This is a genomic window from Runella sp. (assembly GCF_965279615.1).
GTDB lineage: Bacteria > Bacteroidota > Bacteroidia > Cytophagales > Spirosomataceae > Runella.
This window is the reverse complement of sequence record NZ_OZ257252.1, coordinates 7,065,750-7,296,435: the sequence shown is the minus strand read 5'-3', so window position 1 is coordinate 7,296,435 and position 230,686 is coordinate 7,065,750. Positions and strand designations below refer to the sequence as shown.

The following is a 230,686-nucleotide window of genomic DNA, read 5'->3' as shown; positions in this document are numbered from 1 at the left end:
CAAATGGGTAAATATGCGCTCTTTGGAATATTCGCCTGTTTTAACGTATTCATCGTAATAGGTCGTAGAATTGAGCAATGCCAGCAGCAGTGCAAAGGTTTGTTGCGCAACACTGTCGGTCGAATAGCCTTTTACATTCCTGACCTGTATGTCCAATTCTTCTGCTGCCGCCAAATCTACGTTGTTCATGCCCGTTGCCGCCACACAGATGAGTTTCAGGTCGGGTGTGTTAGCCATCGCCTCGCGCGTGACTTTTACTTTGTTGGAAATCACCACTTCGGCACCCTGAATGCGCTCACTGACCTGTTCAGGTTGCGTGTCGGGATGGAAAATGGTATCGCCTAAAGCATTCAATTGATCTAAATTGGGCACATCGCCTAAGGTACGGGCGTCTAAAAAAACGATTTTCACGATATAGCAGGAATTGTTTATTAAGAAAAATATATAAAGAAACAAATCAAGAGAAGATACCCCCGAAAAAGCAACTTTATCCTCTTTTGTCACCCTGAAAGGGTCTATCATTCGTCTGCATGATCAGGGTCATTATGCTCCAACAGAAAAAATCTAACTATGAAGGATAACAAAAAAGTATTGCTCAAACGTAAATAGACCCTTTCAGGATGACAAAAACAACAAAAGGGTGGTAAATACGCATAAAAAAATCCCTGTCGTTTGGCAGGGATTGGCTATTCATTTCCGAAACGTATTATTGAGCCAGCTTCTCAGCAATTAGCCCGGATAAATATTCACGGATCGGTTCGATTTTGATTTGACTGATGACATCTTCGCAGAAAGCGTACATTAACAATGTTACCGCTTCGGTTTTCGGAATTCCGCGCGAACGCATGTAGAACAAAGCTTCGTCGTTAAGTTTTCCGGTCGTTGTGCCGTGCGAACATTTAACGTCGTCATTGTAGATTTCCAATTGCGGTTTGGTATTCATCGAAGCATCATCCGACAGCATTACGTTGCGGCACGACTGATAAGCATTGGTCTTGCTGGCGTGGTCGCGCACAAATATCTTTCCGTTAAAAACCCCCGTTGATCTGTCTTTCAAAATACCTTTGTACAACTCGTTACTGAATGAATTGGGCTTGGCGTGATCTACTAAAGTATGGTTATCAACATGTTGCTTGCCGTTCGGGAAATACAATCCATACATGAAGGCTTCGCAATTTTGACCATCCAAAACAATGTTGAGGTTATTACGAACAAAACCACCGTTTACCGTAACCGTTACGGCATAAAAATGGCTATTATCTTTTTGAATCACCTGCGTAGTGCCGATGTGATACGCTTTTTCGGTTTCGTTCTGTACTTTATAATACTGAACGTTGGCATTTTCTTCCACCACGATCTCCGTTACTACGTTCGTAAAAGAACTGTTCTCGCCAAGTGTCCGGAATGCTTCGGCAATTTTTACTTCGGCGTTTTTTCCAACAACGATCAAATTGCGCGGTTGAGAAGCGGCATTGACAGTCCGTGAATCTGTCACAAAGCGCAGAATGATAGGCTCTTCCACTACTTTTCCTGCGGGTACATTGACCACTACTCCATCGTGCGCAAAAGCGGTATTTAATGCCGTAAATGCTTCGTCTTTGTAATTGGCGTAATGGGCAAAATAAGAAGCCAACAACTCAGGCTTTTCTTTGATTGCCTGTCCAAAATTGAGGATTTGCAACTGGCTTTCGGGTGAAACAATATGGGAAAGTCCGGCATTGTACATTCCGTTGACGAAGTAAAGCACGTTGCCCTGTAAGTTCGGAATTTCGAGCGCCTCTACTTCAGTCGTCCCGAAATCAGATTTGACGTTAAAATCAAATCCTTGTTTTACAAGGTTATTTACGTTACTGTATTTCCATTCCTCGTGCTTAATGGTAGGAAAACCCAACGCTTCAAAGCGTTGCATAGCTTCACGGCGTTTCTGATGAACCTCCGTTTTGGCTTCGCCGTTCAGGCGACTTTCCGTAGCCTTAAAATCCGCAACAAGTTGCTGTTTTAAATCGTTATTGAGTGTATTGCTCATTTTTTTCCTGTAAGGTTGTTAATTGTTAACTGTGCGGGAAAACTCCCATCAACTTTTAACCATTAACTTTTAACTCATTTACAACGCTGCCACTTCGGCTTTGATCCAATCGTAACCTTTTTCTTCCAACTCAAAAGCAAGTTCTTTCGAGCCTGATTTTACGATGCGGCCTTTGTACAATACGTGTACATAATCAGGTACAATGTAGTCAAGCAGACGTTGGTAGTGGGTCACCACGATCACAGCGCGCTCAGGCGAACGAAGTTTGTTGACTCCTTCGGCTACGATACGTAAAGCGTCAATATCAAGGCCTGAATCGGTTTCGTCAAGGATGGCCAATTTTGGTTCCAACATTGCCATCTGGAAGATCTCGTTGCGTTTTTTCTCACCACCCGAAAAACCTTCGTTCAACGAACGTTTCAACAATGAATCGTCAATATTGACCACTTTGGCTTTTTCGCGCATGAGTTTCAAAAACTGCGCTGCATCCAACGGAGCTTCTCCGCGTGATTTGCGGATTTCATTGAGCGCTGTTTTCAGGAAGTTGATGGTGGTTACACCCGGGATTTCGACCGGATATTGAAAGGCCAGAAATATACCTGCTGCAGCACGCGCCTCAGGCGACATCTCGAGCAAATCCTGTCCGTCAAATTCGACGCTTCCTCCCGTTACTTCGTATTCTTCACGCCCCGCCAATACCGACGCGAGGGTACTTTTACCGGAACCGTTCGGCCCCATTATTGCGTGGACTTCACCGGGTTTGATCGTCAAATTGATTCCTTTCAAAATCGCCTTGTCGTCAACCGACGCTTGTAAATCCGTAATTGTAAGCATAATACGTGTATTTTTATCTTGTTCAGAACAGAGGTTTTCTGTGCAGTATATCAGAAAAAGTCTGCAAAATTACGATAAAGAGTTCATAAACCCTTGATTATTCGGTAACAATTCAAAATAAGGAAAAGTTGGGCAGAAAAGATAAAAATGTAGGGGCAGGCCTCGCGTCTGCCCGAAAACGGCGATATTGAGTATTACATCTGCCTGAAAAACGCGCTATTGATTCATGTCTCCGCGCGAAAGAAGTGTAAAATAAAAAAGGGCAGAGCTAATCTCTACCCTATCAATTATATATCAAAATAATGCAGAGGGGGGGCTTGCCTCCGCCCGAAAACCTTGAAATGTGTTTTATGCAAAAAGGCGAATACAAGGCCCCGTATTGTCGATTTCGGGCGGAGGTAAACCCCGCCCCTACACCTGTTAACTGAATTTTTTCTTCAAATACGCCAATGAATTTTTGTAGGCATCGGCCGTGGCAACGGGGTCGTGCTTGGCATTGCTTGGGTTGGCAAACCCGTGAACGGCATCGTACATTTTGATCGTTACCTGCTTGCCTGCCGCTTTCATATTTTCTTCGAATTTTGCTACGGTAGCCGGTGGAATTCCTGCGTCCTGGCTGCCAAAAACGCCCAATACATCTACATTCAACGTTTTGAGCTTTTCAACATCTTCTACCGGACGTCCGTAATACATGACACAGCCAACGGCTTGTTTTCCTTCCAATAATGCCGACTGCAACGACAACATGCCGCCAAAACACCAACCTACGCTTGCAATTTTAGCGTCCTTACCGGCATAACCGATACCGCCTTTCATAATCGCTTCCAAGCGTTCTTTGGTCGCCGACTGCATGAGTTTTCCAGCTTCCTCACGCGTTGTACCAACCTGACCGTCGTACATATCCAACGCGAGTACATTTACATCGCCGAGGTCGTTGGAATAGGTTTCAGCTTCTTTCTTAATGTGGTCGTTTAGGCCCCACCATTCCTGATAGACTAACAGCCATTTGTCTGATTTTTTGGCAGACTTTATTAAAAAGCCGGAAGCAGGTTTTCCATCGGGCGTTGGAAAAGTAATCGTCTCACCTTTGCCGGCATAATGGAATGGCAGCGGTGCTTCGTGAAGCATTTGATAAGCGGGGTCAGCGCCCAGCATGGCCATGTCGTGCGCGGAAGTTTGGCACAATGGAATGGGGTTTTCGAGCGGACGGGGCGTAAAAGCCTGCAACGCAAACATCGCCCCAATAAGGATCAGTTTTTTCATTGTCGAATGGGATAAGGTGAACATAAATGTATTGACACGTATTTCTAACCAAAAATGCGAAAAATGGTTCAGAAAATAAGCAGTAAAAGAAAAACTATAAAAATAGTTTGTAAACTATAAATATAGTTGTATGTTTACTTCATGGAAAAGCTAACCAACAAAGAAGAAGAAATAATGCAGGCACTTTGGAAAGCCGAATCGGCATTTATCAAAGACCTATTACCGTTTTTCACCAGCCCACCGCTGCACTACAACACAGTATCGACCATTATTCGTAACCTCGAAGAAAAAGGGTACGTAGGGCACCGTTCTTTTGGAAATACGCACGAGTATTTTCCACTGATCAGCAAAGAAGACTATCAAAATCAATTCGTTATCAACAAATTAGTAGGCGATTACTTTGATAATTCTTACAAAAATATGGTCTCGTATTTTGCCCAAAATGACAAAGTTACCGCTGACGAATTGCGCGAGATATTACGCATGATCGAACAAGGATAGCGGTGAATTTTGCGCGAAGTCCGGTGTAACGGCAACAGCACATGTAAGAATATTACCTAAACCAACAATTTCTTAACCATGAACTACGAATTTCTTTCTTACCTTTTGAAAGCCGGTTTGGTGTTGGCGATTTTGACGGCGGCTTATGCGTGGCTGGTCAAACGTGAGACTTTTTTACAGGTCAATCGTTGGCTTTTGTGGATCAACGTGGCGGCTACATTATTTTTACCGATCATTCCCCTTCCCGATTTTGCCTGGATGCCCGACGCACCTGCCAAAGCCGTTGCCGTCGTTTTGCCGACCAAAGAATCTACCTATGCACCAATTTTACCGGAAAAAGAGCATTCTCTTCCTTCCTCTCAACCAACGACTGCATCAAACGTAAATTCGAATAACGCTCAGGAATCATCGCCTCTTTCTTTATGGGAATGGGCCGCAATACTATATATCGCCGTGGCAGGTTTGTTAACCCTCAAATTGCTCATTCAATTAGGAGCGCTTTGGCATCTTAAACGCAATGGCATACCGCACGAAACCGATGAAGGAGTGTACCTGATCGAAAGTAAAAAAATAACCTCTCCTTTTTCTTTTTTCCATTGGGTATTCTACAACCCCGCTCACCACAACGACGAAGAATGGGCGCAGGTTTGGGCGCACGAATGTGTCCACGCGCACCAACGCCACAGCATAGATATGCTCACCGCCGAGGCTCTGAAGATTGTGTTTTGGTTCAATCCTTTTGCGTGGTGGCATCAGCGACTCGTACAGGAAACACTGGAATTCATCACTGACCGCGCCGTACTCGACAGCGGTATTGAAAAGAAATCGTATCAATACCATTTGCTTCGCACTACACTGTCTACTGATAACCAAGCCTTTGTCAACCATTTTAATAAATCGCAACTCAAAATTCGCATTGAAATGATGAACAGGAAAAAGTCTAAATGGCTTGGCTTGAGCAAGTATGTTGTTTTTGTGGGAATGCTGTGGGTCTGTGCCGCTTTTACCAAACCGTATCAGGTCAAAGCCGCTGCACAAGTGGTTGAGAAATTGCAAAAATGGGAAGTAGTAAAACCGCCAAAAGCTTCTGAAAAGCCTGTATTCAATGATTTTGTATTGGAAAAGCCATCGAAAAACATGCAAAAAGAAACCGGGCAGTTTCCTATTCCTGCTGTTGTGGCAGATACGCAACAATATACGTCAGCAACCAAGTACATTATTTATGAAGGCAATATGCTCAACTGGCTTGTTACCCCCAAAATGACCTTGGAAGATTTGGTAGAAATGAAGAAGGAGTTTACCAAGCGTAACCTCATTTTTGACGTGACTGAAGTAAAAATGGACCCGCTTAACCAGTTCATTATTGGCATTGCGGCCAGAGGCAGCAGAAACGAACACAGTGGCTGTGGCTTTGCACATTCAGACACCGATAAATTTGAGCCTCTGGCTTCATGGGGGGATATATTTCGATTGGCGAAAGAGGGTCTTGTGGAACCCGCAAGAAAGACGATATGCCGGCCGCCTTAAAAGCCGTGGCTGATCAGGATGAAAAAATCGCTTTGGAATTATTAAATAAAAATCAAATTAACTATTTAAAGATACAGACAACCAACAACTTAGGTCCCGGTGGCAGTACTGAATTTACAAAAGCCTCCTTAACTCAGTTAAAATCTCAAACGAAAAAATCAAATTATCTCAACCTTTCAAATAATGATTTACTAAATATCGCCGAGCGTAGACGAAACGATATTTTTATGTTGAACGGTAAATCGGCAACACTCGAAGAAATTGAAAAAATAGCTATTCATCAGTTTCATTCGGCTGTTTTCAAAGATACCTGGCAGCAGGATAAGTCTCAAAGGAAGCAATACACGCTGATTTTTACCGAAAACTAATGGTATGAAATTAATCACCAATCCTCAACATTTCAGCTTTACAAATCATTTCAATCAATCGCTGCTCAAAACGCGTATTGAAATGATGAATCGTCGAAAGTCGTCTTTCAAGGCTGTTTTTAAATATGGATTTTTCATTGCCTTGATTTGGCTTTCGGCGGCTTTTACGAAGCCTTATCGGCAGGAAATTGCGCTGAAAATCGCAGAAAAAATGCCGGAATTGAAGCCTGTTTTGGCGCCGTCGAAAGAAATTTTACAGAGTCAATCCACAGAAATTGAGAAGGTTTCACAAAACGTACCCGTTTCAAAAACAAAATATGTGGTTTACAAAGACGATAAATTATACTGGGTCGTTACGCCCAAAGTTACGTTGAATGATTTAACTGCTATTCAGCAGGAGTTCAAAAAGGCAGGTGGTGTATTTTTCGTGAAACAAATGAAATATGATCCTTTGGGAGTTTATTTATCAGAAATAACCATAAAAACATCCTATGCAAAAGGAGGCGGAAGCGGCCAAACTGATGATTTAAAAGCCATTGATAAACCTATTTCTTCCTTTGGGGGCTGGATAAACCCCAAAAACCGATCTTGCGGAATCAGCGACAATTCCTGGGACCCTGTATTTAATAAAATTGTGGAACAGGATACAAAAGAGATTGAAAAATTGATAAATGACCATCAAACAGATTCAAACAAAGCCAAAAAAGAAGAAAAAAATCGGCAAGATGAGTCATTCTTCTACGACGCAAGGCATAAATTTTACAGCAATCCGCTAAAAACACCGAATGGGCTTACAATATTAACTCAGGAGGCTCTTCAATACATTTTTCAAACCTGTGCCCGAAATCGAATTTATTTTGAGGAAGAAGGTGAATTTCGTGTTGAAAATCTTTACAAGAATGCGGAATTTATTGTAAATAATCAGCCAAGTAGCTTACAGCAGGCTGAATTGCTGACCTTCGACAAGATCAGAGCCGTAGCATGTTACACTGTTTATTCAGACTCTACCCGTCAATCGGCCCGACGTACAGTTGCTATCGTTACTCATAATTACAGCAAACCATGAAAACCCTCACGAATCCCACGCATTTCAACTTTACAAATCACTTCAACAGATCACTCTTGTATAACCGCATTAACATGATGGATCGACATTCTTCATGGCAAAGCATTTGGCGGTATGGTGCTGTGGCGTTGGTGCTGTTTTTTACCGCTACCTGCCGGCAGTTCAGTCAACATCCGCCTCAGGAAAACGGCGCGTATACCGGCACAAAATATTTGCTTTGGAATGACGATAAATTATACGGCGTCGTCAGTCCCAAAGCCACCGATGATGATCTGAAAGCTATTCAAGAGGAGGTAACACGCTTTGGTTACTCTTTTGAAATCAACGGAATTAAGCGAAACGAAAAGGGAAATATTACCCAAATCGAGCGCATTATCATGGGGGATTTGGGAGATTCGCTGACGCAACATGCCCAAAAGCGCTTGGAGTTCATGAGAATGAATACAAATGAGTTTTTCCCGTTGTTTGATTTTTACTGCGATTCCGAAGGTTGTTTCGAAAATATTCCATTAAAGGAACTTCCTTCTTCCATTGAGCGCGTCATTCGTGAAGATAACCTGATAACTCAAGCAACGCTGTCCAAGGATTTTGCTCCCAATGGACGACAATTTACAGGATTCACAATCAATACATTAGGCGACGCGATGCTCAGCTTGTATTATGAAAAAGGAAAACAGTTTTTGGTCAAACGGACAGAGGGTAAAGTCAAATACAATTGGGCCGGGCGAATGAACGATTTGATGGAAGCAAGTCATTTCAAGAGACACAAAGCGATGGTTTATGCTGACTCCGATAACCACCTTGATGTGTACGATGAATTCAAAAAAAGCATCACTATTTTTTTAGATGGCAAAGAAATTTCATTGGACGATCTTAGGCAGGTTCACATCAGACAGGTCGATGTGGTCTATGCTCACCAACGTCCTACGAAGGTATTTATAACTAAGCCTCCATTTAAAGACCGTGACCGTAAATCCATTGATACAGAATACACCGTTTGGATCGACCGCGCTCCCAACCGCATGAAACGCGATTCGAGTTATCACGTAATCAGTCCTTTTTATACCGGCGCTTTCTAAGCTTTGCCTAAACACAAAGACACCTGAGTCCAATCAGACTCAGGTGTACTTTAAACAACCCATTCTCGCAAGATCTTTATTCTATCGTATTAGCTAGGCACTTGGGACAAGTTGTTCCAAGTGATAAATCAGCACCGGTACGTGCGTGTCCAACACCATTTTTTTAGCCACACTTGGATTGATCAGCTCCGCCAACCAATCACGCTTGCGGGTGGCCATTACGATCAGATCACTGTGCTGTTTGTCGGCATAATTTTGTAACCCTTCGATGACCGAATCGGCTTCGATGGTTTTAAATTCATATTTTTTCTTACCGAATTTTTTTGTAATATCATTTACAAAATCCTCATCTTCAAATACATTCACTTCAAACGGCGCATTTACTTTGACCAGTGTAAGCTCGGCATCAAAATGTTCCGCAAAGTTGAATGCAAATCCCAACGCATTTTCTTCAGGCCGTTCCAATTCCGTGGCGTACACAATCCGTTTGATGGTTTTTGTGTGCGAATCCGGTGGCAAAACCAACACAGGACACAACGTTTTAACGGTTACGGATGAGGCCACACTACCCATGATCTTGTCGAGCCATCCTCCTTTTCCGGTACGCCCCATAACGACCAAAATAGGTTTTTGCGCTTTAATTTCATCCAGGATCACGTCAGAAGCGGGCCCCATTACCTGCTTTCCGGTGCATTTGAAGCCCTTCTTCTCGCAGTCTTTTATCCATTCATTCAATAAGTCCAAATTTATTTTCTCAATCTGGTCCTCCAAGGTCACCCACGTTTCAACGGGTAGATTTGGGTCAATGGCGGCCGGACTGTAAGCATGAATGAGGGAAATACCTGCGTCATAACGTTCGGCGATTGCCTGTGCAAATTCTAACGCCTTCTTCGCATTTTCTGAAAAATCAGTCGGAACCAGAATCGTTCTCATTTTTTTTCTATGTTGGTTGGATGCCATAAAACTATAGGTATGAATGGTGAACTGATATGATGAAAGTCAATAATGTCGGTGATAAAAGTCACCCCTTTGGGTAGAACTGCTCTGTGTTACTGTTTTTACTAAAAAATCATTCCAACATCCGTTTGGCTATATTATTTCCGGTCACTTTGTGAATGAGTCGATTTGAATAAAACCTATGTAAACTATCTTCCTATGTGGTTACAATCTAAAGCCGCTATTGCCGACGGTGCCGGCACCTTTTCTATTCAAACCCTCAAAGTAGCGGAGCCGCAAGGGGATGAAGTGCTCGTACGGATCAAAGCGGCAGGCATCTGCCACACTGATTGGGATTCTCAATCGTGGGGCAAGTCCTTGGTCATGGGACACGAAGGAGCGGGGATTGTGACAAAAATCGGTCCCAACGTGAAGGGTCTTCAAGTCGGCGACAACGTCATCCTTAATTGGGCCATTCCGTGCCATACCTGTTTTCAATGTCAGGAAGGCAATCAACATATTTGTGAAGTAAATTCGCCCGTTACGGCGGGCAACAAAGTCTCCGGCGGGCATGCAAACCTTACTTCTACTCTACTTGACGGCCAACCGATTGAGCGCTCTTTCAGTCTCGGCACCATGTCAGAATATACCCTCGTGCGCGAAGCCGCCTGCGTCAAAATTACGGTCGATATGCCCTTTTCGTCGGCAGCAATTGTAGGCTGCGGGGTTATGACGGGCTACGGCTCCGTTGTCAATGCCGCCAAAGTCAAAACGGGAAGTTCGGTGGTAGTGCTGGGAACGGGCGGCGTAGGGTTAAACGTCATTCAGGGCGCACGTATCGCGGGTGCCGCCAAGATCATCGCCGTAGATATCAATCCGTTACGTCTCGAAATGGCCAAAGAATACGGCGCTACGGACACCGTGTTGGCCGATAAAAATGATAAAGGACTCTTACAGGCCGCGCAAACCGTGAAATCCATGACAAACGGACGAGGCGCTGATTATGCCTTTGAATGTACCGCCATTCCCGAACTTGGTGCCGCGCCTTTGGCAATGGTGCGCAATGCCGGTGTGGCCTGCCAGGTCAGCGGCATTGAGCAGGAAATCAGCATCGACATGAACCTGTTTGAATGGGACAAGGTCTACATCAATCCGCTCTACGGAAAAGCCCGCCCGCAGATAGATTTCCCGATCCTCCAGCAACTCTACGCCAAAGGCGATTTGATCTTGGACAAAATGGTGACTAAAACATACTCAATAGACCAACTCGCCGAGGCCTTCGCCGATATGCATGCGGGCAGAAATGCCAAGGGTGTGATCGTATTTTAAGAGGATTTTGTTCACACTTGTTTTTGCTTATCGTTTTACTTTTATGCTATACGTTTTTTCAAAATCATTAAAGGCTTTTCCAAAGCCGGGAAAGAAATAATAATTTTTTGCTTTGGAATCGTATATTCTAAAATTTAGCAGAACGTTCTTTTGACTATTCTTTTCATCCAGTTCTGACAGTGGAATCATAAATCTGTATTTATTCGCATCAATGGAGAGGCTCGCACTACTTTTTGCTTCTCCGCAAAAGGTGTTGGCGGTTCCACTTAATAAATAAAAGTAACAAAGCCAGCTCTGAGGTGTCCCATTAGGATTCAGCACCCTGTCTGCGCCGTAACCCCTGTCCAGATTTGCATCCACTTTGGCATTTTGATTAACATCTATCAAAAAAGTGGGAACATATTGTTGGTTTTCCGGCATGTAAATGATCAAATTATTATTTTCAACCGTATAGGAAGCAGCAAACACTCCTTCATCAAAAATCTTGATCGGTGCTATTCCGGTCACCGTCGAGGTAAAATCTTTACAAACCGTTTCGCCACTTTTATTGGTGGCACACAGGGTTATTTTGTACGTTCCGTTAAATAGATACGTATAGGTAGGATTTGCTTCCGTTGAGGTTCCTCCGTCGCCAAACGTCCAACTATAGGAAACGCCGTTTTGGGTATTATTTGTGAATTGTACCTTTCCCTGTCCTGCATCTTTTACGGTAACATCAATAACGGGTGGCCTTTCTTTCCCGTTGGTGATCGTCACGGTTTTGGTCAATTCTTCGGTTACACCGCCAAAACCTGTCACTTTCAGAGTGACTTTGTATGTACCATTATAAACAAAGGAAGCTTTTGGATCTTTCAACGTAGACGTGCCGGTACCTTCAAACGTCCACGCGTACGAAACGCCGTCTTTGGATTCATTTAGAAACTGCACTTCTCCATTGGGCAAATTCGTAAAACTGAACGCCGCCGTAGGTTTTAAGGCAACGATCTCTACCGTATTTTGAACTTGCGCCTCTCCGCCGGCTCCCGTTGCCTTCAGCGTTACGGTATAGCGGCCCGGTTGTTGGTATACATATTTTGGATTGAGTTCTGAGGATTTACCGCTGCCATCGCCAAAATCCCACTGGTAGGTATTGGCATCGGTGGATTGATTCGTAAATATTACTTCTCCTTTTGTTTGAACGCTGAACGCAAACTTGGCAACGGGTACCGGAATTTTTTCTTTGCAACTCAGAATAACGAAACCAAGAAGCAAAAGCAGTACTAATTTTTTCATAGGAGCAAATCTCATAATAAGGGTTATAATAGAAGTGTTAATTCACATTCACGCAGGTCTTTACCTCCGCTCGAAAGACGGCTCCTGTATTGGCCTGAAATCCGGGACTTAGATGCACTGCCTGCGTGGCTTCATACAACACGTTGGCGGGCGGATCGACTTTGTTTTGTGCCGTAATGGTGGATTGGGACAATACCACCGCCGGGGGGTCGGTAGACAGGAACGGGTAATTGGGCAATTGCGCAGGAGTAAATGAGCTTTCTGCGATTTGGATATGTGCAGGCACCAACGCCGCCGTACTTGCACAACCATTGATCACACATTCGGCGTAGACATATTGCGTAGTATCACGATTATAAATAGTGGTTTGATTGGGTGATACATTAGTTGTGGTTCCTAAATATCGTAATCCATCCGGAGCGGCAAACCATTGAACTGTACCTGACGGACATCCTGAAGATGGTAAATTAATGGCATAGCTACCGGGGACACAACGTCGATAAGATGTAGTTACTGTAGGAGCAGTAGGCGGGCTATCACAGATTTTTGCACGTAACGCCCAAATATCGTCATACATTGCTACTGAAAATACAGCTCCGCCACCGATAAGTGGGATACCCTCAATATCGACCGGATCTTCTATACTCAATTCGGTCAATCCACCTACCGGTTGGCCGATAGGTCCCCAAAGTTTTTGGCCGGCAGATGATATTTTATGCGCACGATAAATACTGCCGGTTGGGTTTGATCTGGCTAATACCAGCGCTCCTCCATCATCTTGGCTTACGACCATCCCCTGAGCTCTGTTGGCGTAGTTAGAAATCAATTTAATACCTTGACTCCCAAATGCCAATGTACCATCTGAATTAATTTTCTGTATAGAGACAAACGATGAATCTTTAGCATTCAACACTTCATCTGCCCACGTTACCCATACACTGTTTATCCCTGCCGGAGCAATACGCGGATAGAGCTGATAACCCGGCGTATTGGATACGTTTATTCCATTTGCGTTCCATGCCAAAGACCCATCAGCGTTCAGGCGCTGAGCAAAAATCTCATAATTTTGGCCTACATTAGAAAATCGATGATCTTTCCATACAATAATGTCTTCCTGAATTTGAAGTTCATTTTTATTACCGGTTATCAAGCACACATTAGCGGGATTTATCCATTGCTTATTTCCGGTAGTAACATTAATACGCTGAGCATAAATATTATAAGAAGAATTCGCATAAGCATATGCGTTCCAAACCACATTTACATCTGTACTATTTCCGGCCTGACTTATTTTTGCTTCCAAACCACTAAATCCACCTATTAATCCACTCACTAATAAAGTTCCATCGCCACTATATAATGTATTGCCGTTATCAGCATTAAGGGCTTGTAAGTACAAAGCGGAATCAGATACCTTCCCCCAAAAAAATAAAGCACGTTTCCCATCAGAAGAAGGAATCATATCAGGTCTAAATGATGTAAAGCCATTGCAATCCGCCACTTGTACTCCATCAGCTGCCCATTGCGCTATTCCGTTCAAGTCAAATGACTGAGCATATATTTTAGTTTTTACTGTATTATTGACTTTATCACGTTGATCAAGCCACACAACCATTATACGGGTTTGGTTATCGGAAGTTTTACAAAGTGCTAATTTCGGAGCTGTCTGCTCGTGAGCAGCCCCGCATACCAATAAGCCATTGGCAGTCCATTGCGGAACACCATTAGCATTGAGACGTTGAATATAAATATCCGAAAACTCTGCATCATTGGGCAAACTGCTCGTCCGATAATCTCTCCATGCCATAATATATCCTCCTGCTCCATCAGCAACCATTGTAGCATTGTTCTGCCATTTAACAGCATCACATACCACCGTTGGTGCCGTAGGCGACCATTGCGCATGGCTCAAAAAACCAATAAAAATAAAGAAGAAGAGTAACGTGTTTTTCATAGTAAATAATGGGTTAACATCAGCGATCAGATGTTTAAGTGAGCACGTAAAAACTTATTTATGAATGATTTACGACGGCGAGACACCATCACTTGTCTCCCATCAATGAGACGAATCGTTGTATCTTTAAAAGAGACGACATAATTCAGGTTAACAATGTAGGATTTATGTACTCTTACCAAGTAGTCGGGCAAGCTACTCTCATACCAACCCAAAGGCCTGGAAGTCATGACATATTCTCCATTGACTCGCCAAAAGACGGTATAGCTTCGCTGCGCTTCTATGAAAAGAATATCTTTAAACGAAAGTTGACATCGTCCGCCTAACAAGATCAAATGGTCTGACAAATGGATATCGGGTAAAGTATTCACGGTAAAGAATGGGATAGATTCTTATAAGTAAGCCGGCATTCTTTTTCCAAATTACCCATTTCTCAACAGCCTTGGCAATACGTTATTCACCAATGGCTCGGTATTTCTCACGAACAAACTCATTTTTCGTACGAAGTACGTTTTGGGATATAATGTTGCTTTTTTAGCTAGATTTGGGACAATAAACCCCGTTTGCCCACCATGCCTTTTTCCTTAAACCCATTATTTATAGTAGGTATCTTGACATTATGTATGTGCTCGCCAGGTCAAGCCCAACAACCTCTTCCCTTGAAAATCAACGCCGAAAAACTCAAAGGCGCTCAGGAAACGGAGAAAGAAGCCATTGCCAAAAAGGATTCATTGCTGCTGGCCGAAGCCTATTATTTGTACGGAAAAGTATACCGATTTGCCGGCGATGACTTGACTTCCGAACAATACTTTCTAAAGTCGCTGCGAATACTGGAACCAAGAGGCGATTCCTTTGAATTGGGAAGATTGTACATTCGATTAAGCGAAAACTACAAAGAGCGAAAAATAGTCCGTGAAGAAATCAACTATGTGAAACGAGCTATTGGCATTTTTAAACGAATTGATTCTCAAAAGGGATTGATCACCGCTTACAGTACATTGGGTCAGTTGCATGGACGTCTTTGGGTGGGAGTAGATTTTCGAAAAGACAAACCAAAATATGACAGTATGTTGTATTGCTACAAACAAGCTGAATATTACAGTAATCAGTCAAAAGATTCCGCAGGCATTGCTGAAGCAAATGCCAATATTGGCTTATTGTATATGTCGACAGACGACATCCGCGCTATTACTTCCTTCAAAAAAGCATTGGCATTTTATGAGCGGCAAAAGAGTTATACCACAATCGTAAGTGCAATGACCAATTTGGGTTTGGCTTATATGAAGTTTGGCGACAACAAACAAGCTTATTCTGTGTTGGTCAGTGCCAATAAGTTATATAATGACCATCAGGTCAACAACTATCTTTTACACGGAGGTCTTCTCAATGCATTCTTAGTTTACTATCGGACGACGGGCCAATGGCAAAAGGCGTATCAATCGCTTTTGGGAGTATATGGTCTCGAAAAAAATCAATTCATTCCCGAACGAGATGCGGCCATTGCCAAACTACATGTAGAGTACGAAACGCAAAAAAAAGAAGCTCAACTTAAAATTCAACAAAAAGAATTGGAGCTTCGCGCCGAAAATGAGCGCAACCAACGACTTTTTATTGGTATAGGGTTGATACTTTTAGTGGCGGCCACCGGAGCAAGCATTGCCTTTTATCGACTCTACCGTAAAAATCAACGCATCAGTCGTCAAAAGCAAGAACTTATCAATGAGCAAAACCATCGCGTTAAGAATAATTTACAGGTAGTATCAAGTCTTCTCAATCTTCAGGCGCGGCAATTGACCGACGAAACAGCAAAAAAGGCCATCACCGACAGTCAGTTACGCATTCAGTCCATGGCCATTCTCCACCGTCGACTCTATGAAGGCGACGAATTAGCCAAAGTATACCTTCCCGATTTTATTAAGGAATTGGTGGAAGAAATTTTGAAAGCCTTTGGCTACGGCTCACTCCAACCAACCCTTACTATTGACAGAGTGCACCTCCATGCCGACAAAGCCGTGCCGTTAGGATTGATCATTAATGAGTTGGTAACCAACACCTGTAAGTATGCGTTCCCGGTTGTACCCACTCCGGAGTTAATGATTTTCTGTAAGCAAAAAGATAGTAGTTTGGAACTTGTAGTTGCCGATAATGGACCGGGATTAGCGAAATCAGAGAATAATAATGCAGCAGGTATTCCTAAAAAATCATTTGGAATGCGGCTTATCAAATCTCAAACTGATAAATTGCGCGCAACGTATCAGTTTGAGAACAACAACGGAGCCGTTTTTACCATGACCTTCAAAGTTTAATTACCCACCATGCAATCCTTAAAAATATTGGTAGTAGAAGATGAAACTATTACGGCGATGGACATACGAGATATTTTGGAAGAAGCGGGTCATGTCGTTACCGACACTGTTCAGGATTTTGAAGCGGCACTCGACTCTGCCAAAAGCAATCTTCCTGACATGGCCATCGTTGACATACGGTTGGAAGGCTCGGCAGCAGACGGAATCATTACGGCCAAGGCACTTATGGAACTTCATGCCATGCCCATCATTTACCTGACCGCCACGCCTGAGGCAAGCCATCCCGATTCCAAGATATTTCGAAGAGCCAAAGAGACACAGCCGGCGGCTTATTTGCTCAAGCCATTTCGACCTAACGAACTGGTCATGCAAGTAGAGGTAGCGTGGCATAATTTCAAATCGAACCAACAAGCCTATACTTCCGGTGATCTTTTTTTTACGGTAAAAAACAAAGGATATCACCGAATCAGCCCACACGAAGTTCTTTACATTGAAGCGGACGGCTCCTCTGCAAAAATCTACCTTGTTCAGGAAAAAACACCCTATGAGGTGAGCATGAACTTAAACCGAGTGGCCGACAATTTTACCGCAGCTAACTTCTTTCACCTGTCACGTTCTTTTCTAATCAATTTAGATTTTCTGGAACGTATTGAGGGCGATAAACTTTACCTGAAACACAATGAGCGACCGTTGCAGGTGCCTGCCTCCACCAAACAGGAACTTATCCGTCAGCTTACCATTATCAAGACGAAATAATCAAATCTCATGTCTTCTTTTTTTACCGTCGAGCTATCCGACCCGCGCTTTGAATATGACAACCTACGCTTGATCACGGTCAAAAGTCCTGCGCTGAAAAAACGCGCCGATATCAGCGTCTTTGTGCCCAATGTACCTCTCATTGAGCTTAAAGGCATGGTTATTTTACTGCATGGCGTCTACGGAAGTCATTGGGCCTGGACGTTGAAAGGTGGCGTTCATAAAACCGCGCAACGACTTATAGACGAAGGCACTTTACCTCCTATGCTCCTGGTCATGCCCTCCGACGGACTTTTTGGCGACGGAAGCGGCTACCTTCCGCATTTGACCGAAGACTACGAAAAGTGGATCGTGGATGATGTGGTCAATGTAGTTACAGAGCAGATTGCGGGCCGCCAATTGCCGCTTTTTCTTACGGGCCTTTCGATGGGCGGCTTTGGTGCGTTGCGTTTGGGAGCCCGGTATTCGGATAAATTTACGGCCTTTTCGGGGCATTCTTCCGTCACTGAATTCGGCCGGCTAAGCCAATTTACGGAGGATTTTGAGGGCTTGCGTTCGGCTATTCAAACGCAGGAATCAGTTTTGGAAAGTATCTTAAAAAATAAATCATCACTTCCTTCTTTTCGATTTGATTGTGGCATCGATGATATTCTTATTGAACCTAATCGTCGGCTGCACCAAGCATTGCTTCAACACGAAATAGAGCATACATACGATGAATTTTCAGGCGGGCATGAATGGCCTTACTGGGAAGCCCATGTTGTGGAATCATTGCTTTTTTTTGGTGGCTTTTGTTGGTAATTTATCACGCAAAGAAGCGGAGGAGCAAAGAAATCCAAGACGAACAATAACTTTGCGCCTTTGCGTGATCATTACTAACAATTCTATGAACGATACAGCGATTCAAAACAAACCCGGCATTATTCAAAAAATTGATGCAGATGCCAAGGCTATCAGCTTTGGTCAACCTTCCGACGATTTAACGGGCGTATTTCTTCGAACCCTCATTGCCTCCAAACCTGCGGGAAAATTTCTTGAACTCGGCACCGGTGCCGGGCGCGCCACCGCTTGGATATTGGAAGGAATGAGTGCCGATTCAACCCTCATTTCGGTTGAGTCCGACGAAGCATTGATTGCCATTGCCCAAAAGCATCTCGGTCATGATGCTCGTTTGGAGCTGATTTGCAGTCGAGGGGAAGACGTGATCGTTGCGCTTCCTGCCAATGAATTTGATTTTATCTTTGCCGATACGTGGCCCGGCAAATACAATCATTTGGCCGAAACCCTGAATTTGGTCAAAGAAGGTGGTTTTTACATCATTGACGATATGCTTCCCCAACCCAATTGGCCTGAAGGGCACGCCGAAAAAGTAGCGGCGCTCATCGAAACACTCGAAAACGATTCCCGCTTTCAGCTTGTCAAAATGTCGTGGGCGTCGGGCGTGATTATTTTGGTCAAAAAGACAGAATAAATCAAAACCGGAGACATTCCAAGTTTTTGAAACTTGGAATGTCTTATCCGGACGTAATTATTTTGGTCAAAAAGGCAGAATAAATCAAAACCGGAGACATTCCAAGTTTTTGAAACTTGGAATGTCTTATCCGGACGTAATTATTTTGGTCAAAAAGACATAAAAAAAACACCCCATCAAGTTTTTAGCCAAGATGGGGTGTTTTTTTATATTCCAGTAAGAACTACGAAAGGCTCTTTACAATTTCCTGAAATTGATCTACATCAATGGTTTTATCCTCTAAGGTAAGCTGGCTTTTAAGAGCAGCAAACACTTTGTCGTCAAACACGAGGTTGAACATTTTTGAGTAGTTGTTTTCTTTCTCCGACGTCAGATAATTCATCGCGATCTTGCGGATGGTTTCGTTCATCTGCTCACCCATGTCATTGCCGTAAAAACCAAATTGCTCACGTACCATGTCTTCGGCACGGGCAATCACTTCTTCCGATTCTACTTTAATTTCAGTTTGGTCGGCCAATTTATTTTTGATCAGCGACAGTTTCAACGATTTCGTAAACTGTGGGTAATCTGCGTCGATTTGCTCAGGGGTGAATTTTCCTTCATTGGCGGTGAACAACCATTTTTTCAGGAACTCTTCCGGCAGATCAATGCTGATATTGTCCAGTAATGTTTGGTCAATATCACGGCGCAACAATGTGTCGGCTTCACGGGCGTAGTTATTTTTGATGATCTCGGCTACCTGCTCGCGGAAGGCTTCTTCCGAATCTGCTTTGCCCGCCCCCAATACTTTGTCAAAAAACTCCTGATCGAACTCAGCAGGTGCCTGACGCGTAATGTCTTCTACCGAAAAGGTAAACTCACCGTTCAACGCCGCTGCATCTTCGTCTTTCAAACCTGTCAAATGCGCTACGGCTTTATCATCCACAAATGTGTTACGAATATCAAATGATAGCTCGTTGCCTTTGCTCAAACCGATGAACTGCGCCTGTGATTCTTCTTTGATCTGACGCGAAGGAATAGCCGTTTTGGTTGAGAAATCGCCTTGTTTCAATTCACCATAGATCATATCTCCGGCTTCTGAAACCTCCGGATTGATCTGACCGGCAAATTGCGTACGCAGGTTTTCGATGGTATCATTCAATTCTTTTTCGCCCGCTTCAATGGTATAGCTTGAAACCGCCGGCAATGTGCTCAAATTCACCTCAAAATCCGAAGCCAATCCCAATTCGTAAGCAAATTCAAACTCGCTTTGCTTGTCCCAGTCAATGGTTGCCGTTTTTTCGCGGTCAATTTGGGGATCACCCACCACGGGAAGTTTATTGTCGCGGATATAGCCACTGACGGTATCGCTCAACAATTGATTGACCTCATCAATAACAATACTTTTTCCATACATGCGCTGAATCACCTGCGCAGGTACTTTGCCGGGACGGAAGCCTTTCAAATTAACGCGTTTGCTATAATCTTTGAGGGTTTTCTCTACTTTCGGTTGGTAATCGCCTTTCGCCAATTTGATGGTCAACGTGGCGTTGGTTGGTGTACTTTTTTCTAACAGAACCTCCATTGTGCAGTTATTAATTAGCGGTTATCCGTTGCACGGAAAATGATTGAATGGTTACTTAATTGAAAAAACCCTCAAACTTTGCGAGCTTGAGGGTTTAGTTTTTGACAGTTTCCGAAACTTACTTTTCGTTTACGGACGACGGCCACTAAAGGTGCGGGCGGAGGGACTCGAACCCCCATGCCTTGCGGCGCCAGATCCTAAGTCTGGTATGTCTACCAATTTCACCACGCCCGCAGCGTGTGTCTTTGGGGCTGCAAAATTACAAATAGATTTATATCAAAAGCAAATAATTTTGTAAGTTTCCCGTCCGTTTATTTTAGATTCTTTTCAAGAGTCCGATTATTTTGCTGTTTATCAACAATTTACTTTCAATTTTTCTGCCAACATTTTATTCTTAAATCATAAAATAGTTGTAAAAAATAATTCTTTTGACTACTTTAGTCGTATTGAGTACAACAAAATTCAGACCACCACCCAACCATAAACATGCCCATCGAAGTAGAAATTGATTTGGATCTTGAACGATTGGAGATTCTGAAGCGATACCGAAGGCTTCTCCGTTCCGCCAAGCCCTTTTTGAAAGACAATGATGCCAAGTTGATTAAGAAAGCTTTTAACCTTTCTGTAGAAGCTCACAAAGACATGCGCCGAAAGTCCGGCGAACCTTACATTTATCACCCCATTGCCGTTGCTCAGATATGCGTTGAAGAAATAGGATTAGGCACGACGTCCATCATTTGCGCCCTTTTGCACGACGTTGTCGAAGATACTGATTTTACGCTTCAGGACATTGAACGTCAGTTTGGAAAAAAAGTAGCTCAGATCATTGACGGGTTGACCAAAATTTCCGGTCAATTTGAGTTTGGAACATCGCAGCAAGCCGAAAATTTCCGCAAAATGTTGCTGACGCTGTCGGACGACATTCGCGTGATCATGATCAAGCTCGCCGACCGTCTGCATAACATGCGTACACTCGACAGCATGGCGCGCGATAAGCAGTTGAAGATAGCCTCTGAAACCATTTTTATTTACGCTCCTCTCGCCCACCGTTTGGGGTTGCATTCCATCAAAACCGAACTCGAAGATCTGTACCTTAAATACACCGAACCCGAAGGTTTTGAAGAGATCAGAAATAAACTGAGAGCGACGCGGGCATCGCGCGACCGATTTATTGCCAAATTCATTGAACCTATCGAAGACGATCTTCGAGAGCAGGGCTATGATTTTGCCATTAAAGGACGGCCCAAGTCCATTTATTCCATCTGGAATAAAATGCGGAAGCAGAAAAAGCCTTTCGAAGAGATTTACGATCTGTTTGCGGTGCGGGTCATTATGAATTCAAAAGATGACCCGAAAGAAGAAAAATCCGACTGCTGGCATGCATATTCGATCGTTACGGACCATTATACTCCCAATATTGACCGATTGAAAGATTGGTTGGCCACTCCCCGGGCCAATGGCTACGAATCGCTGCACATTACAGTAATGTACCGCCCCGAAGGCACCGACAAAGCGCAATGGGTAGAAGTACAGATCCGCTCCAAACGCATGGACGAAATCGCCGAAAAAGGGGTAGCGGCTCACTGGAAATACAAAGGAAACGATACCAAAACCACTCAGGGAATTGACCAATGGATCAATCAGGTGCGCGAAATGCTGGAAGCTACCAGAGACAGCAAAGCCGCCGCGTTGGAGTTTTTGGATGATTTCAGAAGTAATCTTTTTGCCGAAGAAGTATTTGTATTTACGCCCAAAGGCGAACTGCGCGTGTTGCAGCGCGGCGCTACGGCCTTGGATTTTGCGTTTGATATTCACTCCGAAGTGGGGGCTCGCTGCATTGCGGCCAAGGTGAACAACTCGCTCGTACCCATCAGCCAGTCGTTGAACAATGGTGACCAAGTAGAGATCATTACGGCAAAGCGCCAAAAGCCCAGCGAAGATTGGCTGAAATTTGTCGTGACGTCGAAGGCCAAAGCGCGGATCAAGGAACTTATCAAGGAAGAAAATAAGCAGTATGTTACCGATGGTCGAAGCATTATTGAGCGCAAGTGCAAGATTTTGCACTTGGATGTAACCAATGAATTGATCAATCAACTTCGGGCCTATTTCAACTGTAAAACGCCGAGTGACCTGTATTATCGTTTTGGCAAAGGCTACATCAATGCCGACGAGATCAAGAAATTCAAGCATGAGAAGGATGCCAAACTGAACGTACAGGCCAAGATCAACACCGATACGCTCCAAGACGGCAAGCAGTTTACCAAAGAGCTTAAAAAGATGCATGGCGAACGCGCCGACGCCGACGCCCTGCTCATTGGTGAAGACATGGACAAGATCGACTATATCTTGGCCAAATGCTGTAACCCTATTCCCGGCGACGACGTTTTTGGGTTTGTGACCGTCAACGAAGGTATAAAAATTCACCGTACGACCTGCCCGAACGCACCTGAGTTGCTTTCCAACCACGGCAACCGTGTCATTAAAGCCAAGTGGACCTCTCAACAAAAGCTGGCATTTTTGGCAGGATTGCGCATTGAAGGTACCGATCGCGTAGGTCTGGTCAATGATTTGACCCGAATCATCTCCAACGAACTGCATATCAATATTCGGTCTATCGCGGTAGAAACAGATGAGGGAATTTTTGAAGCCATCATTAAGTTATACGTGTATGATACCCGCCACCTTGAACAACTCCTGCAAAAACTGGAAAAAGTAGAGGGTGTATTTAAAGTCGCACGTTTTGATTGAAAATTAGTACTTTTGCAATCGTTACCTGTTAGGCGTTAGGTGTTAAATGTGCCGTTGGCACCTTCTATCAATGTTTATTTACACTTGACTTTTAGCTTTTAACTGCTAATACAAAAAGCAATGCCCCAAGCCAAACACGAAAATTTAGAAGCGGCCAAACGCATCCTGACGGCTTATTTGGAGCGTAAAGGTCTGCGCAAAACGCCCGAACGTTTTGCGATATTGGAGGAAATATATAGCCGCGAAGATCACTTCGACGTGGATGAACTGTATATATCAATGAAAAACAAAAAGTACCGCGTAAGCCGTGCTACCGTCTACAATACGCTTGATGTATTGGTGGATTGTGATTTGGTCACAAAACATCAGTTTGGCAAAAATTTAGCCCAGTACGAAAAAGCCTACGGTTATCGCCAGCACGACCATATTATTTGCATGGATTGCCACCACGTGATGGAGTTTTGCGACCCACGTGTGCAAAACATTCAAACCATGGTCGGTGATCTGCTCAAATTTAACGTACTTCACCACTCGCTTATCTTCTATGGCAACTGCCAGCGCGTAAACTGCGAAAACAAAAATAAAATAAACGAAAGACCGCAAAGAATTGAAATAGAATAATTTATGAAAGTTGACGTATTGCTCGGCCTCCAATGGGGCGACGAAGGTAAAGGTAAGATTGTGGACGTTTTAGCGCCCCAATACCAAGTAGTAGCACGTTTTCAGGGAGGTCCAAATGCGGGTCACACCCTCGAATTTGATGGTTTCAAACACGTGCTGCACCAGATCCCTTCGGGAATTTTTCGTCCGGAAATCAAAAATATCATCGGTAACGGTCTGGTCCTTGACCCGATCGTCCTTAAAAAAGAAATCGACGGATTAGCAAAATATAACCTCCCGCTCAAACAAAATCTCTTTATTTCTAAAAAAGCCTCGGTCATTGTTCCTACGCACCGTTTGTTGGATGCGGCCTATGAGCAATCCAAAGGTGATTCCAAGATCGGCTCTACGCTGCGCGGAATCGGCCCTGCTTATCAGGACAAAGTAGCCCGTCAGGGCTTGCGCATGGGTGATCTTGTTTCGCCGGATTTTAAAGAGAAATACAATCGTCTGGTTGATCAACACAAAGTCATTCTTGATTTTTATAACTACGATTATAGCTCAACCCTTGCGGATGCCGAAGCGACTTTCTTTGAAGCCACGGAGTTTTTGAAAGACTATAATTTTGTCGACAGCGAATACCTCGTCAATGAATCTTTAGAAGCCGGTCAATCGGTATTGGCAGAAGGTGCGCAAGGTTCATTGCTCGACATTGACTTTGGTTCTTATCCGTTCGTAACGAGTTCAACCACTACCACTGCCGGTGCCTGCACCGGTCTTGGATTATCGCCCCGCCGCATCGGTGAAGTATTCGGTATTTTTAAAGCCTATTGTACCCGCGTAGGTAGCGGCCCTTTCCCGACTGAATTGTTGGATGAAGTGGGTGAGCGTATGCGTAAAGAAGGCCGTGAATTTGGCTCTACAACGGGTCGTCCGCGTCGTTGCGGATGGTTGGATCTGCCGGCGCTAAAGTATGCCATCATGATCAACGGCGTTACGCAGTTAGTAATGATGAAAGTGGATGTATTGAATATTTTTGAAGAGATAAATATCTGTACACACTATCAATTGGCCGACGGCACCCTTACGGACCGTTTCCCCTATGACCTGTGCACGAATGAAGCCACACCGGTCTATAAGACCATGAAAGGCTGGGCTACCTCGCTCGAAAATCTTCATACCTACGACGAAGTTCCTGCGGAATTGGCGGCGTATATTGAGTTTTTGGAAGCAGAACTCAATTTGCCGATCAGCTTTATTTCAACGGGTCCCGACCGCGAAGCGATCATTCATCGCGAAGCACAAGTGGCTTAGTGACTATATAGATTTCTAACGTAACTTTTAGGTGCGGACTTCAGTTCGCACCTTTTTTTTACCATATAAGGCATATGAGGAAATAGAAGGCTGTTTTCCAATTTCTCATATTCACTCATATGCCTTATATGGTAAATCTGAAATTTCACTGACCAATTTATTTTATAAGCCTGAAAAATCGTAATTTACATCATCAAGTGTTTAGACAAATGTAACTTTTTCACCGATGATTTTACGTTGCCTCTTACCTCTTTTTATCCTTTTCGGAAGTTGTTCCAACGCAACGGAAGTAACTTCCAAGAAGTCTGCGCTGAGAATTCTTTTTGTAGGAAACAGTCTTACCTATACCAATGATCTGCCGCAACTGGTGCAGGAAATAGGCAAATACGACAGCGTCAGCATCGAGTATTCTACGCTTAGTTTTCCCAATTATTCGTTGGAAGATCATTGGAACGAAGGCAAGGTGCAAAAGGAGATCGAAACCGGCCACTATGATTTTGTTGTTGCGCAACAAGGCCCCTCTGCCTTACCCGAATCGCAGGTTTTATTGTTGGAATATGCCCGCCGTCTGGCGGAGATTTGCCGAAAAAACAATACTCCAATGGCCCTTTACATGGTTTGGCCATCTTCGTCCCGTTCTTTTGATCTGGATAACGTCATTTATTCTTATACCCAAGCCGCTACACAAACCCAATCACTGCTTTGTCCGGCGGGCTTGGCGTGGAAATACGCGTGGGAATCAACCCCAGGTTTGCCGCTTTATGGGAATGACAATTTTCATCCAAGCATGACCGGAAGCCTTCTGGCGGCTTTCACGGTTTATGGAACATTGGCTCAAAAAAATAATTTTGATTTTCTTATGTCTGAAAAATCACCTTGGTCTGAAATACCAAAAAAGAGCTTGGACATCTTGAAACAGGCAGCCCTGAAGGCTTTGGAAAAGTAATGTCAAAAAAAGAATGTTGACTATTTATTACCATTCAGGATTTCAGCATATGCCTCAACCCCCGTCAGTATTCCTTCAATTTTATCCCTTCTTTTTCAAAACTTATTTCTTTAAGCCAAGTTTACTAGGTATACCCACTAAGGGTGTAATTAAAAAATCAATTTTGTAAAATAATGCCTTCTTGTATAATCATTGGTGCAGGAATGACGGGACTAACGGCGGCTCGCGTACTGCAACAAAACGGATGGAACATCACTATGCTCGACAAAGGACGGGGTGTAGGAGGACGTATGGCAACGCGTCGCATTTCAGAGGCCCGAGCTGACCACGGTGCTCAGTATTTTACGGCTCGTACGGCTGAATTTCAGCAATTCATTGCTGAGTTAACCCAGGCGGGTATTGTCCGGGAATGGGCTTTGCAGGACACCGAACACCGGGACCTTTCTTTTCGACACCCGCGATTTATCGGAGTAGAGGGCATGACCGGAATTGCCAAATACCTGGCCCGGCCGCTAACGGTACATACCGGTGAACGTGCAATACAGCTATCGGGAGATGAAAAAGGGTGCACCATTTTGACGGAATCACAACACACCTACCACGCTGACAACCTTATCCTTACCATTCCCGCTCCGCAGGCTTTGGCGCTTTTAAACAACAGTTCTATTTCTTTTCCTTCAAGTGAGCCGAATGTTTTTGAGGCGATCGAATACGCTCCCTGCTTTGCCGTTATGGTGCTTTTAAAGGGAGGAAGCAGCATTCCTGCGCCCGGAGTTCTAAAATTTGACCAAGGGCCTGTCGCTTGGGTAGCTGACAATTTTCAAAAGGGTATTTCAACACTAACATCAATTACCATTCATGCAAGTGCCGCTTACAGCAGACAACACTTGGAGGAGGATTTAACAGTGGTCGGAAATCAACTCATCGAATACTTGGACGAATGGATTTCCAAAGAACAAATAGAGTCCTTTCAGGTGCATCGTTGGCGGTATAGCTTAGCTGTAAAATGTTTCCCCAAGGCTTTTATTGCTTACAAAACGCCCTTTTCGCTGCTGTTAGGAGGAGACGGCTTCGGGCAGAGCAATGTCGAAGGAGCCTTCCAATCAGGCCTGCAAATGGCTCATTTTCTGCTGGATAGTTAACCGTTTTCTCCCTATATCCCCGCAATCATATCAGCTACGGCTCTGCCCGTTGCCATCGCAGCGTTGAGGGATGGATAGGCAATGTGGTCGCCGCATTCGTAAAGATTTGCGCTGATCTTCAAATTGCAAACCGGTGCTTTGGAAGTATATTTTACCAACGATTCGGGAATATGATAGGTACGAAGATGTTGCCACGTTTTTACCTCTTCGCCAAACCATTCTGTCAGTTCCTGAACGATATGATCGGTCAATTTTTTCTCATCAAACAAATTTAAGCCCTGCGTACTGACCGATACTAACGATTTGCCGGCCGGCGCGTAAGAAGGCGCAATATCGCTGGGCACGCAGAGGTTATGAACAACCGATAAACGATTGGGATTGAGCGCCAACATTTTCCTGTTCAATGGAGAACGGTCGGCTGAAAAATACGTGCAGGTCGTTACATTATAATCTCTTTTTAGTTTTCTCCCTAACAAAATATCTGCCTGATGAGCGTCTGTCGCTATCACAATTACTTTGGCAGATACTACTTTCCCACCGGCAAGATGCACTTTGTTGCCTTCTATTTTCTCTACTTTGGTATTCAATTTCACAGTCCCGGCGGGCAATTTGGCAGCCATTTGTTCGGGAATGGCCTGCATTCCATTGGCGGGAATAGCGGCATCGCCGGTATAAAATTGCTTAAAGACAAACCGAAAAAAATTGCTCGAAGTTTCTAACTCATTTTCCAGAAATACGCCACCGAAAAAGGGCTTAAAAAAGTTGGTGATCATCTCGTCGCTCCAACCATACTCACGCAGATACGACAATGTATCAGTAGCTTTGTCATCAAAAAAAGAGTCAGTGGATTCTTTGCTTACTTCGTTAGACAATTGAAGTACCTTGAGTTTGTCAATTAACGTCCCGACCGACGAAAACAGGGTTTTAAACACTTGAGAAGGCTCTTTGAAGGGGTCACTGATGACGGAAAAATCATTGTCTTTACGAATCAACGCCCCGGAGCGGAACGTTTTTAACGCCAATGCGTTGTAATTCAACAATCGTTTTGCCTCCGGATAGGCCGTCAGCAGAATCTGAAAGCCACGGTCCAATAAGTAACCGTCTACGGTATCGGTGCGAACACGTCCGCCTACGGCATCTGCTGCCTCCAACACGAGAGGCGTAATGCCGAATTGGGTTAAATAGTTGGCACAGGAAAGTCCTGCGACACCGGCTCCGATAATTATGACTTCGTGGTTGGGCATGATTGTAACTAAGTTTGGTACAAAGTAAAACGGAAGCCCGGTTCAAACCAATGTTTTCCCTGTTTTTAACCTATGAGACGAATGACTTCCTAAAATCTATTGTATCAACAAATTCAATCTAAAACTGTTTGATTACCTTTGTACCCCAATCAAAATAAAACAAGTCGCTTCGGCGAATAATAACCGCAAATACATACGCAAATGCCTAAAGCAGAAATGATTACCGAAAAAGGAACGATGTTGATCGATTTTTACGACCAAGACGCTCCTATTGCTGTTGCCAATTTTATTAAATTATCAAAAAGTGGTTTTTACGATGGCCTTACCTTCCACCGTGTTATTCCTAATTTTATGATTCAGGGAGGTTGCCCGCAGGGAACAGGTCGTGGCGGTCCGGGATATACTATCAAATGTGAGTTGACCGGCAACAATCAATACCATGATCGCGGCGTGCTTTCGATGGCGCACGCAGGTCGTAATACCGGTGGCTCACAGTTCTTTATCTGCCACAGCCGTACCAACACCGCTCACCTTGACCGTAACCATACGTGTTTTGGTAAAGTAACGGAAGGTTTAGACGTCATTGACGCCATCCGCCAGGGTGACAAGATCACAAAAATCACCATCATCGAAGACGAAGCGTAGGCTTTGTTTTTTACCTTAAACCAACATTAAAGATGAAAAAGTGGATTCCGATTTTTTTCCTGGGAATCAGCGTCTTGTTGATGTCCCTGACAAACTCTTCTCCCGTGGCACTTACAACAAGTGCCGCTGATTCATTGTCTGAATACGTGGGAACGTATAAAATGAAAGAGAACGGTTACTTCAGTGTTTACAAAATAACACTCAAAGAAGACGCTTTATTTGGAGAAGCTGACGAAAACGGGGCTAACAAGCTGTTGAAACAGGCCAAAGCGGACACATTCAAATCCACGAGTCAATATGGCTCCATCATTACATTCAAACGAAATCCGGAGACCAAGAAAGTGGTTGGGCTTTCGCTCCTGATTCAGGATACAGAAATGTTGGCCGATAAACAATAATCTGTTTTCTCAAGAGGATAACAGTTAATTTTTCAAATACCCATGAAAGTAGAATTAGTGCGCGTAGACGATGGCTTTCATTTTGAAGCCACAGGATCGTCAGACCAAAAAGTACACACCGATGCTTCTCCCAATATTGGCGGAACAAATGCGGGCGTTCGTCCGATGGAATTATTGCTGATGGGATTGGGCAGTTGTACGGCCATTGATGTCGTATTGGTATTGAAAAAACAGCGTCAGGAAATATTGGATTTTCGGATTTCAGTAGAAGGTGAACGAATCAAAGAAGACAATACCGAGCGCTCTCCTTTTCGTAAAATAACCATTCATTATTTTTTCAAAGGCAATCTGGACCGTGCCAAAGTGGAGCGTGCTGTAAAACTTTCAATGGATAAATATTGCTCGGCTACGGCTCAATTTGAACCCTTGGCTGAACTTACGCACGAAATTACAATTGAGGCATAAAAACAAAACCCCTCTCCTTAAACAAGGAGAGGGGCAGGGGGTGAGGTTAACCCATTACCACCAACGATAGAACAGCCCTACGCGGGCGTTCAGCGTTGAAGCATCTTTGATTCCTTCCCCTTCCAGCGCAAACGGCAAATGCTGATAGGTCGCTCCGGCTTCTAAGCCCAGTTTACCCTGTTTTTTGAACAAAACACGCACCCCGGCGCCTGCTTGGGCAACAAATCGAAATCCATTATCGCCTGTCGGAATCGTTCCCCAATAATTGATCAATTCGGCAAACGCTCCACCTAAGCCTACCTGTACATAAGGGCGCACAAGTGCATTCACATTTCCGATGTGATAGCTCCCCGTCAATACCAAAGGAACGGCGGAAAAAGTACGCGTTTGTACCGCAGAAACGTCTTGATTATCGGCGCTATATACTTGTCGACCAATGCGATTTTTGAAATACTGCGAACCGATGGTTGCTCCCAAAGACAGATTATTTTTAGGGAATACAAAGTCAACAGACACTGCATAATTACGCGTTGTTGTGTTATCCATATAATTGGTGAACGTACCCGCAGGTAATCCTAAACCGCCTGTTATTGATATCCGATACGTAGTATAACGCTCGTAGGGAGATTCCCTTTTATATAATTGGTCCCGTTCAATTACCTGCTGTGCAAAGAGATTTCCCACAGAAGCAAGGACAATGGCCAAACAAATTATTTTTCTCATGTTTTTCATTTTTGGAATCAGACCTTTAAACAATCGGTTCTTTTCGGTCTGTCATTTTTAATTCTTTTTGAGGTACGAAGATTGGGTGAATACCGCATCAATGACCGATGCAACGGCGCTTTCGTCAAAGATACCATCGCCCCGAACCTGTGCGTTCCAAACCACGGTCGCTTTGTCGCTTGTTGCTGCCGTTTTGAGATCAATGATTTCTACGTACCAGTATGTTTCGGTTGTTTGATAATACGAGTACGAAGGCGGGTAATAAAAGCCGCTGCCACCATAGCCCCAATAGTTGTTCCAAGGGTTGTAATTGGCTACCACGCCCGTTTGTGTTTCACTGATACGAAGTACATTTATCCCAAAATCAGGTTTGGTTGCCTTAGCCACCCGCGTGTAGCCGCGCTTGGTCATATTTTCAGCCACGCGACTCAAAACGCGGTAATCAAGCGCCGTAGTCGAAACACCCGAACGATCATTTTGTACTACAAATACGCTGTCGGCCAAGCTGAAAGTACTGTAATTGCCAAAGCCGGTATTTTTGTCGTAGTTTGTTATAAACACTTGTGAATCCTCCGGTGTTAGGTCCTGTAAGGCATCCGGGTTACACGACCAGCTTATTGCCGCTATCGCAAACCCCATCATTATGTTCAAATACTTAACTTTCATTGTGTTTATGAAGTTGATTAGATGTGTGTCTTACATTAACGAAAATACCCCTCAAATCATTTCATAGATTCATGCTCTATATCGCTTACGATCCTATTTATTGTCATCCCTTGCCTGCGGGTCCGACCGGAGAGCCGCACCGCTTTCCCATGCTCAAATATGAACTGATTCCCGAACAGCTTCTTTACGAAGGAACATGTACCGATGAAAATTTCTTTTCGCCCGGCGCATTGGACGAGCATTGGATTTTAGGCATTCATACCCGTGCATATTGGGACGATCTAAAGCAGCTGCGAGTTTCCGAAAAGATGGTCAGACGCATTGGTTTTCCCTTGTCAGGTCGTCTCATTGAGCGCGAAACACGTATTGCCCAAGGAACGATTGAGTGCTGCCATTATGCAATAAGTGAGGGAGTTGCGATGAATGTTGCCGGCGGTACCCACCATGCGTATGCCGACCGAGGAGAAGGCTTTTGTCTGCTGAACGATGTCGCCATTGCCGCTAACTATTTGCTGGAAAATAGATTAGCCAAAAAAATACTTGTGATTGACCTGGACGTACATCAAGGCAACGGAACCGCCGTTATTTTTCAAAACGAACCGCGTGTTTTTACATTTTCAATGCATGGAAGCGAAAATTATCCTTTGCACAAAGAAGTTTCTGACTTAGACATTGCCCTGCCCACCGGCACCAAAGACGAAGAATATTTACGACAACTTACTGCCGCACTGCCTTTGTTGTTTGAACAGCAAAAACCTGATTTTGCCTTTTATATTTCAGGGGTAGATATTTTGGGAACGGATAAATTGGGCAAGCTGAACGTAAGTAGTGCGGGTTGCAAACGGCGCGATGATTTTGTGTTTGAACAATGCCAACTGCATCAAATTCCCGTCGTTGTAACGATGGGCGGCGGCTATTCACCACGTATCGCCGATATTGTGGAAGCGCACTGCAATACATTTAGAGTAGCACAGAGCATGTATTTTTGAGGGTATTGATAATTCTTACTTGCAGAACATCCGTCCGACGGTTTTAACCGTCAGACGGGTAGAGAAATCCAGAGTAACAGTAACCCTCTACTTCAATACCTGATAGGTCACAAATGCCAAACCATATGCCAACGCAGTCATATACGCCAATTGGATCATCGGCCATTTCCAACCATGTGTTTCACGATATACGACGGCAATAGTACTCATGCACATCATGGCAAAAACGTAGAAGATCAACAATGAAAACGCCAAGGCCGGCGTATACATGGGCTTTCCTGTTTTGGGGTTGATCTCGGCACGCATACGGGCTTTGATGGTACCGTTGTCGTCATCAGCTACGCTGCCGATGCTGTAAATGGTGCTCATTGTTCCGACAAACACTTCTCGGGCAGCAAAAGAGGCCAACAGCGCAATACCGATCTTCCAGTCATAGCCTAAAGGTGCGATGGCAGGTTCAATAAATTTGCCGAAATGCCCGGCGTACGAATTTTCAAGTTTATAGGCAGCGACGGCATTTTCCAACGTAGTTCCTTCCAACGTTGGATTTGTTTTTTGTACCGTTTCTTCCGCCCGCGCAATCGTATCTCCCGGACCGTAAGATGCCAACACCCACAAAATGATCGAGATCGCCACAATGATCTTTCCGGCCTGAGTCACGAAGGATTTTACGCTGTCCCACACCGATATTCCTACATGATACCATCTGGGAGCCTTATAGGTGGGCATTTCCATGACGAAATAGCCGCGCTCGCTGCTTGTTACAAATCCTTTGATAGCCCATGCCGAAACCAAAGCACTCATCAAACCCAATAAATAAAGTCCCATCAAGGTCAATCCCTGCAACGTGAAAAACCCTAATACGGGTGTAGCGGGAACAACCAACGCAATCAAAATCGTAAAAATGGGCAATCTGGCCGAACAACTCATTAAAGGAGTCACCAGTATTGTGAGTAAACGTTCTTTACGATTCCCAATGCTCCGCGCCGACATAATGGCCGGAACGGCACAGGCAACGCCCGAGATCAGCGGCACCACACTCTTACCGTTCAGTCCGAATTTGCGCATGAGTTTGTCCATGATCACCATTACGCGCGCCATATAACCGGATTCCTCTAACAAGGCGACCAGAAAAAACAGAAAGGCGATTTGGGGTATAAAGATCACCACGCCGCCGATGCCGGCAATAAGGCCATCGGTTAGCAGCTCAGTCAAGGCTCCGGCCGGAAGTTGTTGCTTTAACCATTCATTCAATGCCGATACACCCGCATCAATCATATCCATGGGATAGGTTGCGAGCGTAAAAACAGCCTGAAAAATGGTAAGCAAAACCAACAGAAATACGGCATATCCCCAAAAAGGGTGCAATAAAACCGCGTCCAATCGCTTGGTCCACAGAGGTTTTACCAAAAAATCATCTGCAACTTTGACCGAGTCTTTGACCAATCCATCAATCAAAGCATACCGATGCATGGTCTCTGCGGCCTGAAAACCGCTTTCTTTAAAGTCATACTTCTCGATCAGTTGATCAAAAGCCACTCGTTTTTCGGCGTTCAAAAACGAAAAAATATCATGTTGTTGTACATAATGCAGCGCCAGATAATTATTGGAAAGTTGATTGGTTCGTTTGACGTCGTTGATCAATTCCGGAAATTGATCCGCAGCATTAAAAAAATACTTCTGATTCAGGGTTGTAATGGCGGGCCGTTCCAGCGTTTGAACAATGGCCTGTTTTAAGTTATCCAGCCCTTCACCTACCCGCGCATTGATACGCACTACGGGTACGCCCAACTTCATGGCAAGCTTAACGGCATTTACCTGAAGATGTTTGTCGCGCGCTACATCCAACATATTGAGCGCCAGCACAACGGGCAAGCCTAAATCGGCTACCTGCGTAAAAAGCAATAAGTTTCGCTTAAGATTGGAAGCGTCGGCTACCATTACCACCACATCCGGATAATTTTCGTGCGCGGGGTTGGCTAAAATATCAATCACCACACGCTCATCCAACGCCTTTGGGTAAAGGCTGTACAAACCGGGCAGGTCAATAACTATTGCCTCCTTTTTACCGTCTAACGACAGCGTACCGGATTTCTTTTCAATCGTTACGCTTGGGAAGTTGCCTACTTTTTGGCGCAGGCCTGTAAGTTGGTTAAATAAGGAAGATTTACCGCTGTTGGGATTTCCAATAAGGGCTATAGTGGGTGTCTTTTCCAAGTGTATTAAATGCTATCTTCAATCAAAACCGTTGCCGCTTCATCTTTGCGCATGGCCAGACAATAGCCATTGACCTGTATGCCGAGCGGATCGCCAAAGGGCGCAATGAAGTCCAGCATTATTTCGGCTCCCGGCAGGCAGCCCATTTCGAGCAATTTCAATGACAACTCCACTTGACGAAATGCCTTTACAAAAGCGCGTTCCCCTATTTTTAAGTCAGCAATGGTTTTCATTTGTTATTCCCTTATTCATTCTCTTACTCTCAGCGTTCAGTCAAAAGTAATTTCACTGATGACTACTGAACGACAACAAATTCTATTTAGATTGAGTTTAAATAAAACCGCACAAATTAACATCCCGAATCCAACATTATCAAATGACAAAGGTCATTCTTTTAAAAAAACATATTAATTCGCTAATTATCAGATAGTTAAAAACTATCTATATACATTCTAATTCCAAATTCGGAGGCCATTGCATCATTACTCTTGCCTCGTTCGTATTAAAGATGAAGTTTAGCATGAATGATTTCGTTCTGATGAAAATAGTTGCTGCATATTGTTTGGTATTTGTAATGCTTATCCAAAGTCTCCTCCCCAGAGCGGCTGCGGAGTTGGTGCATTCGCCGGAGGTATGGGCACATTACCGCGAGCATCAGCGGGAAGAAAAGCAGTCATTGAGCTTTTGGGCGTTTTTACAAATGCATTACTCTGCTGACTCCAAGCATACCAAGCAGAAAAAACACCATCTTCCATCCTATGATCTAAGCAGTACGATTGGCTTTTTTGTAGTCCCCGCTGCAGCGTCAGTATTGTTCAACCCCAAAGTGTACTGCCTGATTGTGAAGCCTTCGTTTCACTGGGATAATTCGTACTTTTTTACCATCGTTTACTCTCTTATTTTCCCACCCCGAAACTAACCTCGGTGTGTATTCAGGGAATCATTGGCTTTTGTCGAATCTGATCCATTGCCCTGCTTTCAACTGTATTTTCTAACTGCTTTATTTCTACCTATTTAGCTATTTCTACGGCTGAATGGACTGAAGAAATCGTTTACTCCACTCCCTTTCTTCTCAATCAATTATGTCTATTTCTCACACAGGGAAATAGTTTATGCAACACCTATGCAGGTGCTGCCGAATGGAGAACATTTTTATTCATTTTTAACCCAATAATTATAAAATCATGATGAAAACAGAAATCATCAATCGCAATGAATTTCTTAAAAAATTAGGATTCAGTGGTGCAGCTATGTTTGCTGTAATGTGTGCCGGCAGTACACTTACCTCTTGCCAAAACGAATCCAATGTTGCTCCCCTGACGAGCGACATTACCTTGGATTTAGCCAATTCGCAGTACGCTGCATTGCTCAAGAATGGCGGCTACGTAGTACTTTCTTCTCAGAATGTGGTGGTAGCGCGTACCAATACAGGGGCATACGCTGCTGTCACGCTGATTTGCAGCCATGAGCAACAACGGCAAATAACGTATCGCACATCTGAGTTTTACTGCACTGCACACGGTGCCCGGTATGACAATAACGGTGTTGGCCTGAATAGTGATGGCAAAAAAGGACTGAAAGTATATCAGACCTCCCTCAGTAATAACATACTTACAATCGTAGCATCGTAAAAAACGATCGAGGTGCCGATTGAACAATCGGCACCTCTCTTTAAACTAAAATCTTATGAAAAGAATATTCATTCTGAGTCTGATACTTACCGTCGCTCAATCGCTCTATGCACAGGACGACCTTATGTCAATCCTTGACAAAGAGAAAACAGGTCCCGTTTTTACCACGGCTACATTTAAATCTACGCGTATCATCAACGGGCAATCAGTAGAAACCATTGCTAAAAAACACTTAGACTTTCGGATTTCTCACCGATTTGGGGCTGTTAATTCAGGATTCACCAATCTGTGGGGGTTGGATGAAGCACGTATCCGTATCGGTCTTGAGTACGGTATTACCGACCGACTGATGGTTGGTGTTGGGCGCAGTTCTTACCAAAAAACCTACGATTATTTTGCGAAATACAAACTGCTGCGACAATCGAATCGCCGTTTTGAGCCCGTCAGCATTACAGCCTATGCGGGAGCTTTTACCAATGCAACGCCCACTTCTCCCGACATGAAGTTTTATAATAACCTCGAACGGCAGTCGTATGTAGGACAACTTCTGATTGCCCGAAAATTTGGCGAACGGTTTTCACTGCAACTCAGTCCAACGATATTGCACCGAAATAAAACCGAAACGACCATCGACGAAAATACCCTGTATGCCACAGGTATTGGCGGGCGCTTCAAACTAACTAAGCGAACGTCGTTCAATGCTGAGTACTTCTATACACTCAAACAAATCGGAACAACGTACGTCAGAGACCCTCAATACAAGGATTGTTTTTCCATGGGATTTGACATTGAAACGGGCGGCCACGTATTTCAACTGCACCTTTCCAATTCACGGGGAATGATCGAAAATCAGTTCATAGGGGCTACTACAGGCAGTTGGAGCAAGGGTGATATCTTTTACGGATTTAATATTTCCAGAGTCTTCAGTTTTGATAAAAGTACCCGTACAACTCATAAAAAATAATAAACATGAAAAAGCTCCTTTTAGCAGTATTGATCGGCATGGGCCGGATAGCCGTAAGTCAGGATGTGTTTATCGCCCGCAACGGCGAAACAAGTTTCTTTTCGGAAACGCCCCTTGAGAATATTTCAGCCCTCAATAAAAATGTAACGGCACTTCTCAATGTAAAAACGGGGGAAATGGTTGTGAAAATGCAAACAGCGCAATTTGTATTTCCAAACAAACTCATGGAAGAGCACTTCAACGAGAACTACATGGAATCGGATAAATACCCAACGGCAACCTTTTCCGGAAAATTGGTCGAGACAATCGACTTTTCCAAAGAAGGCACTTACCAAATTTCGGCAAAAGGTATTTTGCTCATGCATGGCGTAAAAAAGGAAAGAACCCTGGATGGCAAACTAACCGTTGCCAAAACCGGCTTACTGCTGACCTGTGACTTCAACGTGCCACTCACTGACCATAAGATCGAAGTGCCTAAACTGGTGTTTGAAAAAATTGCCGAGGTAATTGCGGTAAAGACAAAGTTTAGCTTTATTCCTTTCACCAAAAATTAAACTTTTATGAATCAATTAGTTAAGGTTTTGGGGTTCCTTCAGATTATCATTATCACTGCCGGTTGTTTATACGAAAAAGGCAGCACTCTTGACCCAACTGCTGCCACCGTTATTACTCCCCCAAGAAGTGAAGTTGGAAATACCAACCCAAATTCACTTGATTCACTCCCATGCGACAAAGCCACTACGACAAATGCGCAAAATCAGGTCTGTTTTAATACCGTAATTTTGCCGATTTTGTTAGCAAATTGCGCTACAAGCGGTTGCCACGATGCCAAAACGGCGGCTGAAGGTTATGATTTGACCTCTTATCAGAAAATCATGAGAAAAGGTATAACAGCGGGCAACTCAAACAATAGTAAACTATACAAAATGATAATTGATACGGGCCGAGACCGAATGCCTCCGGCCCCAAATATCCCTATGAGCAGTGATAAAATAAAATTAATTGCGCAATGGATAGATGATGGTGCAAAAAATATAACGTGCGAAACCATTTCTACCGGAATAATTTCTACCCAAACAGTCAGTTATTCCAAGCATATCACACTAATTTTAGATTATTATTGTACCGGCTGTCATAACAGCACCACAAAATCCGGAGGCATAAGCTTAGCCACTTACGCAGATGTAAAAACAATGGCAATTGACGGAGGGCTATACGGAAGTATTTCGCATCAGATCGGCTTCAAACCAATGCCCGGCAGCGATGTTAAACTCAGTGATTGTCAGATTGTATTGGTTAAACAATGGATTGATTCAGGAATGCCAAATAATTGATTACTATGGAAACGGTTCGTCATCACGAAAATCAAATTCTCCACAAAGAAGAACACCTCAGTAGCTCTGCTTTTATCACCGATATAGTCATCGGTATGTCAGACGGGCTCACTGTTCCTTTTGCGTTAGCCGCCGGATTAAGCGGCGCCGTTGATAATAACACACTCGTGGTGACGGCCGGAATCGCCGAGATAGTAGCAGGATCTATTGCCATGGGGCTCGGCGGATACCTCGCCGGCCAAACCGAAGTGGAGCATTATGATGCTGAGTTAAAACGTGAATACTGGGAAGTAGACCATCTGCCTGAACGCGAAAAAGCTGAGATCAAAGAAATTTTTGCTGATATGGGCATCAGTCCTGACCTTCAGGACCAAGTGGTTGAAGACATTGCCAAAGACAAAAATAAATGGGTCGAATTTATGATGAAGTATGAATTAGGCCTTGAAAAACCCGATCCCAACCAAGCTCGAAAAAGTGCCTTAACCATTGGATTGGCATACGTAGCGGGAGGCTTGGTTCCGCTGCTTCCTTATGTTTTTACAAGTACTCCCACAAAAGGACTCACTTGGTCAGCACTGATGACTCTCTTATGTCTGTTTATTTTTGGCTATTTCAAAAGCAAAGCCACCGGTCAACAACCTTTGCGGGGAGCTTTAAAAGTGACACTTATCGGGGCAGTAGCCGCAGCGGCAGCCTTTGGGGTAGCTAAGTTGTTCGATTAATACCTAATAAAACCTGATATGGGCTTTTCAGCCGACCGGGCTTTCTTAGGATCACAGAAAAAATAAGCCAATCGGGTAGATGTTATAAAGAACTGTTCTAAAGTGTTCGGAATACTTTGAAATGTGTGTCTGCATCTTTGATAATTGATTCCGAATAATCTAAATTTGTCAGAAACAAAGTAGTTTTTTGTTCAGATATATGTTAAAATCATTTTTCATTCGAACATTGGCGATTCTTTTGCTTGCGCAAAGTTTTCTTCCGCGCACGGCAATGGATTTGCTTCGTTCTTCTGATGTATGGGCGCATTATCGAGAGCACCGGCAAGAGCAACAGCAACCGCTGAGTTTTTTAGATTTTCTGTGGATGCACTACGCTGCCGATTCTGAACATACCAAACAAAAAAAACATCATCTTCCAAGTTTTGATTTCAACGGCGTAACAGGCTTTTTTGTCCTGCCCTCAGCCAATGTTTCTTTTGAAATAACCGGCACTACGGTCTTTTTCCATAAGCCTGATTTTCAATGGCTTAATTCCTACGCATTTCTTTCCTTCAAGGCGCTGATCTGTCCGCCCCGAGCTTAGTTTCCTGTATTTCATGGGATGAGTATGCCCATTCGGTCCTTATGCAGGCACCTCTTCTTTGTGTATTTCTTCATTTTCATTCTATTCGTTGATAATCAATCATGATTGATTCACTGATTCATTACAGTATTAAAAACAAACTTATCATTGGACTGGCAGTACTTGCCTTGATTATCTGGGGAGGTTATTCGCTGTCGCGTTTGCCCGTCGATGCGGTTCCTGATATTACCACCAATCAAGTCCAGATCCTGACCCTCACTCCCACCCTCGCCGCTCAGGAAGTGGAGCAATTTGTGACTACGCCCATTGAACTGTCATTGGCCAATATTCCCGACGTCACCGAAATCCGTTCCGTTTCCAAGTTAGGTCTATCGGTCGTCACAGTCGTTTTTAAAGATGAAATGGACATTGTGCGCGGCAAGCAATGGGTGTCAGAGCAACTAAAAATGGTGGAAGCCGATATTCCGACCGAATTCGGCAAACCCATGATCGCCCCGCTCACGACAGGTTTAGGTGAAATTTACCAATACACACTGGCCACTAAAAAAGGATTTCACGACAGATATAATCTAACGGAGCTTCGCACGATTCAGGACTGGATCGTTAAACGTCAATTGGTTGGCATTGAAGGCGTTATTGAGATAAGCAGCTTCGGCGGTTTTGTCAAACAGTACGAAGTCAGTGTCAACCCCGAACGCCTGCGCGCCCATAATATCACTCTGCCTGAATTATATACTGCTCTGCAAAGCAACAACGCCAATACGGGCGGCAGTTACATTGAACGGGTCGGACAGGCACAATTTATCCGGGGCGAAGGAGTAGTCAAAAGCCTGACTGACATTGAACAGATCGTGGTTAAAAACGTAAACGGCATTCCTGTGTTGGTCAAAGATGTGGCGGGTGTGGGCTTTGGTCACGCCAACCGATTTGGGGCATTGGTACGTAACGGTGAAGGAGAAGCAGTGGGTGGCATTGTACTGATGCTGAAAGGAGCCAATTCGGCCAATACCGTAAATGCTGTCAAAGAACGCGTGGCCCGCATTCAGAAAACGCTGCCCGAAGGCATCGAGATCGTGCCGTTTATTGAGCGTACTAAATTGATAAACAAGACTATAACTACCGTTACCGAAAACTTACTCATTGGGGGCCTCATCGTCATTGTGGTATTGGTAATGCTGATGGGAAGTTTACGGGCGGGATTAGTAGCGGCATCGGTGATTCCATTGGCAATGTTATTTACCATCGGAATGATGAACACCTTTGATATTTCAGCCAACCTCATGTCGCTCGGAGCCATTGACTTTGGGGTGATCGTGGACGGAGCGGTGATCATTGTGGAAGCCATTGTTCACCGATTTCAGGTTTGGTACGAAGAGAATAAGCGAAACAATGTGGATGACCCCGCCGAGCGCGACAACATGGTATACGAAACTGCCAAACGCATCCGCACGTCGGCGGCTTTTGGTGAAATTATCATTTTGATGGTTTATTTACCTATTTTATCGCTCGTAGGTATTGAAGGAAAAATGTTCAAACCTATGGCGCTCACGGTAGGTTTCGCCATTTTCGGTGCATTTATTCTTTCCCTGACCTATGTCCCAATGATGTCTTCATTGGTGATGGGCAAAAATTTAAACAGGCATTGGACCTTTTCCGAGCGCGTTCTGCAATGGCTTTATCGCCGTTATGAGCCCATGATCCGTTGGGCCCTGAATTGGAAAAAGGCAACTGTCGGCATCACTTTGGCACTATTTGCGGTTGCACTTTACATTTTCTCGCAACTCGGCGGTGAGTTTGTTCCCACCCTCGACGAAGGCGATCTGGCAATTGATTTTCGAACAGCTTCGGGAACCTCTCTGACCGAAACCATCAACTCGGCCAACAAAGCTCACCAAATTCTAAAAAAGCACTTCCCCGAAATTCAGCAGATCGTGGGCCGCGTTGGTGCCTCTGAAATCCCTACCGACCCAATGCCCATTGAAATGGTGGATCAAATGATCAATATGAAGGATATTTCGGAATGGAAAAATGCCAAAAACCGCGAAGAAATGTCCGAAAAAATGGCCGCTGTCCTGGCAGAAGAACTGCCCGGGACCAGTGTCGAAATGACGCAACCCATTCAGATGCGATTCAACGAAATGATCACGGGTGTGCGCTCAGATGTGGTTGTGAAGCTGTTCGGCAATGATTTGGATATTCTTTACGAACGCGCCAATGACGCCGCCAAAGTCATTGAAAAAGTAAAAGGTGTAGCCAGTGTGCGCGTAGAGCAAATTGTAGGATTACCTCAAATTAGTATAACTTATAATCGGGCTAAGATTGCCCAATACGGACTCAGCATAGCCGATCTTAACCGACTGGTTCGTTCGGGTTTTGCGGGGGAAACAACGGGGACCGTATACGAAGAAGAACGACGCTTTGAGCTGGTCGTAAGGCTGGATTCTGCGCATCGACAGGACATTGAAAATGTGCGTCAACTCTTGGTTCCATTGCCTTCAGGCGGCACGGTACCGTTGGCAGAAGTAGCCGTTATTGATTTCCGCAAAGCCCCCGCTCAAATCTCACACGAACAAACCCGTCGCCGCATTACTATCGGAATCGGGGTACTTAATCGAGACATAGAGAGCGTGGTCAAGGATGTGCAGGCTCAAATTGAACAAAAAGTAGCGCTTCCTTCGGGCTATTTTTATACCTACGGCGGCGCCTTTGAAAACCTCCAACGTGCCAAAGATCGCTTGAGTTTTGCGGTGCCGATAGCCCTGTTCCTGATTTTTGCCCTGCTCTATTTTACGTTTCATTCCATCAAAGAATCCCTGCTCATTTTTACGGCTGTACCTATGTCGGCCATCGGCGGGGTCATTGCGCTTTGGCTACGCGATATGCCATTCAGTATTTCAGCGGGCGTTGGTTTTATTGCCCTGTTTGGGGTGGCGGTACTGAACGGGATCGTATTGATAAGTTATCTTAATGATTTAGAAAAAGAAGGCATCACCGACCTTCGACAGCGCATAATGCGCACGGTGGAGGTGCGTTTTCGCCCCGTTATTATCACCGCCACGGTAGCATCATTGGGTTTTCTTCCCATGGCCATTTCCAATTCCGGCGGAGCCGAAGTGCAGCGGCCTTTGGCTACGGTGGTCATTGGAGGAATCCTTTCGGCTACGCTGTTGACGTTGGTGGTATTGCCGGTGCTGTATGCGCTGTTTACAAAGGGGAAAAATAATGATTTGTCATCCTGAATAGTTTTGTCACCCTGAAAGGGTCTAAAAATTTTAAAGAAAGGTTATAACGTACACAGACTTTCAGATGCTTTCAGCATGACAAATATGTAAATAAAAACTGTGACAATAAACGGTTTTATCGTCCTGAAAAGACCTAATCAACTTTTCAAAACAAAACCGTAAAACAATGTCAAAAGATCACAATTACTATGTATACATCCTCACAAACTACAACAAAACTGTTCTGTATACCGGTATGACCAATGATTTGGTACGACGACTGAAAGAACATGAAACCGATGCCGAAGGAGCCCAAAAGAGTTTTGCAGGAAAATACAAATGTATTTACCTAGTGTTTTGGCAACGTTTCCAATATGTATGGCACGCCATCGAATCGGAAAAAGAAATCAAACTTTTTAAAAGAGACAAAAAAGAAGCACTCATAAACGACTTCAACCCGACATGGACATTTTTAAACGAAGAAATACAGGAGGAGTAGAACGCTTTGTCGTCCTGAAAAGACCTATGCCGCATAGTGGCAGTGTATTGATCAGGCAACGTTTTAGACCCTTTCAGGGTGACAAAAAAAAGGTATTTGTCACCCTGAAAGGGTCTGTTTTTTCTCTGGCGCTGATGCTTTCGCTCACTGCCCACACCCAGCTCACACTTACACAAGCCATTGAACGGGCTACGCAGCAAAATCTTACGTTGAAAACGACACAATTTAATATTCAATCGCAGCAGGCTTTGATAGGGTCGGCGTGGTCATTGCCCAAATTATCGGCAGATCTGTTGGCGGGGCAGATCCAGAATCGGCCGTTTGATTATACATTGAGTGCGGTGCAAAGTTTTGAACCGTTCGGCGTGTATCGCAGTCGGGCAAAGGTCCTGAATCAGCAGGTAAACGTAACCCAAAAGCAACAGGATATTCAGCGCAATGAATTGGTATTCAACGTAAAACAACAATACTATCAACTCTTGTATTTGTACCGATTGCAACAACTGCTCCGCGTTCAGGATACACTCTATCAAAAAGCGGCAGAAGCATCTACGGTCCGTTACAAAACGGGGGAAAGTACCCAATTGGAATTGGTGGCTTCTGAAACCACCCGCCGTGAAACCCAAAATCGTCAAGCGGTTTTAGTACGGGACCTTCAAACGTCCTATATGAGTTTACAGGCCTTATTGTATACCAATGAGCCTATCCAAATTGACACTCTTCTGAGCTTGCAACGCTCTTCTACGGTCCGGGAAATCAGCAATCGTTATGTGGCATTGGCCGAAGAGGAAAATCGCCTCAACCGCACATTCACGGAGCTGGAACGTGCCCAACTCAAACCGGATTGGCGCGTTGGTGTTGCGAATCAATCCATCGAAAAGAGACTGGGCTTTACCTATGTTTCGGGCGGATTGGGCATTCCTTTAAACACAAAACCCCAAAAAGCCCGCATTGAGGCCGCACGCATTAGCGAACAGGCCGGCGAAAATCAACTCAAAGCCATCCGGTTTCAGACTGAAGCAAACGTTAAAATCTTACGCGAAACCCTAAATAAAATTCAAAGTACCCTTCTCTATTATGAACAATCGGCTCTGCCTCAAGCTGATCTGTTGCTTAAAACTACCTATAAACAATTCCGTTTAGGCGACATCGAATACGTCGAGTTTTTTCAAAACACCCGTCAGGCGTGGCAAATTCGCGAGGCTTATCTCAGCGAACAGTTGCGTTTTAGCCAAACCGTGATCGAACTGGAGAAGTGGTTGGGAATAGAATAAGAAGCCGGAAATAAAGAATTAACGAATTTTAAAATATAGACAATGAAAATCACCAATACATTTATAAAAACCCAAAAGCCCGCGTTGTCACCCTGTAAGGGCCAAAAATGCATGAACGAGCATAAAGCAGGCACAGTTGATATGACAAAAATAATGGCCTTTCTGCCTTTTGCCCTCTGTTTTCTTCTGATCAGTTGTAACAAAACCGAAACTGCCCAAACCGAAGAAACAACTGCCGCTCCAACAGAACTCAAACTCACCGCCGAGCAGGAAAAGAACTTTGGCATTACGTTGGGCAGTCCCGAAACGCGCACAGTGTATGATGCCATTGTACTTAACGGTGTGGTAGAAGCTCCGCCGCAACAAACCGCTTCGGTGAGTTTTCCACTTACGGGCATCGTGCGAAATATTAATGTATTGGCAGGCAGTCAAGTAAGCAGAGGCAGCACGCTCGCCACTGTTGAAAGTCTCGAACTCATTCAGTTGCAGGAAGATTACTGGAAAACGGTTGGTCAATTGACCTTTGCCGAGCAGGAACGTCAACGTCAAACCACGCTGACGCAGGAAGACGTTGGAGCCAAACGTAAACTCCAACAGGCGGAATCCGACGCTCGTGTTCTTGAAGCGGGGAAACAGGGACTGGAAGCCAAATTACAGGTGATCGGCATTGACCCCAAAAGCCTGAAAATCAATCAGATCGTACGAACCATTGCTTTGCGGGCCCCTATTGCGGGCGTTGTTAAAATGACACATGCCACTATTGGAAAGTCTATTACTGCGGGAGAGGCGTTGTTTGAGGTGGTAAATCAAACAGGAGCTCGTCTGGTCTTGAAAGTGTTTGAAAAAGACCTGCCGCAAATCAAAGTAGGTCAAAAAATAGTATTCCCCGGTGGCTCAGCTACTATCACCGGATTAAGCAGCAATTTCGACCCGACCAGTCGTACCGTAGACGCTTACGCCCGTCTCAACGGCACTCGCCTGTTGGCAGGTCAATATATCAACGGAAAGTTGGAAGCTTCTCCCCGCCAAGCTGAAACCCTGCCGGAAACGGCAGTGGTACGCACCGGAGAAGCCGCGCATGTCTTCATCAAAACACCTCAAGGCATTTATCAACCTGTTGAAATCAAGACCGGTGTAACCCAAGATGGCTTTATCGAAGTGCGATTTACTAAAAAGCCCTCTGCTCCTATCGTCATTACCGGTGCACAGACATTGCAGGCGGAGCTAACGAAAGGCTTAGGCGAAGAGGAATAGGCCGCGATCATTAAAGTGAGTTATCCCAAATCGTCTTTTGAATTCTCCCCATTCTTACTATTTTTGGATAAACTTCATCTCACGCACTATAACGCTATGGCTAAAATTCTATCCGGATTATTTTTCTCTATCATCCTTATCAGCGCCATTTACAAAGACAAAACCTACGCCGTGGGACAAATCAATACCCCAAAAGGTGAGATACTCTTCTGGCTATACGACGAAACGCCCAACCACAAAGCCAGCTTTATCAAACTCGCCGGCGAGCATTATTGGGATACGCTTACTTTCAACCGTGTCATCAATAATTTTGTGGCACAAGGCGGCTGTCCCGATACACCTGCCGGTTTTTCAGGCTCTCCCTATTTGCTGAAACCCGAGTTCAGAAAAGAAATAAGACACGTTTACGGTGCCGTGGGTGCGGGTCGCGACAATAACCCCGAAATGCTGTCGGCGGGCTGTCAGTTCTATATTGTCCAAAATAAGAAAGGACTTGCTCGCCTCGACGATAAATTTACCGTTTTCGGGCAGGTATTTAAAGGCATGGATGTAGTTGATGCCATTGTAGCGGTCAAAACGGACACTACAGATACGCCCCTTTCTCCTATTAAACTAAAAGTGAAGGTCATTCAACTGACCGCTAAAGAATTGAAAGAGAAAGGATTTGACAAAAAAGTTGACTAAAACAGGTATGCAGTGAACGTTATTTTTATTCATCCTTACGTTTGCCAACCGGTCATCTATCTCCATGCTTATTTGTTAATTTTTCCTATATTTGAAAACTCTGATCGCCAACAAAGAACACTAAACCGCTTAAAAAGTATTCCTTCACCATGCCTTTTTCCAAAAAACCTTGGTTGGTAATTTCTTTTATTATTCCCGTATTTCTCCTCGCGTTTGTTCTCTATAAAAACCTGCTTAATATCCCTTTCGGTGACGACATTTACGTCATGGATGTGTTTAACCTGTTTAAAGAATCCGGTTCTTGGTGGGAAAAACTGAGCGTTTTATTTGGTCAACACAACGAGCACCGCCTTGTGGTCACCCGCGCAGTTGCGCTGTTGCAATATTGGCTGATGGGTTTCATTGATGTACGGATTTGGAGTATTCTTGGTAATCTAAGCCTGCTTTTTATGGTCGGTTTGTTTTACCAACACATAGGTGAGCAAAAATGGTGGATCATCTCCATTGCGTTTGTTATTATCTGCACGGCATCCAACACCCTGATGCCGATGCAAAATTCCAATCTGTTCACGGTTGTGTTTGGCTTGGCAACGCTTCATTTTGTACTAAAAAAAACACCCAAGGCTGATTTTCTTACATTTCTCTGCACGTTTCTTTCCATTTTTTCCAACAGCGGCGGACTGGCGTTGCTGATCATTGTCAGCGGCGTTCTTTTTTTCCAAAAACGTTATCAATTACTGGCGCTTTGGCTTTTTTATTCCGGGATAATTGTAGTAGGCTATTATTGGAATTACGAACCGCTTTACCGTCACCCTTCTTCCGAATTACTATTCAAACAGCTTTCTCGGGCAATCATCTTTTTCATTGCCTTTGCGGGCAGCATCGGGTTTAAAATATTACCCACGGGGTTTCTTTTTATAATGCTGGCCGGTATTGCTCTTTATCGAAAATACTACCTTCAAAATCCATTTGTGTTTTTAGTGGTCATTTATTGCCTGATGATGGCCGGCATGACAACCATTAAACGATACGAATACGGTATCGAATCTGCCATTACTGAGCGTTATCGCATTTATTCCATGATCTTTGCTTCCTGTAGCCTCATTATGATCCACGATTTTCTTTCGGGGTATTCAGCAACCATTCAAAAAACAGCCTTTGGTATAGGTTTGATAGCTGCCATTGCTGTCAATTTAAAGTTTTTTATTCCGATGGTTCGGGAAACAGAAGCTCGAAAAAAACTGCTTATCTCCAAGATAGAAAATTATTACCTGAACAATTCCGGCTACAATTGCTTTGAAGTCAATATTTTAAACAAAATCACCAATAATAATTTTTATCATTATCAATTGCCGGAGCCGCTTCACGATAAAACATTCTACGCCGGTATCAATCACTTTCCGGTAAAAGTCATTAAGCTCCGGATCAACCAAGCCTATCAAACCGGCGAATCCCTGATCATTCGAGGCACAATCATTAATCCCAAACCTCAACTTACGTATCTGGACAAGATCGTGCACCAATTTATTATCCTTCATCCTTCTGATACTCCTTTTGACTGTTCGCAGAATGAACTGACACATCCGCAAAACGCCAAAAGTGTCATTGTCAACATTGATCTTAACAATGAACGGATGGGAATGGAATTTCCCGACTTTTTTATAAAACTTCCCAAGAAGCTCTTTCGTGAGAAAAAATACACGCTTTCTTTCCTTTTTATGACCGATATTTCGGTAAACCACCCTCCCCTGACCTCCAACGTTACCTTTCAATTGTAACGGTACGAGTAAGACACAAAATGTTACGTCGCTACGTAACAAATCATTAACTTTGTGGCTTTGGTGCTTTTCAGCACTTTTGCAACGGAAGCATCTTTATGTGCGAAATCAAAAGCATTATAAAATCTACATTAATATGCCAGGAACTGAATTATACGGCGCCGAAGAGCGCAAAGAGATCAACGACGTTTTAGAGACCGGAATATTTTTCCGTTATAACCACGACGCTCAACGCAACAACATTTGGAAAGCCCGTGAAATGGAGGCTGAGGTCTGCAAAGTAGTCGGCGCTAAATACGCCCACGCGGTATCAAGTGGCTCTACTGCCATTCAGACGGCATTGGTCGCCGCCGGCATCGGTACAGGAGATGAGGTAATTGTTCCCCCCTTCACATACATTGCCTCCGTAGAAGCAGTTTTGATGATCGGTGCATTGCCCGTTTTTGCCGAGATCGACGAAACCCTTTGCCTCAGCGCCGATGGAATCCGTAAAGTGCTGACCCCCAAAACAAAAGCAATCTGTCTGGTTCATATGTGCGGACAAATGGCCGATATGGATGCCATCATGGCGGTGGTAAAGGAACATAACCTGATTTTGGTGGAAGACGCCGGGCAGGCAATGGGCGCAAGTTACAAAGGTATTTTTACGGGCCTTTGGGGCAAAACAGGCGCTTATTCATACGATTTCTTCAAAATTGCGACCGCAGGGGAAGGCGGTGTATTTGTCACTAACGACGAACAAGCCTATAAGTTTGCCGATTCTTACACCGACCACGGCCACGACCACGTCGGTTCAAATCGTGGCATGGAACAGCATCCGATCATTGGATTTAACTACCGTATTTCGGAGCTTCACGCGGCCGTTGGACTGGCCCAAACCCGTCGCGTACCTTACTTGGTTGAGAAAAATAATGAGCACAAAAAATGGTTGATGAACCGTTTGGCAGCTATTCCGGGGGTAGGTTTTGCTTCTATCCCTGACCCTGACGGCGACTCCGCTACTTTCTTAAATTTATTGCTGCCTGATACCGAATCTGCGCAAGCCGTAGTGGACGAATTCAATGCTGCAGGTATAGGTGGATTTAATTATTGGTTTACCAATATGTATCACTTCATCAATCAGTGGGATCACCTCAAAGAATTGCGTACAGCGAGTAAATTGGCGGTTCAAGTGCTGGGCGCACCGCAGGATTACGCCAATTTAGACATTCCAAAATCGCAGGAAGTGATCGGTCGTTTGATATCCTTCGGCGTTCGTGTAACGTGGACACAGACGGAATTGGAAACCTTAGCCAACAAACTGGAAGCGGCGATTCGTAAAGCAATGGTGGCGTATACCTGCTAAACGGCCATTTGCGAAAGGAAACCAAGCGATACTGAAAATGTGTTCTTATTCTTTAAAAGCAATGGTTGTTGCAGATTGAACAAATAGCTGAACCAATGAAAACAACAGAACAAAAACTTACCGAACCACCCAAGAGTTTGGGTCGTTGGTTGATGGAAAGCAAGCGCCAAACGCAAAAAGAAATGCAGGAAGAAGCTCGGACGAATCCTAAATATAGGGCTATTATCGAACGATTGAAAAAAGTGAATGGCAAATAATCAACCCCCTTACAAAATTGAGTTTTTAGGAGGTAATGACAATGTTTACTTCTTCTTTACAAGATTTAAAGTAGGCTACCTTGTTAAATTCAAGCCCAGTTTTTACGTCCTTGACGCCGAACCGGCGATTGCTGACAATGTGTACGAATTGGTTATTGCGCGAATTGAAAAGCCGGAAGGACCTATTCCACCCGATGAGCGAATTTTATATACCATTGCTGCCATTGCAGAAGATTTTTTCAAAAAAGAGCAGAATATAGCGATCTACGTTTGCGACGACAGTGATGGCAGAGGTAAAGCCCGCAAACGTAAATTCGATGGCTGGTTTGTCTATCTTAATTTTGAAGGTCGAGGGTTTATGAAAATTGATCAGGGTTTCCATGAGGCTGACGGGTTTAGCTATTCAGCATCACTCATTTTCAAATCAGAAAACAAGTTAAAGATACAGATCATCACTGCTTTGGATGAATTGGCAGCAAAATACAATCAACCAAAATAATAATTAAAATCGAAATCCCTCCTTAGGGATTTCAGGCGGTACGCCGCAATGAGGCTATGCATAAGAATTTCAAAGGAATCGAAAAAACCGTTTTTGGACGGGGGAGTTTTAATCAGTTAGGCGATATTCTCGCCCCTCACCGCAGCGAGAACAATCGCTATATGGTGTTTATTGTCGATAATTATTTTAAAGGCAAAGCGCTCGAAAGCCGTTTACCGCTACAACCGGAAGATACCGTCTACTTTATAGATGTAGACCCGCACGAGCCTACTACTGAGCAAATTGATGCGCTTCGTGATGAGATTCTGGCCGCTAAAGGTTTACCTTCGGGCATTGTAGGAATCGGTGGCGGAGCCATTATGGACATTGCTAAGTGTGTGTCTCTCATGGTTACCAATGAAGGTTCTTCTACCTTGTACCAAGGTCTCAACCTCATTAAAGTACCGGGCATTTACCACGTTGGTGTACCTACCATTTCGGGTACAGGCGCGGAAGTATCCATGACTGCGGTATTGACCGGCCCTGAAAAGAAGCTGGGTCTGAAATGTGAATGGACGGTTTTTAACCAAGTGGTTTTAGACCCTGAATTGATCGCTACCGTCCCGCGCGATTGGTGGTTTTATGTGGGAATGGATACCTATATTCACTGCATAGAATCAGAGAATGGGCAATTTAACAATGCCTATTCGCACGCGTACGCGGAGCAGTCAATGAAACTTTGCCGTGAAATTTATTTGGGCGAGAACAGCGGGCAAACCGCCGAAAACGACGACAAACTTATGGTGGCATCGCTTATGGGCGGCTTAAGTCTGACGTATTCGGAAGTGGGGATTTGTCACGCCATTAGCTATGGTCTTTCCAAAATACTCGGAATGCGGCACTGTTATTCCAACTGTATTGCTTTCAACCACTTAGGCGATTATTATCCGGACGGAGTGGCTGAGTTTAAGGAAATGATTGCCAAACACAACATAACCCTTCCGCAAGGGCTATCCAACGATTGGACCGATGAACAGATCACCGCGATGGCACATGTGTCTTATAAACTGGACCACATGTGGAATCATGCAGTAGGATATGACTGGAAAGAAAAAGTGACGATTGAAGACATAGAAGCGATTTTCAGGAGATTATAATTTGAAAAAATCAGGTAAAATAAAGGCTCCGCCCGTTAAGTTTCAGACCAAAAGTGCGGCTGTTATTGCGCAGCGGGCAGAAGAAACCAATGCACAATCCCTTCAGGGATTAGTGATTCGCTCTACCGGCTCTTGGTATGACGTTCGCGACGCTGAAGGAGAAATATGGCAATGCCGCCTGCGGGGCAAGTTCAAGTTTCATGACCTAAAAGTAACCAACCCGGTGGCCGTTGGCGATTCTGTGTACTGGGAAATAGAAGATGAAACTGCCCGCAAAGGAGTGATCAATGATATTTTGCCCCGTCGCAATTATATTGCGCGAAAGTCGGTGCATAAATCAGCTCACGCGCACTTATTGGCGGCCAATGTAGACCAAGCCATTATCGTGGCTACACTTACTTTCCCGCGTACTTCTTTAGGTTTTATTGACCGATTGCTGGTAGTAGCCGAATCTTTTCGGATACCCGGCGTTGTCATTTTCAATAAGCAAGACCTTTTTGACGATGAAACCAAAGCTTATCAACAGGAATTGGTAAACCTTTATAACAGCTTGGGTTATACCTGCTTCACCACGTCAAGCGTAACCGGAGAAGGGGTTGAAACCTTTCAAACATTATTGCAGGGGAAAATATCCGTATTATCGGGACATTCAGGGGTAGGCAAATCGACACTGGTCAATACCATTGCTCCCGATTTGCATCTGCGTACCAATGAAGTGTCTACCTTTGCCAATAAAGGTGTGCATACAACTACATTTGCAGAAATGTTTGAGCTTGCCCCCAATACGTTTATTATTGATTCGCCGGGAATCAAGGAATTGGGATTATCAGAAATGGAAAAGGAAGAAATTGGCCATTATTTCCCCGAAATACGTGAGCTGATCGGAGAATGTCGATTCCATAATTGCCTCCACATCGACGAGCCCAAATGCGCTGTCAAAGATGCGGTAGAAGCCGGCACCATTGCCATGAGCCGCTTTGAAAGCTATTTGAGTATGGTCGGGGGAGAAGATAACAGAAGGTAGTCGCCTGTAGGGGCAGGGCTTGCCTCTGCCCTTAGATAATACCAACAAAAAGAGGAGCTTTCGCTCCTCTTTTTGTTGGTATTAAGTTGCGATCTGCCGATTAATATCCGGGATTTTGCGCAAAGACCGATACACCTTCCGCATTTTTCGCACTTCTATCAATTTGAGTTTGCGGAATCGGACGAAGGTTATGAGTAGCTTTGATATTGGTTGCAGCTTGCGGATTATACTTTTGAACCCGCTCAACTAAAAGCCCCCAACGCTTCAAATCCATCCAACGGGTTTGCTCTCCGGCCAACTCGCGTCCGCGCTCTTCGATAATTTGCTCAAAGTTCATATCGGCTTCTTTGATGAGCATCGCATCTTTCTTGCCGGGCCATCCGGCGCGGAAGCGAACCTGATTAAAGGCAGCTGTAGCTTCTGCTTTATTACCTGATTGCAAATACGCCTCCGCTTGCATCAAAAGCACATCTGCCAGACGGAATACGAAATAATCACGGCTACCGGCTTCATACGTTAAGTCAGGGCGTTTTGTATCAAAGAATTTTTGCAACGTAGGAAAAAGTGCCTCATTGTACATACTTGGTACCAATACCTGGTATTTTTTGGCCGCGCGTTGCGCTTTTGTCCATTCAACACCCGGAATAAAAATAGCGGTGTCGCCGGCAGCAAAGGTTAACTTGGTTTTGGAATCATCAAAAGAAGGATTCAGGTTTGAGCCGGGGTTATTTGAGAGCCAAGTATCTCTGAAGGTCTTTTTGTAACGAGAGTCGTTAACACGATCCGCAAAAACCGTATTCAGGAAATAAGGTGTAGGTCTCAAACGCTTGAAAGGACGTCCATAAAATATATCACGTTTCATACCGGGCTGCACATCATACTGCATTCCGAAAAGCAAGTGCAGGTTATTTCCACCATTCACCGCCCCTGTGTTGTTGGTCAGGTTGGTCAAAGGATCTGAGGTGTATTGCACCGCAAACACTACTTCACTGTTTACCTGATTATTTTCATCAAAAACACTGGCAAAATCATCCAATAGCTTAAATCCATAGGCGGTAGTTACTGTTTTGCACAAGGCAGCAGCTTTAGCAAAATCATCAGTAGCTTTTGACGCAGAATATGCTTTTGCGAGATAAACCTTTGCCAACAGTGTTTCGGCAGCCGGTTTTGTAGCACGACCATAATCAGCCGATTGGGCTTTCGCTTCCAAGGCAGGAATGGCATCCTCCAAGTCTTTGATGATCGCCGCATACATTTCAGCATCCGTTGCTCTTTTGGTATCTTTAGTAGGAGCCAGCGTTTCACTCAATCTTAAATCTACACCGCCAAATTGTTGGTGTAATAGATAGTAATAATGTGCTCTTAAAAATTTAGCTTCTGCGACTCTCAGTTTTTTGACAGCATCCGTAACTGTTGCAGCCGGAGCTCTATCAATGATCGCATTACACGTATTGATACCACGGTAAAGTTCGTCCCAAGTAAGCCCTATATAGTCAACCGTTGGGTTTAGCTGTGTATCGTAGAAGTGAAAACCTTTATAACCACCATCAGCACCGGTAGCATAGATGTCAGTACCATACTCGGTCATGGTTAGCCCTTGCTGAGTTCCGTAATAATATCTAAGCGAAGAATAAGCTGCTTTTACGGCATCTTCAAACCCTTTCGGGGTATTCATGTAGTCATTACCGATTCCGGAGATGACCTTTTCGTCCAGAAGGTTTTTACATGACTGAGAAGTCAACAGCAACGCCACAACACCAACGATTTTAATTGGCTTTAATATATTGTTCAGTTTCATTGTGTCTAATGTTTTAAAAATCTTTATTTAAATCCCTGAATTAGAAACGAATGTTCAAACCCACCGTTGTGACCGATGTAGCAGGAACAACGTTTTCGCTAACCGATGTTGTACCGTTACCCGACGAAGTAATGCTTGCTTCAGGGTCAATTCCGTTGTACTTGCTACGGTATGTAGACCAGATTTTAGGTTGTTGAATACTCATATACAAGCGCAGTGATTCCAATCTCATTTTATTGGCAACACTTTGCGGAACTGTATAGCCAAAGTTAATATTTCTTAATTTGACGAATGTACCGTCAAAATAAATCAAAGTAGTATTGTACTGCGGAAATTCCTGGGTACTGAATGGACGAGGGAACTCATTGGTTGGGTTGTTCGGTGTCCAATAATCTACTTTGATCTGTTGATAACGACCGGCCAATTGGTTTCTGTTTTGGTGGAAACCACTCACGATCATATTTCCGAAACGACCGAAAAAGAAGGCAGATAAATCAAATCCTTTGTATGAAAACCGCGTTGTAAATCCTGCGCTGAACTTCGGAATATCCGAGCCAAGCAATACTCTATCCGCAGCAGTGATGACACCGTCTCCATTGGTATCCTGTACTTTCACCTGACCTACACCGGCCCCAAGTGGATTAGCTTTATCTCCCGGATAGAATTTAGCCGCGGTTTCTTTCTCTTCCAACTGCCAAATACCTACTTTTTTGTAATCATAGTAGGAGTTAAGCGGCTGTCCGATAAACCAGCGGTTTCCTACGTCATCCACTTTTCCATTGTAAAGAGAGATGATCGCCTCTGTATTTTTAGTGAATGTGAAGTCAGTTGTCCATTTGAAACCACCGGCGGTGTTTACATTGACAGTAGTAAATCCTAATTCAACTCCCTTGTTGCGCGTTTGGCCTACGTTGCGAGTCACAGCACCGAATCCGATGGAACCCGGCAATTGATCAGACAGTAACAAATCGGTTGTATTCGTTTCGTAGAATTCCAACGAACCTTGAATACGTCCTCGCAGGAAACCGAAGTCTAAACCGATATTGGTAGTAGCGGACGTTTCCCATCTTAAGTCAGGGTTTCCGATTGTATTAGGGCGATAGCCAAAAGCAGCGGTAGTTCCCCAAGCGTAGGCTGTTCTGGTCAACAACCCTTGTGTCTGATAAGGTGCCACCCCTTGGTTACCTACTTTACCCCAACCGGCCCTCAATTTCAATAAATCAATCCAGGAAACACCTTTCAAAAACGGTTCATTGCTGATATTCCAGCCTAAGGCAATTCCCGGGAAGTTACCGTATTTAGTATTCTCACCAAAACGGCTCGAACCATCACGACGGATCGTTGCTGTCAACAAATATTTGTCGTCATAATCATAGTTGATACGAGCCATATATGAGTTGATGGTCCATTGAGACAAGGTACTGCTTACTCCTAAAACCGAGCCTGCGTTACCTAAGCTGTAAAACTGCTGCGATTCTGCCGGAACCCCCTGTACATCAGTAGTGTATCTTTCAAAATTATCTCTTTGGATAGATTGCAGTACTGTGGCGCTGAAGTTATGTTTTTGAGCGAAGGTTTTGTTATATGTTACTATATTCTCAAGTGTCCAGTTGAAACCGAAGTCGTTACGTGAAGATGCCTGTGGATCTCCGAATTTACGGGCATTGGTAGCAGCACCGATAAAACGTCCCCATCTTGAGATTGTAAAGTCAGGTCCGAAATTCACCCGGTACTTTAAGCCATCCAAAATTTTGACTTCAGTATAAAGGCTATTGAAGATTCTGTATCTTTTGGTATTATCTACCTGAGCTCCCGGAACAATCTCCGACAATGGGTTGGTTAACAGGGCATCATTTGTTGGCGAGAATTTAATTGTACCATCGTCGTTGTAGGGAGTCGCCAACGGGTTCTGTTGAATCGTAAAAGCATAAGGGTTCAGGTTTTCTCCATTTTTGGAACTATACATGGTATAGGAAGAAAGACCCACTTTCAACCACTTATTGATACTATGGTCGATATTGGCTCTCAACGAAATACGGGTATAATCTAACCCTTCTGAAACTCCTTTATCCTGAAAAAAGCCGCCTGAGATATAAAACTGTGTTCTGTCATTACCACCTTGTACGCCCAATGAGTGGTTTTGCATAAACCCGTTCTTTAAAATCAAATCCTGCCAATCTGTATTTGTGCCGGCTGCAAGTCCTTTCGCTACGGCCGGGTCACCACCCAAAACCGCTACTTTGGCATCAGCTGCCGCATCAGCAACGCCCGTCGGAACAGGGTTACCGTTGGCGTCTTTATAACCATTGGTGGCACGATAGGCTTCACGTACATACTCTGCAAATTCGGGTCCGCTAAACAAGTGGATTTTGTCGAGTGGCTTCGAAACACCCGCATATGTATCAAAAGTAACGGTTGTTTTCCCTTTTACCGCTCCTCTCTTTGTAGTTACCAACACTACCCCGTTGGCACCTCTGGCACCGTAGATAGCCGTGGCCGTAGCATCTTTAAGCACTTCCATAGATGCTACGTCGTTTGGATTCAGGTCTTCATAGCCGGCCGACAGCGGAATCCCGTCAACCACATAAAGCGGATCATTTCCGGCATTGAATGAACGGCGACCGCGGATCAGAATCTTTGGTACCGAACCCGGTCTGGACCCCGACTGCGAAACATCCACCCCGGCAACGCGGCCCTGCATGGCTTGTCCTATACTTGTAATAGGCATTTCCTGAAGTTGCTTGGCACTTACCTGCGAAATCGCCCCCGTCATTTGACTCTTTCTTAGAGTACCGTACCCTACAACCACTACTTCATTAAGGGTTTTTTGGTCTACGCTCAATGTAACATTAAAGATAGTGCCATTGCCAACGGTAATTTCTTTCTTTTCAAAACCAACCGCCGAAATTACCAACACAGAATTATTATCCTTAATATTGATCTTAAAGTTACCTTCCGCATCGGTGTTTGTTCCAACGGTGGTTCCCTTTACCAAAACACTTACTCCGGGAAGAGGGGCATTGTCTTCGGATGAAACTACTTTTCCACTGACACTTTTATCAGCGTTTACGTTTGGAGTACCGGTACCTCCACGGCCATTTGTCGGCGGAGTAGAAGCCATAACGGCCGATCCACTCAATAACGCCACAACTACCCACACACTACATAAAGTAGAGACTTTTCTCATAATTTAGATAAATTGAAATAGGTTAAAATGTAACTATTTTGGGTTTCGATAGTAAATATTCATAAATAAAGGTTGTCGAGTTTAACGCTATTGCCTAACGTAAGCAAAGTTTCGGCTAAAATATTTTACGCAATCGTTACCGGGAACGTTGCCGAACATAAATTTTTGCGTATTTTTTTGACTATTTTTAAGTTTTTCTCCATTTTAATGCTGCTTAATTCTAAAAAAATTAGAATTATTATTTGTACTTTTTTAAGATTACGTCGACAAAATACACCTTTTTATCGGCGTTCGACGGCAAAGCGTAGGCGTAGTATTAAGACTAATAAATTTTCCAGATAATCCAACCTACAAGTGCTAATCCAACAAAGAAGGCAATAAGCCAACGGGTCAGATAAAAAGCGGAGGCCAAAGGTTTTACCTCTTTGTCAAGCGGATCAATTTCAGGGATGGTGTGGACAGACTCTAAAACTCGCTTCCAAAGCGTTCGCATTTCCTGGGACGTCATGCCCATGTAGGTGTCCGAAAATTGGCCCACCAGCGTTCGTGCTTCAGCGACTTCGTCTGATTTGTAGGGGTGATTCGTAAGCCAAACTTGCCAAAAATTACTCAGCTCGACATCGTCGGGTTGCTGCACCCACCGAATAAACAGCGGTTCTGCTGCAAATTCCTCGACGGTGTAATGAGCAAAGTTTTTCATCTGGTACTTTGGCAAGCCTGGATAGGATTAAATCTTGTCAAATAAGCGACCAACCGCCCGATTCTACTGACGTAACTGACAATTTTTTAAACCAAATCCTATATTGCCCTGATGGGTGGATTGGTCCGGCACAGTTGGTTTTAGAGATGAAAACGCTAATCGTAGTTGATTCTACTCACAATACTTCTGCCCAATGTAATTTCATCGGCATATTCAAGGTCTCCACCGATAGGTATACCACGGGCGATGGTTGAAATTTTCAGCGAAAAAGATTTTAATTTCTTTTGCAGATAAAAAGAAGTAGTGTCTCCTTCCATGGTTGGACTCAGAGCAAGAATGATTTCTTTTACTTCAGGAGAATGTTGAAGCCTTTCGAGAAGAGATTCTATTTTCAGGTCGCCGGGGCCGATCCCTTCAAGAGGAGAAATAATTCCTCCAAGTACATGGTAAAGCCCATTGTACTGCCCGGTATTTTCGATAGCCAATACATCACGGCTATCCTGTACCACACAAATCACTGAGGCATCGCGTTTTGGGCTTAAGCAGATACTGCACAGCTCACCGTCTGAAATATTATGGCACTTTTTGCAGTAATGGATCTGGGTCCTTACTGATACCAACGCCGCCGCCAAGGCGTGGGTTTCTTTTTCGGTACGTTTCAGTAAGTGAAGCACAATTCTTAAGGCACTTTTTTTTCCAATGCCCGGAAGTTTTGATACTTCACCTACTGCTTCTTCAATTAATTTTGAGGGAAAATTCATATAGTATAATAATAGGCACCACCACAATTCTTCTACAAAAATACGAAATCTCAGTGCCTACTCATAACTAAATACAAACCTTATTCTTTCCCTTTGGCAAAACGGAGAGGTGTTACACCAAATAATTTTTTAAACTGCCCGATAAATTTAATGGGGTGACTATAGCCGAGTTTTTGCGAAACACTCGTCACGTTCATCTCGCCTGATTTCAGCCATTCGCCGGCCTGTTGCATGCGTTTTTGCTGATAATATTGATAAAACGGCATTCCGAAGGCTTCTTTAAACAAGTACTTAAATTTACTTTCGCTCATGCTCAACTGACTGCTTAGCTCAGTGATGGTAGGAATGGGCTGCTCAAATTGGAGCATATAGTTATTTACAACCCATTCGATCTTGAGGCGGTCGTTTTTCAAGACCTTTGGGCTTTTCAACACCTCAAAATAGGAATTCAAATAATTGAACAACGCACTTTTCAAACGTAGGTTGCTGTGTAGACGGGCAGGATCGGAATTTCGAACCACCGCCAACAATTGAGCATCCAACGATTCGTAGAAAGAGGGTAACGAAACAAAATCGTACAGGTTTTTGATCTGTGCGAAAGACTCCAGCAAATTATTCTCTTTCAACCATTCAGTCGAAATCGAAAGTTTTAACAGTCGCACAGTCTTGTATTTCTTCAACGGTTCAATTTCTACTCTTTCATCTCCAAAAGAAAGAAACTGGGTTTTTGTCTGAGTTGATTGTTGAGAACGATATACTCTTACCAATTCAGAAGATTCCCACAAACTGGTAACACCTTCTTCTACCGGTGGTAATAACGTTTTTCCGGACATTAAAATGAACTCTGCATTAAGACCCTGTTCCAGGTTGAGCGTAGTGCCTTTAAAAATAAAGTTGAGATTATGGATGGTGCTCATAATAACTAAGGGGTTAAACTTTTCATAACATACTTAAATCGGTAAATCCCATTGATATCTCTAGTGGGATACTTATGAGCAAATTAAAACAATACTTGTGCCTTTTTGGTACATTTTTTCGATAAAAAACTTTAGGGACAAGGATTGTGACAGATTCGAAAACTATTTGGATAAATTCTCGAAAATTCTCCTCTTTTTCGCCTTCAACCTGTGTGTTCATTGTGCCAAAAACAGTATACATCCATAATATATCCTATTTTACAAAAAGAATAATACAATTCAAAAGCTTCATTTTGTAGCCGTCTTTGATAAATGGACTCAATGAACATCAATTAATAGGACCATTCTTTTATACATCAATACGTTGTAATTTTAAATACATAAAAAACCGGTCATCTCTTTTATCCTTTTTGTATACTAAATGAGTATTATTTCGACACGAAATGATTCCGCTTACCGACAATGACTGTTTGATGGTTTTGTCTGCATAAACAGCACTTTAGCTTACTTTAATCAGCTATTTAAGAAAAGAAACAAATGTACTCCGAAAGAATTTCGAGAGAATTATTCGGGAACCCGAACCTTTGTTTAGTGTTATTGTACTTTTTGGCGTAATTTTGCATAAGTATCGGTTAGATAAAGAATCCAATGTCTGTTTACAACGGGCATAATAACACTGACCCTATTTATTAAATCAATCATTGCGTCAAGGCTTCCTTAAGTTGCTACCCATTCTTTTGCAGCATCAGGCAACTCTCGCTTTTATGTTATACACTAAAAATCAGTACTTTGGAAGCCATGACACTGAAAAAACCTGTCATTTTTATTGACTTTAGTGAGGCAGTATTCACTATTATTCACGCAATACAGCACGAATAATAGTGTTTCATAGATCCTCTTCTAACGATGGCTTTGTGAAGCCAAATTTTATATATCATTTTTTCTTATCGTTACGTTTGCAGTTGTTTTGTCAGAAACTGAGAAAAAATTCTGCCATTTACCTTGCGAACTATAAACTTTTATTTTACAAATTATGAGCAAACAATCGTATATCCCCACAGTAGTTGAGTGGGTCAAACGCAAGGGTTATGAGCAAATTCGTGCCAACATGGAAGGCTTTGAGGCTCCTATTGCGTACGAGCGTCAAAATGATGATGAACGATTTATTCCCGACGTAACTGCGAAACAGCTTTTTGAGCAATCTTACTTTGAAATTATTCTTAAAGGGGATAGTCCGGATAAAATTGTTTCGAAGCTTCGTTTGTTGAGTATGTTGGTAAGCCAAAAAGGCGGTCGTTTATTTTTAATGACTCCTCCCGGCAATCTCAATTTTGCCAAAGAGTTGGTGACAAAATATTCCATCAACGGTGAAATTGTGAAGATTGCTTAGTGTGCCCCTTTTAAAAGGCCTTATGTACCGTTGCCGGTACTGAATCTATTGGAAAATGCATCCCCAAAGCAGCGGTTATCGCTGCCTTGGGCTCCGGTTTGAGAACGATACTTTCTATCTCTGCGCCTGTTTATCTTCCTTTCAGCACTAATTTTCCGGTGCTGATTTTATTTTTTAAGAAAGGAGTAGTATCTGCCCGCCGTCAGGTTCGGGCTTGCTTTTTATTCTTTTTCGATTTTTTGAAGGGTTTTACCGAAAACTCAATATCAAGCCCTACGATGTAGTTGGTGAGCATGTATTTTTTATGAGAATAGTCGGGTTGCCAGATAAAATAGGGATTAAGCTTCTGATTTTTCAGAAATTCATACTTAAAGCCAATGGAATTTTGCCAGTTATCGATCTTCGTTTTACGGCCGTTCAAAGCCATAAAAGGCTCTGCATAAGCATACACATCCCATTTTTTGCTCAATTTGTATTTAACCGTAAATCGTGGTCGAAAATACGTATCGGCATCCAAACGCACCTCATCGTCACCGGTGAAGCGTTGGCTTTGGTATTGAATCGCAGGACGTAACATAAGGTTAAACCTACCAAATTTAGCTTTGCCTGCCACTCCCACAAAATACCGATGGAATACGCCCACATCCACCATGGCAAGACGATAATTGGCCATCACTTCAAGATTTTTATGGAAGTCATATTCGACCGCTCCAAACAAATAAGAGCCTTTGTAATAGGTAGAATTCTCAATAAAGCGAGAACGGTATTGAATCGTAACTGCCCATTTTTTGGGCAGATCCAATTTCAACGAAGCACCGGGCCATGCCTGAAAATCCGTGCGATTTTGGGCAATTACGAAATGCCCATGTAACAAAAGAAGAAAGAAAGGCAAGACAACGGCAACGCTCCGAATTTTTGACATAAAAAGCCTAAATGTTATTCTAAGTCCTTGATAGTATGCACATTATGCCTATAGAAAAAGCGGTAGATGATGGGAAAAATCAGCAACGTCAAGATGGTCGATGTAATCAGTCCTCCAATCACCACGATCGCCAACGGCTTTTGGGTTTCGGAACCGATTCCCGTAGAAACCGCCGCCGGTAATAGACCGATAGCCGCCATAAGCGCTGTCATTACCACAGGGCGTATGCGCGATTTGACCCCTTCCCGAATAGCAGTATCCAGCGGCATTCGCTCTGAAGTATTTTTACTGAATACCGAGATCAGGATCACACCGTTTTGAACGCATATTCCAAACAAAGCAATAAAACCAACCCCCGCTGAAATACCGAAATTGATGCCCGTGGTATGAATAGCCAAAATACCGCCGATCAATGCAAAGGGCACATTTACCAATACGAGTCCGGCGTCTTTGGCGTTGCCGAAAGTGATAAAAAGAAGCACAAAAATCGCGATCAGGCTAATGGGAACCACTTGGCCGAGACGTTGAGAAGCACGTACCTGATTTTCAAACTCTCCCGTCCAATTGATGGAATATCCCTTGGGCAGTTTTTTCAGGATCGGTGCCACTTTGCTTTGGGCTTCGGCAATAGTACTTCCCAGATCGCGCTCCCGTACCGAGAATTTCACCCCGATAAATCGCTTATTATTATCACGATACACAAAGGCCGGGCCGGTTACTTTGCGCAACGTGGCGATCTCCTTCAATGGAATTTTACTTCCCTTTAAGGTGGGCACCATCAATCGCAGAATATCATCTTCGGTGCGACGATAAGGTTCCTGATAGCGGAGGCGAATGTCAAACTTACGCTCTCCTTCGTACAGAATAGAAGCTGTTTTTCCACCAATTGCCATTTCGATCACGGCCTGCGCGTCGGCAATACTGACTCCATAAAGGGCCATTTTGCTGTCGTGAAGAATAACACTCATTTCGGGTTGCCCGATGTTACGCAGAATCCCCACGTCTTTGACGCCCGGAACGTCTTTAATGGCCGCTATCACCTCGTTGGCCTTATCGTTAAGCACATCTAAGTCATCTCCGAAGATCTTCACCGCATTACTGGCGTTCATCCCCGCCACGGCCTCGGCTACGTTGTCGATGATCGGTTGTGAATAGTTATAATTAATGCCCTGAAACTGTTTGAGTTTTACATCCATTTCTTCGATCAGGTCGTCGGTCGTTATCTTGCGTTTCCAGTCGTCTTTGGGTTTAAGATTGACCTGCATTTGGACGTAATAAAATCCTGATGGGTCGGTACCGTCATTGGAGCGGCCCGTTTGCGACAATACCCCGTTTACTTCGGGAAATTCCATGAGTTTTTGGCGCAATATCTTCACCGTTTTTACCGTCTCATTCAGCGAACTGCTCATTGGCAGTTTGGCTTCCACCCATAAGGCACCTTCATTGAGTTGCGGTAAAAATTCGGTTCCTAAAAGTGTCGCGGAAAAAAGCGTTACACCTAAGAAGATCATAGAAGCCAGTACGCTGATCTTTTTATTGCGATAGCACCATTCAAAGCCCGATGAAACGATGCGGTCAAAGAAATGCACAATGGGATTGTTCTTTTCACGAACGTTCTTACGCAATAAAAATGAACAAAGCACCGGCACGAGCGTCAGCGTATAAAGCAAGGCTCCCAACAGCGCAAAACCCAGCGTATAAGCCAACGGGCTGAACATTTTACCTTCCACTTTCTGAAAGCTGAAAATGGGAATAAGCGCGGTAATGATGATAAGTTTGGAGAAGAAAACGGCTTTGCCCAGTTCTCCACCCGTTTTTCTGATAAGCCCCAACTTGGCCAGTTTATTGAACCGTTCCATGCCGTTTTTATGGGCTAAATGGTCGAGCGCGACAAACATTCCCTCCACCATTACTACGGCCCCGTCAATAATGATCCCAAAATCAACCGCCCCATGGAAAGTAAGTTGGCCGACATACCTTTGAGTCTCAGACACATAAACGCAAACAGCAATGCCAACGGAATAATGATGGAGACAATAAGGGTAGTACGCCAATCGGCCATGAACAGAAAGACAATGACGGTTACAAACAGAATCCCCTCAAAAAGATTGTGAAGTACGGTTTTAGTACAAAAGGCAATCAGATTATCGCGATCATAGAACGTCACCATTTTGACGTCCGGAGGCAGTATTTTGGTATTTAGTTCTTCGATTTTGGCCTTTACTCTTGCCAATACTTCGCTGGGATTTTCGCCTTTCCGCTGCACTACAATGCCTTCCACCACATCGTCGTTTGCATTCAGCCCGGCCTGCCCGACGCGGGGTAAATTTGATTCTTTAACATCGGCTACATTTTTGACCAATACCGGATTATCATTGACGTATTCTACAATGATATTCTCAATGTCGGCAATCGAATTGAGCAGCCCGATCCCGCGCACCACATAGGCTTGTCCGTTACGTTCGATGACATCACCTCCTACATTGACATTACTTTTTGTCACGGCTTGGTATACTTCCAAGGGTGTAATGTCATATTTGGCCAATTGGGTTGGATTGGCCTGTATTTCATAAATTTTTTCACGACCGCCAAAGGCCACCACATCCGCCACGCCCGGCACACTCCGAAGCTGACGGTCAATGATCCAATTGTGCAATGTCAGCAGTTCACGGCTGTCGCGATCTTTGCTTTCAAGCGTAAATCGAAATATCTCACCCGTAGGACCGTACGGCGGTTGAACATCAGGTTCAACACCTTCGGGCAACGACACCGTTCTGAGCTGATTATTAACCTGTTGTCGAGCAAAAAAGTCTTCTACATCGTCCTCAAAAATGATCTTGATGATGCTCAATCCAAACATTGTAATGCTGCGCACGTTGGTTTTACGTTGCACCGAATTCATGGCTACTTCCACCGGCACCGTCACAAAGCGTTCGATCTCTTCGGCGCTTCGTCCGTTCCATTCCGTCACTACAATGATTTGGGTATTTGTCACGTCAGGAAACGCCTCCAAGGGTGTATTGAGATAACTCACTACACCCGAGATGACCAAAACACCCGTCATGAAGAAAATGAAAAAGCGGTTTTTCAGCGAAAATCCGACAATTCCTCTGATAAATTTATTCATAGTATAAAGAGCCTCTACCCCCGAAATTGGGCTTTGATGATGCTTCCCATCAGGAAACGGAGATGTTAATCATTTAAAGCGTCATAGACCAGCAACTGATTTTTGGCAATCACCTTCTCGCTGTTTTTTAAACCCACACGGATATACGCCACATCATTCAGCATTTTATAGACGTCTACTTCACGGGTTTCAATGTTGGAGCGATCCTTAAAGACCATTACCCAGTTTTTGCTGCGATCAAAGATCACCGCACCGGCCGGAATAACCGTCATGGAACCGCCTTCATCAAATTTGAGCGATACCGTGGCGTGCATCTCAGGTTTCAGTTTGTAACCCGCATTATTAAGCCGAATGCGCACTTTCATGGCTTTGGTTTCGGGATCAAGCACGTTATAGATTTTGTCAACGCTGCCTCTGAATTGTTCGTCGCCGTAGCTAATGGTCTTAATATCGGCCATCATTCCCAACTTCACTTTCGGAATATCACTTTCGTTGACATTGGCCATGACCCAGACCTCACTGATCTGGCCCACCGTAAAGATCTGCTCGTTGTTATCGGAGCGAAGCTGCATGCCCGGATTTACGTTTTTGCTAAGCACAAACCCATCGATCGGGGCTTTGACAATGTAATTTTGGGTTTTCCCCAATCCATAGATTCGAAAAACTTCTTTGATCCGGTTGAGTTCTGCCTGCGCATTTTCCACTTCTTTTTTGGCAGAAGTTACCTCGCGTTGCGAGTTAAGCTTGCTTTCAAAAAGTTCTTCGGCCGTTTTGAGGTTTTTCTCCGCAACCAGCACTTCCGACTGTGCCTGAATCATTTGGCGCTCAAAATCAGCCACTTCGCCCGAACGAATGGTGGCAAGCACCTGCCCTTTGCGCACATAATCGCCCAGCTCTACCGTAACATTCTCTACATTTCCTCCCACCAAAGGGAATACTTTAATGACGCGGTTTTCGTCCGCAATTACTTTGCCTACCAAGGTCAATTCACTGCGGACGGGTTCGGTCACAACGCTTGCCAACTCGATGCGTTTCATCATGGTATCCGACAGCATAAAAGCCTTTGCTTCTTCCATCTCAGGCTTTTTCTTCTGACAGGCAGTTACCATCACACTACCCAGGACGGCAAAAAAAAGGATTCGTTTCGTATTCATTTTCAGTTAAAAAGTTCTTGTCCGACCGTAAAATTGAGTTCTTCGTACGCCCCTACCCTGTCTGCTTTCAGACGATTCAATTCTTTGATACTCTCGCTGTAGGTTTCGATCAAATCGATAAATTCCAACAACGTCAGATTGCGTTTTTGGAAATTTTCCAACACGCCTTTATTTAAAAGTTCGAATTGATCGGTGAATTTGGAATCGACACTCTGCACCATGTTCTCCACATACCGCACTTTTTCCAAAGCAGCTACAACCTCATTGTGTACGGCATTTTTTTTCTGCTCCTGCCCTCCTTTTCGGTACTCTATGAGGATCTTAGCTACTTTAATATTCCCCTGATTTTTGTTAAAAAAAGGCAGGTCAGCTCCAAGGGTCAGGCCTGTGTAATTGTTTACGTAACTGCCCGATTGATCGTAAGTAGCGCCAAGTCGCAGATTAGGTACGGCAAGCGATTTCTGTAATTGATAATTCAGTTCCGCCTGCTTGGCAATCGACTCTGTTACTTTGACATCTCCCCGATTTTGCAGCGCCAGATCGCTTAAAGAGTTTGCATCATAACTTGCCAATTTATAATGTCCAAGTTCGGTCTCATTGACCAACGGCGACAGTGGTCGGTTGCTGTTAAGCAGTGTTTTAAGTGACCTTTGTTTTTCACTCAACTGAAACAGGATCTCTGTTTTATCATTATTCAGTTGAAAGAGCAATGCTTTCAGGCGAAGCAATTCCCTAAGCGAAACGTTATTTTTTTCATATTGGGTTTCAAAAGCCGTAACGGTACTTTGCAGGGTTTCGATCTGCCGTTGGTAACGGTTCAGCGTGTTTTGCAAAAAGAAAATATCAAAGAAGTTGGAGCGTAATTCAAATTTAAGGATGCGCAACAGATCCAAAAACTCATATTCCGTCATGCGGGCATTTTCGAGCGAAAGTGCTACCTGCTTGCTGCGTTTACCCGCCGTTTGGATAACCTGCTCAATGGAAATGATCTTTTCTCCGCCACGGCCTACGTCCAACACACGTTTTTTGGTAGGATTGTAAAGATTCCATTCCGTAGAAAGTGTGGGATTATCCCAAAGTCTTGCCTGAATCACCGAAGCCTGTGCCGCATCGATCCGGTAACGCTCCGCCAAAAGAATAAGATTATTGGTAACAAATAGGCTGTCGGCCTGCCTGAGTGATATCCGCAACGAGTCTTGAGCAAAACTTCGAAACGACAACAAAAAGGCAATGAGGATGGCAATGCGCATGAGTATCAGATAATACATTTTTGCAAATGTGGGTCACCAACCTTAACCTCGTATAAAGCCGACCTTAAAAAAAACTAAATAGCTAAATGAAGGCTTCAAGATGTTATATATTTGAACAAAGAACCTCTGTTGTATTATGAAAGCCGACCCGGAACCCAAAAAAATCCTCATCATCGAAGACGACCAACGGATCGCCCAGTTGCTCACACGCGGCCTGACCAACAAAGGTTTTGACACAGAAGTATCCTACAACGGTGCTTTGGGATTACGCCGCGCCCAAACCGTTGCCTTTGATCTGGTCATTCTTGATATTAACCTTCCTGAATTGAGCGGTTATGAAGTTTGCCAGCGTATTCGCGATACAAAACCTACGTTACCCATCCTGATGCTCACTGCCATGAGCGAAGTTGAGGATAAAATTGAAGGTTTTGAGGCGGGAGCCGACGACTACATCATTAAGCCTTTTGACTTCAGAGAGCTTTATCACCGAGTTTTAGTAGGTTTGCGAAGAAACAGCCCTGAAATAGACCACGTAGGAAAAGTACTGCATATAGCCGATCTGGAAGTATTTTTAGACAGTAAGTTGGTCAGAAGAGGCGGCAAGGAAATCAAACTTACCGCCCGCGAATATGAGTTTTTGGTCTTTTTGGTAAAGAATAAAGGCAAGGTCCTTTCGAAAAACGATATTGCAGCCCAAGTTTGGGACATTCATTTTGACACCGGAACCAATGTCATTGAAGTATATATTAACATATTACGGCGAAAGATAGACCGCGATTTCGAACCAAAGCTTATCCACACGCGCCCGAGTTTGGGCTATATATTGCGCGAATATCCATGAAAATACAAACCAGAATCGCCATTCAGTTCTCATTGATCGTAGGAAGTTTGTTGGCCGTTTTTTCTTTTGTCATTTACCAATTGTTCGCCGAATTCAGAGAACAGGAATATTATGAACGCCTGAAAAGCAAAGCAATTACGACGGCGCATTTGCTGATAAAAGTGGATGAGATCGACCGCGATCTGCTCAAAATTATTGATAAAAATACCCTCACGGCGCTGGTTGATGAAAAAGTATTGGTATTTGACCAACATAATAAATTGTTTTACAGCAGCTTGGACGATCACGTCATTCACTATGGCAATGAACTTTTGAACCGCGTAAGAAAAGAAAAATACGTAGAAACAAGCGATGATGAGAATGAAGCGGTAGGATTGCTGTATGAACTGAATGGGCAGCATTATGTCATTTTGGCCTCTGCATATGACCAATTTGGCCGAAGTAAAATGGCCAATCTTCGAGATATACTCTATACAGGTCTGGTATTTGGCATCCTTATCACGGTTTTATTAGGCGTATTTTTTGCGGGAAACGCGTTAGGGCCTGTCAATCAGTTCATCAGCCAAATCAGCAGTATTACGGCCAATAACCTGCGCGAACGCCTTGATGAGCGCAAAGAAAAAGATGAGATCGGGAAGTTGGCAGCCGCTTTCAACAAAATGATGTACCGCTTGGAGCAATCTTTCGAACTTCAAAGAAGCTTTGTTTCTCATGCCTCACACGAACTCCGAACACCGCTTGCCGCCCTTAAATCTGAGGTCGAAATAAGTTTGGATGAAAAGTTGACCGTGGCGCAACACCGAGGTATTCTGCAAAATATCCGAAAAGACGTTGACCGTCTTATTTTCCTCAGCAATAGCTTATTACAAATAGTACGACCCTTAAAATCTTCCATTAACAGCGCCGCAGAAGTACGCATTGACGATGTAATATTTCAGGCGCAGGACGAATTGTTGTTGAGCAAACCCGACTATCGGATCAGTGTAGAATACGCTCAGGAGCCTGACAATGAAAAGCACATTTCGGTATTTGGCGATGAACCGCTGCTCAAAACCGTCTTTGCAAATTTAATAAGCAATGCCTGCAAATATTCCCCAAATCATCAGGCACTTATTGTGATCGACTTTAACGAAACCCACACACTTGTCAGCATTGTGGATGAAGGTATCGGAATTCCAAGCGAAGACCTAAACGTCATTTTTGAACCTTTTTATCGTTCCAAAAATGCCCTTGCTATTTCAGGGTTTGGGGTAGGCTTGTCGGTTTGCAAAAGAATAGTAGAACTTCACAAAGGCAAAATTCACGTTGAGAGTCGGCTCCAGCAGGGAAGTAAATTTACGATCGAATTACCCAATATTTCGTAATATGTAACAAATGTCACAGTTAGTGTAGACTAAGAATCGAATCTTTGTCGTATCAATACAACTTTCAAAATCGACAAAGACCATGTTCAGCTTTCTTAAAACAAAAAAAAGTACAAGGACATCAATGCCTCTACCTTTAAAGACCTGATGGGCCAAACACCCGGTGCGGTCATCTTAGATGTACGAACTGCCGCCGAAGTGCGCTCGGGCGCTATAAAAGGTGCCATAAATATTGATCTAATGAGTGCCGATTTTCAGCAAAAAATCAACCAATTGGATAAAACAAAAACGTACTTTGTGTATTGCAGAAGTGGCCATCGCAGTGGTCAAGCTTGTAGAATAATGGGCAATGTCGGTTTTGAACATATATACAATCTGACAGGCGGTATGATGAGTTGGCCTTATTAAGGGCTGCGATTTTTGTCATCTTAATTAAACAACGACAATGAGCACATTATTGAACAATTGGAATTTTATGCGAATTTTGCGATTAGGTATGGGATTATGGCTGATTTATTCGGCGGTGGCCAATCATCAGGCAGTGTTAGGACTATTGGGGGGACTGTTTGCATTACAGTCCGTTACGAATACAGGGTGTTGCGGTCCCAATGGTTGCTCCTTGCCAAACACTCCCAAACACATTTCAAAAACAACGCAGGAAATACACTATGAAGAAGTTAAATAAAATTCCGTGGGGTTGGCTGGGCGCAGCCGCAGGCGCGATAGGCGGTTTTTGGTATTGGAAAGAAATAGGGTGTGTCACGGGTACATGTCCAATCAAATCACAATGGCAGACAATGGTACCCTATGGGGCGCTTTTAGGCTATTTTGGAGGTGGTTTGCTGCAAGACATGGGGATAAAACGTTCCAAATAAATTAAGTACCTCCCGTTCAAAAGCATTTACCGGCACTGTTTTTTTACGACTCTTTTACACAGCTAAAAGAGATACAACAATGGAAAAGAAAGAAACTTTCAACGACATAATAAAGGGCGATACGCCCGTTTTGGTTGATTTTTTTGCGGAATGGTGTGGCCCCTGCAAGATGATGTCGCCGATCCTGAAAGACTTTGCCACTCAAATGGGCGACCGAGTGCGCGTGCTTAAAATTGACGTCGACAAAAACGCAAAATTGACCGATTCATACCGTGTACAGAGCATGCCTACTTTTATCCTTTTTCATAAAGGCAAAATTGTATGGCGACATACAGGAACCGTTCAGAAAAAGCAGTTGGAACAGGTTCTTAATCAAGTAACAGCACAAACACATTAGATCAGCTCAAGTTACTTTGTTTGGAAACCTAAGCTTTGGTCCCGGTGTCTTAGACACGAACTACCGTTTATTTATTCGCAAAAATCCCGACCCACTCAGTAGGCCGGGATTTTTTCTTTCTGAAATATCTATCGTATTTTTACGATTAATACTGAAAATAATTTCTTAAGCAAATAGCTTCATCGCATAGATAAAGGCCATAATACCTTTTACCAACCCATGATCTCTACTGTAAAATCTTATTTTGAGGCGCTTGATACTGCTGCAATTACGCTCGAACGGCAAGCTGTTTTACGACCTTTAGCTGATTACATTAAAATCAAAATAGAAAAACAACGACCTGTAAATCTTACCTTTATCTGCACTCATAACTCACGTCGCAGTCATTTGGGGCAAGTATGGGCACAGGTAGCGGCGGCTTTTTTCGACGTGAAAGATGTACATTGTTTTTCAGGAGGGACTGAGGCAACATCCTGCAATCCCCGCACCATTGCGACTTTGAAACAGGCGGGGATGGAAGTATCAAAAACCACCAATGCTGAGAACCCGGTTTATGAAATTCGATTTGATGATTCGGTTGCGCCCATTATTGCCTTCTCCAAAGTGTACGACCAATCTCCCAATCCGACCCGTGACTTTGCCGCTATTATGACCTGCGACCATGCTGAGGCCAACTGTCCTTTCATTCCCGGTGCTGAGCGCCGATTTCCCATCATGTACATAGACCCCAAAATAGCAGATGATACACCCGAAGAAACTGCCACGTACAACACTCGCTGTCGACAGGTAGCGACGGAGATGAAATGGGTATTTGAGTCCCTATAACATTCATCGCAGTATTCCATTTATGAAAAACGTATCTTCGTATCTTATTAAAAAATGATGCCGATGAAAGCCTCTATGTTGTTTGCCATTTCCTTAACCGTTTTTTCAACGGCATTTTATGGCGTCAGGCAAACGCCTCAGCAATCCGTCAATTACCAAAAACTGGGGGATTCACTCAGTTTGAAGGCGCAACAAACCCTAATTTCCAATTTAATGGGAGCGATTGAAAAAGGCGGCGCGGCTTATGCGGTGGATTTCTGTAATGAGAATGCAATGCCGCTTACCCATTCAATTTCAACGAAGCGTTCTGTTGATATTCAGCGGATTTCTGTCAAAAATCGTAATCCTGATAATGCCGCGTCGTTGTTTGACAAAAAAATACTGGACCTTTTTGAAAGCAATTCGCTGAAAGACACGCTTGTACGTGTTTCGAAAGGATACGTTTATTACAAACCCATCAAGATCGGAATGCCCACTTGTCTGCAATGCCACGGCAAACCGAAGCAGGACATTGAAGCTGCCACCCTGAAAACCATTCAGCGAAAATACCGTTTTGACAAAGCGACGGGCTATGCAATGGGCGATCTAAGGGGTGCCTGGAAACTGGCGTTCCCGGATAAATAAATACATTCGTCTTCTAAAACTGTCCAAAAATTTCCTCAATCCGGCCGAAGCTCCCGGCCGAAACCCTCACTTCATTTATTCTCTTTCAAGGGTTTCAGCAGGTATTCCAAGCCATTGAGTTTGATCTCGTACATCGTTGCCAACAAAGCGCCCAATTTACCGGCAGGAAAGCCTTCTTTGTGAAACCATACCAAGTAAGGTTCAGGCAAATCACACAGTAAAACACCTTTGTACTTCCCGAAAGGCATTTTAAAACTCACTAATTCCTGAAGGTAAGTCGGATTAAAATCACTCATTGTTTGGCTTTTATAGGTCGTTTTTAGTGTCCCGGGTGGTAGGTGCGTTCGGCGTTTTTCAGGACATCTTGTTTGTAAAACAGCACATCCTTAAATTTTCCCTGCGAATACATCGCTCCTTGGTCATTGAAGTGTTTAGACGACGGATCACCGCTTTCTCCACCCGCCAACAACGATTTGGCCGTAATGCGCGGGCCAAACTCTACGGCACAAATAAAACTATTGCCACTCACACCGTAGCGTTTATTGGTGCCCGGATACGGGCGGCTGTTGTACGACGGCAACATTCCCCACAGAGCCGAAGCATATTTTACGGGAATACTGGGCTGATTATCATCGTATTTTGATTGGATATCGCCCGTCAAACGCTGAAAACGGTTGATCTCCCCCCAAGGCATTTGCCATTTTCCAAACTTGCTTTTCAGATCAGCCAAAGCCGATGCCAAAGGAGCTGTCAACTGGTTGAGGGTAGCAGCAGCAGCAAAACGTTTGGTACTTTCAACTTGGTCGGCTTCGCCTTCGTTGATGTAAAGTCGGGTAATCGTTGGCGTTAGTTTTTGCGCCCATTCAATGGCTACGGTTGTCGCTACTGAATTTTCAGCGGTACGACAATCCCAATTTTTCAGCAATGTAACGGCTTCGTTCAATTGGGTATACAATGAATCTGTTGGTTTTACATTTTTTTCAAACGAATTTACCAACGCCGGCACCAACACCGCAAAAGCCGAAAGATACGTATCATATCCCGACGCGATCACTTTGTCGATGGTATATCCTGAACCCTGACTCAATACCCGAACGGCATTCACACCCCGGAAATTCTCGCCGTCAGGAGCCATGTATGCGGGAAAATTCTCTTTCTTAGGACTGTTTTCACCGGCGGCTGTATAAGGTGTTGAATTACAGTTTTGTAACCAACCATTGACCGGATTGTACAGGTGAACTGCTTCTGCTACCGGATGCAATCCTTTCCATTCGGTTGCGGAAGTGGTGCCATCCATCACTTTTGACCAATTCAGGTTTTTGTCACGAATAGGCACAAAATTTCCGTGCCAGTAGGCGATGTTGCCTTTATAATCCGCAAAAACGGTGCTGTTGGACGTGTTGGCTTTGAGGTCCATTACTTTTTTGTAATCTTCAAACCCCTTGGTTTTGGTGCGTTTCCAACTTTGTATCAAACTCGTCATCGAACGATTATACGACCGAAGGCTCACCCATTTGCCATCACGTTTTGCCATTACCGGCCCGTGATGTGTATAGTACGTTGTAAACGTTTTGGTTTGCAGTACTCCTCCCTCTAAGTACTTAATCGTGATCTTCTTTTCGGTGACGGGTTTTAGTTTTTGGTCATATTCGTAAAAGAACTTATCGTCTTTCTTCGTCACTTTTTCGGCATACATATCGGCCACATCCACATTGCACGACGTATGCATCCATCCGCAGTACTTATTAAAACCCTGATAAACAAAGAATTGCCCCCACGTTACGGCTCCGTAAGCATGAAGTCCTTCGTCACTTACGACCTGTACTTCGGGACGAAAATAAAATGTTACGTGTGGATTGATGTACAGAATAGCATTGCCCGATGCCGTTTTGGAAGGGGCAAATGCGAAGCCATTCGAACCCGTTTGGTATTCAGGATCTTTGGGTTCTACTAAAGCGGCGGTAGCATTTCCCGAATAAAAGTTCTTCAATTCAGGCACTGACAGGTCGGCGGTGCTGATAGCACCAATGCTGCCATCGGTCCACAACAACGGATACCAAGGCTGAAAACGGTGCAAAAGCGCGGGTTTTACCTGAGGGTTTTTGTGTAAATAATAATTGATACCGTCGGCATAAGCGTTCAGCAGTTTTTTCATCCACGGCTCTGCTTTATTATAATCGGCAATTGCCTCGGTGGTATCGATCAACAGTTTGATCTGTAGATCATTATACAGGGCTGATTCTCCTTTCAGTTCGGCAGTACGACCCAGTTTTTCTATGTAATTAAGTTCAACACGTTTAAAATCATCTTCGCACTGCGCATACAAAAGGCCAAAAACGGCATCGGCATCCGTTTTGCCATAAATGTGCGGAATGCCCCAATTGTCCCGAATAATGGTAACGCGGTCGGCTTGTTGCTTATATCGGGTAATTTCAGCCGTTGTAAATTTTTGAGCCCGGGCGGTAAATGATAATAGAAAAAGGAGGATAAGGTGCTTCATAAGGGTTGTAAAGATAGTTTGTTGTTTGATGGTTAACAGGACTGAAAGCCCGGCGGTATTTTGTAGTTTTAGCAAACTTATCAATAACTCTCACAAGCTCAAAGGAAAATTGAGCCTGTTTTTCTATGGCAGCTAATCCTTATTCATTCCGGGGCCTTTCCGAGACCGAGGTTGAAGACTCACTTCGACAACACGGGAACAATGCATTACAAAAAGACAACAACGATGCCCGATGGCAAGCCCTGAAAGAAGCGGTAACAGAACCCATGTTTCTGTTGTTGGTGGCATGTACTGTTATTTATTTTTCGTTGGGGGATTTGTCAGAAGGTTTTTTTATGCTGGGGGCCATTTTATTGGTTTCCGCCATCTCATTCTATCAGGATTCACGCAGTAGAAAAGCGCTCAATGCTTTAAAAGCGTATACCCAAACGGCAGCGACGGTCATCAGAAATAACCTATTGATTGAGATTCCGGTAGATGAACTTGTCATCGGAGATTTGGTGGTGGTATCAGAAGGAGACCTCATTCCGGCTGACGGCACCATACTGCAAATCAATGATTTTTCGGTCAATGAATCTCTCCTGACGGGCGAAGCATTTGCCATTCATAAAGAACTGACTACGAATGAAAACGGGCAGGTGTATCGTGGCTCGTTGGTACAATCGGGGCAATGTATTTTTGAAGTAACTGCCATTGGGCAACAATCAAAATTGGGGAAAATCGGACAATCACTCAACGAGATACAATCCGAAAAGACGCCATTACAGATTCAGATTGAAAACTTCGTCAAAAAAATGGCCACGGTTGGATTGGTCATTTTCCTGATTATTTGGGGAATTAACTATTTTCAATCACGCGATCTATTGGGAAGTTTACTCAAAGGATTAACCATCGCCATGTCGGTGCTTCCCGAAGAAATCCCTGTCGCTTTCGCTTCATTTATGGCATTGGGGGCATGGCGGTTGATGCAGCAGGGCATCATTGTTAAACAAACCCAAACGGTAGAAGCGCTGGGCTCTGCTACCGTACTGTGCACCGACAAAACGGGCACCATCACCGAAAACAAAATGGAGTTGCATCAACTATATGTGATGCAAACGCAGGAAACCGCCACTATCAACCAATGGACCTCTGAGGCGACAAAGGGGCTCATACAAACGGCCATGTGGGCCAGTGAACCCGTTCCGTACGACCCAATGGAAAAAGCACTGCACCAAGCTTATCAAACCACGACTGCCTTAGATGAGCGTTCGCAATTTAAACTCATTCACGAGTATCCATTGTCGGGCCAACCTCCCATGATGACGCATATCTTTGAGAATGAGGGAGGCAAACGCATTATTGCCTGCAAAGGAGCGCCCGAAGCCATCATCCGGCATTCATTACTAACCGATGAACAAAAAGCCGGCATCTACCAAAAAGTTGCCGATTTTGCAGCAGAAGGCTTTCGGGTTTTAGGAGTAGGAACAACCGATTTTACCGGCAATAATTTCCCGGAAAACCAGCAGGATTTTGAATTTCGATTTCTGGGATTAGTGGGATTTTATGATCCTCCCAAACATAACATTGCAAAGGTCTTTAAACAATTGTATGATGCCGGCATTCAAGTCAAAATCATCACCGGCGACAATTCTCTGACAACAGCCGCCATTGCCAAACAAGCCGGGTTCCGAAGCGACCTCACTCCCATTACCGGAGATGACTTACTCAAACTCAGCCCCGATGAACAGGCACTTAAAATTGCTCAGACCGGTATTTTCACCAGAATGTTTCCGGAAGCCAAGCTAAAGATTATCAATACCTTAAAAGCCCAACACCAGATCGTGGGTATGACCGGCGACGGCGTCAACGACGGGCCCGCGCTCAAGGCTGCCCACATTGGTATAGCCATGGGAAAACGTGGCTCCGAAATTGCCAAACAAGCATCATCCCTGATTTTGGTGGACGATGATTTTGGAAAAATGGTGGATGCCATCGCCATGGGGCGTAAGATATATACCAACCTAAAAAAAGCCATCCGATACATTATTTCAATCCATATTCCCATCATCCTGACGGTTGCTTTACCGCTGATATTAGGGTGGATTTATCCGGCTATTTTTACACCGGTACACGTGATTTTTCTGGAACTTATCATGGGTCCTACCTGCTCGATCGTTTATGAAAACGAGCCCTTGGAGCGAACCGCTATGAAGCAACCTCCGCGCTTGATGACCACAACATTCCTCAATCTTAAAGAATTATCTATCAGTATTGTACAGGGCAGTATCATTACATTGGGTACGTTATTTTCTTATCAATATTCGGTGGCTAACGGCTATGATGAAAACCTGACCCGTACGATGGTTTTTGTTACGCTGGTGGTTGCAAATGTATTCTTAACGTTGGTAAATCGCTCGTTTCAGGAATCCGTTTTGGTTACTCTTCGCTACAAAAATAATTTATTGATTGGGGTTATTGCCCTTACTCTTTTCATGCTTTTCGCACTCGTTTATGTTCCGATTTTCGCCTCGTTTTTCAAACTCGAAGCGCTTAATTATACTCAATTGGGGTTGTCATTTTTGGTAGGTTTTCTGACTGTAATTTGGTTTGAAGGCTACAAGTGGCTGCGTCGGTGAGGATTCATAGGGTTGTGAGCAACCCAACCGGCGGTTTTGAGAATCGCAGCGGCGCACCGCCCGCCGGCACGCCTGCGTTTGTGCAACAGGTTTCTCAAAACCTGCACAGAGGTTGCTCACAACCTCGTGCATAAATTGCTGCTTCCCTTTTCCAAACCTTGTATTCTTGCCGCATACAGTGTCCGCAAGGTCGATAACCGTGCTGCAGCGCTTCTCCTGCATTCTTAAAAAAAACTCTGTTTTCAATTTTAAGCCGTTTTCCCGAAGAGCATGTAAGTTTTCCGTAAATTTTCAGAGCGCGATTGCCTCCAAGCCTTATTTCACCATTCTTGATCAATGTTGAAAGCATTCTTGATCTTCCAAAATCATTATTCCCTAAATCGGTATGGTTTCTCATTGCGCATCGTGAAAAATGATTCCAACAGTATAGCGTTTTCCTGCGTGCACCTCACTGACACCATGACGCATAGCCGTTCGATAATAGCCTTTTGTTCCTAAAACAGGGCGAAAATTAGTTGTAAAAATAAGGATCTGTCCCTGCCTCGGACGCAATACAATTCCCTTTGACTGCATTCTGGGGCGCTGTTCCGTCATGATAAATTCACCTCCCTCATAGTCTTTTTCGGGTTCGGTCAGAAACAAAACTGCCTGAAAAGGGAAATATACTTCTCCGTATAGATCCTGATGCAATGTGTTAAATCCACCTTTTTCGTATTTAAGGATCAAAGGCGTTGGACGATGTTGTCCTTTTTCGTGGCAAAGCTTCAAAAAAGCATGGAGCGTAGATGGGTAACTCAACGAAATGCCCAGTTTCCGCATCCAATCATTAGCAACGGGAGCCAAATAAGGGTACAACTCAGTGCGAAGCTGTTCAATAATTGCCGGCAGCGGGTACGAAAAATACTTATACTCCCCAAGGCCAAAGTTATGGCGTTTCATGTTAATCACGCTACGATACGCCTCCGGCGCGTCGTAACTATTTATCAGCTCTTGGCATAGTTCTGAGGACAGTACTTTAGGCAAAAGGGCAAAACCTTTTTGGTTCAATGAGTCAAGAGCTTCACTCCATTGAACGGCGGAAAGAGAAACAGGTTGGTACATTTTGGAAATCTTTTTTGACAAAACAACGCCAAAGCCGTCGGAGGCACAATCCGTTTCTTGCGAGATTGAAATCCATTTACTGTATCATACCATAAAATTGTAATGATAAGTGGTTAATAATTATAATTCCTGTTCAATCGAAAATAGTTTGTCTAAAAAACAGCCAATGTGTCTGATAGCCGACAATTGGGTTACGTCTTTTGGACTTCATTTGTAAAAAATTTAATCCAATAAAAGACATGAAGTATTTAGCATTAATTTTTATTTGTATTTCACTCACTGCCAAGGCTCAAAAATCAGAGATTTTTGTAAAAGACAGCGTAGCTGTGCGTGGATATGATGTAGTGGCTTATTTTACTCAGTCACGGCCTGAAAAAGGGAGTAAGGAATTTAGCTACGAATGGAAAACCGGCAAATGGTATTTTGCCAACAAAGCTCACTTGGATGCCTTCAAAGCAAATCCTGAAAAGTATGCCCCTGAATATGGCGGCTACTGTGCTTACGGTACCGCCGACGGCCATAAAGCTCCAACCGACCCCGAAGCGTGGACAATTTTCGATGGTAAACTATACTTAAACTACAATCAAAAAGTAATGGGCATCTGGCGAAAAGGCCAAGCCGATTTTATTGAGAAAGCCAATAAAAATTGGCCGTTATTGAAAGACAAAGAATAGATTCAAACCTTAATAAAAGGCATTCATTGATTCAAAAACGATTCTCATTTACAATCATTTGGTATTCAGAGCTGCATACTTTATTTTTATAGGTAATGAATGCTACCCGCGCCGCTCAGCTCACCTTTCGCCAAAAGTGGCAACTCGCATTAAGTGTTTCCATCATTTATATGCCGCTTCGGCTGTATATCAGTTTCTTTGACTTTAGGCAGATTTCACTGTTACAGCGGCTTCCCTTGTGGGTAATGGAACTTACGGTCATTGTCCTGTTTTTCTTCGTTTGGATCAATCTCATTGAATGGATACAGCAACGTTTGTTCAGTTGGTTTGGCAATGATTTTTTGATTGAATTCAAAATTCCTGCTCAAGTGGTGATGTTTGTCATTGCCTGTGCAATGGCGGTCATTTATAATACAGGTTTCCGAACGTTGTGGGGAACTGCCGAAAACACCTTGGAATCGCAATTTGGCATTACTCAAAGCCAATCCGATGAAATCAGGCTTGTCAATCAGCAGACCCGTCCTCAACGGAGAAAAGCCTATAACGCGCTCACTATCTTGGCTTTACTTTCGGCATTCTATCTGGCTTCCAATCGACGAGCCTACCATCAATTGGAAGAAGTGCAATTGAAAGCGGAGCGTCTGGAAAAAGAAAATGTGCAGGCGCAATTCACGGCGCTGAAAAGTCAGGTCAGTCCGCATTTTCTGTTTAATAATTTCAGTATTCTGACGTCGTTGGTTGAAACCAATCCTGCATTATCCGTCCAATTTATCAATCGACTCTCAAAAGCCTATCGTTACATTTTGGAACACAGTGACCATGAACGCATAAATTTGAAAACGGAGTTAAGCTTCATTGAAACGTATATTTTCCTGCTCAATATACGTTTTGATGATAAGCTTCAGGTCAGTATCAAGGTATCGGAACAGGAAGCAAAACAATACTCCATTGCTCCGCTGACCTTACAATTATTGGTTGAAAACGCCGTGAAACACAATCGAATGTCGGCCGAACAACCCCTAAAAGTTTCTATTTTTACCTACGATAATTATTTGGTGGTGAGTAACCCCATTCAAGCCCGCCTGAAGCCCGAGCCGTCTACGCGTTTAGGAATGAAAAACATCATCAATCGTTATAAACTGCTTACTGATTGTCCCGTTTTAGTTAAGGAACAGAACAATCTTTTTATTGTCCAAATACCGCTTCTTCAATGAATGTATTAATTATCGAAGACGAAAAATTAACGTCCCAACGCCTGGAAACCTTACTGCACCGATACGACCCAACCATTCATGTATTGGCACAACTTCCTTCGGTGACCAAGACACTCCATTGGTTTAAAGAGAATCAGTATCCCAAACCCGATCTGCTCTTTTTAGACATTCACCTGGAAGACGATCTTGGGTTTAGAATCATCGAAGAACTAAAGCTGACGACTCCTGTTATTTTTACGACGGCTTACAACGAATACATGCTGCAAGCCTTTAAAGTGAACAGCATCGACTACCTTCTCAAGCCCATAGATGCCGACGAGTTGGCGGCGGCGCTCGAAAAATTTCAACTGCTTTGGCAGAACAAGCCTTCTCAATCGGTCGAAAATAACGTGTCAGCGCTATTACAATTCCTCGAAAAATCATCATCTACGACCTACAAAGACCGTTTTATGGTTACAATAGGCACCAAGCTTCGCAGCATAAAAACGCAGGACATTGCCTACTTTTCTTTTGAAGACAAAATTACTTTACTAACCACCCACGAAGGACTGCGTTTATCAGTCGATTATAGTCTTGAAAAGTTAGCTCAACTTCTCGACCCACATCAGTTTTTTAGGATCAATCGCTCATTTTTGGTCGCGCTATCGGCCATTCACACAGTACATACTTATTCGGGTGGAAAGCTTAAAGTAGACCTGGAACCTGCTCCGCGACAGGAAATATTTGTAAGTGGCGACCGAATAACAAGTTTTAAAGAATGGATGGGAAAGTAATTTTACATGAATTGATCGGGCATTCAACTCCACAATTTCCCGATTTGGCTACTAAAAACAGGCATTTAGATACTTTTATTTTACATTACCGGCTTCGGTTCGCATCTTTAACGCTATAAAACCACACCCGATAGTTGAATTGTAAAGATGCCATCACACCCTGCGCCAACGTCGTTTGGCAATTCATTCCCACTAAAGCTGATTTAAGAAACACGATTTTGTGCGCAAAACACTTTTTTGCGTGATAACATATTTAGATAAATTAAGTGAGTAAGCCACGCGAAAGACCTTGTTTTTCGCGTGCTTTATTTTTGAACACTTCCCAAATTTCGACCTCATAATAAGTCATAAAATCATTGAATTGGATATTTGATAAACCCGAAGTAAGTTTGGGTAATTGTCAAATGTTTTACTTCCGATCCATGAAACAACTATTGTTTTTCGTATTAATACTAAGTGTACTTATTGCGGCCTGTTCAAAACCCGATCAAAAGGAAACTACCACAGCGGCCGCTTCCGGTGATTTCAAAAAATTGGATACTGCGCTTTCTTTTGCCGGCTATTGGTTGAGCGAAAGCTATTATAATGGCATCATTACCGGCAGATCACCCCAAAAAATACAGGAAGGAAGCGAAGACTGTTTTGTTGTTATTCCCGAAAAAACCCTCAAACCGGCGATGATGGTGTGGAATTTTCACGAAGGAAGCAATGAGATGACCGTTCTGAAAAATGGCAGTGCCTACCAACTCTACGAAAAAATGGGCGACAGTCTGACCCGCTATTTAAAAGATATTAAAGTTATCTCTCCCGATAAAATTCAAATTGGCGCCAAAAACTTTGTCAAAATCACCCCTTATGCCAAACCCAATGAACAAAATAATCCGCTTATTTTGGAAGAAATTCTGTTTAAAGGGACGTACCGATCAACCGATGGAAAAGAAGTTGAATTCAAGAACAACGGTGAGGTCACGGGCTTGGAAAACTATCGTTATTATCAACCTGCTCTTGACTATATCGGACCGGGATTGCAGGTTGACCAAGTAAGTTTGAGCGCCACAGAAGGAAAAAAAGAGTGGCTGGCGTTTAAATTTCGGCAGGATTCGCTACTGATCTACCAAATCAAATGCGTTGAATTTGACAAAACCAACAATGAGTGCGGATTAGCCGATTTCGGCGCGCTGAAATATACCCTTGTCCGAAAAAAATAAAACTATCAACGCTTTACGCTTTTAGTTCAACTAAAACTATCCTATGAAAATCACTCGCATTCTCCTGTTATTCCTTTGCTGTTTTATAGCGAAGACTGTTTTTGCCCAAACTCCTGCCCTCACGGCCGAGTTTGATAAATTGCTTTTGGAGCAATTCAAACCCACCGAATCAGGTGCCACGGCGTTGATTTCCCAAAAAGGAAAAATCATTTATCATAAAGCATTCGGTCAGGCCAATCTGGAACTGAACGTACCGATGCAGACACCGATGATTTTCCGGATAGGTTCTATTACAAAGCAATTTACGGCGGTAGCGATTCTGCAATTGATGGAACAGGGCAAACTCAGCTTACAGGATGAGATTACAAAGTTCATCCCCGATTATCCTACACATGGGCACAAAATAACCATTGAGCATTTGCTTACTCATACCTCTGGAATAAAAAGTTATACCGACATGAAAGAGTTTGGGGATATTATTCAAAAGGATAAGACGCCCGAAGAACTCATTGCCTTTTTCAAAAACCAGCCGATGGATTTTGCGCCGGGTACACAATGGCACTATAATAATTCAGGTTTTTTTCTGTTGGGTTATATCATCGAAAAAGTATCCGGTAAAACCTATCCCGACTACGTTGAGCAGGTATTTTTTAAGCCCTTGGGCATGACCAACTCTTATTACGGAAACGATGCTAAACTGATCAAAAATCGCGCAGCAGGTTACGAACGGGGAAAAGACGGTATTCAGAATGCCTCTGCTATGAGTATGACTTTGCCTTACGCGGCAGGTTCTATCCAATCAACGGTCGAAGATCTGTGGAAGTGGCATCAGGCCGTTCATGCGTACCAATTAGTGAAAAAAGAAACGTTGGATCAAGCCTTCGTGCCGTATAAACTCACCAACGGCAAAGCCACCAATTATGGTTACGGATGGTTTTTGGGAGATGTACAGGGCAGTTCTACCATTGAACACGGCGGAGGCATCAACGGATTCCTGACAAGTTCCATTTACCTCCCTAAAGAAGATGTTTTTGTGACCGTTTTTTCCAATTCTACGGCAAAATCACCCGACAATGTGGCGGCAAAATTGGCCGCGTGGGCCATTGATAAACCCTACAATTTCAAAGAAGTAACCTTGGACGAAAATACGTTGAAAAGTTACGCAGGTGTGTATGAAAACCCTGAAGGCGGTCAACGGATCATTACCTTGGACAATGGAAAACTCTATTCCCAACGCACCGCAGGCTCAAAATCTCAGATAAAACCGTACGAAAAAGACAAATTCTTTTTTGAATCATCTTTGTCGTTTTTAAATTTCCAACGTAATGTAAATGAAATGGTTACGGGGGTTATTTCCAGCCAACGAGGCGCTCAGACAATGCTTTGGAATAAAACGGACAAGCCTATTCCTACTCGCATGGAGCAAAAGGTAGAGGAAGTGATTCTGGAACAATACATTGGTGATTACCAACTTGCCCCGGGCTTCATACTGACCATTACAAAAGAAGGTCAACGGCTCTTTGGGCAGGCAACCGGCCAAGGGAAAAATGAATTATTTGCTGAATCTCCAACGAAGTTTTTCCTCAAAGTAGTTGATGCACAGGTAGAATTTTTCAAAAACGAAAGCGGAAAAGTTGACAAACTGATCTTATACCAGGGAGGTCAAAAAATGGAAGGCAAAAAGACCAAGTAAAAGCTTGAACGCTGATTTTTAAGAATCATAACAATCTTAAAAATCAGCGTTCTATTTTATCGGGCTAAATTTTCCATATATTTATAAGCCGAACCGGTATTGATCAACAGGATCTTTTCGCTCCGTTTGACAACTCCCGCGCGAAGCATTTTTTTCAATCCCGCCCAAATAGCGCCACCTTCGGGAGCGGCAAATATTCCTTCTTTTGTCATCAACTCATGCGTTCCTGCTATGAGTTCTTCTTCCGTAACGGAATAGACACCTCCTTTTGATTCTTCCAATACGCTAAGAATCAATCCTTTTGCAAAAGGATACGGTACTGCTAATCCATTGGCTAACGAAGGTTTTGGTAAAAACTCTTCTTTGGTTACGTCACTCCAAATAGGCGCACAATTGGCCGCTTGAATGGCGACCATTCTGGGTAATTTCCCGGCAATCCAACCCAATGTTCGCATTTCTTCGAACGCTTTCCAAATACCAATCAATCCCGTACCGCCACCCGTCGGATAAATGATCACATCGGGCAATGTCCCCTCAAACTGCTCAGCAATTTCAAAACCCATCGTTTTCTTGCCTTCCAATCGGTACGGTTCTTTCATGGTCGATACGTCAAAAAGGTCAGGATCTTTTTCTCTTAACTCTCTGACTTTTTGGCCACAGGCATCAATCAAACCGTTGACTTCTACCACATTAGCACCGAAATTTCGGCATTCTTCCTTAAACAATCGAGGCGTAAAGGCGGGCATCACCACCGTTGCTTCCATACCTGCTTTGGCACAATAAGCACTCATGGCTCCGCCGGCATTTCCTGCCGTTGGAACAATGCAACGCTGTATTCCGAGCTCTTTCGCTTTAGAGATCGCCACGCTCATTCCGCGCGCCTTGAAGGAACCCGTTGGATTGGCCGATTCATCTTTGAGGTATAGCTGCTCAAAACCATACTCTCCCGAAAGGCGTTGTAATGAAAGAATGGGTGTCATTCCTTCTCCAAGACTGACAATATTTTCGGGATTCATAACGGGCAGAAGCGCCTCGTAACGCCAGAGACTTGTCTTAGGCAATAACGCTTCTTTTGACAAATCCGTTAAGTCGTAATTGACAAGAAGCGGCTTTGTGCAGCAGGGCGAAAAAGTGAGCAGTTCGTTCAGAGCATATTCTTTTTCGCAAGCCGAACATTTTACACTAACGGCATGGCTGAGGGTGCTTTCTGTGACCATATTTGGGTTGTTTTTTAACAAAAATAGGCCGACAGGTATAACCAATCAAATGGTATTTAACTATATGATATAGCTAAAGGTTATACATTTTGCTCTGCAAAACGCCTGAAAATGGTACGCAGCTTATTATTATCTTCTCCCTGCCGTTGAATAAATGAAAAGTCGCGTTCCATTTTTAATCCCTCAATTTCTACCTTATACAATTCTTTGGCTTCCAGTTCTCTTTTGACCGAACGTTTTGGCAAAAAACCCAAACCGGTATCCTGTAACAGGAAATTCTTCAGAGCTTCGGTTCCTCCCAAACGCACTTTTACGTTTAGGTCCGTTATTCTAATACTATGATTAAGAAGCGATTGCGTCAATGTCGCCAATGTTCCCGAACCATATTCGCGCAACACAATCGGTATTTCTTTCAATTTCTCAATCGGCAAAGGCGATTGATCTTTCCACGGACTGAACGAAGAACAAACAGGGATGATCTCATCGACCAGAAAGGGTAAATATTCTACTTCGCTATAACTTTTATTTCCCTCAATAATGCCCAGATCAATGTCTCGGTTGATAAGTGCTTTCAGGATATTATTGGAGTTGCGATTCATCAGGCTAATCTCAATATTAGGATAAGCACGATGAAAAGCGGATAAAATTTTGGGCAAAACATACAACGCTACTGTGGTACTTGCCCCCAAACGTAATTTGCCGTCGGCCTCTGCCTCGTTTTGGAGTGCGCTCATTTCAAACGCAAGATTCTCCTGAAGTTCTTTGGCTTTCAGTAGGTTTTTGAGCAATAGTTCTCCCGCAGATGTCAGTGAGATTTGCGTTCCTTTTCGCTCAAAAAGCGCCATTTTGTACTCATATTCAAGATTTTTGATATGCTTACTTACGGCAGGTTGACTGATAAACAATATCTCACTTGCTTTCGAAAAACTCAAATGCAAAGCCACTTGAATAAAAATTTGATGCCGAACAGAAAGCACTTTAGAGATAGAGTTAGACGGGTAGAACTATAATTGCAGAATAGCCAAATTTCAATCGGTTTCTTCGAAAATGCAAATCCGGTAAAAACACAAAGGCGACCGAGGCCGCCTTTGTGTTTACAATTTCAATGAACATTATAGGTTTTTCTTCTTCAACTCATCTACCGCAAACGCCGCTGCGCGGGCTGTCATCGCCATATACGTAAGCGAAGGATTGACGCAGGAAGCCGAAGTCATAAAAGCGCCATCGGTCATGAAGACGTTTTTAACAGTGTGAATCTGGTTATTCTTATTCAACACCGACGTTTTAGGATCTTTACCCATGCGCGCCGTACCCATTTCGTGGATACCAATGCCGAGATTTTTGCTGGTATCGTCGTAGCTTTGCACATTTTTAAGTCCGGCTGCTTCCAACATTTCGGCAGCATCGTTCTTCATATCAACGCGCATTTTACGTTCGTTTTCACCATAAGCCGCATCAAACACGACAATTGGCATTCCCCATTTATCTTTTTTTGTTGGATGCAACGTAAAACGGTTCTTTTCGTTAGGCAGAACTTCTCCAAAACCGCCGATACCCATCGACCATTTACCGACTTGGCTCATTTCTTCTTTGAACGAAGCTCCAAATCCTTCCATACCTACACCACGTCCCCAACCGCTGCGGCTTGCACCGCCTTGGTAGCCAAATCCACGTACATAATCGCGTTTATCATTGCCCCAGTTGCGGTAACGAGGAATATAAACTCCATTGGCCCGACGACCGAAGTAATACTGATCTTGGAAGCCCTCAAACTCACCGGAAGCTCCCACGCCTAAGTGGTGATCCATGATATTACGGCCTACTTGGTCGCTGTCATTGCCCAAACCGTTAGGGAATCGGCTTGATTTAGAGTTAAGTAAAATAGACGCAGAAGGAATGGCCGAAGCGTTTAGGAAAATGATCTTAGCAAAGTAATCTTTGACCTCCATTGTATTTTGGTCAATGGTACGAACGCCCGTAGCACGACCTTTTTTCTCGTCGTAAAGTACTTCCGAAACAATTTTATTGTTGGCTAACGTCAGGCGTTTGGTTTTCATGGCAGCGGGCAACGTAGCGGCCTGCGTGCTGAAATAAGCGCCAAACGGACAACCGCGCATACACATATTGCGGTATTGACAGGCTGCGCGTCCGAGGGCAGTATGAATGCTTTGCGGTTTGGTCAAGTGAGCTACCCGTCCAATGGTAAGCGTACGGCCCATTTTTTTCATCACTTCCGACTTCACGTGCTTTTCAAGGCAGTTAAGCTCCATTGCAGGTTGAAACTGACCGTCGGGCAATACAGAAAGGCCATCTTTTGAGCCGCTGATACCCGCAAAACGCTCGGCATAATCGTACCAAGGAGCTATGTCCTTATAACGAATCGGCCAATCAGTCCCGATTCCTTCTTTGGCATTAGCCATAAAGTCTTCTTCATTGAAACGATAACTCTGACGTCCCCATAGCAAAGAGCGTCCTCCGGTATGATAAGCACGAATCCAATCAAAGGGACGGGTTTCGATGTAAGGGTTTTTGCTGTCGTTCTCGAACAGATAACGGTGTTCTTCATTCACGGTATATCCGGTACGCATTCCTGCCCAATATTCTTCGGCAGCCATATTGTCCGGACGACCTCGGTGGGGCAATTCCCACGGCGCTTTCATGGCGGTTTCGTAGCCTTCCACGTGCTTAATATCACGACCGCGCTCCAAACACAATACACGTAATCCTCTCTCGGTCAATTCTTTGGCAGCCCACCCACCACTTATTCCTGAACCTACAACGATTGCATCGTAGGTCATTTCTTTTTGAGCATCAATATTTAAATACATCTTAGGTCAGTTTTTTAGTCATGTAAGTAATTCACTACAACGCGTAGGCTTTCTGCCCGGGTTTCAACGGAATACATCCATCAAATCGGCCGGGAATCGGCACATAATCAAGAGCTTTGGTAGCGCCCTGCTCGGAGGTGAAATAACCAAACATGGTCAATTCTTTCATTAAACGCCAAAAAGGAGTTCCCGTGATCTTTTTGGCAGCTATTGCCTCTTTATCTGCTTTTTGGTTTTTCTTATCCTCCTCAATGTTTTCGTTCTCAATGATTTGTTTGTCTACATTATCACCCACTTTTACCTGCTTCACGTTGGCATTTTTCAGCATGTCCATTGTTCTTTTTTCAACCTGCTTTAAGATCGCAACCTGTTCTGCGGGAGTGGTTTCCAAGAATTTTTTATTGTGCGCTTTGCCGGCTCGCTCGTCCAGATCTGCCAAGCCATCCAAAAAGTTTTGCTGTTCCTGTGCTTTATAGCAATCTTTCAGCATCAATTCAATAAAAGGTCCTACGCCGGCATCTTTGGCACCGGGCGTAGAAGTACGGGGAATAATATGCTCTGCTACTTCGGCCACCAAAGCTTGTTGGGCAGGCGTCAGGATAAAAGCAACTCCTGTGTTTAGGGGCAATACAGCTCCTTCACTAAAGGCCATTAACGTAGGTGCCGAAAGGGCGCCACCCATCAAAAGGGCTACCCGCGACAATGCTTCTCTGCGGTTCATGTTCATAGGATAATTTAATTTCGTATTGGAGAGTTGTAAAAATACGTTAGAAAGATGCAATTTTTACTTTTTATAAACGCTTTTTTACCGCAAAGAATATTTTTCTCAACGTAAAGATGGAGAAATTTTATACATGTCCTTGATTAACTGAATACTACAACATTTGTTTTAGAATGAAGTATTGCATCTCTGTATCAATTTCAACACATGAGCAATACCACTTTGGGAAAGTAACCGGACAGGGCGGGCCTTCAGGGGAATTTGATGATCCAAGCCGACGTAGAAATACGCCGAATCCCTTTTGTCGGAAGAATCGGAAGAAGAGGGAATGTAAAAGAAGAACACCGGGAAGCTATAAGCAACCGAAATTATGCACAACCGTACATGAACAACCAAAAAGTAAGAGAATATACAACGAGTGCAACCAATCCTTTTTTCATGATATTTATTTTTTCACAAAAAAACGGATTATTAATTACCTTAAAATGAAGCCATTATTACCAAAACGTAAATATCATTTCAGGTTGGCCGACACTTGCTTAACCCTTGTCCAACAACCTCCGATGATAATTGACTTGTCCCAAATGATACCCAAGATGGACCGCTAAATGGATCATGAGGTATTCCGTCGACGTTTTTTCCTCAAAGACCAACAATGGGTATTCAGCCTTATATTCTTCCGGAGTCAATTTCGTCAACGCATTTTTGATCACTTCAATCGTTGCTTCCAACTCAGCGATCATTTTTGCGCGCGGTACCAATTTATCACTAAACTCTAAAGGACGATTCCTGACGTAACCTGTTTTACCTATTTCAGCGCCAATAAAAGTATTTAGATTGCCAACCAAATGCAAGGTGAGATTTCCCGCTGAATTGGGAATTTGTGCGGCTACTTTCCAGATATTTTCTTCCGTTTGATACGCCAAAAGCTCTTGTTTCAATTTGGTCAGGTCGCGTTCAAAAAGCGTAATTAAAGTTTGGGTGATCATTTTTTTATTTTTTTTGTTTCCAATGCTCTTTTCCATCTGAAATACACAAAAGCAATCCCTCCCAATCCCAGAAAAAACAAGCCTGCCAATGCCTGTTCGGGCTTTTCAATAAGCGTATTCACCACCACAAATGCCGATAAAGTCATAAATATCAGCGGAGTGATCGGATAAGCAAGCGTACTGTAATTGCGTTTCAGCTTGCGTTGTCTGAATTTAAAAATAGCGGCGGCTGTAAGAAAGAAGAAGAAAGTATCCACAAATACCACATAGGTGATAAGATTAGAGAATGTTTTCCAAAAGATCAGCAACAGGATTGTCCAGAAGGATTGAAAAATAATGGCCCAAAAAGGGGTTTGATAACGCGGGTGAACCTCCGCAAACTGCTTGAAAAAGAGGCCATCCTGCGCCATTGCGAAATAAATGCGAGGTGCCGTGAGGATATAAATGCCAATTGTTCCCAAAACGGATAATACGATCAGGAAAGAAATAAATTTAGCACCCAATGCCCAAACCGTCGATACGGCTTCGGAAGCTACTCCCGTAGAAGCCGCAATTCGTTCAATCGGTAACAATTTCAAATACGCCACATTTACGCTCAAGTACGCCAAACATACGATGCCGATTCCCATCAACATGGCCCGCGGCACCAACTTATTTGCTTCTTTCACTTCTGCGGCAATAAAGGTAGCATGTTGGTAACCGCCGTAGGAAAAAGAAACACCGATCAGCGCCAATCCAAACGAAGAAACAAGGGGCAAATGCTGTGCATTGGAGGTCCAGGTAAAATCGGTGATATTGATGGCGTAGGTGCCGGCCACAAACCCGATCACAACGACAATGGCAATTCCTATCAGTTTAGCAGAGGTAAAAACCGAAGCAAACACGCCGCCCCACTTTACGCCCAGCACATTCATAATGGTCAAGAGCGCAATGGTAAAAACGGCCACCGCCAACTGCACATTTTCCGGCATTGGAATCAATTCATTCATATACGAAGTAAAAACCAATGTAAGCGCGGCCAAAGAACCTGTATTGATCACCAACAGCATAGACCAACTGTACAAAAACGCAGGAAGTTCGCCAAAGGCTTCTTTTAAGAATACGTAAAAGCCACCCGCTTTAGGGAAAATGGAAGCAATCTCTGCGAATGTCAACGCACCGCACAAAGCCACGATCCCTCCCGCTATCCATACGCCCAACATCCACCCTGTGGTAGGGAGATAACCCGCAATTTCAGAAGGTGTTCGAAAAATTCCTGACCCAATGCTCGACCCAACAGCAATCATGGTAAGGCTATAAAGCGTGATTTGTTTTTTTAATTGTTGGGACATTTTCAGGAAATTAAAAGTATAAAGTTAAGGTTAGGAAAACGATTCATCAAAGCAAGCCTTCATCGGCAAAGCTCAGATAACCGCCATCTGTAAAGATAATATGGTCTAAAACAGGAATTTCGAGTAATTTGCCCGCAGCAGAAAGGCGACGTGTCAGGTCTTTATCAGCCTCGCTGGGCTTTAAAGTACCCGACGGATGATTGTGCGTCAGAATAACGGCACTCGCCAAATGCTCAATGGCTGCTTTAAAAATAAGCTTCGGATCAGCCACCGTACCCGATACCCCTCCTTGGCTGATCTGTACCGGACGAATAACTTCATTGGCCCGATTGAGCAACAACAACCAAAATTCTTCATGCGGCAGATCCAATAGATAAGGACGGATTTGTTCGTATCCATCCCGGGAGCACGTAATACGCGGTCTGCGCATTACCTCGCTTTCTTTACGCCTTCTTCCCAATTCCAACGCTGAAATGATCGTAATGGCTTTGGCTTCTCCAATGCCCTTTATTTTCATTAAGTCTTTGACAGTCAGCTTCGCCAGCTCGTTCAGATTATTATTTGCTTTATGGAGAATAACTTTGGCCAAATCAACGGCTGACAGATCAACGGTTCCTGAACCAATGAGAATAGCGATCAATTCGGCATCTGTCAATGCGGCTTTTCCTTTAAGAAGCAATTTTTCACGAGGGCGATCTTCTTCTGCCCAACTCAATATTTTTCGCGGTGAAGCGTAGTCGTTTTCGGTCATAAAGGGTTCATAGGTGGTCGTTCGTGGTAAAAATACTAACTTGCCGGTGAAATCAAAGCGAGTCATGCGTAAATACAGTATTATTATCCCCGTTTATAATCGACCCGATGAGTTGTCCGAGTTATTGACGTGCTTGGTAAAACAAACTTTTACCCATTTTGAGGTCGTAATTATTGAAGATGGTTCACGCATCAAATGCGATAAAGTCGTTAAAGCATTCAGCCACCAATTAGAGATTTATTACTTCTATAAAGAGAACGGTGGACAGGGCTTTGCCCGAAATTACGGATTCGAGCGCGCCAAAGGCGATTATTTCATCATTCTTGATTCCGACGCGCTGATTGAGCCCAACTATTTATCAATAGTCGACAATCGTTTGAACAACAACTACGTCGATCTTTACGGCGGCCCCGATACCGATCACCCCAGTTTTACTCCCATCCAAAAAGCCATCAGTTATTCCATGACTTCTTTCTTTACTACTGGAGGAATCAGGGGTAAAAAAAGCAATTTAGGCGGCACTTTTCATCCGCGAAGTTTCAATATGGGTATTTCACGCAAGGTGTGGGAACGAACGGGAGGATTTCAGATCAGCCGTATGGGAGAAGATATTATTTTCAGTATCACGGCTTTACGCATGGGTTTCAAATCGGCGCTGATACCGGAAGCTTTTATTTATCACAAACGCCGTACAGGTTTCGGAGCATTCTTCCGTCAACTGCGTTTTTTTGGGCGCGCCCGCATCAACATTGCTCGTTTTTATCCTGACGAACTCAAACTTGTACATACTTTTCCTTTTCTTTTTACGCTGGGAAGCCTAAGTATTCCTTTGTTATGGTTTATTCACTCTTGGCTATTTTTTGCCGGCATTACCTTTTTGTTCATTTATATAGTCCTGTTATTTATTGACGCTACACGGCAATCAAAAAGTTTAGAAGTAGGTTTTTTGAGTATTATCGCGGCTTTTGTGCAATTGTTTGGCTATGGATTTGGCTTTGCACAGGAAGGCATCAAACGAATGCTTGAACCCAAAACGCACCGCGAAACAGGCGCTGCCGTTGAATATCCTTCCTGATACAGCATAAAAAAAGGTGGCCGCAATGACCACCTTTTTGTTTTATTGACTTGCAATATGGTTATTCTTAATACTCCCACAAACCATGCTCTAATTCCATCAACTCATTTTCAAGTTGAACAGATTTCCAAAGCGCTTCTTTTTCTCCACCATAGATAGTGATAAGATCCAGATCTTTAGGATTCGAGGTTTTGATGATACGGCCGCTGAACAAACGAAGGTCAAACGCATCAGCTAAGTTTTTGTGTTGAGCTGTGTTGTATTCGTTGAACCAAATGAACTTCTTAGGATCACTACGGAACAACTTATCCAGATCTTTGTATCTGAACGTTGCAACCGGTTTTTCGATACCACCCGGATTCAATTCAGAAGGTAACACGATTGTTATGGTTTGAATATCATAAACCAAGCGAGAGCGTTTACGATCAAAAATCCAGTCTTCCTTCATTTCAAGGATAGGAACATCCTTAGCAAAGAACTGATTTTCTTCCATTTTCTGTGCCTCAGCCGCCGCAATAGCCGCTGCTTCTTCCGCCATTTTGCGTTTGATCTCCGTAGAATCAACTTGTGGCTTCACAGGAACCTTTGCGATCTGTCCTTTTTTACCTTTTGTAGTTGTTTTCTTTTTAGGTGCCGGGGTTCCCCAACCATCATCTACAGGTTGAGTTTCTTTTTTAGGAGTAGTAGCTCCCCAACCATCGTCGGTCTTTGTAGCGGCTTTAGGATCTTTTTTTGCGGCATCGCCCCAAACGTCACCCGTCTGAGCGGCATTTTCATTTCCGAAGCCGGCTTTAATTTCGTCTTCAGTCAATGTTTGACCTTGGTTCGGCATTTGAAGCGCCTTACTGAAATCAGTAGCCGTCATTTTTTTGGTCATATCAGGGTCTACATAGGCCTCTAACAACCCCGCTTTCACGGCATCCATGATGTACTTAGTGATTTCATTCCCTACTGAAAACATAGGCTGATTTTGCTTTTCACGCAAATCCAACCGACGCCATATCGTGCGTTTCATCATTACATCCGCATCGTTAATTTCGCGCACTGACAGCGGATTGACACCCTTTGTGTCTTTCTCTTGGGCTTGAGTGCTCATGCTCAATGCTACCAAGGCCGCACTACCTAACAGGCTACTCCATCTTTTCATTTTCTTTGAGCGTTTTTAGTTACTTTATTACTAACGAAATCCGATTGTTGTTAGTACAAAAAAGACAATCTGTATTCTTAATTCAAAGGAACAGTACGCGATTCTGTACCTATCCCCGCATCCTGAACATCGCCTTTAAAGTTACGGCGTTGAACACCTGATACTTCAATCACGAGACGGTCACCGGGAGCTGCCTGAGCAGCTAATGCGTTTATTGAACCACTTGGGCCTGAGATCACTACCGGCTGTCCTTTAGGGCGAGCTCCGCTTGCCAAACGAACCGTAATTTGTCCAACCCGAAAATTTGCATCTTCCGGCGAGTAGTTTATTAAACTTTCGTCTGCAATTGCTTTAACAGTGATATTTCGTGCCATACTGGCCGAGATTGGGCGCTTATCATCAACCAATGCACCATTGATATAATATTCCAAACGAGGGCGGGGAACGCGGTTTACCCGGAAAGGCTCAGTGCCAATCAAGTTTCCTTGGTTAGAAATATTCAATTTAACACTTCTGTTGCTTGGAATAATGATTACTTTTCCTTTCCCGTTATTAATTACTTCAGCACCTTCGGCAGTAAACGCAGGGTTCCATAATGGTCCTAAGCCCGGACTTTGAATGCTCAATACGTTCTTACAACCTAAGAACAAAGGCGGCATAGACGCTGACTCAATATTGTAAGTAGGCTTGGCTACTTTATAATTATACTTCATTGAAATGGTAGTGTCTCGCCCGCTTGGGGTTGGGAATGAAATAATCCCTGCCAAGGTTTTAGCAGCTAAACCATCTTTATCGTACGCACCACCCTGGGCTGTAAATTCAATAACACCTTTACCATCCTGTACACGTAACGGCGAACCGCCTAAACTCATGCGTGGTGTAAGTGAGCTGGAAGAAGCGGCAATGAACATTTCGCCTTTAAACTTAGTACCTGCTACAACGACGTTCGACTCAGCGCTGATCATGGCCAAAATCTTGTCAAACTTAATGTCTTTGGCACCTACTTTAGCGGCTAAAGCATCTAATACTTCTGCTTCCAAACGACGAATTTCGGATTGCTTTTGGCTCAATACCGCCAAAGCGGCGGGTACGGGCGTTTGCTCAAAATTTAATTCCGCAAAATCCTTTGTACGTTGGTCTTTATCACGTTTAGCGAGAGGATCATCTTTTCCATCCAGCGCCAATGCGGGAAAACTTGTTCCGGAAAGCTTATTCATTTGATCTACAAAGCTGTTAAGCTTATTTTTCAAATCATATGCTTTTCCGTTTTTGGAAGCCCCGATCATGTAAATAGCTACCTTATCCTCTTCGTTAGGATTTTTAACTTTCCCTGTTTCAGGGTCTATTCCTCCACCGGCCTCGGTTGCTATTTGGGTTTTCATAGCGTCAATTTCGCTAATCATTCCACCTGCCATTTTGCGTACATCTTCTGCCTGCTTAACAATGGCTACTTCAAAAGCTCTGTTACCGGATTTTTCGACTTTATCTCTTATATTGTCAACAGTTCTTGCGTTGATTTTATTAGCGGCGTTTGACGATACCTCCATACTGTTGTTCAACAATTGGAATTTTTCCAATAATGCCGAACTTACCTGTAAAGCCAGCATGGCCGTCAAGACCAGATACATCATCCCAATCATCTTCTGACGGGGTGTCTCTTTTGCTCCTGCCATTTTTTAATAGTTGAATTTTAGCTTACTTAATTGATTTTAACGAGGTTGTGTTGCGCAATCCAATGTTCTTCAGCTTCGAATTTGAAGCCAATTTCCATGTTAATTCAACAATCAACTTATCCTCGCATTGCGGTTAGCATGTTACCATACACATTGTTAAGCGCTGTAATGTTGGTTGTCAATTTAGACATCTCAGCCTTAAACTGTTGTGATTCTTTGGTCGCATCCGCCATGTTAGCCATCGCACTTGTAAGGTTGCCATAAAATGCATTCATAGCCTTAAGGTGCTTGGTCGTATCCTGTAATTCCAATTCGTACACGGCGTTAAGTGCACCCATGTTTTTGGTAATATTTTGGAATTGATCACGGTACTGTTGCGCATCTTTGGTAGCATCTGCCATTGAAGACATCGCGTTGATTGCTACACCATATGACTTATTCATATCCGTAATTGCCGATGATGCATTTTTTACGTTTTTAGCGTAGTCGTTCGTCGCTACAGTTGCATCCGTCAGATCGCCGATTTTAGAGACCGTATCGGTTAAGCTCTTAAAGCCTTTGCCAAGATTATTGAAAATATCCGGAGAGATATTGGCTTCTGCCATCATTTTGTCCATGTTTGCAGTTAGGCCAAGTCCTTTTTTCTCATCTTTACGAGAAGGCACCGGAGCTGCATCATCTGCTAATTCAGGATATACTTTTTCCCACGCGTAATCTTCAGAAGCGGGAAATAAAAAGCTTTGAACTGCATATAAAATAAAAATGAAAGCTTCGGTCAAAAGACCAACTGTTAAAATCTCACTTCCACCTTCGACGTGAGTAATTTTTGCCCAGGCACCGATGATTACAACGGCTGCTCCAAGCGCATAAGCAGTAGGGACTATTTTACTCCAGAAAACACCTTGTTTTTGTGCTGCCATAACAGAATTAAAATATTGGTTTAATAGAATCGGTTACAATAAAAAAGGTTGTAAAAAAGCAGGGTGCCGCCGGGCAGCACCCTATATTTACTTATAATAAGGTTAAATTATCTCTTACGTCCACGTGAAGTAGCCATGCGACCGGCCAAGTTTTCAACTACGCAGCGGAAGCCGATGAAGGAACGTTTGTTGTCTTCATACTCCCATCCACGTGTTCCTGTTTCAAGGAAATAGGCTACATCTTTCCAAGATCCACCCCGTACAATTTTACGTGGCTCATCCGGATTATCATTCATTGGGTTCATGTCCCAGTTCACAACCGTAGCATTATCCGCGTAAGCATCCAATGTCCATTCCGCTACGTTACCGGCCATGTTATACAATCCATAATCATTGGCATTGTAGGCATTTGCAGGAGCCGTATAAGGATAGCCGTCTGCGTCATAATTACCACGTTGCGGCTTAAAGTTCGCCAAGAAGCATCCTTTTCCGTTTGCTACGTAAGGGTTACCCCAAGGATACTTTGCCGAAGCACGTCCACCACGAGCGGCCCATTCCCATTCTGCTTCTGTAGGTAGACGGAATTTAGGAGAACGGTATTTGCCTTCTTTTGCACGATAATCGTTGTACAGGTTAGAACGCCATTCTGAGAAATAACGGGCAGCCTTCCAGCTTACTCCTACGACAGGATACGTATCAAAAGCGGGGTGTGAATAATAGTATTCAAGCATCGGGTCACCATTGTGGTACGTAAAGTCTTTTTTCCATACGGTAGTATCGGGATGATACTTTGAAATGATTTCTTCTTCTCCCAATACCGACAACGAATCGGTCATCAGTGAAGCTACAAATTGGCGATACTCGTTGTTGGTCACCTCGGTATCGTCCATGTAAAACGAAGTAATCGTTACACGGCGGTTAAAGTTAACCTGTGTTGCCGCTACATCCTCGTCCGCCTGGCCCATCATAAAAGAGCCTGAAGGAATAAGTACCATTCCGAAAGGAGTATCTTGTTTGTAGTCTTTCCGACCTGTCGCAATAACTTCTCCGTTACGAACGCCTACTTCCTGTTTGGCTCCTTTCTTGCCCCCTTTTCCTCCTTTGCTGTTTTTCCCGCCAAATTTATCTTTGACGAATCCACAACTTTGCAGCATCATCGCGATCGTTAAAATCCATGCTCCCTTGGCAGCGAAGCCGAAAAATACCCTCTTGCTCATGGTTATTCCCGTTAGTTTCAAAATTCAGTATAGAAACGAAGTTCTATGTGTTTATTGTGTGCTTTATTTTTAAAATTTCTCTTTTGTCATTGCGAACAAGGAGCGTATTCTACTTAAAACTCCTCAAAAGTCCTCAAAATTACTAAAAAACCATCAACTTTTTATCAAACGGTACAATGGTGGACTAACAAAAATTTTGCCAAAAAGTAAACTGAGCAAAAAAATAGTCTATTTTCTTAAAACAATGCCCAATTATCTTCTGAATTAATACCTGAATCTTGGAGTACGTACAATGGTCTTTTTGCCTTTGGTAAGGGCAGGAAGTGCGTAGGAAAGCATTACTTCATAGGACGCAGGAGCTTTTGCGCCTTTGCCGCCGCCTACTAAATCGACCGCACCGGCCAAACGAAGTGACTTGTTACCAAGGAGGTTGATGCCGGCTATAATATTGTAAGAATCCTGAACGCGGTAGGTAATACCACCAAATATCCATTCATCCCATGTAGCCATTACACCTCCTTCTACTGACAATGTTCGGGGGCTAAAATCCATTAAACTTTTCACAAGGATCAGAGGTTGAATCTCTAACCCATAGAGAGGTTCCCATCGATAACCTGCCATCAAATACGCATTAGATGCCAGAATACTGTTACCGGTATCTCCTCCCAGATTAAATTTGGGTTGATTCAAATGGTTAACGCTTGCACCTATATAAAAAGTACTTGCGTCATAAAATACCCCTAAAGAAATATCAGGTTGTGTAACCCCCAAACGTCCTGACGGAATAAGCGGGTCACCGGGCTCGCGAGATATCAGCTTACTGAAATCAATGTACCGATTCTGAAAACCTACCCGAGCCCCTAAGGCCAAGGTATTATCACCGATGGGCATACGATAGGCATAGGAAAGTTGTACCTCCTGGCTCCCCATAGCTCCTATCCGATCATTAACATAATTGATTCCAACGGCGCTCTTGACAAAATTCAATGGAATACTTCCCGAAAATACCAAGGTATTGGGGGCACCTCCATCGCCGGATGTAGTCTGATAACCCTGCCACTGAATACGATTCAACAATTGGAATCGTGTGGTTCCATCGGCTCCCGCAGTAGCAGGATTGAAATACAATTGGTTATACATAAACAGGCTGAACTGAGCATCTTGCTGCGCCTGTACATAGCTTAATTGGGCAAACCAACTTAAAATGCTCAATAAAAGTAGTCGTGGGTATCTCATATCCAAATTCGCCGGTATTTTCAATACAAACGACAATTAGCGAAAAAAATTTGATATAAAAAAAGGGTTAGTTTCCCAACCCTCACTATAACGCATAAAAAAGTTTCAGTGTTGCAATTTTGCCCTGAAAGATTACAGCAAAACCCGCCTACGCCTTTATAATTAAAGGTTATTGGCTTTTTTGATATAAATTTCCAGCGCTCCGGTCATGGATGGAGCATTGGGCATTGGCGCCTCAATATCCAAAATCAACCCTGCCTCCGTTACGGCTCGTGCGGTAGTAGGCCCCAAGGCGGCAATTCTGGTTTTGTTTTGCTTAAAATCAGGGAAGTTATGGAATAAAGACGTAATTCCGGAAGGGCTGAAAAAGCAAATAATGTCGTAGAAAACTTCCGTCAGATCTGAAAGATCTGAAGATACCGTTTCATACATCACTGCCTCCGTAAGGTGTAATTCATAGTTGCCCATAAATTCAGGAATATCATTACGGCGTTTATCAGAGCAGGGAAACAAAAACTTCTCGCTTTTGTGTTTCTTGATCAGATCCAATAGGTCAGCCGCTGTTTTTTGGCCGGCAAAAATCTTCCGCTTACGTATTTGGATGTATTTTTGGAGATAGTTCGCCGTCTGCTCGGTTACGCAAAAATATTTCATTTCGGCAGGCATCTCCAACTTTGCTTCCTTACATATACGGAAGAAATGGTCTACTGCATTACGGCTGGTAAAAATAATAGCCGTATGCTCCATAATGTTGATTCGCTGCTTGCGAAAATCTTTAAAAGAAACGCCCTGAACTTCGATAAAAGGGCGAAAATCAACTTTTACGTTGTACCTGCGCTCCAACTCAAAATAAGGGGATTTTTCATCAGTTGGTCGAGCCTGTGTAACCAAAATGCTCTCTACTTTATTTAATCGGTCTTGTTGCATCAAAATCGTTTCGCTCATATCAGACGTTTGGTGGGGTTCTCCCCACTTCTTATAGGGCATACCTTACCCCGATAATGATGGGGATTAATTCAACAATACAAAGGTACGAAATTAAATATAGATTTTTAACAGTTGTGCTATTGCTAATTGTAAAGAAGATTAAAAAGGTCCGAAATACATAAAAAATTATCACCGGGACAATGAGTAATGATCGGACAAAAGCCGACCAATCAACAATGTAAAAAGAAGCCACGGATGCTACTAAGAGTAAGGCTGTAAAAAACAGTAGCGAAGATTGTAAAACTTTGAAATAATGCACATTAGCTATTCCTTCCAAACGATACAGTGTCCCTAAAATGTATAACCCCAAGTACTTCCCGATGAATCCAAGAAAACAGATGAAAGCTATTTTCAGGTAATTCAGCCACGTATCGGAAAATGCCTGTCCCGTAGCCAGTAATTCTTTTGACGAAAACAGGTTATATTCTTTATCCTGTGTAAATAAATATAAATAGGCCAATTCCAAACTAAGCAATACAACAAAAAGAATGTTTGTTCTGCTGAACGGCTTGTTTATTAAAAAGGATTCATCCCGAAAATCTATCTGAAACAAATCAGGAACACTATAAATTCGATGAAAGGCCCGAGGTGCGGTATTGAACAGAAAAGCGGCAAAAGTAAATAACAGCAACATGCCCAAGGTAAAAAAATCAGAAATTGACGCCTGTTCCCTGGGTTTAAGATTAAGAAACGATTCTTCTTCAATGGTAATAAGCTTCTCCACTGCTGCTTTTCGGTGTCCGATGATCGCTATTTTTCCTGTTTGACCCGGCGTACCATACATGGTGATCATCAATTGCGGACGCCTGAATACTTTATAAAGGCTGTCTATTTTCATGATTTTCCAACTTCCTGCCTTCAGATTTTGCTGTAATGAGCCATTTAGAAATAAATAGTTGTCTTTTTCGACATAAAGCAGAAGATCATAATGCAGGTTACTTTCCAGATCTACAATAGTATTTAGAGCAAGTTGAGTACTGTGCTGCTCAGGGACGTAAGGAACGTATTCTTTTTCTCGCTGATCATAGACCAACCAATCCTGCGTTAAATCCTTTACCAGAAAGTATTGCTTTTCAGGCCCTACTTCAGCTTGCAGGGGAAGAGCATAGCAACATATCAGCAACCATGTAATGTACGTAAACCTATGAATAGCGTTTTTTTTCATTCTCTATTTTACGCCCCAAATAAATACAGGCAGCTTGGGGTCGCCAAACTGCCTGCAAAGGTAAAAAAGATATAGCAATTTTAATTAGGCGCGGCCTAAGGCTTTCAACATTGTTTCGCCAATCAACGCAGGTGATTCCACTACAAAAATACCGCATTCGCTCATGATGCGCATTTTAGCGGCAGCAGTATCGTCAGCACCGCCGATAATTGCTCCGGCGTGACCCATACGGCGACCTTTAGGGGCGGTCTGACCGGCAATAAAGCCAACAACCGGTTTTGTGCCATTTGCCTTAACCCAATAGGCGGCCTCGGCTTCCATGCTTCCACCGATCTCACCGATCATCACAATTCCTTCCGTTTCGGGGTCATTCATCAGCAACTCTACCGCTTCTTTTGTGGTGGTACCAATGATCGGGTCACCGCCAATTCCGATAGCGGTTGTTTGACCAAGGCCTGCTTTTGTCAATTGGTCTACTGCTTCGTAGGTTAAAGTACCTGATTTAGAAACGATTCCGATGGTTCCTTTTTTAAAGATAAAACCGGGCATGATTCCTACTTTACACTCATCGGCAGTCATTACTCCCGGACAGTTCGGGCCAATGAGACGACAGTCTTTCGTTGTAATGTACTCCTTCGCCAACATCATGTCTTTGGTAGGAATACCTTCTGTAATACAAACAATTACCTTGATACCTGCATCAGCAGCTTCCATGATGGCATCAGCAGCGAAGGCCGGCGGAACGAAAATGATCGAAACATCAGCGCCTGTGGTATTTACTGCATCCGCAACGGTGTTGAAGACAGGGCGATCAAGATGGCTTTGCCCACCTTTTCCCGGAGTTACTCCACCTACAACATTTGTTCCGTACTCAATCATTTGTTGGGCATGAAAAGTACCTTCAGAACCTGTGAAGCCCTGCACAATTATCTTAGAGTTTTTATTGACTAATACGCTCATTGGTGGTTGGTATAAGTTGCGTGATTCAAGATGGTTAACTTTATTTTATTCAAGACAGAAGCCAAAAATTTTCCGGTAAAAGTAGGTCGAAATAAAGAAAGTACAAAAGCACCTTTAAAAGAAAAATTTTCACCAAGCTAAAAATTGCTTAATTCTCTGTTTAAAACGGCAAAATACTGATACCTTGCCAAGGCTTTTTCAACCGTTTTCTATTATTTGCAAACAGTAAAAAAGCCCGCTATTTATTACGATTGACCATTCCCTCTTAACCTTTAACTTCTTGTATAAGAATGCTTCAACTCTCCAACGCCTTTTCAGACGCTGTCGTAGCTACCGTATGTATCGTAGCCTTTTTTAAGTATTTTGCCTATTTACCCTTCAACAATCGTCTTCTTTGGGGCGTTTTTTTAGTTACTGTTTCTATGGCAGCCGCAGCGGGTGTATTCCGTTATTTAGGCCTTCAGCAATTGACCGATACGCATCGTTCGCTTTCAACATTGGCCGGAAGTGTTGGGCTTGCGAGCGTAGTAGTAGCCATTTGGGGATTGGTAATGCGGCAAACCGTTTCACGTTCTACCGTCATTATCACCATCAGTATCGGACTTGTTATTTTTGTCTTCTTACTCTATCCCGCTTTTCAAGTCTTTGATTCTGTTGTTCAGGCCTTTACCATGCTTTTGGTGATGTTGATAGCCGTTTTTGGACTCATGAGAAAATACCAAAAAGCCATTTGGATCGTGATCGGGGTAATGATTCTGGGAATAGCCACCAAAGTGGCAACGCAGCATCTGCCTTTCAGTCCAATCGACGTTTATCATTATGCATTGGCGGCAATGGTTCTGTGTTTTGGGAAGGCTGTATAATTCCTTTTTACAGCATTTCGAAAAAACTATTCCACCACAAATGATTCCATGCGTTGCAAAAACTCTTCTTCTACGTCAGCACCATGTCCGGGAAGATCCGGAATAATTACCTGATAATGATTTTGGTAATAGATACCGCCTAAAACCGGGTTTAAGGCGTGCTCAAAGGGAGAATCCAGGTCATGAAACACAACGTTTTGCAAAGCAGAAGCAAAATGCGCATTGGCTGAAATACCAAGGCGAGACTCCGACATGCAACCTATCATACATTTTATACCGGCAGCTTCGGCAATGGCGTTGATTTTGACAGCATTACGCAATCCGCCGCTTTTTGAAAGTTTTATATTGAAATAATCAACCGCCTGTTGGGTCACTAATTTAATGGCGTCTTGCGGAGAAAACAGTGATTCATCGGCGCAAATAGGCACCCGGGAGTTCTGACGCAAACGAGCCAGATGGGCATGATCCCAATGTTTGACGGGTTGTTCGCAGTATTCAACATTCCAATCGGCAATCGTATTCAATACCGTAAGGGCACTGATGTAGTCCCATCCTTGATTGGCATCGGTTCGGAGGGGAATGTCGTCACCAATGGCTTTCCGAATCGCGGCAACGCGGCGAATATCGTCTTTGGCATTGGTTCCCAATTTTACTTTGATCGCTTCTGCTCCTCTTTCTTTGATTTTTACAGCATCAGCCGCCATGGCTTCCGGGCCGGCAATGTAAATTGTTTCGTCGGTGGCAATCGGGCGGTTGGTACCTCCCAAGAATTGATACAACGGCATATTGGCATATTTGGCAGCCAAGTCATACAACGCCATATCGAATGCACTTTTTACGGTAGGGTTGCCGGTCAAATAGCGATCCATAGCCGCTAAACAGCCTTCTATATCCAACGGGCTTTTGCCGATCAATAATTTGGCCAGATCATGCGCAGCGGCATACGCAGTAGCTTGAGTCTCGCCTACTATCATCCAAAACGGAGCGCCTTCTCCTATACCGTAAAGGCCGTCGGAGGTATGAATTTTGACCAAGATATTGCGCGCTTCGTCAATGGTGCCAATGGCAATGGTAACGGGAGCCTGAAGCGGAATATTGAATTTATAGACTTCGATGCGGGTAATTGTGGACATGGTATTGCAGAATATCAATTTAAAATTACTCCTTTTTTAGCCAAATAGGCTCCAATATTGAATGAATATCCCTCCATCAATTCAATATCCTGATTCCAATGCAGCGTTTCAATACGTTCGGAAGTAGCAATCATTACAACTTGAGCTTCTGTAAGAATCCAGAATATTTTTTGCGTTCCGAAATCGAGCATTTTTTGCGTTTTCTTATAAATATATCCTGTTTCGCTCATCGCTTCCACATCCGCATCAATATCTATTTCCAAAGCGATCTTGGGAGGTACGCTTGCATATTTCTTTGAAATTTTATCCGGAGTCAAAACGGACTGTTCAAAAATAGCAATGTCATTTGCTAAGTTGTTCTTATGGTCAATATGTAATCCTGCTTCATTGATCAAAACAGTATATATTTCTTCATCAATAAATTTGCCGATAAAAGCCGACAAATAAAATACAATCAGTGCCTGCAAACTGCTTGAACCCATTATTTCAACAATAGATTTTTCACCTAATATTACTTCCCGATAGCCTTTGTAATACACAGGCTTCCCATCCATGATTTCATAAATCAAGTTTTCGGGCACTTTTTTGGGTGGTTTTCGAATTCTCCGGGGTGCATCCAACGCTGTCATATTCCCTGATTGTTTTCTCAAAGTTACAAATTCTATCAATCCCAACACTCCATGATCAACAAATCGCCTGTTTGTGCGGAGATTTTCACAAAACCATCAGCAGCGGCTTCGTTGCTGTTCCCGCTTCGATAACCGAGTCTTAAATAATCATTGTAGAGATTGTATTTTAACCCTTCTGTATCAATTCCTTCCACCAATCCTACGGGTAAGAGCGAAATGGGTGTACCCTGTGCGTACCACTTTTCAAATGTTCCTACCAACGGAAAAATCTTGGAATAATCGTCCAACATCACGATCTTGATTTGGTCTTTATAACGTACAATGTTGGTCATGTTGGTGAGGCTGTGGTCGGCGCGGCGACCGGTAGCCCACACGATATTGACGGCAGGAAAGCCTCGTTCTATCAGAAATTCAATGCCTTTTTCCAAGTCAGTTTTTTCCTGATCGGGTGCAAGAACAATTTCGAGAGGGTAATGGCGGGAAACTATCTCGTCAACATCAACATTACGATCAAAATCGCCCAGCAAAACATCCACTTTAATACCCAAATCCAGCACTCGATGAATGGCATGATCGAGCACTACTATAAATGGTGACCATTCAAGCAATTCTCCCATCAATTCAAAACTACAGCCTTCGCCGTTGGCGATCAAAAGAGCCGGTTCCTGTTTTTCGCGAACAACGTGATGAGACGACATTTTTGGGATTGAATGAATGATTGACAACACAAAGAAAGCGACAAAAAGCCACTTGGTGCGCTCAAAAATTTCTTTTTGTTGCGATACCCACTCTAAAATCCCCAATGTGATTAGTAACGACGAAGGGGCCAAACGCCGAAAATATAAACTCTCTATGGAAGTGTCCGTAAGATAAATCGCAATAGTAAAAAGTAAATACCCGATACCCGTAAGAAAAAAAACATTCGTTGTGATTGTTTTTAATAAACCGGAGGCATGTATTTCTTTAACTTTGATAAACTTACTGATAATCAACGTACTTATTAAAAATTGCAGTACTGCAATACTGTAAATAAACCAATTTACAAAATCGGTCAAATCGGCATTTTTCAAATCCCAATCCCGTATGGCAAAGAAAACCGCTTCCTCTTCTAATCCTCTTAACCCTCGCCACAATCTCGTTCCAAAAGGTTCTGCCGGCCAAAACCCATGTCCGCCTGTGAAGGTATCTGTTTGGTAAAAATTCAAAGATAAATACCCTGCTATAAAGATCAGCAAATAAAGAGCGGCACGATATTGTCTTCGAATCAACAAAGGAATCAATAAGAAAACTGCCGCATAGCGGGTTAAGAATGCGCCAATTGCCCAAAGCATTTTTTCTTCCTTGCAAAAGAAGCCCCGAGCGGTTCTTTCTATACTGTTTTCATGGTCGTAAATACGGATACAAAACCCTAAAACAAAGAAGATAAACACTGTTTCAGACCATGTATTGGTGTACAATTGCACCAAAGAAGAAGACATAAATCCCAACGATACAAACCAAGCTTTTTCCTGAAAACGCCGCAAAAGCAACCAAAAGCAACCTGCCAATGCCAAAAGGTTTACAATTTTGGAAGAAATCTCCACTGAAATCGTTGTTAGCCAAGCAATTACGGCAATGGAGGCCGAGTAAGCTATCGGCCAAATAGCGCAGAAGATTTCTTTTTCTTCAAAAACGATGCGGTAGCCTTTGCCATCAAGCAGATTTTGAGCGGCCTGTAAATAATAATGAGAATCAGGAGTGAGAAAATAGTCGGAATGAGTGCGTAGTTTAAGATAAACGACCGCACAAATGAGCAGAAATTGAAAGAATAAGGCAAGGCGATTCAACATACTTGTCACCTTGAAAGCGTCTAAGATCAATAAATAACAGACACTTTCAAGATGACAAAGTTAAGCTATTTCCTTTTCCATCCTTTCGCGTGCTTTCGGCAATTGCCACCAAGGAAGGTAAGGATAAGCGTGATGCTCCAAATGATAGCCGAAAAAGTAACAACTCAAAAACGCTTTTACGTGGTTAAGCGATTGACTGCGGGCATTGTGCGGCGGGTTGTGATGCTCGCCCCGATGAGGCAAATACGTACCAAAATAAAACAGCTGAAACGTACTCAGCACGGCAGGGATCATCCAGAATACGACCAAATTTTCCCAAGGAAACCACAGTTTCAGAACATTATACGTAATCGCCATCAATAAGATCTGAACAACAGAAACGTATTCTTTGCCAAAAGCAATAAACCAACGAAAAAAATTGGAATGACCATCGTGGTAATCGGGGTCATCGGGTGTGGCGGAGTGTCGGTGGTGCAAATGGTGCTTTGCAGATAATCTGTTAAAATTATTAAATGCGAATAATGAGGCACTTATAAAGCCTATCACATAATTCAGTCGCTTATTATGCGGTGCCACTACTCCGTGAATGGAATCATGCGCGGTAATAAATACACCCGTATAAAGGTGCATTTGAATCAGCACAAACACATACACCAACGGGTCTCGGACATCGAACGGATAATGCAGCGAAAAAGCCAGAAATCCAAACCACAACGTCAAAACCGCTAACGCGATCCAAAGTCCTTTACGGCCGATGTCGGTAGGTTTGATGACGGGTATTGAATGCATATTAGAAGCAGTTGTTCAGTCTCAACGAAAATACAGCAGCTTTTGTTTCGGTTTCGAATTATTCGGTGCTTCCAATATATAGAAATAAGGACTATGGTTGACGTTTAAAATATAATCTATTAAATTAGTTGACCGCATGGCGGTCCGATAACTTTGTGATTTATGACTGCTAAAGCTCATTCTGACATTTGCAGGAAGCTCAAGGTGCTTAACCGCAGCGGCGCACCGCTATGCGAAGGAAATTAAGAATATTACGATAGCTTGCCGCTATTATGGTATTTCCAGAGAGACATTCTACAACCGAGACGGCGAATCGTTGGAAAAGGCTTATGAAACGAAATATGAACGCTTATACTATAATCCACAACAAGAGTTTTTATTAACTAATTGGAGGTTATAACGTCTCGTTAACTTAAAAAATTGGGAGATCCTCTACACAAACTCCTTCGGGGATTGACCCGTAAATTTCTTAAACGCTCGATTGAAGGTGGATTTAGAATTGAAACCGCATTCCAATGCTACCCCCAACAGCGATAAATGCGCGTTGGCGGGGTCTTTGAGTTGACGTTTTACTTCTTCTACACGGTATTCATTCACAAAATCATTAAAATTCCTTCCGAAATTCTGATTGATGGCCGCTGACAATACCGAAGTATTGGTTTTGAGTTTTGTGGATAAATCGCTCAACGAAAGTTCAGGTTCGAGATAGATCCGCTGCTCCTTAAACAGTTGCTCTATCTTAGGTTTCCATTCAGAATAATCGTTGCCGGGAATAGGCGGGCTGCTTACCGGCGGAAATTGGGGTTCATTTTCCAACGATAATTCTTTGTTTTCAGGCAATTGCTCTTTGAAAGCCAATTTTGTTGGTTGATGTTGGGAATACCCTTTGATGCCTACGTAGCAAATAATGACCACGGTCAACAAATGCCACCACCAATCCTGCTCAAAAGGCAAGTCGCCCAAGGCGCGGTCGGCAATAGACCAGCTCAATTTGAACACTTCTCCCGCGATGATGAGGTAAATGAAATTGCGAAGCCAAACAAAGCTGATGGTTTCAGTATCAGAAAACTGCGTTTCGGCCCAGCGACGGTATTCGCTGTAAAGCCGCAGCGATTGGTAGAAATAATAAATGTAAGAACTCCAAATGGCAATGCTTTCCAACCAACCCAACCAATACGATAATTCAGAACTTCGAAAGGTATCGACTGCTTTTTTGCCCTGAACAAACACACTGAAATTGATCAGAAAATAAATCGCGTAGAACAAATAATGCCATAAATGTTCGGCTTTAAATCGAAAATCGCGGTTGATCTGTGCTTTCAGGTAAAAGTAAATGGTTGGGGCAAACGCTAAATGAAAATATCGGGGAAAACCGTCAAACTTTTCCCAAAGGACATTTATTCCGGAAAAACCAAAGGTGTAATCCTGAATTTCCATCGCCAGCAGGAACATTACCCATCCCAGAAATGTATCGGAAAGCCGCTCTTCCCGCCAACCACGGTACCAAAGTAAAACGGCAAACAGTAATGCTAAAAAATAGCCGAATTGCAAGGGCGTTTGATAGATTGACATACGTTCGTTGTGCTCTATTGACAAACTGTCCGACCGAATTTTTGTTCAATTATTCAAGCGACCGCACCGAGCCATTTCCCGTAATTCCCGAAAGTGGCTCAATTTTTCCCGGTCCGCATTGAAGCACGCTGTTATTGCCCGAACCATGGGCCGTAAGGGATATTTGGGCATTTACCCACACATTTCCGTTGCCGTAACTTTTCACCTTTGCAGTTTTAGCGACCAGGTTTTTGGCTTTTACTTCGCCGTTACCATTCTTTTTAATGTCCAATGCATCAATACTTCCCTGCAATTGTACATCACCGTTGCCGTCGTTTTCCAATCTGAAATAGCGACCTGCAATTCCTGCAATATGCAGCGCACTATTGCCGCGGTGTTGAATTACGGAAGCTTCCGGCATCGTGATTTTTACTTTGATGTGGGTATCTTCAATGTACATTTTGTTGTTGTAATTACCCTTCAAACTAATGCTTAAAACCCCTTCTTTTTCTTCTTTATTGACTTCCAACAATAGTGCTAAGTTTTCATCTATCTCAATTTTGACCGAGAAGGGCTTCCCGATTTCCACTTCAATTTTCCCGTCCAAATCTTCCAATCTGATTTTATCGAAATCTCGAACGTCATAACTTTTTAAATGCACTTTTCCCAAGCCTCGCAGCGGCCCGCGTTGTGCTTTAACAACAGGACAAAGTAAGCTAAACAATATACTGATCAACACTATATTTCTCATGGCTTTAAATTTTAAATACTGATAATGAATTTAGTATGATTTATTTTTTCGGCAATTAAACGGTCCAAACCAAACCTGCCCGAACCCATCACGATGGCATAGAGTGAAATCCAAAGAAAGCCCATCGCCGGCAACATGCCCCACACTCCGTCTCCCCATTTCTGAAAAAAAACAGCAACCAACATAGTGCAAGCCACCATAAAACCGGCAATGCGTGTGCCTAAGCCGAGCACAAGCATAATTCCTCCGACCGTTTCGGCCAATACCGCCGCCCAGGCAAAAAAGCCGGGAAATAAGGCGAACAAGCCCCCAAATTTGGATACATCCTCCACAAACCAATCGGGAGCAGGAAATTTGCTGCCACCAAAATTGACTGCTAAAAAGTAACCTCCAATAATTCGTGGGGCAGCCAACAGAAGGTCTGAATACCAAGCGGAAGTATAAACGGGCGTAATGATTTTAGAAAATAATGTTTTCATGGCTGTAAGTGAATTTGTATTGAAAATCAGTTTTTATATCCCATCGAAAGTCCCGTATCTCCTTTTACCAAAAGCTCAACGGTAGCTTGTTCATTGGTTTTATTTTCGATTCTCAAAGCGGTATTTTTTTCCACGCTCAGTTTCAACGTTTCGTTTGCTTTTACGGTTATGGGCGAATGTTGTCCACCGCTAATGGGCGCTTTCCAAAGTTCTAAATCATTGGCAGACGCATTCTTTAGTCTTACCGAGAACGACCCGTGTTCGTTATTGCCCAAGATAAAACTGTCTTTTGCTTTAATGTAAGTAGTGGATGTAAGCGTGCGGCAAGAAGCATTGATCAACGCCAATGTGATCATAACTGCCGATAGTGTCTTTTTCATGATTTGAAAACCGGTTAGCCAATTGCCCCGTTGCGATTGGTGATGCAAAAGTGGGAAAGTAGCTACCCTCCCATGCTTCAAAACATGATTTGGCACGTCTCAAATGATGATTTGAAACGTAATACTTGCTAAAACGTCCAAAAAGCTGCATTTTCGGGGCATCAAACTTGTGTATCATGTCAAAAAAACAACGCAGCGGCATCGTCTATTCTACTGACCCGAACTTCCAATACAACGACGATTCAGACGAAGAGACGGAGACGCCTACGCCTAATCAACAGGAACTCAAAGTGTGGTTGGAGCGCAAAGGCGGCGGCAAAGTAGTGACCGCCATCAAAGGATGGACGGGTAAAACGGGAGACATGGAAGAGCTGGCCAAACAGTTGAAAAATCTGTGCGGCACCGGCGGCACGGCCAAAGACCGTGAAATTTTGATCCAAGGAGATTTCAGGGACAAAATCCTGACGTGGTTATTGGCCAAAGGCTACAAAGCAAAAAAAGCAGGTGGTTAATGTGGTACAGACAGCCTGTCCGTTCTACTCACTTCAATTTTTTCAATAAGCCAACGCTGAACCTAACGTCAATTGCAGGTCCGCCGGCCGCCGAATTATCCTGTTTGAAAGTACCCGCCAATTGGGTGGGAGAGTCAGTAGTCAAGACAAGGTTTTCGGGCGGGATGGTTCCGGAATATTGTACTAATCCATTGTTCAGCACCATCCAATAATTATAGCGAGGCCCTTTTACCAAGTCTATCTCAAAACCTTCGGTCAGGGCAGTATCGGAATCGCGCATGGTTGAAGCTGATTTCAGTTTGTTTCCCATGTCATTGGCCGAAAATATCAGCCGACGGATGCGCTCGGAAGGATTCAGATCAGTGGCTCCTTCTACCAGATAAACATATTTAATGGTCGATTCGAACGTTTTTGATTTGCTCTTATAAGACAAAGTTCCGTTTACTTTATCTTCCACCGTTGGCCTGTTTATTGCTTCTCCGAAAAGCAACAACATCAGTAGTGCCGCTGATCCCTTAAACGTAAAGTTTTTCATAAGTATACTGTAAGTTAGAGGTCTTCATCATACACTATACATAAGACCGGTAGGCAATTAAACTCATCACTTAGGCTAATTTTTCTTTCGTTTCGTCAATGCTTTTTCATTCAGCTTCCACAGTTGAACGCCGAAATACGCCATTGAGCCACGCGGCTGAACACTTCTATTGACAAGCGCTCCAAAATTACTGAATCCGAAAAAGATAGGGCCAAAACGAAACGAAAATCCAACGGTTGGCCCTTTGTTTCCTTCGATCCAACTGACAGGCAATGTAAACTCAGCATCTTCTGCCTCAAAACGTGGTGTCAAGGTAAAGATCTGCGGTTGATAAATATAAGTAGGCAGTGTTCCAATGTTGGTCGGTTTTATCCAGGTAGCATTGATAAAAAACGATTTGGCAAATTGTACATCCGCATCCATGTTAATTGTACGCGGCAATTGGGTTTGGTAGCTGTATGTTTTGGAATCCGATTTTCCAAAAGTCGCTTCCAGATTCTTGACTGAATTATTACCAATATCAATAATGCGTTCCTGATCAATGGTCAATTTGGGAAGTGTACCGCTGTATTGCTTTCCGGTAGCCGGGTAATTGATAAAACCCGCATCGGTAATGGCAGCCCCAAAACGAACGATATAATTGGCGCGGTACTGCGCATGTTCACGAATGCGACCCAACTCTACCGTTGCTCCCAGATCAACGGCCGCTCCCGATCCGTAATCTGAAGAGAATAAACTTCCTAAGCCAAATGATTGCACAGGTTGAGTGTAACCATATTCATAATTCACATTTGATAGGTCAAATACATATTCATCCTGACTCACGGATCTTACCTGATAGTTGGCGCTTTTTATGTTCAGAAATACATTCCGAGCTCCCGAGAGACGCTTGAGGGTTGCACCTACTTTTATCCTGATAATTCCTTCCAGGCGCAGCATGGCCGCAAACGTGAGCCCTGTTTCGAAAAAAGAATGCTGATTCATCGTAAAATCCTTAAAACTTCCCGATGAAGGCTTGGCCAGACCGTCATCGAGGCGGTTGGTATAAATCTCTGAAATGATCGGCGGCACGCCCGACCCTTGCACAAACCCCCGCATTCGCGACTGAAAACCTATCACAAGCCAATTATTACGCCCCACTCCCATGTAGCCGGAAGGTATACGCAATTCTGATTGCACATTCACATTCGGCCCCTGCGTATACGTACCTGTCAGTTTTGACTTGCCATACATTTCACTTTCGGTGTAGGCATTGCGAAAAGGGTGAAAAAGCGCGTCGTTGCGAAAATACTTGAAATACCGATTAGTGATGGTTGAGTTAAAAGAAACAAGGTTGATATGATACCGATAACGGCTCCCTGCAATGGCCGACGGGTTGAAGGTTGCCCGGTTAATACCTGCATAATTACCGGTATGTTGTCCGATAAATTCCTGCGCGTACAGCCGCTGAAAAAATAATTCGATAAATAACAGGGCAATCAATGTCCTTAATTTCATAAGTAGGAGTCTCAATGTAGTCGTATGGATAGAACGAAAAGTGTGCCAAAATTGGATAAAATTCTGCCAAAAATGATTCCGAAAAATAAATACATGTAATTTAATGAAACGAGACGATGCCCTATGGAAAGGTTTATTAGAAGATTTGTTTGATGATTTTCTGCGATTTTACTTCCCAAATGCCGATGAATTGTTTGATATGAGTCGCCCTTTTGAATTCTTAGACAAAGAGCTTGAACAAATTTTTCCCGCTGATGAAAATGATTTTTCACCCAAATATGTGGACAAATTGGTTAAGGTCATTACTTCGGATGGGCAGGAAGGGTGGATTTTAGTGCATATTGAAGTGCAGGGTTCACGTGATCGTGACTTTGCCGAACGCATGTTTACGTATTATCATCGCATTAAGGATAAATACAACAAGCCTATTACTGCTTTTGCCATTCTTACCGATAGCAATAAGTCATTTCGCCCTAACGAGTTTGAACAGGAATTTTTGGGGACAAAGATCACCTACCGATTTAACTCCTACAAAGTCTTGGATGCTGACACCAAACTGTTACAACAAAGCAATAATCCCTTTGCTATCGCCATCCTGACTGTTCAGTCTGCTTTAATGAAGGGTAAACTTGATGAAGATAAATTGTTTGACTTGAAGACCGACTTAGCCAAGCATCTTTTAAGTAAATCCATTTCGAAAGAAAAAATCAGATCGTTAATGCGTTTTTTAAAATTGTATATTCGTTTTGATAATGATAGGTATGTCCTTAAATTTGAAGAAACATTAAACCAACTTACTAACCGTCAAACTACTATGGGCTTAGAAGAATTTGTTTTAGATCGTGCCAAAAGGCAAGGACTCTTTGAAGGTCGAAAACAAGGCCTTAAGAAAGGATTAAAAGAAGGACTGAAGGAAGGTCTGAAGGAAGGGAGAGAAATAGCACGAGTTGAAAAAGAACGTGCTGTAGTAACAAACTTATTGCAAAAAACCTCTTTTGATAATCTTCAAATTGCTGACATAGCAGGTGTAAGCGTAGCATTTGTGGAGGAAGTAAAAAAGGGCCTCACTGCGTAATCTCTGCTAATACATTTATCTCTTCTCTTTTGTGCAATTTCGAACCGAAGTCCCTATCAAGCAAAGTGCTGAGAAAATTACCCTTCAAACGCCTATTTTGACGGTAGGCTCATGCTTTGCAGAAGTGATCGGCCAAAAACTGACAGAAAATAAAATTCCGGCATTCATCAATCCTTTCGGGACTATTTTCAATCCGATATCTATCACAAAACTTCTCCGGCAAGCAATTCATCGCGAACTTCCTGATGAAAATCTATACGTTGAAAATTCGGGCGTGTGGTTTCATTACGATTTTCATTCATCGTGGTGGGCTACAAGTAAAGAAACTCTTACGGAAAAACTGGCCCGGCAATTGAATGAAGTAAACAACCGGTTACAAAAGGCTTCTTATCTCATTCTTACCTTAGGCACAGCATACGTTTATCGACAGTCAGCTACTGAACAGGTTGTAGCCAACTGCCACAAAGTGCCTGCTAAATTATTTCAACGTGAGCTTTTATCCATCAGCACTATTGTTGAAGATTTTAAAGCCCTCTGCTCTCTGCTTCAACACATAAATCCTTCAATCACTATTATTTTAACCGTCAGCCCGGTACGGCACACCCGCGACACGCTTCCTCTTAATGCCGTCAGTAAGTCTATTTTAAGAGTTGCCTGTCATGAATTGAGCGAATCATTGGCTAATGTTCAGTATTTCCCTGCCTACGAACTTTTACTGGATGATCTTCGCGATTATCGGTTTTATAAACCTGATCTTATTCACCCCAATGAAATGGCGGAAGAATACATCTTTCAAAAATTTTCGGAAACCTATTTCGACGATTCTCTCAACCGGTTCGTCAGAGAATGGCAGAAGTTAAAACAGGAATTGACCCATAGGCCATTGCAACCCAATACGATAGCTCATCAACTGTTTCTGGAAAATTTACTGAAAAAACTCCAAAAGATGAATTCAGCCGTCAATGTTGAGGCTGAAATTGAATTTGTCAAAAAACAACTTCATTCGTTTGAGAGCTAAATAGCGGAAGGCCATTGCTCAATCCATTTTTTCAGCAGTAAAAAATTCTTTGGACGCGGCACTTTCAGGATAGGAACGGCTCGTTTGATTCGAATGGAATCTTCAAAATGACGTTGCAGGTACTTTCCCTGTAGCAATCGCGTAGGCAGCGGAAAATGGCGGAACAGCTCCACGGGTGCTTCTGTTAACTTTAAACTTCCAACTTGGCTCGAATACGGGCGTTGTAAAATAATAATCTGCTCCAATGGAATAGGTTTTATTGGAAAATTCGCCTCCGGCTGACGATATAAAAACTTATTATGACCTTCAAACGCAGGCTCTAACACGCTTTTATCGAACCCTAAATTATCTACTGCACTCTCCCATATTTTGAGTTCCGGAAAGCCGGGCAATACGTAGGGCTGTCCGTTAGCGTCAAACCATACTACCGTTAGGTCGTCGCTTAAAATGGTATGTTGCTGCTGCGCAAATGCCGAAACGGTCGTTGACTTTCCTGCACCCGGCCGGCCTATAAATATTGTTGCCTTTGCTCCCGTCATGACGGCGCTTCCGTGAAGTAAAAAAAGATTACGCTGAAACAAAACCGTGCCTAACGCTTCACTCAACACAAAAAGGCGGAAGACCCCTTCATCATCCGTCAGATTTTCGTATTGTAACCGATTCCCCCCCAAAGCTTTGAAGCGGGCTATGCCTTCCCAATCAAGAATTGCCTCTTCAGCGTCTCCTCCAAACGTTGCTCTGACGCCTTTGCGATAAATCAATGTTTGGAATTGTTTTGCTTTTGGAAATTGTGCTTTCTCAAACACAATATCGGCTTTGCCTTCCGCGGCAGGTAATTGTAGATCAATAGCTGAATCAATAGTTAACGTATATGCACGAAAGAGCATCAGGCCGGGGATTAAAATACAGGAGATAACCACGTTGAAGAAATGACATCAGGTGTAATTAACTCCAAGCCCACAAAGGTACATAATTGATGGTTGGAATTTCGCCGATCACTATTTTGCCATCTTTTTCTACCCAAGCATGGGCGCTGAAAAGTTGGCCATGATTCGAAACGCCAATTTTCAGGCCATACCCACGTTCAAACCGTAAAAAGTATTTTACTGCCAATGCCTGAGGGAGGCACAATACTTCAAAAGGAAGTACACTGCTAATGACCTGTACGCTCCACACCAACTTTCCTACGTAGTCGGCGGTGTACGTTTGGTCATTAGCGTTAGAAACAAAAAAGTCATAAACTACCCTAAAACGTTTAAATGGCAGCACTTTTAAACCTATTTTAACTAAAACAATACATACCGCAACTCGAAATAAAAGCCACCGGGACTTTAACGGCAATGCTCGCCATTTTTTAAACCACCTCGACCAATTTTTCATTCATCAATTCTTTTAATAAAGTTTTGATATCATTCTCACACGTTTCTTCATCAATTTCAAATTCTTCCAAAACTATCTTTTTTAGGTCTTCAACGGTGGTGGGCTTTTGTTGCAGTTGTTCCCATACCAAGGTTCCCACTTCATCCAACCCATAGTAAACCCCTGCATCGTGGTTTAAAATGATGGTTTCATTATCAAGGCTTGAAGATACCTGATTGTTGGAGAGTTTAAATACTTGCGTTAAATCAATTTCCATGATGATGGCAGGTTATGTTATTTTACTTTTAAATTATGACTATGATATAGGTTTCTCAATAAGAGAATTTAAGAAATTTTAATTGTAGTAAGTCGGTAGTTTTACATTCATTTGCATATTGATTTTATATGCATTTCACTTCACTTTACTATCACTGAGCAACTCCATCTTTGTTAATAATCGATCAATAAAATTAACGCTTTATTTTTATTGCAATAATCCCAATTTAAGGAAACAATCAAAATACATTACCCTTCTTTTCTTCAGTACCCCAAATTGCTTCCATTAAAGATAGCAAAAAAGCGTTTATTTCCATTAAGACATCCCTTGTTTGTAGACAAAATTACTCATAAGTGCAACAAAATCAACACATTCCAAAAAGATACATTTTCATTCTTAAAAGTTTATTTTTCTATATTCACGAGATTTCGGTGATCATACTATTTTCTGTTAAGGCTGTATTTTTAGGGATTTTCACTAAGTTTTTAAGTGCAAAAATCACAGAAATATTCTCTATAATTTACACTCATAAATGGCAAGTTTAGCCTGGTCAATCCTTCATAAAAAGTATTTTTAATTTAAATTAATAATCTTACAAATTACTTCTAATAGGCATATATCTCATTTTTGAATTATAATATTGAAAATTTAATTTATCCATCTTTTACATCAACACCGAAGGAAAATCATTTCAAAATTTCTATTTTTTTTACCGTTAAATCATTTTTTTTAAAACTGTTAATATGCCTGATAGTAAAAAAACAAAAAACATATACCCATCAGCCAAAATAGTATTTTTATACCATAATATATGATTTTTTTCGCTTTTTTTAAAATTACATTATGCACATATTTTATATAAAATAAAAAGCAAATCACATGTCAAACATCTGTTTTCAGAGCAGAAAACCAAAAAAAATTAGTTGTATTTAACTATTTGATTTACTTGATTTGAGAGAGTTACTCACGCTATTGAGCCAAAAATCACCATTTTTTGAGGTAAAACCACTTAAATTTCTATCCATGAAAAACTTTACTTCATTGCTATCCGCAAGGATATTCTACACGTTATGTTTGGGTTCTTTTTTCCTATCGGCAACCCTACTTTCTTCAGGTTCATTTGCCCAAAACGGTTCTCCGTGTTATAAACCTATTATAGGCCCCGGGACGAGTGCAACCGCAGTTGGCACAGGAGTTACTATTGGCTTTTCAGCCGGCAATGGAATCAACAATCTGACCAATGGCAACACAGGAGACTTTGCCGAAATCAATAACCTGGCAGCTCTGGTGGCTACACAGGGCGTCAGTGTTGCCAATGCCAATGTAACGTATCCTGCGGGCTGGCATGCAGGATATGTGGTCCAACTCAGTGATGCAGGATTACTTAACGCAGATGTTCTGGGAGGTATTCGTATAGAAACTTACAACAATGGTTCGTTTGTGGAAGGAAGTGACTTCAACAGCGGCTTGGGGGTTACCTTGCTTGCAGGTGGTTCACCCGATAAACTTTATATTAATTTCAAAACAACCGCAGTATTTGATGAGGTTCGTATTATAAAAGGAACCGTTGTAAATGCCGCAGTAGGATCTTCCAATCTTAGAATTTATTACGCGACGGCCTTTGATCCTGCCTGCGGTACGTTGGATAACAACGGTATTTGTTATGACCAAATCGCAGGAAATCAAACCATCGTAAATTTTAATGCAGGGCTCTTAAATGCCTTAGCCACATTAACTAACCCCGGAAACATTACGGATGGGAATAAAGAAACCTATGCCTCGCTCGTTTTGCCCGGCGGAACTGATTTAGCCTCTACAACGCCTTATGTAGGCGTAAAAAGTCTGCAAACCATCTATCCTTCAGGCAATAAAGCAGGATTTATTGTGCAAAAAGATAATGGTCTGTTATCGGCCGACCTTATTAATGTACTTAGTATCCGAACGTATCTGCATGGTGAATTACAAGATAGCCAACCCGCATCCACTACAGGATTATTAAGTGCAAATGTGCTTGCCGGAGCAAATCCCTTACAGGAATTATCCATTACCACTACAAAACCCTTCAATGAGGTTCGTTTGGTTGCAACAGGTGTTTTAGCTGCCAATTTAGGCACTTTGAGGATCTACTATGCCTTTGAGAGTCCGGCTACCTGCAACGATTGTAAAAAAGCTCTGAGAAGCAATGCCGCCCAACCTTATACAGGAGCATTGGTAGATAGAGACAGAGACCCGGGTTTGGGCGTTCACAATACGACTGCCGTTTATGGACTTACAGTAGGAACTTTAGTCAATGAAGGCAATCTTGTTAATTCAGATACTACTGATTTTGCCCGTTTCGCGGCAGTAACCGGCTTATTGAACGGAGGGGTCCGTATGACAGTAAAACGAACCGGAACAGGAACGGCTAATGACTATCCATCGGGTACAGTAGCAGGCTTCGCCGTAAAAAGTGGAAGTGGGATACTGGCGGCAGGTTTATTACAGGGTATCACTATTCGGTTATACAAAGATGATGCGGAAAATGCCGTTCAAACTATTACAGGAGCTTCATTAGTCAATTTGGGACTATTGAGCACCGGTGATGTCAATTTTATCGGAGGAAAATCCACTACGGCCTTTGACGAAATGGAGATAGACTTCGATCTGGGTGCAATATCAGTAGGTCTACCTATTACTTTCGACGTCTATTATGCCTATGTCCAGTTGGATACAGATAATGATGGTACCCCCGATTGCATTGATTATTGCGCCGGTGACGATGCCATCGACTCTGACGGAGATGGAACACCTGACGCCTGCGATAATTGCAGCACGGCCAATCAAAAATCAGCCAGCATAGATACGGATGGGGATGGTCTGTTTAACAACTGTGATACAGACAGCGACAATGACGGTATTCCTGATGCCATCGAAGATACGGATACCGACGGCGATCCTAACGACAATGATGCCGACGGAGACGGTATTCCAAACTATCTTGACTTAGACAGTGATAATGACGGCATTACAGATTTGCAGGAATCCGGCGTAGCAATTGGAGGTGGCGACGCTAACAATAATGGCGCATTTGATGCTGCTGTTCACACTACTACCAATACGCCAAAAGATACCGATGGCGACGGCGTTCCTGATTACCTTGATCTTGATGCAGACAATGACTCTATTTTTGATCTTTATGAGGGTGGCGGAACCGGCTATACAGATGCTAACTCAGATGGTGTAGTAGATGGTCCCGATGCTGATAATGACGGTATTCAGGACAGCGCAGACGCGAATGATGCCTCCTTTGGATTCCCTGCTGCCAATACACCAAAAGACACGGATGGCGATGGTGTTGCTGACTACCGTGATCTGGACACCGATAATGACGGTATCAATGATATTGTTGAAGGAGGAAAAGTAGGAGTGCTGGATGCAAACAACGACGGAATTGTCGATGGTGCTGATGCTGACGGAGACGGTATCCGCGACAGTGCCGACAGCGATGATGTAGTCTTTGGCTCGCCGGGCGGTTCACAACCTCTCAACAGTGATAACGACCCTATCGCTGACTACCGTGATTTGGACAGTGATAATGACTCTGTAAGTGATCTCGTAGAAAGTGGGCAAACAGGTTATGCGGATGCTGATGACGATGGTGTAGTGGATAGCAGTTCCGATACTGATGGTGACGGTATTCAAAACAGTGTTGATGGCAATACGGGAGCATTCGGCGATTCAGGAAGTCCGGCTCCTAAAAATACCGACTCTGCAAATGACAATATCCCTGATTATCGTGATACTGACAGTGATAATGATACTACTCTTGATATTGATGAGAATGGCCGTGGCGGTCTCGACACAAATGATGACGGTATGGTTGACAGTCCAAGCGATCCTGACGGAGATGGTATTGCCAACAACGATGGTCTTGACTTCAAACCCAATAATTTCGGTGGATTGGGAACCAGTGCTCCTGACCTTACCCCGGTCATTGCGGTTGATGGTGGCACATTGAACCAAAACGAAGAAAGAGAAGTCGTGATCAAGATCATCAACAATGGCGACAAAGTAACAAGCGGTCCTGTTGTCTTTACCATTACGAAAATAGCCCCCACTTTCAGTATTTCAATAAACTCAACCGCCACCAGCTCGGTCGTTACCGGTAATACTGTCGTGGCCAACGATGAGTGGACATTTACCGAACAGGCTTCACGCTATTTAGTAACACTTAAGGATGGATTCTCTATTCTTCCGGGAAGTGCTAACGCCAAGAAAATTGTCATCAAACTAACTACTACCGGTACGAAGAGTTCGCAGGCGAACCTAACGGTACGTATAGAAGAGGGCACAGGTGGCGGTGAAACGCCGGTTGACAACGACATCGTTACGTTCAAATTCAGTATTAACTTATAACAATTAATAGATTAGATTATGAAAAAAGCACTTTTAAACGCACTTTCATTGGCACTACTGCTCGGCTCTCTGAGTTTGACTAATAAGGCCTTTGCCATTGACCCTGCTATTGATGCATTTTCAATAAGCCCGAACCCCATTCAGGTTTCGCAACCGGGAACCGCCATTGTCGCTTTCAGTGTTGGGGGAACAGGTACTATCCCTGCCGGCAATGTGCAGGTACAAGTCTCGTTTCCAACCTCTTACCTGCCCAATCCACAGAATGCCTCAGCAGTGGTAAATTCAGCAGGAGGAGCATTGTTCTCTTGGACCTATAATGCAGGAACCCGCACCTTGACCGGAACCAGTACCGGAGTTCTCAACCCGGGCGATGGAGGCCAGATCACCATCAATATTGCAGGTGCCGTTGTTACAGCCGGATCTACTGATAATGCTACCGCCAACCTCCTTTTTCCTAACGGAGCACTTTCAGCCAACAATACCGGAAATGATGGCCTTACTGCCGGTACGGTAGTGATCGCGGCCAATCCGGTAACCCTTGCCAGTTTTAATGCCGTTAAAGAAGGGCAATCAGCTGTTTTGAGCTGGAGTACGACCGAAGAAACCAATAGTGAACGTTTCGATATCGAACACAGCCTTAATGCTAAAAATTGGCAGAAAATAGGCGTTGTACTTTCAAAAGGTGAAAGCGAAGCCTTGGAAAGATACCTGTTTACAGATACCAATCCGGCCAATGGAACTAACTTTTATCGACTTCGTATGGTAGATCGCGACGGTACCTCTGCGTATACACGCGCTAAGAGTCTTGAATTTGATATTAAAGTCGAAACAGCGCTCTACCCCAATCCGGTAGCCGACAGGTTATTAATTAAAGCGCAGGATATGACAAAAATCAAAAGTGTAAGTTTGCTGAATTTACAGGGAAAAGTGGTGCTTGAATCAAGTATTGTTCCTACCAACGGCCTTGATGTAATAAACCTGCCAACAGGACTTTACGTGGTACAGGTTGTTAATGTCAATGGAAGCGTCAACTCGTTTAAAGTAATGAAGAATTAATGCCCATTGTTCTTTACAACCGTTTCAATCAAGTTTTCCACTGAAATTTACACTGACAATGAAAGCGAAATCTACAAACATATACAACGCTCCAAAAAGAGCATACGCTACTCCCAAGCTGAAAAAAATAGGGAGCTTACAGAAATTAACGCAAAAAGGAGGTTCTCAGGCAGATATCCTGTCTCCTTATACTCCTTAGGATACTTGATTTTGAGAAATGCTTACCAAAGCCACTTTGATGTCAATCCCACGACATTAAAGTGGCTTTTTAGTTTACCGAAAAATCTGTACTATTAGCGATCAATTATCTGACGAACCCTACGGTGAAATATCCATCTCAATTTTCAGGAATATTTTATTTTGATTCCGAGCTTGCCCAAAGGGAATTGGGAAACCATAACGGTGATGAAGCCCGGCATTTTGAAGAAGGCAGAATAGACGTAAATTCATCTTCGGTGGCAGTTACGCCCGAATATGCAGTTATGGCCTTGCTGGGCAAAAAAAATCGGGAAGCCCTGGGCAGTTATTTCCCTCAAAAACAGGAAAATAATGCAGCACTGATTCGTCAGGCATTTATTCGTTGGGGAACCGAACTTACAAAGTTTTTGTCCGGAGAATTCAGTATTGTGATTTGGGAAAGGCCGAGCCGAAAACTATGGGTTATCCGTGATCGCTTCGGTTTCCTCCCTTTCTACTATATTTTCCAACCCGATGGCTTCTTTTGCTTTTCTGACCGCATCGCTTCTTTGTCCAAATTCAGGAAAGATATTACCAATATTGATATTCAAAAACTCAAATCATACCTTGTTCCGCCGCCTTCCTATCAGTCTTTTAATGAACGCACTTTTTATCGAAATGTAAAAGCAGCCTTGCCCGGGCATGTGTTACATACAGAAGGAAAAACCATTTTACATCAACTATATTGGAAAATACATCCGGCTCAACACCGTAATCTGAAAGAAGATGAGACCATTCGCTTGTTCAAAGAATTGTTTTTTTCCTCCATTGAAAGTCGCATTGATGGGTTTAACAGCATTGGCACCCATTTGAGCGGCGGACTGGATTCTTCTTCCATTGCCTGTGTTACAAATCAATTTCGTGAATCTATCTCTACTTTTTACGTCAATCCGGGACTTGAATCAACCGATGAAACTTTCTTCGTGGATTCGGTTGTAAAAAAGATTCATTCGCGTCATTTCGAGGTAAGTCCCCGTAAGAACATGTACGAAGCTATCAGCCAACTCACGGCCATGTTCGACCGTCCGGATCATTTTACCACTGCTTCGAGTTTTCTTTTGGCAGGCGCCGATCAAGCCAAAGCCATCGGTTGTGATTTGATGCTTACCGGCCACGATGGAGATTCGGTGGTAGGGCACGGAAATCAACTTTTGGATACGTATTGGAACTCACAAGATTGGCCAAATTTAAAATGGGCACTACGGGCGTATGCTACTGTGCGTGACCTACGAACCATCGACAGCGATTGGCTTCTGCTGACACCTGATGAACAACAAAAGCGCTACCATGAATACTTTTTCAATAAAGAAGTATGGAAGGTGCTCAAAAAGAAAAATATACCAAAGTTCATTCAAACATCCGAGCGCATAAGGCACGAATTTGGATTTTCATACCCTGCATTTTTTCGTTTTGCGTTTGAAAATGTTGTATCAAAATTTCAGAGTCGACCCATTGGTTCTATTTTAACAAACGAAGCATTGAGCTACCCTAATGAGGTCGAAACCAATGCTAACGCGCTCTACCAAAATATAGAAGATGAATACCTGTTTCAGTTCAGAGCCATTACCAATCAATCTTATACAGATGCCATCGAACAAATGTACCACATGGGTTTGCAATATGGGCATCAGTATGCGCATCCTTTTTTTGATGAAAGATTGGTTGAATTATCGCTTGCGATTCCGGAAAAAATGAAATTCGGCGATGGAATGGGCCGAGACACTATTCGGCGGGCGTTAAAAGGAATTTTACCCGAAGAAGTGCGCACGCGAGGCTTTAAAACGAGTTTTAATGAATATGGTTTGCTGTCATTCAAGAATCTGTACAATCAAACCCAAGACATTTTCACCAAAGATCATGTACTTTGGAATTGGGTGGATTATGCAACATTCTCAAAATTGAAGGACCTCATTTTCAACCCTAAGATCCCTGTTTTCAATAAATTAAAATATAGTAATTTAGCAAATAGAGTCTTATATTTGGGCATATGGCTAGATCAATTGAACGACCGTGAATAATACTGTTTTCATACTTATAGGATTACTGCTTTTGGTTGGATGTACCGATTCAGCAACGTCTCCCAAAGAATCCGAATACCGTTATTTCCCTTTAGAAGCGGGGCGTTTTATAGAATATGAAGTTCAGGAAGCTTCTTATGCGGTGGGTAAAAAACCCGTTATATCTACCTATTTTTTAAAAGACGTGTGCGGAGTGGCACTGAGGGGCTTCAATAGTCAGATGCAATATCAAATCAAACGTTATCGTCGGGCTAATGCACAGCAAAATTGGTCGGCTGATTCGGCTTTTACAGCTTATCTCCTCCCCGACCGCGCCGTAAAGGTTGAAAACAATCGACCATTCGTTAAAATAATTTTTCCGCTTTACGAAGGACTTACCTGGAATGGGAATCAATATAACACTTTGCCGGCGCAAACTTACGAGGCGCATTTTACGAAAGAACCTATTACGCTCAATACACTTTCTTTTCCGGAGAGCTTGAATATTATTCAGCAGAACGATTCAAGCCTTGTCACTTTAGTGAGATTTACGGAACGCTATGCACCCAACATAGGACTTATTTATAAAGAAAGTACGGCCTTGGAATATTGTCAAAACACTAATTGTTTGGGGCAGGGAATCATTGAATCAGGAACCCGAAAAATCCTGAAAATAGTAGCTCATGGCAAAGAATAGCGAACCTTATTGAACGATAAACTTCCCGGTAATTATCTTTTCTCCAATCCTCAATCGATACGTGTATACACCCGGTTGCGGGTCTTGCCAATACACTTCGTTTTCACCCACCTGCGGAATCAATATCAGCTCCTTTATCAGTTTTCCTTCAATGTTGAAAATCGTCACCGAACCTACCGGAGTCAATGGCTCATACAATGTATAAATGAACTTTGCATAATAGCTTGTGGGGTTGGGCGCCACGATGACCGTAAGAGGCTTCGCCTCTTTATCGACTCTGAACCGAATCTGATAAGGTGCTCCCGCCGAATTTCCGTTGATATCTTTTCCCCGAACCAAGAGTTCATATTCTCCTGCCTGAAGCAAACCGAGGGAATAGGATACTTTAAGCTCGCCAAGGACTGTCAAATAATAATTAATCTGTTTACCATACGGGATTAATTTGAAAGCACAGGTCTCGCAGGATTTCAGGTATGCCTGAACCAAATTTGTATCTGCTTCAAGCGGATTGTCATCTCTCAGAAGCACCCCAACGCCCGGCGTTGATGATACAATTGCCTCATTTTGAATTACTCTCCCGTCAATGGTAACTTCCATGGCAGGATTCAGGTGGTCGGACGCAGTATTTCCGGGATATACTGTTTGTTGTTTTATCTGCTCCCAAATAACCACAAGATATGTACTGTTATTGCCTTCGTAAATCTCATCAATTTGCCGGGCCGGGTCCAAAAAAACTTCTATCAGTTCGATGCCTGCAGTATTCCTGAAACGAAAAAACAGCGTATCACTTTTAACTGGAGTCTTAACGGAATATGTCTTGGTTGATTTTGTTTCCTTGCTATCAGTGATAGTAAGCTCAATGGTAAGATTACCCGTTGGAAGAGTGACTTTTCCGGTATTTTTAACAATAACCCCAACGCTTATGGAATCTGATTGCGCAAACGGTTTTGAACTCTGCAGAAATATTCCTTTTTTCTCAACGGCATAATCCGGTTTGTTAATTTTAAACAACACAACCGCAGGATCTCCCAAAAGAATTAATTGATGAATATTGGCCATGTCATAGCTGTCCAAGGTTGTAGAACCGGAAACGGATGCAATATCATGACTGACTTTCTGTACTATTTCACCGATAGGTTTTCCCAACATGGTTTCCTGACCAAACATTGTTTTATAAAGCAATGTCAAATATTTTGCCGAGATGGTTGGGTAGCTCCAAAACGAATTGGAAAGTACTCCGATTGCCCCTTTACCGGGAGTCAGCAGCCAATCGGCCGCCAACGTTTCATAACGATAAAAAACATTCCCAACCCCACATCCATTGAAGTACATAAAAGGATATTTCCCTTTATTGGACAACTGGACGGCAGGATCAGAGGCGTAGCCTATGTTTACATCAGGTATGGTCGGCGAAGCATGCCCCATGAAGGTGATCATTCCCAAACCGTCGTTTACCTGCTTGGCAATGGAAACATTCTCAACCGGTTCATTCGTGCGCTTGGAAAAAACGTCAACCGACCCACCCAAATATGAATTTTTGGCCAGCGGCTCCAACGTCTCAAGAATATCTTTCAACTGCGTTATTTCTTCCGTTGATTTTCCGCCGCTCAAATGGAGAATATTTTTGGTCGTTAAGGTCGGAAGATTGCTCTCGAATTCCTTTATTTTATTTAAATAAGATAAAACCTGTTGGTCGGTAGCGGCGCTTATTCGTCCGGTCCTCAACGCAGGAGTATCCTTATTTTCCGTTCCCAAACCCGCCGATAAGAGCACATCTGAACCGGGATAGCCAAACGTTGGAATAAAGTCACGGTCTTGCCATGTTTTTAAGACATCCGGAAAACTGACCCCGTTTCCGATCAGTAGCAGGTATTTATCTTTTTTTCCGTCACTTAATTGATAACTGAGAAAATTGCGAATACCGATCGGGCCGCGCTCGCCATAATTAAATTGATCGTACAGTTGTTCAATGTCCGCAACAAGCACTTGGTAACTGCCTCCTTCTACCGATCTTCGGTAGAAAGCATAGGTCTGAGAAGCTTCCTGCAATGCTTTATGCGTAATGATCAAGTAATTAGCTCCGACAGTATAGGGATTAAAAATAACAGGTTTGATTGACGCAATCACCTGCGGCGACGTACTTACAAACAGGGTACGTTCACGAGCTGTGCCCGGCACCGATACCTGCCAGCGATTATTCACCAGGCGCGCTTCCAACGCCCGGGGCTCAAGTGGCTGAGTAACATCGTAAAAAAGAGGCGCATTGGACGCATTCAGTCCTTCAACAGCTACGGTTGACCGGTTGGCAGGGTTTGGCACTAAATAAAAGTACTTGGTGCTTTTGCCAATCATGTCAAAACGTTGAGGATAAATAACTTCGTAGCGAGTAAGCGAATACAATTCGTACTGATTATTTAGTTGCGATTTCATGCCAAACGTGAATTCATCATTGGCACGCAACTCCGCTTCCTGAATGGTAGCAGTGATCAAATTATGACCAAATCCGGTAAAGTTCAACGTAGCAAATTTGCGCTGCTCCACCATAAAATCTATCAAATGAAAAGAATCAAAACGACCATTGATCAATGCTTTCAGTTGAATGGGATAAGCAGAGGTTTTCACTCGCCCGGAAAGTGTGATAGTTACTTTGGCCAATGAATCACGCTGAATCATTTTACCCGTCCAGCACTCCCCGTTCTCATAATAGCTTTGCTGTAAATAGGGGACCAATCCATTGGTATTATTAAATGACCATTCGTCTCGGTATTCTTTCACCTGACGTTCAAGGTGAAACGTTTCTACGGGTGCATTGGAAGCCTGATATGCAACTTCTTCCAATCGTTTTCCCTTACGACTTGGGTCAATGGTCAAAAAATAATAGCTTTCATCATTGTATAAACTATAGTTGGTAGGCGGGCGGGCCGAATAGGGGCGATAGACCAAACTGTCTTGAACACCGGTATTTCCTTGGGTAAAAAATTCAATATAACTGCCGGTTACCAAAAAACCATTTTGAGTATTAGCTACTCTGATGGCAACTTCTTCTCCCCGATAATACAACGCTATGTTTTCGGCCAACACCGCAGTAGTGGGAACCCCGGCCCCGATCAATTGTTCAATGGGAATTCTGTATATGCCTTCCTGTTTTACGGTAATTTTAAAATAAGGCAATTTATAATTTATCCAGCTATTGGCATAAGGCCCCTGTCCCATTGACCGGTGTGCTACTGCAATTAAAAAGAGAGATAAAAATAGTATTCTCATATCTACACTGCTATGTCCTTTATCTTTTTCAATTGTTCTTCTGACTTCTGAACTTGCAGCAAGTTACTAAATATACGCCTTTTAAACTAACAAAAATCCAATGGTAAATTCGCAAAATACAGGAACGGCATCGTCCGGTATATCTCCAATGCGGATAAGTGTTCTTGGTATTTTACTAAAATCCGTCGGCTAAAGCGCAAAAAACAATAGACTGCGATTCCGGTCGGAAATTTTGTAACTTTCCTTTCCTTTTTGGTGTTAACAAATTTCAAAACCTCCTTTTGGCGCATCATGAACGAAGAAAAAAAAAGCGGGAAAATATTTGACTGGCCCACCCTTCGCCGTCTTTATACCTTCATTAAACCCTACCAAAAACAGTTTTATCTACTCATTGCTATCATTTTATTAAGTGCCGGATTGTCGCCCATAAGCCCTTTATTGATTCGCTATACTATTGATAATCAAATCGCAACGGGCGACTACAACGGTCTTGTGGTCATGTTACTGATCATGATCGGCATTCTGCTGGTTCAGGCTGTCATTCAATTTGCCAATACGTATTTAGCAGGTTGGCTTGGGCAAAATATCATTCGTGACATTCGGGTGCAGTTGTACGAAAAAATCATTGGTCTTCGTCTGAAATTTTTTGACAATACACCCATTGGTCGCTTAGTAACACGGACGGTTTCTGATGTAGAAACGCTTTCTGACGTATTCAGCGACGGAATGGCCGCCGTGGCAGGTGATATTTTGCAGTTGGTGTTGATCATCGGAGTAATGTTTTACACCGATTGGCGGCTCTCACTGATCAGTCTTGCTACCGTGCCTTTTATGTTGGTGAGTACATATATCTTCAAAGAAAAAATCAAAGATTCTTTCAACGAAGTCCGCACCGCTGTTTCCAACTTAAATTCATTTGTGCAGGAGCACATTACGGGGATGAATATTGTGCAGATATTCAGTGCTGAAAAGAGCGAATACCGTAAATTTGAGCGGATCAACACCGTTCATCGCGATGCCAATATCCGTTCTATCTGGTACTATTCGGTATATTATCCCGTAGCCGACGTTATTGCAGCGGCAGCAACAGGGCTGATCGTTTGGTACGGCGCTCGTGAGATCATGCACTACAATGTTACATTCGGAACCGTAACAGCCTTTATCATCTTTATAGGCCTGTTTTTCAGACCGATACGAATGCTCGCCGACCGTTTTAATACCCTTCAAATGGGTATTGTGAGTACCGACCGTATTCTCAAATTATTGGATAGTCATGAATTTACGGCCAATAATGGCTCCTATGCTCCTGATACCTTACGCGGAGAAGTCTCTTTCAAAAATGTTTGGTTTGCATATAATGAAGAGGAATATGTCTTAAAAGATATTTCGTTTGATGTAAAAGCGGGGGAAACTATTGCATTTGTGGGTGCAACCGGCGCCGGGAAATCATCGGTCATTAATCTATTGAGTCGTTTTTACGACATAAACAAAGGTGGAATTTTCGTTGATGGCACCGAAATACACGAGTATGAATTGGGGGCATTAAGACGCAACATCGGAGTGGTATTGCAAGACGTATTTTTGTTTTCAGACACAATTCACAATAACATAACGCTCGGCGATACATCCATCAGTCGCGCTCGAATCATCGAAGCGGCCCAATTGGTGGGAGCGCACGAATTTATCGAAAGACTTCCTGACGGTTACGATTACAATGTGATGGAGCGCGGCGCGACGCTTTCCGTGGGTCAACGCCAGTTAATTTCGTTCGTTCGGGCCTTAGTGCATGATCCTAAAATCATTGTCCTTGACGAAGCAACCTCATCGGTTGATACTGAAACCGAGGAATTAATTCAGAATGCCATTGAAAAATTGATGAAAGGCCGCACCGCCATCGTGATCGCGCACCGATTAAGCACCATTCAGAAAGCGAGCCAAATCATTGTGTTGGATAAAGGCGAGATTCAGGAAAAAGGAACGCACGACGAACTGTTGGAGCAAGGCGGCTTCTACGCCAATCTGTATCGAATGCAGTACAAAGAAGTGATCAGCTAGAAAAAAAGACATTCCAAGTTTTTGAAACTTGGAATGTCTCCTCTAAAGAAAACCTATTAATATTCGTGCGGAAGCGGTTGGTTGATTTGCTCGTTCCAAGGCAATCCGTGTTGGTTGAGCAAGTCCATGAACGGATCCGGATTCAGTTCTTCACAATTCCACACACCTGCTTTCATCCATTCCGAATTGGTCAGCATCAACATCGCGCCGATCATGGCCGGTACACCCGTAGTGTAGCTAACGGCCTGAGCTCTAACTTCTTTCCAGCACTGTGCGTGGTCGCAGTTGTTCCACACATAATACGTTTTATCTTCGCCGTCTTTGACTCCTTTGATCTGACAACCAATGGATGTTTGACCGGTATAATTTTCGCCCAATGATTCAGGAGGAGGCAACACAGCTTTCAAAAATTCTAAGGGCACGATATCCATTCCTTGAAATTTGATGGGTGCAATACTCGTCATTCCTACGTTTTGCAGAACTTCCAAGTGCGTCAGATACGCCTGCCCGAAGGTCATCCAGAAACGGGCACGTTTCAACGTTGGGAAGTTTTTTACCAACGATTCCAACTCTTCATGATACAATACATAACTTTCTTTAGGGCCGATTCCGGGATAATCAATCGGTTTATGAATACTCATGGCGGGAATCTCCACCCACGCACCATTTTCCCAATAACGGCCCGGCTGGGTGATCTCGCGAATGTTGATCTCAGGATTGAAATTGGTCGCAAAAGCTTTTCCGTGGTTTCCGGCATTGCAGTCAATAATATCGAGATAATGCATCTCATCGAATTGATGCTTATTGGCATAAGACGTAAAGACCTGCGTTACGCCCGGATCAAATCCACAACCTAACAAAGCCATCAAACCGGCTTCTTTAAAGCGTTCCTGATACGCCCATTGCCAGCTATATTCAAATTTAGCCACGTCTTTCGGCTCATAATTAGCGGTATCCATGTAATGAACTCCCGTTTCGAGACAGGCGTCCATAATGGTCAGGTCTTGGTAAGGCAAGGCCACATTGATCACCATTTTGGGCTGAAACGATTTGATGAGTACCACCAATTCAGCAACAATATCGGCGTCAACGGCGGCCGTTTTGATCGTTACACCGTGCATTGCCTGAATATCAAGGGCAATTTTATCGCATTTAGATTTTGTGCGACTTGCCAGCATGATGTCGGTAAATACGTGTGAGTTCATGGCACATTTGTGAGCCACTACACCTCCAACGCCTCCTGCTCCAATAATTAAGACTTTTGACATTTATGATTGTTGTGATTTATGATGAGCAATTGAGTAAACACAGGTTCACTCAAAAATTAGTGGGCAAAGATACGATTCATGTCCCTTTTTTATGTTATTTGAACATTAGATTTTAAAGTGCGAACAACCTTTTTGGTTTTCAATAAGACCTTTCCTACTCAATTCGATGGATATTTTACTACTCATTTTAGGCATTGCAGGATTATTGGTAGGTTTGGCAGGAGCAATATTGCCACTACCGGGACCGCCGTTGAGCTTTGTAGGTCTTTTGTGTTTGCATTTCAGTAGTTACGCCGAATTTGGTCAAATTACCCTATATACACTCGGTTTCATTACGTTGGTCGTTGCCGTATTGGATTATTATGTTCCGATTTGGGGGGTAAAAAAATTCGGTGGTACCAACTACGGAGCTTGGGGTTCAACCATTGGCCTTTTACTCGGATTCTTCGTTATACCTGCTTTAGGTATTTTTTTAGGTGCTTTTCTGGGCGCTTTGATTGGCGAACTCATCGGACGTATGGCTTTCGACAAAGCACTGAAAGCTGCCCTTGGCTCTTTTCTGGGATTCATAACGGGCATTTTCATGAAAGTGGTTCTGTGCCTGGTCATGATCGGCTACGCCATTGCCGCATTTTTGTAGAGACGCTTCATCCATTCTTTGATTAACTCAACTTCTTGTTTTTTTAGCTCCTTTATAGGGGTAGGGAATCTTTGCGTTGTCATATTCTCAAACAGCCACGAAAACAAATGCCTTTTACGTTCACACGCGCTCTTGAAAAATTAATTTAACTCATTAAAAATAACGCTTTTGCCTATCGCAGCTACTCCTGCGACCGGTTTCTTCTTGCCTAAATTTTCGTAAAATAAACGTTACAGTCATGCAAAACAATCAAAAACTCACCCTCTCAAATCGTAAGTTTCACGTCATTTTTTTTATCCATTTTCTCTTTCTCTTTTGTGTCTATTCAACTCATGCCCAAACCCTTACCCAAACCATTCGGGGTGTAATTTTAGATAAAAACATTCAAACGCCGATTGTGGGAGCCACGGTTATTTTGGTAGGTTCTGCTCCCATTAAAGGCACCATTACCGATGCCGAAGGCAGTTTTCAGCTAACACAGGTGCCGATAGGAAGACAAACGATTAAAATCACATCGATGGGCTACAAAGAAATGCTCATGAGCAATGTAGTGGTCAATGCCGGTAAAGAGTTGATTCTCAATGCCGGACTCGAAGAAGACATTACACAACTTTCCGAGATCACCGTTAAACCTACTCTGGAAAAAGACAAACCGCTCAATGAAATGGCAACGGTCAGCGCGCGCACCTTTTCAGTGGAAGAAACCCAACGCTACGCGGCGGCCATTAATGATCCTGCCCGCATGGCTACGGCCTACGCGGGGGTGATTGCCGCCGACGATGGAGGTAACAATATCGTTATCCGTGGCAATGCCCCTAACGGTCTTCTGTGGCGCATGGAAGGCATTGACATTCCTAATCCAAACCACTTTTCAAGTCTGGGGGCAGCAGGCGGCGGGGTTTCGATTTTGAGCGCTCAGGTACTGACCAATTCTGATTTTATGACCGGTGCTTTTCCCGCCGAATATGGCAATGCACTGTCGGGTGTATTTGACCTAAAACTCCGAAAAGGTAATAATCAAAAGCGCGAATACACTATTCAGGCGGGTTTATTGGGCCTTGATGTAGCGGCCGAAGGCCCTTTCTCAAAAAACTATAAAGGTTCTTACCTCATCAATTATCGGTATTCTACCCTTGAACTTCTCACTAAGCTGGGACTTCCGCTGGGAGATTTTGCTCAGCGTTTTCAGGATATTTCGTATAATATTTCGTTACCCACCAACAAACTCGGCAAATTCACGCTTTTTGGTTTCGGCGGCCTGAGCAACAGCATCGGAGAATCAAAAGCTGATTCTACTTTATGGAAAACCAATGGCGACAAACGTTTTGAAGAAAATTTTAAATCTAATACCGGCGCTTGGGGAGCTACGCATGCTATTAACCTGAATAAAAAAGCTTTTCTCAAAACCGTAATTCTTTATTCTGTTTATCAAAATGGATTTCACCAACAACGCTATACCAACGAATATACTTTAGAGCCTCGGTATGATGAAAGTTACATGTTGCGCAAACTGGCTGTTTCGAGCACATTTAATTATAAATTCAATCCGCAACTTGCATTACGCGCAGGTGCCATTTGGAGCCATCAATCGTACGACTTATTTCGTGAAGCTTGGAACAGTGACCTAAAAAAAATGGAGCGTGTTCTAGCCTCCAACGGACAAACCGGCACACTACAGGCATTTGCCCAATTCAATTATAAGTTGTCTGAAAAACTGACCGCTAACCTTGGCGTACATACGTTGGCGTTATTGCTCAATAACAGCCGCTCCGTTGAACCGCGCGGATCCATCAAGTGGGATCTGGCTTCGGGGCAATCTTTGGCGTTTGGTTATGGCATTCACAGTCAAATGCATCCGCTGTCTTTTTACCTTTATTCCAACAAACTCTTGGATGCAGACATCAATTATCCAAACATCAACATCGGTTTTACAAAAGCACAACACTTTGTCCTGTCTTACGACCGACTGCTCAATGAGCACACACGGTTAAAAATAGAAACCTATTATCAATCATTATACAACGTTCCGGTCAGTGCTGATAAGCGTAATGCTTTCTCTTTGCTCAATGCCACCGATGGCTTCGTAGAGCGGCGCTTAGCTAACAACGGCAAAGGGCGCAACTACGGCATAGAACTTACCCTGGAACGTTTTCTGCACAATAATTTTTATTACATGTTGAGCGGTTCGTTGTTTAAATCTGAATATATGGGTTCTGATGAACTATGGCGCAGTACCCGTTTTGACGGTGGGGCTGCCGGAAATTTTCTGATAGGAAAAGAATGGCTTACGGGTCGTAACAAAAACAATGTGTTGGGAGTCAATCTTAAAACAACCTACGTCGGCGGTTTTCGGGCAACGCCCATTGATTTAGCAGCATCCCACCAAAAAGGAGAAACGGTCACCATTGACAGTCAAACCAATTCACAGACTTTGGCGGCCTACTTTCGTTCGGATATTCGGGTAAGTTGGAAACGTAACCGAAGTGGCTTTACAAGTACACTATCTCTTGACATTCAAAATGTTACAAACAGAGAAAATATGTATGGCCACTATTATGATTCAAATTTAGATGCTATTCGAACAGCATACCAATTGCCACTTGTGCCGGTACTGAATTATCGTATTGAATTTTAATCCTCTTTCGCTCCATCAAAAGCAGTCGATTCACCAAGGAGTCGGCTGTTTTTTTGTATTTTTCGCATTCATATTTTTTCACTCCGATTGGCATGAAAATTACTCGCCTCACTCCTATGCTCTACACGACCGACTTAACAGGCACGGTCAATTTTTATACCCAAACGCTTGGATTTACCTGCGACGCGTTTCAAGAGTCATGGGGTTGGGCTTCCGTCAAATTAGACGATATTCAAATCATGTTATCGTTGCCCAATGCCCATGTGTCTTTCGAAAAAACTATTTTTACAGGATCTTTTTATTTTACAACGCTTACAGTTGACATACTTTGGGAACAGATCAAGGATAAAGTCAATGTTTGTTACCCGATTGCAACCTTTGACTACGGCATGAGAGAGTTCGCTATTTACGACAACAACGGCTATCTGCTCCAGTTCGGGCAGGAATCCAGCCCAAATGAGGGAACGAATGACTAAAATCAATCCGTCTTTCTATTCAAAAATACAACAGTTACGTACACTTACTTTTGTTGGTAAATGGCTCATTTTGTCATTGATCGTAGGTGTTTTAGCGGGGTCGGCCTCAGCTTTTTTTCTGGTTTCCTTACATTGGGTGACCGATTGGCGAGAAGCACATCCTTGGATCATTTGGTTGCTGCCTATCGGTGGGTTTATTGTAGGCGCTTCCTATCATTATTTTGGACAAGAGGTTGTGAAAGGGAACAATCAATTGATTGAAGAATTTCACAGCCCGAAGCAAATCATTCCACTCAAAATGGCACCTTTGGTGCTTTTCGGTACACTCGTTACGCATTTGTTTGGAGGTTCGGCGGGCCGGGAAGGAACGGCGGTGCAAATGGGCGGTGCCATTGCCGATCAGTTTAGCCGGCTTTTTAAACTATCGCCTCAAGACCGCAGAATTATCTTGATCATTGGAATAAGTGCCGGTTTTTCGTCCGTTTTCGGAACGCCGCTGGCGGGTACCGTTTTTGCCCTGGAAGTGCTTATTGTAGGACGTATGCGTTACGAAGCTCTTTTACCAAGTCTACTTACTGCACTCATCGCCGATTATACATGCCACGCCTGGAAAGTAGCCCATACGCATTATACCATTCCATATGTACCGACCATGCATGTTGATACATTGTTATGGAGTATTTTGGCAGGAATTCTGTTTGGATTGACCGCGCTTGCTTTTTCCAAAACGGTGCATTTTTTTGGTAATTTTTTCAAAAACAATGTTGCCTACCCACCTCTGCGGCCTGTCATTGGCGGCGTAGTGATTGGATTAGCAGTTTGGGCATCAGGAACAACCAAATACATTGGGCTAGGTGTCCCCACAATTATTGATTCTTTTCAAGAAGAGTTGCCGGTGTACGATTTTCTTCTGAAGCTCCTTTTTACCACATTTACCTTAGGAGCAGGCTTTAAAGGCGGAGAAGTTACGCCATTATTTTTTATCGGTGCCGCGCTTGGCAATGCTTTGGCGCTGTTTATACCCTTACCAATGGCACTTTTGGCAGGAATGGGATTTGTAGCGGTCTTTTCGGGCGCTACAAATACCCCTATTGCCTGTACGTTGATGGGAATTGAACTTTTTGGCGCCGATTGCGGTGTCTTTATTGGACTGGCCTGCATTGTTGCGTACCTTTTTTCCGGGCATTCAGGAATTTACAGTTCGCAATTAGTCGATGGTTCCAAGTATTAATTAATATTGATTATTATTACTTTTATCTGTCTACTTATTGCTTATTCGGAATAAACCTAAAATACACCTTTATAGTCAGTGGAAATTAAAAGGTTTCGCAGGTCTTTTTTTATTGAGCGGCAAAATTTGAGGTAAAATATAGTGAAAGAGTTTTTCTTTAGCCTGTTCAAGATTCATTAAATCAGTCTGAATTTCGAAGGTATTTTGCGAAGACGGCGGTTCATAAATGTCACTGATTCCTGTAAAATTTTTAATAACTCCATTGCGGGCTTTTTGATATAGTCCTTTAGGATCCCGCTTTTCACACGTATCCAATGATGCATTGATATACACCTCAATAAAATCATTCTCTCCAATAATTTCCCGCGCATTTTTTCGCATCAGCTCGTGCGGACAGATAGTAGCAACAATCGAAATAATGCCATTTTGGACGAATAATTTAGCCACTTCGGCAACCCTTCGACTATTTTCGAAACGATCTTCAACGCTGAATCCCAAATTACTGTTGATTCCGTTACGCAAAGCATCCCCATCCAGAATGGTGCAGAGATAGCCTTCTTCACATAACATTTGCTCTAAAGCATTGGCGAGCGTCGTTTTTCCCGCGCCCGAAAGTCCTGTAAACCAAATGACTTTGGCCTGTTGACCGAAAAGCCTTGCTTTTGCAGCCCTTGTGGTAAGTTTAGGTAGTGTGGAGAACATAATATCCGAATATATTACTACGTCAAGAACGTGCTTAAATACGTTTTATCGCGCGCAACTTTTAGAATACAATTGCAATTATATAAATAAAATCTAAAAAAAAACAGTAATAATTTATCAATATTTAACCGAGTTTAGAACTGACAAATATTAGTATACCAATAAGCTGTTATTTTTTTTATTGATATAATATTCTTCGGTATATTATATCAATAAAAGCGAAATGGTACATTTCATAAATGGTTATCAGGTCCGCTTGATTATGTATTTGCTATATTGAAAATCATCAAAATATGTACCGGAATTTACATTCTTCCTGACTACTCTCCACCATCGTATTATTTTTTTTGATCATTCTCCATATATAGACGCACTTTTTAAATAAAGTAACACTCTGTTTTCTTTTTTTTACAAAAAACATCAATTCCGATATACTGTAAAAATCAGCGTATCAGCATTTACCCCTGTAAAAATTCCCAATCCGTTAGTAATTGCGGTGGGGGGGGTGCTGATATTCTGAGTTGTTGTACCTGCCGATTTATACAGGGCCGCATAGTCCGGATTGAGTCGATACAACACCGCATAATGTTTCCCGAAATACTGAAACGATTGTGGCTGTACATCTGTTGTAAGCGCCGTTGTAGGCTCGTTATTAAAGCGTCGATTAATAAATCGAAACGGATTGGTTCCTGTCGTATCCGTCGGTAAGATCACAATGGATTCAGGATTGGCCTCCGTATTAATAAAGGCTAAAAAATGATACTCGCCTTTGGGGTTATCCCACGTGGCTACAATGGGTGTTCGATCTTCCTGAAAACCGCCGGGTCCTCCAAATCCGCCGGTACCGCTGCTCAAATTTATTTGTGTGCGATTAACAAAATTCTTACTCAATTTAAAACCTGTGGGCCGTGTAGGAATTTCAGTAATAGCCGATACAGGCAGGCCATTGTAAGTAAAATCCAGCGTATAGGTCAATCCGAATTTTACTACTTCAGTGCTTTTGGATGTATAAACTCCTTGTCCTACTGATTGAAGTGTAAATACACTTCCGTCGCTTACCTTTACCTTAATGGTTTGGCCATCAATCGGTTTGGCCACCGAATCGGATGCATCCGCTGATTCCGAATATCCTATTACGGTCATAAGGGTTAAACTTATGGGTTTACCGGGAGCCAAAAATGCTTCCACTACGGGCTTTTGATTTGAACTGATGACGGTATTTGTTTCCGTACAACTCCCTAAAAACCATACACTTACCAGTAGAGATACAACTATTTTTATATATGCTTTCATTGTTTTTTCAATTTATAAACCAGAGATAACGATACGATCAATGTAATTTCCAGCTAAAGGTTACGTTGGGCGTAAAGCCTAAGTAATTGACATTGGTGGTTTGAAGTACGCTTTCATCGCCTTGGGTAATGACTTCAAAACGCTTGTACCAGACATTTTTGCGGTTATAAAGATTAAATACCGACAACCCGATGCTCCCCCACCGCGCATTGTACGTAGCAGAAATATCCAAACGATTGTAAGAAGGAAAACGACTGGCATTTTTGTCGGAAGGCATCGTAAATGACCGAATCGAACCATCCAAGAGCGTAATTTGGTACGCCCCAACAATAGACGTATACGGCCGGCCCGAAGATATAATTTGAGTAAGGGCAAAATCAATGTTTCTCCAACGATACGAACCGATAAACTTAAATTGGTGCCGCACATCCTGGTCAGAATGATACGGGCGATCAGAGAAAATTGTCACATCGCGCACGGCTTCTGAAAGGGTGTATCCTATCCAGCCATTGAATTTTCCGAATTTGCGCTGAATCAACACATCCACTCCACGTACTGTTTCGTCGCCGTTAAAAAACGTTTCCTGTACGCTCAGTCCCTGACGGATCTGGGGGACAAAACGCAGTGTGTATTCAGTAATACCTACGTTGTTTTTTTGGTACATTTCCACATCCACCAGGTATTCTTTGAATTCGTAGCTTCCGCCTAAGATCAGGTGATTGGATTTTGTTACCGGCAATGCATTACCATCGGCCAATAGCCAGTAGCTGCGGTTACCCTGCGTTAAGTCTTCACGGTTGATCTGTTTGGCAAACTGATAGTAAGTTCCCAAAGCCATTTTAAGTTTTACCCGCTCATTCAAGGCATACGTTGCGCTCAGTCTTGGCTCTATGTACCATTTCTTGGTTACATCAAAATAGTTGGCTCGAATGCCCGGTTTGATCAATAATTTGGTATCCAATAAACGAATCTGGTCTTGTAAGTAAAAAGAAGAAATGGTGCCTTTATCGTTCTTACTCAACACATTCACCGTATCGTTTTGAACATAGTTATAGTGGATGGTATTGGAAGTGGCATGTACCCCAAACTCCAATTGGTTGTGTGGAGTAAGTTTATACTCAAAATCTATTTTCGCCGTAAAATCCTTTAGATCATTGGTTTCCACCTGACCGATGTTCACATTACGGGTAGTCGCTGCGCTGGTATCGGTGGCAGGAATGGTATTGGTAACCGCCCGTGTGTTATCCCGATTGCTGTAAAAATTGGAGTAACTTACCAACATATTGCTGTAAAGCTTATCATTCCAACGCCGCGACCATTTAAAACTGCTTCCCAAGTTTCCCCATGCCGATACATCATTGGTTGCGGTGGAAGCTCCAAAAATTCCCTGTCGACCAAAATTGAAGGAAGATGCCGAGGAATTATCCATCTTGTCGGTCCCGTTATAAAGGCTCCAGGTCACGATGTCTTTCTTCGTCAGATTCCAGGTCAGTTTGGCATTCAAGTCATAAAAATAAGATTTCGCCGTTTGGTTTTGGGTGGCATTATTCCCAAAACGTCCGCCGCCCGGCGGCCTGCCGCCAAAGCCCGGCTGCGATACATTTGTCTGCCGCTCTGACGTAAATGTGCTGAATATTTTTTCGTACAATGCTCCCTGATATGACCGGCGCGCTGCGATCAATAATGTTGTCTTTTTATTAAGAGGCGTCTCGATGAAGCCGTTTACGCTCAGCAAACTCAGGTCGGCACCCATGTTGAATTGCTTCTTATTGCCTTCCTTTCCCGTGATCTCGGCCACAGCCGAGATCCTGCCGCCAAACTTGGCGTCAAAACCACCCTTGTATAACTGTATGTCTTTGAGGGCATTGTAATTGAATGCCGAGAAGAAGCCAAACAAGTGATCAACGTGGTAAACCGTAAAACCATCATACAATACAAGCGTCTGATCCGGCGTACCGCCCCGCACGTATAAACCTGAAGAAGACTCGTTGGAAGCACTCACGCCCGGCATCAACTGAAACGCTCTGAATGGGTCTCTCTCTCCGATGTTTGGAAGTTTTGCCAAATTTTTAGGCGTCATTTTAATCATCCCGACAATCTCATTGGCTTTCAACACCTCGGTTTTCTCGCCCATTACCATGACTTCTTCCAACTCCTGTTCGCCGGGTTCGATCTCAATAGTGAAATTCTGCAAAGGTGTTTTGGGCGAAAGGTGTACCGTTGCCGTTTTGTATCCTACATAACTGACCATAATGGTGACAGTATCGGAGGGAACCTTCAAAAGGGAATAATAACCGTCTACGTTGGTCTGTACACCTATTTTACTACCCAGAACGGTTACGGTTGCAAAAGGCATGCTTTCATTGGTTTTGCGTTCCACCACCTTGCCGGTCAGCGTAAAGTCTGAGCGCGTTGGTTCTCCCCGAAATCGGGTATCAAATTCTTTCCGGGCATTTTTCAGGGTTTCGGTGGCCGTTTTCGCGACGATCTGAATAATGTTGGCATCATCAATGTAAAACGTCAGCTCTTTGGTTTCTTTCAACGCTCCTTTTAGCCCATCCAACAGTTTGGTATTATCAAACCAATACGAGACACGGTATTTTTTTAACAGTTCCGGATCGTGCCCAATTTTGACTTTGTACTTCTTTTGCAGATCTGCAATGATCTCATTTAAAGGCCTGTTGTTGTAAAATTCATCTTTGATGATCGTTTCATCAGGTGGCGCGACAGGTGTCGTTGCGGTTTGGGCGCGGCAAAACAGCCCAGCCATCACAAGGAAGATAGGTAGTATTTTTCTCATAGGTGGTTATTTATCAGACGGATACCGCCATTTCAGGGAGATGGCTATTTTCTTTATGCTGTATTATTTCAGGAACAACAAATTTATTTTTATCTAATTTATGCCATAAACGCGCCAAAAGAGGCGGCTTATGGCATACTTGGCATATATCTATCCCGACAGTATCATCAAGGCTGCTGAACGATACAGGGCTTTTACTTTTTTCAACAACGGTATGCGCATTGGCCACTTCTTTATGGTCATAGCAGCGTTGGCAATGTTGACAGTTAATATTCATGGTTGGATAATTTTAATTCTATTTACCCATACGTAGCTAAAAAAAAAGTGTGGCAAAAAGAATCAATTGTATCGACGCAGAGCCTAAATGTGTCGACAGATTATTGCTTTTTGGTCGCTGCTATTTTTACAGTAACCTGAATCGTATTTCCTGAATCATCGGTGTCAGGGTAGGTTTCTTCGAGCGTTAAGGTACTGTTTCCAATTTGACCTACGTGGATTCCATCGCTCAACATTTCATAATCTCCATTTCCGAGTGATTTAAGCTCGATACTATCGTACGTATCGTTGTAGGTCTGCATGGTACCGGTACTGTCTCGCTGAGAGATACTGAGTACTAACGTGAGCATATTTGACGCTTTTTTGGCAACGTCAAACGAGATCGCCACATTATCTTTGATCACTGAATTGGTAAGATCAAGACTCTGAGCTACGCCATTAATGGATTCTGAATACGCCGTTCCGCTGTAAGAGCCTATGACCAGATCGGCGGGCTCCGGGTCTACTTCATTTTTGGTACAGCCTGAGAGTACGAGAGTTAGCGCCAATGCGCTGATTGCCAGAAAATTTGTAAGGTTTCTCATTCTAATAAGTGATTAGTTGGTGTGTAATAAAAAAATTAAAAGAACTTTAAAGGCTTTTAACCTTTGGTGTAAACAGGTATTGATTTTTAAGTTAAACTACAAACGTTGAGTATAGTTTCTCTTCAAAAAATACTGAATGATAAGATAGTATACATGAAAAGTGAGGGTTGATGATCTTTCAAAAGCAGTTAAGTCAAATAACCCAATCGTATATACGCATTATAACAAAACCCTGAAAGACAGTCCAACAGGGTTCTGTTATTACCGGTTATTTCCCTTTCTTAGGTTTTCCCGGACCGCCCTTGGGAGCGGATTTCTCTTCCTTAAAGGTACCGTCAGCATTAAATACAATCAGCTTATGAGCATCTGTAGAAGCAATGCCGACATAATATAACCCTTCTTCGCTTTTGGCAGCCTGTTTGATTTCATAGCCGGCATAGGTAGCTGTAATATAAGATGTAATGGCCGCAGGCAAAGCCGATATTTCCACTTTGGTCAACTTAGGACCTTTAGCGCTGTCGGGGCGGCTGTGTGCTTTGGTGGAATCAGGGTGAATATGTTTTTTCAGTGAATCCGGATGAAAATGCGTTTTTGTAGAATCAGGTTTTGGATGATGTCCTTTATGATGCCTCGTACTGTCAGAACCCGTGGTGTCTGCTCCTGATGCGCGTGCCGCCGAAAGTGCCGTGGCTGCCGAGTCATCAGCCAAAATGTTTTCTTTGTTACAACTCGCCAAATACAATCCACTAACCAACGCAAAAATGATAACGAGTGATTTTTTCATGGTCTCTTAAAATTAGTTAAAAATAATTGATTGATTTCAGAGAGCATTACGCCGGTATTTTTGGGCGCGTGGCAGTAAACTTCATTAATATTTTTTAACAAAAAAAAGTGTAAATTGCTGCAACGCACTCCTATTTTAATGCGTATTACGGGTATGTGATAATTGTATACGGAACAGCTAAGCACCATCCAAAAAACGCTACGACCTTGTTTTTTAGAAAGAAAACCAATTTTACAGAAGATGACCTGGAAGATGTCATTCGAGCGTGCCTGAACAACGAAGGGCGTGCGCAGCGAATGCTTTTCCAACAGTTTTTTGGTTATGCCAAAGGAATAAGCCTGCGGTATTCGTCTTCTATGGAAGAAGCCGAGGAAATATTGAATGAAAGTTTTTTGAAAGTTTTTCAACACCTTGAGCGCTACGACATGAATCAGCCTTTTAAAGCCTGGTTAAGAACCATCGTAGTCAATACGGCAATCAGTTATTATCGTAAGAATCAGAAGTTTCACGGCGAAATAGGCTTAGATAATATCCATGAACCTTCGTTGGATGAATCAGTCATCGACCAAATCTCCGCCGATGAGATTTTAGCACTGGTGCAACAGTTGAAACCTATTTATCGTACAGTATTTACGATGCACGTGGTAGACGGCTATCAGCTCCGCGAAATTGCCGATGTGCTGAATTTCAATGAAGCCACCGTACGCTCGCATTTTGCGCGGGCCCGTACCCGGCTTCAGGAATTGATAAAGCAATCGTATCCTTTTTTTTCGGAGGAGAAAGCCGATCAGAAGTTTAAATAACACACCATACCATTCGTTGCAGTTGCAACCATAAACAAAAAAACCAAGTGCTATTGCACACTATAACAAACAATGAAACCCGATAAATTTGACGAAGCTATACGCCGAAAGTTAGAAGGGATTCAACCCGGTTTTCAGGACGAAGATTGGGCGAAATTTAAGGCGTTCCAAACCACCCATGCTCCCACTCCGTTCATACAGCGGTTTGGGCGTTCGATCATGTACTCTGCGGCAAGCGTGGCAGCAGCGGTAATGGTATTTGCCAATGTATATCAATATAAACAGAACCACCGGCTGGATCAGCAGGTGACCCAATTAAAAACGCAACTCGCACAAAGAGAAAACGTGCCGCTTCGTATTTCGACGCGGGTAGATACTGTCTATATTACTAAGTACATTTCTGTCGACTCCCAACGCCCTCAACCTGAAGCCTATGCCCAAACTTTACCTCAATCCAATGAAAGTGAGCTTTCAAATGATGAAATAGTTGCTGAAAATGACATATCCGTTTCTGAAGGGCTGAAAAATGTAGGTAAAATTATTCGCAAAAATCCGAATGAGCGGATCAGCGAAGCTTTTGAACGCCCAACTTCCGGTGAATCAGAGACATCATCCGGTACAAAGGAGATAAAGAATCCCACAGGAATAGCCAATGCTGCAAAAAATGAATTGTCTTTTCCAAAAGAGAAGACTTCCGACGCAACAAGTCAAAAAGAAACCGCAGGAAAAAATCCAAGAGCGGCAGATTCTCAAACGGCTTTAGCGCAGCAAAACAATGAAGTTGGTACAAAAAACAGTGCTAAATCGGAGCAATCAGGCGAAGAAAAAGGAGAAATAGATGCAACGACCGGTTCTGTTGCAGCAAACAATGTACCCACAAATCAGATTGAGATAAACACACTGGAACCTAATCAATTGGAAGATCTGGAAGGGTTGCAACCTGCTGAAATACGCGTAAATCGCTACGCCTATGCGACAATGCAAAGCCAGTCGGGTGCAAATGCTGCTACCGCCAATGCAAAAACGCCGCCACCGCCGCCATCGATGTCACTCAAAAATATTCGCTTAAGAGCAGGTGCCGGACTTGCCATTGGTGATAAATACACGGGGTATAATTTCATGACGAGTGTATTGCTGGGCAAATATTGGAGTTTAGACGTAGGTATCGGCAAGGCAAAACTCACAGGGCCTCAGTATTTCACGGAAGCTATTTTTAAAGATCAAACAGGACGTCCGTTTCAGAAATGGAATAAATCAAACGACGGAGTTCGTCCTCCGTTGATGCAACCTCAGGCGATCGATATTAAAACGGAAGTCAGTCTTATTCGTCTTCCTTTGAGTTTAACGTATCGTTGGCCTATCAAGGATAATTTTACACTCCTGTTTTCGGGTGGAACCAATATTAACTTATCTGCCCAACAATGTTATCGTTTTTATTATAAAGAGCGGTATGATGAGTTCAAAGAAGAAAAAGGACAGTTCAGCGTTACACCTTCTACTTCCAACGACATCATGCTTGGTGTTGGAGTTGAAAAACAATGGCGGAGTTTAGCGTTTCAGGTAGAAGCCTATACCGCTCCTTACCTTCAGAAACCCGAATACCTCACTGACAACCGTAATCTGGGCATACGATTTAAAATTTTGTACCAGTTCGGCAAAAAACAAATTTAAAGAAGCAGTTCCTGCCTAATCCAGTGAAAGACCCGTTCGCCTACGTAGGTGAACGGGTTATTTTTTTATCTTTGGAGGTCACCTTGTTTTATCCATAGTATGCGCATTTCATTTGTCGGGGCCGGCAACGTAGCTTGGCATTTGGCACAGGCTCTCGAACATGCCGGCCATCATATCGTAGAAGTTTTCAGCCGCGATACGCGCAATGCGCGCCGCTTGGTCAATAAACTCTATGACACTTCGGTGGCTCCTGATCTGGACTTTGCCGAAAGCACTGCTGAACTTATTATTTTATCCGTAACCGACGACGCTCTCGATGAAGTAATGCAACGCCTTGTATTGCCCGAAGAATGTATCCTTGTTCATACTTCAGGCACCAAGACCTTGGAAGAATTGAGTCGTTTGGTAGAAATCTACAGCGATATACCCGCGCATACAGGTGTATTTTATCCGCTTCAAACATTCAGCAGAGAAGTACCGATTCAGTTTACAGAAGTACCTCTTTGTATTGAAGCTTCTGATTCAACCACCGAGTCTACGCTCATTAAATTAGCGCAAGACCTCAGCAATGTTGTGTACCTGATGAGCTCGGAAGAACGCGCCATCATGCACGTAGCGGCGGTGTTTGCCTGTAATTTTACGAATCACCTGTTTACCATTTCAAAACGAATGCTGGATGCCGAGCATTTGGAATTTGACCTATTGAAGCCCCTTATTCGGGAAACAGTTCGAAAAGCACTCGAAGCACCCGACCCTTCCATTGTTCAAACGGGTCCGGCCCGCCGTGGCGACCATCAAACCATCGAACGGCATTTGGATTACCTTGAGCGATACCCCGCCTATCAGGGACTATACGAAGTATTGTCGGAAAGTATTATGAGAAGGTAGTTTGATTTTGGAATGACGATCTACGATTTTGGAATAATTCAGGTAGAAAATTGTAAATCCAAAATCGTAGATCGTCACTCCAAAATTTATTCACTCCTTCCCCATTCACGAATTAAATTACCGCCCACTGGAATCCAATCTGAGATCACACTGATGATTTTAGGGGCAATGGGTAAAGTATAATCATACAGAAAACTTTCCAGACGGTATTTGGGCGGTATTTGAATACCTACGGTACTTAACAACCAAAAGAAAACACTGATCCCAAATACCCAAGTGAAGATGCCAACAGCGGCGCCCGCAAGGTTGTCAAGCGTACCAAGCAAAGTATATCGCAGCATCGAACGCATTGAATAACCGAGGCGATTGACCATAAAAACGGTAGGAAAGAAAATAACCGAAAAACCAACAAACGGCAAAAATCGGCGCACAAGTTCTGCGGTCAGGTAAGGTGCCAATAAGTCGGTTCCGAAGCGAAGGAATTTAAAGCCTACGATCATGGCTATCACAAAAGCGGCCACTCCTACAATTTCGATCAGGAGGCCTTTGCGATAGCCATTAAAAGCACCCCAAGCAAGGGGAATAAGAATCAATAAGTCTAACGTATTCATGCTTGGATCTAAACCAACAAACTCTTCACCAATGCCTGCACGACCTTTCCGTCGGTCTGTCCGGCAAGTTCTTTCATGGCAATACCCATCACTTTGCCCATATCTGAAGGGGCTTTCGCTCCCACTCGGTCAATGATTTCCTGAAGTTTGGCTTTCACTTCGTCTTCAGTGAGCTGTTTTGGTAAATATTTTTCAATGACCGCAATCTCCGCGATTTCCTTTTCCAGCAAATCGGGGCGGTTTTGTTGCTCATAAATGGTGGCAGAATCGCGACGTTGTTTGGCGGCTTTTGTCAAAAGCTTTAATTCATCGTCGGCGCTGATGCCATGAGCACCTTCTTTGGTCTCTTCCAATAAAATTAATGACTTAATAGCCCTTAACGCCCGCAACGTATCCTGATTTTTGTCGCGCATGGCTTGTTTGATGTCTTCGTCTATGCGTTGTTTGAGTGACATATCTATTTGTGAATTAGAAATTTAAAGAATAAGGCCGCAATTTATGTTCCTTATTCCGTCCGCAAATCTACAAAAAAACGCCGTAAGGCTTGGATTATTTGAAAGGAGTTCACTATCTTTGCAGCTCGAAAACATGGAGGTTGTAGCTCAGTCGGTTAGAGCGTCGGATTGTGGTTCCGAAGGCCGCGGGTTCGAGCCCCGTCTTCCTCCCTAATAAAACAAAAAATCCCGATACTGAGTATCGGGATTTTTTGTTTTATAGATTTTCAAAAACATTAAACACATTCAATTGGTTGAAAGTGATATGTATTCATTCCTAAACCGACTTCGCTCTCCGATCAGTCAACGCATTATTTTCATTGTGTTGCCACTCATGCATATAGCAGGTTTTATAGGTTTGCAATTTCCGCCAACACAAGCTCTTTTTAAAGCATTGGTGCCTTTTCATCTGCTTAGCTCACTGGCGTTGTTGCTTCTTTTTCACATGGACTGGAACAGGTCTGCGCTTCTGTTTTGCATTGTTGCTTATTTAGTCGGATTTATCATTGAAGCATTGGGTGTTCACACCGGAATCATTTTTGGGAGCTATCATTACGGTACTACGCTGGGGTGGAAAATCATCAACATCCCTTTGATCATTGGCGCTAATTGGTTGACACTTATCTATTCAGCAGGAGTGGCAGCGCAACACTGGCACCGTTCACCTTTTGTAAAAGCACTCCTTGCGGCGCTTGTAGTAGTCGGTTTGGATGTGCTGATCGAACCCATTGCGATACGATTGGATTTTTGGCAATGGGTCGACAATACGATTCCTTTACAAAATTATGTAGCGTGGTATATCGTTTCTTTTGGCTTGTTATGGCTATTTTACGTGCTTCCTTTTCAAAAACAAAATCGTTTGGCAGTAGTATTATTGGTATGTCAAATCGTTTTTTTCGCGGCTCACAATATTGTTTATTTTATTGAATAATAATTATTTAAAAACATTTCCCCGACAGCGTGGTTTTATAGGTAATACAGCACAATCTATAAAACGAAACAGTCTAACTTTCAATCTATTGCCTTTTTTGTTTAACAAATACACGCAAAATATTCAACAATTTTACCCTTCCTTGCTAGGATATCAACATTATTCTTGACATTTTTGGAGGAATGTATTTACCAACACCAATTCACTTTTCAGTTTTTTTTGTGACTACTTTTAGCTCGATTGTGGAGGCGTTATCAATCATTTGGTAAATTTTAAAACAGCTGATGAGCAACTATTCTATTCGAGACCTGGAGCAACTTTCGGGAATTAAAGCCCATACATTGCGTATTTGGGAACAACGCTACAATATTATTCATCCAAAACGTACGGATACCAACATCCGTATGTACGACGACCATGACCTCAAATTAGTACTCAATATTTCATTGCTTAAAGAGCACGGATTCAAAATATCGGAGATTTCAAAATTACCGCTTGATGAAATAGCAAAGGAAGTGATTGCTATTTCTGACAAAAACCTCAACTATCCTGACCAAATTCACGCACTCACCATTTCAATGATCGATTTGGATGAAGAGCGTTTTGAGAAGATCATCAGTACCAATTTTTTGCAGTTCGGGTTCGAGAATACGATGCTCAACATTATTTACCCTTTCCTGAACCGTATCGGAACACTCTGGATGGCAGGCTCCATTGGACCTGCCCAAGAGCATTTCATAACGAATCTCATTCGCCAAAAAGTGATCGTGGCCATTGATGGTCAAGTGATCAAACACCGGCCGGATGTTAAGAAGTTCTTATTGTATTTGCCGGAAGGAGAATTACACGAGATCGGGCTTTTGTTTGCAACCTATATTATTCGCTCCCGCTATCATAAAGTGATCTATTTGGGACAGACCCTGCCTTTCAGCGAATTGGTCTTTGCGTATGAGACACATAAGCCCGATTTTATTTTTTCGACCATAACCTCAGCACCTGCCAACGAAGAGGTGCAACCCTACGTTGACAGGCTATGCAGACAATTTCCTGAGACTCAGATCTTATTGACGGGCTATCAGGTAGTAGGTCAAGACATCAAAATGAGTCCAAACGCGGCCGTCATTAATAAGACAGAAGATTTAGTAGAATTTCTTCATTAATAGTATTCTTCAACCGACAAATAATTCTGCACATAATCCTTCACGCCTTCTTCAAGTGTGTGGAAAGGCTTGCTGTAACCAATGGAACGCAGTTTATTCATGTTGGCCTGCGTAAAATATTGGTACTTGTCGCGAATATCGGCGGGAGTGTCCACAAAATTAATGTCAGGTTCCAGTCCCATCGACTCAAACGTGTTGGTAACCAAATCAAGGAACGTTCGTGCTTTTCCGCTACCGAGATTATAGATGCCTGAGTTTCGACGATGATGCATCAAAAACGAGCAAACCTCAATTACATCTTTTACGTACACAAAATCGCGCATTTGTTCACCGTCTTTAAAATCGGGATGATGCGACTTAAACAAACGCATTTGTTTGGTAGCCTTGATCTGATTATAGGCGTGAAATATCACCGAAGCCATACGGCCTTTATGGTATTCGTTAGGCCCATAGACGTTGAAAAATTTCAGTCCTGCCCAGAAAAAAGGCTTTTTCTCCTGCTGCAATGCCCAATTGTCAAAGTCATTTTTTGACTCTCCGTAAGGATTGAGCGGCTTTAATTTGGGTATCAAAAGTTCATTATCATCGTAGCCCAATTCGCCCAAACCGTAGGTAGCCGCTGAAGAAGCATACACGAGCGGGATTTGATAATCAATGCACTTTTGCCAAATCTGTTGGGAGTAACGTACGTTCAATTCATCAAAGATCGCGTAGTCAAATTCAGTAGTATCAGTACGCGCTCCAATGTGAAAAATGAACTCTACCTCGTAGTAGTTTTGGTCTAACCATTCAAAAAACGATTCGCGTTCGACTCGCTCCTGAATCTTTTTTCCGTCTAAATTGTGCGATTTCTCAATCTTTGAAAAATCATCAACCGCAATAATGAAATTGAAGTTTTCTTCGTTTAGCTTACTGATAAGACAGCTTCCAATAAAGCCCGCAGCCCCCGTGACAATAATCATACTGATAACTTATGATAAGGAGTTTAATTAGTGGGTTTCAAATAGTTGGTATAGTAAAAATACCTAGAAAAATATTTACAAATGTAGGCAATAATTTGAACAAAAAAATATTCAACATTTGAGGAATAAATTATACTTTTCCAAGACAAACAACTCCTTTTTAAAGTGCTTTCGGAAACGAGTTTTTGGTCGTAATTTTGCCAAAAATTAATACTGAAAAGTAAAGGCAGCGGGCTACTTCGCTTACTGCAAATTATTAAATTTAAATATGGTGTACGTAACACGTAAAGAGCATTTCAACGCTGCTCACCGGGTTTATAATCCGAGTTGGTCAGATGAGAAAAATTTGGAAGTATTTGGAATTTGTGCCAATCCTAATTTTCACGGGCACAATTTTGAGTTATTGATCACCGTCAAGGGAACGATCAATCCGGAAACAGGTTTTGTGGTGGACATGAAATTGTTGGGTAATCTGATGAAAACTGCCGTTATTGATAAAGTTGATCATCGTAATCTCAACCTGGATGTTGATTTTATGCAGGGCATTATTCCCAGCTGCGAAAATTTTGTGGTAGAAATCTGGAATATTTTGGAAAAAGGTGTGGCAGAACTCGCCCCAAACGCCAAATTGCATTACCTTAAATTGATCGAAACTCCCAAAAATTATGTGGAGTATTACGGAGAATAGCACATTACCCATTAGCCTTTCACCAATTAAGCCGCCATTTTGAACAAGCCCATTCTTCCTTTTACGTTCCTGACAATCGCTTTGGTCATTATAGGAGTGTATCTATATTATATAAACCTATACGCTGTCAATATTCCAATCACGGATGATTATGACCTGATTAGGGTAAAATACACTTTGCTAACAAATGATTTCTCGTGGTGGCAAAAGATCAAGCTTTTACTCGAACCCGAAAATGACCACCGTATTCTCATTCCGCGTTCGATTGCGTTGGTCGTTTATGCCATCAAAGGATACATTGATTACCGTACACTTATTTGGATCGTTAATGGCAGTTTACTGGGGATATTAGTTTTTTGGCTCGTTAGTTTTCTGAAAAAGGGCATTGCGGTTTGGTATTTTATTCCTGTATTGCTGTGGTATCTCACTCCTTTTGTGTTTGATGTTACCTTGTGGGGAATCAATGGAATGCAGCATACTACACTGAATCTGTTGGTATTTGCCACTTTTTATGTTTTAGCCAACTATTCGGGATTATTTCCGACGATAGCGGCTTTTCTTTTGGCATTTGCGGCCACCTTTACCAATGGTAACGGATTTCTGGTTTTTCCGGCCGGGCTTACGATTTTACTTTTGGCCAAAGATTGGAAAAAAAGTGTGTGGTGGAGTATCGGTATGGTAGTGGCTTTGTTGGCTTACTTTCTGAATTACAGCGTTGGTCAGGCAACGAAGGTGACTATTTCGGGCCAATTCATTCAAAATCTCATCGTCAGTTTTGCGGCACTTTCGGGCGGTTGGGTGGCGGCTTTTAAAGGCAACAGCTTAGGATTACTTCTTTGGAGCTCGTTTGCCGTTGGTTTGATAACGTTAATTACGCTTGTAATCTGGCTGACAACAAATACGATTTTTGCTCTCCCAAGAGCGTCAAAAAACAAGCCGTATTTTTGGGTAGGGGTATTTATGTTTTCAGTAATGACGATTGGCATTATTGCCGTTTCGCGCGGAGGGCGCGATGTGTATTCTGTTTTCACCAGCCGTTACAGCCTTTATCCATTGCATTTGCTGACGCTCGTTTATGCTATGCTATTGATGTGGAAACCTATTCCTCAGCGTTGGCTCTCAGGTTTAGCTACTGCGTTTGGGCTGGTATTTGCGGCAGCAAGTGTGTATCAATACCAAATTGACGTTGATATTCGTCGCCGCAGTCTCGTGGCTGATCATTATAACTGGCGTCAACATCGTAAACTTATTACGCATTTCCGCAGTGAACTGGCTGATTTTTTTACGCAACCGGCTTACGATAAGGGCATTTACCGTTTTTCCAATTCACCTTTGGCCGCTGCGGAACCGGCACTTACTCAACCCGCCGATACCCTCTCTCTCCAACCGTTGCGTTTAACATTGAGCAGCCATTCAAAACCCGTTGATTTTTTTGGGCATCCGCAAACGGTTTGGCAATTTACATTGGAAAATAATGATTGTGTACAACCCGAAATAGGCCGAGGCAATGGCGTATTTATCGTCCTGAAATCGCCCCAAAATACCATTTATTTATTACCCACCTGGCCAAATCAGGCGGGCAAAAAAGATTATTTACTACGGGGAAAAATCTACCGCCCCGGTTTTAGAGTAACGCTGTTCAATGAAAATTTTAAGCCCAACAATTATCGGCTCGGGCTTTTGTATTCCACCAATGAAGGCGAAAAAATTCAATACACGACCACGATACTTCGGGTAGATTCTGTTCATACTCAACTACTGACACGCCCATGAAATACTATCTCATTGCCGGCGAACGCTCGGGTGACCTGCACGGGAGCAATCTCATCAAAGCCATCAAACAACACGACCCCAAAGCAGAATTCAGAGTGTGGGGAGGTGATATGATGCAAACTGCCGGCGCAACGCTCGTAAAGCATTATGCCGACATGGCGTTCATGGGTTTCTGGGAAGTCGCCAAAAATTTGGGAACCATCTCGGGATTTCTGAAAGAATGCAAAGCCGATCTTCTCTCCTACCGGCCCGATGTGTTGATATTGATCGATTATGCAGGTTTTAATATGCGAATGGCGCATTTTGCCCACGAATCCGGCATTAAAACATTCTACTATATTTCCCCAAAGGTATGGGCATGGAATCAAAACCGAGCCTTGAAATTGAAACGCGATATTGATAGATTATTCGTCATTTTTCCGTTTGAGAAAGCGTTCTTCAAACGCTTTGACTACGAAGTTGATTACGTCGGCAATCCACTCTTTGACGCCATTGCCGATTTTTCGCCTAATCCACAATTCTTAGCCGAAAATCACCTCGACCCGCAAAAACCCATCATTGCGTTATTGCCCGGCAGCCGCCGTCAGGAAGTAGAGCAAATGCTGACTGTCATGACTTCCACTAAGGCGCAGTTTCCTGAGTATCAATACGTGATCGCGGGCGTCAGCAATTTGCCGGGTGAGCTATATCAACCCTTTGAAAAAGAAGGAATTAAACGCGTAACGGACGATGCTTACAACTTACTTTCCGTTGCTACGGCGGCGTTGGTAACCTCAGGTACGGCTACGCTCGAAACCGCGCTTTTTGAGGTGCCGCAGGTAGTATGCTACAAAACGGGCGCGCTTAGTTATGTGATTGCCAAGCAATTGATTCGCGTGCCATATATTTCTTTGGTCAATTTGGTAGCCGAAAAAGAAGCGGTGAAAGAGCTTATCCAAAACGAAGTAACTACCGAACACCTTACCAAAGAACTGCGTGCCGTATTGCCCAACGGCGCTCGCCGCGAAGCTCAGCTTGAGGATTATCGCCACGTAAAAGCGCTTTTGGGGGAAAAAGGAGCGTCTGAAAAAACGGGAAAACTGATGGTAACTTACCTGACCGAAGCTTTAATTGCCTGATCATCAATTTAGGGTGTTTGAAATAGTAGGCCGTTCTCCGGTTAACGACTCACCGGCCGGGTTGTAAGCAACCCGATACACTCCCGTGCAGAGGGTTGCTCACAACCCGACCTTTACTATTGGCGCAATACTTCTCCTGTAAAACTCTCGACGGCTTACGCCGTCGTTTCTCAGCCCTTTAGTATCGCTTCCAATTCTGCCTGTTGGCGCAGATGATGCCGAAAGTGCATTTCCATTAAATGATACCATTCGTGCGCATTGAGCCAATCGAACGCGGGTTGAATGCATTTGTATTGGCCGGCATCCTTTGTAACCGGTTCGATCAATTTTTTGGCATCTTCCAACACTTTCGGAAACGCAATTCGGTAAGCATCCATTGATTTAGCAACGGGCTCAGGGCCACGAAGCACTTCAGGGATTTTGAGCTTTACCGGAGGGAACTTGTTGTATTTGTAAAGGTTATCTCCGTATTGATTTTTTTCTCCACCGAGTTGGCCCTTGCGTTGTTCAAGGCAGCGAAGCGTATTGGCCAGAAAGAAAAAGTTGGCAGAAAGCAATAAATGCTCGTACATCTGACCCAATGACCAAACATCTTCGGCCGGTTTGTACGAAAATTGTTCGTCTGTATAGCCGTCAAGGGCATTTATGTATCCGGTGATTGTTTTTTCCAAACTTTCATAAATTTCAGCGGGCGAGAGTTGACTTGTCATGCGTAAGGTATAGAGGTTTATACCGCAAAGGTGTTGCTTTTTTTACCCGCTTCAAAAACTCAACCTCTATTGAATTAAAATAGGTTAGACTGCACTGCTTATTTGTCTGCTTTCACTCGTTTTTCTTTCAGTTCCTTAGGCATTTTCAATCCTTTCAACAAACCATAAACAATAAATAAGACAGTAATAACAAACGAACCCCATTTGATCATTTTGAAGATTTCGCAAAGGCTCGCTACGGTCATTGACTGCTCAGGAAAGTTTTTCAGCATTGTAACAATGGTGATATTCTCTAAATAGTCAAATACCAAAGAGATAAAAGGGAATATATTCACAAGCGCAAACGGTCGGTAAGATTTGCGGTAATACAACAAGGAAAGAGCTACCGCAAAAAGGCAGGAATAAACAATTGGATAGATCACATCAATGGTCATCTCGACGGTGGCGTAATAGTCGCGAGCGGATTGTCCGTATTGTTCCACCATTTGCAGCGTTCTGGTAGGCGTAAAACCCATTGTCAGGTCAATTGGCCCAAGGGTTTTACCCGACAGTAGATTAATTTGGGTTTCGGCGTTTTTGAGAAAATACCCGGGAAACATCATGTAGAGTACTACCAACAACAAAAGGATTTTCCAATTTGAAATACGGTAAAAAAAAGTTGACAGTTTTTTCATAAACGTATATTTAGTGTTGATAGTTGGGATAAAAAAAGCGAGCCGGCTATAGCTTATAGTTAGTGAATAAAGATTTTATTCCCAATTTATTACCCATTAGTACATTTTCTTCTCTTATCATCCCTTTGAAATGCTTTCCTGAAGGTAACTTAAACCGTCTTGTTTGTCATTTTAGGAAGGTACAGCGTTTCTTTCACTATTTTTATAAACCATCAGTACATGAAAGTTATGTTGATTGGCTTTTTTTTACCAATTTAGCAATTGCCACCTAACTTCCACCACTATCAGCGATTATTGACCCTAACAGTGGTGTTTTTGCGCTAAACCTAACTTTTATGCAATCCATTGACCCACAACCTAAAAACAATCAACTCCTCAAAATTCTCGGCGTAGGTTTCGGCATCGCCGTCACCATCGGCGGCACCATCGGCACAGGGATTCTGCGCAAGCCCGGTCCCATCGCCAACGCGCTTGGTGACCCGTGGCTCATTATGGGTGTGTGGGTACTGGTGAGTATCTATGCGTTGTTGGGCGTTCTTTGTACCATTGAATTAGGGGTTACCTTTCCAAAAGCGGGGGCTTGGTACGTTTATGCCAAACGCGCCTTTGGAGGTTATGCGGGTTTTGTTGTTGGGTTCAACAGTTGGCTGGGCACTTCTTCAGCCACGGCGTTCGGTGCCTTTACCATGAGCGAATACATTGCATTGCTTTTACCCCAAACCGCAGGATATGAATCTTACATGGCAACCGCTATTTTGCTGGCGCTGGGTTTACTCCATTGGATCGGGTTACGCACAGCGAGCCGCGCGCAGGAGATCATGAGCGTCGCCAAAGCCGTGGGGTTGTTTGCTTTTGTGGTCATTTGTTTTGTATACGGCGATGCCGTAACGCCTGAACAGGTCGTCGAAACCACCGCGAATGCTGTGCAGAAAGGTTCCATGATAGGGGCGTTGATCTTTGCCCTGCAAGCCATTTTTTATACGTATGACGGATGGCATACCGCTGCTTATTTTGCCGAAGAAGATTCCGACCCTGCCCGTAATCTTCCCAAATCCATGTTGGGTGGATTGGCGTTGATCGTTGCTATTTATTTACTGGTCAATGCTGCTATTTTATACATTTTGCCCATGCCTGTACTGCAACAGTCAAAATTAGCGGCAGCTGATGCCATTACGCTAATTTTTGGGGAGCAATCGGGCAAGATCGTGACATTCTTCCTGATGATCTCAATTTTGGGAATTGTCAACGCGCAGGTAATGTTCAATCCACGCGTACTGTATTCTATGGGCCGCGACGGTCTTTTTATCTCTCAGGCAACTCGCGTTAATGCAGGCGGAACACCAAGCATCGCCATGCCTTTATCGGTCGCAATGGCCATTGTGTTCATTATGAGTGGAAAAGAAGCAAGCGGCAAGCTCTCCGACATCGCTACCTTTTTCTTCGTGATCGGCTATACCTCGGGCTTCGCCTCTTTATTGTATCTCCGCAAAACTGAGCCTGATATTCCGCGTCCATGGAAAGTCCCGGGCTATCCGGTTATTCCTTGGGTTGTTTTGATCGCATCGTTGGCATTTTTGATTGGTGCCGGTTTCCAAGACCCCGGCAGCAGTGTATACGCGCTTGGATTTTTGGTCTTGAGCTATCCGCTGTATTTGGGGGTGAAGTGGTGGAATAAAGGGTAATATACTATAGGTATTAATCGGGGCAGAAATTGATGGGCAGACGTAAAGCCTGTCCCTACAGAGGAGATAAAAATGTAGGGGCAGGCTTTACGTCTGCCCTTTTTTCGTCAACCCATTCAAACAAAAAAGCGGTTTTGAGAAACCACCTGCACAAGCATAACTATCAGTTGTTTGTTGCTTTATAATGCTTTGGATCAAAGGCACTTTTATTCCATGCGCCCAAAAACTCCATTATTTTGGCTTTATCGTAGCCATCCCCTTTTTCGAGATAGGCCGAGTTTTGGGTATGAATGCGTTCTCCTTTGTCATTTAGTATAACAAAGACCGGAAAGCCAAAACGTTGCGGATATTGCAATTTTTCAAGATACGCCAAGTTCATGTTTTCTTTGCTGTAGTTGACGTGTGTCACCACATAAGAGGCTTTAAACAAAGAATCAATTTGCGTATCTGTAGTGCTTAATTTATTGAATTTCAGGCACCATGAACACCAATTGCCGCCAATTTGCAGAAATACATGCTTGCCTTCCGCCTGTGCTTTTTTCACCGCATTCTGAACATCCGCCTGCGCGTCGGCTTCGGGGTGATACAATTTTGGTTTTTCCTGCGCTCTTACTGTTACAGCAAAGGCAATTGAAAAACAGAGAGACCACAGGATTTTTGAGGAAGTTAATTTCATTGCTTCATTTGTTGATTAGCGTTACAGACAAAAGTAACAAATTTAGGTGCCTGATGAAATGCCTCGATCAACAAGTTTTATTGCAATCGAAGTCTATTGTAGAATTTTCTGTTTAGGCGAAGTCACTTCCAAAGAATATCAGCGAATTTTTGTATCCAAAATTGCTTTTGGACATATGTCCGGTAATTTCTGTTGCCGCACCCTGACCTTTGTATCACTAAAATGATACAAAAATGAAAATCGAAAAAACCATTGGTTCCTTACTTATTTCGGGCAGCATCTTGGTGTTGATTCCCTACACAATTCTTACCGTCATTTTCGACTACCCCGCCATTCTGCGACAGGAAACGGGCATCATATTGACCAAATTTCACGAAGGCGGTGCGCCATTGATCTGGACTTGGTGGGCATTTGCGTTGGTCGGACTTCCGCTTTTGGGTGCTTACACTCTCCTCGGGCAGAAACTTGAGAGTCGCTTTTCTTGGGTGCGCTTGGCTACTTTTATCGGAATCTTTGGCTTGGTAGTGCAAATGATCGGTCTGCTTCGCTGGCCTTTGGTAGTGCCGATTTTGGCTCAACAATTTATCGATGGAGATCCTGCAACGCAGGCCGCCGCCAAAATCGCTTTTCAAGTAATTCATCAATACGGCGGTGTAGGGCTGGGCGAGCATTTAGGGCAGCTTTTCACCATTGCCTGGACCGTGATGATGACCGCTGCCTTTGCAAAAACCGCCTTGTTTCCGAAATGGCTCATCGGACTTGGTTATGTGTCGTCCGGGATTTATTTTATGGCTCAGGCCGAGTTGGTTGCCACTGTACTTCCTTCGTTCCCTTATTGGGATTTGGCGGGTTTCTTGGGCAGTACGCTGTGGCTGGTCTGGTTGATCGCGTTGGGGATCAGGATTTTGAGAGTGAAACTTTAGTGTTTCTTTTCACGCAAAGAAGCAGAGGGGCGGTCCGCGCTGCGGCAAAGTTTTACTTACCCTCTGCTTCTTTTTATGGGTTTACTTCGACGGTTCTTCCGCTGCGTCCATTGCCGTTAAATACTTTGAATTTAATCAGCTTACTGACCGGAAGGGGTTGCGAATATACGGCGCTGTTGGCGGTAGGTTCGGAGCCGTCGGTGGTATATCGAACGATCAGGCCCGGCAATTGAACATTAGTCTGTACTTGGTTTCCTTCCACAATGGCTCCGGCTGTTGGCAAACGATAGGCAAATCCGCCCGCAAAAGAATCAAGTCGCGGGAGTTCTCGTTTTCCCAACTGATTGGCAAACACAGACCATGCTTTTTGATAGGCTTTTTCGTCGTTTGTTTCGGCCCAAGCGGGCGATTGTGCCCATGCCCGTTCAGCCATTCCCATGAGTTTTGGCAACATCATGTACTCCATCCGTTCAGGAGAATTGACGGTTTCGCTCCACAGAAGTCCCTGAATACCAACGATATTTTGTTTGCCGTAATCCGTCAGTCGCTCTTTGCCATTAAAAATGGAACGGTCAAGGGGATTGCCTAAACGGTCTTCTTTTGAGTTTTTGAAATAATCGTACGGAATGAATGAAAACGGCTTGTCAACGTCGATATAAGCACCCCAATAATACCCCGGCTCATCGAACGATTTATAGTAAGACATGTCAAAATACATGTGTGTGACGCATGACAAAACCACTTTGTACCCGGCATTGGCCAGTCGATACGCCAGATCTTCGGCTCCCCAACCCAACACGTTGTTCCAAACGTCTACCTGCATATCCTGACCCACAAAATCGGGATTGGGAATGACGTGGCTCTTGCCGTCAAGCAACGTTTTTCGCATCCCAATTTCTTCCCAACCGTACAAAAACAGCCCCCGTTTCTGAACCATATCGTTGATCTTCCCGTAGAAATAATACCAGAGGTCGTCGCTCGTTTTGAGCTCGGGATTTTGTTGGCGTAACTTTTCCACGGCCGGCGAGTTGGTCCATACACCTGCCGGCACTTCATCGCCTCCGTAGTGAATGGTTTCGATAGGAGCGCCGGCTTCGCGGTACATGCCCAGAATATCATCGGTGACCTTTTCCAAAAAACGATATACCGAAGGCATAGCAACATTGATGACGTTATCATTATACATCTGCACCGAGCGGTATACAGAACGGTCGGTAGGATCGTGCAGAAGGTATTTTTCAGCCTCGGCCTTCAACCCTTCCGTTAATTTAGCATTGTATCTGGCCTCCATTGCTTTGATGGCTGCTCGAGCATGGCCCGGTGCTTCGATCTCAGGAATTACTTTGATATGGCGTGCATTGGCGTACCGCAAAATATCCACAAATTCCAATCGACTGTAATATCCTGTACCCGCTGCGCCGTTAATGTCAGGCCCGGAACCATAAGCGGGTGCAAGATTTTTGAGCGGTACATTGGAATGCCCGCGCACCGCTCCAACTTGTGTCAATTCGGGCAACGATGGGATTTCCAAACGCCAACCTTCATCATCCGAAAAATGCAGGTGAAGTACGTTGAGCTTATAAAAAGCCATCAGGTCGAGCAATTTCAGCAACTGCTTTTTGGAGTGAAAATTACGGGCTATGTCCAACATAATAGCCCGGTGACCAAAACGCGGCAGGTCGCTTACTTCAACACCCGGCACCGATAGACTCGTTTGCGTTTTTCCCCAAGAAGAAGGAGGCAACAAAGCCAACAACGACTGCACACCATAAAAAGCACCCGGGCGATCCGCAGCAGCGATCTCAATTCCTTTTTCGTTGACAGTGAGGCGATAGCCTTCTTTGGAAAGACTGCTGTCTACTCGAAACACAATAGCGCCATCCGTTTTCCGGGTACTTGAGGCTAATGGTTTTCCAATCATTGACGACAATTGGGCATTCAGAAAAGAGGCTTCTTCTTTTAACTCTCCGGTGGCAAACACTTTGGTTTCAGGCGTAACCATAAAGGATACTCCCGTTTCGCGATACTGCTGCGGACTTGGGAGTATCTTGGGTAATTCTTTCTCGGGAATATCCTGAATGGATTTATTCTGGGCAAATATCATGGCAGGTGTAATCAAACCCATTTTGTCGCCCGCAAAACGTTGGTATTGCCTTGGTTGTGTGGAAGGCGTTATGGTGTAATCGGTCAGGGAATATGCTTTTTCGGGTTGTTGATCCCACACCCAATATAGCCCCGCCGGAGCATCGGTAAAATTCACGACCCATGCTTCAGAAACAGCATTTACCTGCACCGAAGCCCCCGGTTTCAATCCTTGAAAATTGGCGGTGGGCAGCAATTGAAACAGGTCTCCGTTGATGTGCCGAATTTTCAGATCGGCAGATAATGTGGTATCTACTTTGCGTACAAAATTGAAATACATGACCCAACCGCTTTTGGGAAGCGCTTTTTTATCCGTATTTGTGATGGTAAAGGCGGTCAGCGAAGCTGATTTTCCCTGATGGTTATTTTCAATGATCTCCCAACTGATCTTTAACGACGGAGCCGTCAATTGCGCTTTCAGCGAAAAGGGAATCAGGAAAATGGCCAAAAATAAATAACGGATCATTTGAAAGGAGATAGTTAGAAAAAAAGGTTAAGCGATGTTGAGAAGCAAAAGTAAAGCAACATCACTGTTTTTTCACAAAACGTTTTGTAAAATACCGAATGTATTCCATTTTGCGATTGATTACACTTCAATAAATATACACATGAAATCTTCGGAATCCAATTCACACATCGAGGCCGTTTTTCCCGATGAATATCCCGAAATAGTAGAAGTATGGGAAGCATCAGTCCGGGCTACGCATCATTTTTTGCCCGAATCCGATATTCTTTATTTCAAGCCTCTGATTCTGAATGAATACCTGAAAGCCGTCAATTTGCTTTGTGTTAAAGATGAAAAAGGCAAAATCCTCGGTTTTATGGGAGTCCACGGCGACGGTCTTGAAATGCTGTTCATTCATCCCGACGCGCGCGGCAAAGGCATTGGTACGCAATTGACTCAACATGCAATACATCATTTGAACGTACAAAAAGTAGACGTAAATGAGCAAAATCCGCAGGCAGTAGGATTTTATGAACACACTGGATTTGCAGTCGTAGGTCGCTCGGAATTGGATGGTTTGGGCAAACCCTACCCCATTCTGCACATGCAATTATTTTAGATTCAACTTTTAAAATCAACGGCTTACCTACCTAAATCGACGCTTTACAAACTTGCTGTTGTTGCATTCATTAAAAGAAAACAGCTTTGACAGACATTTAGCATAACGTCGGTCATGAAAAATACGCAATCCCTCAAATCTTTGATCCAAATTGGAGCCATTGCAGGAATGGCATCAATTATTTCCTACTTAATTATTGCCTTTTTCGACTTACCCAACGCCATTACGTTTTTATTGGCAATGCTTTTTCCGATGTTGGGCATCGTAGCTGTATTCTCATTAAAAGAATATATTACTGATCAATTACCTTCATACGCCAATTCGCTAAGTTTTACTTTTGGCAGTATTGCGTTTACGATCTGTGCGATTTTTCTTTCGGCTCAATTGGCCGTACAAATAGAAGTCAAACCTACTACAGATGCAGAAAATCAAGCCGTTTTAAAACTTATCAAGGCATCTATCCGAGTGGTAGATATGGGAATGGATGTAGCGTGGGATATGTTTATCGGTACCTACTTATTGCTGTTTCTTTTTTCTACCCAACGTATTACTACTCTCAAATGGTGGGGTTTAACAGGGGGTATTTTGGGAATTGCACTCATGATTCTCAACGTTTATACCTTCCCGATTCCACCCGCCAACAGCGGCTTGTTTGACCTGGGGCCATTCATTGCGTTATTTTTATTTGCACTCCATGTTCGTATGTTCTTTTTGGGCCGACAAATGCAGGAAACAGAATAAAAAAAGAGGCTGAAACCAATTGGTTCCAACCTCAGGGGAATAAGGGGTATGTGTTTTTTGCTAAACCCTGTTTCGTCCTGCAATTAGGCTAAGCAGAAACAGCACAATGGCGATATAGAAAACAATTTTGGCCAGGCCGGCAGCGCTTGCTGCAATACCTCCAAATCCAAAAATAGCGGCAATAAGCGCTACAACTAATAAAATTACTGTCCAGCGTATCATGAGAATTGGTCGTTTAAAGTGAGAATGCTTATTTATTTGTTCTCTTATTAAAACTTTTTGACCGGCCGGATTTGGGGGATTATTTCCTGTTTATTACCATTATTTATGCTTTTTTAGATAAAAGTGTAGAAAAAAATACTCACTTATACATTATTGGGGTTTTTAAGACACCCACTGTTACAATCAGTTGACCTACATGCCGTTGGGTATGCTCCGCCGCGTGAAAAAGCAACCCCAACACCGTAGAGGGGATTTGGGCACGACCAACACCCCGCACTTCCGTCAGGGTGGCCTGATCTGTGTGTTGAATTTGTACCAACGCCGTATCTATTTGTTTGCTGAACGATTGGAATAACGTTTCAAACGAATCGGCTTCATCCTGCGGTTTACCTTCGTTGGTTAAGCATTGCAATTGCGCCGCGTTCAGCGATTCGGCACGAGCGTACGTAAAGAGGCGGTCGAGTACACCGGTTAGGTGTTGCAAATGAAACCCTGCCGAAGCCAATCCTGCGGGGCGCTCCCATAACTTGCTTTCAGGAAAGTCTATCCCCAAGGCCTGCACTTCTTCGCGGGCCTGTAAAAGCGCGTGTGCTACGGGTTGCAGCAAGGACGGAATCTGAGGAAGCGGCCCTCTCAGCCACACCTCGCGAGTTTCAGCGGGTATCATAGAAAACGTGTTTGCAGTAATTGACCTTAAGTCAGTGCTCAATGCTGATAAATATCATCTGTTTTAGGTCAGAAGGTCATAAAAAAACAAAAATTTAAGCGCAATTATTTGGCAATAATACGTTTGCAGATTCATGATAAAAGCGCTTCGATTTTTAGCTGTTTTATTATTATTGTTCAATGGCATTGGCGCCCTCTACGGCGGAGGCTCATTGATGAGTGACCCAACCGGCCAAAAAATACAGCTTCCGCTTAGCTATCTGCAATACTCACCTTTTACTGATTATTTTATTCCGGGCATTGTATTATTTATTGCTAATGGTGTATTGAGCATGATCGTCACCGGCTTGGTCTTGATCCGCCATCGACACTATGCTCAATTCGTTGTTTTGCAGGGAGCCATTTTGTGCGGATGGATCGTCATTCAGGTGTTAATGGTACGCAACATCTATTATCTGCACTATATCATGGGCTTCATCGGCATAGCGCTCATTGGTTCAGGAATTATATTGACTTTAAAAGATTCCCCAACTAAAAAGCGCCGTTCCAATCTCCGTTAAGCTGAAACTACGCTTCAACGATGGTTTCTAAGTCGGCAGGAGAATAAAAAACAGATTTCAGGGTTTTGTTGTCGGAAGTCCGATAAACGAGGTATTTGCCGCCATCTTCTTTGTAATAACATTCGGTGCCTTTGTCCTGAAAGTGCTTAATGGTTGCTTCGGCTTCTTCGATGGTGTTGCAGGCTTTGCTCATGTTTGAGCGCTGTACTTCGTCAAACAACGCTTTGAATTTACCTCCCAATCCAAATTCCAATACTGCGCCCGATAAAACGTACTGAATATCGGCCAACGCATCGGCCACGCCGACAATGTCGTTTTCCAAGATCGCCACTTCCAACTCTTTCAACTCTTCCGCAATGAGCGCCACGCGCAGTTTGCAGCGGTCTTCCGACGGAATTTGAGGCGTATCAAGAATGGGATGTTTGAAAGTGCGGTGAAATTCAGCAACTTGATTGAGACAGTCTAATTGTTCCATTGAATGTAAGGTTATCCTTTTGATAAATGAGCCTCAAAACTACAAAAAAACGCGGAGAAGCCCTCCGCGTTGTGTTGCTAAAGGTTGCACCCCACCCTAGATCCCTCCCCTCTTAGGGAGGGACTTTTTGCTCCCTTTCCCTCAGTGGGGCGGTCGGCCGCTGCCGAAGGGTTGGGGATAGGGGTTAAACAATCAATTCCCCATTTGGGGTAAGAAAGAAGTATCTACGTCGTATACATTATAATCAGTAGGAGAAACACGCACTTTGATTTTTTGCTCTCTCGATAAAAAAGGTGTTGGATTAAACCAAATGCTGCTGCTTTCGTACGTATAGACTTTCTGGGAATTTGGGTCAAAATACTGAGATACAATAATCCAAGGGCTTTTTCCGCCTACGGCAATGGAAGTATTATATCTAACATCAACAACATCGGTAAAAATCGATTGCCCATTGGCATTCAGCCAATCGGTTCGACGCTTGCGACGCCACAGCCAAATAAATCCGCCGTAACCGATGCCGCCGAAGATCACAAAGAAACCGCCGAAAATAGCCGGCAACAGCCATGAATCAATGCCTGCCAGAACCAATTCCTGCGGCTCGTTGGGTAAATACCACAATTTTACTTCTTCGCCGGCATCATACGCCGAAGGGCTTGAATACGTCGAGGAATAATAGGTAAGCGTTTCCCCCGATTGCGTCGTGTACGAGATCACGGGTGCGGACGAGCCTTTCGAATTTCGGTTGAAAGAAACGACCGTCCCGGTGGTTTCGACGCCATTGCGTCTGATGTATTGGTCAGCGTCCCAGGCATAATAGGCCACTACGCCGAATACCGTTCCTATGACGGCAAATATCCCAAAAAATAATACCCAGAAATTATTCTTCATTTTTATCGTTTATTAGCTGGTTGTCAGTTCTTTTCAACAAAACTAACGTGAAGATTCCGTACTGAAAAGCGCCACTTATTGAACGGTAAATTCACAACGGCTCAACCGTTTTCCCTTACGGTTCAGTCTTTGTTTCCCCACGGTTCAGGTATAAAATTCTGCGCTTTACCTACCTTTTTTTTTCGGTTCAGCGGCTTCGCGTTACTTTCAATGCGTTCCTCTTATAATATATTAGCTTGTCAATCAGGGATAATGAAGTAAAAGGAGACCGATTTTTTTGCACTTTTACAAACTATTTAACCTATTTCCCACTACATCGAATGCGGACAAGCTCATCCTTGATTTTCAGTTTACTGCTGAGCTGTTGGGCACAGGTTGTTGCCTTCGGGCAATCTTCCGATATTATATTTCAACACTTGAGTCCTGAACACGGGCTTCCGATTCATTACACCACGGGAATCACGCAAGATACTTCCGGTTTTATTTGGGTTGGGACTTTGGCCGGGTTGGCACGTTATGACGGTATTCGGTGTAAGGTATTTGAACATGAGCGGCACAATCCCGCTTCTCTTTCCGATATTATTGTTCGCTGCATTTTAATGGCTAAAAACGGCGCGCTTTGGGTAGGAACTCAACACGGATTTAACCGTTTTGATTTTAAAACCCAACAGTTTGAAAGCTTTCATTTTGATAAATATGGCCTCCGCTCTGATTATATTCGTTGCATTAGCGAAGATTCAAGGGGAAAACTCTGGCTCGGCACCGCCAACGGAGTCATTCTTTTTGACCCAAAAACCAAACAATCTGAGTTATTGAAACTTCCTACCGATGCCTCCTCCAAGCAGTTGGTGTATTCGACCCGCGCGCTCTTGGTCGATGGCAACACCGTTTGGATCGGTACTGATCTGGGGCTTTATCGTTACGATATTGCCAACAAATCGTTTCAGGTATTTTGTAAAAGCGACGAATTGGGTACCATTCCCGACAACTCTGTATCAGCTTTGGCCAAACACCCCAAAACAGGAAACATTCTGGTTGGTAATCGAGACGGTTCTTTATCGATTTTAAGCTTGGCCACCGAACATTTCAGGAAGTTGGAAATTGCGACCCAAGAACCCCGCGAAATCAGTCATTTATTGTTTGCCAAAGATGGGAACCTCTGGGTCAGTACGCAGGGACAGGGAGTTTTTTGTTATTACGAAAATCAGCAGAAATTCATTAATTATCCAAGTGAGATCAGCAATCCTAACAGTCTGAGTTCAAATTACGTAAAAAACGCTTTTCAGGATCGTTCGGGTGTTCTTTGGTTCAGTACCTCTTACAAAGGGATCAGTCGCTTTAATCCTACCAGTCAGTCCTTTACCTCTCCTTTAAAAGAAGCGGGCTATCAACCGACTTCTGCCAATGATGGAGCCGTTAATCGTATCGCCATCGACAGTCACAACAATCTATGGCTGGGCACCGACAACGGTGTGGTATGGGTAAATCAAACAACACATACACACAAAACGTACCGCCACGACCCTAACGACAAAAACAGCCTCGCGGGCAATAACGTTAATTGCATCTACGCAGATGCGAACGACCAAGTATACATCGGAACGCAGCGTTTTCATCATTTAGACCCTAAAACGGGCCGTATTGAACAGTTTGATTATTTACCCAATGAAGCGATGCCTTCTCCGCCGGCTTCCATTGCCCGTCGTGATTTTGTAGCCGGCAAAGTTGTCTTTGATGTACATCCTACCGGCGACGGGCGCATCTTTCTGGGCACCGATGAAGGCCTTAATATTTTTGACCCCAAAACCAAAACATTTGCCAATCGATTCAATGATGAACGCATTCGGCGCTTACCCGTAAATCGTTACAACAGTCTTTATCTGGACAGTAAACGAAATTTATGGGTAGGTTGCGGCGTAGATGAAGCGCTCTGTATCAGCCCGGATCTGTTAAAAGTAACAACATACCGTTATCAGGAAAACAACCCTAAAAGCCTGCCCGACAACGGCGTAATGTCATTTGCGGAAGACTCTAAGGGAAATATTTGGATGGGAACAGACAACGGATTGGCATGTCTGAATACCGGATCGCAATTGTTTACCAATTATTTTGTACGTGATGGACTCGCCAATAATTACGTATCCTCTCTCATACGGGTAGGAAATACCCTTTGGATGGGCACCGCTAACGGCTTGACCCGCTACGACGAACAACGCAAACGGTTTACATCCTTTGGCCGGGCAGACAATTTGGAAGTACTTTCCATCGAAACCAAAGCTGTAGCCAAGGACAATGCCGGCAACTTATATTTTGGAGGGTTATACGGTTTGGCTCGCTTCCACCCTGACCGCGTAAAGACCAATTCGTTTGTACCACCTGTGGTCATCACTTCGTTGCGGGTATATGGTCAGGAATTGCTTCCTACGCATATTCCTCAGCAAAATCTTCAAATCTCATTGGATTATGACCAAAACGATCTTAATATTGAAGCTGCTGCTTTAAGTTATGACCACTCAGAAAACAATCTTTTTTCCTTTTGGCTTGAAGATGTTGACAAAGGTTGGCGTCCTCCCACTTCACAGTCAGCCATCAGTTACCTCAATGTGCCGCCCGGCGAATATACACTGCACGTCAAGGCCGCCAATAACGATGGTTTATGGAACCCTGTTCCGTATACCCTCCGCATTGTCATTCATCCTCCTTTTTGGCAAACGTGGTGGTTTCAGACGTTAATGACACTTATCGTTGCCGGTATCGGCGTTTATATCTACCGTTCCCGGGTCAAGATCATCCAACGTGAACACACGACGCAATTAAAATTATTGGAAGAACAGCAAATCCTGCAAAATCAACTCAATCAGGAGTTGACCGAAAAATTGGACTTCCGACAAAAGTTTGAAGTCGTTCAAAAGCAACAGGTAGAAACCGAGCGGAAGGCCATCATGCTCGAACGCGAAAAGGTTTTGGCCCGTTACCAGGGACTCATCAACCAACTTAATCCTCACTTTTTGTTCAACAGTTTGGCCGTCTTAGACAGCCTTATTTACAAAGATCACAAGCTCGCCTCCAAATACCTTCGTCAATTGACAAAAGTGTACCGTTATCTGATCGAAAATGATGAAAGTGAAGTAGTTACCCTTGAACAGGAATTGCGTTTTGCCCGCGATTTTGTGAGTTTATTGCACATGCGTTACGGTACCGGACTCTGCGTAGAAATAGCTATTCCGGATGAAATTTCGCACAAAAAAGTAGTGCCCGTTACGTTTCAAAACCTGATCGAAAACGCCATCAAACACAACACAACCAGCTTGGAATCACCGCTTTGGGTTAAGATCAGAGAAGAGAACAATTATTTGGTATTTGAAAACAACTTACAAAAACGCGGAACCGTAACCACTTCCAACAAAAAAGGATTGGGTGATTTCAGGGCTTTGTACAGTTATTTGACCGACCGACCCATGCAGGTAAAAGAAACAGAAGACCGTTTTACGGTATATGTTCCGTTGCTTGATTAACGCCTCGATTTTCGCTTTCGCAGGATTAGCGATTTAAATCGACGGCTTACCTTATTTTTTTTAAAGAATCCATTTTAACCCAATAATTTTACCTAACCGACTTAGAATCAAACCTATGAATGATCAACAAAAAAAGATGGTACAGACAAGTTTTGCTCGGCTTGTTCCTAAAGCTGAATATGCTGCTGAACTATTTTATAAACATTTTTTTGAACTGGCCCCCGAAGTACAACATTTATTTAAAAGCGAACTCAGAACCCAAGGCATCAAACTGTTTCAAGTGATAAGCTTTACAGTTTGCTCCCTCGACAACATGGACGAGTTGCTGCCTCTATTGCAGGATCTTGGCAGGAAGCACGTCAAGTACGGTGCCCAAGATCATCATTATAAATACATAGGTGATTCATTGATCTGGACCATGAAAAAGGTACTGAAAAGTGATTTTACGCCCGAAATGCAGCAAGCTTGGACCGATGTGTACAGTGTGATGTCGGCAGCAATGATCGAAGCCGCTCACCAAGAACCTGTCTGATGAATGAAACCAACCCCTAAAATAGAGCCTATAACAAATGAATTGCCCGCTGAAAAAGTGAGTGAAAAACCTGCGTATGAAAACGATCACTCGGAGGTTAAATACCAAAATTTAGTCAGTCAACTCAATCCGCATTTTTTGTTCAACAGTTTGGCCACGTTAGAAAGTCTGATCTACAGTGACCAGCGTCTGGCGGTAAAATTTTTGAGTCAGCTTACGCGTGTCTATCGCTATGTGCTTACTTCCCGACATTCCAAATTAGTGAGTTTGGGAGAAGAGCTCAATTTTATCAAAGATTACTCAGACCTGCTTCAAACCCGTTTTGGAAAAGGACTTAAAATCTGCATCACCGTTCCTGAAGAGTTTCATCAGTACCGGATCGTACCCACGGCCTTGCAGATTTTGATCGAAAACGCAACACGTCATAATCTAACCGACCCTGACTCACCATTGTTGGTATCCATCAAGGTTGAAAATCAGAAACTTATTATTGAAAACAATTTACAAATCAAACGTACATTGGAAATACAACATCGACAGGGCTTGACCAGCCTGCGAAATTTATATAGTTATTTCTCTGAAAATACGCTTGAAGTTCAACAAACTCCCGAATCATTTTGTGTGCTTTTGCCACTCTTATAACCGAACCAGCCAACCATGAAAGTTTTGATTGTCGAGGACGAAGCCCTCATTGCCGAACAACTCCAACGAATGTTGAAAGATATAGCTCCTCAAACCGAGGTGTTGGATGTGCTCCACAGCGTAAAAACCGCCCGGCGGTGGTTTATGCAAAATGCAGAGCCTGACCTTCTTTTTATGGACATTCAGCTTTCCGACGGGATCAGCTTCGATCTGTTTAATTATTTTGACATAAAATGTCCCATTATTTTTGCCACCGCCTACGACGAATACGCTATTAAAGCTTTCAAAGTCAACGGTATAGACTACCTGCTGAAACCCATTGATGAAGAAGATCTCATTCGTGCACTCGGCAAATTTAAGGCACTTCAAAAAAACCAAAGCATTTCGACTGAAGTGCTGCAAACGTTGGCCAATCACCCTTCTCAGAAAGGGCGAATGTACAAAGAGAAACTGATCGTTCAGCATCGAAATACTTCTATCCCCATCAACCTGTCTGAGGTGTCGTTGTTTTACCTCGACCAAGTGATTTTTGTGGTAACTACCGATGGGCAAAAATACATTGCCGAACAAAATACCTTGGATGAGATCGAAGACATTCTCAATCCGAATGAATTTTTCAGGGCAGGACGTCGACAGATCATCAATCAAAATTCGGTAGAGAGTTATAAAGGAGATGCTTCCGGAAAGCTGTATGTAAAAACGCGAAGCACGCACGTGCCCGAAGTAGAGATCAGCCGGGAAAAAGCCCCGGTTTTTAAACGCTGGATCGACCGCTGAGAAAGTGGAAAGGCTAGGGTGTAAAGTGTAAAGTCTCTAAATCAAAACAGCGGCGTCCTAAAAATAGGACGCCGCTGTTTTGATTGTTATAAGGATTCCCAAAGTCATCCGTGCACTCGTGCTGTCAGATGCTCACATCTGACAGTAATGGTTTCTCAAAACCATTAATCAGTAGCTGTTTGGAAAGAGGCCGTTATTGCTGATAAGGAATTCCAAAATCCCAAATCTTCCTACGATTCGCTTTTTACCGAGCTGGCACCGGAAGTGTTTGAACGTACCGAAGCAGTTCCGCGATAACGCACGCTGCTGGCACCGCTGGCTTCCACGTCCAATTTGCCATCTACACTTACCCGTACACTGCTCGCTCCCGAAGCATCCAAAATAGCTTCTTTCACCGGAAAATCATAGGCTCTCAACGAAGTAGCGCCCGATACTTCACCTTCCAGACGACCTCCTGAACCCGTTAAGGTAATGGTAGAAGCACCCGAAGCATCTACAACGATTCGTTGGGCTTTCACCTGAATGTCTGATTTAGAAGCACCTGATATGTCTAAGTCCAACGTTCCCAGATCATTAAACCCGGAAACTTTCGATGTACTCGCACCTGAAAAATCAAGGGCTTTGACTGTTGGCATTGAAATGGTCACGATCACGCGTTTGCGGTTACGATTCCAATTATAGGAGTCTTTATAGTGAATACGAAGTTTCCCGCCCGATACTTCAGCTTCCAGATCTTCAAGATCCTGCTTGCGACCTTCCACTTTAACCCCATAATTTCCTTTAGTTACGGTAATTTCAAAAGCACTTCCCAACGAAAGGCGGTCAAATCCATTAAGGTTAAAAGTGCGGGTGGTGCGATCATCGTCTTGGTAGTCGCGGTTTTTTGATGAAAATGAACACGCTCCCATAAAAAGAGCACTTGCAAAAACAAGGGTTGTTAGGCGATAAAAAATGGCTGTTCTCATATCTATTTTGGATGTTTTTGTTTATAAGATGCAAAAGTTAAATTCAATGTTGCACCAACACTATTTTTTTTATTTAAACGTTTCCTTTAGCAAGTTAAAAGGACGTTTATTCTTTTCAAAATTTAACGCTTCCAATTCCTTTCCGATTACATTTGTGCCTTATTGAATTGATTAATTAATCCCTCAAAACTAACTCGATGAAACGCAGAAAATTCCTTCAAACTACCGCCGGCCTTGGTGCCCTTGCCTTACTCCAACTACAAGCGGAAGCCAATCCTCAGGCAAAAGCGGTAGGCTTACAATTGTATACACTCCGCGACGACATACAAAAGCAGGGGATCGAAAAAATCCTGCTCGAAGTAGCCAAACTCGGTTATAAAAAAGTAGAAAATTTCGGTTACGGTCAAGGTAAATTTTTCAAAAAAACACCTGCTGAGTATAGCCGGTTACTTAAAGATAACGGTCTGACGGCCATTAGTGGGCACTATTTAAGCGGTCGTATGCCGGGTGCTACCGATGGGTTGACCAAAAATTGGGAGAAAGCCGTAGAAGATGCCGCCACTATCGGTCAAAAATACGTAGTCCTCGCTTACCTGATGGATACCGAGCGCAAAGCAGACGATTACAAACAACTTTTTGAGATACTCAACAAAAGCAGCGACGTAGCCTTGAAATCAGGCCTCAACTTAGGCTACCATAACCACGATTTTGAATTTACTCAGAAAATTGACGGCGAAAAACCCTACGATCTGATCCTCAAAAATACCAATGTTATCATGGAAATGGATTTGTATTGGGTGGTAAAAGCGGGCGAAAACCCAACAGAATATTTTACCAAATACCCTAATCGTTTTCCCCTGTGGCACGTCAAAGATATGGCCAACACGCCCGAGAAAGAATTTGCGGAAGTAGGCGTCGGTACCATTGATTTTGCCGGCATTTTCAAACAAGCAAGTCTTGCCGGTTTGAAACACTATTTTGTAGAACAGGACGTCTGCAAGCGCCCACCGCTCGAAAGCATCAAGATCAGCATTGATAACATTCAAAAAGGAAAGTGGGGATAGAACCTCACCCCCTGCCCCCTCTCCTTAAATAAGGAGAGGGGATGTTTTTCTACCGTGAGGTTCATCGCAGCGTTAAAATATACGCGCCTCCTTTGTATTCATATTCAGCTACTTTGCCTTTGCCGGTATAACCTACTTTAAAGCCGTGGTTTTCAAGCAAATAAAGCGCATCGCGTAGGGTCATTCCTTTTAAGTTGGGCAGCTTATTGGGATCAGCATCCCGGTTTTCCCACTTCACGCCGTTTTTATCCTTTTTGGCTTCTACCCATCCATTCACATTCACAGGAGACTCAATGTCCATCTCTTCTGCCACCACCCGCAGATCATCGGCATGGCCTGCCCGTAGCTGACGCGACATTTCCGAATTCTTATTTTGTTGTTTCGGAATCGGTGGGTGCATATTGATGTCATAGCCTACAATCCGGTCTACCACTTCCTTAAACACCGGCGCTGCCACACTACCCGCATAAAGTTGCTCCATGCTGAATCCCCGAGGGCTATCCACCACAACCAGCACCGAATAACGAGGCGCATCGGCGGGAAAATAACCGATAAATGAGGTATTGTATAAACCGGGGACATAACGGCCATTTAGAAGTTTTTGCGCCGTACCGGTCTTCCCCGCAATTTTATAGTAGGGATTTTTGATGTGTGCCGCGGTTCCGTGTTCCACCACTCCTTCCAGCATAGCACGCGCCTTGCGCAATGAGCTTTCGGAAGCAATGCGTTGTTCGCTCTTGAACGGTATCATTTCCTGCACTATTTCATCAGCTTGTTTTATCTGTTTGACCAACATTGGCCGCACCCAATAACCATCATTGGCTACTGCATTATAAAACGAAAGCATTTGCAACGGCGTCAATTCCGATTCATAACCGTAACTCATATAGGTGAGTGAGGTCTTGCTCCACTGTTTATCCGAAGGTATCCGAATACGCGGATCGGGCTCGCCTTTCATCTGAATACCCGTAGGCTCGCGCAGGTGAAAACGTTTCAGATAACCGACGTATTTATCGGGCTTTGAATAAAAATAATCTTTCATCACCAAGTGCACGCCTACATTCGACGATTTCTCAAACACTTGCTGTGCCGTGATGGCTCCGTGTCCGATGCGTTTCGTATCGCGAATGGTGGCGGACTTGTAAGTGGCAATGCCGTTTCCCGTTTGATACACGCGCTTAGGCGAAAGCCCTTCTTCCAACGCCGCCAACATCGAGGCCAATTTAAAGGTAGAACCGGGATTGCCCAATCCCGCCAGGGCGTGATTGTAGGTCTCACGGTAACTTGAATCTGTATCACGGGAAAGGTTGGCAATGGCTCGAATTTCGCCCGATTGCACTTCCATCACGATCACAGACCCGTAGGCTGCCTTATAGCTGCGAAGGGTATTCCGAAGCGCCGTTTCGGCAATGTCCTGAAAGTTAACATCAATGGTTGTATGCAAATCAAATCCATTGATCGGTTGCAGTCCATCTTCGTCTTCGTTGGGCATAAAGGTCTGATCGTCAAGCACTCGGTATAACCCTACGCCCGGCGTGCCGGCTAAACGTTTTTCAAAACTGGCTTCTAAGCCTACCAAACCCCGATGCGTCTTTTTATCAAGGTAACCAACCGTCCGCTCGGCCAACGAACCGAATGGATTATAACGTTCGTACATGATCGTCAGTTTTCCTCCCCGGCTACGCCCAGTTGAAGAAAAACGACGGAAGAACGGCCAACCTTTCCAAGTGGCTTTCAGCATTTTTCCATCCTTCTTTTTGACAGTTCCCTTAAATTCCTGCCCCAGAATGATACTGAATTCGCGATAGGTGATCTTTCTTTTCAGCAATCGGATGTTACGGTTTCCACGTTTTTCATTTTTTTCAAACTCATGCCGCGCAAAACGTAATTCTTTTGCGTACGCTTCGGCGGTCTGCTGCTTGAAAGTAGTTGCAAACAGTCTCGCTACCGAATCCACCCGGCTGTAGAAATAGGCACTGTCGGCTACTGTTGGGTCAATGGAAACATCAAAATACGGCAATGAAGTAGCCATCAGACTTCCATCGTTCGAGTAAATGTTGCCACGCATAGCGGGAATGGTATCGACACGCACGGTCTTTGACATATAGTCAAGCCAGGGTTTTCCCTTGTAGCGGTCGTAATGTTGAATGTAAAAAATACGGTAAATAACCAACGCGCCGAGGATAATAAGCCCAATGGCTACTACCCAGGACCGCTGCAAAATATCGTCACGAATATTTCTGGTCTTGCCTCTCATGATTAAGGTAAATTAGGGTAAACAATGGCGTTTTTTCGGGTAGGTACTTTATTTTGTGCTTTTTACCTGAATGCGTTGCGGCGTTTGGCGGCTTTCCAACAAGCCCATTTTGGCCACTTTAGGCGCCAATTCTGACTGTTTACCCATTTTCATATAATTTGCTTTCAAAATAGTATAAGCCGCACGGTAGTTGTTGACCTCTTCGGTTGCTTTGCGCAATTGCCGCATTTGCCGTTCGGCATTGATGCGAAAAAACACCACAATAAGTCCCAGCAGAAGCAAATACAGGGTTCCATCAAGGTACCTGACGGGAAATTCACGCCCGCCGATCCATTTTTCAATGTGGAACCACTGCCCAAGCCAAGTCAATACCCGACTGTTGGTGCGAATGGGTCGTGGGGCACGCTTTTGATTTTGGGCTTTTAATACGTTGATGGCCATGGGTTAAGGGTTTATTGATGACTGTTATTTGTATATTTTTTGAGGTTATAATTTCTCAGCAATGCGCAGTTTCGCACTGCGAGCGCGCGAGTTTTGGGCAATTTCTTCTGCTGATGCTTCAATGGGTTTACGCGTAATGGACTGCAAGGGTTTGAGGTCGTTGCCAAACAGATCTTTTTCCACTTCTCCATAAAATTTACCTTTCCCGATGAAGTTTTTCACCAAACGGTCTTCGAGCGAATGATACGACATTACAACCAAACGGCCTTTGACTTTAAGCACTTCGGCCGACTGCGTCAGAAAATCCTGCAATGCACCCATTTCGTCGTTTACTTCTATGCGTAATGCCTGAAAAACCTGTGCAAAGTATTTATTCTCTTTTCCTCTTGGCACACATCGCTGCAAGCTGTCTTTCAATTCTTTAACGGTTTCAATAGGTTTGTTGGCGCGGGCCGCTACTACTGCTTGCGCGGCTGTTTTGGCATTTTGCAACTCCCCGTACATGCCAAAAATACGGTGCAATTCTTCGGAAGAATAGCCATTGACAATATCGCGGGCTGTACTTCCGCCACGCGTGTTCATGCGCATGTCCAAATTGGCGTCAAAACGCGTCGAAAATCCGCGCTCCGGCGTATCGAACTGGTGAGATGAAACGCCCAAATCGCCCAAAATTCCGTCCACTCCTTTAACGCCGTACAAACGCAGGTATTTTTGCAGGAGTCGAAAATTAGCATCCACAAACGTTAGGCGCTTATCGTCAATGGCTTGAGCATTGGCCCGCGCATCCGGGTCTTGGTCAAAAGCAAACAGGCGGCCTTTCTCGCCAAGCTGCGCCAGAATAGCTTTGGAATGTCCCCCACCGCCGAACGTGACATCTACATAGACACCTTCGGGGTGAATTTCCAAACCTTCCAAACACGCCTCTAATAATACTGGATTATGGTACATCTTTTGTCAATTAAGTAGGAACAATCCTTTTCCAGCCTCAGCAAAAGGCTTTGTCAGTCCAAACATGGACTTAGGTCTGTTCCAAAAGTATGGCCTCTGTCGATAAACGATCAGTGAGCAAACGCAAAATTAACGAACTTGACGAGATGCGGGGTAGAGTTCGTCAAATTAACGACGAACAGGGTACTAAAATAATAATCAAACAGGGGTAGCGACAGTAATTTCTCGTAGGACAAAGATAGACATTTCCCTCAGAAGGCGGTGGGATTGATTCTTTCTTTTTTTGGGAAATGAATGAAATTACGCTGTAGGGGCAGGCCTTGCGTGTGTCCGGTTTTGCCATAATTAGGACGCGGATTGGGCAGACGCAAGGCCTGCCCCTACCTACTTTCTACCCAAAAGAGAAGTAATAAGGCTTTTGCCTCGGTATAGACATTTTATATACATTCGTATCAGTATTTACATAAATGATCCATCTTCATGAATGACCGAATAAAAAGTCTTCCGGTATATGCCGCCAAATGCGCAACAGGCACATTATCCGCATCAAAGCCAATGTCATAGGAGCCGGCGTTGGTGTAATGTGCCTGCTCTTTTCCCCAACCAATACGTGGCTGTTGACCGTGGGCATTACGATTACCCTCGCATTGTGCTATTTATTCAAACCGGACGCCGGAATACGTTCTGCCATTGCAGACACCATTATCACTATGTTGCATAAAGAAGGAAAACACGTTTGGGATACGGCCATCTGGAAGGATCATTGCGGTACCGGCCGGCTGTGCGTTGGCTTTGATCATTACGTTTATCTTCCATTTCAGATCCAAAACAACGGATAAATCATCAACTGCAAATCCGCAGGAAGCATAAAGATTTTTCGAGCCTTTGGTGGTGTTATCACCACCAATTTATTTTACAATTCATAGTTTGCGTTTTTTCACTCGCAAAGGCGCTGAACTACATCGTAGGGGCAGGCCTTGCGTCTGCCCGGTTGCAACCAAATTTGCCCTATCGTAACCAAAATCGTATACAACGCAACCGGGCAGACGCAAGGCCTGCCCCTACGGCTGTCCGAAAGAGAATTGGTTGAGTTTATCCTTTGGACATAGACATTTTCATTTTACAACTTCACCGTTTGCACATAAGAATACTCACAAAGCCACGAATGGTACGTTATTTGATATAAATCCATTAATTTTCCGGCTCGATCCTAACATTCGTCCATTGCCCATGAAATCTACGTTGTTTTCCATTATTTTCTCCTTTCTGTTTCTTCCCGTTTTTAGTCAGGGTATTGCCTTTGAAAATGGAAATTTTCAACAATTGCTGGCCACAGCACGTCAACAAAATAAGCTGTTGATGATTGAAGTTTATCTCAATGGCTGTCCTCACTGTGCCGCGCTGGCGCCTGTATTACAGGAAAAGAAAGTAGGCGATTTTTATAATCCGGCCTTTGTAAGCAGCAAAATAGAAGCCAATTCAGCCATTTCCAAGGAGTTGCAACAGCAAAAAGGAATCACGTATCCTGAGTTTCCGCTGCTGTTCTTTTTTGATGCCAACGGCCAACTTATCCATCAGGCAGCCCCCGCCGAACGTCATACGCGGGAGGAATTTATCAATGAAGTGATCAAGCACGGCAATGAAGCACTGACGCCGGCCATGCGTACCACCAACTACGCCGCCCGTTATGCCAAAGGCGAACGCGGATTGGAGTTTTTGGTCAACTACGGCAAATATGCCAAAGCCACCAAAGATGTTACGCGCCAGAGTCAGATCGGGAATGATTTTGCGAAACAATTGTCAAAACCTTCTGATATGGAAAATGAAACAGGTTTTTACATTATTTCGCGGTTGATCAATGACTTCCAAAACCCGATGGCAAAACATTTCTTTGCCAATATGCCCAAATACCAAAAATACAACACTGCCGAAAACCCAAAAGCGGTGAAAGATGCCGCCGAGGCCATCATTTATAATACACTTTATGGGCCGCGGACCAACAGCCTTAAATCATCGGAAGTGGTGGCAATGCGTGAAGCAATGGTCAAACTGGGAAATCCGGCCAAAGTCGTAGCTCCGCGCACATTGTTGAAAGAATTGGAAGCACATTTCCGGGAAAAAAATACCGCAGCGGCCACTGATCGCTTCAACGAATACCGTAAAATTGCCACGATGGATTTTCTGGATTATTCATACATTGTTCGCCTTTTCAACGAAAAAGCCCCTGATAACTCTTACGCAACTTCCCTGATCGGTTGGGTAAATGACGGAGCCAAATTATTCAAAACTGATAATACAAATCATACTAAAGACAAGCTGGCCGACTTATACAATGACCAATCGAAGGCATATTTGAAGTTGAGCAGGAAACCCGAAGCAAAAAAAGCGGCACAGGAAGCGCTGACTATTGCAAAAACAGCCAAGATCGACACAAAGCCTTACACCGATCAGTTGGCTAAGTGCAACTAACTATTCATTCGATTTCCAAACAAAAATGCCTCCATTGATCAATGGAGGCATTTTTGTTTGGAAACCTACAAACGTGACCTATATCAATGAAGAATATTACAGAATCAAGATCAACAGCAATACAATGATAATAAGCGCTCCAAAAGAGATGTAAACGCCGTTATAGTCACGCATTGTTTTCTTGATCTGTTTTACTTCTTTCCGTACCGCTTTTCTTTCACTTCTGGTCAAATTATCGGGTTGCATCGTTTTTAGTTCTTCCAAACGATTCATCAACTCCTGCGCCTGAGCAGGAGACATTTTAGGTGTCGCAGCAGCATCAGAGCCTGAACCGGCTGCATAGCCGTTGATGGTCATACCAATCGTCATTAATAGAACCGGCACGAAGTTTTTCAGTAAAGTCTTCATTGTTGAATAGTGGTTAATTATGAGTGGAAAAATAAAAATAGGCTGTCCACAGGAAATAGGGCGGTTTTACAAAACTCATCCATTGCTCTCAATGAACATATCGAAACGTATATACGAAAAAAAAGGCCGGCGTAGCAGATGACTTTTATGTTTTTGAAAAAATTTTAATTAAAATTTTATAGATACCGACGAAAACGGCTTTTTGCTTTTGTTCAATCGACCGACTAAAATGTTTTAAAAAATCGTATGTATTTTTTAAAAGAAAGATAAGTATCTAATTTTTAACGATTAAACGCTATGAAAGAACTCATTGTAATGAAAAGGATCGCCTTAAAAGCAACCCCTCCGGTAGTTTGGGATGCGCTTACCAATCCCGAAAAAACCAAAGAATATTTTTTCAATTGTGAAGTTTTCTCGGATTGGGAAGTCGGAAGTACCATCACTTTTAAGGGGAGAATGTTTTTTTTCAAGAAAATAGAAATGACGGGCGAGATCCTGGAAATAGTTCCGGAAAAGCTTTTGAAATATACCCTCAATAACAGTGACGACGATGATGAATCCGCTAATTTCTCGACCGTAACAGATGAGCTGACCTATCAAAACGGTGAAACCATTCTAACGATCATGGACAATGTAGGACAGGGCGAAGGTGTAGAAGACAGATACAAAAAATCGGTCGAAGGGTGGGATAATATCCTAAAAGGACTGAAAGAATTGGTTGAAGAATAACTCTAATATAACTAACTAACTGAACAATAGCTATGAAAACCGGCATTAAACCCATGAATCCGGATGGGCTTTCGAAAAATCCGGCATTCTCACAACTTATCGTAACGCAAGGCAAAGGAAAAACGATCTATATCGGCGGTCAGGACGCCGTCAAATCAAACGGTGAAATCGTAGGCAAGGGCGATATTCAGGCGCAAACCGAACAGGTGATGCAAAACATCCAAACCGCGCTCTCTGCTTGCGAAGCTACTTTTGACAACGTTGTGAAACTAACCGTTTTTATTGTTGCGGGACAAAACGTCGGGGCGGCTTTTCAGGCGGCTCAAAAATACATGATCTCCGCTTCCAACCCGCCTACGGTAACGGTCGTGTTTGTGTCAGCATTGGGAAATCCTGACTTTTTGGTTGAAGTAGATGCTATTGCATTTTTGCCCGAAACATAGGAATATATTATCGAGCGTCTGCTCCTCACGTATTTTAAAACTTTCGGTTTCTCAAAACCGAAAACACATCTTAACCAAAAGCACATCACGAAAACTTTCGGTTTCTCAAAACCGAAAGCACATTAATGCTCTTCACCGCGTATTTTGAATAGTGTTCCTTCCATCGCTTCGTCCACTCGCAACTGGCACGCCAAACGACTGCACGAAGTGGCGGAAGGCAGGGTATCCAGAATATCCAGCTCTGCGTCATTAGTGGGAGAAAGAGATTCTCCGCCGTCCAAAATTTCAACGTGACAGGTAGCACAAAGCGCCATGCCACCGCAAGTAGCCAAAATATTATATTCGGAAGCCTTCAAAACTTCCATTAAATTTAAACCTATGCCTTCGGGAATTTCAAGCGTTTGGCGCTCTCCTCCCCTATCTTCTACCGTGAAATGTATCATTTTCAGAAATTGTTTCAAAATAAAGCATTCATTTATAAAATGTGAAATACTGTTTATCAGTATTTTACATTTTTTTATTCCTTAAAATGCATTTACGCCGTTTACCGTCGTGTATTTAAAACTGAGATGCTGATTGGGATAAACAAATTTGAACGCACTTTGGCACATCATGGCAGCTTCATGAAATCCCGTCAGGATGAGTTTGAGTTTGCCCGGATACGTGTTGATATCGCCGATAGCGTAAATGCGCTCCACATTGGTCGAATAATCAACGGTATTTACTTCAATGGCTGATTTGTTGATGTTCAACCCCCAATCCGCAATAGGCCCTAACTTCGGACTCAACCCAAAAAGCGGAATAAAATAATCGGAAGGTACAGCGTACGTATTTTTATCTTTCCCCGCCACCATGACTTCTTTCAAGTGCCCGTTGCCGTTCAGACTGACGACGTTTGATTGTAAAATCAGATTAATTTTCCCCTGCTCAGCCAACGCAAATACTTTTTCGGCCGAATCGGGAGCACCTCTGAAGGTATCGCTGCGGTGAATCAAGGTAGTGGTTTTGGCAATGTCGGCCAAATACGCCGTCCAGTCCAACGCCGAGTCGCCGCCGCCCGCAATGACGATTTCCTTTCCTCTGAATTTTTCGGGATTTTTCACCATGTAAGCTACGCCCCTGCCTTCAAAATGCTCCAAGCCCGCGATCTCCGGTTTGCGTGGTTCAAAACATCCCAGTCCGCCGGCAATAACCACAACTTGGCAAAATACTTCCGTTCCATCAGATGTTTTGACAATCATCGAACCGTCTTCCTGTCGGTCAATGGTGTCAACCCGTTCGCCCAAAGTAAAACTTGGATTGAAGGGCGCAATCTGCAGCATCAGATTGTCTACCAATTCCTGCGCTTTGATGGACGGATAACCGGGAATGTCATAAATGGGCTTTTGCGGGTAAATTTCCGACAACTGTCCTCCGATCTGTGGCAACGCATCAATGAGATGGCATCGCATTTTCAATAATCCCGCTTCAAATACGCTGAACAGACCGACAGGCCCCGCGCCAATGATGCATATATCTGTTGCTATCATAACCTTTAGTAATTTACCCTTTCTTTGTGAGGAAAAACGTATTAGGTATTTTCCGTTCATTTATTTTATTTATGGCACAAAATTAACTTCAATAACGTTTGGGCGCCAATCATAAAATCCTATCCTCTATTACTTAAAGTTATAATTATTATTTTTTAGAAATGGTTAAAATACAATCTCAATAATGCATATCTGTAATAATTCGTTGAGCCGTTGAGGATTTTCAAGCATGGGATAATGCGAAGTTCCCTGCATATGTTCCAGTTTATAGCCGCTCTTAGCGTATCGTTTCAGGGGTTCTTCGTTGGTTGGCATGTAATCCACGTTGATCAGGTAAAGCTTGCATTTTAGCTCAGGCAGCAATTTCTTTTCAGGTTTATACATCTCAAAAATTTGATCCATGATTGGGATGCCCATCGGCTCGTATGCGTCGCGATAAGAGTTCACTACTTTATCAGTAATGCTTGAGGGAGTTCGGGGAGTCAAAAGTGCCATTTTTGCGTATTGCTCGTTGGTGCCGGCAAAATCAATTCGAAGATTTTTCTTAATATCATCCACCTGTTGCCCATATTCTTCCGGCAAAGGAGTAGCGGCATTTTTAAAATTATCAATACCGATAAAACCCATGATCAACTCCGGAGCGGAAGTAGCCGCGATCAGGTTAATATCTCCCGCCAGCGAATGCCCAATGAGAATGACATTTTTCAGTTGCAATTCTTTAATAACCGTAATTACATCTTCCGCAAATCCTTCCACTGACCAGTTTTTGCGGTTTTTTCCCGATTGGCCGTGTCCGGGCAGATCAATGGTAACTACCGTATAACGAAACTTGAAATAATCGATCTGCGCCTCCCAATAGGTATGGTCAATATAAGAGCCATGCACAAAAAGTAACGTAATGGCTCCGCTACCGTTAATGGTATAGTAGATGTTTGCATTATCGCGTTCAATGGTTTTCATAACTTTGAATTTTAAAATTAACGGTGCTGCGTCACTCCAACCTGTTCACACCATGCCAACACGGGACACGTTGAGCAGCGAGGCAACGTACCGGTACAAATATGTTTACCAAAAGGCATCAACAAACGATTGATCTCGATCCACTGTGCAACGGGCACTTTTTCTTCCAACAATTTCAACGTTTTTTCGGGCTGTTTGGCCGCCACATACCCCCAACGATTCACTACTCGATGCACATGAATGTCTACACTAATGGCTGCCTGCCCGGTAGCCACGCCTAAGGCTAAATTGGCACATTTTGGACCCACCCCCTTGAGTGCCGTCAGGCTGTCGTAATCGGCGGGAAGTTGATTATTGTACTGCTCCACAGCGGCTTTGGCAATGCCCAACATGGTGTAGGCTTTTTGATCGGGATAGGTAGAGCCATACAGCAATTCGGTAAGCTGTTCGGGACTCAAACGAAGCAATTCCTCAGGGGTACGCGCTACGGCAAAAAGGCGCAGCGAAACAGGAATCGTGGTCTCGTCGAGCGTTCGAATGGAAATGATGCACGAAATAAGTTGTTCAAACAGCGTATTATACCCCCGCTCGGCCAACTCAAACATGGCAGCCTTGGGAAAAGCCCGTATCGCGTCTTCAATGCGTGCCAACACAAGAGACAAATCAAAAGCCAATTTCGTCGATTGCATTTATGTCCATTTTAATCATCTGTTGAACAGATATTTAAAGAACTGTACCAAACAATAAAACGATTCATTCAAAGATAGATTTCCCCCAATTGAGCAAGGCGCGCCCCGCTTTTGTTTTTTTAGCCAATGATGCAATTTTACGTTAGTTTTGTTGGCCCATTTTCTCCTCCTAACTGACGTAGTATTCAATGAATATCACCCGTGCCTCCCTTTTATTTGTTATTCTCAGCTGTTTAATGCTTGGCTTTGGGAGTTCTAAGGCAATCTCTCAAACCTCACCGGCGGTTCATGAAACCAATAAACAAACCATTCCCATCGGCGGCAATGCGTGGCTGATCCATTCCGAAAAACCCGAGAAGATCACCAAAGAAGGGCTTGTTGAATGGACTCATTCTCAAACGGTTTGTCGAACCTATTTGAGGGTAAATCAAACGGGGAAACTAAAAATTTCTGTAACCCTCTCCGCAGCCGGAGAAAGTAAATTAAGCGTCACTGTTTTTGGCAAAACAGTAGCGTTCATGACTGCCTCCGAAGGGACAAAAGAATATTTTGTGGGAGAGTGGGATATGAACGAAGCGAGTTATGTATCCATTGATTTGAAGGGAATAACAAAAACGGCGGCAACCTTTGGCGCCGTCCAAAGCATCAACGTCAGCGGAAGTGCTGTAAATGCCGAAACCGTTTTCGTCAAAGACAATATAGACAACTATTTTTATTGGGGGCGTCGCGGGCCGTCGGTTCATTTAAAGTATACATTGCCCGCCAACGAAAACATAGAATGGTTTTACAACGAACTCACCATTCCCGAAGGGCAGGATGTGATCGGTTCTTATTTTATGGCCAACGGTTTTGCCGAAGGCTATTTCGGAATGCAGGTCAATTCTCCCACCGAGCGCCGAATTCTGTTTTCAGTATGGAGTCCATTCAAAACCGACAACCCCAAAGCCATTCCGGACGAGCAAAAGATCGTGATGCTCAAAAAAGGCACAGATGTATATACCGGCGAATTTGGCAACGAAGGAGCCGGCGGGCAGAGCTATCTCAAATACAATTGGAAGGCAGGAAATACGTATAAATTTTTGCTGCAAGGCAAACCCATAGCTGACAATTACACGATTTATACCGCCTACTTTTTTGCCCCTGAAGAAAACCAATGGCGTATTATCGCAAGTTTCAAGCGCCCTAAAACATCAACGCATTTGAAATCTTTGCATTCTTTTCTGGAAAATTTTATTCCCGAAACGGGTAATACCGGCAGAATGAGCCTGTACGCCAATCAATGGGTTCATACCACGAGCGGAAAATGGATCGAACTTACAGAAGCCAAATTCACCGGCGATGCTACCGCCCGCAAAAACTATCGTAAAGATTACGCCGGCGGCATCTCCAACGGAAATTTTTACCTGCGTAACTGCGGCTTTTTCAATGATTTTGTCCCACTCGACGGCACATTCAGGAGAAACGCCGCAAATACTTCCCCCAACATTAATTTCTCGGATTTGCCTTAGATAACTTTGTCATCAACTTCACTAATAAACCGTATGAAAAAAACAACTGCTCTACTCCTGTTTTGCACCTTTTCTGCTTTCACAAGCCATGCCCAACAAGTGGTTCAGCGCGACCCGACCATTGCCGCTATGCTTGCCGAAATATCACCCGACAGCCTAAAGAGCCACATCAACAAACTCGTTAGTTTTGGCACGCGCCACACCATGAGTACAGTTACCGATTCCAAACGCGGTATTGGTGCTTCACGGCAGTGGGTTTTGAGTCGTTTTAACGAATTTGCCAAACAATCAGGCGGACGTATGACGGCTACCATTGATACATGGATGCTGCAACCCGACGGACGCCGCGTAGACCAACCGCAGGAAATCGGCAACGTAATGGCTACCCTCAAAGGCACCGATCCCAACGATGACCGCATATTTATGGTCAGCGGGCACATCGACAGCCGCGTGAGCGATGTCAGCAATCGTGAATCCGACGCACCGGGCGCCAACGATGACGGCAGCGGTACAGCAGCGGTGATCGAACTGGCCCGCGTCATGAGCAAATACGCCTTTCCTGCCACCATCATATTTGTGACCGTCAGCGGTGAAGAGCAGGGTTTATTGGGCGCTAACCATTTGGCAGAACGCGCCGTTACTGAAAAGTGGAACTTGGAAGCGTTGCTCAACAACGACATTATGGGTTCCAACCACAGCCCGGATACAAAGCTCATCGACAACACCAAATTGCGTATTTTCAGCGAAGGACTTTCAGGATTTGAAACCGACAAACGCGCTTCCGGAATTCGCCAGTACGGCGCTGAAAATGACGGAAAAGCGCGCACTTTAGCGCGGTATGTAAAAGAAATCGGCGAACGCTATGTAGATAATTTAGAGGTACGACTCATTTATCGCAACGACCGCTACCTGCGCGGTGGCGACCACACACCTTTTGTGAACCGCGATTTTGCGGCAGTGCGTATTACCGAAATGAATGAGAATTTCAACAACCAACACCAAGACCTGCGAACAGATAAGGGCATAGAATACGGTGATTACGCCAAAAACATGGACTTTGAATATTTACGCAAAAATACCTGCGTTAATCTGGCGTCGTTGGCGAGTCTAGCCAAAGCACCGGCCATGCCCCAAAATGTGACGCTTGAAGCCCGTAATCTGACAAATTCTACCTCCCTTTTTTGGCAAACGCCCAAATCCGGCAAAGTAAAAGGCTACTATGTACTCATGCGCGAAACGCACATGCCGTTTTGGCAAAAGAAATTTTTCACCGATAAAAACGGGCTGACATTGCCTTATTCCAAAGACAATTACTTTTTTGCCGTACAGGCTGTGGGAGAAGACGGGAACGAAAGTCTGCCGGTTTTGCCGCGTCCAAGCATGCGATAGGCTGGCCGGTGTTGCCCGTTTCTCAAAACGGGCAATTTCTAAGCCGTGTCGGCCGTTTCTCAAAACGGCCGACACGGCCCTGCTAAATGATTCCTGTTTATTCAGTAAATCGAAGGTTTGAGAACCTTCTTACCTGAGGTTATGAATAACCTCTGTCACAGACAAACCAATTTACTTAATTCTCTTAAACACAATGAAAAAGACCACCCTTTTATGTTGTTTGCTAAGTATGTCAGTTTTAGGCGCGTGGGCGCAGGCATTCAGGCCCGTTGACAAAAGCCCGATGGATGCCGCTTATTTTCCCGATCATTTTGCCCACGACCGCAAAGACGGCGAAAAAGCCCTGGTGCGCGTCCTTTACAGTCGCCCTTCCAAAAACGGCCGTGAAGTGTTTGGCAAACTCGTGCCTTACGGAAAAGTATGGCGTACCGGCGCTAACGAAAACACCGAGATCAAGTTTTATCAGGATGCTACCATTCAAGGCAAAAAAGTGAAAGCAGGTACGTATTCGCTTTTCACTATTCCCGGCGAAACCGAGTGGACCGTTATCCTGAATTCCGACCTTGACTACTGGGGTGCTTTCAAATACAATCAGGCTAACGATGTTGTGCGATTTACAGTACCTTCGAAAAAATCAACGGAGGCTCCTTTGGAGAATTTTTCCATCAATTTCCCCAAAGGTACCGCCGCCATTATGCGCATAGGATGGGATGATACCATCGTAGAAGTTCCTATAACTTTCTGATTTTCAGGTTACGGTACCATACGGTGCTGCCCCAATCCTGCAAACCTAACAATCCTGTATAGACGCCCTGAGCAATCGGGGCGTTCTTTAATCCACTACCGGCAATGCGTTGCTTCCAATCGGCACTCGCCAGATCATGCTCCTGCACCACAAATCCATTCATCGACACTGTCAATTTATTTTTGCGAACACTGAATATCACAGAATTCCATTCGCCTACCGGGTTTACTTCACGAATACGGGCGTTGGCTACGCCAAAAAAATCGCCCGCACGGTGTTTGTTTTCGGCAGCTCCTTCGTAGATCTTATTGTCTAATACCTGCACTTCCAGTCCTGTATCGTGCATGTTCTTGTTCTGAGGTGCTTCTTTGATAAAAAAGAAAATACCGCTGTTGGCTAAGGGGCTTACTTTCCAATCGGCTTTGAATTCAAAATCTCCGGTAATGGGTTCTTCGCTTACAATATCCCCGCCGTTGGGTGCTTTATTTCCGGCACGATTCGGAACATTCAGCTTCAACGCTCCCTGCTCCACGATCCACGCCGAGCCAATGCCTTTGGCGCCGTAAGAATGCCAACCGCTGACGTCTTTGCCGTTGAAGAGAAGTTTCCACCCTTCTTTCTTCTCCTGAGCGGTCAGGGTATTGGGTGATTGGGCGTTAACAAAAAAGGCAGAAAGGGCTAAAAAGAGAATAGAGGCTGTTTTTTTTAACATGGTAAAGAGGAGTTAAATGTCTTGGCTAATAGAAGCATTTCAGTTCCTATAAATACTACTTTTAAGCAATAGTACCGTTTAATTTATAGGTCAAAAACCCATTGGCAACATGTCAGCGTACTTTTGTTTAACTGCCATTTTGTCTTAATAAAATATTGTAGCGTGAATATTGTTATTAAACTATTGACAAAAAGCTAACTTTGCGAAAAAAACAAGGGCATGGGCGCGATATTGGTGAAACCAGCTAACGAAGAAGAATATCGGTTAATAACGCAACTACTCAAAAAGATGAGAGTTAAAACCGAGAACTTCAGTGAAGAAGATATTGAGGATATTTCGGCTTACGATAAAGCTATGCGACGCATTGCAAAGGGAGAAGATGATTTTCTTCCGGCAGAATCTGTTTTCGAACAAATCGAGGCAAAACGTAAAAAGAAATCTTAATGTATCAGGTACTTATCAGTAAACGAGTTTCAAAATAACTTGAGAAAATAAAGGAGCCTGATTATTCAAGAATAAAAAAAGAAATTCCAGATCTGGCGATCAATCCCCGTCCCGTTGGCTTTAAGAAGTTGGAAGGTAGAGTAGCATATAGAATCAGACAAGGTAATTATCGCATTATCTACGATATAAGAGACAAAGTCAGAATTGTTGATATTTTAGATGTAGGTGATCGAAAAGAAATTTATTAAAACAAGAAACACAGTATTTTAAAATGATAAAATTCCTCACTAAAAGTATTACGGGGTTATTCGGAACGAAGGCAGACCGCGATTTGAAAGAGCTTACCCCTTACGTAGAAAAAGTAAATACTGAATTTGCGAAGCTGCGTAACCTCAGCCACGATGAACTGCGAAATGCGACCCAGGAACTCAAAACGTACATTGCGGGTCAGCTTAAAACCATAGACGACCAAATTGCCGCCTTACGTCAAAGCATGACCGACAATGTCGAGATGGACGTAAACGACAAAGAAGAAATATTTAAGCAAATAGATGCGTTGGGCTTGGAGCGTGACAAAGAATTGGAGAAAGTACTGCTGCATATTTTGCCAACTGCTTTCGCCATTGTGAAAGAAACCGCGCGCCGTTTTACCGAAAACGAATCACTTGAAGTAACCGCTACGTTCATTGACCATGAATTGGCGGTCAAGAAAAGCCACATTACGATCAACGGCGAAAAGGCTATTTGGAATACCACATGGGACGTAGCCGGGCACCCTATTAAGTGGAACATGGTTCACTACGATGTGCAGCTCATCGGGGGAACGGTGCTTCACCAAGGGAAAATCGCAGAAATGGCCACGGGAGAAGGAAAAACGCTCGTTGCAACCTTGCCTGCCTTCCTGAACGCCCTTGCCGGACAGGGAGTACATATCGTAACGGTCAACGATTACCTCGCGCGTCGGGATAGTGAGTGGAACGGTCCTTTGTTTGAATTTCACGGTTTGCGCGTTGATTGTATTGACCGCCACCAACCTAATACCTACGCGCGTCGTCAGGCGTATTTGGCCGATATTACCTACGGAACCAACAACGAATTTGGTTTTGACTACCTCCGCGACAACATGGCGCACAGTCCCGAAGAATTGGTGCAACGCAAACATCACTACGCAATGGTCGATGAGGTTGACTCCGTTTTGGTGGATGATGCCCGTACGCCGCTTATTATCAGCGGCCCGGTTCCGCGCGGCGATGAGCAGGATTTTGCCGAACTGAAACCTCGCGTATCGCGTATTGTGGAAGCCCAAAAACGCCTCGTGACGGACTTGCTCAACGAAGCCAAAAAGAAAATTGCGGCCGGCGATAAAAAAGAAGGCGGTTTGGCGCTGTTCCGCGCACATCGCGGTTTTCCAAAATACAAACCACTCATCAAATTCATGAGTGAAACAGGGATGAAGACCTTGATGCAGGAAACGGAAAAGATCTATTTGGCCGAAAACCAAAAGTTGATGCCGCAAGCCGATGCACCATTGTACTTCACCATTGAAGAAAGAAACAACAGCATTGAATTGACCGAAAAAGGGTTGGATTACATCACCGGCGAAAGCGAAGACACCGCCTTCTTTGTGATGCCTGACTTATCTATTGAGTTGAATCTCATTGAGAAAGACGATCAATTGACCGACCAACAAAAACTGATTCGGAAAGATGAAGTCATTCGCGAATACTCTGTCAAAACCCAACGCGTCCATACTGTGCAGCAATTGCTGAAAGCGTATTCATTGTTCGAAAAGGATGTGGATTACGTGCTTATGGACGGAAAGGTGAAGATCGTAGATGAACAAACGGGTCGTATCATGGAAGGGCGCCGTTGGTCAGACGGTTTGCACCAAGCGGTTGAAGCCAAAGAAAACGTAAAAGTAGAAGATGCTACTCAAACATACGCGACGGTTACGCTGCAAAACTACTTCCGTATGTACCACAAATTGTGCGGTATGACGGGTACAGCCGAAACCGAAGCGGGTGAATTCTGGACGATCTATAAATTGGATGTGGTCAGCATTCCGACCAACATTCCTGCCGTTCGAAAAGACGAAGAAGATAAAGTGTACCGTTCGGTGCGCGAAAAATACAACGCCGTGGTAGACGAGATCGTGACATTGGTAGGCAATGGTCGCCCCGTACTGGTAGGTACTACCTCGGTCGAAAACTCGGAATTGTTGAGCCGCATGCTTACCCTGCGTAAGATTCCTCATCAGGTACTGAACGCCAAACAGCACCAACGCGAAGCCGAGATCGTTGCGGAAGCAGGAAAGCCCGGTACGGTGACCATCGCTACCAACATGGCAGGTCGTGGTACCGACATCAAACTTACTGCCGATTCTAAAAAGGCGGGCGGTTTGGCCATCATTGGTACTGAGCGTCACGAAAGCCGCCGTGTAGACCGTCAGTTGCGCGGTCGTGCGGGTCGTCAGGGTGACCCGGGTTCATCGCAGTTCTTTGTATCATTGGAAGACGGTTTGATGCGTATGTTCGGTTCTGACCGAATTGCGGGCGTGATGGACCGTATGGGTCTGGAAGAAGGTGAAGTAATTCAACACTCAATGGTGTCAAAATCCATCGAACGGGCGCAGAAGAAAGTGGAAGAAAACAACTTCGGCACTCGGAAACGCCTTCTCGAATACGATGATGTAATGAACATGCAACGGGAAAATATCTACAAACGCCGTCGTAATGCCCTTTTTGGCGACCGCTTGGCGATTGACATTGCCGATACCATGTATGACGTTGCCAACGAAGTATTGACCAATACCGAAGATAATCAGGAAGAACTCGAACTGGCGTCGATTACTAATTTCGGCATTGAACCGCCGTTCACGCGTGAAGAATATTCGAAGCTCAAACCCGAGCAACGCGCCCAGCGCCTCTATGACGCGGCCGAGAAACATTATTTGAACAAAAACAAAGCCATTGCCGAGCAGGTATTGCCCGTTTTGAAACAAATTTCGGCAGAGCGCGGTGCAACGATTCAGGAAATCGTTATTCCATTTACCGATGGCATCAAAGGAACCCAGATCGGCGTGAATCTTCAAAAAGCCATTGACACCAATGGCCGTGAGATCATTCATGAAATGGAGAAATTTGTGGTGCTTTCGCTCATTGACCAGGAATGGAAAGAACACCTTCGCGATATGGACGACCTGAAACAATCGGTACAAAACGCGGCTTATGAGCAGAAAGATCCATTATTGATCTATAAATTTGAGTCGGTAGAGTTATTCAAACGCCTCATGACGAAAGTGAATTTTGAGACGGTCAGTTTCTTAATGAAATCCCATATTCCACAGGAAGAAGCTCCGCAGCAGGCACCTCGCCAAACACGCCGCAACGAGCCGCAACTCCAGACCAATCGTCACGATGAAGATGTGGTGGAAGAATCGGCAGGTGGCGGGCCAAATGCCTACGCCGCTCGTCAGGCAGAAAAACAGGCTCCTGTTCGTACCATCAAAATTGCCGACCGTAATCAAAAAGTAACGGTTCAATACCGCGATGGTCGGGTGGTAAAAGATGTAAAATACAAAAAAGTTGAGCACGAAGTAGAGCGCGGCGATTGCGTTGTAATTGCCTGATAAATTTATAGTTACATTTAAAAATAGGCTTGTTTGTCGTTGTTTATTTTGAAATTATTCAAAAAAATCAAAAAAAAATGTAACCAATAGCATAGTTCAGCGTCTTAACAATAGAGTTTTTCATAACGTTGAGTAAAGTTTTAAAATCCGATTGGGCTTCCCGTTCGGATTTTTTTTGTGCCCTGAAAACGGTATTATTGTCCTATCAAAAATGATCATCAACAATAAACAACTCAAAAGGCTCCTAATTCCGGTTCGTCTATGAAACTACTTTACGCCTTTGCGCTCTTTTTTTTATTCCATCTTTCTACGTCGGCACAAACGTACATCTTTACCCACGACGATACGCTGCGCGGTAGTATTACGCAGGAACGTGCTTGGTGGGACTTACAATTTTATCACCTCAATGTACGTGTTCAGCCGCAGGACAGCACCGTTAGTGGCAGTGTTACAGTGCGTTATAAAGTGTTGCAGCCTTACCAAACGATTCAGATTGATCTGCAACGCCCGATGAATATAACCCGTGTGACGCAAGACGGGCAATCACTTACCTTTCGCCGTGACGGAAATGCCTTTTTTATTGATCTGATCAAAAAGCAGGAAGCGCAAAAGCAGGAAGCGCTGGTCATTGAATATACCGGTCGCCCACGCATTGCCAAACGCGCTCCGTGGGATGGTGGTTTTTCGTGGAAAAGGGATACTAATGGGCAACCTTTTGTGGCCACTTCCTGCCAAGGGTTGGGGGCAAGCGTTTGGTGGCCTTGCAAAGACCACATGTACGACGAGCCGGACAGCATGCGCATCAGTGTGACCGTTCCCAAACCATTGATGGATATTTCCAACGGACGGCTGCGGAGCATCACCGAAAACGCTGACGGAACACGTACGTTTGACTGGTACGTTCAAAATCCCATCAACAATTACGGTGTCAACGTCAACATTGGCGACTACGCCACTTGGACGGATACACTGAATGGTGAAAAAGGCAAGCTTGATCTATCTTTCTATGCCCTTTCGGAAAATATTGAAAAAGCGAAATCTCAATTTCAGCAGGTCAAGCCCATGCTTCGTGCCTTTGAACATTGGTTTGGGCCGTATCCTTTTTACGAAGATGGCTACAAATTGGTGGAAGTGCCTTATTTGGGCATGGAACACCAAAGCTCAGTGACGTACGGCAATGGCTATAAAAACGGGTACTTAGGTCGTGATCTGTCGGCTACGGGTTGGGGATTAAAGTGGGATTTTATCATTATCCATGAGTCGGGTCATGAGTGGTTTGCCAACAACATTACCGACAAAGACGTGGCCGACATGTGGATTCATGAAAGTTTTACCAACTACTCCGAAAACCTCTATACCGAATATTACTACGGCAAAGATGCCGGCAGCGAATACGTGATCGGTTGCCGTAAATTGATCCGTAACGATAAGCCCATTATCGGCACCTACAATGTCAACCGCAGCGGCTCGGGCGATATGTATTACAAAGGCGGAAACATGCTTCACACTATTCGTCAAATCATTAACGACGACGAAAAATGGCGCGGTATCCTGCGCGGACTAAACAAAACTTTTTATCATCAAACCGTTACAACTCAACAAATTGAAGGCTATATGAGCAAAGAAGCCGGCATTGATCTAAGTAAAGTATTTGATCAATACCTGCGCGACAATCGCCTCCCGGTGTTGGAATACAGTATAGATAAAAATAAAATTTCCTACCGCTGGAATAACGTCGTGTCCGGTTTTGACATGCCGGTCAAATACAAAGCCAAAGATGGAAAATGGAAAACCTTGGAGCCAACCGCCGATTGGAAAACCATAAAAACCAAAGAGTTGACTGATCTGGAAGTAGATAAGGGATTTTATGTAGAAGTGAAAAAAGTAGCCTCAGCTTCGTAAGTAATTGAGCAAAAATTTTTGCTCTAACACCGGGTCGGGTTGTGAGCAACCCTTCGCACAGAGAGTGGGTCGGACGGTCCGCCGCGCGGTTGCTCACAACCCGACCGGCCATTCATTTTAAATACTTTAAGATGAATGCTCAAGCGCTTAACTGATCACTTTTTATTTACCCTACTTTTTCAGTTTTATATTTTGCAGTTACTCAGTTTTACATTTTTCTGTTACTGAAACTTCTCATGACCAGATATACGAATCAGTATTGACGTGACCGCGCACAAAATCTTCCTGATCAAAAAAAGTAGGATTACAGATAAAGGCGTTAAGATTTCCCCTGATTACTTCATGTGTCATCAATTCGTCGGCGGCGGAGTAGATCGGGGTTTGCGCTTTCAGAAGCTTTTCTGCGCCTGATCTTGAAATCGCATAGGCATGCGTACAGTCGTGCAGGCCTGCAATGCGTAAATGAGACGAATATGGTTTGGGATATAAATTATTGACATGCTTACGGGTCAGCCATTTATAGGCATTGAAAGTCGCGAGCAATTTATAAAATTGTTTTTTACGCCAATTTTTAGAAGTAACCTCTTCGTTTTGTAGAAATCCTAAGTAGATCAATTCCCATGATTTGGGCAATTGTTGAAAGGTATGAGGCAATAATTCCAACTTATGATTATTAGGAACCACGTCATCTTCAAAGATCAACACCCGCTCATAGCCTTCTTTCAAGATGGTCTCATAAATATTTCGGTGCGACCAAGCGCAGGCGATCTCGCCCAAAAGCAGCTTTCTTACACCATGTCTATTGAATCGAAGCGCTTTGACTTCATCATACACCCCCGAAGCAATAACCTCCTCTACGGTAAAGTTTTTTTTGTCGACGGCCCAAAAAATTTCATAATTCAACCCTTCAAGATGCTGCTTTAAAGCCATCTGTCGGTCAGTTGCCCGATGAAGAGAAATTACAAAGATCTTGTCGAAATAGCTATTCAGAAAATCGTAGGCAGTTTTCATGCTTGACCAATTGTAACATACGAATTATAACATACGAAAAATCAGCTTACCCGTTCGGAGTAACCTTTTCAAAGAGTCAGGAAATGGCGATGAATCAAACGTAGACAGGAACGTTGTAAATGCGCTCGTAGAGCAAACTGTTCAATTCAAGCATAAATTTAGCACCTGCCAACAAATCTCGCAAGTTTACTAAGTCACAAAGTGTTAATTTAAGGGAAAGATTTGCCTGCGGAGCCTCAATTATTTCAAAATCTGACTCGTCCGACAAGTCAAAGATCATGGCGTGCAAATCCACACTGTCTACTTTTTGCTTAAAATTCAGAAATTCATTGATCTTAAAAGCCATTTTATAGCCTCCAAACTCTACAGTAATTCGAGAAGAACGGTCGCATTGGTACGTAGCGCCTTTGGAATTCGTATAGAGTTCTGTTAGGTATGTCACTTTGTCAATCATTACCGCAAATATAAGTGATTTTGATTTCTTTATTTAGATAGAATCAAAATAAACTTAAAAACTTGGGGTTTTATCATCCAATAATGTTGTATCTGCCACGGCACCCGTGCGAGGTGCGCCGGCTTCGATCCAACGCCTAATAAATTCAATCTGTCCTTTGTAGAGTGCCTTCCCATTCAGCGGCATAGGACTGCCGTAGCTTTTCCCACCGTGGTGAGAGCTGCCGTCCCAATTAAGTTTGTGAAAAAGTAAACTTTGGAGCGAAAAAAACGGGAGCACACGTTTCTGCTTGTCTTCAAGTGCATTCTGGTTTTTAGGGTCTTTGTTAACCAAAAAATCATACGATTTTCCGTCAGCGAGTACCAGGCCATGTTGCGCAAAAGTGGATTCCTGTTCTGACGCATGACATCCCGCCGTAGCGCAGGTAGGTGTAAAAATACGTTCCTGAATCAACACAAACGATGCCCTTTCCACCGATTTAGGTGGCTCTTCGTTTTTCTTACACGCATTGACAATTAGTACAATGATTATCGCCAATACGACATTCCACAGTAAAGGTCTGATTCTCATATCAAAATTTCTTTTTTCACAATGGCAGGTTTTAGGTAATTGATTCAGGGTAGTTTGACCCCGTATGGGGTCAGACGTTTGTAGATAGAACACATATTCCTACAAATATGTGACCCCGTACGGGGTCAAACAATACACAAGCAATTTTGAAAATCACTCATCAGAAAATAAACGAACGTTTTTTCTTTTTGTTTTTTCAATGATCCACTTACATTCATTTCTGCGTAGTTAACACTACTCCTGCCAATACCAATGAGCCGCCCAGAATTGTTGTAAACGTCAATTGTTTCAATTGTTCTCCTAAGAGTGTCACGGCAATAATGGCTGCAAAAACAGGCGTCAGGTTTCCAACCACGGCGGCTTTGGTTGCGCCGATTTTCTGTACCGCTTCATAGTACCAGATAAAACCCAGTGCTGTAGCCGTAGCGGCCATATATACCACCGCCGCCAATGCCTGCCAACTCGCGTGCGATAAACGTTCTATCAAACCATGTTACAGCGCAGGAATAAACAGCAACACAGCCCCGATCATTGCCGAGAAAGTACTGAGTGACAACGCAGGAATGGTTCGTAAGGCTACGCGCCCGACCAGCGTATAAACGCTCCAACTCAGCACACAACCCATGATGAGCAACTCTCCCACCCCCCAGGTATTATCGGATAGAAATGCGGAAAAATCACCGCGAGCCAGTACGACTACTGCGCCAAAAATAGACAAGGCAATGCCTGCCCATTTGAGCAGTGAAACTTTTTCACCCAAAAAAAGCCAACTTCCAAGTGTGATGGTAATGGGTGAAAAAGCGATCACCAACGAAGCCCGCACCGTAGGCATGTACTGAATGCCGCTGAAAAACAAAAGGTTGTACAAAAACACGCCCATTAATGCCGAGATAAAGATCAGTCCCCATTGTTTTTGAGTAAGTGAAGGAAAACCCTTATTGGTTTTGTACAGATAGATCATCAAAAGCGCCGTTCCGATGACAAAGCGCAAAAAAGCGGTAGAATAAGGACCCAATGATTGTACGGCAATTTTGCCCGCTGCGAAGTTCGTTGCCCAGAAAAAAACGGTCGCGATGAGTTTAAAATAGGTAAGACGCATGACAAATAAATAAGAAGACCTGCAATAAGTTGCTTACTACTACAAAAAGAATCGCCGGCTGAAAGTTCAACCGGCGATTACTAATTTATAAATACAGACTACTGAAGAAATAATATTGTATAGGCAGTTGGGAATCAGAGACTGAAAACTTCCAACCGGCTTATTGCATTAGTTTTTTACGTTTTTCTTTGCTGCTGTATATCCATTCGTAGACCGTTGGCAAGATCAACAATGACAATACAGTGGCCGTAATGAGTCCGCCAATGACGACAATGGCCAGTGGTTTTTGGGTTTCGGAGCCAATGCCTGTTGAAATAGCGGCGGGCAACAGGCCCAGAGAGGCCATCAGAGCCGTCATCACAATGGGTCGAAGCATGGCTTTGGAACCTTCTTTGATGGATTCTATGAGCGGCATTCCCGCTTTCAGATTTTTATGGTAATTGTTAATGAGAATTACCCCGTTTTGCGTCGCAATTCCAAAGAGTGCGATAAACCCAACCCCCGCCGAGATACTGAAATTAACGCCTGTGAACAGTAGTGCGGCAATTCCTCCAATGAGCGCGAAAGGCACGTTGAGCAACACCAGAATCGAATCAAGGGCATTGCCGAACGACACAAACAGGATGAAGAAGATCAACACCAAACTGATGGGCACCACTAAGGCCAAACGACCCTGAGCGCGTTGTTGATTTTCAAATTCACCGTTCCATTTCATTTCGTAACCGGCAGGAAGTTTTACCGCTGCTTTCACTTTTTGTTGGGCATCGTCAATGGTACTTCCCAAGTCGCGGCCCCGTACCGAAAATTTAGCGGCAATAAAACGGGCATTGTCTTCGCGGTAGATAAAGGCCGGACCTGAAACATTGCCAATGGAAGCAATTTGTTTCAACGGAATTTTGCCGCCATTCAACGTTGGCACCTGCAAATTCCCGATCTGTTCAATGGATGAGCGGAAGGCTTGGTCGTACCGCAAACGCATATCAAATTTGCGTTCACCTTCGTATACCTGACTCACGGCTTTACCGCCAATCGCCATTTCGATCACCGCGTTTGCATCAACGGCGTCAATGCCGTATTGCGCCATTTTATCAGGGTTCAGCGTAATTCTAAGTTCCGGTTGGCCTAAGTTTCTGAAAACTCCCAGGTCTTCTACGCCCGGCACCTTTTTAAGTACGTTGTATACCTCAGTGATCTTTTTGTCTAAAATATTCAAATCATCTCCCTGAATTTTGACCGCGATAGAGCCTTTTACCCCCGAAACGGCTTCAGCAACGTTGTCAGAAATAGGTTGCGAAAACCCGAAATCCACGCCTTTGAATCCTGCCAGTTTTGCCTGCATTTCGGCCACTAACTCATCTTTAGTGATATTGCGTTTCCACTCATCGGCGGGGTACAGATCCACGAAAAACTCCTGATTAAAAAAGCCCGTAGGGTCAGTTCCGTCGTTGGGACGACCGGTTTGCGAAATCACGCCGCGCACTTCGGGGAACTGTTCAAACACCTGACGGAATTTTCGGGTAAAATGGTAACTGTCTTCCAAACTGATACTCAGCGGCATACTGGCCCGGACATAAATAGAACCTTCGTTGAGTTGGGGTAAAAATTCGGAACCCACAAAATGAAAAGCACCCAGCGCCATTCCCAACGCAATAACACCCGTCAGAATCGCGCGTTTTGGATGAAGCATTACGTGGTTCAACAGCGGAGAGTAGCTGTTGTTGAGCCAGTTAATGATGGGATTGTGACGTTCTCTGACATTTTTATTTAACAGAATACTGCTCAAAACGGGCACGAACGTCAAGGCCAGTAAAAGCGCACCGAGCAAGGCAAATCCAATCGTAAAAGCCAACGGACTGAATAGTTTTCCTTCTACTTTCTGGAACGAGAAAATAGGCAGTAAAGCAGTGATAATGATGAGTTTGGATGTAAAAATGGATTTACCCATTTCCACCGCCGTTTTCAATATTCTGCTGAGTTTGGCGCGTTTGTTAAAATTCTCCATGCCCTCTTTTTCGGCCCAGTGCGCCAGCATTACAAACAGTCCCTCGACCATCACCACGGCCCCGTCGATGATAATTCCAAAGTCAATGGCACCGATGGAGAGCAAATTGGCGGTCATGCCTTTGACCCGCATCAAAATGAAGGCAAACAGCAAAGCCAACGGAATGATCAGCGCCACCGTAACGGTAGTGCGCCAGTCTGCCAAAAAGATCAGCAGGATCACGGTAACGAGCGTAATTCCGAGTGCAACGTTCTCACCTACGGTATGCATGGTGTGGTTGTTGAGTTCGGTACGGTCATAAAATACCTTGATCTTAACATCTTTCGGTAACACCGTCGAATTCAAATAATCGATCTTTTCTTTCAATTTGGGCAACACTTCTCCCGGATTTTCTCCTTTGCGCATCAGCACGATTCCTTCCACGGCATCGTCGTGATTGTCGCGCCCTACAATGCCCAACTGTGAAAGATTAGACTCATGTACATTTCCCAGGTTCGCGATCTTTACGGGAACACCATTGATATTTTTTACAATAATCTGCTCAATATCAGCCACATTCTTCACGATTCCGATACCGCGCACGACAAACGCCTGTTGTCCTTCACGTAAAATATCGCCTCCTACGTTGACGTTGGCGTGTTGCAATGCTCCGTATACATCCAACGCGGTCAGGTTGTATTTGGTCAGTAAATTGGGGTTTATGCTTACTTCAAATGTTTTGACCTTTCCACCAAAACTGACCACGTCGGCTACGCCACCTACAGCTTTGAGGTTTTTCTGAATTACCCAATCCTGCAATGTTTTCAGTTCTACAACCGTCTTGGTTTTGGACGACAGCGTGTAGCGATAAATTTCGCCCGTTGGCCCGGCAGGTGGCTGAATTTCAGCATGAACACCTTCGGGCAGATCCACATTAGCCAGTTTTTGGCTGGCTTCCATACGGGCGTTGAAGTTGTCAACACCGTCTTCAAAAATGATCTTGATGAACGAAAGCCCAAACAGATTGACACTCCGTATGGCAGTTCTGCGGCTGATCGAATTCATTTCGGTTTCGATAGGAATCGAAATAAACCGTTCAACTTCTTCCGCGCTTCTCCCCGACCATTGTGTAATGATAACTACCTCAGTATTAGTCACGTCGGGATATGCCTCGACGGGTGTATTGTAAAAGCTGACCGCGCCCGCAATGACCACAAGAAGGGTCACAAAAAAGACAATGCCTTTGTTTTTGAGCGAAAAGCCTATGATGGATTTGATGAATTTGTTCATGTGTCCCCTGCCCTCGAAAGGGTGATTTAAAAGTAATTAGACCGGATGCTGCCAATAACGTTCTTATTGGAAATTTTAGGGGTACTAATCCGTTAACTCATTGAATAACAATAACGCGCCTTCGGTTACGATCTGATCACCGTTTTTCAGGGCTGCTTTGACGTAGCTGAACTTTGAAGTGCTTCTAACCACTTCGACGGGAACTGACTCATACTTTCCTTTGCCGTTGTCGCGAATAACGAAGTATTTGTCTTCGCTGAAAATCACAGACTTAGGATTAACAGCGAGCAATTTTTCAGGTTTTTCCAAATGCATTTTCACCGTACAAAACATATCAGGTTTCAAAAGGCCGTTTTGATTGGACAAAACCACCCGCGCCTGCACCACTTTGCTGTCATTATCAACCACTTGGCTAATGTTTTCGATACGACCATGAAATGTTTTGTCCGGATAAGCAAGGGTAGTGATATCAACCGACTGTCCCATTTTAACCGCCTGAATATCTGACTCATACACGTTGATGAGTACCCATACGTCCGACAAATTGGAAATGGTAAAGAGGCTGTTATTGTTGTCGGAACGAATCTGCATGTTAGGATTTACATTCCGTTCTACCACATAACCGCTTACGGGTGCTTTTACCAAAAACAAAGGTTGATTTCCCGAAGCCGCATTGGCATTCGACGGGCCGCCGTTCGACGGACCGCCGTTCGACGGACCGCCATACATTTTCAGAACCTGTTGCGAACGTTCCAATTCTGAAGAGGCAATTTCTAATTGTTTACGCGAATTGACCAAGTCATTTTCGCTCGAAAACTTCGTTTTATACAATTGCTCAACGTTTTCAGCGTTACGTTTGGCGATGTCATAATTTGACTTGGCAGTGTTATACTCTTTCAGAAACTGGCTTACGTCTGCGCTTTGAAGCTTGGCCAATACTTGTCCCTGCTTTACATATGCGCCCAATTCAGCATTGACTTCCAGTACATTACCACTGACAATCGGATAAATTCGGTCTACCTGTTTTTGGTCAAAAGAAACCTGACCCGTAAACTGTAATTCCTGTTCATAGTTGCGAAGCTGCACTGTATCGGTTCTAAAGGCGGAATCGGTATCTTTGGTTTTGGGTGCTTCGGCGGGCTTTTGAGAGCATGCTGCCAGTAAAACAAACGGCAGTAGCGCGATGCAATGTTTGATTTTCATTGTCTGAGAAATGTTTTAGAGAAATGAATGAGAAGTTATGGCTGCCTGTATATTAGAATACTTTCGTATTGGTCACAAAATCAATCTGTTGTTGTGCCTGAAAAAGCTGATTATGTAGGTCGATCAGGTTCATCTGAGCATCTTTATACGCTCGGATCTTATCAATAAAACTCACCAGATCAATCACTCTACGCGTATAATCTTCGGTGGCGTTTTTGGAAATATCCTGAATACTTTGCAGGTAATCGGGCGTAATTTTCGCGCCTAACCCTACCGCCTGTTGGTACTGTTGATAGGCCGCTATTACTTCCTGTTCTACCTGCAAACGGTTCAAATTCACGCCCTGTCCGGCTTGCTCTATACTCAATCTTGCAGCTTGAATATTGCCCTGATTTTTATTCCGAATGGGTAAATCTATCAACGCCTGCACACCGACATAATTGGGGAAAGGCCCGCCAACGTGTTGGTAATCTGTACCTAACGTCAAATTAGGCGTTGCCAGTGCTTTTTGGTAAACGAGGTTTTGTCTGTTGTAAGCTACCTGTTTGTCAGCTACTTGCAGATCCGGGCGATTAGCGTAAGCTTGGTCAACAAGCGCCGGCAGCGTTCCTAAATTTTGAGAACCGGGCGTTTCCTGAACGGGCTCTATATACGTTGTACCTGATTGGGATAATAAAATGCGCAATGTAGACTCGTCTTGGCTGATCTGTCCTTTGAGAACCGCTAAGTCACTTTCAAGATTATTTTGTTCCAATTCCAGTCTTGTCACTTCGTAAGGTGCAATCACCCCCAGTTTAAGTTGCGCCCGAAACGCGGCCAATAAACTTTCCAGTTGTCCCTGCTGCAATTGAAGCATACTTAGTTTCTGTTGCTCTGCGGCCAGGTTCCCAAAGGTTTGGGCAAGTTGATACCGTACTGTGCGCATCAGATCATTGAACGCCGCCTGTTGTAATTCAACATTTGTTTCGGCCAAACGCACTAATTTACTGCGTGTTCCGCTCAGGCTTACGATCTGTTGGAGTTGAACATTGAACACTCCCGAAGTAGGATTGTAGAGGTCGGCATTTTTGCCGTAAGGCAGTACTTTTCCACTGTATCCGTTGTACAGATTCGTTTCAACGAAGAGGTTGGGGTTGTACCACAATTTGGCTTGTTGCACAGCAGCATCTGCAATATTGACGTTGTATTTCTGCGCTAAGAGGACAAAATTCTTTTGGATAAACTGTGCTTCCGCTTGGGGTAAAGTCAGGCGCAACGTATCGGTTTGCGCATAGGTGTAGCGAGTGCATCCCACCGTAATTCCTACGGCGAAAAACAATTTCAGTAATTTCATTCGTCTGTATTGGCTTAATTGTCTCAGGGCAACCTGTGCCTCAAGGTATTTAAAAAATACCTTGAGAGCGACAAAGGCGGTCACTGCGGCCGGTGACTGATATTTTAATCTACTGCTATGAAGCTTCTTTAATGGATGACTTGGCCGGTCAATCTGCGTTAACGCAACAAAGGTGAACAACAGAGGTTAAAGCGATCTAAAAGTTGAATTAAAAGAGGATTAATATTATTTGCTTACCTCTGCCTTAATGACATCCGTACTGTCATTCTTTTTAACTTCTTCCAGTCTTTTGATTTGAGCATTACCATACTTGATCAATGATTCTTTCTGCTCCGGAGTAAGGTCATTGAGCGACAATGCCTTTTCGGTTTCTACCCAATTGCCGTCAGCTTTATAAAACAATGCCAAGCCTTTTTCACCGTTCTCGGTAAAATGCGCAAAGTAATAATCGGCATTTTCTTCCCACGTTACTCCCTTTGCCTCAGGAACATTAGTGGCAAAGTTTTCTTTCACTTTTTGAGGCAACTTATCGTAGCTTACATCGGACTTGCAGGATTGCAGACTCAGAGCGAAGAGCGCCGCAACCACAATGTACTTTTTCATAGAAGATGGCTTTTAAACAGTTCAGATAATTGATTAACTGTTGCAAAGGTGAAAATCCACCATTAAAGCCGTATAAAAGTCAAATTAAAAGCCCGTTAAATTGTATTTTTCTTATTTACGGGCTTTGCCCTCAATCCAGCGGTACAAGGAGGGTAAAAGCAACGGTGTAAATAATAATGTACTGGTCAAACCGCCGATGATCACCGTAGCCAAAGGCCGTTGCACGTCCGATCCGATCCCGGTCGAAGTAGCGGCAGGGATCAAGCCGGCAATCGCTACCACCAGGATCGAAAGCAAAGGACGCAGCTGACTCACCGATATCTTCAATGTTTTCTCCGTCAGTGTTTGGTCTTCCAACGTCGGAGCGCGGTTAAAGGCCGACACCAGCACAATCCCGGCCATCACCGAAATACCGAAGATAGACACAAATCCCACACCCGCCGAAACGTTGAAATGGTAATCACGGATCAATAAAGCCACAATTCCGCCCGCCAGCGCAAACAAAATACAGGTAAAGGTCACAAGGGTATGGCGCAAGTTGCCAAACAGAATGAACAGCACCCCAAACACCAATAAAACCGTAAGCGGGATGGTAAGCAAAAGACCCTTACCCGCCCGTTCAAGGTTCTCATATTGACCGCCATAAACAATCTGATACCCTTTGGGAACGGTTAGTTCACGGTTGATACGGCGGCTTATTTCCTGCACAAAGCCACCCTGATCGCGTCCGCGAATGTTGGTACGCACCGTGATCATGCGTTTGCTGTTGATACGGTAAATATTGGTTTGCCCGTCAGAAAATTGTACGTCGGCCAGTTGTCGCATTGAGATCAGCGCCCCGCTTGCCGAAGGGACTTGCAGGTTTTGAATGGCTTCAATTGAATTTCGGTTTTCGGGCAGGTAACGTACTACTACGTCATAACGTCGATTGGCGTCGTAAATGGTCGTAATGACTTTTCCACCGATTGCCGCTTCTATCATGGTCTCAATTTGGGTTATGTTAATTCCATAACGCGCCGCCTGCTCACGGTTGATCTGGATGGTAAGTTGTGCCTGAGGACCTTCCTGCTCAATATTTACGGCCACCGCTCCCGAAGTTTCGCGGACGATGCGGGCAATGCTGTCGGCTTTTGAGCGCATGAGTGTCAGGTCATTGCCAACGATAGACACCGCCAAATCCGCCGCACTTCCCGTCACGATCTCCATTACCTGGTCAATGATCGGTTGTCCCGACGAAAAGAAGATACCTGTAAATTTTCGCTGAAGCTCATTCTGAATGGTTTTTACCAGTTCTTTTTTGGAAATAGAATCCGACCATTCATGATAATCGTTCAGCGCCACTAAAATTTCGATGCGATTGGCGGGAAAAGGGTCCGTTCCGTCGTCATTTCTACCCGCCTGCGTAATAACCGATTTTACCGGTTTATAGCGCTCAATGACCTCCCGAATTTGAGGCATCATTGCGGTTGTTTTCTGAATGTTTACGCCGGAAGGCAAAAATGCTCTCATAAAGATCGAACCTTCATCCAACTCAGGCAGGAATTCTGTTCCCAAATTTCCTCCCATTGCAATCATACCAATGACCAACGCCATTCCCACTCCTACCGTCATTTTATACTTTCGCAGCAATACATTTTGCAAAAGCTTTTCATAGCCGCGATCCAGTGCATCCAGCACCGGGTTGCGGTGATGTTTGATACGATTTTGAGTATAGGCTTTTCGAAAAACAAAGCTCATAAGTACAGGAATGAGCGTAAGCGCCCCCACCAACGAACCAACAACGGCAAACGAAAGGGTAAGCGCCATCGGCGAAAACAGTTTTCCTTCTACCCGTGTCATCAATAAAATGGGCATATAGGCCAAAATGATTATACTGACCGAGAAGAATATCTCTTTGATCACTTCACGGGCGGAAGACAGCGTATACGCCACAATTCCCTGCTCCCGGTCAGCGTCGGTGGCCGTTCGGTAGCGGCTCATCAGGTGTTCGACCATCACGCAGGCACCGTCAACGATGATCCCGAAATCAATGGCTCCCAACGAAAGTAAGTTGGCAGGAATCCCCGCCAAACGCATCAAGATAAAGGCAAACAGCAGCGAAAAAGGAATCATGACCGTTACGACCAACGCCGAGCGCAAACTGCCCAACAGCAACACCAAAATGATCATGACAATGGAGATTCCTTCAAACAGCGTATGCGCTACCGTTTCGAGGGAATGATCGATCAAAAAGCTGCGATCATACAACATCCGCAAATGAACTCCCTGCGGCAATTCATTGGTTTCGAGCTGCTGAATCTGTTCTTTCAAAAGTTTCAGCACTTCGCTGGGGTTTTCGCCGCGCCGCAGCAAAATGATCCCTTCCGTTGCACTTGCCACATTGGCCTTTTCTTTGGGAATTGAATACCCCAATACTCCCGAAGGCGGTGGCGGTGCTATTTCGACCGAGGCCACATCCCTCAAAAAAACCGGTATTCCATTGACGGCCGTTAAGACAATGTTTTGAACATCTTCCAATTGCTTAATGGCTCCCAATCCACGCACCGCAAACCCTTGTTCGCCGCGTTCTACAATGTTACCGCCCGTATTCTGATTGTTTTGTTCGACGGCCTCTATGACCTCACGTAGCGTCAGATTATATTTTCTGAGTTTATCGGGGGAGGTTAATACATGAAATTCTTTTTTAGGGCCACCAAAAGTGGTAATATCGGCAATGCCCGGCACCTGCAACAGATAAGGTACGATCACCCAATCCTGCAAATCCCGCAACTGCATCGGCGTGAAGGTAGTAGGCGCTTCTACTACATAACGGTAAATTTCTCCCACGGCGGTAGTGAGAGGAGCTAATTCGGGCGTTACGCCCTGCGGTAAATCCAAGGAAGAGAGGCGTTCAATGACCTGTTGCCGGGCAAAATAATCGTCGGTACCGTCGCGGAAGGTTAATTGAACCACCGACAATCCAAAGATGGTTCTTGACCGCCGATCCAGTACGCGTGGCATATTATTGAGTACACGTTCAATCGGAATGGTCACTTGCTGCTCTACTTCTTCGGCCGCCCGACCGTCGTATTTTGCAATAATAATAACGTTGGTATCGGCAATGTCAGGGTAGGCTTCAATTTTCAGCAACGTAAAACACCCATAACCAATGCCCATCAAACCCACCGATACGGCCACGATAACCCAGCGGTTTTTGAGCGAGAAAGTCAATAATTTATCCAGCATGATCAATATCCGAAACTGAGTCCTTTCAATTGCATTGCCCCGTTCGTGACGACCGTTTCCTGTGCCTTGAGACCTGAAAAGATCACCACGCCTTCTTCTACCTGTTGACCGGCCATCACTTCCCGGCGCAGAAAATCACCCGTTGGGGTTTTTACAAATACGTATTGTTTTCCCTGTACCACTACCAATGCTTCGCGGGGAATTGTCACAAATTCACCTTCCGCAATCCCGAAATGAACACTGCCGAACATCCCGGCCTTGAGGTCACCCGAAGGGTTCAGAATGGCTACTCTGAGTTTCACCAAACGCGTCATATTGTCCACGACCTCACCTACTTCTTCGATGCGACCCGTAAATTTTTTATCGATAAACGCCGGAAACTGAATGGCGCAGATCGTCCCTTTGGTTACTTTCTGAAACTGATTTTCGGGCAATTCACAGATCAACCACGTAGAACTTTGTTTGGCATGAACCAACGCCTTTGGGTCAAAACCGGCCAATTTAAGGCGTGTTTCATGTTCCAGCAGGGATGTTTTTTCATTTTCAAGCGCAGTAACTTCCTGTGCCACTTCAGTTTCACTGTTTGTGACATCAATTTGCGCATTCGTCAGATCCTGTCCCGTTGCCGCTCGATTGTCAACCAAATCCTTGACCCGGTCCAGTTGAAGCTTTTTTTGCGCCAGAATTACTTTTTTTTGAGCGATCACCCCTTTCTGCTTATTGATATTGATGAGGTGCTGAAGCATTTCGGTGTAGTTGGAGGTAAGATCAGGATTATCAAAAAGAACCAGGTTTTGCCCCATTGCATCCGAAGAACTTACTACTTCGGCCACAATTCTCCCCGGAGCGACCAGATCGGTCTTTATAGACCTCTTTTCTGCAATTTGGTACGTAAACGTGCCGGTGCCGACGGAATCTGCAAAAGCAATTTTGGTACCATCGGCCGAAACCGTCGGTTTGGCAACGGCCGGTTGTTGGAGTGTTCCGGCTTCTTTTTTACAAGACACCAAAGACAGCCAAAGGCCCATCCAGATGTATGGCTTACATTTCAAAAGAATCATGGTTCGTAATCGTATTGCTGTAAGTGATAGATTATTAATTACCTGTTTCTAAAATCAAACCTGTGGTGTAGAGTAATTGAATATAACTGCGGCGGTAGTCCAGAAGGGACTCATAATAAGCATTTTGGGTATCAAACCATGACCGTTGCGCTTCCAAAAAGTCAACGATCGTGGTACCGCCGCGCAGGTAAGCATAGCGCACGGTATTGAGCACCTCATCCGACTGATGGATTATTTCTTTCCAACGGGAGATGTTCTGTTTTTGAATAATATAGCTGCCGTAAGCGATCTGAACTTCTGTTCTTACCTGCATTTCGGCGGTACTGATGGCTTGGGTGGTTTGTTCTTTTAAAATTTTTGATCGTTGTATCTCGCCTTGGTTTTTGGAAAATACCGGCAATGCGATAGTTCCGAAAAAACCCAAATACGGAATTTTATTTTGCGGGTTATAGATCAATCCCAGTTCAGGCACCGGCTTTTTGAGCGATTTTTGAAGGGCCACATTGGTTTCTGCCAGCAGATTTTCCTGTTGAGCCGCTTTGAGATCAGGGCGGTTTCGACGGGCAAGGTCTATTAACTCACTCAGTTCTTTATCCAGTTTGTGCCATTCCGAAGAATCCGGTTCGGCCAGTCTCAATGTGGTCTCGCTTCCGATCAGCAACCCCAGTCGATTCAGTTCATTTTCATAATTCTGCTGTAACGACTTCATCCGCACCGTATATTGATCGTAGAGCAATTGTGTACGGGTTACTTCTGTAGCCGTAGAAAATTGATTTTTGAGCCGTAATCGGTTGATGATCAACAGAGAATCTACGTTTGAAATAGCGGCTTGCAGCAGATTGACCCTCACGCCCGTCTCCCACACATTGAGCCATTGATTGGCTACATCCAGCAGTAAATTGCGTTTGGTTTCGTTCAATTGAGAAGCCGTCAACTGTACATTTCTTTTTGCCATTTCTATCCGGCTTTCCCGCTGAGAGGTCGGGACAAACGGTTTGGTCAGCTGATACCACACCTGACGGTTGCTTTTTCCCGCAAACCCTGTATTGTCAGGGAAATACTTTGAATTAGCTAAGACAAGGCTTTGATTATTAAATACAGGGTTGGGTCGCAGCTTCGCGGTGGTCACATTTCCCTCCGCCAAAGGAACAGTGTAGTTCTCTACTTTTAAAAAAGGGCTTTGCTCTGCCGCCAGACGTAACGCCTGAGATAAATTCAACCGGGAAGTATCGAATTGAGCGAACGTTGGAGAAATAAGACTCAGCCACAAAACAATAATTAACCTATTCTTTTTCACGGAGCTGTACGGAACACATTAAATGAGCCGTAAAAATGGGGGCAAAAGATTAAAGCCAAATAAAAGCCACGTTAAATAATGGTTAAAAGCGAAGTGAGTGTTTTATGTTGTCGTCCGACAATTTTGTGGAGATACTTAACCATATAAGAAATATAAGGCCATATAAGCTTTTAAAATAACTGAAAAAGCATCTTATATTCACTTATAAGTATGTCCAAAAAATTAGTTTGCATTATTTTGTTTGACCCCGTACGGGGTCACATATTTGTAGAAACCGAATTATTATCTACAAATGTCTGACCCCATCCGGGGTCAAACAATACACAAATAATTTAAAGTAATTTTTATCAGGTACTTATGTCTTATCTTATATGGTTCTATTAAATAATCGCCATAAAAATTTGTCAGACAACCGGAGTGTTAAATTTATGTTTTAGCTTTTGGTTTCTGTTTCGCCATGTGGCGTTGGCAAAAAGCTTTTGCCGGCCTGCTTGATATTCAGGAGCGAACGTACCATTCTGAAAATTAATTGGAACAGCGTAAGGAAGTCTTTGGCCGAGATTTTCTCCCAAAGATAACCGGGAATTGAGATCGCCAAACTAAAGGCAAGTAAACCCAGCAGGCTTCCCATCGTGGTTAAAATAGGAATGCTTAAAAATATCAACCCAATAAAAACGCCCAGTCCCAAGACCGCCAACAACAACGTCCTTGGCATGATCAATCCTTTCACATAGGCATTGAAAGCGTGAAAGTTTCCCTTGAATAATTGCTGAATACCTACTTTAAAATAAAATTTAACAAAGTGGATCTGTGCTGCGATCCAACGTGATCGCTGGCGTTCAAAAACGGCCATGTTCTGTACTTTCTCATCATATATATAGGCCTCTTTCAAATACGCAATGTGAAAGCCATCCAACAGCAAATTCATTTCCAATTCTTTATCATAGCCTCCCATGGTTTGCAGACGGCTCATCCCGTGTATCATTGCCTCGGGAACGAAGGCCATTCCCGAACCGATCAACGAGGCCGACAAGCCTAAGGCGCGCTGCCCGCCACGAAACAAATGATTGTTCACTTCTTCGTTCATAGCGTCAAAAATGGCGACGCTGGTATTGGTATTCTTGGCCACGCGGTGCCCCTGCACCACTTTCCATCCTTTATCAAACGCCAAATTAATGCGCTGTAAAAAATCGGGAGCCATGTGATTGTCGGCATCTGATACCATCACAATATCATAGGTATTGGGTGGAAGTTGATTGAGCGCATACAAAACCGACTTCTGCACCGTCGATTGTTCAAATTCAACTTTTATAACTTTTATGGGATACGTTGCCAATTTTAAAAGTGTTTCGGGCAGGAAAGAATCGGCAATCACGAAAAGGTCATACGATGATTTAGGGTAATTAAGTTGAAGATTGGCTTCGACCGAGTCAATAATCACTTTGTCTTCTTTGTAAGCGGGTATCAAAACCGCAATTCGCCGAATTGTACCGGGCATCGTAGAAACGGAGATGTCATCGGCGTTGCTCAGTCTTCCTGCTATTGCCACCAAAAATAAGTACAAGACATTGAATGCCAAATAGATAGCCATTGGCAAAAAGATGAGATACCAAAAAATCTGCATTAGGTGGATGTTATTTTCAGTGAAAGTAAAAGGTTGTTTTTCGTACGTTGAATGCCTCGGCAAAATACATGTTATGTATTGCAAAAAAAAGCAAATCAATTGAATAAAAAGAGAGATAAGCTAACCGGAATCAGTAAAATATATTCCTAAAAGTCATATTTCTTGTTAAAAAAATACAATGGTGCGATAATTGCTTTGAAATTAAACCAATTATGTCTAACTATTCGTCGAATTTAGTTGGCAGATTACAACGTATATGGAAAAACCTATGAAAAAAATTTATTCAACACTCTTTTTTCTTCTTATAGTAACCGCAGTTTTTTCACAAAAAGTAATCCCCGGCAAGATCGAAGCTGAAAGTTATGACAGCATGAGCGGCATTGCGACTGAAAGCACCCAAGATGCCGGCGGCGGACTCAATGTAGGATGGATCGAAGACAACGATTGGCTGGATTATAATGTCGATGTGCCTGTCAGTGGAAACTATGCTTTCAATTTCAGGATCTCTAAAGGATTTGGCGATGGTACTATTGAAGTTCGAAAAGCCGATGGAACAGTTCTCGGTTCGGTAGTCTTGCCTTTCACGGGAGGTTGGCAATATTGGGGCAATGCGAAACTGACAATTCCATTATCAGCCGGCCAACAAACACTGCGCATTTATGCTAAATATGGTTCTTGGAATTTCAACTGGTTTGAAGTTGAAAAGCACAATACCATTCCCGGTAAGATAGAAGCTGAAAACTACGTTGACATGAACGGCATCGATACCGAAAACACCCAAGATACCGGCGGCGGACGCAATGTGGGGTGGATCGACGATAACGATTGGCTGGATTATGACGTTGATGTAGCCACAAGCGGTACATACACATTCCGTTTCAGAACCGCTAAAGGCGGCGGAGACGGTAGCATTGAGGTAAAAACCGCCAACGGAACGGTTGTTGGCTCAGTCGTTTTACCTTCTTCGGGCGGTTGGCAGGGATGGGCTACGTCTACTGCGTTGGTTCCGTTAACTGCCGGCAAACAACGAATTCGGATATACGCCAAGAACGGCGCATGGAACTTTAACTGGTTTGAAGCTGTCGAAGGACGGCCGATCGTAGGAAAAATTGAAGCTGAAAGCTATGACGTCATGAGCGGTGTTCAGTTGGAAAACGCAAATGACGCAGGCGGTGGCCAAGATGTTGGTTGGATCGATGATAACGATTGGCTGGATTATAACTTAAAAGTTGATGAAGCAGGAGCTTATAAATTTAAATTTCGGGTAACTAACCCGTACGGAACCGCAAAAATTGCGCTTAAAAATGGAGCGGGAAATGTGTTGGCTACCATCAATCCGCCGAAAACGTGGGATTGGCAGGATTGGCAAACCGTTGAGGCAATCGTTTCTCTTTCCGCAGGAAGCCAGGCTTTACGCGTTTATGCTATAAAAGGTGACTGGAATTTTAACTGGTTTGAAATAAGTAAATCCTCTACCCCGGCACCTGAACCTATTCAATCGATTATCAACTTTGCAGAGCTTCCTGAAAAAAAGGTGGGAGATGCACCTTTTGAATTGCAGGCAACCGGCAATAACAACCAAACTCCCATTACTTTTATTTCTTCTAATCCCTCGGTCGTTTCAGTCTCCAACACCACGGGTTCATGGAAAGCAACAATACTGGCCATCGGTTCAGCCGATATTACAGCCTCACAAGCAGGGAATTCCAATTACATAGCGGCGTCCTCAGTCAGCCGTACACAAGTAGTCGCAGCTCCTTATGCAGGTTCAAAGATTCCAATTCAGGCAAGTCGCTGGTACCAGCTCAACAATGCCGTCAAAAGTATGGATGGTCTGTTTGACGGCATTACCAACGTTAATGCCGGTACCGGCTATAGTAAGGTCTTGGACAATTATGATGCGTACTATCCGCTTATGGAAGGTGAGCAGATGAAAATAAATCGCATTAAATTTTTCGATGGAGAGGGCTCTTTCCCCGACAAACCTATGACAATCTATGTCATCACCGCTGACTGGCAAAGAATTCCCATTGCGAGTTTCACGGGAGAGCAATACAACGGTTGGGTTGGGCCTTACCCCAATCGTCCGACTACCTTCGACCTGGATGTGACCATCTCTAATGCCCGTTATTTAGTCATTAACTCTTGGTGGGGCTATCCTACCGAAATAGAGTTCTACGGCAGTTACACACCTCCATCAGCACTTTCAAATGGGCCATTTCGCCAAAAATCCATTCAATTGAAACAAATGATCGGGGTCAATGCTTTCGAATGGGATTTTGAAGAAGCATGGGATAATAATGTCAGCGAAACCAAGCTGCGTGCCATGAAGACCTTTGGGGGAATACGCCATTACATGGATTGGGGCAAATTGGAGCCCAATCAGGGAGGGTACACTTTCAATCCTACACACAGTGGCAGTTGGGATTATGATGGTTTATATGCGCGTTGCAAAGCTGAAGGCATTGAAGTATTAGCCTGTATTAAAACGATTCCGTCGTGGTTGTCCGACACCTACCCCGAAGGAGAAAGAGATTCTGAAAATGTTCCTGTTCGTTTTGGGAAGAATTTTTCAGATCCGGCTTCGTACATAGAACAGGCAAAAGTGGCGTTTCAATATGCGGCTCGGTACGGCAGCAACCCCAATGTTAATCCGGCATTACTCAGTGTCGACAGTCGTCAACGTTGGAACGGCGACGGAATCAATGTGGTAAAAATCGGCTTGAATCTGATCAAATATATAGAGTGCGATAACGAGCGCGACAAATGGTGGAAAGGCCGTAAAGGCTATCAGACCGGGCGTGAATACGCGGCCAATCTATCGGCATTCTATGATGGGCATAAAAATACGATGGGCCCGGGTGCGGGTGTAAAAAATGCCGACCCATCCATCAAAATTGTCATCGCCGGATTGGCCTCTCCTTTTATTGGGGTTGATTATATCAGAGGTATGATCGATTGGTGCAAAGAATTCCGTGGATACAAACCGGATGGAAGTGTCGATTTGTGTTGGGATATTGTTAACTACCATTTTTATCCTGACAATTCTTCCTCCAATCAAGACGGAAGCGGTACAAGGGGGGTAGCGCCGGAAGTATCAATGGCAGGAGAAGTAGCCCGGAAATTCACCGAGTTCAGTCAGCAGTTTTCGCAGGATATGCCCGTTTGGATGAGCGAAACCGGTTATGATGTAAATCAGGGCAGTCCTCTTAAAGCCATTGCCATCGGCAACAAATCAGTTTTGCAGACACAAGCCGACTGGACTTTAAGAAATGCACTCTTATATGCTCGCAAAGGCATTGAACGGGTTTATTTCTATCAAACTCATGATTACGACATCAATAATCCCGTGCAATTTGGTTCTTCGGGCTTACTCAACGACAACCAATCGCGCAAACCTGCGGCAGATTTTCTTTACCAAACCAACCATCAATTCGGTCAGTATACTTACAGAGAAACACTCCAAAATGACCCTATTATCGACCGTTATGAGTTCAATGGCAAATCAGCCTACGTCTTAGTAATTCCTGACGAAAAAGGCCGTACGGGCTCCGCAACGTTGCATTTAGGAAGTGCGACTTCGGCTAAGATATACACCCCTACCATCGGCAGTGATACGATGCATACAGAAATGGTCAATACTTCGCAGGGACAGTTGACTGTAACTGTCACCGAAACGCCTATTTTCATCGTCGCGTCAGATCAGGCCATCACCGGCACTACTGATTCAACCTCCGTAGCAGTTGCCCGTGTAGGCGCTGAAACCAATGCTATGCTTGCTCCAAGTCGTTTCATCGCTGAAAATGCAAAGTTGCACGATATCGTAACGGTCTACCCTAACCCATCTGCTGATTATATAATGGTTTCGTTTGAAAGTAAAAATCAGGAAAAGTTGGAGGTAAGGATATTCAATGCCAATTTGGGTATTCTGCAACATGAAGCTGTTTTCAACAAAATGACCTCTTCATTCTCCGAAAAAATTGACGTGTCAGGGTTATTACCGGGTACTTACATCATTGAAGTTAAACAGGGCAATGAGCACGCCTTCCGCAAGATCGTAAAAACGCCTTAAAAAATCAGTAAAAGCATAATGAAAAAACCCCGGGATGGCATGACTTCCCGGGGTTTTTGTTTGCAGCAATAAGGTTGTGAACAACCTCAGTGCAGGTTTTGAGAAACCTGCTGCAAAAGCGTCTCCGTGCCGGCGGTTTCTCAAAACCGCCGCAGTGAGTTATTCACAAGCCACTGCGGTATATAACGCAAAGTGCTGACAGCGCAGGCTTTGAGAAACCTGCTGCACTCATTAATGTGGCCGCGTAAAGCGCAGATCGTAGTTATATTTAAATTGTCGATAAAGTGTTCGTGCCATTCGTATCAATGGATTGGCACTTTGTTGTCGCCAGTTATCCCGTTGTACGGTGCTGGGTTCATTGTTGGAATTCACCTGATCGAACAATCCTTTAAAATCGTCATAAAAAAGCCCTTTGCCGTTATTTTGAATAAAAGAAAGACACATTAAATATTCGGCTTTATCCGATTTGATCCCTTCTACATAGTTACCGAATTTCTCCAAAAACGAACTGCGTCGCAAATGCGGATGATCGCTGTAATAGTATATCTTATCGTATTTTGAAGACCAAGGTTTGTACACCATGCGCGAAAATCCATTTTTGAAAGGCTCCACATGCGCGTAAGGATAATAGGCATAAAAACGCACCATATCCAACGAGGCATCTTCATCTAAAAAGCCGACCGCATCTTTCAACTTGGCGATAAAAGCAGGCTTTGGAATAAAATCTTCCTGAACATACAGCGTATAAGGCGTCTTTACCGCCGCTTGACCTTTGTTGAGGTTGTTGGCCAATCCTTTGTTTTTGGGCGTTGTAATGAGCCGAAACGAGAAACGCTTCTGCATCTCTTTCATAGCCTTTTGATGCTCCGGCTTACTGGCATCATCAGAAACGACAATGTCGTCAAAAGAACAGGCAATATCGTCAAACGCTTTTAACAAACGTTCTAACGAACTGCTTCGGTTATAATGCGTTATGAGCAACGTCACGCCGGGAAAATGGTTCACCCTTTTAGCCATTGGATATATCTTTTAATAAAAGCAATTATCGGAAAAACGAAATACCGATGGTTCACTTTTCATTTTATAGTAACAAGTTCAACTGTGTTTTTCAGTAGTCTGAATTTTAAGTAAAACCACCTTACAGCCAGAAACAACGGGTTTGAGCTTTCCCGCCAACTGCTTCGTTGAATGGTACTGGGCTCATCGTTGGAGTTCTTTTGATCAAAAAGGGTCGTAAACTCATTGAAAAATAAGCCTTTCCCTTTTTTATTAATAAACGACAAACACATCAGAAATTCTGTTCTGTCCGATTTGATGCCTTCGGTATATTTGCCGAATTTGTCTAAAAATGTGCTTCTTCTCAAATGGGGATGGTCGCTGTAATAGTAAAATTTCAGGTGATCGGCATTCCATATCCAAGGTTTAAAATCCATCAATGAATACCCTTTGCCATAGGGCTTCAGGTACGGATAAGCGAAATAGGCGTAAAAACGAACGATGTCAAGTTCCGTATCGGCCTTCATAAAGGCCAATGCATCCTTAAAATGCGTCACAAAAGCGACTTTTGGAACAAAATCTTCCTGCACATACAGCGTATAGGGGGTCTTCACTGCCGCCTGACCTTTGTTGATGTTATTTCCTAACCCTTTATTTTCAGGCGTTGAGACCAATGTAAATCGGTACTGTTCTTTGAGCGCTTCCAGTACCTGTAAATGCTCGGGCTTACTGGCATCGTCTGATACTACAATGTCATCAAACTCGCATCTCAGGTTTTGAAAAGCCTTTAATAAGCGCTCCAACGAACTGCTTCGATTGTAATGAGTGATAAGCAGCGTGACACCCGTAAAATGATTGGCAGCGGTTGACATACAATGGAATAGATTGCAAAAGTTAATTTCAATTAATGTAACAGAGTCACCTGACCGTTTTTGGTATATTTTTGAGGAGAACCCGTAAATTCATACGACATTGACCATGTATAAACACCTTCCGGGCAAGCCACTCCTTTAAATTTTCCGTCCCACTTTACGGCAGGATCTCTACTGACAAAAACAGCACTCCCCCAACGATTATAAACCACAAACTCAAACGCGGACACATTGCTGGTATAAATATCCAAAACATCATTTGTGCCGTCATTGTTAGGCGTAAAAGCATCGGGCACAAACACACTTGGACTTTCGCAATCCGTGCACCGTTTAAGAACCAGATCGTCAATAACAAAGTCATTACCACATCCACCTTCCCCGTTATCTATCAATTTAACCACAACATCGGTAATTTCTTCCGGCATGGTAGGAATGGAAAAATTTAAGGCGAACTGTCGCCAAACAGGCGCTTGAGTTCGTGTAATGACGCCGGTCGTTACAGTCCCGATCAATCTTCCATCCGGCAATTCAATGCGTATGGTAATGTCAGGATCATTAGGGATTTCAAAACCACAGGTCCCCTTCGGGAATATCAAGTTTATATTTAACAGCCAAAAAGAATAGTTGTAATTGGCTTTAGTACACAATCCCGTGATCGTTTCCCGATAGATCTCTCCCGGATACGGAGCGTTGATCAATAACATATTGCCCTTTACATCACCGGGCGTATGGTCTTCACGCACACTGTGCCAACTATTTGTAAAACATGTCCCATTCACAGAATCAGCTACGGTATAAAATCCATCATTAGGACATCCATCCGGCAAATAGGTGTACGTAATATACGTAGCCGGCAGCGCCCCCATTTTACCGGCACCAAATGTCTGATTACTGATAATATTCCCCGGGCCAACATCACAATTTTGGGTACTTCCGGCTCCCGTTTGAGCATTTACGGTTTCTACAAACGCACCCGCTATACAACATCCAATAAAAATCATTTTCAATAAATGAAAGGTTGTTGACCAATAGCGATTCGTTTTGTAGAAATCCATAGCTGTTCCTCCGGTATTTTGTCAAGATGGTGTTTTCTGTGTCGGTGATAAGAAAAGACCTATCTCCTGAATTCCTCCCCAAAAACGGCTGGTAAATGCTTTGAGCAAACTGCCTTCCGCCACCAATCGACGGTCGCTGGTCCAGGCCCGGGCATTGGGGTCAGTCACCCGAAACGTACTTCCTTTGCCTTGATTTTGAAGCGCCAACGCCATCAACCCATCTTCACATCGACCCGACGGCGGTGGCGGTTCACCTGCCGCGATCAACTCTGCCACAGACCCTTCTCGCCCGGAATCCGTTTCAAATCCACCCACCGCCAATGCATCTGCACGACGAAAAGCAAAATTGAATCCGTACACATTCATATACGACCGATGCCTGTTTCGCACCCGATTGAGCAAATGAGCCGCTTTTTCATACATGGCCAATGCTAAGCGGGAAGAATGAGGACTGGGTAAAAAGGAATATAAACCGTACGAACAGGCAATAGCGGGGTTTTGCAATGGAGCCGTAATGGCATCGACCCAACCTGCCGGATACAAACAATCAGAGTCGGCGTTGGCAATGATGCGCCCCTTGGCCGCCAACAGACCCGACTGCCGGGCGTAAGCCACCCCCGGCTGTTTTTCAAAGATCGACCGTACACCGCATTGATCCAACAGTTCCTGCGTTCGATCCGCTGAGTTGTTGTTCACAACCAACAGTTCTATCCGCCGAGAAGTCTTTTGATCGCCCAATGATGATAACATATTCAGCAACCCTTTTTCTTCATTATAGGCAGGAATCACAATGGATATTTCAGGATCTTCGGCCCGAAATTTACTTAACCGAGCGCGAATATCGGCAATGACCTCCGGGGATACATTGTCGGGCCGGTAAGTAAACATATGCCCGGAAAGCCAGGAAGGAAGTAAAGAATTATTCACAGTAACGTTGGTTAGAAGTGATTACTGATAAACCACTATAAATTGTGCTGCGTTCAGGTTATTCGTTAATTGTTATCCGAAAATTACGCTGAAAATAAAAGAACGGCCTGTCAATACAATCGTGCCTACTGACTCTCTGTTGCTCACTCCTCGCTCCGGCCTTATACCGATTTCCTGAAACTCTTGATCTCCGCCCAGGAAAGTTTGAATTTGAGGGTCATAACGGCAAAAACAGCTCCTCCGATGGCAATCTGAAGAAGAGTGTTTATCGGTCCCTGAACGCCCACAAACTGTTGGTAAAGAAATACCGAACCAACCATTAACAGACAAAAAAGCAGTGGTTTGCTGATATTGGCCATAAATTCCTTCATAAATTCTCCAATCAATGAATGCGCGATCAGAAAATTAAGTACCAAATTGATAACGGTAGCCGTCAGGAAAGCATACGCAATCCCGGTAACTTCCCATTGCTTTCCAAAGTAATAAAGCAATGGAATTTTAACTATTAACGTGACTAAATTTAAATAAAAAAGCAAATTAGGCTTTCCTTTTGTAAAGGCAATGGTATATAAAGGGTGGGCCAAACAGCTGAAAAAGCTTTGAAAAACGAAAATCTTTATCAACGGAATGGTAGGTTCCCAGCCCGAACCATACAAAAGCGGAATGACGCTGTTTGCGGTGATGAATAAGCCCGCCAACAAAGGTAAATTCAGGTAACTGATCAGATCCAGAATTTTAATGTACGACTTCTTAAGTTCAGAATCGTTGTCTTTCATTTTGGCCAACAACGGATACGCCACCTGCAAAATGATCGGATTGAGCTTCGTAATGGGGAAAACCGCCAACTGCGACGCAACGGTGTAAAATCCTAATGATTTAACCCCCAACACCCCACCTACTACAATGGTATCAGCGTTTCCCTGAATAAATCCGAGCAGCCCATCTCCCACGTTATATATACCAAAACGAATGTGCTCCTTGATCATTCCCAAATTGAAGTACAATGAGGGAAAAAAGAATTTTATCCCCAATGCAATTTGCATTGCCGTACGTACTACGTGCATGGTAAGCTGTCCATAGATCAACGAAAGTTCTTCAAATCCATTATAGGCCAAGGTGATAGCCGTTACGGCGCCCACCACTGCCCCCGATATTTCCATAATAGCAATGGACTTGAACCGCAGTTCTTTCTGAAGTAAAAACAGGTATATCTGCCCAAAGTAGATGATGACAAAATACAGCGAAGCCAATTTTATTACTTTATCCAGTCGCGGTTCTTTGTAATAGGCAACGATAAGCGGGGAACTAAAATAGACGACAAGGAAAATAAAAAAACCCATTAGGAGACTCAGAAAATAGAGCGTCGAAAGTGCTTTTTGGTCATTTTCCTGTTTATAAATGATTGAATTGGAAAAGCCAAGATTGCTGAAGATGTAGAAAAAATTAATGATCAGTGTACTGACGCTTATTACCCCAAAAACCGCAGGGTCCAGCAATCGGGCGAGAATCGTAACTTGAACAAACTGAAATACAGTAGAAATAACGGTAGAAATAGTGATCCATTTCCCCCCATCAATCGCTTTTTTAGTAGTACTCATAACGTAGTAAAAGGCTTTTCAATAAGTTAAGCGTTGGAGGAGGAAGGCAATTTACGTTGGTGCTTTAACAGTAATTCGGGTTTTATAACAATTTGTTCCGCTTCTTTCGGCGTTGGGGCATCAATATACTCCTTTTCAACACGATTTAAAATTACGATGGGGTCCGTAGTGGAAATTTTGTTGAACAGGTCCATAAGTTGCTTCTCTTTACGTCCCCAGATACTGTTGGCATCCACCACGAAAAGTGTCACAAGGCTTTTATTAAGTAAGTATACCGGCAGTGGGCTGCTGATAAGAGGCGGCAATTCCAGAATAATTTTATGATATGGCGACGTTGCAAACGCTTTGTTATCGCCCAGCAAGCCTGTCAGATCGGATACATTCATAAAATTCTGACGTATCGTGTAAGGATAAAAACTTACCCCATTTTGCTCGAAAGGCACTTCCAACTTGGTATTTCTCGGATAAAAATACGCAATTTCCTGGCCTGTTTCAGCGTACAATCGCGCCAGTCCATGCGATATCCACGTTTTTCCCTGTTTAGACCGGATGCTGAATATGGTAATTAGCGGCGGCGGCAACTTTGAAGGTGCCTGAAGAATGTCAATATTTATTGCATTGGTCAGCTGTTCAAACATACTTACCGTTGCCCTGCTTTCTTTGGTATCCAGGGAGAATTTTTTCACATTGGGGAAAATGATCGTTACAGGTCTTCCCACTTTGGCTTCTGTATTTTCGGGAGATTCAAGACGGCTGTCCAATAAGAAACGGATCGCGGTGATCAGCAACGCGATAAATACTCCAACGGCAAAACCCAACGCCATGAAAAACAGTCTTTTGCCCGGCTTTGGAATCAATGGATAATTAGGAGGGTCCATGATTTTCAGCATGTTGTCAACCATCACGTCCTGACGATGTACCTGTGCTTCATTTAAACTCTCCGCCAAGGCAAAATATTCTTTTTCGGCTACTTCAAGATCGCGCTGTAACTGATGCAGATCTGTGCCCAAAGGGCTGTATTCAGCCATTTTCTTTTGATATTCCTGCAAACGATTCTTATACACCTCCAAACGGGCATTGGACTCTTCCGTATCAATTACTTTTGCCAGCCAATCGCCAATCAATTTATCTTGGGGAATAGATTCGGGAGAGTCACCTGCGAGATAGTAACGCCGCGATATCTCCTGCATTTCCTGTTTGATCTTTTCCACTTTTGCCTCCAACTCCGGCACCAAATCATTGGTACGCCCACTTGCCTGGGCACTTACCAATTCCGTTTCGGCAAACAGCAGTTCGGTTTGTTTACGAATCAATTCATCATTGATAGTCAGCAAATTACCTCGTTGCCCCATGCGTTTGCGCAACGTCTCCATCCCTGCTTTTGCGGCTTTATTACGCATGAGTTCCTCCGTGTATTCCTGCACAAATCCCTCGCGTGACAACGCTATATTTTTGGATTCTTCGCCAAAATCCAGTACCTGATGTTCAATGTTAAAAGCCCTCAGTTTCGCTTCAACCGCTTTCAGCTTCTCCTTTGCTTCTTTTGATTTTCCTTCAAAATAATCAATAACGGGTGTAGCATCATCGCTGCGCAACATTTCATAGCGCTTATTGAGCACCTGAACCGCAATTCCCAATGTTTTCTGCGTAACACCTCTATCATCCGATTCATACTCCATTTCAAGCATATCGCTTGTATTTTTCCGATTGGCTTTCAATTTTGAGGAGATCGCCTCTATCGAATAGTACGCATCAGGACCTTTTTCGGTATAAAAACCCAGTGGTGGATAAAGCAGGGTTTTGATGGGGTTGCTTTCTTCAGAACGAGACAATATATCCAACTTGCTGTTTAGCGAAGTGGAATCGTTGTTTGCAAACAGGTATGTACGATAATTGGCGGGAATAGCCTCCTGCAATTTTGTCCATCCGGGCTGGGACAAAACCAAACTGTCAGGCTTTGCCATATAAAGATGTTCGGCCAATAAAGACAGTGCGATCTGTCGCGTGGTTTCGCTTGAGTTCAGCGTAGTGAGTAAGTTGTCAAAAGCATTTACGATGGATGAAAAATCAACCGACCCGCCTGTTTTATTAACCGATTGAATAGAATAACCTGAGGCGAATCCCGTATAAATGGTTGTTTTGGAAGTGTACGTTTTTTTAGGACTCCTTGTAAAATAAAAAACCGTTCCTGCCGTCACCAGCGGAAACAGGATAAGCCAAAGAATATTCTCTTTCAGTAGACGTATGAAACGATGGAATGTCATCCGCGTTGTACTTATTTTCGTGTTAGACTCTTTATAGGAACACCAACTACTGCCTCAAGGTTATATAAATTTTTCAAAAATGTTCCTCTTGCTTCTTCAATGGAAGACTTCATCTCCAAAAAACTCTTACTGAGACCGGTGAAAGTTTCAGCAGTTATTTTTCGTTGTCTAAATTCAACTTCAGCGATCTGGAAAGCAGTCGTTGCCATTACTTCATCCTGCAAACGCAATTTGAGTAACTGCTGCGCCGTAACCAGATCTTGGTATAAATTTATCAGTTCTCTTTTGATCTGCTGTTCAGCGATTTCCTGCCGGAGACTGATGGCTTGGTAATTAGCGGTCGCTAAATTCATTTGCTGTTTTCGCCCCACCACATCCAAGAGACTTATCTGGAAATTCACCCCAAATCGATAGCCATTGGCAATCTGCCCAATCGAATTCCCCGTAGCACCCGTACCTGTCGAGATAATTGCCTGATTACCGGTAGAATAATTTCCCCCTCCCGATACCGATTGCAGAATCTGCATCTTTGCAAGTTTATAAGTAGCCTTCTGAGACGTCGCTACTTCCTTTTCGTACTTTAACAAAGGAGAATGCGTCAACGTTAATTCGTACAGATCCTCAAAAGGCAAGAGTTGAGTGGTTATGTCTTTGCTGAAATCAATGAAAATTGAATCCTTTATACCGACCCGCGCATTTACGGGTACTTTACGAGTAGAAGTATTTTGTCCATATGCCGGCACACACAACATCCATACTCCACCAATCAGTAATAGATAATATTGATTATAAAGGGAAAGCAACCATTTGTAAAAGTACATAATCATAATCATCCATTTGCTCAAGTTAACTATACTCTAATAAGGTGTATTGTTGTAAATATACACATTTTTATTTGCTCCAATTTATCGTAAGTTCCTCCTGATTACCCCCACCACTTTATTGTAAACAAAGAGTATCCCGGGCCTTCAGCAGCAAAAATCAAGGGAGCACTTGCTTACCAAAATTAACTATAATATATTTATCGAATCAAATCTTTTCAGACTACTTGCTTTTTTAAACAGAAAAAGAAGCTGAATATCGCTCTGATTTTATCATCCTTATGGTTTTCGCAGGTAGCAAAACATATCCCAAAGCAAGTATACCAAAAGACACTACAACCTCTTATCCACCTGTAAAAATCATGCCAATTTATTAAGATATACCTCCCTAAACCGGAAGTATTTGTTTTTTTTACTAAGTTTCTTTCAATTGAGAAAGTTAAAATATCCATAAAGGACAATAAGAAAAACTATACATCAATCTTTTAACAAAACGATGGGCAAATCCTCTAAAAAGTTCAATATCATCATTACGTCCCGTCAGATTTGGGAAGAGACCCACTTAGGCAGTAACATTCGCGATATGGCGCGTGTTTTATCACAAAACCATCAGGTACTTTTTATCAATGCACCGCTTGATTGGTCAACGGCTGTATTGCAAAAATCAAGCCATGCACAACTTCGAAAAGCGTTTCTGGCAAAACACAATGGAGAGCGTTTGATCCAGGACAGCCCCAATTTGTGGGTATTAAGTCCCGAATCAATGCTGGTTTCCATCAATTGGCTTCCCGATAATTCCTTATACGATTGGTTTAATCGTTTGAATACTGAAAAAATAACGCGCGAAATAAAAAATGCCGTAAAAAAACTTGGTTGGGATTCATTCATTCTGCTCAACGACAACGATATGCTTCAGGGATATTTTATGAATGAGCTGCTTCAACCAAAAGTGTCGGTCTATTATTTACGCGATAATTTTCTGGCGGTTGATTTTTGGCGCAAACATGGTGCACGTCTGGAACCTTTGTTGATGCAAAAAACAGACATGATAGCCAGCAATTCCATGTACTTAGCCAATCAGGCCGCCCGGTACAATCCTCAATCGGTGTATGTAGGACAAGGGTGTGATCTTAAACTTTTTGATTCTGATAAAATAGACAGTATTCCCGCCGATCTGGAATCTATTCCTCACCCGCGCATAGGCTATGCAGGCGCGCTTACCGGCCTGCGTCTGGATGGTGAGTTACTGGAAACGGTCGCTCAACAGCGCCCTGATTGGCAGGTAGTTCTGATCGGTTCTACCGACGATTCATTTCCGGTTGAGCGCCTGAAGGCCTTGTCGAATGTTCACTTTTTAGGCTCAAAAACCCCCCAACAGATTCCTGCTTATCTGGAGGGTATGGATGTACTTATCAATCCTCAAAAACTCAATGAGGTCACCATTGGTAATTATCCGCGCAAAATTGACGAATATCTCGCAATGGGCAAACCCATTGTAGCCGTTAAAACCGAAACGATGGCGTTATTTCAAGACCACGTTAATCTGGCCGAAAACAGCGATCAGTTCATTGCACATATTGAAGATATTCTGCAAGGCAAACAACTTTCTACGGCCAAAGAACGGATCGCTTTTGCCCATGAACACTCTTGGGAGAACTCGGTTGGTGATTTGTTGCAGGCAGTAGAAGAACGATTTTTTCAAAAAGCATAAGCAAGAGCATGAGTCTGAAAACATACCTCGACGGCCGCCCCGCGCTCAAACAAATCGTTCACCGAATGCTTATTCCAAAGGATCAGGCACGGCCCAGGTTATGGGTAAGCTGGTTTGTTAATCCATTCATCCACAAAAAGCATCGTTCGGCGACCATCCGTTCCAATGTCCGGATGGATGTGTTGCCCTTCAATGCCTTCGTTTTGGGAGCTAAAAGCACCATTGAATCGTTCAGTGTTGTCAACAACGGCGTAGGTGATGTGATCATAGGTGAACATTGCACGGTCGGAATCGGCTCGGTAGTGATCGGTCCCGTTAGGATAGGCTCCGATGTGATCATTGCCCAACACGTGGTGATGTCGGGGCTGAATCACGTGTACGAAGATATAAACTTACCCATTCATCGTCAGCCCGTTACAACGCGGCCCATCGTCATTGAAGAAGAATGTTGGATCGGTGCCAATGCTGTCATTACAGCGGGAGTAACTGTTGGAAAGCATTCGGTAGTGGCCGGAGGAAGCGTAGTCACGCGCGATGTGCCGCCGTATTCGGTAGTGGGCGGAAATCCTGCCCGTATTCTAAAACAATACGATGCTAAGACCGGTCATTGGCAAAAACCAACAGCGACGCCCGCAACACTTTAACTAAATAGAATCCAAGTGATTTAATATCCCTTCATCTACTTCGGAGTTAAATTTTCGGGCAAAAAACTTACCACAGTCCGATAGGGTTGTTTTGTCCTCAATGGTCAGGGTTTTAGGGCTGCTTTTTCCTTCCGACCAATCAATATAGCGTAGATTTTCGTTGACCATTGACGGTTTCAAGGCTGAATTATACAAAACCGTCTGAAAAATGAGTTCATCTACTCCCCATGTCAACTTGAAAAATCGAACCAGTTGAGGGTTCTTTTTCAGATGATCTACGATATAACGAACCGCGTCGAGTGTAATGGTGAACCACTGCGAGCGCCCCACCGCAACCCAGTGATTTGGCATTTTACGGTCGGGTAATATTTTATTGATCCATTCCTCAATCTTAAACTTCAATGGAATGTCAAAATTAACTAAGTGATAGCGGGTAAGTCGGGGAATTGCTTCTTTCCATTCCTTTTCGACCGAAAAAAATTCCATGTACTGTTTAGGATAATTGGCATCTAAAAACGAATGGATCTTGGTTGGTTTTTGAAGCGGATAATCCTGTCCGCTCAACAAATTTACATACTGATACGCCACGCCGGACGCTAAAATATCCTCAAAACCATTCAAAGTAGCCTGTACCATGCTATAAGCTCCCCATCGCACTTTCACTCTTTGCTTTACAAAAAATACATTCTTTCCCTGAACTGCTTCCAGAAAAGGGGCTATATCCGCTTTTTGATCCAGATGAATATAAAAATCTGCTTCAGGGTGTTGCAAGGAATTAATAAGCCTTGCAAGTTGCAAAGGCTGAGCATGTGCCAAAATCAAATGCGCAACTTTCATTTTCTCCTTTTGCTATAAATTCAATTTTTTAAGTTCTGAAACGGCATAATCACACGCCCGGGCTGTAAGTGCCATGTACGTCAACGACGGATTTTGACACGCCGAGGAAGTCATGCAACTGCCATCCGTAATGAATACATTTTTGACATCATGCATTTGGTTAAATCCATTAAGCACCGATGTTTTGGGGTCTCTGCCCATCCGGGCTGTCCCCATTTCGTGTACAGCCGAGCCGGGCGGCAGATCGTAGTAAAACTGCTGTACCTTCTGAAAACCGGACTTTTGCAGCATTTCTTCGGCACTTTCTTTGATATCTTTACGCATATTCATCTCGTTTTCGTGGTATTCAAAGAATATACGAACCAGCGGCAACCCCCATTGATCTTTTTGTTCTTTATCCAACCAAATACGATTATCGGCATAGGGCAGCGTCTCTCCCCAGGCACCGATAAAAATGGTCCAGGGACCGGGCTCCGTCAGCGATTTTTTAAAATCTTTGCCAAAACCTTCCACTCTTTTGTATTGGTCACTCCATTCGGCGCGTTCGCCATCGCCCTGATACCCAAAACCTCGTAAGTAGTCTTTATGTTTTGTTTGGGCGTTTAAATTTCGAAAACGAGGCACATATATCCCGATCGGGCGGCGCCCTTCATAATAGTTATCTTTAAAGCCGTCGTACTCCCCCATAGCTCCTCCCATCATAAAATGATCCATCAGGTTTCGGCCTATCTGGTCGCTCGAATTGCCCAATCCTTCGGGAAAACGATGTGATTTGGAATTCAATAACAGCGCGCTTGTGGCGATGGTAGAAGCATTGAGAAAAATGATCTTGGCATAATATTCCGTTACTTCTTTGGTATGTGCATCCATCACACGCACCCCTGTTGCCCGATTTTTCTTTTCGTCGTACAGCACTTCGGTCACAATCGAATCGGGGCGCAATGTTAAGTTCCCGGTGGCCATTGCTGCAGGCAACGTTGCCGAATTGCTACTGAAATAGCCACTGAACGGGCAGCCACGATCACAGAGATTACGGTACCGGCAAGGCCCGCGGCCGTTCCATCCTTTGGTGAGATTGGCCGTTCGGGCAATGGTCACCAAACGGTCTTTGTAGTTTTTCTTTACCTGTTGGGCAAAGTGGGTTTCAATGCAGTTGAATTCCATTGGAGGCAGAAATTGCCCGTCAGGCAAATGCGGCAAGCCTTCGGCGCGGCCGCTGATCCCTACAAATTGCTCTACGTAATCGTACCAAGGCGCCAGGTCTTTATAGCGAATGGGCCAATCGACGGCCACTCCTTCTTTGGCGTTGGCTTCAAAATCCAGATCGCTGAGTCGGTAACATTGCCTTCCCCATGTGAGTGAGCGTCCACCTACCTGATACCCGCGAATCCACGAAAAGCGTTTTTCCTGAATATAAGGATGCTCTTTATCATTCACAAAAAAATGCTTATTACCTTCGTTGTAAGACAAACTCTGCACCGGATTTTCGGCTTGGTCTTTGATGACGGTATTCAATCGAAACGGAAAATCCCATGGACTTTTCATCGCTGTCGGATAATCGGTTACGTGTTCAACCTGACGTCCTCTCTCCAATACCAGCGTCTTTAATCCCTTTTCACACAGCTCTTTAGCTGCCCAACCGCCGCTAATTCCGGATCCAACCACGATAGCATCATACGTGTAGGATTGCTTACCTTTTTGGGAGGGATTATGGGGATACATGAGGGTTAGGGATGAAAGATAGAAGGGTTAAAACTAAAAATACAAAATGTCACGATTCTTCCTACGGGTAATTGATTTATCGTACACAAAAAGAACCATGCATTATCAAAACTTTATACTGGTTTATAATCGAAATTGGTGCATAATGACCGCAACCGGTACCTTATTTCGTTGCCCAGGATTTTTGGTTTGAAGTCATGGGAACACAACCCACAAAACGACCGGGCACCAAAGCGTAAGCAAGTCCCTGTGTAGCACCTACCATCGACGTACAATAACCGATGCAGGTAAATTCTTTCAAAATCGGAAAAAACGGATCTCCCAACACCTTCCGCTGCACTTTCCCTGCAATCCCTTCCAACGGTTTGCTCTTTTCTTCAAAATACTGCATCACTGCATTTTTCTGTTCTTCAGAGCATAAGGTATACGATTTTCCATAGGTGTCTACGGCATAGGCTTCAACCTCTTTCAATCCATCAATAAACCGGTTCTGCGACACTACATTCATATTTTCCGTTACCATTTTAAGGATAAAATCAGCAACTCCCGCTTCGGTAGCTCCCGGGGTATCGGTCGCGGGAATGATCGTCTCGCTCAATGCTTCCAATAACCTTTTTTGGCCTTTAAAGTATGAAATGTCGGGTTGCTTGTGCCAATCCAGCCATTTGAATATTCCTATAGAAGCCAAACTGCCTCCCCCCAAAAGAGCTATACTCCAAATGGCTCGTCGACGTTTCATGTTTTGAAGATTTATAGGTAAAAAGTTGATGAACCGAATGATTAAATACGTACAGGTTTTTTCTGCAATTTTTCGATAGGCGTATCCCAACGCTCACAGGTTGTGATCATGATCATGCTGACATACAGGATACCGCTGGTGGGAAACTGTCCCAACACAGGGTTGGAGTAAGACATTACCGCAATACCTCCTACCTCTGCCAGCATCGCGATCATTATTTTTTCAAGCCAGGGATCTCGTATTTTCCAAACTTTTAATGTCGCAAAACCTATAATAGCAATCAATATCATGACATAAAGCATCATTCCTACCCGCCCTGTTTCGATCCAGAGAATTACGTACCAACTGTCGGGCGCTATCTGCGACGCCCAGTGGTAAGGTGAAAAACGCTGCCCTACCGCTTCAGATGTACCTAAGCCGGCCCCAAAAGGATAGTTGTCCAGTAAACGCTGCAATTTTTCTTTGTTTTGAAGTCGTAATACAAAGGAAGCGTCTTCCATAGGACGCAATGCCGTGCGGATACGATACACCTGATAATTGCCGTTACCGATATTTGTAAACATCAAAACGATAAAAACGGGCGTAGCTGCTATGGCAGCAATGACCATTTTTTTGAAATCTTTCCGTAAAATCAGGTAAAAAGCGCCTCCTGCAATGAGTACAAACAGCGCACTTCGGGTGCCGGAAATGGCAAAAGCCCAAAAATAA

205 protein-coding genes, 2 tRNA genes and 1 pseudogene (2 of these 208 only partly in view) are annotated in these 230,686 nt (G+C 43.6%); 99 read left to right on the top strand and 109 right to left on the bottom strand.

Annotated elements, in window-relative coordinates; all coding sequences use genetic code 11:
* The 4 genes from ACQY73_RS30725 to ACQY73_RS30710 all read right to left on the bottom strand — a co-directional run.
* On the bottom strand, positions 1 to 411 hold the beginning of the coding sequence (locus ACQY73_RS30725) for a D-2-hydroxyacid dehydrogenase (protein ID WP_428657996.1). Its footprint begins 534 nt before the window's first position; 411 of the gene's 945 nt are visible here — the first part of the coding sequence; its start codon is at positions 409 to 411; its stop codon lies beyond the left edge, outside the window.
* A gap of 295 nt (positions 412 to 706) precedes the next feature.
* Positions 707 to 2,026, bottom strand: coding sequence for a Fe-S cluster assembly protein SufD (sufD, locus tag ACQY73_RS30720; RefSeq protein WP_428657995.1), 1,320 nt, complete (start codon positions 2,024 to 2,026; stop codon positions 707 to 709).
* Between the two features lie 78 nt (positions 2,027 to 2,104).
* Entirely contained in the window at positions 2,105 to 2,860 is a 756-nt protein-coding gene (gene sufC, locus ACQY73_RS30715; protein ID WP_428657994.1) for a Fe-S cluster assembly ATPase SufC, read from the bottom strand.
* Positions 2,861 to 3,280: 420 nt separating this feature from the next.
* Positions 3,281 to 4,123 (bottom strand): dienelactone hydrolase family protein, encoded by an 843-nt coding sequence (locus ACQY73_RS30710; protein ID WP_428657993.1) that lies wholly within the window; start codon positions 4,121 to 4,123, stop codon positions 3,281 to 3,283.
* A 141-nt stretch (positions 4,124 to 4,264) separates the two neighbouring features.
* Here ACQY73_RS30710 and ACQY73_RS30705 point away from each other — a divergent pair, with 141 nt between their 5' ends.
* From ACQY73_RS30705 to ACQY73_RS30685, 5 genes are all read left to right on the top strand, one after another.
* Positions 4,265 to 4,624, top strand: a complete 360-nt coding sequence (locus ACQY73_RS30705) for a BlaI/MecI/CopY family transcriptional regulator (RefSeq protein WP_428657992.1) — start codon at positions 4,265 to 4,267, stop codon at positions 4,622 to 4,624.
* A 78-nt stretch (positions 4,625 to 4,702) separates the two neighbouring features.
* Positions 4,703 to 6,151 carry a M56 family metallopeptidase gene (locus tag ACQY73_RS30700; RefSeq protein WP_428657991.1) on the top strand — a complete coding sequence of 483 codons (1,449 nt, stop codon included), beginning with the start codon at positions 4,703 to 4,705 and terminating at the stop codon, positions 6,149 to 6,151.
* Positions 6,152 to 6,156: 5 nt separating this feature from the next.
* Entirely contained in the window at positions 6,157 to 6,519 is a 363-nt protein-coding gene (locus tag ACQY73_RS30695) for a hypothetical protein (protein ID WP_428657990.1), read from the top strand.
* 4 nt (positions 6,520 to 6,523) lie between these two features.
* Complete coding sequence (locus ACQY73_RS30690; protein ID WP_428657989.1) at positions 6,524 to 7,585, top strand: hypothetical protein; 1,062 nt, start codon at positions 6,524 to 6,526, stop codon at positions 7,583 to 7,585.
* On the top strand, positions 7,582 to 8,664 hold the full coding sequence (locus ACQY73_RS30685) for a hypothetical protein (RefSeq protein ID WP_428657988.1): 1,083 nt from the start codon (positions 7,582 to 7,584) through the stop codon (positions 8,662 to 8,664). The genes ACQY73_RS30690 and ACQY73_RS30685 overlap by 4 nt, the downstream gene beginning before the upstream one ends.
* A gap of 93 nt (positions 8,665 to 8,757) precedes the next feature.
* On the opposite strand, the gene ACQY73_RS30680 is transcribed toward ACQY73_RS30685, so the two are convergent.
* Positions 8,758 to 9,597, bottom strand: coding sequence for a universal stress protein (locus tag ACQY73_RS30680; RefSeq protein ID WP_428657987.1), 840 nt, complete (start codon positions 9,595 to 9,597; stop codon positions 8,758 to 8,760).
* 222 nt (positions 9,598 to 9,819) lie between these two features.
* Here ACQY73_RS30680 and ACQY73_RS30675 point away from each other — a divergent pair, with 222 nt between their 5' ends.
* Positions 9,820 to 10,929 carry a Zn-dependent alcohol dehydrogenase gene (locus ACQY73_RS30675; protein WP_428657986.1) on the top strand — a complete coding sequence of 370 codons (1,110 nt, stop codon included), beginning with the start codon at positions 9,820 to 9,822 and terminating at the stop codon, positions 10,927 to 10,929.
* Between the two features lie 27 nt (positions 10,930 to 10,956).
* On the opposite strand, the gene ACQY73_RS30670 is transcribed toward ACQY73_RS30675, so the two are convergent.
* The 3 genes from ACQY73_RS30670 to ACQY73_RS30660 are packed head-to-tail and all read right to left on the bottom strand — an operon-like array spanning position 10,957 to position 14,526.
* Entirely contained in the window at positions 10,957 to 12,201 is a 1,245-nt protein-coding gene (locus tag ACQY73_RS30670) for a PKD domain-containing protein (RefSeq protein WP_428657985.1), read from the bottom strand.
* Between the two features lie 37 nt (positions 12,202 to 12,238).
* Positions 12,239 to 14,155 carry a 3-coathanger stack domain-containing protein gene (locus tag ACQY73_RS30665; protein WP_428657984.1) on the bottom strand — a complete coding sequence of 639 codons (1,917 nt, stop codon included), beginning with the start codon at positions 14,153 to 14,155 and terminating at the stop codon, positions 12,239 to 12,241.
* A gap of 26 nt (positions 14,156 to 14,181) precedes the next feature.
* On the bottom strand, positions 14,182 to 14,526 hold the full coding sequence (locus ACQY73_RS30660; RefSeq protein WP_428657983.1) for a LytR/AlgR family response regulator transcription factor: 345 nt from the start codon (positions 14,524 to 14,526) through the stop codon (positions 14,182 to 14,184).
* A gap of 288 nt (positions 14,527 to 14,814) precedes the next feature.
* Here ACQY73_RS30660 and ACQY73_RS30655 point away from each other — a divergent pair, with 288 nt between their 5' ends.
* From ACQY73_RS30655 to ACQY73_RS30640, 4 genes are all read left to right on the top strand, one after another.
* On the top strand, positions 14,815 to 16,461 hold the full coding sequence (locus ACQY73_RS30655; RefSeq protein ID WP_428657982.1) for a sensor histidine kinase: 1,647 nt from the start codon (positions 14,815 to 14,817) through the stop codon (positions 16,459 to 16,461).
* Between the two features lie 9 nt (positions 16,462 to 16,470).
* Positions 16,471 to 17,217, top strand: a complete 747-nt coding sequence (locus tag ACQY73_RS30650; protein ID WP_428657981.1) for a response regulator — start codon at positions 16,471 to 16,473, stop codon at positions 17,215 to 17,217.
* A gap of 9 nt (positions 17,218 to 17,226) precedes the next feature.
* A complete protein-coding gene (locus tag ACQY73_RS30645; RefSeq protein ID WP_428657980.1) occupies positions 17,227 to 18,018 on the top strand; it encodes an alpha/beta hydrolase in 792 nt (263 codons plus the stop codon).
* 85 nt (positions 18,019 to 18,103) lie between these two features.
* A complete protein-coding gene (locus ACQY73_RS30640; RefSeq protein WP_428657979.1) occupies positions 18,104 to 18,688 on the top strand; it encodes an O-methyltransferase in 585 nt (194 codons plus the stop codon).
* A 223-nt stretch (positions 18,689 to 18,911) separates the two neighbouring features.
* Here the strand turns inward: ACQY73_RS30640 and tig are convergent, their stop codons facing one another.
* Both tig and ACQY73_RS30630 read right to left on the bottom strand, forming a co-directional pair.
* Positions 18,912 to 20,252, bottom strand: a complete 1,341-nt coding sequence (tig, locus tag ACQY73_RS30635; RefSeq protein WP_428657978.1) for a trigger factor — start codon at positions 20,250 to 20,252, stop codon at positions 18,912 to 18,914.
* Between the two features lie 152 nt (positions 20,253 to 20,404).
* Positions 20,405 to 20,486: transfer RNA gene (locus ACQY73_RS30630), tRNA-Leu, on the bottom strand.
* Between the two features lie 252 nt (positions 20,487 to 20,738).
* Here ACQY73_RS30630 and ACQY73_RS30625 point away from each other — a divergent pair.
* The 5 genes from ACQY73_RS30625 to ACQY73_RS30605 all read left to right on the top strand — a co-directional run bounded on the left by ACQY73_RS30625 (position 20,739) and on the right by ACQY73_RS30605 (position 27,002).
* Positions 20,739 to 23,000, top strand: coding sequence for a RelA/SpoT family protein (locus tag ACQY73_RS30625; protein WP_428657977.1), 2,262 nt, complete (start codon positions 20,739 to 20,741; stop codon positions 22,998 to 23,000).
* A 120-nt stretch (positions 23,001 to 23,120) separates the two neighbouring features.
* The gene (locus ACQY73_RS30620; protein WP_428657976.1) at positions 23,121 to 23,621 is read left to right on the top strand and encodes a Fur family transcriptional regulator; all 501 of its coding nucleotides are present in this window, start codon (positions 23,121 to 23,123) and stop codon (positions 23,619 to 23,621) included.
* Between the two features lie 3 nt (positions 23,622 to 23,624).
* Positions 23,625 to 24,914 (top strand): adenylosuccinate synthase, encoded by a 1,290-nt coding sequence (locus tag ACQY73_RS30615; protein ID WP_428657975.1) that lies wholly within the window; start codon positions 23,625 to 23,627, stop codon positions 24,912 to 24,914.
* Positions 24,915 to 25,140: 226 nt separating this feature from the next.
* Positions 25,141 to 25,860, top strand: a complete 720-nt coding sequence (locus tag ACQY73_RS30610) for an SGNH/GDSL hydrolase family protein (protein ID WP_428657974.1) — start codon at positions 25,141 to 25,143, stop codon at positions 25,858 to 25,860.
* 173 nt (positions 25,861 to 26,033) lie between these two features.
* Positions 26,034 to 27,002 carry an NAD(P)/FAD-dependent oxidoreductase gene (locus ACQY73_RS30605; protein ID WP_428657973.1) on the top strand — a complete coding sequence of 323 codons (969 nt, stop codon included), beginning with the start codon at positions 26,034 to 26,036 and terminating at the stop codon, positions 27,000 to 27,002.
* A gap of 11 nt (positions 27,003 to 27,013) precedes the next feature.
* Here the strand turns inward: ACQY73_RS30605 and ACQY73_RS30600 are convergent, their stop codons facing one another.
* Positions 27,014 to 28,246 carry an NAD(P)/FAD-dependent oxidoreductase gene (locus ACQY73_RS30600; protein WP_428657972.1) on the bottom strand — a complete coding sequence of 411 codons (1,233 nt, stop codon included), beginning with the start codon at positions 28,244 to 28,246 and terminating at the stop codon, positions 27,014 to 27,016.
* 201 nt (positions 28,247 to 28,447) lie between these two features.
* Between ACQY73_RS30600 and ACQY73_RS30595 the strand changes: the two genes are divergently transcribed.
* The 3 genes from ACQY73_RS30595 to ACQY73_RS30585 are packed head-to-tail and all read left to right on the top strand — an operon-like array spanning position 28,448 to position 29,754.
* Positions 28,448 to 28,891 carry a peptidylprolyl isomerase gene (locus ACQY73_RS30595; protein WP_428657971.1) on the top strand — a complete coding sequence of 148 codons (444 nt, stop codon included), beginning with the start codon at positions 28,448 to 28,450 and terminating at the stop codon, positions 28,889 to 28,891.
* Between the two features lie 32 nt (positions 28,892 to 28,923).
* Positions 28,924 to 29,289: a DUF3471 domain-containing protein gene (locus ACQY73_RS30590; RefSeq protein WP_428657970.1), complete on the top strand. Its 366-nt coding sequence runs from the start codon at positions 28,924 to 28,926 to the stop codon at positions 29,287 to 29,289.
* Positions 29,290 to 29,331: 42 nt separating this feature from the next.
* Entirely contained in the window at positions 29,332 to 29,754 is a 423-nt protein-coding gene (locus ACQY73_RS30585) for an OsmC family protein (RefSeq protein ID WP_428657969.1), read from the top strand.
* A 54-nt stretch (positions 29,755 to 29,808) separates the two neighbouring features.
* Here ACQY73_RS30585 and ACQY73_RS30580 read toward each other — a convergent pair whose 3' ends face one another.
* Together ACQY73_RS30580 and ACQY73_RS30575 are read right to left on the bottom strand one after the other, a co-directional pair.
* Positions 29,809 to 30,477 (bottom strand): hypothetical protein, encoded by a 669-nt coding sequence (locus ACQY73_RS30580; RefSeq protein WP_428657968.1) that lies wholly within the window; start codon positions 30,475 to 30,477, stop codon positions 29,809 to 29,811.
* A gap of 57 nt (positions 30,478 to 30,534) precedes the next feature.
* Positions 30,535 to 31,143, bottom strand: a complete 609-nt coding sequence (locus ACQY73_RS30575; RefSeq protein ID WP_428657967.1) for a DUF4136 domain-containing protein — start codon at positions 31,141 to 31,143, stop codon at positions 30,535 to 30,537.
* A 71-nt stretch (positions 31,144 to 31,214) separates the two neighbouring features.
* Between ACQY73_RS30575 and ACQY73_RS30570 the strand changes: the two genes are divergently transcribed.
* Positions 31,215 to 32,132 carry a histone deacetylase family protein gene (locus tag ACQY73_RS30570; RefSeq protein ID WP_428657966.1) on the top strand — a complete coding sequence of 306 codons (918 nt, stop codon included), beginning with the start codon at positions 31,215 to 31,217 and terminating at the stop codon, positions 32,130 to 32,132.
* Between the two features lie 87 nt (positions 32,133 to 32,219).
* On the opposite strand, the gene feoB is transcribed toward ACQY73_RS30570, so the two are convergent.
* Together feoB and ACQY73_RS30560 are read right to left on the bottom strand one after the other, a co-directional pair.
* Positions 32,220 to 34,349: a ferrous iron transport protein B gene (gene feoB / locus ACQY73_RS30565; protein WP_428657965.1), complete on the bottom strand. Its 2,130-nt coding sequence runs from the start codon at positions 34,347 to 34,349 to the stop codon at positions 32,220 to 32,222.
* Between the two features lie 5 nt (positions 34,350 to 34,354).
* Positions 34,355 to 34,582: a FeoA family protein gene (locus ACQY73_RS30560; protein WP_428657964.1), complete on the bottom strand. Its 228-nt coding sequence runs from the start codon at positions 34,580 to 34,582 to the stop codon at positions 34,355 to 34,357.
* Positions 34,583 to 34,869: 287 nt separating this feature from the next.
* On the opposite strand from ACQY73_RS30560, the gene ACQY73_RS30555 reads away from it, so the two are divergent.
* The 18 genes from ACQY73_RS30555 to rsgA all read left to right on the top strand — a co-directional run bounded on the left by ACQY73_RS30555 (position 34,870) and on the right by rsgA (position 52,554).
* Positions 34,870 to 35,268, top strand: a complete 399-nt coding sequence (locus ACQY73_RS30555) for a hypothetical protein (protein WP_428657963.1) — start codon at positions 34,870 to 34,872, stop codon at positions 35,266 to 35,268.
* Between the two features lie 265 nt (positions 35,269 to 35,533).
* A complete protein-coding gene (locus tag ACQY73_RS30550) occupies positions 35,534 to 35,980 on the top strand; it encodes a Rieske 2Fe-2S domain-containing protein (protein ID WP_428657962.1) in 447 nt (148 codons plus the stop codon).
* 55 nt (positions 35,981 to 36,035) lie between these two features.
* The gene (locus tag ACQY73_RS30545) at positions 36,036 to 36,944 is read left to right on the top strand and encodes a DUF5777 family beta-barrel protein (RefSeq protein ID WP_428657961.1); all 909 of its coding nucleotides are present in this window, start codon (positions 36,036 to 36,038) and stop codon (positions 36,942 to 36,944) included.
* Positions 36,945 to 36,949: 5 nt separating this feature from the next.
* The gene (locus ACQY73_RS30540; RefSeq protein WP_428657960.1) at positions 36,950 to 37,498 is read left to right on the top strand and encodes a YceI family protein; all 549 of its coding nucleotides are present in this window, start codon (positions 36,950 to 36,952) and stop codon (positions 37,496 to 37,498) included.
* A gap of 6 nt (positions 37,499 to 37,504) precedes the next feature.
* Positions 37,505 to 38,278, top strand: a complete 774-nt coding sequence (locus ACQY73_RS30535; RefSeq protein WP_428657959.1) for a c-type cytochrome domain-containing protein — start codon at positions 37,505 to 37,507, stop codon at positions 38,276 to 38,278.
* Positions 38,279 to 38,283: 5 nt separating this feature from the next.
* Complete coding sequence (locus ACQY73_RS30530) at positions 38,284 to 39,000, top strand: VIT1/CCC1 transporter family protein (RefSeq protein ID WP_428657958.1); 717 nt, start codon at positions 38,284 to 38,286, stop codon at positions 38,998 to 39,000.
* A gap of 199 nt (positions 39,001 to 39,199) precedes the next feature.
* Entirely contained in the window at positions 39,200 to 39,583 is a 384-nt protein-coding gene (locus ACQY73_RS30525) for a hypothetical protein (protein ID WP_428657957.1), read from the top strand.
* Between the two features lie 101 nt (positions 39,584 to 39,684).
* A complete protein-coding gene (locus ACQY73_RS30520) occupies positions 39,685 to 42,822 on the top strand; it encodes an efflux RND transporter permease subunit (RefSeq protein WP_428657956.1) in 3,138 nt (1,045 codons plus the stop codon).
* Positions 42,823 to 42,991: 169 nt separating this feature from the next.
* Entirely contained in the window at positions 42,992 to 43,303 is a 312-nt protein-coding gene (locus ACQY73_RS30515) for a GIY-YIG nuclease family protein (protein ID WP_428657955.1), read from the top strand.
* Positions 43,267 to 44,577 carry a TolC family protein gene (locus tag ACQY73_RS30510; protein WP_428657954.1) on the top strand — a complete coding sequence of 437 codons (1,311 nt, stop codon included), beginning with the start codon at positions 43,267 to 43,269 and terminating at the stop codon, positions 44,575 to 44,577. Before ACQY73_RS30515 ends, ACQY73_RS30510 begins: the two co-directional genes overlap by 37 nt.
* Positions 44,578 to 44,619: 42 nt before the next feature.
* Positions 44,620 to 45,831 (top strand): efflux RND transporter periplasmic adaptor subunit, encoded by a 1,212-nt coding sequence (locus tag ACQY73_RS30505; RefSeq protein WP_428657953.1) that lies wholly within the window; start codon positions 44,620 to 44,622, stop codon positions 45,829 to 45,831.
* Between the two features lie 96 nt (positions 45,832 to 45,927).
* Positions 45,928 to 46,515 (top strand): peptidylprolyl isomerase, encoded by a 588-nt coding sequence (locus ACQY73_RS30500; RefSeq protein WP_428657952.1) that lies wholly within the window; start codon positions 45,928 to 45,930, stop codon positions 46,513 to 46,515.
* Between the two features lie 149 nt (positions 46,516 to 46,664).
* On the top strand, positions 46,665 to 48,293 hold the full coding sequence (locus tag ACQY73_RS30495) for a hypothetical protein (RefSeq protein ID WP_428657951.1): 1,629 nt from the start codon (positions 46,665 to 46,667) through the stop codon (positions 48,291 to 48,293).
* A gap of 136 nt (positions 48,294 to 48,429) precedes the next feature.
* Positions 48,430 to 49,638: a DegT/DnrJ/EryC1/StrS family aminotransferase gene (locus tag ACQY73_RS30490; RefSeq protein ID WP_428657950.1), complete on the top strand. Its 1,209-nt coding sequence runs from the start codon at positions 48,430 to 48,432 to the stop codon at positions 49,636 to 49,638.
* Between the two features lie 95 nt (positions 49,639 to 49,733).
* Entirely contained in the window at positions 49,734 to 49,895 is a 162-nt protein-coding gene (locus ACQY73_RS30485; RefSeq protein ID WP_428657949.1) for a hypothetical protein, read from the top strand.
* Positions 49,885 to 50,394, top strand: coding sequence for a DUF6169 family protein (locus tag ACQY73_RS30480; RefSeq protein WP_428657948.1), 510 nt, complete (start codon positions 49,885 to 49,887; stop codon positions 50,392 to 50,394). Before ACQY73_RS30485 ends, ACQY73_RS30480 begins: the two co-directional genes overlap by 11 nt.
* 56 nt (positions 50,395 to 50,450) lie before the next feature.
* The gene (locus ACQY73_RS30475) at positions 50,451 to 51,530 is read left to right on the top strand and encodes an iron-containing alcohol dehydrogenase family protein (protein ID WP_428657947.1); all 1,080 of its coding nucleotides are present in this window, start codon (positions 50,451 to 50,453) and stop codon (positions 51,528 to 51,530) included.
* Positions 51,531 to 51,645: 115 nt separating this feature from the next.
* A complete protein-coding gene (rsgA, locus tag ACQY73_RS30470) occupies positions 51,646 to 52,554 on the top strand; it encodes a ribosome small subunit-dependent GTPase A (protein WP_428668572.1) in 909 nt (302 codons plus the stop codon).
* A gap of 100 nt (positions 52,555 to 52,654) precedes the next feature.
* On the opposite strand, the gene ACQY73_RS30465 is transcribed toward rsgA, so the two are convergent.
* From ACQY73_RS30465 to ACQY73_RS30445, 5 genes are all read right to left on the bottom strand, one after another.
* A complete protein-coding gene (locus ACQY73_RS30465) occupies positions 52,655 to 54,352 on the bottom strand; it encodes a RagB/SusD family nutrient uptake outer membrane protein (protein WP_428657946.1) in 1,698 nt (565 codons plus the stop codon).
* A 40-nt stretch (positions 54,353 to 54,392) separates the two neighbouring features.
* A complete protein-coding gene (locus ACQY73_RS30460) occupies positions 54,393 to 57,473 on the bottom strand; it encodes a SusC/RagA family TonB-linked outer membrane protein (RefSeq protein WP_428668570.1) in 3,081 nt (1,026 codons plus the stop codon).
* A gap of 388 nt (positions 57,474 to 57,861) precedes the next feature.
* The gene (locus ACQY73_RS30455) at positions 57,862 to 58,239 is read right to left on the bottom strand and encodes a hypothetical protein (RefSeq protein ID WP_428657945.1); all 378 of its coding nucleotides are present in this window, start codon (positions 58,237 to 58,239) and stop codon (positions 57,862 to 57,864) included.
* A 155-nt stretch (positions 58,240 to 58,394) separates the two neighbouring features.
* The gene (gene recR, locus ACQY73_RS30450; protein ID WP_428657944.1) at positions 58,395 to 59,000 is read right to left on the bottom strand and encodes a recombination mediator RecR; all 606 of its coding nucleotides are present in this window, start codon (positions 58,998 to 59,000) and stop codon (positions 58,395 to 58,397) included.
* Positions 59,001 to 59,080: 80 nt separating this feature from the next.
* On the bottom strand, positions 59,081 to 59,917 hold the full coding sequence (locus tag ACQY73_RS30445; RefSeq protein WP_428657943.1) for a helix-turn-helix domain-containing protein: 837 nt from the start codon (positions 59,915 to 59,917) through the stop codon (positions 59,081 to 59,083).
* A gap of 1,033 nt (positions 59,918 to 60,950) precedes the next feature.
* On the opposite strand from ACQY73_RS30445, the gene ACQY73_RS30440 reads away from it, so the two are divergent.
* Positions 60,951 to 61,307, top strand: coding sequence for a hypothetical protein (locus ACQY73_RS30440; RefSeq protein ID WP_428657942.1), 357 nt, complete (start codon positions 60,951 to 60,953; stop codon positions 61,305 to 61,307).
* A gap of 202 nt (positions 61,308 to 61,509) precedes the next feature.
* Here the strand turns inward: ACQY73_RS30440 and ACQY73_RS30435 are convergent, their stop codons facing one another.
* From ACQY73_RS30435 to ACQY73_RS30420, 4 genes and pseudogenes are all read right to left on the bottom strand, one after another.
* The gene (locus tag ACQY73_RS30435; RefSeq protein WP_428657941.1) at positions 61,510 to 62,229 is read right to left on the bottom strand and encodes a DUF2490 domain-containing protein; all 720 of its coding nucleotides are present in this window, start codon (positions 62,227 to 62,229) and stop codon (positions 61,510 to 61,512) included.
* Positions 62,230 to 62,243: 14 nt separating this feature from the next.
* Positions 62,244 to 65,356: pseudogene (locus ACQY73_RS30430) on the bottom strand (efflux RND transporter permease subunit).
* A 65-nt stretch (positions 65,357 to 65,421) separates the two neighbouring features.
* Entirely contained in the window at positions 65,422 to 66,510 is a 1,089-nt protein-coding gene (locus tag ACQY73_RS30425) for an efflux RND transporter periplasmic adaptor subunit (protein ID WP_428657940.1), read from the bottom strand.
* 2 nt (positions 66,511 to 66,512) lie between these two features.
* On the bottom strand, positions 66,513 to 67,778 hold the full coding sequence (locus ACQY73_RS30420) for a TolC family protein (protein ID WP_428657939.1): 1,266 nt from the start codon (positions 67,776 to 67,778) through the stop codon (positions 66,513 to 66,515).
* A gap of 118 nt (positions 67,779 to 67,896) precedes the next feature.
* On the opposite strand from ACQY73_RS30420, the gene ACQY73_RS30415 reads away from it, so the two are divergent.
* The 8 genes from ACQY73_RS30415 to ACQY73_RS30380 all read left to right on the top strand — a co-directional run bounded on the left by ACQY73_RS30415 (position 67,897) and on the right by ACQY73_RS30380 (position 72,686).
* A complete protein-coding gene (locus ACQY73_RS30415) occupies positions 67,897 to 68,601 on the top strand; it encodes a response regulator transcription factor (protein WP_428657938.1) in 705 nt (234 codons plus the stop codon).
* Positions 68,598 to 69,965, top strand: a complete 1,368-nt coding sequence (locus tag ACQY73_RS30410; RefSeq protein WP_428657937.1) for an ATP-binding protein — start codon at positions 68,598 to 68,600, stop codon at positions 69,963 to 69,965. Before ACQY73_RS30415 ends, ACQY73_RS30410 begins: the two co-directional genes overlap by 4 nt.
* Positions 69,966 to 70,112: 147 nt before the next feature.
* Complete coding sequence (locus tag ACQY73_RS30405; RefSeq protein ID WP_428657936.1) at positions 70,113 to 70,373, top strand: rhodanese-like domain-containing protein; 261 nt, start codon at positions 70,113 to 70,115, stop codon at positions 70,371 to 70,373.
* A 37-nt stretch (positions 70,374 to 70,410) separates the two neighbouring features.
* Positions 70,411 to 70,650: a hypothetical protein gene (locus ACQY73_RS30400; RefSeq protein ID WP_428657935.1), complete on the top strand. Its 240-nt coding sequence runs from the start codon at positions 70,411 to 70,413 to the stop codon at positions 70,648 to 70,650.
* Positions 70,634 to 70,840 (top strand): hypothetical protein, encoded by a 207-nt coding sequence (locus ACQY73_RS30395; RefSeq protein ID WP_428657934.1) that lies wholly within the window; start codon positions 70,634 to 70,636, stop codon positions 70,838 to 70,840. The genes ACQY73_RS30400 and ACQY73_RS30395 overlap by 17 nt, the downstream gene beginning before the upstream one ends.
* Positions 70,841 to 70,919: 79 nt before the next feature.
* The gene (gene trxA, locus ACQY73_RS30390) at positions 70,920 to 71,237 is read left to right on the top strand and encodes a thioredoxin (RefSeq protein ID WP_428657933.1); all 318 of its coding nucleotides are present in this window, start codon (positions 70,920 to 70,922) and stop codon (positions 71,235 to 71,237) included.
* 219 nt (positions 71,238 to 71,456) lie between these two features.
* Positions 71,457 to 72,062: a low molecular weight phosphatase family protein gene (locus ACQY73_RS30385; protein WP_428657932.1), complete on the top strand. Its 606-nt coding sequence runs from the start codon at positions 71,457 to 71,459 to the stop codon at positions 72,060 to 72,062.
* A gap of 63 nt (positions 72,063 to 72,125) precedes the next feature.
* Entirely contained in the window at positions 72,126 to 72,686 is a 561-nt protein-coding gene (locus ACQY73_RS30380) for a Tll0287-like domain-containing protein (RefSeq protein WP_428657931.1), read from the top strand.
* 71 nt (positions 72,687 to 72,757) lie between these two features.
* On the opposite strand, the gene ACQY73_RS30375 is transcribed toward ACQY73_RS30380, so the two are convergent.
* Both ACQY73_RS30375 and ACQY73_RS30370 read right to left on the bottom strand, forming a co-directional pair.
* On the bottom strand, positions 72,758 to 72,982 hold the full coding sequence (locus ACQY73_RS30375; protein ID WP_428657930.1) for a DUF3820 family protein: 225 nt from the start codon (positions 72,980 to 72,982) through the stop codon (positions 72,758 to 72,760).
* 23 nt (positions 72,983 to 73,005) lie between these two features.
* On the bottom strand, positions 73,006 to 75,186 hold the full coding sequence (locus ACQY73_RS30370) for a penicillin acylase family protein (RefSeq protein WP_428657929.1): 2,181 nt from the start codon (positions 75,184 to 75,186) through the stop codon (positions 73,006 to 73,008).
* A gap of 125 nt (positions 75,187 to 75,311) precedes the next feature.
* On the opposite strand from ACQY73_RS30370, the gene ACQY73_RS30365 reads away from it, so the two are divergent.
* Positions 75,312 to 77,804 carry a cation-translocating P-type ATPase gene (locus ACQY73_RS30365; RefSeq protein ID WP_428657928.1) on the top strand — a complete coding sequence of 831 codons (2,493 nt, stop codon included), beginning with the start codon at positions 75,312 to 75,314 and terminating at the stop codon, positions 77,802 to 77,804.
* 94 nt (positions 77,805 to 77,898) lie between these two features.
* On the opposite strand, the gene ACQY73_RS30360 is transcribed toward ACQY73_RS30365, so the two are convergent.
* Together ACQY73_RS30360 and ACQY73_RS30355 are read right to left on the bottom strand one after the other, a co-directional pair.
* Positions 77,899 to 78,153, bottom strand: a complete 255-nt coding sequence (locus tag ACQY73_RS30360; protein WP_428668568.1) for an Ada metal-binding domain-containing protein — start codon at positions 78,151 to 78,153, stop codon at positions 77,899 to 77,901.
* A 44-nt stretch (positions 78,154 to 78,197) separates the two neighbouring features.
* Positions 78,198 to 78,905, bottom strand: a complete 708-nt coding sequence (locus tag ACQY73_RS30355; RefSeq protein WP_428657927.1) for a 2OG-Fe(II) oxygenase — start codon at positions 78,903 to 78,905, stop codon at positions 78,198 to 78,200.
* 239 nt (positions 78,906 to 79,144) lie between these two features.
* On the opposite strand from ACQY73_RS30355, the gene ACQY73_RS30350 reads away from it, so the two are divergent.
* The 5 genes from ACQY73_RS30350 to ACQY73_RS30330 all read left to right on the top strand — a co-directional run bounded on the left by ACQY73_RS30350 (position 79,145) and on the right by ACQY73_RS30330 (position 84,467).
* Positions 79,145 to 79,579: a YHS domain-containing (seleno)protein gene (locus ACQY73_RS30350; RefSeq protein WP_428657926.1), complete on the top strand. Its 435-nt coding sequence runs from the start codon at positions 79,145 to 79,147 to the stop codon at positions 79,577 to 79,579.
* Positions 79,580 to 79,674: 95 nt separating this feature from the next.
* Positions 79,675 to 80,793, top strand: a complete 1,119-nt coding sequence (locus ACQY73_RS30345) for a sensor histidine kinase (protein WP_428657925.1) — start codon at positions 79,675 to 79,677, stop codon at positions 80,791 to 80,793.
* A complete protein-coding gene (locus ACQY73_RS30340) occupies positions 80,790 to 81,566 on the top strand; it encodes a LytR/AlgR family response regulator transcription factor (RefSeq protein WP_428657924.1) in 777 nt (258 codons plus the stop codon). Before ACQY73_RS30345 ends, ACQY73_RS30340 begins: the two co-directional genes overlap by 4 nt.
* A 422-nt stretch (positions 81,567 to 81,988) precedes the next feature.
* Positions 81,989 to 82,774 carry a hypothetical protein gene (locus ACQY73_RS30335; RefSeq protein ID WP_428657923.1) on the top strand — a complete coding sequence of 262 codons (786 nt, stop codon included), beginning with the start codon at positions 81,989 to 81,991 and terminating at the stop codon, positions 82,772 to 82,774.
* Between the two features lie 43 nt (positions 82,775 to 82,817).
* The gene (locus ACQY73_RS30330) at positions 82,818 to 84,467 is read left to right on the top strand and encodes a serine hydrolase (protein WP_428657922.1); all 1,650 of its coding nucleotides are present in this window, start codon (positions 82,818 to 82,820) and stop codon (positions 84,465 to 84,467) included.
* 56 nt (positions 84,468 to 84,523) lie between these two features.
* Here ACQY73_RS30330 and ACQY73_RS30325 read toward each other — a convergent pair whose 3' ends face one another.
* From ACQY73_RS30325 to radC, 7 genes are all read right to left on the bottom strand, one after another.
* Complete coding sequence (locus tag ACQY73_RS30325; protein WP_428657921.1) at positions 84,524 to 85,684, bottom strand: threonine synthase; 1,161 nt, start codon at positions 85,682 to 85,684, stop codon at positions 84,524 to 84,526.
* Between the two features lie 80 nt (positions 85,685 to 85,764).
* Positions 85,765 to 86,661, bottom strand: coding sequence for a LysR substrate-binding domain-containing protein (locus ACQY73_RS30320; protein ID WP_428657920.1), 897 nt, complete (start codon positions 86,659 to 86,661; stop codon positions 85,765 to 85,767).
* A 135-nt stretch (positions 86,662 to 86,796) separates the two neighbouring features.
* Positions 86,797 to 88,512: a GMC oxidoreductase gene (locus tag ACQY73_RS30315; RefSeq protein WP_428657919.1), complete on the bottom strand. Its 1,716-nt coding sequence runs from the start codon at positions 88,510 to 88,512 to the stop codon at positions 86,797 to 86,799.
* A 34-nt stretch (positions 88,513 to 88,546) separates the two neighbouring features.
* Positions 88,547 to 89,233: a gluconate 2-dehydrogenase subunit 3 family protein gene (locus tag ACQY73_RS30310; RefSeq protein ID WP_428657918.1), complete on the bottom strand. Its 687-nt coding sequence runs from the start codon at positions 89,231 to 89,233 to the stop codon at positions 88,547 to 88,549.
* Between the two features lie 539 nt (positions 89,234 to 89,772).
* Positions 89,773 to 90,222 (bottom strand): DUF1572 family protein, encoded by a 450-nt coding sequence (locus ACQY73_RS30305; RefSeq protein WP_428657917.1) that lies wholly within the window; start codon positions 90,220 to 90,222, stop codon positions 89,773 to 89,775.
* Complete coding sequence (locus ACQY73_RS30300; protein ID WP_428657916.1) at positions 90,219 to 91,553, bottom strand: APC family permease; 1,335 nt, start codon at positions 91,551 to 91,553, stop codon at positions 90,219 to 90,221. Before ACQY73_RS30300 ends, ACQY73_RS30305 begins: the two co-directional genes overlap by 4 nt.
* Before the next feature lie 46 nt (positions 91,554 to 91,599).
* On the bottom strand, positions 91,600 to 92,304 hold the full coding sequence (gene radC, locus ACQY73_RS30295) for a RadC family protein (protein WP_428668566.1): 705 nt from the start codon (positions 92,302 to 92,304) through the stop codon (positions 91,600 to 91,602).
* A 64-nt stretch (positions 92,305 to 92,368) separates the two neighbouring features.
* Here radC and ACQY73_RS30290 point away from each other — a divergent pair, with 64 nt between their 5' ends.
* Positions 92,369 to 93,379, top strand: coding sequence for a glycosyltransferase (locus ACQY73_RS30290; RefSeq protein ID WP_428657915.1), 1,011 nt, complete (start codon positions 92,369 to 92,371; stop codon positions 93,377 to 93,379).
* 67 nt (positions 93,380 to 93,446) lie between these two features.
* Here ACQY73_RS30290 and gldN read toward each other — a convergent pair whose 3' ends face one another.
* The 8 genes from gldN to sucD all read right to left on the bottom strand — a co-directional run bounded on the left by gldN (position 93,447) and on the right by sucD (position 102,684).
* Positions 93,447 to 94,526, bottom strand: coding sequence for a gliding motility protein GldN (gene gldN / locus ACQY73_RS30285; protein WP_428657914.1), 1,080 nt, complete (start codon positions 94,524 to 94,526; stop codon positions 93,447 to 93,449).
* 77 nt (positions 94,527 to 94,603) lie between these two features.
* Positions 94,604 to 96,199: a gliding motility protein GldM gene (gldM, locus tag ACQY73_RS30280; protein ID WP_428657913.1), complete on the bottom strand. Its 1,596-nt coding sequence runs from the start codon at positions 96,197 to 96,199 to the stop codon at positions 94,604 to 94,606.
* A gap of 116 nt (positions 96,200 to 96,315) precedes the next feature.
* Positions 96,316 to 97,119 (bottom strand): gliding motility protein GldL, encoded by an 804-nt coding sequence (gldL, locus tag ACQY73_RS30275; protein WP_428657912.1) that lies wholly within the window; start codon positions 97,117 to 97,119, stop codon positions 96,316 to 96,318.
* A gap of 107 nt (positions 97,120 to 97,226) precedes the next feature.
* Positions 97,227 to 98,336, bottom strand: coding sequence for an SUMF1/EgtB/PvdO family nonheme iron enzyme (locus ACQY73_RS30270; protein ID WP_428657911.1), 1,110 nt, complete (start codon positions 98,334 to 98,336; stop codon positions 97,227 to 97,229).
* A gap of 264 nt (positions 98,337 to 98,600) precedes the next feature.
* Entirely contained in the window at positions 98,601 to 99,572 is a 972-nt protein-coding gene (locus ACQY73_RS30265; RefSeq protein ID WP_428657910.1) for a PorP/SprF family type IX secretion system membrane protein, read from the bottom strand.
* 162 nt (positions 99,573 to 99,734) lie between these two features.
* The gene (locus ACQY73_RS30260; protein ID WP_428668564.1) at positions 99,735 to 100,517 is read right to left on the bottom strand and encodes a uroporphyrinogen-III synthase; all 783 of its coding nucleotides are present in this window, start codon (positions 100,515 to 100,517) and stop codon (positions 99,735 to 99,737) included.
* A 31-nt stretch (positions 100,518 to 100,548) separates the two neighbouring features.
* Positions 100,549 to 101,724 carry a DUF4271 domain-containing protein gene (locus ACQY73_RS30255; protein WP_428657909.1) on the bottom strand — a complete coding sequence of 392 codons (1,176 nt, stop codon included), beginning with the start codon at positions 101,722 to 101,724 and terminating at the stop codon, positions 100,549 to 100,551.
* 84 nt (positions 101,725 to 101,808) lie between these two features.
* A complete protein-coding gene (gene sucD, locus ACQY73_RS30250) occupies positions 101,809 to 102,684 on the bottom strand; it encodes a succinate--CoA ligase subunit alpha (RefSeq protein WP_428657908.1) in 876 nt (291 codons plus the stop codon).
* A 290-nt stretch (positions 102,685 to 102,974) separates the two neighbouring features.
* Here sucD and ACQY73_RS30245 point away from each other — a divergent pair, with 290 nt between their 5' ends.
* On the top strand, positions 102,975 to 103,547 hold the full coding sequence (locus ACQY73_RS30245) for a DUF6962 family protein (protein WP_428657907.1): 573 nt from the start codon (positions 102,975 to 102,977) through the stop codon (positions 103,545 to 103,547).
* Positions 103,548 to 103,573: 26 nt separating this feature from the next.
* Here ACQY73_RS30245 and ACQY73_RS30240 read toward each other — a convergent pair whose 3' ends face one another.
* The 8 genes from ACQY73_RS30240 to ACQY73_RS30205 form a co-directional block, all read right to left on the bottom strand.
* Complete coding sequence (locus ACQY73_RS30240; protein WP_428657906.1) at positions 103,574 to 104,680, bottom strand: mandelate racemase/muconate lactonizing enzyme family protein; 1,107 nt, start codon at positions 104,678 to 104,680, stop codon at positions 103,574 to 103,576.
* A gap of 14 nt (positions 104,681 to 104,694) precedes the next feature.
* Positions 104,695 to 105,330 carry a Uma2 family endonuclease gene (locus ACQY73_RS30235; RefSeq protein ID WP_428657905.1) on the bottom strand — a complete coding sequence of 212 codons (636 nt, stop codon included), beginning with the start codon at positions 105,328 to 105,330 and terminating at the stop codon, positions 104,695 to 104,697.
* 14 nt (positions 105,331 to 105,344) lie between these two features.
* On the bottom strand, positions 105,345 to 106,007 hold the full coding sequence (locus ACQY73_RS30230) for a thiamine diphosphokinase (protein WP_428668562.1): 663 nt from the start codon (positions 106,005 to 106,007) through the stop codon (positions 105,345 to 105,347).
* Between the two features lie 1,191 nt (positions 106,008 to 107,198).
* Positions 107,199 to 107,927, bottom strand: a complete 729-nt coding sequence (locus tag ACQY73_RS30225; RefSeq protein WP_428657904.1) for a fatty acid desaturase — start codon at positions 107,925 to 107,927, stop codon at positions 107,199 to 107,201.
* 432 nt (positions 107,928 to 108,359) lie between these two features.
* Positions 108,360 to 109,499, bottom strand: coding sequence for a helix-turn-helix domain-containing protein (locus tag ACQY73_RS30220; RefSeq protein WP_428657903.1), 1,140 nt, complete (start codon positions 109,497 to 109,499; stop codon positions 108,360 to 108,362).
* 49 nt (positions 109,500 to 109,548) lie between these two features.
* Positions 109,549 to 110,229 (bottom strand): GIN domain-containing protein, encoded by a 681-nt coding sequence (locus ACQY73_RS30215; protein WP_428657902.1) that lies wholly within the window; start codon positions 110,227 to 110,229, stop codon positions 109,549 to 109,551.
* A gap of 11 nt (positions 110,230 to 110,240) precedes the next feature.
* Entirely contained in the window at positions 110,241 to 110,708 is a 468-nt protein-coding gene (locus ACQY73_RS30210) for a DoxX family protein (RefSeq protein WP_428657901.1), read from the bottom strand.
* Between the two features lie 26 nt (positions 110,709 to 110,734).
* On the bottom strand, positions 110,735 to 111,088 hold the full coding sequence (locus ACQY73_RS30205) for a hypothetical protein (protein ID WP_428657900.1): 354 nt from the start codon (positions 111,086 to 111,088) through the stop codon (positions 110,735 to 110,737).
* Between the two features lie 176 nt (positions 111,089 to 111,264).
* Between ACQY73_RS30205 and ACQY73_RS30200 the strand changes: the two genes are divergently transcribed.
* On the top strand, positions 111,265 to 111,600 hold the full coding sequence (locus ACQY73_RS30200) for a translation initiation factor (protein WP_428657899.1): 336 nt from the start codon (positions 111,265 to 111,267) through the stop codon (positions 111,598 to 111,600).
* Between the two features lie 28 nt (positions 111,601 to 111,628).
* Here the strand turns inward: ACQY73_RS30200 and ACQY73_RS30195 are convergent, their stop codons facing one another.
* Together ACQY73_RS30195 and ACQY73_RS30190 are read right to left on the bottom strand one after the other, a co-directional pair.
* A complete protein-coding gene (locus ACQY73_RS30195; RefSeq protein WP_428657898.1) occupies positions 111,629 to 112,135 on the bottom strand; it encodes a hypothetical protein in 507 nt (168 codons plus the stop codon).
* A gap of 75 nt (positions 112,136 to 112,210) precedes the next feature.
* The gene (locus ACQY73_RS30190) at positions 112,211 to 113,632 is read right to left on the bottom strand and encodes a DUF5723 family protein (protein ID WP_428657897.1); all 1,422 of its coding nucleotides are present in this window, start codon (positions 113,630 to 113,632) and stop codon (positions 112,211 to 112,213) included.
* Positions 113,633 to 113,735: 103 nt separating this feature from the next.
* Here ACQY73_RS30190 and ACQY73_RS30185 point away from each other — a divergent pair, with 103 nt between their 5' ends.
* Together ACQY73_RS30185 and ACQY73_RS30180 are read left to right on the top strand one after the other, a co-directional pair.
* Positions 113,736 to 114,707: an Rpn family recombination-promoting nuclease/putative transposase gene (locus ACQY73_RS30185; RefSeq protein WP_428657896.1), complete on the top strand. Its 972-nt coding sequence runs from the start codon at positions 113,736 to 113,738 to the stop codon at positions 114,705 to 114,707.
* Positions 114,708 to 114,738: 31 nt separating this feature from the next.
* Complete coding sequence (locus ACQY73_RS30180; protein WP_428657895.1) at positions 114,739 to 115,725, top strand: GSCFA domain-containing protein; 987 nt, start codon at positions 114,739 to 114,741, stop codon at positions 115,723 to 115,725.
* On the opposite strand, the gene ACQY73_RS30175 is transcribed toward ACQY73_RS30180, so the two are convergent.
* From ACQY73_RS30175 to ACQY73_RS30165, 3 genes are read right to left on the bottom strand one after another with little or no spacing between them, the layout of a single operon-like run.
* Positions 115,722 to 116,612: a serine kinase gene (locus ACQY73_RS30175; RefSeq protein ID WP_428657894.1), complete on the bottom strand. Its 891-nt coding sequence runs from the start codon at positions 116,610 to 116,612 to the stop codon at positions 115,722 to 115,724. The genes ACQY73_RS30180 and ACQY73_RS30175 overlap by 4 nt on opposite strands.
* 58 nt (positions 116,613 to 116,670) lie before the next feature.
* Complete coding sequence (locus tag ACQY73_RS30170; protein WP_428657893.1) at positions 116,671 to 117,105, bottom strand: lasso peptide biosynthesis B2 protein; 435 nt, start codon at positions 117,103 to 117,105, stop codon at positions 116,671 to 116,673.
* Positions 117,080 to 117,361, bottom strand: a complete 282-nt coding sequence (locus tag ACQY73_RS30165; protein WP_428657892.1) for a PqqD family protein — start codon at positions 117,359 to 117,361, stop codon at positions 117,080 to 117,082. Before ACQY73_RS30165 ends, ACQY73_RS30170 begins: the two co-directional genes overlap by 26 nt.
* A 1,023-nt stretch (positions 117,362 to 118,384) precedes the next feature.
* Between ACQY73_RS30165 and ACQY73_RS30160 the strand changes: the two genes are divergently transcribed.
* The 4 genes from ACQY73_RS30160 (at position 118,385) to ACQY73_RS30145 (ending at position 125,743) form a co-directional block, all read left to right on the top strand.
* Positions 118,385 to 121,756 (top strand): hypothetical protein, encoded by a 3,372-nt coding sequence (locus tag ACQY73_RS30160; RefSeq protein WP_428657891.1) that lies wholly within the window; start codon positions 118,385 to 118,387, stop codon positions 121,754 to 121,756.
* An 18-nt stretch (positions 121,757 to 121,774) separates the two neighbouring features.
* Positions 121,775 to 122,812, top strand: coding sequence for a T9SS type A sorting domain-containing protein (locus tag ACQY73_RS30155; RefSeq protein ID WP_428657890.1), 1,038 nt, complete (start codon positions 121,775 to 121,777; stop codon positions 122,810 to 122,812).
* Between the two features lie 323 nt (positions 122,813 to 123,135).
* The gene (locus ACQY73_RS30150) at positions 123,136 to 125,067 is read left to right on the top strand and encodes an asparagine synthase-related protein (protein ID WP_428657889.1); all 1,932 of its coding nucleotides are present in this window, start codon (positions 123,136 to 123,138) and stop codon (positions 125,065 to 125,067) included.
* Entirely contained in the window at positions 125,060 to 125,743 is a 684-nt protein-coding gene (locus ACQY73_RS30145) for a hypothetical protein (protein ID WP_428657888.1), read from the top strand. The genes ACQY73_RS30150 and ACQY73_RS30145 overlap by 8 nt, the downstream gene beginning before the upstream one ends.
* A 6-nt stretch (positions 125,744 to 125,749) precedes the next feature.
* Here the strand turns inward: ACQY73_RS30145 and ACQY73_RS30140 are convergent, their stop codons facing one another.
* Positions 125,750 to 129,007: a C25 family cysteine peptidase gene (locus ACQY73_RS30140; RefSeq protein ID WP_428657887.1), complete on the bottom strand. Its 3,258-nt coding sequence runs from the start codon at positions 129,005 to 129,007 to the stop codon at positions 125,750 to 125,752.
* Between the two features lie 291 nt (positions 129,008 to 129,298).
* Here ACQY73_RS30140 and ACQY73_RS30135 point away from each other — a divergent pair, with 291 nt between their 5' ends.
* Positions 129,299 to 131,062, top strand: a complete 1,764-nt coding sequence (locus ACQY73_RS30135; RefSeq protein ID WP_428657886.1) for an ABC transporter ATP-binding protein — start codon at positions 129,299 to 129,301, stop codon at positions 131,060 to 131,062.
* A 56-nt stretch (positions 131,063 to 131,118) separates the two neighbouring features.
* Here the strand turns inward: ACQY73_RS30135 and ACQY73_RS30130 are convergent, their stop codons facing one another.
* Positions 131,119 to 132,330, bottom strand: a complete 1,212-nt coding sequence (locus ACQY73_RS30130) for a saccharopine dehydrogenase family protein (RefSeq protein ID WP_428657885.1) — start codon at positions 132,328 to 132,330, stop codon at positions 131,119 to 131,121.
* Between the two features lie 166 nt (positions 132,331 to 132,496).
* Between ACQY73_RS30130 and ACQY73_RS30125 the strand changes: the two genes are divergently transcribed.
* The 4 genes from ACQY73_RS30125 to ACQY73_RS30110 all read left to right on the top strand — a co-directional run bounded on the left by ACQY73_RS30125 (position 132,497) and on the right by ACQY73_RS30110 (position 137,312).
* Complete coding sequence (locus ACQY73_RS30125) at positions 132,497 to 132,970, top strand: DUF456 domain-containing protein (protein ID WP_428657884.1); 474 nt, start codon at positions 132,497 to 132,499, stop codon at positions 132,968 to 132,970.
* A gap of 238 nt (positions 132,971 to 133,208) precedes the next feature.
* Positions 133,209 to 135,605: a TonB-dependent receptor gene (locus ACQY73_RS30120; protein WP_428657883.1), complete on the top strand. Its 2,397-nt coding sequence runs from the start codon at positions 133,209 to 133,211 to the stop codon at positions 135,603 to 135,605.
* Positions 135,606 to 135,697: 92 nt separating this feature from the next.
* Positions 135,698 to 136,081, top strand: a complete 384-nt coding sequence (locus ACQY73_RS30115; RefSeq protein WP_428657882.1) for a VOC family protein — start codon at positions 135,698 to 135,700, stop codon at positions 136,079 to 136,081.
* Positions 136,074 to 137,312, top strand: a complete 1,239-nt coding sequence (locus ACQY73_RS30110; protein ID WP_428657881.1) for a voltage-gated chloride channel family protein — start codon at positions 136,074 to 136,076, stop codon at positions 137,310 to 137,312. The genes ACQY73_RS30115 and ACQY73_RS30110 overlap by 8 nt, the downstream gene beginning before the upstream one ends.
* A 75-nt stretch (positions 137,313 to 137,387) precedes the next feature.
* Here ACQY73_RS30110 and cysC read toward each other — a convergent pair whose 3' ends face one another.
* The 6 genes from cysC to ACQY73_RS30080 form a co-directional block, all read right to left on the bottom strand.
* Entirely contained in the window at positions 137,388 to 138,014 is a 627-nt protein-coding gene (gene cysC / locus ACQY73_RS30105) for an adenylyl-sulfate kinase (RefSeq protein WP_428657880.1), read from the bottom strand.
* Between the two features lie 420 nt (positions 138,015 to 138,434).
* Positions 138,435 to 139,307 (bottom strand): DUF4249 family protein, encoded by an 873-nt coding sequence (locus tag ACQY73_RS30100; protein ID WP_428657879.1) that lies wholly within the window; start codon positions 139,305 to 139,307, stop codon positions 138,435 to 138,437.
* Between the two features lie 37 nt (positions 139,308 to 139,344).
* Entirely contained in the window at positions 139,345 to 142,107 is a 2,763-nt protein-coding gene (locus ACQY73_RS30095; RefSeq protein WP_428657878.1) for a carboxypeptidase-like regulatory domain-containing protein, read from the bottom strand.
* A gap of 13 nt (positions 142,108 to 142,120) precedes the next feature.
* Positions 142,121 to 142,384, bottom strand: a complete 264-nt coding sequence (locus ACQY73_RS30090) for a hypothetical protein (RefSeq protein ID WP_428657877.1) — start codon at positions 142,382 to 142,384, stop codon at positions 142,121 to 142,123.
* 100 nt (positions 142,385 to 142,484) lie between these two features.
* On the bottom strand, positions 142,485 to 142,967 hold the full coding sequence (locus ACQY73_RS30085; protein ID WP_428657876.1) for a hypothetical protein: 483 nt from the start codon (positions 142,965 to 142,967) through the stop codon (positions 142,485 to 142,487).
* 268 nt (positions 142,968 to 143,235) lie between these two features.
* The gene (locus ACQY73_RS30080; RefSeq protein ID WP_428657875.1) at positions 143,236 to 143,751 is read right to left on the bottom strand and encodes a hypothetical protein; all 516 of its coding nucleotides are present in this window, start codon (positions 143,749 to 143,751) and stop codon (positions 143,236 to 143,238) included.
* Between the two features lie 206 nt (positions 143,752 to 143,957).
* Between ACQY73_RS30080 and ACQY73_RS30075 the strand changes: the two genes are divergently transcribed.
* The 3 genes from ACQY73_RS30075 (at position 143,958) to ACQY73_RS30065 (ending at position 147,113) form a co-directional block, all read left to right on the top strand.
* Positions 143,958 to 144,554, top strand: a complete 597-nt coding sequence (locus ACQY73_RS30075) for an RNA polymerase sigma factor (RefSeq protein WP_428657874.1) — start codon at positions 143,958 to 143,960, stop codon at positions 144,552 to 144,554.
* Positions 144,555 to 144,626: 72 nt separating this feature from the next.
* Complete coding sequence (locus ACQY73_RS30070; RefSeq protein WP_428657873.1) at positions 144,627 to 146,225, top strand: hypothetical protein; 1,599 nt, start codon at positions 144,627 to 144,629, stop codon at positions 146,223 to 146,225.
* Between the two features lie 99 nt (positions 146,226 to 146,324).
* Positions 146,325 to 147,113, top strand: a complete 789-nt coding sequence (locus ACQY73_RS30065) for a Rossmann-like and DUF2520 domain-containing protein (RefSeq protein ID WP_428657872.1) — start codon at positions 146,325 to 146,327, stop codon at positions 147,111 to 147,113.
* A gap of 86 nt (positions 147,114 to 147,199) precedes the next feature.
* On the opposite strand, the gene ACQY73_RS30060 is transcribed toward ACQY73_RS30065, so the two are convergent.
* Entirely contained in the window at positions 147,200 to 147,724 is a 525-nt protein-coding gene (locus ACQY73_RS30060; RefSeq protein WP_428657871.1) for a CvpA family protein, read from the bottom strand.
* 8 nt (positions 147,725 to 147,732) lie between these two features.
* Complete coding sequence (locus ACQY73_RS30055; RefSeq protein WP_428657870.1) at positions 147,733 to 148,179, bottom strand: GatB/YqeY domain-containing protein; 447 nt, start codon at positions 148,177 to 148,179, stop codon at positions 147,733 to 147,735.
* A 135-nt stretch (positions 148,180 to 148,314) separates the two neighbouring features.
* Here ACQY73_RS30055 and ACQY73_RS30050 point away from each other — a divergent pair.
* The 3 genes from ACQY73_RS30050 to ACQY73_RS30040 all read left to right on the top strand — a co-directional run bounded on the left by ACQY73_RS30050 (position 148,315) and on the right by ACQY73_RS30040 (position 150,309).
* Positions 148,315 to 148,390: transfer RNA gene (locus tag ACQY73_RS30050), tRNA-His, on the top strand.
* A 93-nt stretch (positions 148,391 to 148,483) separates the two neighbouring features.
* Positions 148,484 to 149,149 carry a carotenoid biosynthesis protein gene (locus ACQY73_RS30045; RefSeq protein ID WP_428657869.1) on the top strand — a complete coding sequence of 222 codons (666 nt, stop codon included), beginning with the start codon at positions 148,484 to 148,486 and terminating at the stop codon, positions 149,147 to 149,149.
* Between the two features lie 284 nt (positions 149,150 to 149,433).
* The gene (locus ACQY73_RS30040) at positions 149,434 to 150,309 is read left to right on the top strand and encodes a MerR family transcriptional regulator (protein ID WP_428657868.1); all 876 of its coding nucleotides are present in this window, start codon (positions 149,434 to 149,436) and stop codon (positions 150,307 to 150,309) included.
* Here ACQY73_RS30040 and rfaD read toward each other — a convergent pair.
* On the bottom strand, positions 150,306 to 151,271 hold the full coding sequence (rfaD, locus tag ACQY73_RS30035) for an ADP-glyceromanno-heptose 6-epimerase (RefSeq protein ID WP_428657867.1): 966 nt from the start codon (positions 151,269 to 151,271) through the stop codon (positions 150,306 to 150,308). The two genes, ACQY73_RS30040 and rfaD, sit on opposite strands and share 4 nt — an antisense overlap.
* Before the next feature lie 268 nt (positions 151,272 to 151,539).
* On the opposite strand from rfaD, the gene ACQY73_RS30030 reads away from it, so the two are divergent.
* Genes ACQY73_RS30030 through lpxB form a run of 3 tightly spaced genes read left to right on the top strand, consistent with a single transcriptional unit; the run spans position 151,540 to position 154,850 of the window.
* Complete coding sequence (locus ACQY73_RS30030) at positions 151,540 to 151,959, top strand: 6-pyruvoyl trahydropterin synthase family protein (protein WP_428657866.1); 420 nt, start codon at positions 151,540 to 151,542, stop codon at positions 151,957 to 151,959.
* A 39-nt stretch (positions 151,960 to 151,998) separates the two neighbouring features.
* Positions 151,999 to 153,732 (top strand): hypothetical protein, encoded by a 1,734-nt coding sequence (locus tag ACQY73_RS30025; RefSeq protein WP_428657865.1) that lies wholly within the window; start codon positions 151,999 to 152,001, stop codon positions 153,730 to 153,732.
* Positions 153,729 to 154,850 carry a lipid-A-disaccharide synthase gene (gene lpxB, locus ACQY73_RS30020; RefSeq protein WP_428657864.1) on the top strand — a complete coding sequence of 374 codons (1,122 nt, stop codon included), beginning with the start codon at positions 153,729 to 153,731 and terminating at the stop codon, positions 154,848 to 154,850. The genes ACQY73_RS30025 and lpxB overlap by 4 nt, the downstream gene beginning before the upstream one ends.
* Positions 154,851 to 155,020: 170 nt before the next feature.
* Here lpxB and ACQY73_RS30015 read toward each other — a convergent pair whose 3' ends face one another.
* Positions 155,021 to 155,560 carry a DinB family protein gene (locus tag ACQY73_RS30015; protein ID WP_428657863.1) on the bottom strand — a complete coding sequence of 180 codons (540 nt, stop codon included), beginning with the start codon at positions 155,558 to 155,560 and terminating at the stop codon, positions 155,021 to 155,023.
* A 98-nt stretch (positions 155,561 to 155,658) separates the two neighbouring features.
* Positions 155,659 to 156,234: a hypothetical protein gene (locus ACQY73_RS30010; protein WP_428657862.1), complete on the bottom strand. Its 576-nt coding sequence runs from the start codon at positions 156,232 to 156,234 to the stop codon at positions 155,659 to 155,661.
* 335 nt (positions 156,235 to 156,569) lie between these two features.
* On the opposite strand from ACQY73_RS30010, the gene ACQY73_RS30005 reads away from it, so the two are divergent.
* The gene (locus tag ACQY73_RS30005) at positions 156,570 to 157,916 is read left to right on the top strand and encodes an APC family permease (RefSeq protein WP_428657861.1); all 1,347 of its coding nucleotides are present in this window, start codon (positions 156,570 to 156,572) and stop codon (positions 157,914 to 157,916) included.
* 163 nt (positions 157,917 to 158,079) lie between these two features.
* Here the strand turns inward: ACQY73_RS30005 and ACQY73_RS30000 are convergent, their stop codons facing one another.
* The gene (locus ACQY73_RS30000; protein ID WP_428657860.1) at positions 158,080 to 158,592 is read right to left on the bottom strand and encodes a thioredoxin family protein; all 513 of its coding nucleotides are present in this window, start codon (positions 158,590 to 158,592) and stop codon (positions 158,080 to 158,082) included.
* 233 nt (positions 158,593 to 158,825) lie between these two features.
* Between ACQY73_RS30000 and ACQY73_RS29995 the strand changes: the two genes are divergently transcribed.
* On the top strand, positions 158,826 to 159,515 hold the full coding sequence (locus ACQY73_RS29995) for a DUF4386 domain-containing protein (RefSeq protein ID WP_428657859.1): 690 nt from the start codon (positions 158,826 to 158,828) through the stop codon (positions 159,513 to 159,515).
* A 73-nt stretch (positions 159,516 to 159,588) separates the two neighbouring features.
* On the opposite strand, the gene ACQY73_RS29990 is transcribed toward ACQY73_RS29995, so the two are convergent.
* Entirely contained in the window at positions 159,589 to 162,123 is a 2,535-nt protein-coding gene (locus ACQY73_RS29990) for a family 20 glycosylhydrolase (RefSeq protein ID WP_428657858.1), read from the bottom strand.
* Positions 162,124 to 162,265: 142 nt separating this feature from the next.
* Here ACQY73_RS29990 and ACQY73_RS29985 point away from each other — a divergent pair, with 142 nt between their 5' ends.
* Together ACQY73_RS29985 and ACQY73_RS29980 are read left to right on the top strand one after the other, a co-directional pair.
* Positions 162,266 to 162,721 (top strand): acetyltransferase, encoded by a 456-nt coding sequence (locus tag ACQY73_RS29985; protein ID WP_428657857.1) that lies wholly within the window; start codon positions 162,266 to 162,268, stop codon positions 162,719 to 162,721.
* Between the two features lie 114 nt (positions 162,722 to 162,835).
* Positions 162,836 to 163,462: a hypothetical protein gene (locus ACQY73_RS29980; RefSeq protein ID WP_428657856.1), complete on the top strand. Its 627-nt coding sequence runs from the start codon at positions 162,836 to 162,838 to the stop codon at positions 163,460 to 163,462.
* Positions 163,463 to 163,522: 60 nt separating this feature from the next.
* Here the strand turns inward: ACQY73_RS29980 and ACQY73_RS29975 are convergent, their stop codons facing one another.
* Both ACQY73_RS29975 and ACQY73_RS29970 read right to left on the bottom strand, forming a co-directional pair.
* Complete coding sequence (locus tag ACQY73_RS29975; protein ID WP_013929126.1) at positions 163,523 to 163,684, bottom strand: DUF1328 domain-containing protein; 162 nt, start codon at positions 163,682 to 163,684, stop codon at positions 163,523 to 163,525.
* Between the two features lie 139 nt (positions 163,685 to 163,823).
* Complete coding sequence (locus tag ACQY73_RS29970; RefSeq protein ID WP_428657855.1) at positions 163,824 to 164,351, bottom strand: DinB family protein; 528 nt, start codon at positions 164,349 to 164,351, stop codon at positions 163,824 to 163,826.
* A gap of 133 nt (positions 164,352 to 164,484) precedes the next feature.
* On the opposite strand from ACQY73_RS29970, the gene ACQY73_RS29965 reads away from it, so the two are divergent.
* On the top strand, positions 164,485 to 164,910 hold the full coding sequence (locus tag ACQY73_RS29965; protein WP_428657854.1) for a hypothetical protein: 426 nt from the start codon (positions 164,485 to 164,487) through the stop codon (positions 164,908 to 164,910).
* A 7-nt stretch (positions 164,911 to 164,917) separates the two neighbouring features.
* Here ACQY73_RS29965 and ACQY73_RS29960 read toward each other — a convergent pair whose 3' ends face one another.
* Both ACQY73_RS29960 and ACQY73_RS29955 read right to left on the bottom strand, forming a co-directional pair.
* Positions 164,918 to 165,385, bottom strand: a complete 468-nt coding sequence (locus ACQY73_RS29960; RefSeq protein ID WP_428657853.1) for a hypothetical protein — start codon at positions 165,383 to 165,385, stop codon at positions 164,918 to 164,920.
* A 192-nt stretch (positions 165,386 to 165,577) separates the two neighbouring features.
* On the bottom strand, positions 165,578 to 166,273 hold the full coding sequence (locus ACQY73_RS29955) for a DUF3592 domain-containing protein (protein WP_428657852.1): 696 nt from the start codon (positions 166,271 to 166,273) through the stop codon (positions 165,578 to 165,580).
* Between the two features lie 320 nt (positions 166,274 to 166,593).
* On the opposite strand from ACQY73_RS29955, the gene ACQY73_RS29950 reads away from it, so the two are divergent.
* The 4 genes from ACQY73_RS29950 to ACQY73_RS29935 all read left to right on the top strand — a co-directional run bounded on the left by ACQY73_RS29950 (position 166,594) and on the right by ACQY73_RS29935 (position 171,739).
* Positions 166,594 to 169,788 (top strand): ligand-binding sensor domain-containing protein, encoded by a 3,195-nt coding sequence (locus ACQY73_RS29950; RefSeq protein ID WP_428657851.1) that lies wholly within the window; start codon positions 166,594 to 166,596, stop codon positions 169,786 to 169,788.
* 115 nt (positions 169,789 to 169,903) lie between these two features.
* The gene (locus tag ACQY73_RS29945; protein WP_428657850.1) at positions 169,904 to 170,320 is read left to right on the top strand and encodes a globin family protein; all 417 of its coding nucleotides are present in this window, start codon (positions 169,904 to 169,906) and stop codon (positions 170,318 to 170,320) included.
* A 3-nt stretch (positions 170,321 to 170,323) separates the two neighbouring features.
* Positions 170,324 to 170,962 (top strand): sensor histidine kinase, encoded by a 639-nt coding sequence (locus ACQY73_RS29940; protein WP_428657849.1) that lies wholly within the window; start codon positions 170,324 to 170,326, stop codon positions 170,960 to 170,962.
* 15 nt (positions 170,963 to 170,977) lie between these two features.
* Positions 170,978 to 171,739, top strand: coding sequence for a LytR/AlgR family response regulator transcription factor (locus tag ACQY73_RS29935; protein ID WP_428657848.1), 762 nt, complete (start codon positions 170,978 to 170,980; stop codon positions 171,737 to 171,739).
* Between the two features lie 230 nt (positions 171,740 to 171,969).
* Here ACQY73_RS29935 and ACQY73_RS29930 read toward each other — a convergent pair whose 3' ends face one another.
* Positions 171,970 to 172,704 (bottom strand): head GIN domain-containing protein, encoded by a 735-nt coding sequence (locus ACQY73_RS29930; RefSeq protein ID WP_428657847.1) that lies wholly within the window; start codon positions 172,702 to 172,704, stop codon positions 171,970 to 171,972.
* A gap of 197 nt (positions 172,705 to 172,901) precedes the next feature.
* Here ACQY73_RS29930 and ACQY73_RS29925 point away from each other — a divergent pair, with 197 nt between their 5' ends.
* Positions 172,902 to 173,768 (top strand): sugar phosphate isomerase/epimerase family protein, encoded by an 867-nt coding sequence (locus ACQY73_RS29925; protein ID WP_428657846.1) that lies wholly within the window; start codon positions 172,902 to 172,904, stop codon positions 173,766 to 173,768.
* A gap of 61 nt (positions 173,769 to 173,829) precedes the next feature.
* Here the strand turns inward: ACQY73_RS29925 and ACQY73_RS29920 are convergent, their stop codons facing one another.
* Genes ACQY73_RS29920 through rsmH form a run of 3 tightly spaced genes read right to left on the bottom strand, consistent with a single transcriptional unit; the run spans position 173,830 to position 177,414 of the window.
* Positions 173,830 to 176,025, bottom strand: a complete 2,196-nt coding sequence (locus tag ACQY73_RS29920) for a penicillin-binding transpeptidase domain-containing protein (protein WP_428657845.1) — start codon at positions 176,023 to 176,025, stop codon at positions 173,830 to 173,832.
* Between the two features lie 48 nt (positions 176,026 to 176,073).
* Positions 176,074 to 176,466: an FtsL-like putative cell division protein gene (locus ACQY73_RS29915; protein ID WP_428657844.1), complete on the bottom strand. Its 393-nt coding sequence runs from the start codon at positions 176,464 to 176,466 to the stop codon at positions 176,074 to 176,076.
* A 45-nt stretch (positions 176,467 to 176,511) separates the two neighbouring features.
* Positions 176,512 to 177,414, bottom strand: coding sequence for a 16S rRNA (cytosine(1402)-N(4))-methyltransferase RsmH (gene rsmH, locus ACQY73_RS29910; RefSeq protein WP_428657843.1), 903 nt, complete (start codon positions 177,412 to 177,414; stop codon positions 176,512 to 176,514).
* Between the two features lie 521 nt (positions 177,415 to 177,935).
* Between rsmH and ACQY73_RS29905 the strand changes: the two genes are divergently transcribed.
* Together ACQY73_RS29905 and ACQY73_RS29900 are read left to right on the top strand one after the other, a co-directional pair.
* Positions 177,936 to 178,253 carry an aromatic acid exporter family protein gene (locus ACQY73_RS29905; RefSeq protein ID WP_428657842.1) on the top strand — a complete coding sequence of 106 codons (318 nt, stop codon included), beginning with the start codon at positions 177,936 to 177,938 and terminating at the stop codon, positions 178,251 to 178,253.
* Positions 178,254 to 178,644: 391 nt separating this feature from the next.
* Complete coding sequence (locus tag ACQY73_RS29900) at positions 178,645 to 179,883, top strand: hypothetical protein (protein ID WP_428657841.1); 1,239 nt, start codon at positions 178,645 to 178,647, stop codon at positions 179,881 to 179,883.
* A gap of 96 nt (positions 179,884 to 179,979) precedes the next feature.
* On the opposite strand, the gene ACQY73_RS29895 is transcribed toward ACQY73_RS29900, so the two are convergent.
* Positions 179,980 to 180,291 carry a hypothetical protein gene (locus tag ACQY73_RS29895; protein ID WP_428657840.1) on the bottom strand — a complete coding sequence of 104 codons (312 nt, stop codon included), beginning with the start codon at positions 180,289 to 180,291 and terminating at the stop codon, positions 179,980 to 179,982.
* A gap of 297 nt (positions 180,292 to 180,588) precedes the next feature.
* On the opposite strand from ACQY73_RS29895, the gene ACQY73_RS29890 reads away from it, so the two are divergent.
* Both ACQY73_RS29890 and ACQY73_RS29885 read left to right on the top strand, forming a co-directional pair.
* The gene (locus ACQY73_RS29890) at positions 180,589 to 181,020 is read left to right on the top strand and encodes an SRPBCC domain-containing protein (protein WP_428657839.1); all 432 of its coding nucleotides are present in this window, start codon (positions 180,589 to 180,591) and stop codon (positions 181,018 to 181,020) included.
* Between the two features lie 32 nt (positions 181,021 to 181,052).
* A complete protein-coding gene (locus ACQY73_RS29885; RefSeq protein WP_428657838.1) occupies positions 181,053 to 181,463 on the top strand; it encodes a RidA family protein in 411 nt (136 codons plus the stop codon).
* Between the two features lie 122 nt (positions 181,464 to 181,585).
* Here ACQY73_RS29885 and ACQY73_RS29880 read toward each other — a convergent pair whose 3' ends face one another.
* The 4 genes from ACQY73_RS29880 to ACQY73_RS29865 form a co-directional block, all read right to left on the bottom strand.
* Positions 181,586 to 181,906, bottom strand: coding sequence for a 2Fe-2S iron-sulfur cluster-binding protein (locus tag ACQY73_RS29880; protein ID WP_428657837.1), 321 nt, complete (start codon positions 181,904 to 181,906; stop codon positions 181,586 to 181,588).
* An 81-nt stretch (positions 181,907 to 181,987) separates the two neighbouring features.
* Positions 181,988 to 182,992 carry an NAD(P)/FAD-dependent oxidoreductase gene (locus ACQY73_RS29875; protein WP_428657836.1) on the bottom strand — a complete coding sequence of 335 codons (1,005 nt, stop codon included), beginning with the start codon at positions 182,990 to 182,992 and terminating at the stop codon, positions 181,988 to 181,990.
* A gap of 165 nt (positions 182,993 to 183,157) precedes the next feature.
* On the bottom strand, positions 183,158 to 183,952 hold the full coding sequence (locus ACQY73_RS29870; protein ID WP_428657835.1) for an alpha/beta fold hydrolase: 795 nt from the start codon (positions 183,950 to 183,952) through the stop codon (positions 183,158 to 183,160).
* 17 nt (positions 183,953 to 183,969) lie between these two features.
* Positions 183,970 to 184,641: an endonuclease III domain-containing protein gene (locus tag ACQY73_RS29865; protein WP_428657834.1), complete on the bottom strand. Its 672-nt coding sequence runs from the start codon at positions 184,639 to 184,641 to the stop codon at positions 183,970 to 183,972.
* 188 nt (positions 184,642 to 184,829) lie between these two features.
* Between ACQY73_RS29865 and ACQY73_RS29860 the strand changes: the two genes are divergently transcribed.
* The 3 genes from ACQY73_RS29860 to ACQY73_RS29850 all read left to right on the top strand — a co-directional run bounded on the left by ACQY73_RS29860 (position 184,830) and on the right by ACQY73_RS29850 (position 188,283).
* Positions 184,830 to 186,149, top strand: a complete 1,320-nt coding sequence (locus tag ACQY73_RS29860) for a DUF3472 domain-containing protein (protein WP_428657833.1) — start codon at positions 184,830 to 184,832, stop codon at positions 186,147 to 186,149.
* Positions 186,150 to 186,182: 33 nt separating this feature from the next.
* Positions 186,183 to 187,538, top strand: coding sequence for a M28 family peptidase (locus ACQY73_RS29855; protein WP_428657832.1), 1,356 nt, complete (start codon positions 186,183 to 186,185; stop codon positions 187,536 to 187,538).
* Positions 187,539 to 187,731: 193 nt separating this feature from the next.
* Complete coding sequence (locus ACQY73_RS29850) at positions 187,732 to 188,283, top strand: DUF2911 domain-containing protein (protein WP_428657831.1); 552 nt, start codon at positions 187,732 to 187,734, stop codon at positions 188,281 to 188,283.
* Here the strand turns inward: ACQY73_RS29850 and ACQY73_RS29845 are convergent.
* Positions 188,270 to 188,995, bottom strand: coding sequence for a 3-keto-disaccharide hydrolase (locus ACQY73_RS29845; RefSeq protein ID WP_428657830.1), 726 nt, complete (start codon positions 188,993 to 188,995; stop codon positions 188,270 to 188,272). The two genes, ACQY73_RS29850 and ACQY73_RS29845, sit on opposite strands and share 14 nt — an antisense overlap.
* Positions 188,996 to 189,214: 219 nt before the next feature.
* On the opposite strand from ACQY73_RS29845, the gene ACQY73_RS29840 reads away from it, so the two are divergent.
* The 4 genes from ACQY73_RS29840 (at position 189,215) to ACQY73_RS29825 (ending at position 194,969) form a co-directional block, all read left to right on the top strand.
* Positions 189,215 to 189,439, top strand: coding sequence for a hypothetical protein (locus ACQY73_RS29840; RefSeq protein ID WP_428657829.1), 225 nt, complete (start codon positions 189,215 to 189,217; stop codon positions 189,437 to 189,439).
* A gap of 47 nt (positions 189,440 to 189,486) precedes the next feature.
* Entirely contained in the window at positions 189,487 to 189,687 is a 201-nt protein-coding gene (locus tag ACQY73_RS29835) for a type II toxin-antitoxin system RelE family toxin (RefSeq protein WP_428668560.1), read from the top strand.
* 23 nt (positions 189,688 to 189,710) lie between these two features.
* The gene (gene secA / locus ACQY73_RS29830; RefSeq protein ID WP_428657828.1) at positions 189,711 to 193,067 is read left to right on the top strand and encodes a preprotein translocase subunit SecA; all 3,357 of its coding nucleotides are present in this window, start codon (positions 189,711 to 189,713) and stop codon (positions 193,065 to 193,067) included.
* Positions 193,068 to 193,328: 261 nt separating this feature from the next.
* The gene (locus tag ACQY73_RS29825) at positions 193,329 to 194,969 is read left to right on the top strand and encodes a M1 family metallopeptidase (RefSeq protein WP_428657827.1); all 1,641 of its coding nucleotides are present in this window, start codon (positions 193,329 to 193,331) and stop codon (positions 194,967 to 194,969) included.
* Positions 194,970 to 195,203: 234 nt separating this feature from the next.
* On the opposite strand, the gene ACQY73_RS29820 is transcribed toward ACQY73_RS29825, so the two are convergent.
* From ACQY73_RS29820 to ACQY73_RS29760, 13 genes are all read right to left on the bottom strand, one after another.
* Positions 195,204 to 195,980, bottom strand: a complete 777-nt coding sequence (locus ACQY73_RS29820; protein WP_428657826.1) for a glycosyltransferase family 25 protein — start codon at positions 195,978 to 195,980, stop codon at positions 195,204 to 195,206.
* Positions 195,981 to 196,074: 94 nt separating this feature from the next.
* Complete coding sequence (locus ACQY73_RS29815) at positions 196,075 to 196,434, bottom strand: hypothetical protein (protein WP_428657825.1); 360 nt, start codon at positions 196,432 to 196,434, stop codon at positions 196,075 to 196,077.
* 54 nt (positions 196,435 to 196,488) lie between these two features.
* On the bottom strand, positions 196,489 to 197,004 hold the full coding sequence (locus ACQY73_RS29810; RefSeq protein ID WP_428657824.1) for a hypothetical protein: 516 nt from the start codon (positions 197,002 to 197,004) through the stop codon (positions 196,489 to 196,491).
* A gap of 214 nt (positions 197,005 to 197,218) precedes the next feature.
* Positions 197,219 to 197,491 (bottom strand): EamA family transporter, encoded by a 273-nt coding sequence (locus tag ACQY73_RS29805; RefSeq protein ID WP_428657823.1) that lies wholly within the window; start codon positions 197,489 to 197,491, stop codon positions 197,219 to 197,221.
* 6 nt (positions 197,492 to 197,497) lie between these two features.
* Entirely contained in the window at positions 197,498 to 198,103 is a 606-nt protein-coding gene (locus tag ACQY73_RS29800; RefSeq protein WP_428657822.1) for a DMT family transporter, read from the bottom strand.
* Between the two features lie 160 nt (positions 198,104 to 198,263).
* The gene (locus ACQY73_RS29795) at positions 198,264 to 201,374 is read right to left on the bottom strand and encodes an efflux RND transporter permease subunit (protein WP_428657821.1); all 3,111 of its coding nucleotides are present in this window, start codon (positions 201,372 to 201,374) and stop codon (positions 198,264 to 198,266) included.
* Between the two features lie 84 nt (positions 201,375 to 201,458).
* Positions 201,459 to 202,577 (bottom strand): efflux RND transporter periplasmic adaptor subunit, encoded by a 1,119-nt coding sequence (locus tag ACQY73_RS29790; RefSeq protein ID WP_428657820.1) that lies wholly within the window; start codon positions 202,575 to 202,577, stop codon positions 201,459 to 201,461.
* 52 nt (positions 202,578 to 202,629) lie between these two features.
* A complete protein-coding gene (locus ACQY73_RS29785) occupies positions 202,630 to 203,910 on the bottom strand; it encodes a TolC family protein (RefSeq protein WP_428657819.1) in 1,281 nt (426 codons plus the stop codon).
* Between the two features lie 225 nt (positions 203,911 to 204,135).
* Positions 204,136 to 204,513 (bottom strand): hypothetical protein, encoded by a 378-nt coding sequence (locus tag ACQY73_RS29780; RefSeq protein ID WP_428657818.1) that lies wholly within the window; start codon positions 204,511 to 204,513, stop codon positions 204,136 to 204,138.
* Between the two features lie 111 nt (positions 204,514 to 204,624).
* Positions 204,625 to 207,738, bottom strand: a complete 3,114-nt coding sequence (locus ACQY73_RS29775) for an efflux RND transporter permease subunit (protein ID WP_428657817.1) — start codon at positions 207,736 to 207,738, stop codon at positions 204,625 to 204,627.
* 2 nt (positions 207,739 to 207,740) lie between these two features.
* Entirely contained in the window at positions 207,741 to 208,799 is a 1,059-nt protein-coding gene (locus tag ACQY73_RS29770) for an efflux RND transporter periplasmic adaptor subunit (protein ID WP_428657816.1), read from the bottom strand.
* A gap of 34 nt (positions 208,800 to 208,833) precedes the next feature.
* Positions 208,834 to 210,096: a TolC family protein gene (locus ACQY73_RS29765; protein WP_428657815.1), complete on the bottom strand. Its 1,263-nt coding sequence runs from the start codon at positions 210,094 to 210,096 to the stop codon at positions 208,834 to 208,836.
* Positions 210,097 to 210,529: 433 nt separating this feature from the next.
* Positions 210,530 to 211,720 (bottom strand): glycosyltransferase, encoded by a 1,191-nt coding sequence (locus ACQY73_RS29760; RefSeq protein ID WP_428657814.1) that lies wholly within the window; start codon positions 211,718 to 211,720, stop codon positions 210,530 to 210,532.
* 268 nt (positions 211,721 to 211,988) lie between these two features.
* Between ACQY73_RS29760 and ACQY73_RS29755 the strand changes: the two genes are divergently transcribed.
* Positions 211,989 to 215,792 carry a carbohydrate-binding protein gene (locus ACQY73_RS29755; RefSeq protein WP_428657813.1) on the top strand — a complete coding sequence of 1,268 codons (3,804 nt, stop codon included), beginning with the start codon at positions 211,989 to 211,991 and terminating at the stop codon, positions 215,790 to 215,792.
* A 231-nt stretch (positions 215,793 to 216,023) separates the two neighbouring features.
* Here the strand turns inward: ACQY73_RS29755 and ACQY73_RS29750 are convergent, their stop codons facing one another.
* From ACQY73_RS29750 to ACQY73_RS29720, 7 genes are all read right to left on the bottom strand, one after another.
* A complete protein-coding gene (locus ACQY73_RS29750; protein ID WP_428657812.1) occupies positions 216,024 to 216,809 on the bottom strand; it encodes a glycosyltransferase in 786 nt (261 codons plus the stop codon).
* Between the two features lie 59 nt (positions 216,810 to 216,868).
* On the bottom strand, positions 216,869 to 217,660 hold the full coding sequence (locus ACQY73_RS29745; protein WP_428657811.1) for a glycosyltransferase: 792 nt from the start codon (positions 217,658 to 217,660) through the stop codon (positions 216,869 to 216,871).
* A 32-nt stretch (positions 217,661 to 217,692) separates the two neighbouring features.
* On the bottom strand, positions 217,693 to 218,715 hold the full coding sequence (locus ACQY73_RS29740) for a gliding motility-associated C-terminal domain-containing protein (protein ID WP_428657810.1): 1,023 nt from the start codon (positions 218,713 to 218,715) through the stop codon (positions 217,693 to 217,695).
* A 21-nt stretch (positions 218,716 to 218,736) separates the two neighbouring features.
* The gene (locus ACQY73_RS29735; RefSeq protein WP_428657809.1) at positions 218,737 to 219,642 is read right to left on the bottom strand and encodes a glycosyltransferase family 2 protein; all 906 of its coding nucleotides are present in this window, start codon (positions 219,640 to 219,642) and stop codon (positions 218,737 to 218,739) included.
* 161 nt (positions 219,643 to 219,803) lie between these two features.
* Positions 219,804 to 221,240 carry an MOP flippase family protein gene (locus ACQY73_RS29730; protein ID WP_428657808.1) on the bottom strand — a complete coding sequence of 479 codons (1,437 nt, stop codon included), beginning with the start codon at positions 221,238 to 221,240 and terminating at the stop codon, positions 219,804 to 219,806.
* 26 nt (positions 221,241 to 221,266) lie between these two features.
* On the bottom strand, positions 221,267 to 223,504 hold the full coding sequence (locus ACQY73_RS29725) for a GumC family protein (protein WP_428657807.1): 2,238 nt from the start codon (positions 223,502 to 223,504) through the stop codon (positions 221,267 to 221,269).
* 11 nt (positions 223,505 to 223,515) lie between these two features.
* Positions 223,516 to 224,331, bottom strand: a complete 816-nt coding sequence (locus ACQY73_RS29720) for a TolC family protein (protein WP_428657806.1) — start codon at positions 224,329 to 224,331, stop codon at positions 223,516 to 223,518.
* Positions 224,332 to 224,821: 490 nt separating this feature from the next.
* Here ACQY73_RS29720 and ACQY73_RS29715 point away from each other — a divergent pair, with 490 nt between their 5' ends.
* Together ACQY73_RS29715 and ACQY73_RS29710 are read left to right on the top strand one after the other, a co-directional pair.
* Entirely contained in the window at positions 224,822 to 226,036 is a 1,215-nt protein-coding gene (locus ACQY73_RS29715) for a glycosyltransferase (RefSeq protein ID WP_428657805.1), read from the top strand.
* 8 nt (positions 226,037 to 226,044) lie between these two features.
* Positions 226,045 to 226,680, top strand: coding sequence for an acyltransferase (locus tag ACQY73_RS29710; protein ID WP_428657804.1), 636 nt, complete (start codon positions 226,045 to 226,047; stop codon positions 226,678 to 226,680).
* Here ACQY73_RS29710 and ACQY73_RS29705 read toward each other — a convergent pair whose 3' ends face one another.
* From ACQY73_RS29705 to ACQY73_RS29690, 4 genes are all read right to left on the bottom strand, one after another.
* Positions 226,681 to 227,517 (bottom strand): beta-1,6-N-acetylglucosaminyltransferase, encoded by an 837-nt coding sequence (locus ACQY73_RS29705; protein ID WP_428657803.1) that lies wholly within the window; start codon positions 227,515 to 227,517, stop codon positions 226,681 to 226,683.
* A gap of 12 nt (positions 227,518 to 227,529) precedes the next feature.
* Positions 227,530 to 229,239, bottom strand: a complete 1,710-nt coding sequence (locus ACQY73_RS29700) for a GMC oxidoreductase (protein ID WP_428657802.1) — start codon at positions 229,237 to 229,239, stop codon at positions 227,530 to 227,532.
* Between the two features lie 163 nt (positions 229,240 to 229,402).
* Positions 229,403 to 229,978 carry a gluconate 2-dehydrogenase subunit 3 family protein gene (locus ACQY73_RS29695; RefSeq protein WP_428657801.1) on the bottom strand — a complete coding sequence of 192 codons (576 nt, stop codon included), beginning with the start codon at positions 229,976 to 229,978 and terminating at the stop codon, positions 229,403 to 229,405.
* 41 nt (positions 229,979 to 230,019) lie between these two features.
* Positions 230,020 to 230,686, bottom strand: the final stretch of a protein-coding gene (locus tag ACQY73_RS29690; RefSeq protein WP_428657800.1) for an O-antigen ligase family protein. The gene runs 788 nt beyond the window's last position; only the last 667 of its 1,455 coding nucleotides appear in the window; the start codon falls outside the window, past its right edge; the stop codon is at positions 230,020 to 230,022.

Excerpts from the sequence above, each read along its gene's own strand:
- ACQY73_RS30545 (WP_428657961.1), top strand. The coding sequence starts at position 36,036 with ATGAAAAGAATATTCATTCTGAGTCTGATACTTACCGTCGCTCAATCG.
- ACQY73_RS30665 (WP_428657984.1), bottom strand. The coding sequence starts at position 14,155 with ATGAAAAACACGTTACTCTTCTTCTTTATTTTTATTGGTTTTTTGAGC.
- ACQY73_RS30625 (WP_428657977.1), top strand. The coding sequence starts at position 20,739 with ATGCCCATCGAAGTAGAAATTGATTTGGATCTTGAACGATTGGAGATT.
- cysC (WP_428657880.1), bottom strand. The coding sequence starts at position 138,014 with ATGTTCTCCACACTACCTAAACTTACCACAAGGGCTGCAAAAGCAAGG.
- ACQY73_RS29825 (WP_428657827.1), top strand. The coding sequence starts at position 193,329 with ATGAAACTACTTTACGCCTTTGCGCTCTTTTTTTTATTCCATCTTTCT.
- ACQY73_RS29880 (WP_428657837.1), bottom strand. The coding sequence starts at position 181,906 with ATGATACATTTCACGGTAGAAGATAGGGGAGGAGAGCGCCAAACGCTT.
- ACQY73_RS30500 (WP_428657952.1), top strand. The coding sequence starts at position 45,928 with ATGGCTAAAATTCTATCCGGATTATTTTTCTCTATCATCCTTATCAGC.
- ACQY73_RS30505 (WP_428657953.1), top strand. The coding sequence starts at position 44,620 with ATGAAAATCACCAATACATTTATAAAAACCCAAAAGCCCGCGTTGTCA.
- ACQY73_RS30160 (WP_428657891.1), top strand. The coding sequence starts at position 118,385 with ATGAAAAACTTTACTTCATTGCTATCCGCAAGGATATTCTACACGTTA.
- ACQY73_RS30415 (WP_428657938.1), top strand. The coding sequence starts at position 67,897 with ATGAAAGCCGACCCGGAACCCAAAAAAATCCTCATCATCGAAGACGAC.
- ACQY73_RS29855 (WP_428657832.1), top strand. The coding sequence starts at position 186,183 with ATGAAAAAAACAACTGCTCTACTCCTGTTTTGCACCTTTTCTGCTTTC.
- ACQY73_RS30355 (WP_428657927.1), bottom strand. The coding sequence starts at position 78,905 with ATGTACCAACCTGTTTCTCTTTCCGCCGTTCAATGGAGTGAAGCTCTT.
- ACQY73_RS30600 (WP_428657972.1), bottom strand. The coding sequence starts at position 28,246 with ATGCCCAACCACGAAGTCATAATTATCGGAGCCGGTGTCGCAGGACTT.
- ACQY73_RS29695 (WP_428657801.1), bottom strand. The coding sequence starts at position 229,978 with ATGAAACGTCGACGAGCCATTTGGAGTATAGCTCTTTTGGGGGGAGGC.
- ACQY73_RS30015 (WP_428657863.1), bottom strand. The coding sequence starts at position 155,560 with ATGACAAGTCAACTCTCGCCCGCTGAAATTTATGAAAGTTTGGAAAAA.
- ACQY73_RS30300 (WP_428657916.1), bottom strand. The coding sequence starts at position 91,553 with ATGTCCCAACAATTAAAAAAACAAATCACGCTTTATAGCCTTACCATG.
- ACQY73_RS30590 (WP_428657970.1), top strand. The coding sequence starts at position 28,924 with ATGAAAAAGTGGATTCCGATTTTTTTCCTGGGAATCAGCGTCTTGTTG.
- ACQY73_RS29720 (WP_428657806.1), bottom strand. The coding sequence starts at position 224,331 with ATGATTATGTACTTTTACAAATGGTTGCTTTCCCTTTATAATCAATAT.
- ACQY73_RS30005 (WP_428657861.1), top strand. The coding sequence starts at position 156,570 with ATGCAATCCATTGACCCACAACCTAAAAACAATCAACTCCTCAAAATT.
- ACQY73_RS29895 (WP_428657840.1), bottom strand. The coding sequence starts at position 180,291 with ATGAAGACTTTACTGAAAAACTTCGTGCCGGTTCTATTAATGACGATT.
- ACQY73_RS29810 (WP_428657824.1), bottom strand. The coding sequence starts at position 197,004 with ATGAGAATCAGACCTTTACTGTGGAATGTCGTATTGGCGATAATCATT.
- ACQY73_RS30370 (WP_428657929.1), bottom strand. The coding sequence starts at position 75,186 with ATGAAGCACCTTATCCTCCTTTTTCTATTATCATTTACCGCCCGGGCT.
- ACQY73_RS30350 (WP_428657926.1), top strand. The coding sequence starts at position 79,145 with ATGAAGTATTTAGCATTAATTTTTATTTGTATTTCACTCACTGCCAAG.
- ACQY73_RS30240 (WP_428657906.1), bottom strand. The coding sequence starts at position 104,680 with ATGTCCACAATTACCCGCATCGAAGTCTATAAATTCAATATTCCGCTT.
- ACQY73_RS29800 (WP_428657822.1), bottom strand. The coding sequence starts at position 198,103 with ATGCGTCTTACCTATTTTAAACTCATCGCGACCGTTTTTTTCTGGGCA.
- ACQY73_RS30535 (WP_428657959.1), top strand. The coding sequence starts at position 37,505 with ATGAATCAATTAGTTAAGGTTTTGGGGTTCCTTCAGATTATCATTATC.
- ACQY73_RS29870 (WP_428657835.1), bottom strand. The coding sequence starts at position 183,952 with ATGAAAACCATTGAACGCGATAATGCAAACATCTACTATACCATTAAC.
- ACQY73_RS30605 (WP_428657973.1), top strand. The coding sequence starts at position 26,034 with ATGCCTTCTTGTATAATCATTGGTGCAGGAATGACGGGACTAACGGCG.
- ACQY73_RS30080 (WP_428657875.1), bottom strand. The coding sequence starts at position 143,751 with ATGAAAAAATCACTCGTTATCATTTTTGCGTTGGTTAGTGGATTGTAT.
- ACQY73_RS30190 (WP_428657897.1), bottom strand. The coding sequence starts at position 113,632 with ATGAAATTAAGGACATTGATTGCCCTGTTATTTATCGAATTATTTTTT.
- ACQY73_RS30155 (WP_428657890.1), top strand. The coding sequence starts at position 121,775 with ATGAAAAAAGCACTTTTAAACGCACTTTCATTGGCACTACTGCTCGGC.
- sucD (WP_428657908.1), bottom strand. The coding sequence starts at position 102,684 with ATGAGCGTATTAGTCAATAAAAACTCTAAGATAATTGTGCAGGGCTTC.
- ACQY73_RS30340 (WP_428657924.1), top strand. The coding sequence starts at position 80,790 with ATGAATGTATTAATTATCGAAGACGAAAAATTAACGTCCCAACGCCTG.
- ACQY73_RS29995 (WP_428657859.1), top strand. The coding sequence starts at position 158,826 with ATGAAAATCGAAAAAACCATTGGTTCCTTACTTATTTCGGGCAGCATC.
- ACQY73_RS30335 (WP_428657923.1), top strand. The coding sequence starts at position 81,989 with ATGAAACAACTATTGTTTTTCGTATTAATACTAAGTGTACTTATTGCG.
- ACQY73_RS29960 (WP_428657853.1), bottom strand. The coding sequence starts at position 165,385 with ATGGAACAATTAGACTGTCTCAATCAAGTTGCTGAATTTCACCGCACT.
- ACQY73_RS30185 (WP_428657896.1), top strand. The coding sequence starts at position 113,736 with ATGAAACGAGACGATGCCCTATGGAAAGGTTTATTAGAAGATTTGTTT.
- ACQY73_RS30030 (WP_428657866.1), top strand. The coding sequence starts at position 151,540 with ATGGTGTACGTAACACGTAAAGAGCATTTCAACGCTGCTCACCGGGTT.
- rfaD (WP_428657867.1), bottom strand. The coding sequence starts at position 151,271 with ATGATTATTGTCACGGGGGCTGCGGGCTTTATTGGAAGCTGTCTTATC.
- ACQY73_RS30645 (WP_428657980.1), top strand. The coding sequence starts at position 17,227 with ATGTCTTCTTTTTTTACCGTCGAGCTATCCGACCCGCGCTTTGAATAT.
- ACQY73_RS29970 (WP_428657855.1), bottom strand. The coding sequence starts at position 164,351 with ATGATACCCGCTGAAACTCGCGAGGTGTGGCTGAGAGGGCCGCTTCCT.
- ACQY73_RS30095 (WP_428657878.1), bottom strand. The coding sequence starts at position 142,107 with ATGAGAAAAATACTACCTATCTTCCTTGTGATGGCTGGGCTGTTTTGC.
- ACQY73_RS30515 (WP_428657955.1), top strand. The coding sequence starts at position 42,992 with ATGTCAAAAGATCACAATTACTATGTATACATCCTCACAAACTACAAC.
- ACQY73_RS29770 (WP_428657816.1), bottom strand. The coding sequence starts at position 208,799 with ATGATTCTTTTGAAATGTAAGCCATACATCTGGATGGGCCTTTGGCTG.
- ACQY73_RS30345 (WP_428657925.1), top strand. The coding sequence starts at position 79,675 with ATGAATGCTACCCGCGCCGCTCAGCTCACCTTTCGCCAAAAGTGGCAA.
- ACQY73_RS30265 (WP_428657910.1), bottom strand. The coding sequence starts at position 99,572 with ATGAGATACCCACGACTACTTTTATTGAGCATTTTAAGTTGGTTTGCC.
- ACQY73_RS30405 (WP_428657936.1), top strand. The coding sequence starts at position 70,113 with ATGGGCCAAACACCCGGTGCGGTCATCTTAGATGTACGAACTGCCGCC.
- ACQY73_RS29845 (WP_428657830.1), bottom strand. The coding sequence starts at position 188,995 with ATGTTAAAAAAAACAGCCTCTATTCTCTTTTTAGCCCTTTCTGCCTTT.
- ACQY73_RS30230 (WP_428668562.1), bottom strand. The coding sequence starts at position 106,007 with ATGTCGTCTCATCACGTTGTTCGCGAAAAACAGGAACCGGCTCTTTTG.
- gldN (WP_428657914.1), bottom strand. The coding sequence starts at position 94,526 with ATGAAAAGATGGAGTAGCCTGTTAGGTAGTGCGGCCTTGGTAGCATTG.
- gldL (WP_428657912.1), bottom strand. The coding sequence starts at position 97,119 with ATGGCAGCACAAAAACAAGGTGTTTTCTGGAGTAAAATAGTCCCTACT.
- ACQY73_RS30270 (WP_428657911.1), bottom strand. The coding sequence starts at position 98,336 with ATGAGCAAGAGGGTATTTTTCGGCTTCGCTGCCAAGGGAGCATGGATT.
- ACQY73_RS30385 (WP_428657932.1), top strand. The coding sequence starts at position 71,457 with ATGATCTCTACTGTAAAATCTTATTTTGAGGCGCTTGATACTGCTGCA.
- ACQY73_RS30440 (WP_428657942.1), top strand. The coding sequence starts at position 60,951 with ATGAGCAAACAATCGTATATCCCCACAGTAGTTGAGTGGGTCAAACGC.
- ACQY73_RS29890 (WP_428657839.1), top strand. The coding sequence starts at position 180,589 with ATGAAAGAACTCATTGTAATGAAAAGGATCGCCTTAAAAGCAACCCCT.
- ACQY73_RS30195 (WP_428657898.1), bottom strand. The coding sequence starts at position 112,135 with ATGAAAAACTTTACGTTTAAGGGATCAGCGGCACTACTGATGTTGTTG.
- ACQY73_RS30140 (WP_428657887.1), bottom strand. The coding sequence starts at position 129,007 with ATGAGAATACTATTTTTATCTCTCTTTTTAATTGCAGTAGCACACCGG.
- ACQY73_RS29740 (WP_428657810.1), bottom strand. The coding sequence starts at position 218,715 with ATGGATTTCTACAAAACGAATCGCTATTGGTCAACAACCTTTCATTTA.
- ACQY73_RS30585 (WP_428657969.1), top strand. The coding sequence starts at position 29,332 with ATGAAAGTAGAATTAGTGCGCGTAGACGATGGCTTTCATTTTGAAGCC.
- ACQY73_RS29850 (WP_428657831.1), top strand. The coding sequence starts at position 187,732 with ATGAAAAAGACCACCCTTTTATGTTGTTTGCTAAGTATGTCAGTTTTA.
- ACQY73_RS30170 (WP_428657893.1), bottom strand. The coding sequence starts at position 117,105 with ATGAAAAATTGGTCGAGGTGGTTTAAAAAATGGCGAGCATTGCCGTTA.
- ACQY73_RS30310 (WP_428657918.1), bottom strand. The coding sequence starts at position 89,233 with ATGAACCGCAGAGAAGCATTGTCGCGGGTAGCCCTTTTGATGGGTGGC.
- ACQY73_RS29930 (WP_428657847.1), bottom strand. The coding sequence starts at position 172,704 with ATGAGAACAGCCATTTTTTATCGCCTAACAACCCTTGTTTTTGCAAGT.
- ACQY73_RS29750 (WP_428657812.1), bottom strand. The coding sequence starts at position 216,809 with ATGGCTAAAAGGGTGAACCATTTTCCCGGCGTGACGTTGCTCATAACG.
- ACQY73_RS29925 (WP_428657846.1), top strand. The coding sequence starts at position 172,902 with ATGAAACGCAGAAAATTCCTTCAAACTACCGCCGGCCTTGGTGCCCTT.
- ACQY73_RS30070 (WP_428657873.1), top strand. The coding sequence starts at position 144,627 with ATGAAACCCGATAAATTTGACGAAGCTATACGCCGAAAGTTAGAAGGG.
- ACQY73_RS30460 (WP_428668570.1), bottom strand. The coding sequence starts at position 57,473 with ATGGCTTCTACTCCGCCGACAAATGGCCGTGGAGGTACCGGTACTCCA.
- ACQY73_RS29940 (WP_428657849.1), top strand. The coding sequence starts at position 170,324 with ATGAAACCAACCCCTAAAATAGAGCCTATAACAAATGAATTGCCCGCT.
- ACQY73_RS30305 (WP_428657917.1), bottom strand. The coding sequence starts at position 90,222 with ATGATCACCCAAACTTTAATTACGCTTTTTGAACGCGACCTGACCAAA.
- ACQY73_RS30110 (WP_428657881.1), top strand. The coding sequence starts at position 136,074 with ATGACTAAAATCAATCCGTCTTTCTATTCAAAAATACAACAGTTACGT.
- ACQY73_RS30315 (WP_428657919.1), bottom strand. The coding sequence starts at position 88,512 with ATGTATTTAAATATTGATGCTCAAAAAGAAATGACCTACGATGCAATC.
- ACQY73_RS30290 (WP_428657915.1), top strand. The coding sequence starts at position 92,369 with ATGCGTAAATACAGTATTATTATCCCCGTTTATAATCGACCCGATGAG.
- ACQY73_RS30490 (WP_428657950.1), top strand. The coding sequence starts at position 48,430 with ATGCCAGGAACTGAATTATACGGCGCCGAAGAGCGCAAAGAGATCAAC.
- ACQY73_RS30225 (WP_428657904.1), bottom strand. The coding sequence starts at position 107,927 with ATGCATTCAATACCCGTCATCAAACCTACCGACATCGGCCGTAAAGGA.
- ACQY73_RS30530 (WP_428657958.1), top strand. The coding sequence starts at position 38,284 with ATGGAAACGGTTCGTCATCACGAAAATCAAATTCTCCACAAAGAAGAA.
- ACQY73_RS29780 (WP_428657818.1), bottom strand. The coding sequence starts at position 204,513 with ATGAAAAAGTACATTGTGGTTGCGGCGCTCTTCGCTCTGAGTCTGCAA.
- ACQY73_RS30260 (WP_428668564.1), bottom strand. The coding sequence starts at position 100,517 with ATGAGCGAAACGATTTTGATGCAACAAGACCGATTAAATAAAGTAGAG.
- ACQY73_RS30445 (WP_428657943.1), bottom strand. The coding sequence starts at position 59,917 with ATGAGCACCATCCATAATCTCAACTTTATTTTTAAAGGCACTACGCTC.
- ACQY73_RS30420 (WP_428657939.1), bottom strand. The coding sequence starts at position 67,778 with ATGTATTATCTGATACTCATGCGCATTGCCATCCTCATTGCCTTTTTG.
- ACQY73_RS29775 (WP_428657817.1), bottom strand. The coding sequence starts at position 207,738 with ATGCTGGATAAATTATTGACTTTCTCGCTCAAAAACCGCTGGGTTATC.
- ACQY73_RS29985 (WP_428657857.1), top strand. The coding sequence starts at position 162,266 with ATGAAATCTTCGGAATCCAATTCACACATCGAGGCCGTTTTTCCCGAT.
- ACQY73_RS30400 (WP_428657935.1), top strand. The coding sequence starts at position 70,411 with ATGAGCACATTATTGAACAATTGGAATTTTATGCGAATTTTGCGATTA.
- trxA (WP_428657933.1), top strand. The coding sequence starts at position 70,920 with ATGGAAAAGAAAGAAACTTTCAACGACATAATAAAGGGCGATACGCCC.
- ACQY73_RS30540 (WP_428657960.1), top strand. The coding sequence starts at position 36,950 with ATGAAAAAGCTCCTTTTAGCAGTATTGATCGGCATGGGCCGGATAGCC.
- ACQY73_RS30640 (WP_428657979.1), top strand. The coding sequence starts at position 18,104 with ATGAACGATACAGCGATTCAAAACAAACCCGGCATTATTCAAAAAATT.
- ACQY73_RS29885 (WP_428657838.1), top strand. The coding sequence starts at position 181,053 with ATGAAAACCGGCATTAAACCCATGAATCCGGATGGGCTTTCGAAAAAT.
- ACQY73_RS30455 (WP_428657945.1), bottom strand. The coding sequence starts at position 58,239 with ATGAAAAACTTTGCTCATTACACCGTCGAGGAATTTGCAGCAGAACCG.
- ACQY73_RS30375 (WP_428657930.1), bottom strand. The coding sequence starts at position 72,982 with ATGAGTGATTTTAATCCGACTTACCTTCAGGAATTAGTGAGTTTTAAA.
- ACQY73_RS29900 (WP_428657841.1), top strand. The coding sequence starts at position 178,645 with ATGAAATCTACGTTGTTTTCCATTATTTTCTCCTTTCTGTTTCTTCCC.
- gldM (WP_428657913.1), bottom strand. The coding sequence starts at position 96,199 with ATGGCAGGAGCAAAAGAGACACCCCGTCAGAAGATGATTGGGATGATG.
- ACQY73_RS29705 (WP_428657803.1), bottom strand. The coding sequence starts at position 227,517 with ATGAAAGTTGCGCATTTGATTTTGGCACATGCTCAGCCTTTGCAACTT.
- ACQY73_RS29875 (WP_428657836.1), bottom strand. The coding sequence starts at position 182,992 with ATGATAGCAACAGATATATGCATCATTGGCGCGGGGCCTGTCGGTCTG.
- ACQY73_RS30090 (WP_428657877.1), bottom strand. The coding sequence starts at position 142,384 with ATGAATATTAACTGTCAACATTGCCAACGCTGCTATGACCATAAAGAA.
- ACQY73_RS29990 (WP_428657858.1), bottom strand. The coding sequence starts at position 162,123 with ATGATCCGTTATTTATTTTTGGCCATTTTCCTGATTCCCTTTTCGCTG.
- ACQY73_RS30245 (WP_428657907.1), top strand. The coding sequence starts at position 102,975 with ATGCTTCAACTCTCCAACGCCTTTTCAGACGCTGTCGTAGCTACCGTA.
- ACQY73_RS30215 (WP_428657902.1), bottom strand. The coding sequence starts at position 110,229 with ATGAGAAATATAGTGTTGATCAGTATATTGTTTAGCTTACTTTGTCCT.
- ACQY73_RS29760 (WP_428657814.1), bottom strand. The coding sequence starts at position 211,720 with ATGCAGATTTTTTGGTATCTCATCTTTTTGCCAATGGCTATCTATTTG.
- ACQY73_RS30595 (WP_428657971.1), top strand. The coding sequence starts at position 28,448 with ATGCCTAAAGCAGAAATGATTACCGAAAAAGGAACGATGTTGATCGAT.
- ACQY73_RS30410 (WP_428657937.1), top strand. The coding sequence starts at position 68,598 with ATGAAAATACAAACCAGAATCGCCATTCAGTTCTCATTGATCGTAGGA.
- ACQY73_RS30175 (WP_428657894.1), bottom strand. The coding sequence starts at position 116,612 with ATGCTCTTTCGTGCATATACGTTAACTATTGATTCAGCTATTGATCTA.
- ACQY73_RS30360 (WP_428668568.1), bottom strand. The coding sequence starts at position 78,153 with ATGCTTTCAACATTGATCAAGAATGGTGAAATAAGGCTTGGAGGCAAT.
- lpxB (WP_428657864.1), top strand. The coding sequence starts at position 153,729 with ATGAAATACTATCTCATTGCCGGCGAACGCTCGGGTGACCTGCACGGG.
- ACQY73_RS30575 (WP_428657967.1), bottom strand. The coding sequence starts at position 31,143 with ATGAAAGTTAAGTATTTGAACATAATGATGGGGTTTGCGATAGCGGCA.
- ACQY73_RS29980 (WP_428657856.1), top strand. The coding sequence starts at position 162,836 with ATGAAAAATACGCAATCCCTCAAATCTTTGATCCAAATTGGAGCCATT.
- ACQY73_RS30135 (WP_428657886.1), top strand. The coding sequence starts at position 129,299 with ATGAACGAAGAAAAAAAAAGCGGGAAAATATTTGACTGGCCCACCCTT.
- ACQY73_RS29840 (WP_428657829.1), top strand. The coding sequence starts at position 189,215 with ATGGGCGCGATATTGGTGAAACCAGCTAACGAAGAAGAATATCGGTTA.
- ACQY73_RS29860 (WP_428657833.1), top strand. The coding sequence starts at position 184,830 with ATGAATATCACCCGTGCCTCCCTTTTATTTGTTATTCTCAGCTGTTTA.
- ACQY73_RS30210 (WP_428657901.1), bottom strand. The coding sequence starts at position 110,708 with ATGAAAACATTATTTTCTAAAATCATTACGCCCGTTTATACTTCCGCT.
- ACQY73_RS29820 (WP_428657826.1), bottom strand. The coding sequence starts at position 195,980 with ATGAAAACTGCCTACGATTTTCTGAATAGCTATTTCGACAAGATCTTT.
- ACQY73_RS30365 (WP_428657928.1), top strand. The coding sequence starts at position 75,312 with ATGGCAGCTAATCCTTATTCATTCCGGGGCCTTTCCGAGACCGAGGTT.
- ACQY73_RS30125 (WP_428657884.1), top strand. The coding sequence starts at position 132,497 with ATGGATATTTTACTACTCATTTTAGGCATTGCAGGATTATTGGTAGGT.
- ACQY73_RS30395 (WP_428657934.1), top strand. The coding sequence starts at position 70,634 with ATGAAGAAGTTAAATAAAATTCCGTGGGGTTGGCTGGGCGCAGCCGCA.
- ACQY73_RS30615 (WP_428657975.1), top strand. The coding sequence starts at position 23,625 with ATGAAAGTTGACGTATTGCTCGGCCTCCAATGGGGCGACGAAGGTAAA.
- radC (WP_428668566.1), bottom strand. The coding sequence starts at position 92,304 with ATGACCGAAAACGACTACGCTTCACCGCGAAAAATATTGAGTTGGGCA.
- ACQY73_RS30205 (WP_428657900.1), bottom strand. The coding sequence starts at position 111,088 with ATGAAAAAGACACTATCGGCAGTTATGATCACATTGGCGTTGATCAAT.
- ACQY73_RS29935 (WP_428657848.1), top strand. The coding sequence starts at position 170,978 with ATGAAAGTTTTGATTGTCGAGGACGAAGCCCTCATTGCCGAACAACTC.
- ACQY73_RS30165 (WP_428657892.1), bottom strand. The coding sequence starts at position 117,361 with ATGGAAATTGATTTAACGCAAGTATTTAAACTCTCCAACAATCAGGTA.
- ACQY73_RS30680 (WP_428657987.1), bottom strand. The coding sequence starts at position 9,597 with ATGAGAACGATTCTGGTTCCGACTGATTTTTCAGAAAATGCGAAGAAG.
- ACQY73_RS30060 (WP_428657871.1), bottom strand. The coding sequence starts at position 147,724 with ATGAATACGTTAGACTTATTGATTCTTATTCCCCTTGCTTGGGGTGCT.
- ACQY73_RS29785 (WP_428657819.1), bottom strand. The coding sequence starts at position 203,910 with ATGAAATTACTGAAATTGTTTTTCGCCGTAGGAATTACGGTGGGATGC.
- ACQY73_RS30620 (WP_428657976.1), top strand. The coding sequence starts at position 23,121 with ATGCCCCAAGCCAAACACGAAAATTTAGAAGCGGCCAAACGCATCCTG.
- ACQY73_RS29965 (WP_428657854.1), top strand. The coding sequence starts at position 164,485 with ATGATAAAAGCGCTTCGATTTTTAGCTGTTTTATTATTATTGTTCAAT.
- ACQY73_RS30705 (WP_428657992.1), top strand. The coding sequence starts at position 4,265 with ATGGAAAAGCTAACCAACAAAGAAGAAGAAATAATGCAGGCACTTTGG.
- ACQY73_RS30510 (WP_428657954.1), top strand. The coding sequence starts at position 43,267 with ATGGACATTTTTAAACGAAGAAATACAGGAGGAGTAGAACGCTTTGTC.
- ACQY73_RS30690 (WP_428657989.1), top strand. The coding sequence starts at position 6,524 with ATGAAATTAATCACCAATCCTCAACATTTCAGCTTTACAAATCATTTC.
- ACQY73_RS30220 (WP_428657903.1), bottom strand. The coding sequence starts at position 109,499 with ATGTCAATCTATCAAACGCCCTTGCAATTCGGCTATTTTTTAGCATTA.
- ACQY73_RS29915 (WP_428657844.1), bottom strand. The coding sequence starts at position 176,466 with ATGGCCATCAACGTATTAAAAGCCCAAAATCAAAAGCGTGCCCCACGA.
- tig (WP_428657978.1), bottom strand. The coding sequence starts at position 20,252 with ATGGAGGTTCTGTTAGAAAAAAGTACACCAACCAACGCCACGTTGACC.
- ACQY73_RS29715 (WP_428657805.1), top strand. The coding sequence starts at position 224,822 with ATGGGCAAATCCTCTAAAAAGTTCAATATCATCATTACGTCCCGTCAG.
- secA (WP_428657828.1), top strand. The coding sequence starts at position 189,711 with ATGATAAAATTCCTCACTAAAAGTATTACGGGGTTATTCGGAACGAAG.
- ACQY73_RS30525 (WP_428657957.1), top strand. The coding sequence starts at position 39,200 with ATGTTAAAATCATTTTTCATTCGAACATTGGCGATTCTTTTGCTTGCG.
- ACQY73_RS30435 (WP_428657941.1), bottom strand. The coding sequence starts at position 62,229 with ATGTCAAAAATTCGGAGCGTTGCCGTTGTCTTGCCTTTCTTTCTTCTT.
- sufD (WP_428657995.1), bottom strand. The coding sequence starts at position 2,026 with ATGAGCAATACACTCAATAACGATTTAAAACAGCAACTTGTTGCGGAT.
- ACQY73_RS30040 (WP_428657868.1), top strand. The coding sequence starts at position 149,434 with ATGAGCAACTATTCTATTCGAGACCTGGAGCAACTTTCGGGAATTAAA.
- ACQY73_RS30480 (WP_428657948.1), top strand. The coding sequence starts at position 49,885 with ATGGCAAATAATCAACCCCCTTACAAAATTGAGTTTTTAGGAGGTAAT.
- ACQY73_RS29815 (WP_428657825.1), bottom strand. The coding sequence starts at position 196,434 with ATGATTGACAAAGTGACATACCTAACAGAACTCTATACGAATTCCAAA.
- ACQY73_RS30610 (WP_428657974.1), top strand. The coding sequence starts at position 25,141 with ATGATTTTACGTTGCCTCTTACCTCTTTTTATCCTTTTCGGAAGTTGT.
- ACQY73_RS30325 (WP_428657921.1), bottom strand. The coding sequence starts at position 85,684 with ATGGTCACAGAAAGCACCCTCAGCCATGCCGTTAGTGTAAAATGTTCG.
- ACQY73_RS30685 (WP_428657988.1), top strand. The coding sequence starts at position 7,582 with ATGAAAACCCTCACGAATCCCACGCATTTCAACTTTACAAATCACTTC.
- ACQY73_RS29795 (WP_428657821.1), bottom strand. The coding sequence starts at position 201,374 with ATGAACAAATTCATCAAATCCATCATAGGCTTTTCGCTCAAAAACAAA.
- ACQY73_RS30425 (WP_428657940.1), bottom strand. The coding sequence starts at position 66,510 with ATGAATACGAAACGAATCCTTTTTTTTGCCGTCCTGGGTAGTGTGATG.
- ACQY73_RS30045 (WP_428657869.1), top strand. The coding sequence starts at position 148,484 with ATGTATTCATTCCTAAACCGACTTCGCTCTCCGATCAGTCAACGCATT.
- ACQY73_RS30380 (WP_428657931.1), top strand. The coding sequence starts at position 72,126 with ATGAAAGCCTCTATGTTGTTTGCCATTTCCTTAACCGTTTTTTCAACG.
- ACQY73_RS30010 (WP_428657862.1), bottom strand. The coding sequence starts at position 156,234 with ATGAAAAAACTGTCAACTTTTTTTTACCGTATTTCAAATTGGAAAATC.
- ACQY73_RS30495 (WP_428657951.1), top strand. The coding sequence starts at position 46,665 with ATGCCTTTTTCCAAAAAACCTTGGTTGGTAATTTCTTTTATTATTCCC.
- ACQY73_RS30560 (WP_428657964.1), bottom strand. The coding sequence starts at position 34,582 with ATGAAAACCATTGCTGACTTAAAAATAGGGGAACGCGCTTTTGTAAAG.
- ACQY73_RS30700 (WP_428657991.1), top strand. The coding sequence starts at position 4,703 with ATGAACTACGAATTTCTTTCTTACCTTTTGAAAGCCGGTTTGGTGTTG.
- ACQY73_RS30000 (WP_428657860.1), bottom strand. The coding sequence starts at position 158,592 with ATGAAATTAACTTCCTCAAAAATCCTGTGGTCTCTCTGTTTTTCAATT.
- ACQY73_RS29790 (WP_428657820.1), bottom strand. The coding sequence starts at position 202,577 with ATGAAAATCAAACATTGCATCGCGCTACTGCCGTTTGTTTTACTGGCA.
- ACQY73_RS30130 (WP_428657885.1), bottom strand. The coding sequence starts at position 132,330 with ATGTCAAAAGTCTTAATTATTGGAGCAGGAGGCGTTGGAGGTGTAGTG.
- ACQY73_RS29955 (WP_428657852.1), bottom strand. The coding sequence starts at position 166,273 with ATGAAGAATAATTTCTGGGTATTATTTTTTGGGATATTTGCCGTCATA.
- ACQY73_RS30475 (WP_428657947.1), top strand. The coding sequence starts at position 50,451 with ATGCATAAGAATTTCAAAGGAATCGAAAAAACCGTTTTTGGACGGGGG.
- ACQY73_RS30115 (WP_428657882.1), top strand. The coding sequence starts at position 135,698 with ATGAAAATTACTCGCCTCACTCCTATGCTCTACACGACCGACTTAACA.
- ACQY73_RS29920 (WP_428657845.1), bottom strand. The coding sequence starts at position 176,025 with ATGAGAGGCAAGACCAGAAATATTCGTGACGATATTTTGCAGCGGTCC.
- ACQY73_RS30550 (WP_428657962.1), top strand. The coding sequence starts at position 35,534 with ATGATGAAAACAGAAATCATCAATCGCAATGAATTTCTTAAAAAATTA.
- ACQY73_RS30520 (WP_428657956.1), top strand. The coding sequence starts at position 39,685 with ATGATTGATTCACTGATTCATTACAGTATTAAAAACAAACTTATCATT.
- ACQY73_RS30465 (WP_428657946.1), bottom strand. The coding sequence starts at position 54,352 with ATGAAACTGAACAATATATTAAAGCCAATTAAAATCGTTGGTGTTGTG.
- ACQY73_RS30570 (WP_428657966.1), top strand. The coding sequence starts at position 31,215 with ATGCTCTATATCGCTTACGATCCTATTTATTGTCATCCCTTGCCTGCG.
- rsmH (WP_428657843.1), bottom strand. The coding sequence starts at position 177,414 with ATGTACCATAATCCAGTATTATTAGAGGCGTGTTTGGAAGGTTTGGAA.
- ACQY73_RS30255 (WP_428657909.1), bottom strand. The coding sequence starts at position 101,724 with ATGAAAAAAAACGCTATTCATAGGTTTACGTACATTACATGGTTGCTG.
- ACQY73_RS29730 (WP_428657808.1), bottom strand. The coding sequence starts at position 221,240 with ATGAGTACTACTAAAAAAGCGATTGATGGGGGGAAATGGATCACTATT.
- ACQY73_RS30650 (WP_428657981.1), top strand. The coding sequence starts at position 16,471 with ATGCAATCCTTAAAAATATTGGTAGTAGAAGATGAAACTATTACGGCG.
- ACQY73_RS30100 (WP_428657879.1), bottom strand. The coding sequence starts at position 139,307 with ATGAAAGCATATATAAAAATAGTTGTATCTCTACTGGTAAGTGTATGG.
- ACQY73_RS30065 (WP_428657872.1), top strand. The coding sequence starts at position 146,325 with ATGCGCATTTCATTTGTCGGGGCCGGCAACGTAGCTTGGCATTTGGCA.
- ACQY73_RS30670 (WP_428657985.1), bottom strand. The coding sequence starts at position 12,201 with ATGAAAAAATTAGTACTGCTTTTGCTTCTTGGTTTCGTTATTCTGAGT.
- ACQY73_RS29700 (WP_428657802.1), bottom strand. The coding sequence starts at position 229,239 with ATGTATCCCCATAATCCCTCCCAAAAAGGTAAGCAATCCTACACGTAT.
- ACQY73_RS29725 (WP_428657807.1), bottom strand. The coding sequence starts at position 223,504 with ATGACATTCCATCGTTTCATACGTCTACTGAAAGAGAATATTCTTTGG.
- ACQY73_RS30200 (WP_428657899.1), top strand. The coding sequence starts at position 111,265 with ATGTCAAAAAAACAACGCAGCGGCATCGTCTATTCTACTGACCCGAAC.
- ACQY73_RS30580 (WP_428657968.1), bottom strand. The coding sequence starts at position 30,477 with ATGAGAAAAATAATTTGTTTGGCCATTGTCCTTGCTTCTGTGGGAAAT.
- sufC (WP_428657994.1), bottom strand. The coding sequence starts at position 2,860 with ATGCTTACAATTACGGATTTACAAGCGTCGGTTGACGACAAGGCGATT.
- ACQY73_RS30710 (WP_428657993.1), bottom strand. The coding sequence starts at position 4,123 with ATGAAAAAACTGATCCTTATTGGGGCGATGTTTGCGTTGCAGGCTTTT.
- ACQY73_RS30675 (WP_428657986.1), top strand. The coding sequence starts at position 9,820 with ATGTGGTTACAATCTAAAGCCGCTATTGCCGACGGTGCCGGCACCTTT.
- ACQY73_RS29905 (WP_428657842.1), top strand. The coding sequence starts at position 177,936 with ATGCGCAACAGGCACATTATCCGCATCAAAGCCAATGTCATAGGAGCC.
- ACQY73_RS29710 (WP_428657804.1), top strand. The coding sequence starts at position 226,045 with ATGAGTCTGAAAACATACCTCGACGGCCGCCCCGCGCTCAAACAAATC.
- ACQY73_RS30485 (WP_428657949.1), top strand. The coding sequence starts at position 49,734 with ATGAAAACAACAGAACAAAAACTTACCGAACCACCCAAGAGTTTGGGT.
- ACQY73_RS30120 (WP_428657883.1), top strand. The coding sequence starts at position 133,209 with ATGCAAAACAATCAAAAACTCACCCTCTCAAATCGTAAGTTTCACGTC.
- ACQY73_RS29755 (WP_428657813.1), top strand. The coding sequence starts at position 211,989 with ATGAAAAAAATTTATTCAACACTCTTTTTTCTTCTTATAGTAACCGCA.
- ACQY73_RS30330 (WP_428657922.1), top strand. The coding sequence starts at position 82,818 with ATGAAAATCACTCGCATTCTCCTGTTATTCCTTTGCTGTTTTATAGCG.
- ACQY73_RS30055 (WP_428657870.1), bottom strand. The coding sequence starts at position 148,179 with ATGTCACTCAAACAACGCATAGACGAAGACATCAAACAAGCCATGCGC.
- ACQY73_RS29865 (WP_428657834.1), bottom strand. The coding sequence starts at position 184,641 with ATGCAATCGACGAAATTGGCTTTTGATTTGTCTCTTGTGTTGGCACGC.
- ACQY73_RS29745 (WP_428657811.1), bottom strand. The coding sequence starts at position 217,660 with ATGTCAACCGCTGCCAATCATTTTACGGGTGTCACGCTGCTTATCACT.
- recR (WP_428657944.1), bottom strand. The coding sequence starts at position 59,000 with ATGAATTTTCCCTCAAAATTAATTGAAGAAGCAGTAGGTGAAGTATCA.
- ACQY73_RS30555 (WP_428657963.1), top strand. The coding sequence starts at position 34,870 with ATGAATGATTTCGTTCTGATGAAAATAGTTGCTGCATATTGTTTGGTA.
- ACQY73_RS29950 (WP_428657851.1), top strand. The coding sequence starts at position 166,594 with ATGCGGACAAGCTCATCCTTGATTTTCAGTTTACTGCTGAGCTGTTGG.
- ACQY73_RS29975 (WP_013929126.1), bottom strand. The coding sequence starts at position 163,684 with ATGATACGCTGGACAGTAATTTTATTAGTTGTAGCGCTTATTGCCGCT.
- ACQY73_RS29945 (WP_428657850.1), top strand. The coding sequence starts at position 169,904 with ATGAATGATCAACAAAAAAAGATGGTACAGACAAGTTTTGCTCGGCTT.
- ACQY73_RS30085 (WP_428657876.1), bottom strand. The coding sequence starts at position 142,967 with ATGAGAAACCTTACAAATTTTCTGGCAATCAGCGCATTGGCGCTAACT.